The sequence below is a fragment of the Lactococcus garvieae genome, assembly GCF_016027715.1.
In the GTDB taxonomy this organism is placed as follows: Bacteria; Bacillota; Bacilli; order Lactobacillales; family Streptococcaceae; genus Lactococcus; species Lactococcus garvieae_A.
Genome location: NZ_CP065691.1, coordinates 692,056 through 922,741, shown reverse-complemented (window position 1 = coordinate 922,741; position 230,686 = coordinate 692,056). Strand labels below are relative to the sequence as shown.

The window sequence follows — 230,686 nt, the reverse complement described above, 5'->3', positions numbered from 1 at the left end:
CGCAGAGCATCAGTATGATATAAGAACTCTGCTCTTTAAGTTCAAGCCGACTGTGTTGGGAAATCTTCAATATGGGCTTGCTTGTATCCGCCAGCTTTTTATAATTCAAAGTTCAAAATTGGTCATCATTGATTATAATAACTTTGTTGTTTCAAAATTCCCGCATAGAAAAAAAGTAAAAGTACTAGAAATATGGCATGCCACGGCTGCCCTGAAAAAATTTGGCAATTGTGTTCAACGTGATTATGAAATCAAAAACTATGATTATGCTATTGCAAATTCTGAATATTACAAGAAGATTTATGCCAAAGCCTTTAATCTCCCTGAGTCTAAGGTTCTAGTTACGGGTATTCCAAACAATGATAAAATTTTCGATAATCATTTTGTGAAAGAAACGAAAAACAAACTTCTGAAAAAGTATCCATCCTTAGAAAATAAAAAAGTAATCACTTATGCTCCAACTTTTCGAGGGCGTATCAGTACTTATTTTAAAGAAGTTTCAATTGATTTAGAACGCCTTCACGCTACTTTAAGTAAAGATTACATCATTATATATAAAGCTCATCCGCTCATCTCTGACTCAAAATATGAGAGTAATCCTAAGGTCCTCTTTATTGAGGATGAACCTATTTCTTCACTTTTTTGTATCACAGATGTCTTAATTACAGATTACTCGGCTATTGCGATTGATTGGATGGTCTTTGACAAACCTATCATTTCTTATGTGCCAGACTTCAAAAGCTATTCAAAAAAACCAGGCTTAACGATTGACTATTTGAAAGAATTTCCAGGACCTATTGCCTTCAGTGAAGCGGAAGTGATTGAGGCTCTGCAAAATCCTAGAGAAGATTTATACAAGCAAAAAAGAGTTAATTTTTATCATAAAACGTATAAATACCGTGATGGTAAATCAACAGAAAGAGTCATTTCGATGATCCGAGATATTATGAGTGATGAAACAATGATAGAAAGTGTTGGGGAAACTGTAGAGCAATGAAAAAAAGGCAAAATAAGAAAGATAAATGGGGTATTGTTTTTATCATTCTATTGATTGTGTGTGTGAGTGTACTTATGATTTTCCACTTTAAAAGTCGAGAGAAGCAACCTACAAATGAACAGACTCGAAATGTACAGCACACAGATTTAGAAGAAGGCTATATCACATCGAGTAGTTCAAAAAAGGCAGCAAAATCCTTGGAACACATTCTTGAAAGTACAGGAGAAGCGCAGACGGTAAAACTGAATTCTCAAAAAAATGATGAAAAGTTTACCGACCTATCTTCGGATAGCTTTAAAATATACAAAGCCAATAATGTCGAAGTATTAAAAACGGCGACTTCCATTGATGCTCCAGCTTTTAGCCTAGAAGATATGATACAAAAATATCCCGACGCTTTAATCATGAATGCCTCTGGTTTCAATATGAACAACATGCACATAACAGGTTTTCAGATGAACAATGGTAAGCTTTTTAAGGACTGGGGGTCAGATAAAAGAGCCAATAATGCCTTTGTTATTAATGAGGATGGAAGCAGTCAAATCTACGATTCCACTGTACCAGCCTCAACTATCATTGAAAATGGTGGAAAAATAAGCTTCAGTTTTGGTTCAGTATTAATTCGGGAGGGTAAGGTTCAAAAAAATGATGGTTCAGTGAATTGGATGATTCATTCTTTCATTGCAAATGATGAAGAGAATAATCTTTATTTAATCATTTCTGATACAAGTACAGGATACGAGCCAATCATGAGTAAATTTAAAGAATTAAATCTTAAAAATGTAGTAGTCATGGATGGAGGCGGTTCAAGCCAAATGGCATACAAAGGAAAAGTAATTTATCCTAGTCAAGATCAGCGCTCGGTCAATGATTTTATCATTCTTAAGTAAAGAGAGAGTTATGGAAAAAGAAACTTATAGACGTACACGCGGAAAAAAAGCTACTAAAAAAAGAAGCAAATTTTTGAAAATCATCGGAAGCATAATCCTTGTTTTACTCCTCGCCTTAGCTGGTTTAGGGATATTCTTCTATCAAAGTTCAAAAACAGCAATCAATAAAGCCAATACCCTGCACCTCACACAAGCAGCTCCTGTTAACCTAAAGAATTCAGAAACTTTTACGACCTTGATTTTGGGCACGACACACGTAGAAAATAAGAAAGTACTTATGACTTCAAGCTTTACTTCTACAAATGCCCCGCTTAAAAAGACGAGTCTAATCAATGTTCAACCTCTGTTGTTATTTCCCGATCAGACCTCTCTTTATCAAGTGTATGCTCAAGGGGGAGAAGAAGCTGTAAGTAAGCAGTTCAATGAAAAATTAGGTAAATCTACTAATAAAATTGTTGAAATTAATTTTGACAATATTGGTAAACTGGTGGAAGCAAGTGGAGGGATTGTAGTTCAAAATACGGCAGCTTTTGTATCCAAAGGCTATAAATTTGAACAAGGTTCCGTTGTCCTAAAAACAAATGATGAGGTTTCAGCTTATCTCCACTTGTTGAATGCTGAAGATCAGAAGGGCTATACAGAGCGTCTTCAAGATGTCGCCATGGCTACATTTGACAATTTAAAAAAACCTTCTGTTTTAGCGCCACATTCTTTAGCAATTTTAAAGAGTTTCCCTGAAGTTATCAATAGTAATATCAGTTTCTCTGAATTTATGAGTATCCTTTCACACTATCATCAATCACTTAAGGTAAACAAAATAAATGTACACGCCAGTAAAATTCCTGGAAGCTCAGTTAAAATGATTACTCAAGAAACTTTGGATAAGGTCAAAGGAAAATTTGATAAGACTTTCAATTAATACACTGCTATAAAAAGAAGTGACACTCGTCGCTTTTTTTTTATGACAATAAATATAATGGAAAAAGTGAATTTTCCTATTGACAAGAAATTAATTTAGCGTTATAATGTGTATATACCAATTTGAAAAATAAAAGGAGACTCTCTCATGAAAGTTATCACTGTAAAAAACCAACTTGAAGGCGCAAAAATCGGCTTTGACTTACTTAAAGAAGCTATGGAAAATGGTGCTAAAACGTTTGGTCTTGCGACAGGTTCAACTCCAGTAGAATTCTATAATCAAATCGTTAAATCTGATCTTGATTTTTCTGATATGACATCAGTAAACTTGGACGAATATGTGGGACTTGATGGTTCTGATGAACAATCTTACCGTTACTTCATGAGCAAGCATCTTTTCAATGAAAAACCGTTCAAAGAAAACTTTTTACCAAATGGTAAAGCAGAAGATTTAGAAGCGGAAGCTAAAGCTTACGATCAAATTATTGCTGAACATCCTATTGATTTCCAAATTCTTGGCATTGGTCAAAATGGTCACATTGGTTTCAATGAACCTGGCACTCCATTTGAAGAAACTACACATGTTGTGGATCTCCAAGAAAGCACAATCAAAGCCAATGCTCGTTTCTTCGAAAACGAAGAAGATGTTCCACGTAAAGCTATTTCTATGGGTATCGCATCAATCATGACAGCTAAATCAATCGTTTTGATGGCTTATGGTGAATCAAAAGCAGAAGCAATTAAAGGTATGGTTGAAGGTGAAATCACTGAAGACATGCCAGCATCTATCTTGCAAAAACATGCAGATGTTGTTGTTATTGCAGATGAAGCAGCAGCAAGTTTGTTAAATAAATAATAATAAAAAAACTTAGGTCCTACAACCTAAGTTTTTTTATTTAAAAACACACGTAGCTTCAACAGCTTTCTTCCATCCTTGATAAAGCTTTTGTCGCCGTTCTTCCTCCATCTGAGGTGTGAACACTTGTCCTTCTTTATAGGAAGCTTTTATTTCATCAATGTCTTTCCAAAAGCCAATAGCTAAACCAGCTAAAAAGGCTGCCCCTAAAGCTGTTGTTTCAAGATCTTTAGCTTTTTGAACAGGAATATTAAGGATATCTGCTTGAAATTGCATCAGATATTTATTATTAGCTGCACCGCCATCAACTTTGAGCAAGGGGATATCAATCCCAGTATCTTTTTGCATGGCATCAATAATATCTTTCACTTGATAAGCAATACCTTGCAAAGTAGCTTTGATGATATCATTGTTGCTGGTCCCACGAGTAATCCCAAAAATAGCGCCCCGCGCCTCTTGATCCCAGTAAGGTGCACCAAGACCGACAAAGGCGGGTACAACATAAACTTCATCATCATTTGTTGAAGCAAGAGCTGCGGCTTCTGATTCTTTACTGTTCCCAATCATTTTCAAGCTGTCACGAAGCCACTGCACAGAAGAGCCAGCAACAAAGACAGAGCCTTCCAGAGCATAAGTGATTTCGCCATTGATACCATAACCAATGGTAGTTAAAAGATCATCAGAGAGTTGTGCTTGCTTCCCTGTATTCATCACGATAAAAGCTCCTGTACCATAGGTACTTTTTATCATTCCTGGTTCAAAAGCCATTTGACCAAATAAAGCGGCTTGCTGATCACCTGCCATACCTGAAATAGGAACTTCTGAACCAAAGAAATGATACATTTTTGTCATGCCATACACTTCCGAATTTGATACCGGTTTTGGAAGCAATGAATTTGGGATATTTAAAAGATCTAATATTTCTTGATCCCATTCTAAGCTGTGAATATTAAAGAGCATCGTGCGGCTTGCATTTGAGTAATCCGTGACGTGAGTTTCGCCGTCTGTGAGCTTCCAAACTAACCAGCTATCAATGGTTCCAAACAGCAATTCCCCTCGTTCTGCTCTTTCTTGAGCGCCTTCAACATGGTCTAAAATCCATCTTATTTTAGTTGCAGAAAAATAAGAATCAATGACGAGTCCAGTTTTTTGATGAATGAAATCGGAATAACCTTGTTTTTTTAACTTATCAGCGATATCGGCCGATTGCCTAGATTGCCAAACGATAGCATTATAAATCGGTAATCCTGTTTTTTTGTCCCATATTACAGTGGTTTCACGTTGGTTAGTGATTCCGATGGCGCCAACTTCTGAAGGTTTGATGCCTGAGGCAATAAAGGCTTCAGAAATAACGGACTGTACAGAATTCCAAATTTCGTTTGCATCATGTTCGACCCAGCCAGCTTGGGGGAAATGTTGCTGCAACTCTTTTTGAGAGCTTCCGATATGTTGACCGTATTTATCAAAAATGATAGCGCGCGAGCTTGTCGTCCCTTGATCAATAGCCATGATATACTTTGCTTGCATTAACGAGCTCCTTATATACTTGTTTTATGATTCTAATTATATCAGAAGTAGGAGAAGGATAAAAATAATAATTTTGCTTATTTTATGATTTTATGTTGACACCAAGGACAGTCAAATGACCATTAGAAATTAATTTGACAATCAAATGTGCAAAATCCTTTGCTTTCATGGAACTTGATGAGGAGACCCACCACTTAAGTGTACCAGCTAAGATTGAGGTGATATAACTTATGACAAAATCGCTGGGAACCACCACATCATGTTCACGAATCTCTAGCTTGTCAAAAAGTTCAGTGTAACGTTCAGTCAGAATTTCGATAAAACGGTTAATAATGGTCTGATCCTGAGATTTATCAATAACAATTTGTGCCACTTCTGGATTTTCTCGAACAAAGTCATAAAAGCGGGCAAGCATCTTTTCGATGTCATTGACATAGACATTGGTGCCATCCACTGGATTTTGCTCGTCTAAAATCTTGATAAAATCCATGATGAATGTATCAATAAGACTGTCATACAAGTCTTGCTTATCCGCATAATGTGCATAAAAAGTAGCTCGATTAATCATAGCGGCGTCAGCTATCTCTTGGATAGATATTTTTTCAAATTTTTTCTTTCTTAATAAAGAGAAGAAGGCCTGGGTAATCATTTTTTTCGTTCTTAAAACGCGGAGATCATTGAGTTTAGCCATTTTAATATATTCCCTTCTACTTGTCAGATAAACAACAGAATTTATCTATCTGTTGTTTATTATAAGCTTTTATGAAAAATTCTACAGTTTTTATACATGTAAAATATGTTTGACATAAACAACACAAAGCATATAATTGTCGCTTAAATGACACACACTTGTAACTTGACGGTTGTAAAATGAGGAAAAAATGATAAAATAGACATAGAATAAGATAAGCAACAGCCTGTCAGATATAGAGGGAAAAGCACAATGAAAAGTTATAAGGCTGGGATTGACGTAGGTTCCACCACAGTAAAACTCGTTGTTTTTGATGACAACTATCAATTAATATTTAGCCGTTATGAGCGTCATTTCTCAGATGTGAAGTCAGCCACAATAAAAGTATTAAAAGAGCTTATGGAAGAACAAGGTGAGCTGTCTCTCACTATCGCAATAACTGGCTCTGGCGGCATGGGATTGGCCGATGTTATTGATGTTCCCTTTATTCAAGAGGTGATTGCAAGCTCGATTACTATTGAAAAATTTATACCTGAAACAGATGTAATGATTGAACTTGGTGGTGAAGATGCCAAGATGACTTTCTTTGATGCTGGAACCCAAGAGCTCCGCATGAATGGAACATGTGCTGGAGGCACAGGAGCTTTTATCGATCAGATGGCAGCTTTACTCAAAGTAGATGCTGCAGGTGTTAATACACTGGCTAAAAGCTATGAAAAAATCTATCCTATCGCTAGTCGTTGTGGTGTTTTTGCTAAAACAGATGTCCAACCTCTTCTGAATGAAGGTGTTTGCAAGGAAGATATAGCGGCTTCCATTTTTCAGGCTGTAGTCAACCAAACAATTGCGGGTTTAGCTTTGGGACGTAAAATAACAGGGAAAATCGCTTTTCTAGGTGGTCCTCTTTACTTTATGAGCGAATTGCGCAAACGATTTATTGAGACACTTGATATTGCCGAAGAGGACATTATTTTCCCTGAAAACTCTCAGTTGTTTGTGGCTATGGGTGCGGCGCTTGCTGAAGAAACTAAAACCAGTACGATAACACAGCTGATTGCTAACTTAGAAAATGATAGCAGTGATAGTCTTATCCCGCAGGATACTATGGATCGTCTTTTTGAAAGTGAGCAGGAGCTAGCTGATTTTCGAGCACGTCATGCCAAGGCAAAAGCAAGTTATAAAGAACTTGCTGAACATAAAGGTGCAGCATTTTTAGGAATAGATGCAGGATCAACAACGACAAAAATTGTCTTGATTGATGAAGCAGGACATATCCTTTTTGATCATTACGGTTCCAATAATGGAGAGCCCTTAGAGTCGGTTATTGACGTACTTAAAGGCCTGTATCGGTCACTTCCTGCAGATGTTTATATAGCTAAATCAACAGTCACAGGTTATGGCGAACATCTGATAAAAGCTGGACTTCATGTGGATTATGGTGAAGTCGAAACGATGGCTCACTATAAAGCAGCAGATTACTTTAACCCAGGGGTCGACTTTATTTTAGATATTGGCGGCCAAGATATGAAAGCCATGCGTATCACTGACGGTGCTCTGAGCTCTATTTCCTTGAATGAAGCTTGTTCATCAGGATGTGGCTCGTTCATTGAAACTTTTGCGCACTCTTTAAAATATGATGTACGTGATTTTGCTGAAATTGCTTTGCTAGCAAAGCATCCCGTCAATCTAGGCTCCCGATGTACAGTTTTTATGAACTCCAAAGTGAAGCAGGTTCAGAAAGAAGGGGCTACTGTTGGAGATATTTCGGCAGGTCTGAGCTATTCCGTGATTAAAAATGCCCTCTATAAAGTAATTAAAGTGAAACGTCCCGAAGAACTCGGGAATAAGATTGTTGTGCAAGGGGGAACTTTCTATAATGAAGCAGTCCTGCGTGCTTTTGAAAAAATTTCCGAGCGTGAAGTAGTACGCCCCTCAATAGCTGGTCTTATGGGAGCTTACGGTTGTGCTTTAATTTCTATGGAAAATGAAAAAGTAAGTCAAGCTTCTAATATATTGGGGCTGGAAGACTTAGAAACATTCAGTACTCAAAAAGAATTTATGGTTTGTGGCCTATGTGAAAATAAGTGTAAAATGACCTTAACTGTCTTTAATGATGGCAGTAAATTCGTAACAGGTAATCGTTGTGAACGTGGCGCAGAAAAAGCAACACAAGTAAAAATCGATAAGCGCGATAAAAAAGTAAACCTTGTAGACTATAAATATAAAAAGCTTTTCAAATACCGTAGTCTGACAAAGAAAAAGCAAACGCAGGGAGAGATTGGTATCCCCCGTGTGCTTAATATGTATGAAAACTATCCACTTTGGCATACGATGTTGACGGATTTAGGCTTCCGAGTCGTTTTATCACCAAAATCCGACAAGGACCTTTTTGAAAAAGGAATTGAAACAATCCCTTCAGATACAGTATGTTACCCAGCTAAACTTTCTCATGGGCATATCATGGACTTGATTCAAAAAGATATTCCAGCTATTTTCTATCCTTCTGTTCTTTATGAACAAAAAGAACAAGCCAATGCTGAAAATAACTACAATTGTCCTATAGTTCAGTCTTATCCAGAGGTTATCCGTAACAACATCGATGAAATCCGAGATGGAAAAGTAAAATACCTTCATCCATTCATTAATCTAGCTGATCCTACAGGCGTCGCAGAAAATGTACATAAAGCTTTAGTTGCGCAAGGCTACACGCTGGAGTTAACGGAAGTGCAAGCCGCCGTTTTGCATGGTTTTGAAGAAATGGAAAGCTTTAAACAAGACATTCGGGATAAGGCCGAAGATCTTCTGATGCAGATTAATCTGAATAAAGAGAAAGCAATTGTTCTCTCTGGTCGTCCTTATCATTTGGACCCCGAAATTAACCATGGTATTGCCGAGATTATCACCCAAGAAGGCTTCCATGTGCTGACCGAAGACAGCATTGCGCACTTAGAAGAAGTGGCAGGACTTCGTGTAGTAAACCAGTGGGTATACCACTCACGCCTGTATGCGGCAGCGCAAGTCGTATGTAAAAATAAAAATCTTGAGATGGTTCAGCTGAATTCATTTGGTTGTGGTTTAGATGCGGTCACCACAGACCAAGTAGAAGAAATAATGCGCAACCATAATAAACTATATACAGTGCTTAAGATCGATGAAGGATCAAATATGGGTGCGGTACGTATCCGTTTACGTTCCCTTAAAGCCGCAGTAGCTGAGCGCAGCAGACATGGCATAGAAGAAAACACAGAGATTCAGGAAATTGTGGAAACACATCCTGTGTTTACAAAAGAGATGGCTAAAAAACACACGCTCCTTATGCCAATGCTGTCACCTATCCACCAAGAAGGTCTGCTAGATAATGCCTTTGCTGCATCTGGCTATAATGTAGTTGTGCTTCCTGAAACCCAAACTTCCGTTAATAACGGTTTGAAATTTGTCAATAATGATTCATGTTACCCTGCCATAATCACCATAGGACAATTGATTGAAGCACTACAATCTGGCAAGTATGATGTAAATAATACATCAGTAATGATGACACAAACCGGTGGTGGTTGTCGGGCGACCAACTATATTCCTTTATTACGTAAAGCACTTATTGATGCTGGATTCCCACAAGTTCCAGTAGTGAGCTTGTCTATGGGAAATCAAGGCACAGAAAAAGGCTTTAAATTTACGGTTCCCTTACTGACACGCTTTATGATTGCTGTCCTCTATGGAGATCTTTTCGAGCGTGTCGTCTACCGTACACGCCCTTATGAAGCTGAGGCAGGTTCCGTTGAAGCGCTGCATGCGAAGTGGTTGAAAAAAGCCCGTCACAATGTAAAATCGGCTTCCATTTTTGAATTTAATAAAAATATCAAACAAATCGTCAAAGACTTCGATAATATTGAACTCTTAGATATCAAGAAGCCTCGTGTGGGTGTCGTTGGTGAAATACTCGTTAAATACAGTAAAACAGCCAATAATGATATTGTCAGTATCATTGAAGAAGAGGGGGGAGAAGCAGTTGTTTTAGATTTGATAGGCTTTATGAACTACTCTTTGTATAATCAAATATGGAAAACAGAGGAGATTGGATTTGCTAAGAAAAATAAATTGATAGCAAAAACTTTTATCTCAATCATTAATATGCTTGAAAAACCAATGGATAAAGCTTTGCGTGCTTCACAACGCTTTGATGGTATTGAGTCTATTTATGAGATTGCAGCACATACTGAAGACATTGTTTCTGTGGGTAATCACACTGGAGAAGGGTGGTTCCTCACTGGAGAAATGATTGAGCTCTTAAAAAAAGAGGTGATGAACATTGTCTGTCTACAGCCTTTTGGCTGTCTGCCTAATCACATTGTAGGTAAGGGAATGCTTAAGGAACTCCGCCGCCAGTATCCAGGAGCTAATATTAGCCCCATTGACTACGATCCAGGTGTTTCGGCAGTTAATCAGCTTAACCGAATTCGTTTGATGATGACCACCGCTAAAAAAGCGATAAAAGAAGAAGCTATGGTTTAAAGTTTCGTTAAAATAAGTACTTTTTGAAGTGCTTATTTTTTAATACGCAAAATGTAACTTTCTTAAATAAATTATTTTTCTTGACAATAGCTATTTTTAAAAGTATAATTCAATTTATATAAAAGACTATACTTTTATAATACAACATATATATTTAAGGAGAAAACTATGCTTACAATGGGATTTATCGGATTTGGGAAATCGGCAAACCGCTACCATCTTCCTTATGTTATTTTGCGTGAAAACATACAGGTTAAAACAATTTTTGATTTGCACATCAATGAGGATCTTGCCGCACCTTATATTGAAAAGGGTGTTCATTTTACAACAGATTTAGAGGAGATGTTGAATGATGAGGAAATTCAACTTATTACAATTTGTACCCCTGCCCACACGCACTATGAATTAGCTAAAAAAGTCATCGAAGCTGGGAAATCGGTGATTGTTGAAAAACCTTTCGTCGATACTTTAGACCATGCAAAAGAGTTACTTGCCTTGGGTGAAGAAAAGGGCGTGATGGTTGCTCCTTATCAAAACCGACGCTTTGATGGAGATTACCTTGCTGTGAAACAAGTGATTGATCGTGGATTATTAGGAGATATTTTAGAAGTAGAAGCGCACATTGACTACTATCGTCCTGGCTCAATTACAGAAGAAGGGCCAAAAGAAGCAGGTGCATTTTATGGTTTAGGCATCCATTCAATCGACAGATTGGTTGCGTTGTTTGGTCGCCCAGAATCTGTAACTTACGACATCCGTAACAATGAAGTTGAAGAAGCTGTAGATAATTACTTTGATGTTGATTTACACTATGGACATCAGTTAAAAGTAAAAGTGAAAACGAATCATGTTGTTGCTCAAGATTATCCGCGATTTATTGTTCATGGTACAAAAGGATCATTTATTAAATATGGCGAAGATCAACAAGAAAATGATTTGAAAGCGGGAATCATGCCAGAAACGCCAGAGTTTGGCGAAGATAGCCCCATGAATTATGGTATCGTTAAATATCAAAACTCAAACGGTGACTGGATTGAAAAACAAATTAAAACACCTGTCGGCGATTATGGACGCTACTACGATGCTGCGTATGAAACCATCATCAATGGTAAAGAAAAATTGGTAAAAAATGAAGAAGTTCTCACAAATATCGAATTACTTGAAAATGGCTTCACACAAGCTTCTCCTTCAGTTTATCGTTTAAGCACTTTGGATTAGGAGAAAAGCAAAATGAAAAGAATTTTAGGCTATGAAGCTTCTGATTTTGGACAAAAAGATACCCCTCAATTATTGAAGCAAGCCATTCTAAGTGCAGAAGGCCGTACTATTTTAGTTGACCTCGCTGCAGAAAATACAGCACTATACCCAGAAGTGACAAATGGGGAGATGGCAGCCGCTTTTGGTGCCGATTTAATCCTTTTAAAAGATCTGGATGTACAAAAAATGGAAATTCCTGGTTTAGGAGCAGTAAAAAATCTTTCAGAACTACGAAAGTTGACCGGAACAGCAGTCGGACTGAACTTAATCATCAGAGATTCTGGTTCTGATTATAAGCGGGTAACAGAAGCAGCCGTTCAAGAGGCTCTGCGCAAAGGTGTTGACTTTTTATCGCTCACAGCTTACGTTACACCTGAAGCAACTCCGGAACGAATAAGCCACGACATTAAGCTCGTACGACGTTTTTATGATGGTTTTCTCATGTTAAATCCTGTCGTTTCTCACGGTTCAAACCTACGATGGGAAGACCTAAAAAGTTATATTGATGCTGGCATTGATATGATAGATTTACCTGCACCGGGATCTGTACCAGGAACGACAGAAGGACAGCTTTCACAGCTCGCACTTGCTATAAGAGAAACAGGAACTTTAGTGGACTGTGTGGTTGGGACCTCGCAAGAGGGTGCAAATAAAGACACCATACAAGCTTTGGCTTTGGCTTCTAAACGCATCGGTGCTGATGTATTTGAACTTGGAGATGCTGGTGTATCTGGTATGCCTGCACCTGAAAATATTTTCCACGCCTCAATGACAATCAGAGGAAGACGACATACGTATGTGAGAATGGCACGTTCAGCCCAACGTTAATGAAGTAAAAAATCATAAGTGAAAAAAAGCTTATGATTTTTACTTTATTTTCCTCAAATATTGTGCCATAATGATAAGAATGTTAGTTTATGAGGTCGGTATATGAAAAAGAAACAGCCCAAATATTTAGTTATTTATGAAGATGTTAAGGGAAAAATTTTGTCTGGTGAATATCCTATTAATTCTAGGATTCAGGATGGAAATACACTCGTTAAAGCATATGATGCAAGTTTAATGACCGTAAAAAAAGCCTTGGATATTCTTGTATCTGAAGGTTTTCTCATACGACGACGTGGTTATGGCACGATAGTCAAAGACTGGACCAAAGGGAAAAAAGCACATCTGTATGCAGTGGAAGGATCCTCTAAGCGCCACATGGGTCAGATGGAGTCTAAGATTTTGACATTTGAAATCGAGCATCCTAGTGTTGATATTGCACAAAAATTATCGATAGAAACAGATGATTTTATCTATCGTATTGAGCGCGTGAGGTATGTGGAAGAAGTGCCTACCATCATTGAATATACTTACATGCCCATTTCCATAATTCCGCAATTAAAATACTCTCATTTAGTGGGTTCAATATACAAATATATTATTGAAGAATTAGGACTTGTCATTCAAAGTTCCTTCCTAAATGTGAAAGGTGTGCGACCAAATGAGCTAGAAAAAAAGACCATGCATTTACAGGATACGGATTTTTTGATGCAGGTTGAACAAGTAGCAAACTTAGATGATGGACGCATCTTTGAGTATTCTATTGCCCGTCATTTGCCCGATAGCTTTAATTTTGAAACAGTTATTTTTAATAGTTAAAGGCAAAGCAGATTGATGTGATAATTATAAAATAAAAAACTACTAAGTTAAAAATTAGTAGTTTTTTATTTTGTGATTTTGAAGATTTCGTCCTATTTATAGGACGGCTTATTATTTGGAGAGTTCATTGAAAAGTTTAAAAAACAAGGTTTTCTCTCTAGGTTTCTTATCTATTATTAAAACTATAAAAATTGTGTATGGAATATAAGATAATAAATAATTGAACTCCTTTTTATTTTGATGTATTCTAAAATTATAAAAAAAGAAGATTATTCTAAGAAAATACCATTTTAAAAGAATAATCACATGCAGCCAACAACGAGGCTTCAATAAAAGGAAGAGAGGGGAAAATCATCGGGAGATGGAGCCAGAAGAAAGTCCATCAGTTATTTAAATGAAAAAAATAAAAAGAAAGGTTTTGCCCTCAGTTTAAAGAGGACAGAAGGAATGGTGAAAGCATGAAACATTTAAGAAAAGTGTTAAAAGTTTTTACACTAGTGATGATAACAATAGGGCTGTTTGCTACAGGTTTACTTTATAAAAACAGTACAAAGCAACATGTAAGTGCGGATAAAGTAAAGCAAGCGGCAGTCCAAAAAGAAGACCCTATACGCGATAAAGGGAGTAACACAGCTCGTATAGTAGAAAAAGAAGCGTGGTGGACGAATCAAGAAGCATACGAAGCAAACCTTCTCTTAAAAGTAAACGGGTCGAGTCTATCAGGACCTATGGATGTCGTGTTTGTGCTCGACCGCTCAGGCAGTATGGATATGACCTATACGGACAATGCAAACATAGCTGGTTATGAGGGCTATCCCCTGTTTTCAAGTTCTTGTCTTAATCAGGATCATTTCTATCTTGAGCCTCTTCGACAAACTTCAGAACCAGAAGCAAATGCAGATAAAGCCAAAGTGTATACCAATAATGACAATACCCTCACTGTATACAATGCGGATGTAGACCAGTGGGAAGTGATCGGTACAACACCGGTTCATCTCTTTGAGCAGTTCACCCAAAGTACGGCAAAATATATTCCTTACCATTTCAAGATGGAGGGAGGAAACTATGTGCGTATCAGTCATTGGGATGCTGGAGCGAAAGTATCCGGTAAAGCAGAACCCGGTGTCTGGGTACACGGTGACGAAAGTGAAGGCTGTTATGATCGATGGATGCTATCTAAAGAAGCTATTACAGAGGTAACATCTAATCTACTTCAAGAGCACCCTGAAAACAGGGTGGCCCTCGTTCCATTCTCCATCAGAGATTCTACCATGCTTGAACATTTGAATTATAATTCTGAACGGATGAAAAATTTCAGAGATAATCTGGTTTCACAAAATGCCGCAAAAGGGTATTTTGGACCTTCTACAGGAACAAGTGTAGATGCAAGTGGCACTATTGTGGGGTCTTATAATTCCACAGTAGGTTGGACGAACAGCGTTGCGGAAAACAAAGCCGCCATGGAAGACATGCTTCCACGCCTTTTTACCACACCACAAACGGATTACCAGTATGGCTTGAGCATGGCCTATAATCTTTTACAATCACGCAGTGATACAGCGAAGGCCACTAAAGGAGCAATGGTAGTCTTTCTATCTGACGGTGTCCCTCAGAGTACAGCGACGATGAGAGTAGGTTGGGCTGGCGGAGGCGGGATAGTTTCCTTTGGCCAGACAGATGGACGAATTTTGGCAATGTCTGAAGCTATTACCAGCAATGACCCTGTCCAGATAGAAGGAGAACCGTCAGGGACCTATCAACGCCATGATATTGATACAAGCTATCTTAGCCATGTAAATGGTTCGACATATGAAGCAGCAGGTATGGGTGCCGAAATGCTGACTATCGATTATATGGCAAATAGCGCTATCCTCAAGTCCATGGCTAACGACCCTCAAAATTATCTTGAGGTTCCCGCAGATAATGTCGGGGCAGGAAAAACTTATTTAAGCGACTTACTCCTCAACTCCACTCTGTTCCCCGGAGGCCGAGAGTCAGTACTTAGAGATAAAGTGAGCAAGTACTATTATGTGCCAGAAAATGCAACTTTGCCTCAAGGCGTCACAATTGAAGGAAATTATGAAGAAAAGGGAGAAGAGCAAACGATTGTATGGGATCTTGGGGATCTTTATGACTATGCTCCCGATGGCTATCCAACCATTAATATTCCCTTAGTACTGAAAGACGAATATCGTCAAGTCGCACAAGATACATATTACCCTACCAATGCCGATACGAGCGAAAAAGGAACAGATATTTATGACTCTGAGCGAGGAATCGATGATGAGGATACCGGAGCTAAACTGTTCTATAAGGATCCACATAACCAAAATCGCTATGATACAATCGGCACACCAAAGTTGGCTGTTGTCCCTGATCCATCAAAAAGTGCAAGCTATCAGATTCAAGCAGCAAAACACCTGAGTGGACGCTCTCTCCTAGCTGATGAGTTTACTTTTGAACTCTTGGATGATACAGGACAAGTCATTCAAACCGCTACCAACGATGCCGCTGGACAAGTTGTATTTGATAAAATAGAATACACCAGTGTGGGAGATTACGCGTATACAATAAGAGAAAAAACTGGGCTTGATAAAACAATCGACTATGACTCGGCCAGTCATCAAGTGACGGTACATGTTAAAGAAGAAAATGGACAGTTGCTTGCTAGCGCAACGGGAGAGAGTGAGGCTGCTTTTAGAAACTCCTATCAACCGATAAGCACAACGATTGATTTTAAGGCCACAAAAGAGCTTACTGGTAAGAAACTTCAAGATAAAGAATTTACTTTTGAGCTATTAGACGACACAGATAAAGTCATTCAAACCGCAACCAATGATACATCCGGCCAGATTCATTTTGACAAAATATCTTATACCAAAGCGGGGAACTATGACTATGTGATACGTGAACAGCAAGGTAAAGATGCACAGATAACTTACGACTCTTCCGCTTATAAGATACATGTGAAGGTAGAAGACAAGAAGGGCCAACTTGTCGCAACACCGACCTATGAGCATCCCCTACACTTCAAAAATATTTATCACACGCCAGAAAAAACAACCCCACCTCAAAGTGGAGATACATTTAGTCTAGTGAAGATAAAAAACATATGGAAAGAAGTCACAAAAACAACAGATCAAATGCTTCCAGAGACAGGAGAAGGAAGTACAAAAGCTGTTGCAACTCTAGGTATAATCTTAATCGTTCTCGCTCTCTTTACCTTTGGAGTAACAAAGTTTAGAGGCCGTAAAAGATAAGTAGGCACAGCTACCGATTTTAAGAAACTATAGGAAAAACAGAAGTTCTACCAAAACGTAAGATGTTGGTAGAACTTTTTAATGTTAATGAATGGCCTTCTCTTTTGAACAAGAGTTTAGAAACTCAACAGAGAAGGGGGAAGACTTACAAGTGTTATAATAAGAACCATACACTATTATGTAGCAGTAAAGTTATGCGGAAACGAAAGGAAAAATAAAAAATGGATTTAAAATTAACAAACAAACTCGCTTTAGTCTCAGGATCAACAAAAGGTATTGGTCGTGCGATTGCTGAGAGTCTAGCTGCTGAAGGGACAAATGTCATCATTAATGGTCGCTCCATTGAGGTTGTCGAGAAGGTCGTTGATCAACTCAGAAAAAAATTTCCTCAGAGAGAATTCTATCCAGCAGCCTATGATTTGTCTGTAGAAAACGAACGGCAAGTTCTCTTTAGAGCTTTTCCAGAAGTGGATATTTTAATTAATAACATGGCGATATTCAATGATGCGAAATTTGAAGAAATAGAGTTAGATGAATGGCGCCGCTATTTCGAAGTTAATTCGATCGCAGGAATTGCGCTCACAAAATTCTATCTTCCTAAGATGCTTGAAAAAAATGCCAATGGACGAGTTGTCTTCATTGCTTCCGAAGCGGCAATTATGCCGAGTCCAGAGATGCCACATTACTCGATGACCAAAACAATGAATCTGTCTTTAGCCAAATCATTAAGCCGTGAAACAGTGGGCAGCACTGTGACTATCAATACCGTCATGCCAGGCTCTACATTGACAGAAGGCGTAGAAAGCCTCTTAGCCTCACTTTATCCAGAGGTAGCTTCTCTTGAAGAAAGAAGTAAAATGTTCATGTTAAATAATCGTCCCACTTCAACGATTCAACGTTTAATCTATCCAGAAGAAATTGGAAATTTTGTAGCTTATGTGGCAAGCCCTCTTGCAGGTGCTTTCTCAGGTGAAGCGCTTCGTATGGACGGTGGTTTGGTACCGACAATTTTCTAAATAAAAAAAGAACCACGGGTTCTTTTTTTTATTTATTTTCGATAGAGGCGTGTAGAATTTTTTAACTCCGCTAAACTGAAACGTAACTTGTCAGAGAATACTTGATCGACGTGACTATCAAGAGTTTCTGAAAACATTTCTTCGTATTCAGAAATAGAAAGCTTTTTACGATTGTCTAGAAGAGCTTGGTGTTCTGACTTGCGAAGATGTTGCTCAAAACCAGGAACGAGCTGACCTGAGAAAAACTCAGCGACCGTACCAGAGCCATAGCTGAACAGTCCGATTTTATCACCTGCTTTTAGGTTATCGGCATTTTCAAGGAGAGAAATAAGACTTAAATAGAGGGAACCTGTATAAAGATTTCCGACACGGCGATTATAAACGATACCTTTTTCATATTGTGCAAGAAGGTGTTCTTGAACTTCAGCACTTTCATTTTCCAGTTGAGGAAGAAGTGCTTTTTTACCCATTTTTGTATAAGGGGTATGGAAAGCCAAGGCTGCAAAATCAGCAAAGTTTAAGTGAGTACGACGTGCGTATTCTTTCCAAACTTTAGCAAATGCATCAATATAAGTGGCATTTGAAAACTGCCCATCCACTGTAGGATAAGCGTCACCAAATGGACGCCAAAAATCATATATGTCTTGGGTCAAGCTGACAGAGTCATCATTAAGAGCTAAAATGTGAGGTTCAGCAGTGATAAGCATCGCAACGGCTCCAGCTCCTTGGGTGGGTTCACCACCAGTATTTAGGCCATATTTGGCAATATCTGTAGCAATCACCAATACTTTACGGTCTGGATGACGATGAACATGGTCCTTAGCCATTTGTAAGCCAGCAGTTGTTGCATAACACGCTTCTTTAAGTTCAATTGAACGCGCAAAGGGTTGAATATCAAGGAGTCCATGGACGACCACAGCCGAAGCTTTTGACTCATCAACAGAAGACTCCGTTCCCACAATAACCATGTCGATGGCTTGCTTATCTTCTTCAGTCAAAATTTCAGCTGCAGCATTGGTTGCAAAGGTAATAAGATCCTGGCTAATCGGATTGACAGCCATCTGGTCTTGCCCAATCCCAATATGAAATTTAGCGGGATCGATGTCACGTGCTACTGCCAAATCAGTCATATCTACATAGGTTTCAGGAACAAAAAAGGCAAGTTTATCAATACCAATATTCATATATATCCTCCAGTTTATAAGCTTTATAAATTTGTATGTTTAAGCTCCAATTTTAACATAAAAGATTAAAAATTGGAAAAAACTTTTGACTATTTGATTGGGGAAAACAATATGTCTTGTACTTCATGCAATAAATTGAGTACCGGTTCAATTACCCGTGATGATACTACACCATTGCCGAACAAGTGCGAGATACAGCAAATCATATCGTTGTTGCTTGACTCGTTTACTAGGTGCACGTTCAGTTTGGAAGTTAAAACAATCCGAAGATAAAGATGATATGAAAAAGAGAAACTATATGGTAACAAGTAGCTTCGCAACCCGCTACGGTTTTCAAACTTTCTTAAATGGAAAAATTGAAAGAACGATCGAAGAAGTGATAATAGATTTATATGTCTTTCGTTCTTCTTTATTTCCCTTGCTATTACGATAGAGCGGTGTTATAATGAAAGTAAATAAAAAGGACTAGCTGTAACTAGTCCCGTGTAGCCGTATTAAGAACGGTAGCTCGTATTAACGTAAAATAACGTCACTCGCTAAAGTTGGACGTTATTTTTTATCGTTTTTATTTACCACTGTAATCATTAATAACGCAAATGCGATCATCAATGAGAGTGTTTCATATATCGACAAAATTTGTCGCCTTTCTGTATTGTGAGGTTATCGCCTACAATTTTTCATAAGCATCACCTCCAGTTAGGCTACCGTCCATAAACTTCTACCCAGTCATTATATCATATTGGTTACTCTTTTAAAATACGTTACAGTATGATTACTCCGCATACAAAAAATTAACTACATTTCTACATTTAATATGAAACTCATTGAATGCTATTTTAAAAAATCTTTTTACAAATCGCAATATAGAGCTACTAGTGGAATATATTTGACTTTATTTCATTATCAATATAGAATTGGCTTATGAAAGAAATAGTAATTATCGATGCGCTTCGTACGCCTGTCGGAAAATATGATGGTGCTCTGTCAGATAAGACAGCTGCAGAACTGGGTGTTCATGTCGTTAAAAACTTACTCGAACGCCATGCAGATATTAAAGATGATGTGAAACAAGTGATTTTTGGGAATGTACTACAGGCTGGTACAGGTCAAAATATCGCGCGTCAAATCTCGATTAATAGTGGTTTGTCTAACCACGTACCTGCTTCAACGATTAATGAAGTTTGTGGTTCAGGTATGAAGGCAGTGATTCTCGCTAAACAACTTTTGCAACTCGAGGAAGCAGATGTAGTAATTGCTGGAGGGACAGAATCAATGTCTCAATCACCAACTCTACGTCACCGCAAAACTGGCGAAGAAGTACTTACCATGATGTCGGAAGGCTTGACAGATGCCTTTAATGGTGAGTCTATGGGCTTGATAGGCGAAACCATTGCTGAGCAATTTGAGATTAGCCGTGAAGCACAAGATGCGTTTGCTCAGCACTCACAAGAGAAAGCTTTAGCGGCGCGTGAATCCGGTGCTTTTGAAAAAGAGATTGTTCCTTTTTCAGATATCACGGAAGATGAAACGATTCGCGCAAATTCTTCCTTAGAAAAACTCGGTTCTCTGCGTACAGCTTTTAGGGAGAACGGAACTGTTACCGCAGGGAACTCTTCACCTGTGAACGACGGAGCTTCAGCAGTAATCTTAGCCAGCAACGATTATGCCGAGTCAAAAAACCTCCCTGTTCTGGCAAAATTACTGGCCAGTGAAGAAGTCGGTATTGACCCTGAAATTATGGGTGTTTCTCCCATTAAAGCGATACGCCAACTCTTGGAGCGTACAGATCTTAGTTTGGATGACATTGATTTATTTGAAATCAATGAAGCTTTTGCTTCATCCAGTGTGGCTGTGAACCAAGAGCTCGATATTCCAGAAGAAAAAGTGAATATATATGGTGGAGCTATTGCTTTAGGACATGCTATTGGCTCATCGGGTGCCCGTATTTTGACGACTTTGGCGCATGCTCTTCAACGTGAAAATAAACGCTATGGTATTGCGAGCCTCTGTATTGGTGGCGGACTTGGCTTAGCTGTGCTTTTAGAAAATCCTAATTTACTTTAATTTATGACTATGAAGAAAAAATTTTATCAAATGAGTCCAGCAGAACGTCTGGATTTTCTTGACTTAAAACCAGACACACGAAAAAAGCTTGAGCAAATAGCGCTTGATGCGACAGTAGCAGATAACTTGATTGAAAACCAGTTCAGTGAGTTCGAAATCCCTATGGGCTTGGCTCAGAACTTTGTAGTAAATGGAAAAGAATATCTGGTCCCCATGGCTACCGAAGAACCATCTGTTATCGCAGCCGCGAGTAATGGTGCAAAGATAGCAGGCGCCTTTCAAGCTGATATTTCTCAACGTCTGATGCGTGGACAGATTGTCTTTTATGATGTACCAGATGCTGCGCAATTAATGCAAGTTATTCAGGAAAACCAAGCGGGGATATTCAGAGCAGCAGAAGAAGCTTATCCTTCCATTATCAAACGTGGTGGAGGCTTAAAAGATATAAGCAGTAGAGCTTTTGAGTCCGAAGGCTTTGTCTCCGTAGACTTCAAGGTGGATGTACAAGATGCCATGGGGGCAAATATCGTCAATGCAATCTTAGAAGGCGTTGCAAGCCTTTTTCGCACCTGGTTTCCCGAACAAAAAATCTTGTTTAGTATCCTGAGCAACTATGCGACAGAATCTTTAGTAAAAGTAAGCTGTGAAATTCCCATTGAGAAGCTCAGTAAAACTGACAATGGACAGGAAGTAGCTGAAAAAATAGAAGCAGCATCACGCTTTTCAAAACTTGATCCTTACCGTGCAGCGACACATAATAAAGGTATCATGAATGGCATTAACGCCCTAGTCTTAGCGACAGGAAATGACACGCGAGCAGTAGCCGCAGGTATCCATGCTTATGCGAGCAAAGAAGGCCTTTATCAGGGCTTGGCAGAATGGCGCGTCCAAAGCGGCAAACTTTTTGGAAGCTTAGAAATTCCTCTGCCCGTGGCTACAGTTGGTGGAGCCGTTAAGGTTCTACCCAAAGCCCAAGCTGCTTTGGATATTATGGAAATTAGCAAAGCCAAGGAGCTGGCACAAGTGATGGCAGCAGTGGGCTTGGCTCAAAACCTGGCAGCTTTACGTGCCTTGGTTTCTGAAGGTATCCAACAAGGTCATATGAGTTTACAAGTTCGCGCGTTAGCCATGACTGTGGGTGCAAAAGAGGATGAAATTCAGTTGCTGAGCCAAAAACTTCGCCAAGAAAAAGTGATGAACCAAGCTATAGCAGAAAAACTATTATTGGAAATACGCCAAAGTTAAAAAGAAAAAAACACTGTCAAGTTTTTTTCTTGACAGGACAAAAATTTATGCTATAATAGTTAAGTAATAAAAAAATAGAAATAGGAAATATAACATGTCTGTAAAAATCCGTTTGACTCGCATGGGTTCAAAGAAAAAACCTTACTACCGTATTAACATCGCTGATTCACGTTCACCACGTGATGGTCGTTTCATCGAAACAGTTGGTACTTACAACCCACTTGTAGCTGAAAACCAAGTAACTTTGAAAGAAGACCGCGTTATGGAATGGCTCAACAATGGTGCACAACCATCTGATACAGTTCGTAACATCCTTTCAAAAGCTGGCGTTATGAAAAAATTCCACGAACAAAAATTCAGCAAATAATTATGGTAAAAACGGCTTAAGCCGTTTTTTGTCAATTTCACAATAATTTGGACTAAGTCTAGTCAGAGTAGAGGTAAGAAATGCAAAAAGATGTGAAAGAACTTGTGATGACTATCGTAAAACCTTTAGTCACAGAGCCAGATGCTGTTTCGTTGGAAATAGTTGAGGGTGAAGAATTTATGGAATATCACTTAGAAGTAGCTGAAGGCGACATTGGCCGTATCATCGGACGCCAAGGGCGTATCATTCAAGCTATCCGTACAGTGGTTTACTTTGTGCCTGTTGAAGGCAAAAAAGTTCGACTCTTGGTTGATCAATAATAAAGAGCAAGGCGTAAGTGTGACTTACGCTTTTTTTATTTGCTTATGTCCTATTTAAAGTTGGTTTAAGAAATGGTTAACTCAGAAATAAGAAAAGAAGAGTATACTAAAAATAAGATTTTGAAAAAAAATATAAAAAGCTCCTAATAATAATGAGTAAGGGGAAAAAAATTATGATCAAGCTATATACAGCAACCGCCAATTCGTCATCACAGAAGGTCAGAAAATGGCTTAAGGATCATCAACTTGAGTATCAAGAAATAGATTTGTCAAAAGAAGAACTTACTAAAGAAGAAGTACTTGCTATCTTTTCTTTGACCGAAGAAGGCTCTGAAGACGTGATTACACGTAGAGGAAAAGCAATCAAAAGTCTAAAAGAAGACTTTTATTCACTGACTATAAAAGAATTAATACAGGCCATTATTGATAACCCAATGTTACTGCGCCAACCCTTAATTATTGATAACAACCATCTTCAAGTGGGGTATCATGAGGAAGATATACGTAAATTCTTACCCCGAGATGTCCGGAAAGTAATGATGGAAGACTTTGCTAAAAGACGTAATATACGAGTAAATCAGAAATAAAAAAACATCAGAGAATTCTCTGATGTTTTTTTATTTCTGAAGTTTTTCTTCTTCAAGCAATTAATGCAGTTGTGCTCATTGTAACCTCGTTGAAATCATTTTAACTTATAAGAAACAAATGTTAAAATATTATGAGAGAGATTCTTAGTTTGTTTTAAAAGACTTGACGGGGTAAAAGTGATGACTTATAATTGGCCAGCACAGCACAGCACAGCACAGCACAGCACAGCACAGCACAGCACAGCACAGCACAGCACAGCACAGCACAGCACAGCACAGCACAGCACAAGCGGTAGACACCCGCCTCTTTTTACTTGCACCTAAACGCTCGGGACCTCTGGAGCGCTTTTTTCGTGGCCCGCCCTAAGGACACGAAAGTTTGAAGTTGAAAGATAAAAAGAGATAAATCAAGAAAGAAAGGTATCACTATGACACCAGAAAAGAAAAAGAACCGGAGATTACGCAACTCCGTCCTCCTCTCCCTCTTATTGCTCCTCATCGGAGGCACTTACGCTTTTACCGCCTTTAACCAGCGGGCCATTAATGATCGAGAAAACCAAATCGAGATTAACGTGGGTGGTCGTGTTCACGACTACTATAACCGTGACACCGAAAACAAAGATGTCTTTGTCGAAAACTACGGCGAACGTCCCATCATGGCCCGTATCCGCTTGTCGGAGTTTTTAGAAACCCGCCAAACCGGTCAAGACAGCTGGACTCAGCTTGTAGCGGGCACAGAGCGTAACAACTTGGACTCTTGGACCACATGGATACCTAACCCCACCAATATCAATGACCGTCTCAACACCGACCCGTCCAACGCGTTTGACCGCTACGCTCGCCTGACCTTTGGCTGGAGCCGTGAAGGACGAGATGCCCCATGGTACATGCCGACTTTCAACCATGACAACATGGACCAGATGACGGCCGCCGCAGGGCATGCCCGGGACTATATCGCAGGAGGTGGAGCAACAGACGGCACGACCGATGGTGCCACACACCCCGGAGATGGAACAGATGATTACTGGTCGGAGGGTGACAGCTTTGACAACAGTACCCCAACCCCACCTTGGCCGGGCGAAGCCATCACCAATGATGCCGCCCAAAACCTGCACCAACAACGTCCCCCAATGACCATCGAGCAGTGGGCGCAACTTCAACCTTACCAACAGATTGGTGACTTCTGGGTCGTAGACCACCAAACAGGCTGGGCTTACTGGGCCTCACTCCTTGAACCGGGCGAAGCAACTTCTTACCTGCTGGATGCGGCAGAGATGACCGCTGCTATCGAAGACACGGTCTTCAATGGTTCGTACTATTATGGTATCCATGTGGAGAGTGGACTGGTTAGTCCCGACAACAGTGACGACTTCCTGCCTGATGGGCATGACCGCTTAGCCGACTTCCTCACAGGGATTCGTAACAATGCCATGGATGGGGAAGGCTCGAACCCGCGTGCTGATGTGGATTCTCCACCCTCTGCTTTTAACTTTGGGGCTATGCTTCCGGGCCGACTCTTTACTATGGCTGGAGAGCAATATCGCTATCTTGAGGATATGGGCAATGGCAACCACATGATTATCCGTAACAATGCCATCCGTAATGTGTCGTGGAACGACCAAGAAGCGGAACTTACTTCTTGGTATAGCAATCTTGACAGTGCTGTCCAAGTCATGGTTCAGCCTGTCGCCAATAGCTTTACGACAGGAGAAGTTGCGGACAGTGCAGTGTCCTATACCGGAGGTACAAGATGGATTCCCAGTAACTTAACAAGTCCAGTTTCGGGCGATATCACTCAAGTTGTCCCTGCAGGAACAGCACGCGCCTTTGCCCTTTCCCTTGCGGATGTGGCCCGTTTATCTGGCCAAGACCTAGCTTTTCCGTATCCTGCTCAACGTGGATCCTCTGCTATAGGATGGTGGTGGCTCCGTACACCCGCTCCTAGCTCCATTGCTTGGGTTGTGGGTTCCGATGGCGGCTTGTCTGGCCTTCTTGCTCGTACGAATACCTCTCTTGGTGGGGGAGTACGTCCTGCCTTAATCATCCACCAATAATGATAATGCTACCGAAATTCTCACTCCCCTCATTCAGATTAAGGGGAGTTTTATTGTAGTCAAATATTCGGCGAAAAAATCGAAATCACTGGATGGCTATCCACGGAAGATGAGGGAGGATCAGAAAAACGGTAGCACATACATCATATTTACCAAAAATTTGGCTTTCATCTCGAAGGCAGTCGTATTTTCCTCAATGAAGTACCCCTAGAGCGCATCAATAAGGAGCGAAAAAGGAGCGAAAAAAATGGCATACTCAAAAATATGAGGCGTAGGGTGTGAAAAGAAGAGGCAAAAAGTAGGAGGTACAAAAAAAGAACTGGCAGCGGCCAATTCTTTTTCATAATTTAGATTTGAACTAAGGTAGTCAAAGCCTTCTCATGGCTCTTATCCAGTACCAAACCCCAAGGCTAATAATGAATGAAATACCAATAACAATCAGATATCCGAAAGAATAATCTTCAAAGGGCAGTTTTAGATTTATCCCCCACAAACCATAAATCATGGTTGGGACAGTTAAGACAATGGAGATTTCCGTGAGGGTTTTCATGATGGCATTGAGTCGGAAAGAGCTCAGGCTATTTACCATCGTATCGAGACTGGTAAGATATTGTTTATAGGATGCGGCCAGTTTTTTTAAGCCATCTAAATCTTCTTCGATATGGATAATACCGTTCGGTCCGTGCTCGTCTATCCCTAAGGTGTCTTTTTCTCTCTTAAAGAATTCTATCAACTTGTCATCACTATCATAGGTTAAAGTCAGAGTGATGAGATGTTTTTTAAGCTGAAGGAGATCGTTAAAAATAGTACGGCCAGGCCCGTTTTTGTTCAGTGAGTTTTCGAGGGAAATGATATCATCACGAATTTTTCTAGCGTCCTCTATCATATTTCCTAGGGCAGCATTAATAATGCCGAGGAGATTTCCGCCTTTTGCCATTTCTTTATCATTATTTTGGTGGAGAAAATCAGAGATAAAAGCTTCCTTCTTTTCAGTAATAACAAGGGTCACTTTATCATATCTTAGAATGAGGAGTGAATCGACCATTCGGTTTAACTTTTCTTCGTTTCTTTCTTTTGGATAAAGTAAAAGAATGTTAAGATACTCGCCATCGTTTATTTCACTCCCTAGCTGATACATCGCTTCTCTTTCTTCGTAAAACCAGGAGCAGAAGTCTTGCTGATACATCTCTTCTAAGCGATTAAAGAACGACTTGTCAGGATTATAAAAATAAAGGATAGTATCCTTATCGCCACTGACTTGTTTTACTAGGGACTCATCAAAATCCTTAGCTTGATACTCTTTGAATTGAAACATTGTTTTTATCCTCCCAAAATTTCGCACAATAGGGCATGCAAAAAGATTCAAATAATAACTTCAACAACTCAGAAGTTACTATAAATCCCCCTCTTTCTCATATTCTGTAACATATGCCTTTAATAATAATCTAGCATAGGCTGAAACTTCATTCAACTAATTTGTTTTTATTTCTAGTAATGCATCCTATTTAATTTAACTAAAAATAAATTACCAAAGGAGTAGCTCATGTATAATTATGAATATAAAGTCTTAATAGTTTGACAATTATGAAAAGTCATGATATAATATAATAAGTAAGTTTAGTCAAAGTTATATATTTTAAATGTTTTCTTTTACCATAATGATTTACAATCTAGAAGAAAGGAAATATATATACTATGACAAAAGGAACAGTAAAATGGTTTAATGACACTAAAGGTTTTGGTTTCATTACAGCTGAAGATGGAACAGATGTGTTTGCACACTTTTCAGAAATTCAAAGTAACGGCTTCAAAAAACTTGAAGAAGGTGAAAAAGTTACCTTTGATATGGGCGAAGGTCAACGTGGACCACAAGCCACAAATATCAACAAAGCATAATTAAAAGGCACTCTTTAGAGTGCCTTTTTTAACAAACAAACTATGAGGAGAATGAATATTATGCTCAAAGTCTATTGGCGTAAAAATTGTATGTCCAGCAAGCAAGCACTTGCCTGGCTTGAAACTCATAGAATAGAAATGACATGTATTGAGATTTCAAAAATCTCACGTTATGAACTAAAAGATTTGCTACTTTTAACGGATAATGGTTTTGATGATGTTTTAAAAAACAGACGCACCATGAATGCGAGAACAAGAGCAGCAGTCAACAGCATTGATACCATGTCCTTTGAAGAAGCTATCGATTACTTAGATGAACATGTCGAAATATTACAAACACCTATTATCACGGGCAAGAAGCAACTTTTTGTAGGCTTTAATGAGAGTGAGATAAGACAGTTTATCCCCAGTAAGCATCGCAAACTAGACATGATAAGAAAAAATAATAGCATGCAGGCTAAAGAATAAGTTTAAAAGGAGACAAATGTTAAGGACTTTTGTGTTAAAGAAGTGTGAAGAGAGTATCAAAGTAGAAAATAAAAAGCTAAGAAGTATCAATGATAAATTACTAAAAAAGGTGAAACGTCTCGAAGTAGAAAATAATATCATTAGAAGTAAGTTCATGAACTTGAAATAACATCTACGATGGATTAGGTTATTTGTTATAAGTGTGCTACAATGAGGTACACCATTTTGAGTAACATCCATAAAGATGATGAGCTTATACAAAAACCGATGATACTCTTTGGAGTTCGTTATCTTTTATTATTATCGCGGGATGGAGCAGCTAGGTAGCTCGTCGGGCTCATAACCCGAAGGCCGTAGGTTCAAATCCTACTCCCGCAATATGAAGATGAATTCCCTGCTTCGTCAGGGATTTTTATATTGTTTTAGAGAATAGATTTTAGATGATACCATTTGGAATTAAAAAACATGAGGCGTATCTAAAGTCTGGTTAAGAGATAAGAGAAAATGAAAGGAGAATGAAAAATGGGAATATCAAGAACAAAACAGCAGATTTCACTCATATTTGAAAAGCCAGTGAGCTTAGTAAACTATGAATTGTCGATAATGAGAAAAAATATAAACTTTAAAGAGTATATATTTGATTCCAGCAACAAAAAGCAAACATATGTGAACATGTATGGTTATTATAAATATTTGAATTATTGTGGAGTAAAATAAGTCCCAATATATTATTAAGTAGCAATACTCAGGTATGCTCACTTAACTGAATGGTACTTTCTCAGAAAGGAAGGTTTACAAATGCAAGCAGGAGACATCATCACACTATCAAATGGCGAAAAAGCAACGATAGTTACCGCTGACACAGACAAATTTAAAAATATTATTATTGTAGAACTTGAAGATCATGATGTACGTGTCGTTGATCGCGAGACTTTGACACTTGCACCAGCTAAATACCATGATAATTTTGGGTCTCATAGTAAGATATGGTAACCTTTATATAAGCAGATAGACTTTCTGGCTATTGCCTTAGGATAAGAAGAATGACGGAGGGAAACTCAATGACAGCCACGGAGCAAGAATTAGCTGAGTTTTGGGATGATTTTGCAGAAGAATATGAAGAAATTCAACAAGAATCCCCCTTTCCAATAGCTCAAGAACTGAGTGACTTCTTATTTCAAGAAAAAATTTTTCCCTGCCAAACCCTCCTAGATGTAGCGGGGGGAAGCGGGCGGTATTTGTCGTCTTTTCAAGAGTATGTATCTGAATACACGCTCGCGGATATATCTCCTCGGATGCTAGAGATTGCTAAGACCAAGCAGACACAAGAGAATGTTTGTTTTCTTCAGCAAAGTCAAGAAGCATTAATGACGAGCGAGAAAAAGTTTCAAGTTGTTTTTTCAGCAATGAATCCGGCCTTAGATAGTCCCGAGAAGATAAGGGATTTGTGCCAACTAAGCCAAGAGTGGTGCCTTATTTTTCGGCTTATTGAAGAGCAAGATTCTTTGTTTTCACCCTATGAGCAAGAGACTAATCCCCAACTCAACTGGATGGAAGACTACAAAAACTTTTTAAAGAAAGAAAAACAAAGCTTTTTTTCAAAACAGTTTTCGTATGAGAAAACAGAAGAAGTTTCAAAATCTTTTTTTCATGATTACTTTGAGGATCAATTTACAGAACAAATGCTAAATGAATATATACATAATATTTTTGGCTCACAAGAAACCAAAGAAAACCAGCATAAAGTGGTCTATGAACTCATCTATATTCCATGTGGAGATAAGCAACTTTGAGTAATCATTGTTGCTTATTTTTATTTTATAAAGGAAAAGAGACAAAGCTGGAATCCTGATGGGAAATAATATGTGAATTATGGTAAAATACTCTTATGACAAAATTTTACAATGTAGGCACAATAGTGAATACACAAGGACTTCAGGGAGAAGTTCGTGTGATTTCAGTTACCGACTTTGCTGAAGAACGTTTTGCAAAAAACACAATTTTAGCTCTTTTTGACAAAAAGGGAAATTATGTCCAAGACTTAAAAGTGAAAACAGCGCGCAAGCAAAAGAATTTTTACGTCGTTAAATTTGAAGGCTTTTATCATATTAACGAGGTGGAAGGCTTTAAAGAATTCAGCTTGAAAATAGCCGAAGACAAATTAAAGGATTTGGACGAAGGTGAATTTTATTATCATGAAATCATCGGGTTAGATGTATATGAAAATGATCATCTGATCGGTCAGATTTCGGAAATCTTGCAGCCTGGGGCCAATGATGTCTGGGTGGTTAAGCGTAAAGGAAAGCGTGATTTACTCCTTCCTTATATTCCGCCTGTTATTTTGAATGTGGATGTTAAAGCTAAACGAGTTGATGTAGAGATAATGGAAGGTTTGGACGACTAAGATGAAAGTGGATATTTTAACAATTTTTCCAAATATGTTTGATTCGCTTAATCAATCCATTGTAGGCAAAGCTCAAGAAAAAGGTTTGCTTGAATTACACACGCATGATTTTAGGGAAAATGCGGATAATAAGCAAAGACATGTGGACGATATGCCCTATGGCGGGGGTCAAGGCATGCTGCTTATGCCTCAGCCTATCTACGATACTATGGAAAAAATTCCTCACGAAAAGGCGCGTGTCATCTTGCTGGACCCCGCAGGTAAACGTTACACTCAAAAGATGGCAGAAGAGCTCGCTCAGGAAGAACATTTAATTTTTATTTGTGGGCATTATGAAGGTTATGATGAGCGTATCAAGGATTTAGTGACGGACGAAATTTCACTGGGAGATTTTGTCTTGACAGGTGGAGAAGTAGCAGCGACTGTTATTGTGGACTCTGTTGTCCGCTTGCTGCCAGGTGCTTTGGGTAAAGCAGCTAGTCATGAGGACGATTCTTTTTCTTCAGGCTTGCTTGAATATCCTCAGTATACACGTCCAGAAGACTTCCGAGGAAAGAAAGTTCCAAGTGTCTTAATGTCGGGACATCATGAAAATATTCGTAAATGGCGATTAACGGAAAGTCTGAAGAAAACTTTGGAACGTCGTCCAGACTTACTGGAACAATATGAAGCTAATGAAGAAGAACAGCAGATTTTAACCCAGCTGAAAGCAGAAAGTGGCGATTATTGATGGAGTGGAAAAATTATATCTGGGATTTTGATGGTACTCTTTTTGACACTTATCCGGTGATGTTAGTAGCTCTGCGTGAGACGATGAAGCAAATGTCTGTGGAATATCCAGGAGATTTGGAAGCTTATATTAAGCGCTTCTCTATTCGTAAATTTGCCCAGGAGTTTGCCAATCAAGATTTTTTGGATCTTTATCATAAAATAGAATTAGAACTGCAAGATAACCCTCAAGTCTATACTGAAATTCCTGATATTTTATCGGAAATTGTCGAGAATGGTGGACGAAACTTTGTCCTAAGCCATCGCGATGATTCGACATTTGAATATCTGGGGGAACTTCGGAAATACTTTACAGAGATTATCACGAGTCAGCAAAATTTTGCACGTAAGCCAAGTCCAGAAGCCTTGGAATATCTGCTAAACAAGTACCAACTTAACCCTCATGAAACAGTTATGATAGGTGATCGTCCGCTAGACATTGAAGCTGGTATAAATGCAGGAGTTGCGACCCTGCTTTTAGATGAAAAAGGATATTTTGGAGATATTGCTGACCAAAATATAAGAAAATGGAGTGAATGGAAATGACATTAACACTAGAACGCGATAAAGAATTTGTAAATCAATTTCACTATGATGCACGTAATTATGAGTGGGAAAAAGAAAACGGCACACCAGAAACAAACATCAATGTACAATTTCAACTGGTTCCTCATGACCAGATTCCAGAAGGAAGTGCTACATCTGAAGATACAGCAATTTATGCGATTTTAACTTACATGATTCCTTTAGAAAATATTGTATTATCAGGTATGTTAAGTCAGCTGAACTATGTACGTGGTCGTCAAGTGAAAGAACAGTCTGAATTAGAACAAGAAGAAATGGCACAAATTGCTGATCCTCTTTTTGATTTACTGAAGCGCTTGGTTTACGAAACAACAGAGGTTGCCCTTGACCAACCGGGGATTAATCTACAATTTTAAGGATTTTTCAAAATTATTTATTATGAAATTAGCAATTATTACAGATACTTCGGCCGATTTTGCCGAACAATATAAAAAGCGCGATGACTTATTTATTTTGGAAATTCCCATCTCCATCGAAGGAAAAGAATATAAGCCAAGTGAGATGACGCATCAAGAGTGGTATAAGCTTATGGCTGCTACTTCAGAAGCTCCTAAAACATCTCAACCCAGTATTCTGGAGTTACAAGAAGTGCTGAAAAATCTAAAACAAGAGGGATTCACCCATGTTTTAGGGGCCTTTTTGAGCTCGGGAATTTCTGGTTTTTACCAAAATGCTTTTTATTTACAAAATGAATTTGAAGATATGGTTGTCAAATTCCCAGAAACATTTATCACCTCAAGTCCTTTAGGCTATATGATTGAGACAGCTTTGGATGCGTCCGATGCTGGAAAATCTTTTGAAGAGATTGTGGCGCAATTTGAATATCAAAGAGAAAATGACAATGCCTTCATGCTTGTAGACGACCTACACTGGCTCGCTAAAGGCGGGCGTCTTTCTCGAGGTGGTGAGCTACTCGGTACTCTTCTCAATATTAAACCGATTTTACAGTTCTCTGAAGACGGTAAAGTCGTAGTCTATGATAAAGTACGAACAAGTAAAAAAGCAGTGAGTGAGTTGAAAAAACTTATGCTCGAAAATAGTGATCCAAAAGTGCATAAAGTATACGTGCTCCACGCAGATGCAAAAGATCAGGCTGATGACCTTTATGCTTTTGCTATCTCCCACGGTTACGACGATGTAGAAGTTGTAACCTTTGGCCCAGTCATTGCGACCCATCTTGGTTTGGGAGCAATTGCTTATGGCTTTTCCCCAAAAAAATAAGATAGTGTATAAAAATTAATGAAATAAAAGGAAGGGTATGTAAAAACTACACTTCCTTTTATTTTTTTCTAATTTTTATAATATACAGTATCTGTAAGGGATGAAACCGCAGACATAATATTAAAAAAGAAACTTGGCTTTATAAGTTACAGGTTTTGGTTGACTTTAACTTAAAAAAATATTAAACTAAAGTTGTTATTATACGTATAAATATACATTAGGAGGTATATTATGGAAGCAAAAGCTGAAAAGAAAAAATTCCAAATGCCATCGGCATACACGATTCTTTTTATCATTATTGTTCTTATTGCAATATTAACTTGGTTTATTCCAGCAGGTCATTACAAGGTGGATGATGCAGGGAATATCATTGCAGGTTCATTCACACAAGTTGCTTCAAATCCCCAAGGTATTTGGGATATGCTTATGGCACCCGTTAATGGGATGCTGGGTATAGAAGCAAATGGAAATGTGCCAGCGACACCCGCTGCTATTCCCATTTCGTTCTTTATCTTGATGGTTGGTGGCTTCTTAGGTGTTGTCAACAAAACAGGAGCACTTGAAGCAGGTATCGCCTCAATCGTTAAGCGTTTTAAAGGCAAAGAAAAAATGCTCATCCCCGTCTTGATGATTCTTTTTGCTCTAGGTGGATCAACCTATGGTATGGCAGAAGAAACTCTCGCTTTTTATGCATTGATTATCCCTGTCATGATCGCCGTAGGATTTGATACAGTTGTAGCGGTTGCTATTGTTTTAGTGGGTTCACAAGTTGGATGTTTGGCTTCAACAGTTAACCCCTTTGCCACTGGGGTGGCATCACAAGCTGTCGGTATTTCGATGGGCCAAGGGATGGGCTTACGTTTCTTCATGTTGGTCGTCTTGACCGGTATTTCGATTCTCTATGTTTATCGTTATGCTTCAAAAATTGAGAAAGATCCAACTAAATCATTAGTTTATAAAAATCGTAAAGCAGACATTGAACATTTTGATATTGCCTCTATTGAAAAACAAGAAAATATCACGCAACGTCAAAAATGGGTGAACGTCGTTTTCTTCGGCAGTTTCCTTATCATGATTATGTCACTTGTTCCATGGGATATGCTGAATGAACACTTTACTTTCTTCAACGACTTTACGACATGGTTAACATCTATTCCTGGTTTAGGCGTTGTACTTGGGAAGAGTATGGTTCCATTTGGTGCTTGGTACTTCCCTGAAATCACAATGCTCTTTATCGTTATGGCGGTAGTTGTTGCTTTTGTTTACCGTATGAAAGAAGGGGAGTTCATCTCAGCCTTTCTAGAAGGTGCTTCCGATATGATCGGGGTAGCCATTGTCGTGGCTGTAGCTCGTGGTATTCAAGTTGTAATGAATAACGGTATGATTACAGATACAATCTTGCATTGGGGAGAACAAGGACTTCAAGGCCTATCATCAAGCCTCTTTATCATCTTGACTTTCATTTTCTACCTACCAATGAGTTTCTTGATTCCTTCAACATCTGGTCTTGCAGCTGCTACCATGGGTATTATGGGCCCAATGGGTGAGTTTGCGAATGTCTCAAAAGACTTAGTGATTACAGCTTATCAATCTGCCTCAGGTATCTTGAACCTTATTACACCAACATCAGCAGTTGTTATGGGTGCCCTCGCTATTGCCCGTTTTAACATTGGAACATGGTGGAAATTTATGGCTAAGTTGATTGTGATTCAACTCGTCGTTATTATGGTTATCCTTGGTGTTGCCGCAGTACTTTAAAAAATGAATAAAAAGGCTTTCCATAGGGGAAGCTTTTGTTGGAGGTCATATGAAAACTTTTATTACAGATGAACATCAAACAGCAGCAGTACAATCTATCGGACGTTTAGTGAAACATGCGTCAGTACTTGACGAGAGTGATTCTGGCTCAGGTCACCCTTTCGGGAGAGCCGTGCTTGGTGCCCTTGAAGAAGTATTAAAACTCTGCAAGGAACTAGGGTTCACGACTTTCCAAGATCCAGAAGGTTATTATGGTTATGCTGAGATTGGTCAAGGGGAGAAGATGTTCGGCTTGCTTTGCCATATGGATGTTGTGCCAGCAGCAGATCAAGCTGGATGGGAGACAAATCCTTTCGAGATGGTTGAACGTGATGGACTTTTGATAGGACGTGGTACGCAGGATGATAAAGGTCCAAGTATGGCCGCACTTTATGCAGTTAAAGCGCTTATGGATGCGGGAGTGACTTTTGATGGCCGTATACGCTTTATCTTTGGAACCGATGAAGAAACCCTTTGGCGTTGCTTGGATAAGTATAATGAAAAAGAAGAACCAATTACGATGGGGTTTGCCCCAGATTCGCATTTCCCTTTAAATTATGCGGAAAAAGGTTTGCTTCAAGCTTATCTAACTGGACCTGGGACAGAAGAATTCTCATTGAGTTCTCCAGGTGCTCTAAATGTTGTGCCCGACCGTGCAGCCTATCATTCTCAAAAATTAGAAGAAGTAAAAGCAGCACTAACTGCTCATGGTTTTGAATATGAAACTACAGAACAAGGTATTTCTGTTCATGGTAAAAGTGTGCATGCCATGGCTGCCCCAGAGGGTATCAATGCGACATTGCGCTTGGCAATCGCTCTATCTGAAGTTTTTGACTTTGAACCTCTCAATTTCTTAGGAAAATTAGTTCAAGAAAATGCTACGGGTGAAAATGTTGTTGGAAAAGTATTTGACGAACAATCTGGTGAGTTAACGATGAATTTCACTGATGTTGAGATTACGCCAGAGCATACCAAGATTGGTGTGGATATGCGTATTCCGGTAACGGTTGATAAAGACAAATTAGCGGAAAAACTTGCCACTAAAGCAGGCGAATATGGTCTTGTATATAAAGAATATGACTGGTTAAATCCACTGTATGTTCCTGTCGAAAGCGAACTGATTCAAGCGCTCTTATCGACTTATCGTGAAATTACAGGTGATAAAACTGAACCGATGGTTTCAGGTGGCGCAACATTTGCGCGAACAATGAAAAACTGTGTCGCTTTTGGCGCAATGTTCCCAGAAACGCCTGATTATATGCATCAAGCAAACGAACAATGGGCCATCACTGATTTGCGCAAAACGATGGAGATTTATGCAGAAGCAATCTATCGTTTGTGTGCAGTAAAGTAATGGCTTAGTTACAAATAAAAAGCGAGACCTTTGGGTTTCGTTTTTTATTTGTCTGTTTATATATGGCTTTACATAAGTTATGTTGCCTCATCTTTAAGTTATCGTTTGGTGTTGCAGAAAAAGTCAGACAATTTGCAGAAAGAGGGCAAGTGTGCTAAAATGAAGGCAGTTAAAAGAATATACTAAATTTTATCGTCGCGGGATGGAGCAGCTAGGTAGCTCGTCGGGCTCATAACCCGAAGGTCGTAGGTTCAAATCCTGCTCCCGCAATCGTTTGAAAATCCCTTGAAATTCCAAGGGATTTTTTTCTTTCTACGCAAAGGGTCAACTCATTGACTCTTTTTTATTTGAAAAGTGCTAAAATAGAGATATGATACTAGAGAATTTGCCGTCAGAATTTGTACAAGCTTTGCCGGTTTTAGAAAAAATACAGGCACATGGCTTTGAGGCTTATTTTGTAGGAGGCAGCGTGCGTGATGTGCTATTGCAACGACCCATTCATGATGTTGATATTGCGACCAGTGCTTATCCAGCTGAAACCAAGGCTATATTTCCTCATACCATTGATGTAGGGATTGAGCATGGGACGGTACTCGTTTTAGCTGGTAAATCTGAAGCAGAGCATTATGAAATTACTACTTTCCGGACAGAAAGTGCTTATACGGACTATCGCCGACCAGATTCAGTAGATTTTGTCCGAGAACTTTCAGAAGATCTGAAACGCCGGGACTTCACAATAAATGCTTTTGCTATGGATACTCATGGGCAAGTCATTGATATGTTTGATGGTCTCTCTGATTTAGCTGCTGCACGCCTTCGTGCAGTTGGGGCTCCTGCAGAGCGTTTTAACGAAGATGCGCTACGTATTATGCGCGCGATGCGCTTTGCGGCAACCTTGAATTTTGATATTGAAGAGGAAACTTTCAAGGCGATGAAGGAACGTGCTCACCTTTTGAGTAAAATCTCTATTGAACGGATTTTTATTGAATTAGATAAATTACTTCTAGCAAAAAATTGGAAAAAAGGCCTAGAAATTCTTTTGACTTCCCAAGCATATGAATTTCTCCCTGATTTACAAGAGCAAGCTATAAGTAAACTGATTCAAAGCATAGATGAAGATTTTACTTTTAGAAACTCAGCACAGGCCTGGGCAGCTCTTTTAGTCCATTTTGAACAAATTAATGTAAAAGCTTTTTTGAAGAAATGGAAAGTATCTAATGACTTCATCAAGTATGTTTATGATTTGACAGAAGCGTATAAGCTAGAAGCTTGGAGTCTTGAAAGTCTTTATCGCTATGGCTTAGAAAAAGTTACACTTGTAGATCAGCTTAAACTTGCTGAAGGTAAACAAATAGATGGCGAACAAGCACGCTTATATGATGAACAGCTTCAAATTCATCATAAGTCTGAGATTGCTGTTACTGGTAATGACATCATTCAAACCTTAGGGATAAAACCTGGTCCAGAACTAGGGAAGATACTCCATCAGATTGAAGGAATGATTGTTAAAAACCAATTAAAAAATGATAGAAACAAAATTTTAACATATATTAAGGAGATTCTATGATTACTCGTAAACAAGGTTCATGTACTACTATTTTAGTAGGGAAAAAGGCCACTATTGACGGCTCAACACTTATCGCTCGTAATGACGATGGCCACGAAGCACTTGACCCACAACGCTTTGTCGTGGTTCAGCCAGAAGAACAACCCCGCCACTACAAATCAGTTCTAAGTGCTTTGGAATTGGACCTTCCAGAAAACCCAATGCGTTATACAGCAACACCAAATGCTGTTTTGACAAGTGGTACTTGGGCAGCAGCGGGTATTAACTCCGCTAACGTAGCGATGTCAGCCACTGAAACCATCACCACAAACCCACGCATCTTGGGGCTTGATCCTTATAATGATGAAAGTGGTATGGGCGAGGAAGACTATGTAACTTTAGTTTTACCTTATATTCATAGTGCACGCGAAGGTGTGGAACGCTTAGGTGCCCTCTTAGACCAATACGGGACTTATGAACCAAATGGTATTGCTTTTGCTGATAAAGAAGAAGTATGGTGGTTGGAAACTATTGGTGGGCATCATTGGGCGGCTGTCCGTATCCCTGATGACTCTTATGTGGTGGCGCCAAACCGTATGAATATTGATCACTTTGATTTTGAAAGTGAAGATACGCTTTGCTCAGCAGACTTGAAAGATTTGATTGATGAAAATCTTCTCAATCCAGATTTTGAAGGTTATAACTTACGTCATATCTTTGGCTCTAGTTCAGTTAAGGACAGTGTTTATAACAACCCACGCACTTGGTATGGTCAAAATGCTTTGGGAACGCCAAGCGATGATCCTCAAAATTCAGAGCTACCATTTATCTGTAAAGCTTCTCGTAAAATCTCAGTGGAAGATGTAAAATTTGTACTTTCAAGTCACTTTGAAAATACAGAATTTGACACTTATGGTACAACGAATACACCAGAACAAGCACAACTTTTCCGTCCAATCGGTATCAACCGTAACCACAGTGTGCACATCCTGCAAATCCGTAACCATGTGGATGAAAAACTTGCGGGTGTCCAATGGTTAGCCTTTGGTGCTAATACGTTTAACCATGTTGTACCTTTTTACACGAATGTTGAGGATACACCTGCTTGCTACCGTGATGCAACAGCTACATTTGATTTGAATAACATGTACTGGCTCAGCTGTACAGCGGCGCTTCTAGGGGATACTGACTACAGTAAATTTGTTGATCTTCGCGATACTTATGAGTTGGCAACAATGGGCAAATTCCGTGAAATACAAAATGCGACAGATAAAGCTGGAGCAGCAGCTGATCCACAAGCTGCTAATGAAGAACTGGCTGCCTTTGCACTTAAAGCAATGACTGAAATGCTTGGTCGTATGGTTATCTCAGGTTCAAACCGTATGAAATTACGTTATGATTTTAATGATTAATAAAAGTAAAAAGCACTGGGGTGCTTTTTTTCTTGTACACAAAAGTAAGAAACTGTCCATTGAAAATAGCGGAAGAAAATAGCTTCTTAATATTCAGAATATATTATGCTAAAATAAAAAGAAGTATTTTTATATTTACCACTAAAGAAGAAAGCAAGGAAAATGCGTAAAACTTTTCAATCGACAAAAGACTTTTTTAAAAACACCTTTAATTATTTTGGGCCAGCTATCTTTTTTCATCTCTTAGTTTTGCTGGTTGTTGTTCCAACACTTACAGCAACGACAAATTATATACTCAATCGAAAAGAAATTGACTATTTAGCCTTTGACAATGTTTTTTCAATCTTTAGGGAACATCCGATGTCAGGGCTCGCTTTAGTTGGAGTTCTCGTATTGATTTTAGTCACCGTGTTTTTGGAATTTGCCTTTCTGACGATACTGGTTCATTTTGTGAAGGTGAAGCAAAAAGTAACGATACCTGAACTGCTCTATGCGACTGCTTCAAGATTAAGACACCTCAGGCCATCTTTAATAATTTTTTTCCTCTTTTACTTTATGCTGGTGCTTCCTTTGAGTGGTTTTGCCAACAGTATTGATATTATTTCAGCGATTCAAGTACCTAATTTTATTTTAGAATTTATTGCAACAAATAACTGGTGGCTCCTTGCCGCTTATCTTTTACTCACCGTTTTATCGGTTTATATTAGTTATCGTCTCATCTTTGTGTTACCTCTGATGATCTTACAGCAAAAGAAACTAAGGACTTCTCTGGCAGAGAGTTGGAAGATGAGTAAGAAGAAATTCAGAGTGTTTCTTTTGCGCTTCACAGCAATTTTTATAAGTCTACTTGTATCATTTTGGATAATGAGTCAGTCTTTGATCTTTGTTCAAACTGAAATTGAACAACACTTGCCTAATATCGCCTTAGCATCTGCCACGGTGATTATGCTTATCATACAGATTTTGGCTGTCTTACATATGCTTTTATCTTTGATTCTGATTTTCTATGTTGTCATTAATCTTCTAGAAGAGTTGACACCAGAAAAAATTGTAGTTGAGCTAAAGGAATTTCGGATTCTTCCAAGAGGTTGGGTTTGGTTTGTTCGGAGTTTCTTAAGCTTACTTTTGTTTTTGTTTCTCGCTGCGAGTTGTATTTACAATGTTTACTACCTCAGCCAAGATACCTTATCCGATCCCTTGATCATATCGCATCGTGGTGTTTCAGAACAGAAAGGTGTGCAAAATACGATTCCTGCCTTGATTGAAACCAGTCAAACACATCATCCGGATTATGTTGAGATTGATGTCCGTGAAACGAAAGATAAACAGTTTGTGGTTATGCACGAAGAAAATGTGCGTTTACTCACTGGAGTGAACAAAAAAGTAAGTCAAATGACGCTAGATGAGGCAACCAAACTGACAGTGCATGAGCATGGGCAGTCAGCACCACTCCCTAGCTTTGATGCGTATTTAAAAGAAGCAAATAAACTGAAGCAAAAACTTTTGATTGAGATTAAGGTACCGCTGAATGCAAACCTTGATGCCGTGAGTAAAAACTTCTTGAAGCGCTACAAACAGGACATCGCCATATATAAACATCAGGTACAGACTTTGAGTTTCGATCTTTCAAGGACCTTAAAAGACCAAGACACGTCTACATTTGTATCTTATATTATGACTTATAATTTGATTGGCGTACCAAAAAGTAATGTGGATGCTTTTTCAGTCGAAATCTCGACATTAGATACTGAATTTGTTGAGAAGGCTCATGGTTATGGGAAAAAAGTCTACGCCTGGGATGTAAATGATTCAAATACCGTACAACGGATGAGACTCTATGATGTAGATGGTCTCATAACTGATAACATTCCTGTAGTGAAGAAAACAATTGAAGAAACACAAGACGGTATGAGCTTTTCTCAAAAAATCCGAATTTATTTGTTGGATTTGGGTAATGCAGATTTAACTGGCCTTGATTCGGAAAGCAGTTCTAGTTTTAATGTTTAGCCACAACAGCCAAGGGGATGAGCTCCTTGGCTGTTGTATTTATGCTATAATGAGTAAGAGTGTTTCAGAGAGAAAGATAGGATTTAAAGAACAATGGCAGATTTTTTAGCATCGGAATTGACTAAAAGTGTTGGTGATAAAACTCTTTTTGATAAAATTTCATTTATAATTCATGATTTAGACCGCATTGGTTTATTAGGGACAAATGGTACAGGGAAAACAACTTTACTGAATATTATTGCTGAAGTACAAGGTTATGATGGGGATGTTTCTCCTTTTACTCATCCACAAGACTATAAGATTACGTATTTAACACAAGAACCGGCTTTTGACGATACAGCGAGTATCATGGATACCGTTCTCGATGATTCGCTGCCACAGATGAGAGCCATTAAAAACTATGAAGCAGCCCTTTTAAATATTGAAGATTTATCAAAGTTTGAGCGTGCACAGGCAGATATGGATGCTCTAAATGCTTGGCAAGTAGAAGCTGATGTGAAAACGGTATTAACGAAACTTAAACTGCCGGATTTTTCTTCAAAAATTGGCTCGCTTTCTGGAGGACAAAAGCGCCGTGTTCAGTTGGCTCAAGCACTGGTTAATCCATCTGACTTGCTTTTGCTAGATGAACCTACAAACCACCTCGATGTGGATACGATTTCTTGGTTACAGAATTATCTGAAAAATAGTAAGCGCACAGTGCTTTTTGTAACCCATGATCGTTACTTTTTAGATAATGTCGCCACCCGTATTTTTGAATTGGATAAAGCCAAACTTAAAGAGTACCAAGGAAACTATCAAGACTATTTGGCCAAACGGGCAGAAGATGAGGAACGTGAAGCTGCAAGTTTACATAAAAATCAGCAACTTTATAAGTCTGAGCTGGTTTGGATTCGTAAGTCTCCTCAAGCACGTGCCACAAAACAACAAGCTCGGATAGATCGTTTTGAAAATCTGAAAGAAGATGTTCGGACGGATAAAGATTTGGGAAATGTAGATATCAGCTTAGCGACGACACGTTTGGGTAAAAAAGTAATAAACTTTGAAAATGCTGGTTTTGCTTTCCCAGACAAGGAGATATTTTCAAACCTTAACTGGATAGTACAAAACAAAAGTCGTGTGGGCATTGTTGGTGATAATGGTGTCGGAAAATCAACCCTTCTTAATATTATTGCTGGTGAACTTGAATTGACTGAAGGAACAATGGATATTGGAGAAACAGTCAAGATTGGTTACTTTAGCCAAGAAATTCGAGGTTTGGAAGAAGACAAACGTATTATTAGCTTCCTAGAAGAGGTTGCATCTGCCAGTCAAAATACAAGTGGCGAATCGATTTCGATTGTTAATCTTTTAGAGCAATTTTTATTCCCAAGAAGTACGCATGGAACTTTGATTCGTAAGCTTTCTGGTGGGGAGAAAAAACGCCTTTATTTATTGAAAATATTGCTGACTCAACCTAATGTTTTACTTTTGGATGAGCCGACAAATGATTTAGATATTGCAACATTAACCGTTTTAGAAGATTTTCTTTCAAGATTCCCCGGCGCTGTTATCACTGTGAGTCATGACCGCTATTTCCAAGATAAAGTGTCAAATGAACTTTTAGCTTTTGAAAACGGAGAAATTAAGCATCTTTTTGGCGCTTACAGTGATTATCTGCTGACAAAAGAAAATATCCCTGCAGAAGAATCAGCTCCTAAGGTGGATACACGTGTACGTGAGGAAAGTAAACCACGTATGACATGGGCAGAAAAACAAGAGTGGGGATCGATTGAGGATGAAATCGCAGAATTAGAAGCACGTATCGAAGAAATAGATACAGCTATGAACGAAAACGGATCAGATGCCGGTATGCTTTCTGACTTACAAAAAGAATTGGATCAGGTGACTTCTGATCTAGAAGAAAAATATGAACGCTGGGAATTTCTTAGTGAAAAGGCATAAAAAGCTGGGCATAATTGCCCAGCTTTTTACATCTTTTTAATTTTTTCTTGTCGTGCTAATTTTTGAGAAAAGAAATAAGCTAGGGAAAGGACAATCACGATACTGAATCCCACGGTTAGAACTTGTACTGTAAAACTAAAGAGCAGTACAAGTGAGAAGAGAACAGTACCCAGACCAATAAACATAAACTTTTTCTTGATATTCGCAAAACCAGTAGAAAGGTACTGGGCAAAGCTCATAAAGACTGTCAGCCCAGAAAGGAACAAATAGTTCCCACTTAGATAGAGTAAAACCGCTCCTAAAAATGTAAGGGCCACAGCGATACCGGGAGCCCCGAAGCGATTACTTTTAGCTACTCGCATAGGCACGTCCTCATGTGCTTGAGCGAGGCTAACTAAAATAGTGGTAGTATTAAAGGAAGCCGCGACAGCAACACCGAAGATTGAGATACAAATCGCAAATATGATAAGGGGTACACCAATAGCGCCAACAACTTGACTAAAAGCACTTGCAGCAGGAACAAGGCTATCAGGGAGAGATGAGCCTAGAGCTCCGATTGTAATAGTTTGAAGTAAAAGGTAAAGAAAAGTACAAGTCAAGATAACCCAAGTAAGCATTTTAGGAAGAGTCTTAGACGGATCTTTGATTTTATCCGCATTGACAGGTAAAAATGAAAATCCTGTATAGAAGAAGAATGCTGTACCATAAGCGCTAATAAAACCTTGCAAGGGACTGACATTCGATAATGTAGGTTGAGCAGTGAAGTTCGCCCCACGAAAGAGCCAGATACAGGTCAAAGAAAAAATAGCAATGATTAAGATTTTAACGAGTGAAGTAAGGCTATCTAACTTGTTTAAAATAGAAGCTCCAAAAAAACTGACCAGCGCTAAAAGGAGCAAGAGGATAAGGCCTATTAACTTCCCATTCGCATGAGGATAGATCATCTGAAGCGCAGTCATCAAGGCGGAAACTTCAGTTGCCAGTGTGACGACACCAAGCATCCATGTCAACATCCCAATAATGAACCCAGCAAAAGGCCCGAAGATATTTTTGACGTAGACAAAAGCGCCACCACTTTCAGGATAGAGTTTACTCATATTTGCATAAGAAAGGGCAATGACTAAGATAGAGAGGCCGGCCGCTGCAATAGCAAGCAGACTATAGATTCCAGCCTTGTTATAAATGTGTCCAGAGAGCAAGAAGATGCCCGACCCAATAATACTGTTTATACCTAAGAGAAAAACAGCAAACGGTGAGAGAAGTTTTTCTTTTTTCATTTAATTATATTATAACAAAACAACGAAAGACAACAAAGCTTATTAGTTCTAAGCTTTAAACGATTAATGTAGAATATGGTATAATGTTAGTCAGAAATAAATGACACTTTAAGAGAGGGACATATGACCTACGCAGACAAAATCTTCAAAGAAAATATCAGTAATATCCTCGAAAATGGCGTGTTCTCTGAAAATGCACGTCCAAAATATAAAAATGGCCAAACAGCTAATAGTAAATATATTACAGGATCTTTCGTAACTTATGATCTTGAAAAAGACCAATTTCCAATCACTACTCTTCGTCGTATCCCTATAAAAACAGCCATTAAAGAATTGATGTGGATTTATCAAGACCAAACCAGCGAATTGAGTGTGCTTGAAGACAAATATGGTGTGAAATACTGGGCTGAGTGGGGCATTGGTGATGGAACAATCGGTCAACGCTATGGTGCAACTGTCAAGAAATATAATATTATCGGTAAACTTTTAGAAGGATTAGAAAAAAATCCGTGGAATCGCCGTAATATTATTAACCTTTGGCAGTATGAAGATTTTGAAGAAACAGAGGGTCTTTTACCCTGTGCTTTTCAAACGATGTTTGATGTGCGACGTGAAGCTGACGGGCAAATCTATCTGGATGCAACCTTGATTCAACGCTCTAACGATATGCTTGTCGCCCACCATATCAATGCGATGCAATATGTCGCCTTACAAATGATGCTGGCTAAGCATTTTAGTTGGAAAGTGGGTAAGTTTTTCTACTTCATTAATAACTTACATATCTATGATAACCAATTTGAACAAGCCAATGAGCTATTGTCACGTACAGCTGCTGAAAAAGAACCCCGTCTCGTTTTGAATGTTCCAGATGGTACGAATTTCTTTGATATTAAACCCGAAGATTTTGAATTAGTAGACTATGAGCCAGTGAGCCCCCAACTAAAATTTGATCTGGCAATCTGAGAATATTATAGTATAAAGATATACCCGTAACAAATGTAGATGTTTCCATAATGGCTCGTTATTTCTTTGAACATCGAGGCTACGTACTCTTGTCAGGGCAAGCTGTTCCTCAAAGAAAACAACTTTTAAAAAAATATAAAATGCAATTAAAGTTATAAAAAGAATGGACGAAATATGTACGCAAAATTTATTGAAGAAGCAAATCTAAATCCCGAGAATTTTAGTGACGCTTGGGCTTTTGGCAATAGTCCCGAGATGGCAGATGAATTACTAGAATTGGTCCTTCAAGGGAAAAAAACAGCAACAGCAAGTGCTTTGGCAGACTATGGCCCAGATGATTTTCTGCCTGCTGTTGATGGCAGATACGAAATTTTACTGGATGGGAAAGGTCGCCCTCGGGTCGCAATTCAAACCAGTAAGGTTTATATTGCTAAATTTGATAAAGTTACAGAGGACCATGCCTTCAAAGAAGGAGAAGGTGATCGCAGTTTAGCCCATTGGCGGCGGGTACATGAACAGTTTTTCCGGGAGATGGACTGTTTTTCTCCAAACATGGATGTTGTCTGCGAAGAATTTGAAATACTTTACAAACGTTCGTAAAAGGCGAATGATATTTAAAAAAGATATTACTTTCACAAGTAATATCTTTTTTTGTTTTATAAATAAGGTTAGAATAAGATTATAAAATAAATAGGAGGCATATTGTGAGAAAGGGACACTTACTTTATGAAGGAAAAGCTAAAAAGCTTTATGAAACAGAGGACTCAGGAGTGATTTGGGTTGAATATTGTGACAATGCTACAGCCTTGAATGGTAAAAGGAAAGAGGAAATTAAAGGTAAAGGGGCACTTAATAATCAAATAACTTCATTGATTTTCCAAAAACTTAATTCCGAAAATATCCGAACAACATTCATCGAGTCACTATCTAATACCGAACAATTGAATCATAAAGTTGAAATTATTCCACTAGAAGTTGTCTTAAGAAATCGTGTCGCAGGTTCCTTTGCTAAAAGATTTGGCTTGGAAGAGGGGGAAGTTCTTCCTCAACCCATCATTGAATTTTATTACAAGTCTGATCAGCTTGATGATCCATTTATCAATGATGAACATGTTTATTTTCTCAATATTGCCACTCAGGAAGAGCTGAAGTTCATAAAAGAAGAAACACTTAAAATTAATGGGTTGCTTAAAAAAATATGGTCAGAAATAGGTTTAAGCTTAGTAGACTTTAAACTAGAATTTGGACGTACACCGGCTGGGGAGATTATCTTAGCCGATGAAATTTCTCCAGATACTTGTCGTCTCTGGGATGCAGAGGGAAATCACTTAGATAAGGACGTCTTTCGTCGTAATATAGGTGATTTGATTGAAGTTTATAGTCGTGTCTTGGAAGCCTTACAAGATAAAAAATCGCTTTAAAAATAATACTAAAAACCAATAAAGAAAGTGTATAAGGAAATTAAAATGAGCAAAGTAAAAGTTTATGTGACCTATAAAAAATCAATTTTAGACCCTCAAGGGCAAGCAATCAAGTCAGCAACTCAGAAGCTCGGTTATTCTGAAATTCAAGATATCCGTGTAGGAAAGTACTTCGAAATTGAAATAGATGCTGAAGCTGAAGAAGCACTTGCAAAAATTGACGAAATTTCAGAAAAGTTACTGGCAAATCCAAACATGGAAACTTACAAAGTTGAGGTGGTGAGTGAATGAAATTTGCAGTGATTCAATTTCCAGGGTCTAATTGTGACTTTGACTTACTCTGGGCAATTCGTGATGTGATGCAGTCTGAAGCAGAGTTTGTTTGGCATGAAGAAAGTTCACTTAGTGGATTTGATGCTGTTTTAATTCCTGGTGGTTTTAGTTATGGAGATTACTTACGTTGTGGTGCAATTGCTTCTTTTTCTAATATTATGCCAGAAATCAAGCGCCTAGCAGCTGAAGGGAAACCTGTTTTTGGGACCTGCAATGGCTTCCAAATTCTTATTGAAGCAGGATTATTACCAGGCGCTTTAATTCAAAATGATAGCCTAAAGTTTGTCTCTAAGTGGCAAGATTTAAAAGTAAATGCTGCTTCGAAATTCACTAGTGAGTATTCAGAAGACGAAATTATTAGTTTGCCGATTGCACACGGTGAGGGCAAGTATATCGCAGATGAAGAAACCTTGGCTGCCTTAAAGGAAAATGGGCAGATTGTTTTTAGCTATAGTAATGGAAATCCGAATGGATCAAACATGGATATCGCGGGTATTTGTAACCCTGAAGGAAATGTATTAGGCATGATGCCTCACCCCGAAAGAGCTGTTGAAGCCCTTCTTGGCGGAGATGATGGTAAAAAAATGTTTGCAAGCATTTTGAAAAATTTTGTAGAAGAAGGAGCTCCTAAATGAACGTTGAAATGAGTCCAGAAGAAATCCAAACGTCAAAAATTTATCGTGAATGGGGCTTGACTGATCAAGAGTATTTAAAGATAAAGGATGAAATTCTTGGTGGTCGCTTACCAAACTTTACAGAGACGGGAATGTATGCGGTGATGTGGTCAGAACATTGCTGTTATAAGAACTCGAAAAGTGTTTTGAGAAAATTTCCAACAGAAGGACCGCAAGTTTTGATGGGACCTGGAGAAGGAGCGGGTGTTGTAGACATCGGCGATGAGTGGGCTGTCGTTTTTAAAGCAGAATCACACAACCACCCAAGCTATGTGGAACCTTATGAGGGTGCAGCGACGGGATCAGGTGGTATTATTCGCGATATCTTTTCTATGGGAGCTCGTCCAGTAGCGCTTTTGGATAGCCTTCGTTTTGGTCAGATTGACAATGCTAAAACACGACATATTGTTGAGCGTGTAACAGCAGGAATAGCTGGTTATGGGAACTGTATTGGTATCCCAACGGTCGGTGGTGAAATTGCTTTTGATGAATCTTATACAGGAAACCCTTTGGTAAATGTGATGTGTGTGGGCTTGATTGAACATAAGCATATCCAAAAAGGACAAGCCAAAGGTATAGGAAATACAATCATGTATGTCGGCGCGAAAACAGGACGTGACGGTATTCATGGTGCTTCCTTTGCTTCGCAAGAATTTGGATCAGGATCAGAAACACAACGTTCAGCAGTTCAAGTGGGAGATCCATTTTTAGAAAAACTTTTGCTAGAAGCTTGCTTAGAGGTAATTCACAATCATTCGGATATCCTTGTAGGTATTCAAGATATGGGTGCAGCTGGTCTAGTTTCTTCAACTTCAGAGATGGCTTCAAAAGCGGGTTCAGGCTTGAAGCTTAATTTAGACCAAGTTCCTCAGCGTGAAACAGGGATGACCCCTTACGAAATGATGCTGTCAGAGTCTCAGGAACGTATGGTACTTTGTATTAAGCAAGGCCATGAAGAAGAAATTGTCCAACTTTTCAAGAAATATGATCTTGACGCTGTCAATATAGGCCAAGTAACGGATGATGGCATGTATACCTTGTTCCATCATGGAGAGAAAGTAGCAGAAATCCCTGTGGACTCTTTGGCTGAAGACGCACCTGTTTATTATCGTGAAATGCAAGAACCAGCACGTATAGCTGAATTTGAAAAAGAAGGCAAGTTTATTCCTGCTATTTCAGATGCAACACAAGTCTTCAAAGATTTGCTGAGCCAGCCGACGATTGCCAGCAAGCGCAGTATTTATGAAACATATGATAGTCGTGTAATGACAAATACAGTGGTAGCTCCCGGATCGGACGCTGCAGTTATTCGTTTGCGACACACCAATAAAGCTTTAGCCATGACAACAGACTGTAATGCGCGCTATCTTTATCTTAATCCCGAAATCGGGGGACAAATAGCTGTGGCAGAAGCAGCAAGAAATATTGTTGCCTCTGGGGGTAAACCTTTGGCTATTACGGACTGTCTTAACTTTGGAAACCCAGAGAAACCAGAACAATTTTATGAATTAAGTAAAGCTTGTGATGGTATTTCAGAGGCATGTAGAAACTTAAGCACACCCGTTATTTCTGGAAATGTTTCCCTTTACAATGAAACAAAAGGTCAAGCTATTTTGCCGACTCCGATGATTGGTATGGTAGGGTTGATTGATGATGTTGAGCACATTACTACACAAGATTTTAAAGAAAGTGGTAATTTAATCTACATCATCGGAGATACGTCTGATGATTTCTCTGGCTCTGAAATTCAAAAAATGATGACAGGTAAAATTTCAGGTACTTTATCTTTTGATTTAGATGCTGAAAAGGAAAACCAAGATCTAGTATTGAAAGCAATCCAATCAGGTCTTGTTCAGTCAGCTCATGACTTAGCAGAAGGTGGCTTAGCCATTGCTCTTGCAGAATCTGCATTTGCCAACAACAAAGGGTTCTCCGTAGCATTTGATGGCACAGTAGCCCAACTCTTTTCAGAAACTCAAGGTCGTTTTCTTCTTTCGATTCAATCTGAAAACAAAGAAAAATTTGAACAACTTTTTGGTTCAAAAGCAACCAAGCTAGGGCAAGTTACTGAAAATCCAGAAATGAAAATTAAAGCCAAAGATGGAGATATAAACTTCTCAACAGAGGATGCTAAAGTGATCTATGAAGGAGCTATTCCATGCCTTATGAAGTAAAATCCTTAAATGAGGAATGCGGTGTTTTTGGCATTTGGGGTCATCCTGAAGCTGCACAATTAACCTATTTTGGCCTTCATGCGCTCCAGCACCGGGGGCAGGAAGGTGCTGGAATCATGTCAAATGATGGGGGCAAACTTCAACGCCATCGAGATTTAGGTCTCGTAACAGAAGTTTTTCGTGATGAAAAAGATTTGACTAAGCTGTCAGGCCAAGCTGCGATGGGCCATGTGCGTTACGCGACAGCGGGTTCTGCCGAGCTCAACAATATACAACCCTTTCTTTTTAAATTTCAAGATGCCCAGCTTGGTTTGGCACATAATGGTAATTTAACCAATGCAACCTCTCTTCGTCGTGAACTTGAAGCACAGGGAGCGATCTTTTCATCAAGTTCTGACACGGAAATATTGGTACATCTTATTCGCCGAAGCCATCACCCAGAATTTATGGGAAAAGTTAAGGAGGCTCTGAATACTGTAAAAGGCGGCTTTGCTTACCTCTTAATGACAGAAAACTCTCTGATTGCGGCACTGGATCCGAATGGCTTTCGTCCTTTGTCTATCGGGAAAATGGCAAACGGTGCCCTAGTAGTTGCAAGTGAAACTTGTGCATTTGATGTTATTGGAGCTGAGTTTGTACAAGAAGTTAAACCGGGTCAAATCATTGAGATTAACGATCAAGGCTTACATGTAGAACAATTTACGAATGCAACTAATCTTCAAATCTGTTCTATGGAGTATATCTACTTTGCACGACCTGATAGCGTCATAGCTGGCGTGAACGTGCACACGGCACGGAAGCAATCAGGGCGCATTTTGGCACGGGAAGCACAAGTAGATGCTGATATGGTTATCGGTGTGCCTAACTCTTCACTTTCAGCCGCTTCAGGCTATGCTGAGGAGTCGGGACTGCCATATGAGATGGGCCTTATTAAGAATCAATATGTTGCCCGTACCTTTATTCAACCTACACAAGAGTTAAGGGAGCAAGGCGTACGTATGAAGCTCTCAGCTGTTTCAAGTGTTGTTGAAGGAAAAAAAGTAATTATGGTTGATGATTCAATTGTTCGAGGGACGACCAGCAGACGTATTGTTCGTCTACTTAAAGATGCAGGAGCTGCTGAAGTCCATGTTGTCATTGCAAGTCCGCCTCTTGCTTATCCATGTTTCTATGGAATCGATATTCAGAAGCGCGAGGAGCTTATTGCGGCAAACCATTCGGTTGATGAAATTTGTCAAATTATTGAAGCCGATAGTCTCACTTTCTTAAGCCAAGCTGGTCTGGTTGAAGCTATTGGTCATGACAATTTATGTCTATCATATTTTGATGGAGTTTATCCTACACCACTTTACGATTATGAAGCAAACTATTTGAAATCATTAGGAGGAGAAAATGTCTAAAAACGCTTATGCTAAGGCAGGAGTCGATGTGGAAGCGGGTTACCAAGTGGTAAGCCGTATAAAAAAACATGCTGAAATGACGAAAAGACTAGGGGTTCTCGGTGGTTTGGGAGGCTTTGGTGCAGCTTTTGACCTCTCAGTTTTAGACGTTAAAGAACCTGTTTTAATTTCAGGAACAGACGGCGTCGGTACAAAACTCATCCTTGCTATTGAGGCTGACAAGCACGATACGATTGGGATTGACTGCGTAGCGATGTGTGTGAACGACATCGTAGCAGCTGGTGCAGAACCTCTTTATTTTCTTGACTATATCGCAACGGGCAAAAACCAACCCGAAAAACTAGAACATGTTGTTTCTGGTGTAGCGCAAGGATGTTTACAGTCAGGTGCCGCTCTAGTCGGTGGGGAAACTGCAGAAATGCCTGATATGTACAACAGTGAGGAATATGATCTTGCAGGTTTTGCAGTTGGAATTGCTGAAAAATCTGCTTTGATTGATGGTCCTAAAAACGTGCAAGAAGGAGATGTCCTTTTGGGCTTACCAGCATCGGGGATTCATTCGAATGGCTATTCTTTAGTACGCAAGATATTTGCTGATTTTAATCTAGAAGAAACTTTGCCTGAGCTGAATCGCCCGCTTATTGAAGAACTCTTGGAGCCTACGCGTATTTATGTAAAAGAACTTCTGCCTTTAATAAAAGAAAATAAAGTTAAAGGCATCGCCCACATCACCGGTGGTGGTTTCTATGAAAATCTCCCCCGTATGTTTGCGGATCATTTAGCAGCTGATATTAAAGAAGGAAGCTGGGAAGTTTTACCGATTTTTAAAGCTTTAGAAAAATATGGAAAAGTTCCACATGATGAAATGTATCAGATTTTCAATATGGGTATAGGGATGGTGTTAGCTGTTGATTCAAAAGAAGTTGAGGCTGTCCAGCAGAAGATAGAAACTTATGAAATTGGTAAAATCATTTCCCGTGAAGATCAGGCGGTAATTATAAAATGAGAATAGCTGTTTTTGCCTCAGGTTCAGGTTCTAATTTTGAGGCACTGGCCCATGCTTTTCCAGAGCAAATCAAGCTTGTATTTTCCGACAAGGAAAAATCCTATGTTCTCGAACGAGCGAAGAGGTTAAATGTAACTTCTCTAAGTTTTGCTCTCAAATCTTTTGTAGATAAGAATGCTTATGAGGCGGCACTCGTCCAAATGCTGATGGATCATCAGATTGATTTAATTTGCCTTGCGGGTTATATGAAAATTATTGGCCCGACACTTTTGAAAGCATATGAAGGACGGATCATAAACATCCATCCGTCATATTTGCCTCATTTTGCGGGTTCAGCTCATGCTTTAGAGGAGTCTTGGAAAGCCAAAGAAGGATTAGGAATAACCGTGCATTGGGTGGATGCTGGAGTTGATACGGGCGAAATACTCGCTCAGAAGGAACTTCCTTACTGTCCTGAATATCAAGAATATGAAAACAAACTACATCAAGCAGAGCACGCGCTCTATATAGAGGTTCTACAGCAACTCAACAAAGACAGTAAAAATACAAATAATATTGATTAAAAGTTATACTATTAAAAAAGAAGGAATAAAAATGACTAAACGTGCGCTTATCAGTGTTTCAGATAAAGAAGGAATTGTGGAGTTTGCTCAAGCTTTGAGTAACTTTGACTTTGAAATAATCTCGACAGGAGGGACTAAAGATACTCTCGATAAAGCGGGAATCAAGACGCTTTCCATCGAGGAAGTAACGCATTTTCCTGAAATGATGGATGGACGCGTCAAAACATTACATCCCAAAATTCATGGGGGACTTTTAGCTCGACGTGACCTAAAGAGCCATTTGTCAGCTTTGAAAGAACATGATATTGTTCCTATTGATTTGGTAGTCGTCAACCTTTATCCTTTTAAAGAAACACTTCTATCTGGCGCGGACCATGAGAAAATTATCGAAAACATTGATATTGGTGGTCCTTCTATGTTACGCTCAGCAGCAAAAAATCATGCAGATGTAACTGTTCTAGTGGACCCTTCAGACTATTCTAAAGTTTTGGGGCAACTTGAGAAAGAAAATGAAACAAGTTTGGAGTTGCGTCAGCGGTTAGCAGCGAAGGTTTTCCGGCACACAGCTGCTTATGATGCTTTGATTGCTGAATACTTAACTGAAAAGTTCATTGATGAAGATGAAAAACCAGAGAAAATAACTTTAACTTATGATTTAAAACAAGGCATGCGCTATGGAGAAAATCCACAGCAAAAAGCTGATTTTTATGAGTCCGCTCTACCTATAGCATATTCAATCGGACAAAGTAAACAACTGCATGGAAAAGAACTTTCTTATAATAATGTCCGTGATGCAGATGCAGCGTTGCAGATTGCGCGTGATTTCACACAAAAAGCAACAGTCATTGCTTTAAAACATATGAATCCTTGCGGTATTGGACAAGCTGAAACGATTGAAAAAGCATGGGATTATGCTTATGAAGCGGATCCAGTGTCCATATTTGGTGGCATTGTTGTCTTGAATCGTGAAGTAGATGAAGCAACCGCAAAAAAAATGAGCAAAATATTTTTAGAAATAATTATAGCACCTTTATTTTCAAAAGAAGCTTTGGAAATCTTGACTAAAAAGAAAAATATTCGTTTGCTTACTCTCGACTTTGCCCAAATTGCTCAGTCAGAAAAAGATGCCGTACCGACTGGCGTTCTGGGAGGAATCCTTCTTCAAGAACAAGATGTTATCGAAGAAAATCCAGAATCTTGGACTGTAGCCACACAAAAACAGCCTGATGATACCCAAAGAGAAGCATTGGAGTTTGCATGGAAAGCGGTCAAATATGTCAAATCTAACGGAATCATCGTAACCAACACTCATCAAACTTTAGGCGTGGGACCTGGACAAACTAATCGTGTTGCTTCTGTGAAAATAGCTATAGAAGCGGCAAGTGAAAAAGGATTAGACAATGCAGTGCTTGCTTCAGATGCTTTCTTCCCCTTTGCAGATAATATTGATGAAATTGCGAAATCAGGTATTAAAGCAATCATCCAACCAGGAGGATCGGTTAGAGATCAAGAAGTGATTGATGCATGTGACAAGTATGGTATCACAATGATATTCACTGGAATTAGACACTTTCGTCATTAATTAAAAAGACTAAACTTAGGTTTAGTCTTTTTAATGTTTTTGTCGCCTTGAAAATTCAGTAAAACGGAATTTATCGACTTGATGCCGACTTTCTGTGTATTGAAAGACGGTATTATCGGCGAGATAAACATGACTTCGGACACTAACAACGTGCCGATCCATCGGATGTAAGTCAAGGTAGTTTTTATCCTCATCATTGACGAAATCAATAGTAATTTCTTTTTGAGCATAGGAAATATCTAAATTAAGTTGTTTCTCAAGGTAGGCATAAAGAGAACTTTGAACCGCATCCCTTGTCATATCAGGAGCGACTGTAGCCAAAATATAATCACGGTCAAGAATAACAAAATTGTTATCGATATTTCGACGTCGCAGTATGTGATAAGCTTGAACACCTTCTGCAAAAAAAGAAAGCTCAGAGAGCTGCTTGTCTACAATAATTTTTTCAAAAATTAATATTTCTGTGGAGGATGAGAAATTCAAAGAATCTTTTAGTTCTTTGAATGACGTTAAACCAGAGATAGGAAACATCAGTCTTTCGCGCGGTATGACAATAGATCCAAAACCATGGCGGCGGTGGATTATTCCGTTTTCTTCTAATATTTTGAGCGCATGCCGTACTGTAGCACGACTGGTTTGGTAAATCTCGGTGAGCTGATTTTCACTGGGTAAAAGTTCATTTTCGAGATAGACTCCTTCACCTATTTTTTTCTCTAAATCTCGAAGAATCGTTTCATACTTTTTCATAACCTAAGTGTAACAAAAAAGAGCTTCAAGATAAAGTCAAAATATAAACGCTTGCAAAAACGCTTTCATTTTGTTATTATGCACTTGTACGTACAAGTTATCGTTTTTATTATTAAAGGAGAAGAATAGATGTTAGGTTTTGGTAAGAAAAAAAGTGTGAGTGAAGATACCGCACTATACGCACCTCTATCAGGGCAAGTTATTGATCTGGAAGAAGTTTCAGATCCTGTGTTTGCAAAAAAAGTCATGGGGGATGGCTATGCCATAGAACCAACCAATAATGTGGTAGTTAGTCCAGTTGCTGGAGAGATTACTTTGGTTCAAGGGCATGCGATTGGTTTCAAGCGAGCAGATGGTTTGGAAATCTTACTCCATTTGGGGATTGACACCGTAAGTTTAAATGGACAACCTTTTGATATTAAGGCTAAAATCGGCGATAAGGTTGAGGGTGGCGATAAACTTGGCAGTGTAGATTGGAAGCAAGTGGAAACTGCAGGACTTCCCTTAACAAGCATGGTTTTAATAACTAACACAGCGGAAAAATTAGACAAGATTTCTGTACAAAAGGGCAGTGTGCAAGAAGGTGAGAAACTCGGACAAGCGAGTGCAAAATAAAAAGGAGAAGTCATGGCAGATTACAAAAAACTAGCAAGAGACATTATCTTGGCTGTTGGTGGGGAAGAAAACATTACAAAAGTCATCCACTGTATCACACGTTTACGTTTTTACTTGGTTGATAAAGATAAGGCTGACAGTGAAAAGCTAGAAGCAATGGATGGTGTAGCTGGAGTTGTTTATAATGCAAATCTCGGTCAATATCAAGTTGTGATTGGACAAGCTGTTGAAGATGTCTATGATGAAATTGTGGCCCAGCTGGGCACTCGCGTAGTTGATGGCGAGAACAGCGGTGAGAAGTTGGAAGGTGAGGATAAAGAAGTTTCTAAAAATCCATTAATTCGTGCATTCCAAGTTGTTGTAGGAACGATTACAGGTTCAATGATGCCCATTATAGGACTTCTTGCAGCTGGTGGTATGATCAACGGTATTCTGAATATGTTTGTTAAAGGAAATCATATTTTTGAACTTATTAGTCCTACTGATCCTACCTATATTATTATTTCTACTATGGCAATGGCTCCTTTCTATTTCCTACCCGTTTTAGTCGGTTATGCTGCGGCTAAGCAGTTAGGTTCGGATCCCTTTGTTGTTGCTGCCGTTGGTGGCTTTATGATTCATCCAGCTTTACAAGGCCTTGTGGCCGCACCAAATATCATTGAAAAAGGTGAAATTGTTGCTGGAAAAGCGCCAGTAGTGATGGAATTATTTGGCGTTACCTTTAATACCAGTTATTTTAACATTCCCGTTAGTCTTCCTAACTATGCTTATACTATCTTTCCAATCATTGTTGCTGCGTGGATGGCTAAACCAATTGGAAATTGGCTCAAAAAACATATGCCTTTGGCACTTCGCTCAATTTTCGTACCAATGATTACTTTCTTTATTGTTGCCTCACTCGTTCTTTTATTAGTTGGCCCAGTGATTAGTATCGTTTCATCAGCTCTTGCCTCTGTTATTACTGGTTTGATTAACCTTAATTTAACTATTGCTGGAGCGATTATTGGTGGTTTGTACCAAGTCCTTGTTATTTTTGGCTTGCATTGGCTTGTTATCCCAATCTTGACACAACAAATCGTGACAACAGGTGAATCCAATATCAATATGATTGTATCTTTTACCATGTTGGCACAAGGTGCAGGAGCTTTAGCCGTATTTCTTAAAACACGTCAGCAAAAACTCAAAGGTTTAGCACTCCCAGCAGCAATCTCTGCCTTTTGTGGTGTAACGGAACCGGCAATGTACGGTATTAACTTAAAATATATACGTGTCTTTATTATGAGTTCGATTGGTGCTGCAGCAGGAGCAGCCGTTGCGGGTCTCTTTGACTTGCATATGTATGGCTTCTCAGGGTCACTTATCGGTTTCCCAAACTTTGCTGCCACAACAAATCCACTTACCCAAGCTGCGGGTAATCCTAACAACTTTATATATTTCTGGATTGCAACAGCTGTCTGTATAGCAGTTTCGATGACTTTAGTTTGGTTCTTTGGTTTTAAAGATACCGACACGATGGGAACTGGCCTTGAAAAGAAAAATGTATTTAAAGCAGCGGCGAATAAGTAAAAATAAAGGAAGAAAGTTATGACGTTAAGTGAAAAAGTCATCTATCAAATATATCCTAAATCATTTTTGGATACAACAGGAGATGGAACAGGAGATCTTAGAGGGATTACCGAAAAATTACCCTATTTAGCAGAGCTCGGTATTGATATGGTTTGGCTAAATCCTTTTTACCCAAGCCCTCAAAAGGATAATGGCTATGACATCTCTGACTATGTCAATATAGATCCAGTATTTGGCACTTTTGATGATTTTGATCAAATGGTAGCTCGAGGTAAAGAGCTTGGTATCGAGTTTATGCTAGATATGGTTTTAAATCATGTGTCAATTGAGCATGAATGGTTTCAAAAAGCATTAGCAGGGGACAAATACTACCAAGACTTCTTTATCTTAAGGGACGAACCTACAGATTGGGTTTCTAAATTTGGAGGAAATGCCTGGGCACCTTTTGGAAACACGGGAAAATATTATCTCCATCTTTATGACGTGAGCCAAGCAGATTTAAACTGGCGTAATGAAAATGTTCGTAGAGAACTTTTCAAAGTAGTTAACTTTTGGCGTGCGAAAGGGATTTCTGGTTTCAGATTTGATGTAATTAATGTTATCGGAAAAGATGAACTACTTAATAATAATTCAGACTTTGATGGGAAATTTGAATATACGGATAAACCGATTACTCATGAATACCTGAAAATGCTCAACCGAGAAACTTTTGGTCAAGATAAAAACTCGATAACAGTAGGCGAAATGAGCTCTACCTCCATTGAGAACAGTATCCTTTATACACAGCCTGAACGAAATGAACTGAGCATGGTTTTTAACTTTCATCATCTAAAAACAGATTACGAAAATGGAAATAAATGGACAAAAGCACCTGTTGATTTTCAGAAGTTGAAGAATCTCCTGCATGAGTGGGGCGAAAAAATGGATCAAGGCGGCGGTTGGAATGCGAATTTTTGGAATAATCATGACCAACCTCGTGCGCTAAATCGATTTGTTGATGTGAAAAATTTCCGAATCAAAGGGGCTACCATGTTAGCAGCAGCGATACACTTAAGTCGAGGCACCCCTTTTATTTATATGGGAGAAGAAATAGGAATGATAGATCCAGAGTTTGATTCTGTGACAGACTATCAGGACTTGGAAACATTAAATGCTTATCAAATACTGAGAAAACAAGGTAAGACAGAAGAGGAAGCATTTAAGATAGTACAAAGTAAGTCTCGTGATAACTCGCGTACACCTATGCAGTGGGACGATTCACCTAATGCTGGATTTACCAAAGGTCAACCGTGGCTTAAACTTGGGAAACACACAGATATAAATATGAAAAAAGATAAAGGGGGAGAAATTTATAACTTCTATAAAGAGATGATTAAGTTGAGGAAGGCAGAAAAAATCATTTCTGAAGGAAGTTACAAGGCTGCCCTCCAAAAATCAGAATCTATCTATGCTTTTATCCGAGAATATGCGAATCAGAAATTACTTGTTCTTAATAATTTTGCTCAGCATGCTGTAGACTTTGAATTACCAAAAGGCTTTGAAAATGCTGAAGTTTTTATAAACAATTATGATTCTTATGAAAAGAATAGCTTACAACCTTATCAATCTGTGGCTCTTTTACGGAAGTAGTGTGGAGTGAATCATTATAAAAAAAGCTCTTTTGTTGAAAAAATTCTCATAAATCGTTAAACTAGATTTATCATAAATTTTAGGAAGAGATGAAAGATAATGACTGTACTACTTTTTGACATAGATAATACACTTCTCGATTTTGATAAAGCAGAATATACGGCTTTAGGAAAAATTTTTGAGCAGTACCACATTGAAGATACCCCAGAAAATAGAGCAATCTATTCGCGTGAAAATAAAGCTCTATGGCGCAGTCATGAAGCAGGAGAAATCAGTCGTGAAACCCTTCTCTCCACCCGTTTTGCCAATACCTTCTTGGCGCTTGGAGTGAATGAAGAATACGATGCATCAGCTGTTGATGCCGAGTACCAACTTTATTTAGCTCAGGGGCATGAGTTGATGGACAATGCTATGGAACTTCTGAATCAGCTTAACCAAGAAGGTACCGAGATGTATATTGTCAGCAACGGGACATCTAAAGTCTCTCGCCCACGTATTTTAGAATCAGGGATTGCTGGTTACTTCCAAGATATTTTTATTAGTGAAGAAATTGGTAAACATAAGCCTTCAAAAGCATTTTTCGATTATGTCTTTGATCACATTGAGGACGCTCAAAGCAAAGAATTTGCTATTGTTGGTGATACTTTAGCTACAGATATTTTGGGTGGAAAAAATGCAGGTATTAAGACTATTTGGTATAATCCGAAACATCTCATTGCTCAAAAAGACTTAGCACCAGATTGGATGATTGAAGATTTGCTCGAAATCCCCTCTTTATCTGTTCTTGCATAAAAATTCCGAACAATGGAATAAGAATATATTTGGAAAAGCCCCTTAGGGCTTTTTCTTTTTGCTTAAATATCTTAAGATAGAAGTGAGAAGAAAGTGAGGACTTATGAGGGTTTTAGTTGTTGGGTCAGGTGGACGAGAACATGCGATTGCAAGAAAATTAGCACAAAGTAGTAAAGTTGATAAAGTTTTTATTTCCCCAGGAAATGCTGGAATGACGGATGAAAAGTTAGAAACAGTAGCTATTTCCGAACTTGACAATCCTGCTTTGGTTCGTTTTGCTAAAAAAGAAAAAATTGATTTAACTTTTGTGGGTCCAGAAACAGCCTTGATGAATGGTATAGTGGATGCCTTTTTGGAAGAAGATTTGCTTATATTTGGTCCAAAAGCAGATGCAGCACAAATCGAGGGAAGTAAGACCTTTGCGAAATCAATCATGAAAAAGTATGGTGTAGCCACTGCTGCATATGAGAGCTTCTCTGATCTAGAAAAAGCTTTAAATTATGTTAAAGAAAAAGGGGCTCCTATTGTCATTAAGGCAGATGGTCTCGCTGCTGGAAAAGGTGTTACGGTTGCTATGGATTTAGAAAGTGCTGTCCTCGCCTTAAGAGATATTTTCCAAGCGGATAAAGCAAGAGTAGTAATAGAAGAATATTTAGAAGGCGAAGAGTTTTCCTTGTTCAGTTTGGTTCATGAGGGGAAGATATACCCTCTACCAATTGCGCAAGACCACAAGCGGGCTTTTGATGGAGATAAGGGTCCCAATACAGGTGGGATGGGCGCTTATGCTCCTGTACCACATATTCCCGAAGAAATTATTCAAGAAGCCCTCACACATATCGTAGAGCCTACTGTTGCTGGTTTGATTTCTGAAAATAAATCATTTACTGGCGTCCTCTATGCAGGCTTAATCTGGACAAAGCAAGGGGTAAAGACCATTGAGTTCAATGCTCGGTTTGGTGACCCAGAGACTCAAGTTGTCTTAGAGAGTATTACAAGTGACTTTGCCGAAAATATAGTGGATATTCTACAAGGTAAAGTTCCCAAATTAACTTGGAACAAAGAAGAAATTACTTTAGGAGTTGTGGTAGCAAACTGTGGCTATCCAAATTCTACTACAGAAAGTGTGCCTTTACCTTCTTTAAAGAATTTAAACTGCTTTTATGCAGGGGTTATGGATAAAAATGGGCAATTATTTTCAAATGGCGGTCGAGTCTACATGATTACAGAAACAGGAATAGACATAGCGCGCATACAAAAATCACTTTATGAAAAACTAGATAAGTTAGATAACGAAGGAATGTTTTATCGTAAAGATATTGGAAATAGAGGAATGTGAAGATGGCAGAAATAGCAGTTATTATGGGGTCTCTCTCAGATTGGGAGACCATGAAACAAGGCACACAAATTTTAGAAGAATTTGGGGTCGCCTATGATAAAAAAGTGGTATCGGCTCACCGTACACCAGAGCTAATGTTGGATTTTGCTAAAAGTGCCAAAGCACAAGGTTATAAGGTAATTATTGCTGGCGCCGGTGGAGCGGCACATCTGCCTGGCATGGTTGCTGCTATGACAGTTCTTCCTGTGATTGGAGTACCTATACAATCACGCGCCTTGTCTGGACTAGATAGTCTTTATTCTATTGTACAAATGCCTGCCGGCGTTCCTGTAGCTAGTATGGCGATAGGAGTAGCAGGAGCCAAAAATGCAGGTCTCTATGCTGTGCAAATTTTAGCAACAGAAGACAAAGTCTTATCTGATAAATTAATAAAATATCGAGAAGAAGCAGCAGAAATCGCGGTCTCTTCAACAGAAAAATTGGTATAAAATCAGGATATCAAAATTACCGAAACATTTGTAAAATAATTTCAATTTTAGTAAATAAAAATCCGTATAATGGACGGATTTCTTTCTTTAACCATCTGAAAAGAATGAGGAGAACGGGGATAAATGGTCTATAATAAAAATATGCAAAACAAGAAGAAAACAATTGGAATTATTGGTGGGGGCCAATTAGGGCAGATGATGGCTATTTCTGCACAATACATGGGTCATAAAGTGATTACCTTAGATCCTAACCCCAGTTGTCCAGCAGCTAAATGTTCAGATGAATTAATCGTAGCGGATTATGATAATGTTGATGAACTCCTCAAATTGGCTTATGCGTGTGACTTAATCACTTATGAGTTTGAAAATGTATCAGCAGAGGCACTCCATGCCTTGGATGCCTGCGTTGATATTCCTCAAGGAATCAGATTGTTAGAAATTACGCAGAACCGCAAACTAGAAAAAAATTTCTTAGAACGTTGTAATGTCAAGATAGCACCTTGGAAGCTTATTATGAAGGCTGAGGATCTCCCTGACACAGTAACAAGAACACAGGTTTTGAAAACTGTAACAGGAGGCTATGACGGTCATGGTCAAGTTGTCTTAAAGACAGATCAGGACTTAGAAAAAGCGATAAAATTGGCCGATAGGGCAGAATGTGTATTAGAAGATTTCGTTGATTTTTCTAGTGAAATTTCGATGATTATAAGCGGAAATGGGAAAGACTTTGTTACTTTTCCTTTGTGTCAAAATGAGCATATCAATAACATATTACATCGAACACTAGCACCAGCGCCAGTTCTTCCTGAAGTGAGTGAAAAAGCAGAAGAGTTAGCTTTAGCGATTGCCCGAAAACTTCAGCTTTCAGGTACACTTTGTGTGGAAATGTTTCTTACTGAGTCTGGCGAAATTTATGTTAATGAATTAGCTCCTCGTCCACATAACTCAGGTCATTATACAATTGAAGCATGTGATTTTTCACAATTTGATTTGCATATTAAGGGAATACTTGGTGAAGAGTTGCCAGAGCCACGTCTTTTAAAAAAGGCTATTATGATAAATATACTTGGTCAAGATGTTCCTAAAATTGAAAAAATAACGCATAATCAACCCGAATGGCATATCCATGATTATGGGAAATTGGAGGCTAAAGTAAATAGAAAAATGGGACATATCACCATTCTGACGGACGACTTTTTAGAAAGTTTGATGGAGATATCGTGTATGAAAATATGGAACTAATAAAATAATAAGCAAGGAGGAGAGTGATGCATACAATCAGACTATCGATGGAAAGCAGGAAATCGATTTTTCGAATCGAAACCCTGAGTGAAGAAATTAATCCGGACTGGGCTATTGTATTTAGAAGTTGTTTTAAAGATAGACTGGTTAATCATTTGGAAAGCAAAGAAAGGGGTAAAAACCACCAATTAATACGCGGAGCTTCAAATCAATGGCTTCAACATTCGGCTATGCAAGCGAGCTTATACTTACCTTTGGTTTCCAATGATGAGAGAATACGTGAAATGATTGTCGATTTATTAAAAAGTCATTTTGAGTTTATCAACAAAAGTTATTCTTCTCTAAATCCATCTAAAAATTCATTAAGTCATTCAGAAATGTATCGTTTAGCTTATCCTCTACAGCTGGCTTATCATTTCTATTTGAGAACAGAAGAGATTAGTCAGTTTAGTCTTCTCTTTTCTTCCGCTTCGTCAAGAATTCTTGACGTGTGGAGTGTGGGTGCAGATAGTTCTGACAAAGAAGTAATTACTGAAAAAGAACTCATGATGGAAGTGATTCAGTACATGGAAGAAATTTTTAGTAATATTACTCGGCATACTGATTTGAAAAATCAAGCATTAAATCTTAAAAAGCTTTTAGATAATCATGATGAAATCTTTGCCCCAGAAAATTATGAACTCTTTCATAGAGGTGTTTCGGCTGCGACTTATCGTGAAAAAGAACACGTGCTGAACTGCTTAGTTAAAGAGATTAAGGAAGAAAAAGCGAAAGATAGTATCACAGAGCTCTTATTTTGTCAGCTATTATTAAATTATTTTAAAGTATAGAAAATGTATCTCTTCTAAGAGATACATTTTTGAAATACAAGATTCTTGAAAATTACTGAAGAGATGATATAATAAAAATAAGGTTTACAACTGTAAACAAAAAGAGTAAAGGAAGTTATTATGAAAAGACTAGATCCAGAATTTATCTTGGGTGGCGTACATCACGTTACAGCCATTACCTCAAGCGCCCAAAAAATCTATGATTTCTTCACAAATATTTTGGGACTTCGGTTGGCAAAACTAACAGTGAATCAAGATGACTATGAAACTTATCATCTCTATTTTACAGATGAGGATGGTAATGCTGGGACCGATATGACGTTTTTTGATTTCCCAGGTATAGGCTTGGGTAAGCATGGCATTAACAGTATTGAGCGGAGCTCTTTTCGTGTTGCCAGCGATGACTCATTGAACTACTGGTTGCAAAGATTCAACGATGCTGGAGTTCCTCATGGACTCATTTCAGAACGTTTTGGCAAAAAATATTTAGAGTTTGAAGACTTTGATGGGCAGTATTACCAGCTTATTTCTGATGAACATAATCAAGGTGTGCCTGCCCCAGGTAAACCGTGGCAACTTTCGAATGTGCCAGTCGAGCATGCGATACTTGGTCTAGGTCCTGTCTTTATTAAACTTTCAGAAGTGAATATTTTCCATCAATTACTTGAAGAAGTATTTGGTTTTAGAAAAGCAGAGACAGAGGGTCACTTTACTCTATTTGAAGTAGCAGAGGGCGGTAATGGTGCAGCAATTATTGTGGAACAAGATAAGGAAGAAAGTAGATCTTACCAAGGCGCGGGTACTATTCACCACTTGGCTTTAAGAACGAAAAATCTAGAAACTCTCAGCTATTGGATTGAACGTATTAAATCATATGGTATGCCGCATTCAGGGCTAGTAGATAGGTTTTATTTCTCCAGTGAGTATGTTAGAGTTGCTCCAGGTGTACTTTTCGAAATTGCGACAGATACGCCCGGGATTGGTGCGTTAGATATGGTACGTGCTGGTTCTGGAAAAGTAGACAGCTATGAGGAAGCACTTATTACTTCCGGATTTTGGATTGATGAAAGTCGTGAGGAAGCAGGACTGGATCTGAGTTTACCTCCACATCTCTTTCCAGAAGAAGAGGTGATAAAGGCACGAACAGCAGCTCAGTTACGCCCACTAGATACTTCAGATGCACATCGAAGTCGAAAAGATGATTCTTTATGGACCATGGAAAAAATTAGGAATCGTCAAATAAGGAGAAAATGATGAAATCATATAAGACAAAAGATATAAGCAGTAAGGATGCTTATAAGCTGATATCGGGACTTGTGGTGCCACGTCCGATTGCTTGGCTTACCACTCAAAACAGTCAAGGTTTAGTAAATGCTGCTCCTTTTAGTTTTTTTAACGTTGTTTCTAAAGATCCAATTATCGTGTCCATTGCAATGACCGAAATGAAAGATTCTGTTCGAAACCTTCTGGACACAAAAGAAGGAGTGATTCAGCTCGTTAACACCAAGAATGTCGAAGAGATGAATCAAACCTCAGCACCGCTTGCTGCTGAGGTAAGTGAAGTCGAAAAATTTGATATCGATTTAATAGATTCTAAAGAAGTCAAAGTGCCCGCCATTAAAAATGCTAAAGTGCATTTAGAAGTAGTCCTTCATCAGCATATTCCTGTCGGAAAAACAAGTCATCTTATGCTTCTGGAAGTTAAAAATATTCTTATGGATGACTCCGTTTTTGATGTAGATAAATTCTATGTCAAAGCTGAAAAATTAGACCCAGTGGCCCGACTTTCTGGAAGAGCTTATACAGCTTTAGGGGATACATTTGAGCTAAAACGGCCAACAAAATAATAGCAGTAAAAGAAACATATTCTCAGACTAAGATTTTTTTTCCATTATTCCAACCATATTATTATCTTTTTCTCTCTTTTTAATTTAAAATATACTTATAGAGGATTTACTCAACAATTTAAGAATAAGGGAGGCTTTTTATGAGAGAAAAATACCAAAACATTTTAGTCGCAGTAGATGGTTCTGAGCAATCAGATAAGGCTGTACTTGAAGCAGTTAAAATAGCCATGAGAAATGAAACATCACTTTTTGTGTTGAATGTTAAAGATGATGTCCGTCTCTATGGTTCGGCTTATGGCATTCCGCTTATTCTCGAAAACTTAGAAGAACAGTCCCGTGCTATCATTGAACGTGCTACCGAACTTATTAAGAAACAGGTAGAATTTAAAAGTTTCCGCGTAGAAGGATCTCCCAAAAAAGAAATTATCGATTTTGCTGAAGAGCATGACATCGATTTGATTGTCATTGGGGTTACTGGTAAAGGTGCTTTTGACCGATTATTGGTAGGGTCAACCACGGCTTATGTTATTGATCATGCACGCTGTAATGTCATGGTTGTGAAGTAATAAAAAAAGTCTACCTCATTAAGGTGGACTTTTTTGGATAAAGGAATAAAAATTAACGAGCAGAAAATTTTTCGTCAATAACTTCTTGAAGACGTTCTAAAGATACAACTTTAGAGGCTAAAATATCCGTTTTTTCTTGAGAAGTAGCATCGCCATAAAATTCAGTAAAAAGTTCTTCCTTAGGAAATTGTTTATTTTGGATCATTGCGTTCCCAAATTCAATGGTTACTATATTTCCTTGTGTGGAAATTCGGTATATATCATTACTAACCATTTCAGGGATAAGGATTGAGCCTTTGTCTATCGTTCCACTCATCGCCCATTCATGAGAAATATCTTGTTGATAAAGTTCTTCTGCAGATAGTTTATTCGCAGGTGCTGTAAATTCTTTATCTCCTTTTTGTATAAGCAAAGCAATTTTTTGATTCAAAGTTAAATCTTCCCAACCTGAGACTGAAGGTGTGCTGGACTTTGATTCAGAAAAAGAACTGGTCGTGCTGGAGCTACTCGTCGAGGATACAGAAGATGAAGAAGCATGAGTAGAATTCTGTGAACTCACACTAGTGTCTTTAGCAAATTGTGAGGTATCCTCCTTTTCTTTAGAGCCACAAGCTGCCAATAAAACGAAAGGAACAAATGCCAATATAATTTTTTTCATAATTTAATTCTCCTATTATGATTATAACATATCATTTTTGGCAAAACAAAAACCGCTCAACAGAGCGATTTTATTTTTCTATATTAGCTATTTTATCTAACTATTACTCCCACTCAACAGTTGCTGGTGGTTTAGAGGTGATATCGTAGACTACGCGGTTGATGTGATCCACCTCATTTACGATACGAACAGAGATTTTTTGCAAGACATCCCAAGGGAGTTTAGCAAACTCAGCTGTCATACCATCGATAGAAGTAATCGCACGGATAGCAAGAGTGTAGTCGTAAGTACGGACGTCTCCCATGACCCCAACTGAACGTACACCAGTGTTAACTGTGAAGTATTGCCACACGTCGCGGTCTAAACCAGCAGCAGCGATTTCTTCACGAAGGATTGCGTCTGATTCACGTACAACTTCGATTTTCTCAGGTGTTAAGTCACCCATAACTCGGATAGCAAGACCTGGACCTGGGAAAGGTTGGCGCCATACGATTTCATCAGGCATGCCTAGCTCAGTACCAAGAGCACGAACTTCATCTTTGAAAAGTGTATTCAAAGGCTCAATCAGTTTAAATTGCATATCTTCTGGCAAGCCACCAACATTGTGGTGAGACTTGATTGTTTGAGCTGTATCCGTTCCTGATTCGATAACGTCTGTATAAAGTGTGCCTTGAGCAAGGAATTTAACATCTTTAAGTTTTGAAGCTTCATCGTCAAAAACGTAGACAAATTCATTACCAATAATTTTACGTTTTTTCTCTGGATCAGCAACTCCAGCCAATTTATTCATGAAACGTTCTTCAGCATTTACACGAATAATATTCAAGCCGAATTTGTCACCCAGCATATCCATAACTTGGTCGCCTTCATTTTTACGAAGGAAACCGTGGTCAACAAAGATAGATGTGAGTTGATCACCGATAGCACGTTGTAAAAGAACGCCTACTACAGATGAGTCTACACCGCCTGAAAGACCAAGCAATACTTTTTTATCCCCAACTTGCTCACGGATTTTTGCGATTTGCATATCAATGAAGCTTTCCATTGACCAATCGCCTTTAGCACCACAAATATTTAAAGCGAAGTTGCGGAGCATATCTGTACCATATACAGAGTGACGTACTTCAGGGTGGAATTGGATACCATAGATGTTACGTTCTGTATTTTCAACAGCAGCAAATGGGCTGTTTGGAGAAGTCGCAACAACATGGAAGCCTTCTGGAATTTCAACAACACGGTCACCGTGGCTCATGAGAACATCTTGTGTTTCAGGAGTGTTAGCAAAGAGTTCTGACTTAGCTTTAAGCTCAATAGGTGCTACACCATATTCGCTTTCAGAAGCACTCTCAACTTTACCACCTAATTTGTGACTAATCAGTTGCATACCATAGCAGATACCTAAAATAGGTAATCCAAGGTCAAAAATTTCAGGATCAATATCAAATGAACCTTCGTCGTAAACGGAGTTAGGACCCCCAGAAAGAACAATCCCTAGTGGGTTTATTTCACGGATTTCTTGAGCTGTTACTTTATGACTCATTAGCTCTGAGAAAACACCGATTTCACGAATGCGACGAGCAATCAATTGGTTATATTGACTACCATAGTCAAGAACGATAATTTTTTCAAGTTGTTTATCAGACAAGTGGGCCTCCTAAAAATTAATATTAAAATATTCTATCATAAAAGAACGGAATATAAAAACGTTTGATATAAAAAGATAGTATTTTTAATCAAAGAGTAAATCATTGTTATTTTATCTCAAAATTTCTTCAAATAAATTTTATCAATGTAATGATTATCCGTTTTGTGCAAAATAACTTCCGCACGATTACGAGTGGGTTCGATGTAGTCACGCAAATTAGGAAGATTTATATTGGTCCATGTTTCACGTGCTAATTTTACGACTTCATCGTGTGGCATTTTAGTGAATTGATGATAGTAATTATGTGGATCATTTTTTGCCAGCTTCAGTAAGCTATTGAACCGTTCTAAATACCATCTTTCAATCATTTCTTCATCAGCATCAACATAAATAGAAAAATCATAAAAGTCGCTAACATAGAGATGTTCACTTTGTGGATTTTGAAGGACATTGATTCCTTCTACAATCAAGATATCAGGTTGATCAATGATTTGCTTTTTATTTTTGACGATGTCATAAGTTTCATGAGAATAAATCGGGATTTCACACGTTTCCCCATTTTTTACACGATAGAGAAAGTCCAGAAGGTGTTCCATATCATAGCTCTCAGGAAAGCCTTTGCGATCAAGCATGTGGCGTTCTTCTAAAACAGCTGTTGGATATAAAAAGCCATCTGTTGTTACAAGTTCCACACTTAATTTTTTAAATTCACGTGAAAGAAGGAGCTGTACGAGACGTGCAGCAGTCGATTTTCCCACTGCAACAGAACCCGATATGCCAATGATTAATGGCGGAGTTTTAACAATTTTTTGGAGAAATAGTCCCTTAGAAAAACTTAGATCCTCAATATTTTTTTTGTATAAACGGACCAAATAAATTAAAGGTAGGTACACATCGATAACGTCTTGGAGTGAAATTTCATCGTTGAGTGAACGGATGGCATCGAGCTCTTTATTTGTTAAAGGAGCGATTGAAGAGAGGTAGAAATTTTGCCAAGTCTCTCGTGAAATTTCATCATAATTGATGAATTTATTCATAAAGATATTTTAGCATATTTTGCGTCTGCTCTGCACTATCAGAGTGACTTTAAAAGAAAAAATATTTTTAAAAATAATAAAAATAAATCCTCTTTTTATTGTAGAAAGCTCCTCAAAGCATTTAAAAAAAGGGAAAGGTTAAAATTAAAATGTAAGGGTTTTCTAATTTGTAGTATCTATCTGTAAAGGTTTTCTCAGAAAAATTCAATTATTTTGTGATAAAATAAGCTGTAATGGTAAAAACAAATATGTATTATGAAGATAATCGAGATTTGGCACACGATGTGCAAGAATTATCGGTTGAACTTTTAGGACTTTCTTTCCGCTTTTTGACGGATGCTGGCGTTTTTTCTAAAAATGCTGTGGACTATGGTTCACGTGTCTTACTGGATAATTTCCAACCTGAATCGGCAAAAGCTCTGCTTGATGTTGGATGTGGATATGGAACCCTCGGCTTGACCTTAGCTAAGAAATATGGTTTGCAAGCGACTCTAATAGATGTCAACAGTCGTGCATTAGATTTAGCGAAGGAGAATGCACAAAAAAATAATGTCGAAGTTTCTGACATTTATTTATCAGATATCTATGAAAATGTAAAAGAATCTTTTGATGCAATTATTTCCAATCCCCCTATACGCGCGGGGAAAGAAGTGGTACATGCTATCTTGTCTGGTGCTTATGAGCACTTGAATATTGAAGGACATTTAACTATTGTTATTCAGAAAAAACAAGGTGCGCCAAGTGCTCAAAAGAAAATGGAAGAAGTCTTCGGAAATTGTGAAGTGGTTGCTAAAAATAAAGGTTATTACATTTTAAGAAGTTATAAGGAGAAGCTATGACATATAGAATGGTAGATCTGATTCAAAAAAAACGTGATGGTGGCACTTTTGACAAAGCTGAAATTGACTGGCTTATCTCGGGATATGCAGCAGGAGAAGTTCCTGATTATCAAATGTCAGCACTGGCAATGGCGATATACTTTAAAGGGATGACCACAGAAGAAACGGCGAATTTGACAATGGCGATGGTAGCATCTGGTAAAGAGTTCGACCTATCAGCCATTCCAGGTATTAAGGTTGATAAGCATTCTACCGGCGGCGTTGGAGATAAGGTCACAATTATTTTAGCCCCTCTTGTTGCAAGCTTTGGTGTTCCTGTGGCTAAAATGTCCGGACGTGGTTTGGGACACACAGGAGGTACGCTTGATAAGTTGGAATCTATTCCGGGCTTCGAAATTGAGAAGACAGAAGAAGATTTCATCGCTCAAGTTAAAGATTCAGGTATTGCTGTTATTGGTCAATCTGATGAGTTAGTCAAGGCCGATAAACTTCTCTATGCTTTACGTGATGTGACAGCAACGGTGGACATTATTCCATTGATTGCAAGCTCGATTATGTCTAAAAAAATTGCCTCAGGCTCAAATGCGATCTTGTTGGATGTGACTGTTGGTGATGGCGCCTTCATGAAAAATATTGAAGATGCGCGGATTCTTGCTCGCACAATGGTTGATTTAGGAAAAGCTGTCGGCCGTGAGACCGTGGCTGTCCTAACCAACATGAATCAACCACTCGGCTATTCTATTGGTAATCGAAATGAAATTACAGAAGCAGTAGAGACGCTAAATGGCAAAGGGACAAATGAATTTCGCCATTTTATTGCGGAACTGGCACAAATTATGCTCAGTTTAGCTGGGATTGAAAAGTCCATTTCTGAGATCATTGAAAACTTTGACAATGGAAAAGCTTATGCGAAGTTTGTTGCAATGTGTCAAGCGCAACATGGTGATGCGACTGCCTTTGATTATTTAACGGCTCCATTGAATGTAGCGCATACTGTCGAAATTCATGCTGAGCGTGAGGGCTATATTTCACAAGAAAGAGCAATGGGCGTGGGTATTGTAGCAATGAAGCTTGGTGCAGGAAGAGCAACTAAAACCGATACTATTGATTTTGAAGCAGGCATTAATCTTGCTAAAAAAGTTGGAGATGCAGTTAAAACGGGCGATTTAATTGCCACGCTTTATAGTAACCGTGAAATCATAGCAGACTTAGTTGCTGAATTTAATGAAAATATCCATATCTCTGATCAACAAATTCATGCACCTGAAATTTTGGAAATTATTCGCTGATGAAAAATGAACTTCCACCTATACCCAATAAAATAAAAGCCTTACAAAGCGTAACAGCTGCTGTACTAGGTGCGATAGGAATGAACCTTTTCTCGCAAAATTCTTTGCTGAAAGCAGCAATTTTCATTCTCATTTTTATTTTGGTTTATACGATTATTGGTATGCTTTATCTCCAAAGTCGTAAGCCGAAATAAACTTTAAAAACTAATAACAAAGCGTTCCTTGATGTACGCAATATAAATAAAAACTAGGAGAAGACCTAAGATGAAAATCAATCAATATATTGACCACACTATCCTCAAAGCCGATGCAACTCAAGCGAAGGTACAAGCTATCATTGATGAAGCTAAAAAATATGAGTTTGCAAGCGTATGTATCAACCCAACATGGGTAGCTTTTGCCGCTGAGCAACTCAAAGATGAAGTTTCAAAAGTTTGTACAGTTATTGGCTTCCCTCTTGGAGCAAACACTTCTGATTTGAAAGCCTTTGAAGCAGCAGATGCTATCAAAAAAGGTGCAGATGAGATTGACATGGTCATTAACATTGGTGCGGCAAAAGATGGAAACTGGGACCTCGTAGAAAGCGATATTGCTGCTGTCAATGCAGTTAAAGATGGACGTGTTCTTAAAGTTATCATTGAAACAAGTCTTTTGACTGATGAAGAAAAAGTTAAAGCTTGCCAAGCAGCACAACGTGCGGGAGCTGATTTTGTTAAAACTTCAACAGGCTTCTCTACAGCAGGAGCTACAGTAGCAGATGTAAAACTTATGCGTGAAACAGTGGGTTCAGAGATGGGTGTTAAAGCCTCAGGAGGAATTCGTAATCTTGCCGATGCTAAAGCCATGATCGAAGCAGGGGCAAATCGCCTTGGTTGTTCTTCAGGAGTCGCTATTATGGAAGGTGAAACTGCAAATGCCAGCTACTAAAGAACTTATTGAAGCAGCACGAGAAGCGAGTACGCATGCTTATGTCCCGTATTCAAAATTTCCTGTTGGTGCTGCACTCGTGACTACTGATGGAAAAGTGTATAAAGGATGTAACATTGAGAATGCAAGCTTCGGCTTAAGCAATTGTGCTGAGCGAACAGCAATATTTAAAGCTGTATCGGAAGACCAACTCCAATTTTCAAGTCTTTATATTTATGGAGAAACGTCTGCTCCTATTAGTCCTTGTGGTGCGTGTCGCCAAGTGGTTTCAGAATTCTGTGATGCCGATATGCCCGTTTACCTTTTGTCTCAAACAGGTGAGGTCAAGGAAACATCAGTGGGGCAATTGTTGCCATATTCCTTCAAAGAACTGGAATAATATTCTATAATTGACAGAAAAATAGCTATTTCCGAACAAAGGTGTGGATAAATTCCACATCTTTGTTTTTAGCTTGAATTAATATACAAAATAACTTAAAATAAACTTATAGATAAAAACTCTTACTTGCGAGAGTTTTAAAAAATTTTATATTTGGAGGAAAACGTTTCCATGAATAAACGTATTTTCGCAGTTGGTGCTCTTGCACTTGCATCAGTAGCAGTTCTGGCAGGTTGCCGTGGACGTGACGCAGCTTCAGGTGGTGAAGCCAAAACAGATCTCAATGTAGCGATGATAACCGACACTGGTGGTGTTGATGACCGTTCGTTCAACCAGTCAGCTTGGGAAGGCTTGCAAGCTTGGGGTAAAGATAACAACCTTTCAAGAGGTAAAGGTATCAACTACTTCCAATCAAACTCAGCTTCTGACTACACAGCCAACTTTAACTCAGCTGTATCTGGTGGATATGACTTAGTATTCGGTATTGGCTTTGGCCTCCAAGAAGCAACTTCACAGGCTGCTAAAAATAATCCAGATACTAAATTTGCAATCATTGACTCAGTGATTGAGAACCAAGAAAATGTAGTTTCTGCAACTTTCGCGGACCAAGAGTCAGCATATCTTGCTGGTGTAGCAGCAGCTAAGACAACAAAAACTGATCACGTTGGTTTCATCGGAGGAATTGCTTCCGATATCATTACAGCCTTCGAAGTTGGTTTCCAAGAAGGTGTTAAATCTGTAAACCCAGACATCAAAATAGATGTTCAATATGCAGGTTCATTTAGCGATGCAGGTAAAGGTAAAACTATCGCTTCTGCAATGTACTCTGGTGGAGCAGATATCATCTATCAAGCAGCTGGTGGTGTAGGTACAGGTGTCTTCACAGAAGCACGTGTTCTTAACGAAACTAAGAATGAAGCAGACAAAGTTTGGGTTATCGGTGTTGACCGTGACCAAGAAGATGAAGGTAAATTCAAATCTAAAGATGGTAAAGAATCTAACTTCGTATTAGCTTCTACACTTAAAGAAGTAGGTAATGTTGTCAAAGACGTTTCAAACAAAACTAAAGATGACAAATTCCCTGGTGGTGAAATTCTTAAGTACGACTTGAAAAACTCAGGTGTAGCTCTCGCTCGTAACAATACTTCAGATGATGCTTGGAAAGCTGTAGAAACTGCTAAAGAAAAAATCATCAACGGTGAAATCACAGTTCCTGCAAAATAATTATACCAATTATTTAAACCAGCTATTATAGCTGGTTTTTTATTTGAAATTGGTATATAATAATAAAAAACAGGGGCACGATGGAGGCAGTATGCAAAGAAGCAACGTTCCGAATTACATTCGAATTCATGACGCAATAAAGGAAGAAATTGAAAAAGCAGTTTGGAAAATCGGAGAGCGCTTGCCTAGTGAGCGCGATTTAGCTGAACGATTTGGAGTGAGTCGGATGACAGCTCGACAAGCAGTGACCTCACTTGTGGATGAGGGTATTTTGGAGCGCCGTATCGGAAGCGGAACATACGTGGCTAGTCGTCGAGTCCGTGAAAAAATGCGTGGAACAACCTCCTTTACCGAAATTATTACGGCTCAAGGGAAGACACCTTCTACAGAACTCTTAAGTTATCTCAAAACCCTGCCAAATGAAGTAGAATGTGAAAAATTGCAAATTACAAAGGATCAAATTATTATACGTATGGAACGTGTACGCTATGCGGATCAAGTACCGATTTGCTATGAAGTTGCAAGTATTCCGTATGAACTTGTCAGGTCTTTTGAAAAGAAAAGTATTACCTCTAACTTTTTTAACACCTTAACTCAAGCTGGATATGAGATTGAACACAGCGAGCAGATTATTTCTGCAAAAAAAGTAAGTACAGAAGTAGCAGATTATTTAAAAATCAAATCAGGAGATGCTATTTTAGGTCTCACACAGATTTCTTATCTCTCAGACGGACGTGCCTTTGAGTATGTTCTCTCCCAATATGTTGGAGACCGTTTTGAATTTTATTTAGAGCGTTAACCTATCAATTTATAACAAGAAAAAAGCCTTCGTCGAACGAGGGCTTTTAACTCTGCTTTATAAAGTTACAGTGAAGGTCGTTCCTTTACCAGGTACACTAATAACCTCGATTTTTCCTTGAAGCTCTCTGACATTTTTGTCAACAATCGAGAGACCCAAACCAGTACCAGACACTTGTGCGCGACTTTCATCAACACGATAGAAACGGTCAAAGATACGTGATTTTTCAATTTCTGTAAGTCCAGGGCCATTATCTGTTACGGTGAAGATTATTTTTTTCCCTACTTGATGCAACCCAATAAATATTTTTCCTTTATTGTCTGTATACTTGATTGCATTTTCGATGAGATTTTCAAAAATACTGTGAATCATCGGTCGGTTTGTTACTTGCGAAATATTAGCAATGTCTGTGTTGAGAGATAAGCTTTTTTCCGCCAGTAATGGTTGGGAACTTTTTAGAATCTCTTCAATAATCTGTGAAAGATTAATTTTTTTCTTCTCAATATGAATATTTTGCTTGGTTAAAAGTAGTGTATCTTGAACTAAAGCAATCAATCTTGCACTTTCTTTACTGATAATATGGGAAAACTCTAGTCTTTCACTTTCAGGCAAAGTATTATCTTTAAGCAATTCAGCAAATCCTTTAATAGAAGTCAGCGGTGTCTTAAGCTCATGACTCACATTGGCAATCAGTTCATTATGGGCACTAAGTGTACGCTTAAATGCAGTGATATCAAGTAAAGTGACCAAGAAACGGTTGTCCAAATCAGGAAGAGGAGAGATACGTACTTGGTAATAAGCATTGATATTTTCAAAATAGAAGTTTTTTTCTTGAGTTGTAGGGTTGAGCATTTTGTCTACTAAGAACGTCAAGAAATCTGCATATGGACTAAAAATATCGAGATTATGTGTGTCAGCAAATTCATTCTTAAAGGCCGCATTTGTTTTACGTATCTTTCCCTTTGCATTGTAAATAAAGATTGGAAATTGGAACAGCTCTATAAATTCGTAAATATTCTCTTTCTTTTCACTATGAGATAAGATTTGATTCTGAATATATTCTCCTAAAGAATTAAGAGCTAATGTAACTTTGTCATCATTTTCGCTCATCAAATAGCTTTGTGTAAGCGGACTGCGCTCAATATTCTTGATTTTGGCTACAATGTCCTGAGTAAAGAGATAATTACGTCGGGCATGAACAAAAATATAGAAAGCACAAGCCAGATAAACAAGAGTTGCAAATCCACCAACCATCAAATTCGTAAACCAAGGAGAAGTACGTGTGTCAGAAGCATGAAGGTAACCAACTATTACACCATTTTCACGGATAGGACTGGTAATTTCAATTGATTGACGGCTTACAGTTTGAGCGTAATCTGCGCCTTCTTCAATCTTGTTAGTGTCAGCATTGTGTGTTCCGGCAGGAAGATACTGAAACTTGCTAGGAAGTGCGGAATTAGGGTGCTCAGCAAGAAGTGTTTTAGTAGTGTCAATAGTGTGTAAGACGCGATTTGTGTCTGTTTTTAGAATCTGTATATTGAGAAAAACGAGCAGAATCACAGTCGCAACAAGATAAATAATTGTCGAAATGACAATATTTTTAAGCTTTATTTTTTTCATCAGAGAAGTAGTACCCAAACCCTCGTTTTGTTTTTATAAATTGGTTGTCTAATTTTTTACGAATTTTACTGATTAAAACGTCTATCGTACGTGTTTCCGCAGCAGACGAGATACCCCAGAAATGCTGGAGTAATTCTTCACGTGAAATAACATCACCTGAACGTTCAATCAAAAGTTCTAAAATTTCAAATTCGCGTTTGGTCAAATCTAGTGGCTGGCCGTCAAATATACAAATCTTTTTGGTGAAATCAAGTTCGAGTCTATCAAACTTGACCCCTGGTTTTTCTAGGGATTTTTCACTTTCTAAGGTTTGATTATAATGTTGATGACGGCGGATGAGGGCATTCACACGCACAATAATTTCCTTCATGGGAGTGGCTTTATCCAAGTATTCATCAGAACCTGAATTCAACCCTGTCAGTTTCATCTCCTCATCGTCACGTGCTGTCAATATCAAAATTGGTGTAAAGTTCTGCTTTTTACGCAGAATCTCTGTAACCTCAATACCAGAAAGTTTAGGCATCATCAAATCTAGCAAGATTAAATCGTAATGATTTTTCTTAGCTTTATCCAAGGCTTGCTTTCCATCACTTACCGTTGTAACCTCAAAGTCACTCTGTCTAAAGTTGTAAGAAAGTAAGGTTAAAATCGAACGATCATCATCCGCAATTAGAATCTTTTTCATTCCTCTATTATAACAAGCTTTTAGCGGAAAACAAAGCCTAAAATCTGGAAAGGTGTCCTTATGATTAAAGCAATAAATATGATAAAATTATAAAGGAAAACGGACAATTATGTTTTGAAAAAAATTTGGAAACTGACTTGTAGAAGAGCAGCTTTCTTAGAATATTTAGGAATTTATGGAAATCGAAAAAACCAATCGTATGAACACACTTTTTGAGTTTTACGCCACTCTTTTGACAGATAAACAGATGAATTATATTGAACTTTATTATGCAGATAATTATAGTTTGGCAGAGATTGCTGAAGAGTTTAACGTTAGTCGTCAGGCAGTATATGATAATATCAAGAGGACTGAAAAAGTATTGGAGGGCTACGAAGAAAAACTACATCTTTTTTCAAACTATGTGGTGCGCAATCAATTGATTGATAGCTTGCTGGCAGAATATGCTTCAGATACACACTTAACCAACCTTTTACGTGAAATTCAAAAAATTGATGAAGATGAATTTTAAAGAAATATTTGAGGAGAATTAAAATGGATATTCGTATTATTATCCCGCTGTCTTTTTTGGGTTTAATTTATTTAGGTATGTGTGTTTATAGCCTTGCGAAAATACCACAAGTCAAGTATTTACCAAAATGGGCATGGGCAATTATTTGTATTGTCTCTGTCCCTTTGGGAGGAATATTCTACTTTATCTTTGGAAGGGATACGAATGAGTAAAATTATCGAAATAGAAAACTTAACTGTTTCTTTTGGAAATTTTGAAGCCTTAAAAAATGTCACGTGTTCAATCGAAGCAGATGCAGGAATTATCGGATTAATTGGACCGAACGGTGCAGGAAAAACGACTTTGATTCATGCTATTCTTGGACAACATAAAGCTAATCAAGGGCAAATAAAGTTAGCTAACCAAGCGCTGGCTTACTGCCCCGACACACCAGAATTTCCCGCTTATCTTACGGCAACAGAGGTTCTGCAACAAAGCTGTGCTTTGAACGAGAAAGTAGAAGATTTGCAGCTTATCGAAGCTACCCTTGAGAAAGTCGGACTAGCCGATTATCCTCACAAAAGAGTGGGAGGTTACTCACGAGGAATGAAGCAGCGCTTAGGTATCGCTATTGCCCTCTTGCTTGATCCTGTTTTGATATTTCTTGATGAACCAACCAGTGCATTAGACCCTATCGGTCGGATTGAGATTCTTCAATTGATTACATCCGTAGCACAGGAAAAAACTGTAGTTGTTTCCAGCCACTTACTAGCGGATATAGAAAATATTGCTGATCGTCTTCTTATTTTAAACCGTGGAGAACTGTTATTTGAGGGGGGACTTCATCAGTTTATTGAAAACAGTAAAATGGATGAATTTGCGGAGTTGGAAATCAAAAGTGAGAGCTTCAAACAAGAGGTAATGGACATTCTGCAAGTTAATGATATTGAGTTTTATCCTGAGATAACAGGAAAATTGATGATTAAAAGTGATTATTCTGAAAAGCTTTTGCAAATTTTTCCAGATATTGGTGATAAGATCAGTACATATCGCGCAACGAGTAACAGTTTAGAAATGGCTTTTGAACGGATAATTACAGGAGGAGAACAATGAAACGATTAATTCTTCTCGAAACAAAAATGTGGTGGCGCAACGGCCGTTTAGGAATTCTACTCTTTCTTTTTGCTTTTTTTGGTATTACTTCACCTGTTCTGATTTATTATATGAAGGAATTTATAAGCGCATTTGGTGGAACTGAAGGCACGACTATTCTCATGCCAGATCCAAACTGGAAAGCATTGATGGAATCCTATTTTAGCAACATCTCTCAGATTGGCTTATTTGTTCTTGTTTACTTTGTCGCTGATACTTTTAAACTCAAAAAAGAAAGCTCTTTAGGCCTTTATTATTCAACTGTATCTCACAATGCTTTCATATTGTGGCTTCCTAAATTGATTCTTGCATTTTTTGTGACAGTCGTCAGTAATTTTATAGGAGTTCTTTGCGCAGCTTATGTGACCTGGGTTTTCTTTTCGAATATAGAGCTTGGTAGAGTGATTTCTGCAAGTCTGCTCCAAACGCTGGCCTTACTTACTCTAGTTATCCTGGGGAGTGCGGTTGCGGTTTGGACGAGAAAGGCATTTCTGGCATTGGTTTCTGTAATAGTGTTGTCGGTTGTAAGTTCTATCGTTCAAACCCTCAGTAATATTTCTCAGTGGCTCCCTCTAAGTTTACTCTCGCCTATTGATGTTTTAAATGCAGCAGAACAAGTAAACTTTGTCACCGTTGGACTTTGTTTTGCAGTGATTGGACTTTCGATTTTGGCTATTTTAGTAAGACCGCTGCGTGTGAAATATTAGAGAATTTGTGCTATAATTGATATCTGGAAGTAATTCCACCGTAACGGGGGCGTTACGGATTCGACAGGCATTGTCGCGCATGAACTGCAACTGGTGGTGATGTCACCTAAATCCATCGCAGATAAATATAACTGCTAAAAATAACACATCTTACGCACTCGCTGCCTAAACCCCAGCTTGCGTAGCTGACGATCGTTCGCCGATGGCGACCTGAAGCTCTAAACCTTAGTCGGATACGTTTTTATGGTGGCTTTACATAAAAAAAGAGATTCTAAAGCACCGCAAATTTCTGCTGTTTGAGACTGGCTTTGGAAATTTGTTAAACTAGAGAAAGTCCTATGGTTGTAGACGTTGATGTAGCAAGGTGTCTGGACAGGGGTTCAACTCCCCTCGCCTCCATTGACCAGTCTATATAGATTCTTATAGACTAAAAAACCGCTCTGTTGAGCGGTTTTTTTTTTAGTGAAGGATGAAGTTCTGTGAAGGTTGGTGAAAGGGAGGGAGAAAAAGAGGGGAAAAAATAAAAAACCAGTAGAATTCTGCTGGTTAAAAATCAATATAATCTGAAAATTGTTGTCCGATATTGTCTTTTGCAAATTTTGTAATATGAGTGTAGATGTTCATAGTAGTTTTTAAGTCAGAATGTCCTAATCTATATTGAACCTGTTTTAAACTCATACCTGATTCAAATAACAAACTTGCATGAGTATGTCTAAATCCGTCCTGGTACTCGCCAAAGTTTAGTACGGATTTTTTATTTTATCCTAAGCCAGATTGTGATTTATTAGAAAGTAACCAAGAATTATCAGCTTGTTTCACAAAATTTAAACTAACTGATTTATAATTTTCTGCTCCCATATTATCCCATGTTACATATTTGGTTGTATAATCTCCCGAAGTAGACTCAGATGAATTAGCAGGTTTACCAAATTTTTGTTCTAATGTATTATAATTTGTTCCACCAACACCAGTAACAGTATCCCCAACTAATAAAGAATCATATTCTGTTTTACTCCACAGAAAGCTATCCTCAGCTTTTTTTTGAGAACTAGATATAGCAGTGTCTACAGCTTTACTTGCATCATCTATTGACTTAGAGTACATTGATTGTGTTGCTAAAACAATTACCATTGCTAATATTGAAATGACAGTACCAACAATACTTAAAGTCTTTTTGTTTTTACGATTTATAATAATTGCAATAACTCCTAAAATAATTGCAAGAACAGCTAAAACAGCAGCAAAGTTATTGACGATAGGCACCCAAGATAATAATAAAGCTAAAATACCAATAATAAGTGCAATGATGGCTATCGCTTTCTTTTCTTTGTTTTCCATTAAAATTTTCTCCTTACCCTTTTATCGTGATTAGCGCACGTCTTTTTTATTTAGTGAAAATTTTCACCAATATAATTATATAAACAAGTGACATAACTTTCAAATATTTATGGGAGCTTTTAGCGGTTGACTTTGTTTAAATAAATTACTGAAATTAAAAAGTGTACATATTGTAATTTTCGTTATATATCTTCTAAACTTTATGAGATAAACTTATTAAGCTTCATTGTATTCTTTATATATTTTGTTATAGGAACTTCCTATAATTTCCATTAATAATATAAAGTATTGAAATTTCCCTCTTCCATCTTTGAATAAAAACAAAAAACACTCCCTAAGGAGTATTCACAAAAACCTATCGCTAATTTACATACTCTCCTAAAATTATAAAATCGACCTATGCTCAGAGCGACCAAGAAGGTAGTCAAGAGAGACATCAAAATAATCTGCTAGAGCTATACAATTACGAATTGAAGGTAATCGATTGGATTCGTACCTTTGCCATGTCGCTTCGGTAACTCCGAATTCTTTTGCTGCTTGCTTTTGCGTTATAGCTTGTTCCATGCGAAGTAATTTCACGTGATTATTAAATAATTCCATACAGTTTTCCTTAATGATTTTAATTTATCTGTTTATATTATATCTAAGTAATATTAATAAATAAACTGATAAGCGACATAAAATAGTTTAGAGGAGAATGGAAACCATCAAAACAACTGATAATTTCACACAAAAAAGCTACCTAGGCAGAAAGGTAGCTTCTTGAGATGTATTAATTATATTATTTGAAATCTGCCTATACCGATTATAACATTGAGCTTCTTGAAATGTTGTTTTTGAGATTATAGGTTAAAACTATCATTATGTGAAGGTGGTCGTTTGTGCTTTGATTTATATTGTAATAAAATAAAGATAAGGAGTTTAATTATGAAAAAAATTACATTACTATCTATTGTCGCTTTAGCTTCTTTAACACTCATAGCATGTTCATCAGAAAAAAATCAAAAGTCTAATACTTCCGTGCCTAAAAAAGAAGAAATTAGCAAGAAATCGGAAAAAGAATCGCAAAAGCCAGCACAAGATGTGAAACAACAGTCCAAATCTTCATCTGAAACTCCGCAGGAGTCGAGTACAGATATACAGCAAGTAGAACAACAGTCCGATACTTCATCTGAAACGTCGCAAGAAACGAGTACAGATTCCCAACAGTTGGATCTTGATGAAGAAGCTATTTTAAATGGTGATTTTACCACATTAGTTGGTACTTGGAAAGCTGGTAATGGAAATATACTAGTAATCAATTCAGATAAAAGTGCAAGTATTAACGAAGAGCCACACGCAATCACGATCGATTCTGCCGATGGGACTCAGAAATACTTAAGTATAAGAAAAGCAACGGGTGTTGCACGTTCTGGAGCAGCAATAGAGATGCTAAAAATTGGAGAGTTAAATAAATACGGTGATCAGTCTGATACTTCTAAACCAAGATTGCTTTTGGTCCAAGGGTGATTTAATAGCCCTGCTGCTGATTACTTTTATAGAAACTAATTTTCCATATATAAAAGAAAAAATCACATACAATATGTGATTTTTTTATCAGCTAAAGACTACAAACTTGGAGGTAGACTGCCTAGTTGTAATTATATGGTATATATGTATTCGTAGTAGCATCATAGTGAACGAGATAAAAAGTGCCATCAGGCAGAACTTGATATATACCAGCGGTACCACTACCACCATTTTCAACCCATTTTTTAATATGGATATCAATGATAACTGAATTGTCTTGTTTTTGCGCTCCGTAAAGTATATCAGGGTCGGCAAAATAAGATTTTAGATAGTTAAGAGCCGTTTCCTCAGTAAAATTACGAGTATCTAACCGCGCAGCAAATGTAAAAGTAGTAGGGGCAGCACTGCTATCAGTGATGCGTATTTCTTCAATCTTGCTCGCCGCTTCATTGAAATTTATTTCAACTTGTCCTTTGTTGAATTGATAGATTTGTGTGAAAGGTGGAGTATCTGTTTTAGACTTAAAGGTGCTTTCATTAATGATAACTGGCCCCACATCTTTTTCTTCATTAGAATAATATTCGATATTATTTGGAGTGATTATTAATTTCTCTCCCGTGCTGCTTTTATAAGCTCCATAAAAGGTTGAGTAATCACCTTTTAAGAATTTCTCTAAGGATACGGGATAGCTTTTCTCTTCGATGCTTGACGGTGAACTTTTGGATGTGGAACTGGGAGCTGTGCTTGGTGAGATAGCAGAAGACTTGGAAGGCTCCTGACTTTCTTGAGCAAAATTAGATGTATCATCTTTTGTCTTAGTACCACATCCAACCAATAAAATAAAGGGCATAAATGTTAAAATAATTTTTTTCATAATTTAATCTCCTGTTATAATTATACCATATGAGTCGAATACAGGTTTGCGTTTTCGGTATAAAGAATGGAGATAATACAAATGAAAAATATAGGCAAGTTTAAAGTTAAAAGATTCTTTTATTAATTTTAAGCAACATTTTATTTTGGAATATCATTTCGGAATGATACAATGGAAAGACTACTTTTTTCAGAGGAGATAAGCATATGGAAAATAAAAGATATAAGGAACTGAAGGCTGCAGAGCGAGGTGCTTGGATTAGTATTTTAGCTTATATCGTTTTAGCCTTTGCCAAATTTTTCATCGGTTTATACGCAAATTCACAAGCTCTGAGAGCTGATGGCTTAAATAACTTCACTGATGTCATCGCCTCTTTATCTGTATTAATCGGCCTAAAACTTGCTCGTAAACCTAAAGATGAAAATCACCGATACGGGCATTGGAAGTTTGAAAATATTGCAAGTATGGTCACTTCATTTATTATGCTTATGGTCGGTATTGAAGTCTTGTATTCTTCCTTTGAAAAAATAGTAAATAACTCTTTTACACCTCCCAACCCTCTATCAGCATTTATTGGAATCGGTTCAGCTATAGTTATGATATTTGTTTATATTTATAATAAACGATTGGCTCAGAAAGTAAATTCTCAGGCTTTAATGGCAGCAGCAAAAGACAATTTGAGTGACGCCTATACTTCGATTGGTACTGCCATAGCTATAGGAGCTTCTTATATACATTTTTATGTTTTAGATACTATCGCTGCCTTTGTTATTGGAGTGATTATCATAAAAACAGCAGTAGAGATTTTTAAAGAGAGTAGTTTCACCCTATCGGATGGGTTTCCAGAAGAAGAGCTGGAAAAATACAAGCAATACATTTTAAAGATTCCCGGAGTTAAGGGTGTCCCAGTTCTTCGGGGCAGAAATTATGGTGCAAGTATTTTTCTAGATGTAGTTATATATGTAGATCCTCATCTATCTGTTAAAGAAAGTCATTTGATAACAGAAAATATAGAGCAACAGTTGTCTGAGAAATTTGAAATTTTTGATACAGATGTTCATGTTGAACCCGCGCCAGATAAATAAGGCCAAAGAAAAAGTATCGGAATTTTATCCGATACTTACGTGTCTCTTACATCACCGGTAAGAAGTTTAACATCAACATTCCAAAAGAAATGATAATAAAAAGAGCAATTGCTGCCTTAATAATAGAGGTAAATAAAATTTTAACCATAACTAAAGTTTAGCAAAAATAAAACATATAAGCAAAGGCTGGCTTAAGAGTAGCATGACTACGCAATAAATTTCAACATTTTCGTACCAATATAAATAAGGCACAGTAAGCAAACCGCTATAATAAGCAAGGCCTGAACCAGTGCTTTTAAATAAATTTTTATCATAGATGAATTTTAACAAAAATTAAGAAGAGAAGCAAAACTTCTGTTAAAATAACATACCTTCCAGATAGTTTAATTTTCATCTTTTTGTATTAAAGCTCATATATAAAAGTCCTTGCTCATACAGGGACTTTTTCTCTAATTTAAAATTTTTTCAGTAGAAGAAGCTTCAAGCTCAATAGGAGGATAATCTTCCTTGTATGTTTCTCCAAAAGCACCATAGTAAGTAACATGACGTTGGATGAAGTCGACTTCGTAACGAATCACCCCAGCTTTCCAAGCCTGAAGCAAAAATTCAGGAAAAGTTATCTTTCCTGCTTGATCAGCTCGTAATGCTTGAACAAGAGCAGATTGATTAAAGCTTGGGCAAGGGCCGACACGTCCGATTAAAGGATTTCCGGGATTAACAAGTGATTCTGACTCAGAAAAGTAAAAGCTATCACAAGAAGGCAGATGCCAAATGTTTTTGATGATTCCTTCTTGCCTTAAACATTCTGCCAGATAAGGAAAGCCATTATCTAGAGGACGAACTTGATTAGCTCTAAGCATTGCTTTATGAATGTTTTGTGAAATCATTTTACAGTCTCTTTTCTATAGGATATTTATGATGTAATTAAAACATATTTTTCTAAAAAATAAAAGAGTTTCCAAAGATTTTTACACAAAAAAAGGCACCTACTTAAACGTTGAAGTAGATACCATCACGAGGAATGTTCATCCATTGCTATGAGCTCCTTATGCTAATTCTTCCAAGTTGTGCATTGCTTCTTCAATAGTACGACCGAGAGCGTAAATATTTGGATCATTAGCCAAAAATACTTTAAAAAGATCTTTTGAAGTATCAAGAGATACAGTATACTTGAAATTTTTATTTTTGTTAGTGAATGTCATAATGCATTCTCCTTTCTTTTAATGTTGACGAAAGGACACTATAACGAACATAACGAAATTCCATATTCATATTGTATCATATTCGTCATAAAAGGACAAAAAAGCTACCCTAGCAGTGCTAGAGAACCGTTATTATTTGAACATCAAGAAAAAGAAGAGAATCTCTTAAATTTAGACCTTCGTTATTAAATGACTTGAATTTATATATGGAAAGAGTGATAATAGAGTTAGGTAAAAATGTTAGATGGAGGTACTTAGAATGGAAAAAGAATATAGCAATGTCTTAGTCGCGGTCGATGGCTCAGAGCAGTCTTATAATGCAGTACATGAAGCAATAGATTTGGCTAAGAGAAAAGAAGCAAAACTCCATATTGTAACTGTGAAAGAGCTGGAACATCACTATGGCATGACAGGCTTTGGCTTGGTTGAAAATCCAGAGATTGATTTGATTGCTCATGATATTTTGAAGAAAACTTCTGAAATTATTGGGGAAGAAGTGGACTTTGACACCTATGAACTTGTAGGTGCGCCCAAACATATGATTGTTCAATTTGCTGAAGACCATAAGTTTGATTTGATTGTCATGGGTGCAACTGGTGCAGGTATGATTAATAAGCTGGTTTTAGGTTCAACTACACAATTTGTTGTTAATCATGCACCATGTAATGTCCTTGTTGTAAAATAAGAAAGACGGACTGTGCAGTTGAGATAACTTTCAACAAAATACGTGAATCATACTCTTTCGATGTGTCCACTAAGGTGGGCATTTTTTATATAATAAACAAGTAAAAAACAATGCTTCCTTTAGAGAGAAATAATTTCGTTTTTGAAAGAATAAAATGTACAATAGAAGTATAGATAAGAAGTTTAAAAGGAGGAATTACTATGGCTGATTACTATAAAAATATTTTGGTGCCAGTTGATGGCTCAGAACAGTCCTATAAAGCAGTTGATGAAGCAGTGCGTATTGCTCGACTCAACCATGGGAAGCTGCATGTGCTTACGGTGAAGGACATTAACAAGTATTATGGGGCAGTTCACAAAGGCGTTTTAGAAACACCAGGATTGGATCAGCTTGCGAAAGATATTCTAGAAAATTGTGCAGATATCATACGACAGCAAGTTGACTATGAAACGTACGAAATAGCTGGCAAACCGAAATTAAGAATTGTTAATTTTGCAGAAGACGAAGAAAATAATATTGATTTGATTGTTATTGGGGCAACAGGTACTGATATGTTTGATCGCTTATTAGTCGGCTCAACAACAAATTACGTGATCAACCATTCGCCTTGCAATGTTATTGTTGTCAAAAACTAAGGACACCGAGACTCCTTCTTTTTAGAAATGAGAGTTAGACGCTCTGCGCCAACAAACTTTTTATAAAATTCCGAAGCTTTCACTTTGTGAGGGCTTTTTTAGTATAATAAATTATGAAAGAGGTTAAAAATGAAAATAAAAACGGTTGAAAAAAGAAGTGAGGCACTCACCCAATCTCTTCTAGAAATTTGGGAAGCGTCGGTCCGAAAGACACATCATTTTCTCTCTTCCAAAGAAATAACGACCATTAAACAATTTGTCCCTGGGGCGATTATGGCAATACCACATTTGATTGTTTTGGAAAATGATAAGGGGAGGCCACTTGCCTTTATGGGGATTGCGGAACAACAGCTGGAGATGCTATTTGTTGCGCCAACATTCCGAGGACAAGGTCTAGGACGAAAGCTACTAGAATACGGTATGAAGACCTATAAAGTAAATAGATTAACAGTTAATGAACAAAACCCTGAAGCCAAGGGTTTCTATGAACACATGGGCTTCAGCTGCTATAAAAGAACAGAAACAGATGAACAAGGTTTACCTTATCCTATCCTTTATATGAAAAAAATGGACAGATGAGTTCCGCATACTTTGTGAAGGCCAAAACAAAAAAGTTTAACTTTTTTATATTTTATGTTTCAATAGTAAGTAGCTTGTTTATGGAGCTGATGTAAAATAAGAGGAGTAAAACAGATGGTTGAAAAGATGCTGGATTGGGTGGCAAGTTTGCCACTCTGGCAGGCCACTTTGTTTTTGTTTATAGTTGTTTTCTTTAGGGCACAGATGACCTTTGGTCTAGGGAAACTCATTCATATGGGGCTGCTAAAGACAAAATGGGGTCAAAATGCGGAGAAGTCCGAAGAAAATCAAGCAGGAATGATGGCATTACAAAAATACGGCTGGCCAGTTATCCCACTAAGTTTTTTGACTGTGGGCTTCCAAACGGTGGTGCAGCTTGGAGCAGGAATGCTGGATTGGAAGTGGAGTAAGTATACACTTGTAGCACTTCCCGGCTATTTAATCTGGGGCTTTGTCTATGCTTTTGGTGGACTTACCCTTTTCCGATCTATTGCTAACGGATCTATTGGTTTATTGATTCTTTTTGTTATTATTGCCTTATTGCTTTGGAGTGTTGGGACTTTTTTGGTCAAGAAATTGAAAGCAAATGCTTAGTATGATACAACAAAAGCAATTTTAAGGTAATGGACGAAGTTTCTGTCTTTAAAATATAAAACTCTTCAATAGAATGAAGAGTTTTTTCGTATCATTGGATTTATTTTTGGTCGAAATTAAAAATTTGGGACTTATCGAATTTATAGTGTGTCAGTGCATACGCGGCATCTCTTTTTTCTTCGATCACACTAAGATATTCAGTAGGAGCTTGGAAACGTTGGAAATCTTTCTCATCTAGAATGAGTGTTTGCTTTGTGATACTTGATTCTCCTAAGACGACGTACTCATTTATTTCTGGAGTGAATCTTTGTCCTTTTTCGTCTGAAATATTTTTTATTGTGGAGTTAGCTGTCCATAAGCTAGGAGTTTTTGAAAGGGATTGGATGTGTTTAAAAGTATATTCATCATTCTTTTTGCTTACTTTATTAACGGCTTTTGCTTTTATCAATTTTTTTGCTGAGTTTGTGTTAAGGACTAATGTATCTGTTTTTTCAATGTACTTGCCTTTGATATCGATATGATTTTTGATAGAGGGTTGATTCTCTTTTAGACCTTGATCGAGGTTACTTTTATCTCTACTGTAAAGAATGATACCATGTACGGGTTGATGAAATACCTCTATAACCTTACTTACTGTGAAGTATCCTCCAGCGATAAAGATGACCAAGGCAGGGATAAGCCAAAATGCTTTTTTCATTATGTGTAAGTTCCTTTTTCATTAAATTGTTTATTTATCTTTATCTTATTTTAACAAGATTTTTTACTGAGAAAACTTACGCTTCTGTAATATAAAAAATAAAAAAAGCACTTTAGTGCTTTTTATTTTTGAATAATGTTTTCGATCAGCATGGAGCTTTCCTCAATTGAACGTTGGCTCACATCGATGGTGGCAATCCCAAGCTGCTCAAAGAGTGCTTCTGCATAAGCGAGTTCTTCAAGTATACGCTTTTCATTAGAATACATTGATTTGGTCTTCAAGCCTAACGTTTGTTCTCTAAAACTCCGAATATTACTCAGACTCTCGGGATTACTCGTCAAACCAATAATTTTTGCTGGAGAAATTGTGAAAAGTTCTTTGGCAACTTCAACTTCAGGAATAATCGGGAGATTAGCAACTTTATATCCTTTATTAGCTAAATACATACTAAGAGGCGTTTTAGAGGTACGTGATACTCCGAGAAGAACAATATCAGCATTTAAAAAGCCTTTGGGATCCTTACCATCGTCATACTTAACCGCAAATTCGATAGCTGCTACGCGATCAAAATAGGCTTGATTCAGCTGATGGACACTGCCAGATTCTTGAGTCGCTTCCTCACCCGAAATGTCTTCGATAATGTGAATAAGGGGAGACATGAAGTCAACGAAAGGAAGTTTATAGTCTTTAGAAAATTTTTCAACTACTTTTACTAAAGACTTATCTACCAAAGTGATAGCCACAATGGCCTTTTCTTTCCTAGCATCATTTAGAATCTCTATTAGCGACTCTTTATCTTTAGTAAAGGGATAAAGATGAATATCTGATAAATCTACAGTTGGAAATTGAGCGATCACAGCTGAAATCGTTTTTTTAGCCGTTTCACCTACAGAGTCTGTAATTAAATAAATCTTTATATTTTGCATTTTTCCCCCTTAGTTTTCATCTTGAATTTGGTTGCCAGCTTGTATAAAGGCTTTCATAATATGCTTGATAGAGATTTTTCCAATAACTTTTTTAGAACCTTCCTTTTCAACTACGGGTAAGCTATCAACTTCATAGCGCGTGAGTGTATTTCCAGCTTCAAGTAGTGTTTTATTAGGCGTGATTGTATGAATGTTAGGCATTCTTGTCATGATAACGGCAACGGGTGTCTTCTCAAGATTATTTCCCGTAATAGCAAAACGAAGGAGATCTTTACGCGAAAGAAGTCCAGAAAGTTCTCCCTCTTCATTTTTAACGTAGATACTGCCAGTATCATATAAAAAGAGACTGGTCGCTGCATCATACACAGATAGACTCTGGTCGATAATCAAGGGCGAGGTCATAAACTCCGCTACTTTTTGCGCATAGCTACTTTCTAAGTAGAGAGGTTGAAGTTTTTGACCTGTATAAAAATAACCGACTTTAGGCTTTGCATCGAGCAATCCCGTCATCGTAAGTATGGAGAGGTCATTTCTGAGTGTGGCGCGGCTTAAACCAAGATTTTGAGCGATTCTTTCACCACTAATAGGCTGTTCCGACTTTACAATATTAATAATTTCTGTTTGTCTTTTCGTGAGTTTCAAAAGGTACTCCTTAATAAATAGGACATACTATATATTATAGGCTAGTTTTGCAAGAAAATCAATATATACATGTATTGTAAGGATTGATATAGATATTTAATGAATATAGAATGCGGTTACAAAAAAGTTGACAATATATATGACATACTATATAATGTATTTATTCACCAAATAGTATGTCATATATAAAGGAGACAGTTATGTCAACGAGAAAAAAACGTGTTTATGATTTTACGCAAGGTTCCAAGGATCAAAAGGATCTCTTAGGGGGGAAAGGGGCCAATCTGGCAGAAATGACCAGCATCGGTTTACCCGTTCCTAAGGGATTTACGGTCACAACTGAAGCATGCTTGGAATATTTAAATTCCAAAAAACTGGATGAGGTGTTGCTCAAAGAAGTGAAAGAGCATATCGCCCTTTTGGAGAAAGAAACAGGGAAAAAATTTGCCGATGAACAAAATCCTCTGCTCGTATCCGTCCGAAGTGGTTCAAAATTTTCAATGCCGGGTATGATGGACACAATATTAAATTTGGGATTGAACCATCAAAGTGTCGAAATTCTTGCTTCTAAGACAGGTAATCCAGTTTTCGCTTATGATTGCTATCGTCGATTAATCCAGATGTTTGGTGATGTGGTCAAAGGTATCGACAAAAATATTTTTGAAGAAATATTGACTGACTATAAGCTCAAGCATAAATATACTTCAGATACAGAGATGGGGGCAGCAGATTGGAAACAGATCATCCGAGAATTCAGCAATATTTATTTAAGAGAAGTAGGAGAGGGCTTCCCCCAAGATCCTGAAAAGCAGCTTTATGAAGCCATCGAGGCAGTTTTTGCCTCTTGGAATAATCCACGTGCGGTGACCTATCGTCGGATTCATGAGATTTCAGATTCCCTGGGTACGGCTGTTAATATCCAAGAAATGGTTTTTGGTAATACTGGGCCAAAGAGTGGGACGGGTGTAGCTTTTACGCGTAATCCAGCCACGGGAGAAGCCGGCGTATTTGGAGAATTTCTCATGAACGCACAGGGAGAAGACGTGGTTGCGGGAATTCGCACACCGCGACCTATCCAAGAATTAAAAGAGGACCGTCCAGAGATCTATAGACAATTTGAAAATATTTGCCATCAACTGGAGGCTCATTATCAAGATATGCAGGACATTGAGTTTACGATTGAGGAAGGTAAGCTCTTCATCCTGCAGACACGTAACGGGAAGCGTACAGCTAAAGCCGCCTTTAAGATTGCGACACAAATGGCTGAAGATGGTGTAATAAGCAAAGACGAAAGTTTGAAACGGTTAACACCAACAATGATTACTCAGCTTTTACATCCTGTTTTTGATGAAAAAGCACTGGCTACACATCAAGTGATCGCGAAAGGTTTACCTGCTAGTCCGGGTGCTGCTTTTGGTCGGGTATATTTCAATGCAGAAGATGCTCAACGTGCCCATGCTTCGGGTCAAAAAGTTGTTTTACTCCGAACAGAAACTTCACCAGAAGATATAGAAGGGATGATTGTAAGTGAAGCCATAGTTACTTCTCGGGGAGGAATGACTTCGCACGCAGCAGTTGTCGCACGAGGAATGGGAGTATGCTGTGTCGTGGGCTGTGAAACTCTCAATATTAATGAAGACCTGAAACAGGCGCAATATGCGAGTCAGGTGATTAAAGAAGGAGATCTTATCTCAATAGATGGTACGACAGGAAACATTTACCTGGGTGAGATCAAGCTAGACAAGGCACAAGACTTGGAGATTTTAGACAAAGTACTTCATTGGGCATCTGAGCGAGGTGCTATGCGCGTGAGAGCAAATGCAGAGACTGCAGAAGATATTAAGACAGCCTTGAGTTTTGGCGCTAGTGGTATTGGTTTAGCACGTACAGAACATATGTTTTTTGGTAAAGAACGAATTCTTGAAATGCGTAAGATGTTCCTTTCTGAAGATCAGATTCAGCGGGAAAATTCTCTTGAAGTCTTAAAAGAATATCAGAAAAGTGATTTTTTAGAAATTTTGAGTCTTACAGAGGGGATGCCATGTACTATCCGTCTTCTAGACCCTCCTTTACATGAATTTATGCCCAAAACCAAAGAAGAATATGAGCAAGTCGCACGAGCTTGCGGCCAATCTGTAGAGTTTATCATGCAAAGAGGAGAAGAATTAAAAGAGTTCAATCCAATGTTAGGCCATCGTGGTTGTCGCTTAGCTGTCACCTATCCCGAGATTTATGAGATGCAGGTTGAGGCAATAATGGAAGCAGCTCTGCAGCTTGCCAAAACAGGAAAACAAGTGAAACCCGAGATTATGATACCTTTGATTGCGGAAGAAAGAGAAATGACTTATTTAAAAGAACTTCTTGAGGCTAAAATTCAAAAACTTTTTAAAGAAAGAGAAGCAGAGGTGACTTATAAGATTGGGGCTATGCTTGAGATACCAAGAGCATGTTTGACAGCTGATAAGCTCGCAGAGTCTGCACAGTTCTTTAGCTTTGGTACGAATGATTTGACACAACTCACTTATGGATTTTCCCGTGATGATTCTGTAAAATTTTTACCTGATTATATCGAAAAAAATATTTTAAAAAATGATCCATTTCAACATTTAGATCAAGCAGGAGTTGGTGCATTGATGAAGACAGCAGTCGCGCTTGTCAAGCCTGACCATCCTGAAATTAGCTTTGGCGTATGTGGTGAAGTAGGCGGAGATCCAGAATCTGTTGCCTTTCTTCAAAAGATTGGGCTGGACTATGTTTCGTGTTCGCCTTACCGTGTGCCTGCTGTTCTCTTAACAATTGCACAAATGAGTATGAAATAAAAAAAAAAGAAAACCTCCAACTGGAGGTTTTTCTTATTTTAAATCGCCCCATTGATTTAATAGAACTGTTCCAATAATCAGTACCAATATCGCTGAACATTGGAGGAAGAGACTGAGCTGAGAAGTTTCATGGTTTGAAATTAAGAGTCTGACAATCGAGGCTACCGCAATATAGATATATTTTTTGATAGTCGGGTGATCATTATCGGAGAGATAATGAATAATCAATTCCAAGAATTCCAAAAAGAGGAAAAAAGTTAGGATGCGGTCAATGATGTCGTAAAAACTAAAGTCAACAAATCCCGTGGTGAATGAAGAAAGGAGTATCCAAATTTCCTTAAACATGAGAAAAGCGATAACTAAGCCGAGTAAGCTTAAACAAACTTTTATAATGACATTGAACGTTTTCGACAAAAAATTAAATTGAATCAAATTAGAACCTCCACTCTATTTAACTTAACTATTATAATTCTAGTATAGCACAGGCACAGAGCCTTAGAGGAAGATGTTGTCTTGTAAAAAAGCATTATTATTAAAATTATAAGAGATAGAAATGAGTAGAGAGTAAATTCTACATTTTACTTCTTAAAAAAATGTTTGAAATGAGAAGTTAATAATAGGCTTTTTGGATTGTCTTTTTCCCAGGAGTATGTGATAATCAGACTATAATCTATTTCAATAAATTAAGTTAACGCTAGAAAAGAGGAAATCCTATGATCAATCTCTGTAATATGCTCTATGTAACAGACGTCCCCAAACACTCGGATTTTTGGACTAAAATTGGCTTGAAAGAACTTCGCCGCCAAGGATCTGGTCAAGAAGAAACTGTAATTTTTGCAGTTGATCCACAAGCTCCTAGTGCACGGATTCAGCTTTGGAATCTTGACTTTATTCGCACAAATTCACCAGAAGTCGCCAATATGAAGGGCTCAATGCTTTTTACGGTTGATAACTTGGAAGAATGGCATGCGCGTGTAGCAGCTGCAACCGATACCGTCAGTGAGATTAATAATTTTCAAGGAATGATGAATTTTAACTTCCAAGATCCTGATGGAAATTATTACGCATTTGCGAAGTCAGAGTTACCAGAATAAAATGAACAGAAAAGAGCACTCATCTATTGAGGCTCTTTTTTATATTGGAGTGAGCATATTATCCAAGAAATAGGCAATCTATCTTTCAGAAGAGTTATTTCATCGGAAGATTATTCCTTTATCGATAAAAATTTGTAATAATAAGTAATATGAAATAAGGAGTGGCCGATGGAAATAAACATCATGATTAATGAAAAGCAAGAGGAACGGGTAGATATTGTAATCCATAAAATGACCCCCGAGATTCAGAAAATCATTTCTCAGTTACAAAAATTTGATTACAAATTAGTGGGCATGTTGCAGGAGAAGAGGTATCCCATAGTTCTAGATGAAATAATAAGTATTTATGCTTCAAATAAAAAAGTTTATTGTTTGATAGAAAATGGTCGTGAATTTTTTGTAGGACAAACGATTAAAAATTTATCAGAAGATTTACCCAACAATTTTGTTCAAATTTCAAATGGTGAAATAATCAATGGAGAAAAAATATCACATTTTGAATTGACTTATGGTGGGAAAATAAAAATATGGTTTAAAGGGGGCAGATTTTCAATATCGAGCCGTAGTTATTATAAAGTAATAAAGGAGTATTTAGGACTATGAAAAAGAATATAATTAGTCATATTAGAGATATTGGCCTTGCAATGAGTATTAGTCTTTCCTTAGGAGTTATTGTAAATGTCTTATATTTTAATTTTCGAGGCAGGTATTGGTTTGTGTTTATGAACCCTCTAAAGAAAATGAGTTATGAAACGGTTGATAATGCAACTTTTTCTACAATCGTTTATCTATTAATTGGAGTATTTATATGGTCAATTATTTGGCTGTATAATACAGATAGATTCGGGTTTAAGCTTCCAAATCTTTTTCATTTCTTAGTTTCATTCGTTGGGTTTTTCTTCCTATATTTACTTTCTTATGTGCCTTGGGGACTACCCATAAAAATAGCTATAATATATTTTAAGACATCATTTATTCCATGGGATGTAGTAAAGCCAGTGTTATGGATTATTTCTAGTTACTTAATCATTTGGGGAATATTGTGGCTTGTACAGTATAGGCAAGTAAGAAAAATGAACATGGAGTTTAACAAATGAAAAAAGTAGTTATTGGTTTGAGTGCAATAATCATGGGAGGTCTTTTATTATTGGGGACATTATACCTGCCTCAGAGAAATCCTTTTGAAAAAAAACCACCTGAAACTTCTCCAGTGAAAACAGAAAAAACAGATGTTACTGAAAATAATTTAACTATTTCCGACTGTTTACGTGGGTATTCAACCTTAGAAGAATTTGAGAAGGACGGGCGTGAGGATGGGTATGCGGATAAAGCTTATATTGTTGCTCTGGATAATAAAGGAGAACCAGGAGGCTGGATGGTTTCGACTTCTGGTAAAAACGATCAATTAATGGGTGGTGAAAGCAAAAATGGAGTAATTACAGATCCTGTTTATGCCAACGATCCTGATGGTGCAACTGTAGGAGATATCAAAAAAGCTTTATCGGAAAGAGATGAAAAATTTTCTAACGGGACATTGATCCCTAACATGAAAAATAATCGCACAATGTTTTTCATGGTTGATACCTATAAAACTAAAAAAGCTTTTGAAAGGTGGTATAAAAATGAAAAAATTACTCCAAATACAAGAATTATGAAAACACTTTACTATGGGGTAGTTATAGATCAAACGGAAGTACAAGGGACTTTTTATGACTTGAAAACAGATTCAAATGCGATAACAGTCAGTCAAATACTTAAAGCTTTTCCTTAAAATACACAAAGAAGAGGTATCAATTTGTTTATCCTAATACTTTTAATATTTACTTTTTTAATCGTGATATTGACTATTGTTGATTTTTTATTGAAAACTTTTTTTGAAAAAGAAAAAAGAAGTAAAAAGGAAGAACATACTTCCTCTTTAAAATAGTCTAGAATATAGAAAAACAGGAGAGAATAGAAATGAATAAAAAAATGATGTTGTCAATCGCTCTCGTTGGAGCAATCACTATCGGCTTATCTGCTAACCTGCTACTACAAAATAAAAACAATAACGTTAAAGCCACACCTCAAACGAAACAAGAAGTCAAGCCTGTGGCTCAGCAAAGCTCGCAAAAACCCCATGCTAAGCCGGAAAATTTAGCAATAAAAACGGCATTGAATGACTTTGCAAGCTTAGATGAATTTAATGCACAGTTTTCACCAGTTGAAGACAATATGACTGCTAGCTTTACCCCAGATGAACAATGGATGATACCAGACTTATCAGATGTGGGGTCTAATGACGGAGGAAAAACTCATGGTTGGACTGGAGCAAGAACAAAAGAAGAAGCACAAGACACTGATGTTACTGATATGAACACAGGGAAAGTCGTTTATACTTTTAAGGTTTCTGATGGAGCTTCAGCAGGAGAGATTCGTAAAGCATTGGCTGAGAGAGATAAAACTAAGTAATAGATGTTTTCAAAAATTTTATATATTTATGGGATTTTTAATTTTACTATTATTAATTATTGTGGAGAAGGTGCGGACTAATTTACCAAGAAGACTATCCAGTTGGTAAACTAACTATTTTGCACCTCTTTTATAACTTGAGAACTCAACTTCCTAACTTTACCGTTTTCAAAGTTGAGGCACATGCAACTTTTCATTTTTTAGGAGGATTCAGGCTAACTTTGTTACAGAATATGAAACATGTTTTCAAAAAATTGCTTGATTTTGCCCAGTTTTTTATCTTGAATAAAAATAGAACAGCAGAAAACCTGAGTTTCAGCTGTTTTATTTTTGTTTCATCAGTTACAAATAGAAAAATAAATTCTCTTGAAAGCCTTTTCTGAAAGCGCTATAATCATGGTGAGCTCAAAAAAATAAGGAGAAAAAATAGCAGATAAGGTTAGAGCATTTGCATGTACAGCAGATGTTTCTACTTCACCACTTGTTACAAAATGCAGCAAGCAGCACAAGAAGCTGGAAAAGTTTATGAAATTCTTGCTCAATCAGGAGCAGAGAGTGGCAATATGTCAGCAAATTCAAGTTTTCATAAACCAAATTTATTATTATTTGAATCTCAAGTAACTTATATGAAACTAGAAGATACAAAAAAGCAAATGCAAGCAGATGCATTATTCAATTATTTTTTAAATATAAAAATTATGGAGTATAAACATGAACAAATTTATCAATGAAAAATTGATGCCTCCGATGATGAAATTTTTGAACACAAAAGCCGTTACGGCGATTAAAAACGGTATGTTGTATCCAATACCTTTCATTATTATTGGAGCAATTTTCCTCATCTTAGCAAATTTTCCTCAACAAAATGTTGCGGACTGGATTGTACAAATTGGTTGGGCCCCTATTTTTAATCAAGCCTATGCAGCTTCATTTGGTATTATGGCCCTCTTTGCAACTTTCGGTATTGCTTACTCTTGGGTGAAAAGTGAAGGTTACGAAGGCGCCTCTGCAGGTTTGACTGCCATTATTGTAATGGTGATGCTTCAACCCAGCACTATTTCAACTGTGACTAAAATTGCGGACGGCTCTGCTGTAGCAGGTGAATACCAAGTCAGTGGTGTTATTGATGCAGCTTGGCTTGGTGGTAAGGGAATGATCCTCGCCATGCTTGCCGGTTTATTGGTCGGCTGGTCTTACTCATGGTTCATGAAAAAGGACATTCGTATCAAATTACCTGAACAAGTCCCAGCAAATGTGTCTGATTCATTTGGTGCTCTTGTCCCAGCTTTTGTTATCACCTTTGTAGCAATGCTTATCTATGCTTTGTCTGTATTGACAACAGACCAAACACCGATTGAGTGGATTTACACGCTCATTCAAACACCATTGCAACACGCCACAGATGGCCCACTTGGGGTTTTCCTCATCGCCTTTTTACCAGTGTTTATCTGGTGGTTCGGGGTACATGGAGCCACAGTTATCGGTGGTATCATGACACCCTTACTCTTAGCTAATAATGCAGATAACCTTAAATTGTTCCAAGAAGGCAACTTATCGCTTGATCATGGGGCACATATAGTTACTCAAGCTTTCATGGACCAGTTTATCACGGTTACGGGCTCAGGAATGACTTTCGGGTTCGTTATCTTTATGATTTACCGTGCGCGTTCCGTTCAAATGAAAACCATTGGTAAGTTAACGTTGGCTCCAGCTTTCTTCAATATCAATGAGCCTGTCCTCTTTGGTATGCCGATTGTCTTAAACCCAATCTTAGCTTTCCCATTCTTAATAGCACCGCTGGTTTCAGGTTTTGGAACTTATGCGGCTATTGCACTGGGTATTATCCCACCATTTAACGGAATCTTCGTTCCTTGGACAACACCACCAATCCTTTCAGGCTTGATCGTTGGTGGTTGGCAAGGTGCAGCATGGCAAGCCTTGATGATTTTTGTGACAGGCGCTATTTATTGGCCATTTGCTAAAAAATACGATGCTATTCTTGTACAACAAGAAAAAGAAGCATATGAAGCGGAGCAAGCTGAACAAGCATAACAGAAAGATGAGATTAAGCATTGTCTTAATCTCTCTTGTATAAATGTAAACTTATCAATAAGTCCAGAAGTTTACATTTATAGAGGAGAACTGAGCGTTTAAAAAAGGGAGGATTTTAATAATTAAAGCACACGCAAGTTCAAACCTTGTAAAAGATTTAAAGTTAGATCAATAGAATTAAAGGAAAGAGAGAAGAAAAATGACTTTAAGAAAAGATTTCCTATGGGGCGGTGCGGTTGCTGCTCATCAACTTGAAGGTGGATGGAATGCAGGAGGCAAAGGTGTTTCAGTTGCTGATGTTATGACTGCCGGAGCAAATGGGGTTGAGCGTCGGATCACCGACGGTGTATTGCCTGGTGAAAATTATCCTAATCATGAAGCCATTGACTTCTATCATCGCTATAAGGATGATGTTAAACTTTTTGCCGAACTTGGTGTCAATTGCTTCCGCACATCTATTGCTTGGACACGTATTTTCCCCAATGGAGATGAAAGTGAACCCAATGAAGAAGGCTTACAATTTTACGATGATTTGTTTGATGAATGCTTAAAAAACGGTATTGAGCCAGTCATTACGCTTTCGCATTTTGAAATGCCCTATCATTTAGTAACGGAATATGGAGGCTGGCGTAATCGAAAATTGATTGACTTCTTTGTAAGATTTGCTGAAGTGGTAATGACGCGCTATAAAGACAAAGTTAAATATTGGATGACTTTTAACGAGATTAATAATCAAGCTAACTTTGATTTGGACTTTGCACCATTTACTAACTCAGGTCTTAAGTTTGTGGAAGGCGAAAATCGTGAAAAGATAATGTACCAAGCAGCACACTATGAGCTCGTTGCATCAGCTAAGGTTGTTGATTTGGGACATGAAATTAATCCTGATTTTGAGATTGGTTGCATGATTGCTATGTGTCCTATTTACCCTGCGACCTGTAAGCCGGAAGATATGATGGCAGCTCAAGTTGCTATGCAACGTCGCTTATGGTTTACCGATGTACATGCTCGTGGACATTATCCAAGCTATATGACGAAATACTTTGAGCGTAAAACTTTCGACTTAGACATGACAGAAGAAGATATGCAAATTCTAGCTAAAGGTGAAGTAGATTACATCGGATTTAGCTATTATATGAGCTTTGCGATTAAAGACCAAGCAGAAAATCCAGAAAGCCAAGGTCTAGGTGCGCCAGCTTTTGATTACGATGAAAATCATGATTTGATTAAAAATCAATATGTTGAAGCATCAGAATGGGGCTGGCAAATTGACCCTATGGGCTTGCGCTACAGTATGAACTGGTTTAACGAACGTTATGAAAAACCTCTATTTATCGTTGAAAATGGTTTTGGAGCTGTTGATAAGGTTGAATCTGATGGCAGCATCCACGATCCATATCGTGTGGACTACTTGAAAGCACATATTGAAGCAATGAAAGATGCCGTAGAATATGACGGAGTGGACTTAATTGGCTATACACCATGGGGCTTTATCGATTTGGTTTCAGCGGGTACAGGCGAGATGAAGAAGCGCTATGGGTTTATCTACGTAGATAAAGACAATGAAGGAAATGGAAATTTAGAACGCTCGAAAAAAGATTCCTTCGATTGGTATAGCAAAGTTATCAAATCAAATGGAGAAGAATTATAACGGAATATGAATAACTCAAATCTTTCCCTCTATACATCTTGCTGATTGTAAAGAACCAGATAAAAAACGATAAGACTTCTTAAGCTTATCGTTTTTTCAGTTTTCGTTATTTCTTAACTCAATGATATCTTCCTGAGATGGGGCTGTTTATCATTTCTTTTTGCGCTTGTTACTCGCTTTGCCTTTTTTGCGACGTTTGGCAAGAAGTGCTCCTCCTGTTGCCGTGAGGCCAGCACCAAGCCCCGTGAGTAGTCCTGATACATCGCCTGCTTCAGGAAGTTTTTGCCTTTCAGAAATACTGTCCGCTGCTGTCACTGATTGGTCAGGCTCTGATGACGGCTCCTCAACTTTACGGCCTGTATCTGTCTTTGGTGTTTGAATGTCATCCGTATCTTTATCTCCTGGCAAGACAGTAGTAGGTTTTTTATCCTTATCCGTGTCGCTTGGATTGTCTTCTTTTTTCTTTTCAATAGTATAAGACATACTGTCAGCTAACTCACCTGTATTGCCATCATCATCTGTGACAATCAGTACAGCATCTACTTTTCTATCTGCATCAGCTAAAAGATCGTTCATGAGCACCTCCGCACTCCATGTACCATCAGGGTTAAGGAGGGCCTGATAGGTAACCCCGTTGACCGTAATCACAAGGCTACTTTTTACTACATCCTCAGGTAGAACATATGTTCCTGTAATCATGGCGGAGGCTGTCTTGGCCTCATCAAGGCTGATATACTCATCCCCTGCGACATGCACAATACTTAATTCAGCATTCTCCAGTGCATCCTCGTCAAGTGCCACAATAGTAATAACTGATGTTGCTGTATGTTGAGGTAAAATAGTTCCCCAAGGAGTATCTTCAACATTTAATGGTACCGCCACAACCTCATAAGTGCCAGCAGCTGTAAAACTGAGTTTACCATTAACTATATCCGCAGGTTGTCCATTGACAGTGTAGACAAAATCTCCTTCTTTTGCAAATTGCACCAGATCAAAAAGGTCATCAATCGCAAACTCATAAGCAACTCCTGTGTATGGGACTTCCTGCTCTGCCATACCTGCTTTGGTAACAATACCAAATACTGGCATGTGTGGGTCTTGCACACTATGATCGATCCCATAGATGAGCGGTCGTTTTTGTGTATCATCCCAATACCAGTTATCTTCATCAAATACCCATCCCGCATTAATAAAGGTATCAATATCGTTAAGCTCTCGGGCCGTTTTCATTTGGCCTTGAATAGAGGCTGAATCATTGATTGTGCTTGTCGTGCCATTGAAAGTAAGTTCTGACCAGCGGTAGTTATCCCCATTAGTCGGAAAACCAACTGTTATTGCGCCCGTTTGAGCTGCTGTAATGCTCGGAGATATTGCAAAGCTATTTGTAATAACTGCGTTACTGCCAATAACATACACCCCTGAAGTGTCACTTCCAACGATTCCGCCTGCTCGACTAGACTGATCCCCCGGGTACCCCTTTCCATTAACGATCCCCGTGGCATAACTGTTGATTACCGTTAAATGTTCCCCAGAATACAGACCAATCAAAGCTCCGGTATTTATCGCTTCTGAAACATTTCCCGTGGCATAACAGTTCGTAATAATAGTATCTATTTTTTCCTCGTAGTTCGCATCATAGTTTGAGCTAACATATCCGACCAAGCCCCCAGAATAACCGTCGATTCCAGCGCCAGACTGTGAAGTACCTGAACCTACAATATTACCCGTTGCAAAACAATTTGTTGCAATTACGCCGTTTTGCATAGTGCCGACCAAACCTCCTGCCGACTGGCCAACATGATTAGCTGTAACCGTCACATCACCCAGAGCATAAGCATGCGAAATCTCTGACATATCCAAAACGCCTACAAACCCACCTGCGTGAGAGTTTGCCCTTACATTACCTGAAGCGTAACTATTCTTGATTTGGGTATCTTGCATATATCCACCAAAACCACCCACAAAGTTAGCAGCTACGATGTTACCTGTCGTATAACAATTATCAATGGTCGAAGTGTTCATCACTCCTACAAATCCACCAGTCCAAGTACCCCCTGTGGTTGTAACACTCACATTCGAATAGCTGTCCTTGATTGTCATATTTTGTGCGGAGCCCAGAAGTCCCCCACTGCTTCCTCGCGCAGTGATTTCACCTTCGGAGCCAACATTTGTAATCGTCGTGCCTGTCGAGTAACCGGCCAATAATCCAACCGTTGATACGGTCGGCAAGGAAATTTTTCCTGAAATCACTAAATTACTGATGCTGGCATCATAGGTCATACCAAAGAGACCTTGATATGATGCCGTTGATGCCCCTTGTAGAGTCAGTCCACTGATTTTGTGTACGACCTCTCCGTCCAGTGCTCCTGTTAGGGAGCCTGAAAAAGCTGTCAAATTAGATGTTGAACCCGACCATGTGCCTATAGGCACCCAGTTCGCATATCCAGACAAATCAATATCGTTCATCAAGATATAATGCCCCGAAAGCTCATTACGCATGGCATCAAGCTGTGCTGGGGTAGAGATTTGATAAGGTGTTGCGATTTCACCGTTTCCTTCTGAGCCATCTTGTGCAAAGGCCGCGTTGATTGTTGTCGCAGATAATGGCTGTATGTTTGGAAAGTCATTTAAATTCGGTAGTCCAGATGTGGCGGTGTTGAGCATTTCTAAGGTTTCTTGCACAGGTACAGACGCTTCATTAAATGCATCAATCACCTCAATATCCATACTGAAGTCAATAGGTGTATCATCAATGACAAGTCCCATAGTCAGATGGTGTACCCCTAAAGCCAGCTCGCCTGTATCCGTCCGATAGGCTTCGAGTGCTTGGACAAGCCCATCTAAAATCATCGCAGTATACTCAGCGCTGATAACAATCGTCTCCTCAGCATCCATTATAGTCATATTGGTCTGCGACAGTGCAACCTCAATCTGCTGGCGAATGGTTACACTATCTGCTGCACCCGTAAGACTAACTTGACTGACTTGCTTTTGAATCAGCTCAGTAGGAGTATTTTCATCCTTCTTTATGATATTGGCCCATACTAAAGCCGGTTTTGCAAGGCCTGAAGCTAACGTTGCCGTGGCCACAACATTAGAAATTCTCATCAGGCGATGCTGGATATCTCTGCTTGTTTTAGGATGTTTTCTTTCTGTCATAGTTTCTCTTTTCTTATTTGTTTTTTAATTACTTAATATTATCTCATTTAAAGTCAGACTTACAAAACGATTTGAAAACGCATTCTAAATTTAAAATTAAAGCATTTAATTAAAAATAAATACAAAAAACAAACTTCCCCTGAGCACTGCTTTTTATATTCAAACTCCCAAAATGATTTCACATTGTTGAGTAATGCCATTTTTAATTTTTAAGATTTTTAGGACAGAAATTAATAGCAAAAGGTTACGCTAAAGAAGGTTTCATAGAGTCTTGTCTTGAACGGGAACAGTTATCTTTTACTTCCTTAGATTCATTTGCCACCCCGCATCCTTTAAATATTGAAGAGGTCAACAAGCCTGTAATTGCCTTTATGAGAGTAAAAAATGAACTAATATGGGGGAAAGAAAAAGTTAAATACATCTTTATGATGTGCGTTCGTGATCGCTCAATTAAAGAATTAGAGCGGATTTATAGTGCATTGCTTAAAATTATTGATTCTCCAGATCAAGAAATCTTATCAAGAGGGAATCTCGAAGAAATTTTTGACTATTTGGCCAATAATGAACTTTTGTAAATCGTAGTTTGCTCACAGTAATAAAAATGAGTCGAATAAAATGATTATTAAACAAATAGAGATAGCTGACGAGCTATCTCTATTTGTTTAGACAATAACATAAAATAACAGCCAATTATAAATTGTGCATAATAGACGAATAGTGTATAATTGTCTAATATATAAATTCTAGGAGGAATTATTTTATGATTAAACTCATAGGCGTCTTGATTGTCTTGATTGGTTTTGTTTTCAAGATAGAGACCTTATTTGTTGTTGTTGTCGCTGGGATTTCGACAGGACTTGTCGCAGGTCTGAGCATTCAGGAAATTCTTACTATTTTAGGTCAGTCCTTTGTCGATAACCGTATGGTTTCGCTTTTTGTTTTGACCCTTCCTGTTATCGGTGTTTTAGAGCGTAATGGTCTTCGTCAACGTGCTGTAGATCTCATTGGGCGTATTCAGTCGCTTACGACAGGTCGTATTGCCCTTGTTTATGTTTTTATTCGCTTTATTGCTGGTGCAATGTCTATTCGTATTAGTGGTCATCCACAGTTTGTAAGACCTCTCATTCAGCCTATGGCTAAAGCCGCCGCAGTAAGTAAATATGGTGATGTAGATTCAGAAGATGATGATATCAAAGCAATTTCTGCCGCAGCTGAAAATTACGGGAATTTCTTTGGTCAGAATCTATTTGCAGGAAGTGCCGGGGTTCTCTTGATTACTTCAACCATGTCAAGTTTTAACTATGATGTTTCAGCCGTAGATGTGGCCGTTGCCAGTATTATCATGGCTGTCCTTGCCTTTCTTGTGACAGCTATCCAGTTTCTACTGTATGACAGAAAACTTCTTCGAAAATTTGGAAAGAAAGAGGTAAAATAAACCATGCAAGCTTTTATTGATGTTTCATTAAATATATTCTATGTCCTTATGGGTTTACTCATGATTTATATGGCCTACAAAGCTTTAACTACAATACAAGGAAGCAAACGTTTCGGTACTGCTCTTTTTTGGATTTTAATTGCTATTCCATTTATTTTTGGCGCCCTTATCCCGGCTTGGCTTGTTGGACTCTTTATTGTTTTAAGCAGTTTGCTTACATTGACTAAGCAAGTAACATTTGGGAAGTATAAAGCTTTAGACGATAAATTTGGCGAAAAACAGTCTAAAGTCTTGAAGAACAAAATCTTCATCCCTTCATTTGTTCTGGCATTTGTAGCTGTTGGTATTGCGATGGCTTTAGGTAAGTTTACCAATGCCTCTCTCTTTGCTATCGGTGTAGCATCAGTCGTTGCTTTAGTATTTGCATTAATAATGACAAAAGCTAAAGCGACAGAGTCTGTAGAAGACGGCGCACGTCTCTTTGATTCGATGGGTCCAGTTGCGATTTTGCCACAGCTGTTGGTTGCCTTAGGTGCTCTCTTTACCACAGCCGGTGTAGGTGAAGTTATCTCGCAAGGGATTACGGGTGTTGTTCCTGCGGATAACCGCTTGCTCGGTGTCGTTGCTTATGTTCTTGGTATGGTGATTTTCACTATGATTATGGGGAATGCCTTTGCGGCCTTCTCTGTCATTACAGCAGGTATTGGGATTCCCTTTGTACTTGCTCAAGGTGCAAATCCTGTGATTGCTGGAGCATTAGCTTTAACCGCTGGATATTGTGGAACTTTATTGACACCAATGGCGGCCAATTTTAACATCGTACCCGCTGCCTTGCTCGAGATGAAAGATGAGAATAAAGTAATTAAAATACAAGCACCAGTTTCACTTACGCTTATTGTTCTGCATATTCTCGTGATGTACTTTATTGCATTTTAAAAAGGAGACTATTTTATTATGAAAATTTTGTTAACAGGTTTTGATCCATTTGGTGGTGAAAAACTCAATCCAGCTGAAGAAGCTGTAAAGCGTGTTGCATCAGAAATCAATGGTGCTGAGATTATTAAGTTGATTATTCCAACCGTGCGTTATAAATCACTTGAAAAAATTGAAAAAGCTATTGAAGAACATCACCCAGATGTGGTCGTAAATATTGGCCAAGCAGGTGGACGCTTTGCGATTACACCAGAGCGCGTGGCAATCAATGTAGATGACTTTAGAATTCCAGATAATGAAGGCAACCAGCCAGTTGATGAGCCTGTAAAAGAAGACGGTGCTCCTGCTTATTTTTCTACACTTCCCGTTAAAGCAATTGTTAGCGAATTAAACAAAGCTGGTATTCCAGGAACCTTGTCAAACACAGCAGGTACCTTTGTTTGCAATCATGTTTTCTATGGTGTACGTTATCTTTTAGAGAAAAAATATCCAGAGTTGAAAGCTGGCTTCATTCATATCCCTTATGCTACATCACAAGTCATTGATAAAAAAGATACACCTTATATGTCATTAGATGAGATTGTGAAAGGGATTGAAGTTGCCCTAGAAGCATGCACCCGTTATTCCGAAGATTTACGTGTTATTGGTGGGGAAATATGTTAAAGAAGGTTTTTGTGTACGGAAGTTTGCGTACAGACATGTTTAACTATGAAAAATATTTAAAAGGTCAAGTTTTGGAAAGTATTCAGGCAAAAATTAAGGGGAACCTCTTTCATATTGAAAATAAAGGTTACCCTGCAATTTTTGATGGCAATTCAGAAATAATGGGTGAAGTTTTTACCTTTAAAGATTTTTCAAAAAGTATCCAAACACTTGATGACATGGAAAACTTTAATCCAGAAAGTCCAGAAAGCAGCGAATATATTCGTCTAAGAACTACAGCTTATCTCAGTAATGGATACACTGAAGAAGTTTATTATTATCACTATAATCCAAAGGCAAGTTTAAATGCCAATGATCAGCTCGTTTCTGTTGACTCAGGGGACTGGTTAGAATATATGTTGCAGACAGTCGAGTAAAAACAAGAAGTTGTTAGGCTTCTTGTTTTTTTTTTTGCTATAAATTAGAACCCATGAATAACATAATGAATAATAAGTAAGCGAAAGGAAGTTTTAAATTGAAAAACTTTTACTCTAATCAATCATGTCTCGTATAGGCCTCGAACTGCTTTTTTCGTTCACGATAGTCCAAAACATTCAAAATTACTGTAATTATAATATAAATGGGATATAGCAATACAGCATACACAGGAAGAATTCTAAGAAATATAGCACCAAGCAAAGCTAAAGCAGTTATATCAAGAATATAATTATTAATTCGATTAAAAGTTGTATATTTCGAACGGGTTTTTTTAGAAAACTTCAGAGCTAGCTTTCTATCAAAAAGTAAGTTCATTATCATAAGTATCTCCCTACTGAGTGCCTGAACCTTTATACCACCAAGAACGTGAATAATAGACTTTTCCATTTGCAATTGTACCAGCTTTAATCACTTTAAAAGTAGCTCTCATCATATCTGCTTTCTAGTTTATCATAACATCTAAATAACTCCTAATAGCGCTCAAACAACCTTAATATTAATTCCCCCTGCCCCTTTAGTCCACTTAGACCTTCTATAATAGGTTGCCCGTATTCGAAAAAAAATATTAAGATGACAATGAGTTGACTTAGAAGAAACTATTTTTTAAGGAAAATAAAATCGGGCTAGAAGAAACGATAGGAAAGGCACGAACTCATGCCTTTTAAAAACCGAAAGAAAACACATCACATTCCAGCATGAAACGGCTACATATTAGCGCACAAGCTTAAAAAATGATAGAATAACCTAGTATGATATGCTCTACAGTTTTTCTGTGTAAGAAAAAAAGTTCATGGAGCAGAGTCAAGTAAAATAGAGATAAATACATCGCCTAATGTATTGGTAATTATTTTCATCACTTTTTCTGAAAAAATAAATATGAAAGGCTGTAACCCCGGTTACAGCAAGGTTTAAAAATGGGTGTAGCAATTCAATGGTTCCCAGGACACATGTCCAAAGCACGTCGTCAAGTTCAAGAAAATTTAAAGTATGTTGATTTTGTCATCGAGCTTGTAGATGCTCGACTGCCGATAAGCTCACGTAACCCAATGTTGGACAAAATTATTGGGGATAAACCGCGCTTAATTGCGCTAAATAAAGCAGACTTGGCCGATCGAAATGCAGTTAAATCGTGGGTAGAATTTTTTGAAAGTCAAGGTATTATTGCTTTAGCAATTAATTCAAAAGAAGCACATACATCGAAACGTCTCACTGTAGCTGCAAAAACTTTAATGGCTGATAAGCTTGCACGTAATGCTGAACGTGGTATCCAAAACAGTTCGTTACGTACGATGATTGTAGGGATTCCTAATGCCGGTAAATCAACATTGATGAACCGTCTGGCAGGTAAAAAAGTAGCTGTCACAGGAAATAAACCAGGGGTAACTAAAGGTCAGCAATGGCTTCGTACGAATAAAGAATTGGAGATTCTTGACACACCAGGTATTCTTTGGCCAAAATTTGAAGATGATCAAGTAGGCTTAAAACTAGCTTTAACTGGGGCCATTAAAGATCAGCTTTTGCCAATGGATGACGTAACTATTTTCGGTTTGCAACATTTTCTTGAAAACTACCAAGCGCCAACAATGAAACGTTTACGCATGAAAGAAGCAGATCTAGAACTCGAAATTCCAGAACTTATCATGGAGTTGACAAAACGTTTCGGTTTTCGTGATGATTATGATCGATTTTATCAAATGTTTGTCAAAGATGTCCGTGATGGAAGAATGGGCGAGTACTGCTTGGATAAAGTGAGTGATTATGTCAACGATTAAGGAGATGAAAGAACACTTAGCAGGTCTCAACACGATACTTGAAGTAGAAGCATTTCTGGATGATTCTCGCGCGGGCGTTCAAGCAGCCATTAAGCGCCGTAAAAAAGAGATATTAGCCGCTCAGGCTGAAGAAGAACGCCTTGAAACGATGCTGGCTTTTGAACGTCAAGCTTATGCGCAAGGCTTTGAGCATGTAGCTGGTATAGATGAGGTGGGCCGTGGACCGCTTGCGGGGCCAGTCGTGACAGCAGCCGTGATTTTACCCAAAAATTGTAAAATCAGCGGGCTTAATGACAGTAAAAAAATACCCAAGTCAAAACATGAAGCTATTTTCAATGAAGTTCAAGAAAAAGCTTTAGCTATAGGTATTGGTTTAGTTGATAACGACACGATTGATCAAGTCAATATTTATCAAGCAACAAAAATCGCAATGTTACAAGCAATAGAAAAACTTGAAGTAGCGCCACAGTGTCTGTTAATCGATGCGATGGAGCTGGATATTAATCTGCCCCAAAAGAGTATCATTAAAGGAGACGCAAAGTCAGCCAGTATCGCAGCAGCCAGTATTGTCGCTAAAGTAACGCGAGACCGTTTAATGACAGACTATGCACAAAAATATCCCTATTATGATTTTGAGCATAATGCAGGTTATGGTACTGCAAAACATTTAGCAGGACTGGAAGTCTATGGTATCACACCGATACATCGTAAATCTTACGAACCTATCAAGTCAATGGTCGAAAAATAAGCAGGTCGTAAAGACCTGCTTATTTTGTATAGTATTTGCTCATGATTTCCATGCGTAAGGCGTTTATCTCTTCTAAACCAGCCGTTAAGCGACTTCGGATAAAGATATTTTGCTCATGTGTGATGATGCCGTTATAGGCAACTTGAGGATAGTCCGCATTCACTTGCAAAATCCTATCCTTCATTTCTTCCAAATTATCTGCGGTAACAGGGATATCCAGATTCATAGTTCGATCTTTATATGAGAAATTTTTGAGAGACTCGATATTCCGATTGGGGATAAAAGCTGTGGCTCCATCATCTGAAATCAAAGTGATGGAACGTATACCAACTGCTGTGACTTCGCCTTCTATATCTAAATTTTCAAAACGTATCCAGTCGCCCACGTTGATTTGGTGTTCAACAATAATAAAGAAACCATTGATAATATCCGCAACGAGATCTCGACCAGCAAAACCGAGAGCAACACCGAGAATACCGGCGCCTGCAAGGACACTCGCCACAGGAACCCCGAGTAGAGACAAGGTCGTATATATCCATAGGAAAACAGTCAAGTAGTTTAAGCCACTCTTGGTTAAGCGGGCCAAAGTCATGATACGTGAAGTATCGGCCCAAGAACGCTTACTATAATTTTTAAAGAGGTAGTCTACTATTCGTGCACTAATACGGTATAACACAAAAAAGAGAAGACTCACTAAAAAGATATAAATTAATTTATCAAGCAGAAGTTGTCCTAACTCTTGAAAGTTGATTCTAAGAATGTTCATTTTATTTCCATTTCTATAATTTTCTGAATTTATATTGAAATCACATTCAAAATAGCTTATAATAAATAATTATAACAAATACCCGAAGCTTTGTATGCAGCAAGCTTATTTGGGAGAAAAAAGTCAGTAAACATGGGGGATAAAGTACAATGACGATTGACATAGACTGGGAAAACTTAGGTTTTGATTATCGAGAACTACCGTTTCGCTACATTTCGCACTTTAAAGATGGAAAATGGGATGAGGGTAGCCTAACAGGAGATGCAACCTTGCATATCTCAGAAGGCTCGCCAGCTCTTCATTATGGGCAGCAAGGTTTTGAAGGGCTGAAAGCCTACCGTACAAAATCTGGCGATATTAACCTTTTCCGTCCCGATCGGAATGCTGAACGTCTGCAAGCAACCGCACGTCGTTTGCGCATGGCTGAAGTTCCTACAGAGAAGTTTATTGATGCAGTGAAACAAGTCGTTAAGGCAAATGAAGACTTTGTCCCTCCTTATGGTACAGGAGCGACTCTCTATCTCCGCCCGTTGCTGATTGGTGTGGGTGGTCTTGTCGGAGTTAAACCCGCTGATGAGTATATTTTTACTATCTTTGCTGTACCTGTAGGTTCTTACTTTAAAGGTGGACTTATGCCTACAAACTTCCTTGTGTCGCGTGACTATGATCGTGCAGCTCCACACGGAACAGGCGCTGCAAAAGTTGGGGGAAATTATGCAGCATCTATTGAGCCTGGCCAAAAAGCACATGAAGCAGGTTATTCAGATGTAATCTATCTCGATCCAGCAACACATACAAAGATTGAAGAGGTTGGAGCTGCGAACTTCTTCGGGATTACTAAAAACAACGAATTTATTACACCACTGAGTCCTTCTATCTTACCTTCAATTACTAAATACTCATTGCTACAGTTAGCAGAAGAGCGCTTGGGCTTGAAAGCTATTGAGGGAGACGTTTTTGTTGATCAGTTGGATGATTTTGTAGAGGCTGGGGCTTGTGGGACTGCAGCTGTAATTTCGCCGATAGGCGCTATTGATGATCAAGAAAAGCACCACGTCTTTTATTCAGAAACTGAAGTTGGACCTGTCACTCAAAAACTCTATGAGGAGTTGGTTGGTATACAATTTGGTGACAAAGAAGCACCAGAGGGATGGATTTACAAGGTTAATTAAGGAATCTTTGTTTCAAAAAGTATAAAAGAAACGTACAGCTGACAAATGGTTCTAAATTTGGTATAATAAGGAGTAAAAATTACGAAAGCGATTTTATAGCTTTCATGTAGGAGAGTATTAATGAATTTATTTGTTGCAATTTTACTTATGATTGTCTTTGCTATTGCTGGTTTCGCTGGTGGTGCATGGTTTACCCAACGTCAAACTAAAAAGCTTTTGATGGATAACCCACCATTAAATGAAGATGCAGTGCGTATGATGATGGGGTCAATGGGACGTAAACCATCAGAAGCACAAGTACAACAAGTACTTCGTCAAATTCGTAGCGCAGCAAAACAAGCTGATACTAAGAAAAAATAAGAAAAATGTAAATTTTGGAGGTGTTTATGGACAACAGACCTATTGGCTTACTAGATTCAGGAGTTGGAGGCTTGACCGTTGTTCGCGAGATTCTCCGACAATTACCAAACGAAGAAATTGTCTATATCGGTGATACGCAACGTGCGCCTTACGGGCCACGCTCGAATGAGCAGATTACTGCTTTCACTTGGGATATGGTCAATTTTTTGCTTTCTAAAAACGTAAAAATGATTGTCTTTGCTTGTAATACCGCAACAGCAGTTGCTATTGATGAAGTAAGAGCAGCTCTCGATATTCCAGTTATTGGTGTGATTTTATCTGGAGGCTCAAGTGCTATTCAAAAGACAGTCAACAAGAAAGTAGGCGTTATTGCAACCCAAGCGACGGTAAAATCGGATCAATACCGTAAAGTTATTCAGTTCAAATCATCAAGTGTTGACGTACTTAGCCTAGCTTGTCCTGAGTTTGTTACTCTTGTGGAATCAAATGGTGCAGATTCAGAAGCAGCAAAAGGTATCGTGGCTGAAGCTTTAAAACCAATGGTTGGTAAAGTGGATACATTGATTTTAGGATGTACACACTACCCTCTTTTGCGTAAGCTTATCCAAAAAGAGATGGGCCCCGATGTTCAACTTATTGATAGTGGTTCGGAAACAGTACGAGATGTGACTGTCTTGCTTAATTACTTTGTCTTAAATGGTGAAGAGCGTGACACTATCCATCATCGCTTTTATACAACAGGTGAAGCAGCAGAGTTTCAAGCAATAGCTGACAGATGGCTAGGAACTGGAAAGATAGTTGCTGAGCATACAGAATTTTCTGCAGAGAAAACATTGCTTATTGCCACCCGTAATGATGGAAAAACCCGTGAATTCAAAGATTTATTTGAAGAATTTGGCTATAAAATCAAAAACTTAAAAGATTATCCCGAACTCCCAGACATCGAAGAAACAGGGATGACCTTTGAAGAAAATGCACGTTTGAAAGCAGAACAAATCGCTGAGATTACAGGAGAAGTAGTTATCGGAGATGATTCAGGCCTATGTGTCGATGTTTTAGGCGGCTTGCCAGGAGTTTGGAGCCACCGTTTTGCGGGACCTGATCCAACAGATGAGGAGAATAATGCAAAACTTCTCCATGAGCTTGCCTCAACGGCAATCACTCCGGAGCGACGTACTGCCCATTTTCATACAACGTTGGTAGCTGCTTATCCAAATAACGAAAGCTTAGTTGTGGAAGCGGATTGGCAAGGACGCATTGGTTTAACACCACAAGGAGAAAATGGCTTTGGCTATGATCCTATCTTTTTAGTTGGGGAATCAGACAGAAGTGCGGCTCAACTCTCTGCTGAAGAAAAAAATACAGCATCACATCGTGGCCAAGCCTTAAAAAAATTAATGGCTGAGTTACCAGAATGGATGGACAATCTCAAAAAATAAAAAAGTTAGATGATGAGCTGAAAGGAGCCTTCAATGTTTATCGTAATGAGTGATTCACATACTGATCGTGAAGTAGTCAAAAAAATCAAAGACAAGTATGAAGGCACAGCTTCAGCATTATTTCATTGTGGCGATTCTGAATTGCCAAGTAGCGATGATATCTGGCAAGGTATCACAGTAGTAGCAGGAAACTGTGACTACGATGAGGGTTATGCCCAAGTGCAGCTTGTTGATGTAGAGGGAAAGAAAGTTCTCATTGCGCACGGCCACCAGTATTATGTTGGCCTTGGACTTGACCGTTATTCTTATTTTGCGGAAGAAAAGGGAGCAGACATTGCACTCTTTGGGCATATTCATCGGCCTGTCGCACAGATCATAGGAAAAACGCTATATATCAACCCTGGCTCAGTGAGTCAGCCACGTGGTGATATAAATATTAAAATGTATGCTGTTGTTACAATTCTTGAAGATTCCTACAAGGTTTCTTATCATGATTTACAACATCAGGAAATCCCAGGTCTGCAGTTTACTTTTGACCTTTAGAAAAAGAGGTAGCGTGGAAAATGATTGATAAAGCTATTGAAAAATATTTTTTAGAGCAGAGCGAGACTTTTATAAAGTCTGCTGAGGATGTGGCCATTTTGTGTGATGAACATAATATTTCTCATGCAAAACTATTATTGAGTCAGTATAAGTACTCTAGAGTGCCCGTGCTTACTAAAGATAAAGAATATGTTGGAGTTGTTGGACTTGCAGATATTGTTGAATTTGAAATGGGAGAGGATTTCTTCTATGAAAAATCAATGAACACACCAATTTCGGAAATTGTGGACACGGAGATAGAGACAGTTACGCCGTCAGCACCACTTGAAGAAATTTTGCATAAGTTGGTTAAAGAGCCCTTCTTACCAGTTGTAAAAAGAACAGAATTCGTTGGCATCATTGCGCGCCAAGAAATTCTAAAAGCGATTAATGCTTTTGCCCATGAATTTAGTAAAAACTATGATATTATCGAACGAAATTCCTAATTTTTTAGCCAGTAAAAATTTCTCTGAAAATACAAGATCAAATTATCTTTATGATTTACGCAACTTCACTGAATTTTTTGAAAAGAGGACTCTTTCACGAGAATCCCTGCTGCTTTATCGTCAATCCTTAAAAAAATTGGCACCATCAGCCCAACGACGCAAAATATCTAGCGCAAATCAGTTTCTACTTTATTTATATGATAAGAACTTGCTTAAAGAGTACCATAAAATTCAGCAGGTCGAGGCAGTTAAGAAAGAAACTAAGCAGAAAGCAGAAATTAAGAACTTATCCTTGGTTTATCGTCCCATCACGTCGCCAGGACATTTTTTAGCTTTCTTAATCCTTGAGTTTGGTTTGACTTTTTCAGAGATACAGCAACTCCGATGGGAAAACTTTAACTGGAAATTTAAAATTCTCACAGTAGAAAAAGCGGGTTTGAAGCGTGTGCTACCGATTCGGGATAAGTTTGCTCTATATACACAGCGCATCAATAATGCGGATGAACTTTTTACTAAATCACGTCAATTTCTCTATTTAGAACTAAAAAAATACACAGATTTGACTGCAAAAGAGTTGCGAGAGCAATATATTTTGCAACAAGTTCGAGCAGGTAAAACTGTCTACGAGCTTGCAGAAGCTTTAGGCTTATCGACAACGACGACCTTAGAAAAATATTACAAATGACTGAAGAAATACAGATTAAAATCAATGACTTTGAAGGCCCGTTAGATTTACTTTTGCACTTAGTTGGCCAGTACAAGGTTGATATTTTTGAAGTGCCCTTGGTCCCAATCATTGAGCAATATCTCAATTTTTTGAAAACGATGAAGACTTTGGAGCTAGAAATAGCCGGTGAATATATGGTTATGGCTAGTCAGCTTATGCTGATTAAATCCAGACGTTTGCTCCCCACAGTTGCGGAAGAATTTATTGAGGATACTGAACAACTAGAGCAGGATCTCTTAGCTCAGATTGACGAATATCGAAAATATAAGGCGCTCTCGCAAGACATTGCTCAGATGCATGAAAAACGGAGCCATTTTTACTCAAAGGCTAAAACGGAAATTATCGGCGAAGATGCGGTACTTTTGCAAGACCACTCAAGTCTTGATCTCTTTCTTGCTTTCAGCAATGTGTTAGAACTTCATAAGCAGACTGTAACCGATGAAAACACCACGATAGAGGCAGAGAAGTATTCCATTTCCGATAAGATTGTTGAGCTGTCGAGTTTCTTTGCAAGGAGAAAATCGTGCAAATTCAGTTCTTTGTTTTCAAAAAAAACATCTAAAGAAGAACTTTTAACAACTTTTATGGCCCTTCTAGAACTGGTGAAAACACAACAAGTAACCTTCACACAGGATCATGTTTTTGGTGAAATTTTATTAGAAAAAGGAAAAGGGAAAGATGAATAATCTTAATAAGACAGCTACTCTTGAGCTTTTACTCTTTGTCGCAGGCGAAGAAGGTCTTGAGCTGAACCAACTTTCAGAACTTTCAGGGATGAGCAAGTTTGCTTGTGAGCAACAGATTGAACGCCTCATTGATAAGTACCAAGCTGACCAAGAGTCTGCGTTGACAATCATTGAGACAGCTGGAAAGTATAAACTGGCCACAAAAGATATCTTTGCCGATATACTGAAGAACTATGCAAAAACCCCGCTTAATCAAAGTTTGTCGCGTTCAGCATTAGAAGTTCTTTCTATTATTGCTTATAAGCAGCCGATTACACGATTAGAGATTGATCAACTACGTGGCGTAAATTCTAGTGGGACACTTTCTACTTTACGTGCTTATGATTTGGTCGAAAAAACAGGAACACTCGAAGTAGTTGGACGACCAGGTCTCTACGGGACAACAGAATTTTTCTTAGATTATATAGGAATTAATGATTTGTCCGAGCTGCCAGAAGTCGATGAAAGTCAATTTATAGGCGAAAATCAAGTGTTATTTAATGAAAATGAAAATGAGGAAATAAATGAGAATTAACAAATTTTTGGCACATGCAGGTGTAGCCAGCCGACGTAAGGCAGAAGAACTGATTTTATCAGGGAAAGTTACTGTCAATAATGTGCCAATGACCAACCTAGGTTACCAAGTAGAATCTGGTGATGTTGTGGAAGTCAATGGTGTCGCCGTTTACAATGAAGAACCCGTGTACTATATGCTCAACAAACCTCGTGGTTATATTTCAAGCTCTAGTGATGATAAAGGACGTCAAACAGTTATGGACTTACTTCCTACAGGAAAAGAACGTATCTATCCTGTTGGTCGTCTTGACTGGGATACAAGTGGACTCTTGCTTTTGACAAACGATGGGGAGTTCACAAACCTCATGACCCACCCACGCCATGGTGTAGAAAAAGTTTATATTGCCAAGGTAGAAGGACAAGCCAATAAAGAAAATCTGCGTCCTTTAACTTTAGGGATGACTATTGAAGGTAAAAAGGTCAGCCCTGCACGTTACGAAATCATGAAACAAGACAAGGCTAAAAATAGCTCCCTCGTAAGTTTGACTATTCACGAAGGACAGAACCATCAGGTCAAAAAAATGTTTGCAGCAGTAGGATTACCCGTTCAAAAACTGAGCCGCGTGCAGTATGGACCATTAAGTCTTGATGGATTAGTAGCGGGTCGCTACCGCCGTTTGACAAAAAAAGAAGTTTCACAACTCATCAATGAAGCTAAAAAATAAGTGATTTCCGAACATTAATTATAAATCTTTGGAAAAATTTCATTTATTACTAAATTTTCTTGATAAAAAGAATAAAATAAGTTATACTGTATCAATATTAAAAATCTTATTTATGCTTAGGATATGGCTAAGTGTTTCTACCCTGCACCGTAAAGGCAGGTCAATAAGAGGATTCTATTTGTAAAGTATAGCTCTGATAACATGAAGGTGTTTTTAGAGAAACATAAATAATATCTTCTTTTTGTCGTCTAGAAATACTCTACCTACTAAGGTAGAGTTTTTGTGCATTTTAGAGCCTTTAAAAATTCTTAAGTAAAAATATTATAGGAGAAGTTATGAAGTTATTGGAAAATCGTATCGCAGTTGACGGCCAAGTTCTTGGGGATCAAGTCTTAAAAGTTGATAGCTTTCTTACTCACCAAGTAGATTACGAGCTTATGAAAGCAATCGGCCACCGTTTTGCTCAAGTATACAAAGATAAAAACATTACAAAAGTCGTAACCATTGAAGCAAGTGGTATTGCTCCAGCACTTTATGCAGCTGAAGCGCTTGGTGTTCCCATGGTTTTTGCTAAAAAATCTAAAAATATTACGATGAATGAAGAATTACTGACAACAGAAGTTTTCTCCTTTACAAAACAAGTAACCTCAACTGTCTCTATTTCACGTAAATTTATTTCTTCAGCAGATACTGTATTGCTTGTTGATGATTTCTTGGCGAATGGTCAAGCCGCACTGGGGCTTGAAGAGCTCATCCAACAAGCAGGTGCAAAAGTGGCAGGTATCGGTATTGTTATTGAGAAAAGCTTTCAAACAGGCCGTGACCTCTTGATCAGCAAAGGCTTACCTGTGACTTCTTTAGCACGTATTGAAAAATTTGAATCGGGAAAAGTTGTTTTTGCACCAGCAGATGATGCTGCATGGGATGAAGAAGGGGTATAGAAAAAATGTTTAATACAAAAAGACAAGCCAATGGTCAAGCTGCTGTTCTTGGATTACAGCATCTTCTTGCGATGTATTCAGGTTCTATTTTAGTCCCAATCATGATCGCATCTGCTCTTAATTACAGTGCTTTGCAGCTGACTTATTTGATTTCGACAGACATCTTTATGTGTGGTTTAGCAACATTGCTTCAACTTAAGATGACAAAGAATTTTGGTATTGGTCTACCAGTTGTATTAGGTGTGGCATTTCAGTCTGTTGCACCCCTCATTATTATTGGTCAAAAACATGGTGATGGTGCTATGTTTGGGGCTTTGATTGCTTCAGGTGTATTTGTTATTGCTATTGCCGGGATTTTCTCTAAAATACGCAAATTTTTCCCACCACTTGTGACGGGATCCGTTATTACAACTATTGGTTTGACTTTAATTCCTGTTGCGGTTGGTAATATGGGGAATAACGAGGCGGCACCTACCACTAATAGCTTGCTCTTAGCAGCTTTCACAATTTTAGTGATTCTATTGGTTAATATTTTTGCGAAAGGGTTTATTCGTTCTATCGCCATTTTGATTGGTTTAGTGGCCGGTACCCTTTTAGCAGCCAGCTTGCATATGGTTGATTTCTCAGCTATTAATCAAGCGCCTTGGGCACACTTGCCTGTACCATTCCGTATGGCAATGCCTCGATTCTACTTTGTGGACTGTTTGATGATGATTATTATTGCTATCGTTTCGATGGTTGAATCAACAGGCGTTTACTTAGCTTTGTCTGATTTGACTGGCGAAGAATTATCTGAAAAACGTTTACGTAATGGTTACCGCTCAGAAGGTCTTGCGGTTTTACTTGGTGGTATCTTTAATACTTTCCCTTATACTGGCTTTTCACAAAATGTTGGTTTAGTACAGTTATCTGGTATCAAATCACGTAAGCCTATCTATTTTACTGCAGGATTTTTAATTGTTTTGGGATTAATTCCTAAATTTGCCGCTATTGCCCAGCTGATTCCTGTTCCCGTACTCGGTGGAGCAATGCTCATCATGTTTGGTATGGTTGCAATGCAAGGGGTGAATATGCTTGGTACTGTAGATTATAAAGATAACCAAAACTTACTAATAGTTGCCATTTCCGTAGGTATGGGAGTCGGTTTTAATTCAAGTAATCTCTTTGTTAGTTTACCAAACTGGGCTCAAATCTTCCTTTCAAATGGGATTGTCGTAAGTACAGTTTCCGCTATTCTTCTTAACTTAATTTTGAATTCTAAAAGCAGCTCAAAAGTTGCTATGAATTCTAGTGAAGTAAAAGCTAATTCATGATAAATAAAAAGCCACTCAGTGATATTTTGAGTGGCTTTTATCGTGCAGAAGATGCAAATGTTTATTTTAATTTATCCTTTTCATAAGTATGGCTTAGTTCCAAGCCAGAAAAGTTTTGTTGACGAAGTGCCTCATAGACAATCATACAAGCAGTATTAGAAAGATTTAGACTACGGACATGCTCGTCATTCATCGGAATACGGATACACTTCTCAGCATTTTCACGCATAAATTCTTCAGGCAAACCAGTGTCTTCACGCCCAAATAGGAAGTAGTAATCCTCAGTAGTTTCGGTATAATCAATATCAGAATAAACATGATCAGCGAATTTACTGACGAGAAAAAGTTTACCATCGACATGATTGACAAAATCATCAAGATTCTTGTGATAAACGATATTTACCTTATCCCAATAGTCCAAACCTGCTCTTTTCAAATTTTTATCTGTAATTTCAAAACCAAAAGGTTCAATCAAGTGTAGAGTAGTATTGGTAGCAGCACAGGTCCGTGCGATGTTTCCTGTATTAAAGTGAATGCGGGGTTCAAAAAGGGCGATATGATTCATAGTATTCTCCATTCAGGATGTGTAAGGGGTTTATATTTTTACAAAAATAAAAACTAGGTAGCTCGGAGTACGGTCTCAGCGAGCAGCCTAGTTGGGGGACTAATTTGCTTTAATCATAACAGGGTTGATTGAAACAAATTAATTGATAGGAATATCTTAACACAACTTTAAGGAAAAGTAAAGAAAATAATGCAAATTTTTTACATTTTTTTCTGTAAAAGAAAAATTAAAGTAAAAAAACAGGTTTTTTGATATAATAATAGAGGAAATTACATCGCAAAAGCTGGAAAAGCAACTATGGAAACATTCTGAGCCTAGCAGTCGAAAATACTATTTTTTGATAGCGAGTGTATAAAATGTTAGTGTAATTTCGAGAGCAGTTACCGTCTCACATCAGTGTCTCTATGGCATAAGGGGGCAGGCTCTTTTATCAAAAAGAAAGGAACATCTTTGTTTTATAAGGATGACTTGCTTTTCAAAGTTTAAAGAAAAGCAGGAGGTGAAATAAAGTGATTTACGCAATCTGGGCAGAAGATGAGAAAAAAGCCATCGGTATCGATGGCCACTTACCTTGGCGATTACCCGCTGAACTAGAACATTTTAAAAGCACAACATATCATCAAGCAATATTGATGGGCCGTAAGACCTTTGAGGGAATGAACAAACGTGTGTTGCCAGGTCGGGTTACTATTGTCCTGACACGTGATCATTCTTATCCAGCTGAGGACAATGATAAAGTACTTATCATGCATAGTGTAGCAGAAGTTCTGGATTGGTACAGCTCCCAAGCGCGTGACTTGTATATTATCGGTGGTTCTGAGATGTTTCTTCTTTTTGAAAATGAAATATCAGGCTTGTATAAGACTGTTGTACATGGAGAATTTACAGCCGATACTTATTTTCCAGACAGCTTTGATTTTTCAAACTATGAAAAAGTATCAGAAAATCGTCGTGAAAAAGACGAAAAAAATCCGTATGATTTTACAGTTGAAGAATACAAGCGGAAGGAGAAGCAAGAGTCTTGACAAAATCAATTTTTGGCTTATTTACGGCTGTTTTGTGTGCAATCTGTGTAATACTTGCATTGCAATGCTTCCGCAAAAAACGGTGGGGCTTAGGAACTATATTTCTTCTTAATGCCTTTACTAACATAGTAAATTCGATTCATGCCTTCTTTGGAACCTTGTTTTCATAAGAGGCCTCAAATTTAGAAAAAGAGATATAAATGTCTAACGATACAAAAGAAAACGAAAATATATATTGTTCTTTCTGTGGCAAAAGCCAGCCAGAAGTAAAAAAACTTATCGCCGGTGTCGGTGTGTATATTTGTGATGAATGTGTTGCGTTATCTAGCCAGTTGATTGAAGAAGAGATGCGTGAGGAAATGTCTTATGACCTCGAAGATGCGCCGGTAATGACACCAAAAGAAATGCTCGATCATCTCAATGGTTATGTGATTGGGCAAGAACGAGCAAAGCGTGCTTTAGCTGTCGCGGTGTACAATCACTATAAACGTATTAACTTTGGAGGAAAAGACGACGAAGAAGTTGAACTCCAAAAATCTAATATCTTGTTAATTGGTCCAACAGGTTCAGGTAAAACTTTTCTCGCTCAAACTTTAGCAAAATCACTGAATGTTCCATTTGCCATAGCTGATGCGACCAGTCTTACCGAAGCTGGTTATGTTGGTGAAGATGTTGAAAACATCTTGCTTAAACTTCTTCAAGCTAGCGATTTCAATATCGAACGCGCTGAGCGTGGTATTATTTACATCGATGAAATTGACAAAATTGCTAAAAAATCTGAAAATGTTTCTATCACCCGTGACGTCTCTGGTGAAGGTGTCCAACAAGCACTTTTGAAAATCATTGAAGGAACAGTTGCCAGTGTACCTCCACAAGGTGGACGCAAACATCCTAACCAAGAGATGATTCAAATAGATACAAAAAATATTCTCTTTATTGTGGGAGGAGCCTTTGATGGTATCGAAGAAATCGTAAAACAGCGTCTTGGTGAAAAAATTATCGGTTTTGGTACAAATAATAAAGCACTGGATGAGAGTGAATCTTACATGCAAGAAATTATTGCGGAAGATATCCAAACCTTTGGTTTAATTCCCGAATTTATTGGACGCTTACCAGTAGTTGCTGCTTTAGAACGCTTGACAGAGTCTGATCTGATCAGCATTTTGACCGAGCCAAAGAATGCTTTGATTAAGCAATACAAGCAACTTTTAAGCTATGATAATGTGGTCCTTGAATTTGAAGATGCGGCATTGCACGCGATTGCTGAAAAAGCTATTGCACGCAAAACAGGTGCTCGTGGTTTACGTTCAATCATTGAAGAAGTGATGATGGATATCATGTTTGAGATTCCAAGCCATGATAATATTGAAAAAGTGATTATTACGGAAGCAGCTGTACGTGATAAAGCAGAAGCTGAAATCATTTATCGTGAAAAATAGAAAAATGGAAAATCATGAGTGCTCATGGTTTTCTTGTTATGATTTCAAAAAAATAAACCTTGAGTTTATACCAACAGGTATGATGACAAACAAGGAAAGAGAGAAAAATGAAAATAAATCCTAATAATTTACAACTGACAATTTCCGCAGCCTCTGCTAAACAATATCCGGATACAGATATGCCCGAAATTGCACTTGCTGGACGTTCAAATGTAGGAAAGTCAAGCTTTATTAATACCTTACTTAACCGAAAGAATTTCGCCCGTACTTCAAGTTCACCAGGTAAAACACAGCTTCTTAATTTTTATAATGTGGATGACACGGTACATTTGGTTGATGTGCCCGGTTATGGCTATGCACGTGTCTCAAAGAAAGAGCGTGAAAAATTCGGCAAGATGATTGAAGAATACTTAACGACAGCACCAAATCTTAAAGCTGTTGTAGCTTTGGTTGACTTACGCCATGAACCATCGGAAGATGATAAGCTTATGTATACTTTCCTGAAATTTTATGATATTCCCGTTATTTTAGTGGCGACTAAAGCAGACAAGATTCCACGTGGAAAATGGAATAAACATGTTTCAATCATCAAAAAAGCCTTGCAGTTTGACAGTACGGATGATTTTGTCATCTTCTCTAGCTTTGATAAAACGGGGATTGATGAGGCCTGGGCAGCCATTGAACAGTATGTATAAGATTAAAATTAATAACATGAAGTTCTTTTCACATATCGGCGTTTTACCGGAAGAAAAGATTTTAGGACAAAACTTAGAGATTGATTTGATTGTAACAACGAATTTCTCCTATTCTGGTGTGGATGAGTTGGATGAGACGTTAAGCTATGTTGCCTTCTATGAAAGCATCGCTACGATTATTGAAGAATCTCGTGCAGATTTGATTGAAAAACTAGCTTTTGATATTATTCAAGCAATCAAAGAAAATAAAAAAGTTGCTACTGTAGAAGTACATATCCGCAAATTAGCAGTCCCTATTGCGGGGATTTTTGACAATGTAGAAATCGAAATGATGGGTTAAAGCAACAAACATTGAGTTTATATAGAGTATTTATGGCTTTCTAAGGGGGGAGCAGGAAGGTTATGCAAACTGTTTATTTGAGTTTAGGGAGCAATATTGGAGATAAGCAAGCTTACTTGCAAGACGCGGTGAGCTTGTTAGGGCAAAACGCTGCCATTTTAATAGATAAAAAATCAAAATTTTATCAAACATCACCTGTGGGTGGCGTGCCACAAGATGATTTTGTAAATATGGCTTTGAAGATTTCAACAAATCTGGATGCACATACTTTACTTGAGGTTATTCATGATATTGAAGCAAAGTTAAATCGGGTGCGCAAGATACATTGGGGGCCACGGACTATTGATATTGATATCCTATTTTATGGGAATGAAAAGATTTTAGAAGAAGATCTCATCGTACCTCATAAAGAGGTCTTTAATCGTCTGTTTGTTTTAGTACCTCTTATGGAAATTTTAGAGCCCAACTTTGAATATAAAGAGCAAATAAAGCAAGCCATCAGCAAGCTTAGTACCACAGAACAAACAATTTCAGAGATTTCTGAGGAGAAACCAGCTAGAGGACGTATCGAAGATGCTGTACGTGATATTTTAGCTGCTGTAGGGGAAGATCCTGAACGTGAAGGGCTTTTGGAAACACCTGCACGTGTAGCTAAAATGTATGAAGAAATTCTTTCTTCACAAAAATTGACAAAGTTCGAGGAATACAAACTCTTCAAGATTGAAACAACAGAGCAGGATCAAACAATTTTAATTAAAGATATTCCTTTTTACTCCATGTGTGAGCACCATATGCTTCCTTTCTTTGGCAAAGCAAGTGTGGCTTATATCCCAAAAGATGGAAATATCATAGGGCTCAGCAAGATACCACGTTTAGTAAACTATGTATCACATAAGCTATCCGTTCAAGAAAATATCACAAGAGATATTGCTGAAATCTTGAATGATATTTTGCAGCCTAAAGGAGTGGCTGTCGTTGTTGAAGCACGCCATATGTGTGTGGAGATGCGTGGTGTGAAAAAAGGTAACTCTCAGACTAAAACTTCATTTTTCTTAGGAGAATTTGAAGAAAATAGAGAGACGAGACTGGAATTCCTAGAAAGTTTAACTTAAGATGAAAATCATTGAGCTCAATACCGCTTCCTTTTCTTTAAAGCACATAGCCGTAAAATTTACGGACATTAGTTCTCAAGAAATGTCTCTCTTGCATAATATCTTGTTCCGTGTGGGAGCAAAGGTCCTGCTAGAAGAAAAAGAGCTAGTGGCATTCTTTACGATTTATGAGCTTTCAGAATTTATAAATATCTGGCCTTTTCCCCAAACTAAGCCTGTCTTAGAGGATATTTTTAAACGGCAAGAAATTATTTGGTCGGGGAAGAATTTTTCCTTTAACTTGACGTTAGAACCTATTATTTACGCTATTGTCAATATCACGCCAGATTCTTTTTATGATGGTGCGGAAGAAAATCTTACTATCGATTATATTTTACGTCGTGTTGAGCAGGATTTAGCAGCTGGTGCACACGTTATTGAACTTGGTGGCAAGTCATCACGTCCAGGCTATGCGGATATCTCCCCTGAAGAAGAATGGCAACGCTTGGCGCAGCCTTTAAGAAGTATTCGTAAGGCATTTCCCGAGGCGGTCATTGCAGTTGACACAGATGAGGCCTATGTGATGCAGCGTGTGCTTGATGAAGGTGCGGATATTATCAATGATATTGATGGCTTTGATCGACCAGAGAAATTAATGCTTATGCGTGAATATCAACCCGCTTTGGTAGCTATGAATAACGGTCGAGCTGGTCTTCATTATGCGGATAATGTTTATCAGGAGCTTCCAGCATATTTTGCTAACAAAAAGAAAGAATTAAATGAACTTACGGTCACAGATGCACAGATTTGTGTTGACCCAGGAGTGGGCTTTTCGGGTGGCCCAACCGGGATAGATTCACTGCAAAGACTCAAAACCACAGAACTTTTGACCACTCTCGGTTTACCCGTAATGATCGCAATATCACGGAAGTCTTTCATGACCAATCTGTTCAAGATGGAAGTTGATGAGCGTTTATTTTCAACACTAATGCTCGAAGGACAAATGATGATGGATGGGGGACGTGTTTTACGCGTACATGATGTGGAAGCGACACGCCATCTTATTGAAAATTTTAAAATTTACCAAAAATACTAATGTATAATGATTTAATAAATGAAATTTCTCTTTTGGGAAATTCAAAGAAGATTGAAAAAATAACAGAACTTCTAAAAAAGAGTGAAAATCTTAAGGGAAAGAAAAATCCAGATTTACAGTTGTCGGCATCGGCTGTCGTTTTTGATAATGAAAAGCTTTATTTTATTGAACACCCTTATCAAAAAGAACTTTTATTGCCTGCAGGTCACGTAGAAGAAGGAGAAACCCCTAAAGAAGCAGCTTGTCGTGAGTTCCATGAAGAAACAGGATTAACCGCAACGAATGGTCGTTTAATCGATATCAATATCATTGAGATTCCTTATAATGCTGTGAAAGATGAAAAAGCACACCAGCATATAGATTTCCGCTATCATTTTGAGCGTATCGAAGGTCTTGCTGAACAGGCAGAATTGCCTGTTTATTTGCTTTCTGAAGCAGAGACACCCGCGGAGTTTAAAAAATATTTTAAAGAAGGAAAAAGTAAGTAACATGGATATAGACCAAGCACTGGAATGGATTCATTCACGACTCAAATTTAATATTCGTCCCGGCCTTATTCGTGTAGAAGAACTCCTCCGTCGATTAGGTAACCCTGAAAGAGAGTTATCAATGCTACACGTTGCTGGAACGAACGGTAAAGGTTCGACAGTAGCTTTCACACGCAGTATTTTACGGCAGATGAATCTAAAGGTTGCTACATTTACTAGTCCCTTTATAGAATCATTTGGTGAGCGAATGTCGATTAACGGACTACCCATTCCAGATGAAAAATTAATTTTCTATGTGGAGCACACTAAACCATTAGTCGACCAGCTTGATGCTGATGAAAGATTTGCAGGCATCACGGAGTTTGAAATTATAACGGCCATTGCCTTGCGCTATTTTGCAGATGAAAAAGTAGATGTAGCTTTGATTGAAGTTGGCTTAGGTGGCCTGCTTGACAGTACAAATGTGATTCAACCGGAAGCCACTGCTATAACAACCATTGGTCTCGATCATATAGATATTTTGGGTTCTACTTTGGAAGAAATAGCTGCGCAAAAGGCAGGCATTATCAAGCCAGACACACCACTAGTGAGTGGCCGAATTGTGGATACGGCACTAGATGTCATCAGTCAAACGGCTTTGGAAAAACAGGCCAAGCATTATAAATTCGGCGAAGATTATCACGTTCAATTACTTGAAAATGAATCTTTTAACTATAAGGATGCAAATTTTGAATTTAAAAATCTAGAAAAATCTTTACTTGGTGTGCATCAAGTGGACAATGCAGCCCTAGCTGTTAAACTCTCACTCATCTATGCAGAGAAACGAGGACTAGATCTCACTGAAGAGAATATTCGTCTAGGCTTACGGCAAACCTTCTGGCCTGCTCGCATGGAAATGATGTGCCAGAAACCACTGACTATCTTGGATGGTGCGCATAATGTTCATGCGATGAAACGTCTTTTGGAAAATCTCAAAACAGAGTTTTCAGGACGAAAAATTACAATCATTTTTTCAGCTATAGTCACAAAAGATATTACAGAAATGATTAAAATGCTTCAAACAGTGGATAATTCTCAGCTTATACTCACAACTTTTGATTATCCTAAGTCTTTAAAAATCGAAGATTATTCTTATCTTGAAGAAAATAAAGTTGAACTGGTCCAAGATTGGAAAGCTAAATATGATGCGTTAGCAGATACATTGCAAGATGATGAAATACTACTCATGACTGGTTCTTTGTATTTCATGTCGCAAATCAGAGAATATCTACTCGAAAAGAAAAACAAAAAAGTCCTAGTGGGACTTTAGGAGGAAAAGAATTTTGATCGTTTTAGCGGGAACAATAGGTGCAGGAAAGTCAAGCTTAGCTAAAGCCTTAGGTGAGCATCTAGGTACAGAAGTGTACTATGAAGCAGTAGACAACAATCCAGTGCTTGATTTGTACTATCAGGATCCTAAAAAGTATGCTTTTTTATTACAAATATATTTTTTAAACAAGCGTTTTGAATCAATAAAAATGGCTTATACTCAAGAAAACAATATACTTGATCGTTCGATATTTGAAGATGAACTTTTTCTGACTCTTAATTATAAAAATGGAAATGTAACAAAAACCGAATTAGAAATCTATCAAAATCTTCTCAATAATATGTTGGAAGAAATTGAGGGAATGCCTAAAAAACGCCCCGATTTACTTGTTTATATCGATGTTAGTTTTGAAACAATGCTCTCACGGATTACCCAACGTGGACGGAGCTTTGAGCAAATTGATGAACAACCAGGGTTAAAAACCTACTATCAGCAAGTCCATCATGAATACCCGAGCTGGTATGATGCTTATGATATGTCTCCTAAAATACGTGTGAACGGAGATGTGCTAGACTTCGTAAATAATGAGAAAGACTTGGAAGAAGTACTCAGACAAGTGGATCAAGAATTAATTAAACTGGAGTTAAAATAAACCGTGAGGTTTATTTTTTTATAAGTTCACTTCAACTATACCAATTACGAGTTTAATATTCTTGACAAATACAAAGCTTTATATTATCATATTCTTATTGACAAAAAATAAAGGAAATCTAGCTATACCAATTTAGTTAGTGGAGAAATTAATATGTGTGGTATCGTAGGTGTTGTCGGAAGTCGTAATGCAACAGACATTCTAATGCAAGGTCTTGAAAAACTTGAATATCGTGGTTATGATTCAGCAGGAATCTTTGTCAACGACGGTGAAGGAAAAGTAAACCTTGTCAAGTCAGTCGGTCGTATTGCAGACTTGCAGGAAAAAATTGGAGATAGTGTTATAGGATCAACTGGTATTGGACATACACGTTGGGCTACACATGGTAAACCAACAGAAGACAATGCCCACCCTCATACTTCAACTTCAGGTCGCTTTGTTTTGGTACATAATGGTGTGATTGAAAACTTCTCAGAGATTAAAGACGAATACCTTGCCGATGACGTATTTATCGGTCAAACAGACACAGAAGTTGCGGTACATTTAATTGCTAAGTTCGCTGAAGCAGAAGGACTTTCTGTACTTGAGGCTTTCAAAAAGGCTTTGTCCTTTATTGAAGGTTCATATGCCTTTGCATTGATGGATGCTGAAGATGCAGATGTCATCTATGTAGCAAAAAACAAATCACCATTACTTATTGGTCTTGGTGATGGTTATAATATGGTTTGTTCTGATGCTATGGCTATGATTCGTGAAACTTCGGAATTCATGGAAATACATGACAAAGAGCTTGTTATTTTGACAAAAGATAAAGTAGAAGTAACTGATTATCAAGGTAATAAAGTTGAACGTCAAAGCTATACAGCTGAATTGGACCTTTCAGATATTGGTAAAGGAACTTACCCTTACTATATGCTCAAAGAGATTGATGAACAACCAACTGTAATGCGTAAATTGGTTTCAACATATACTGATCAAGAAGGACAGTTAACTGTAGATAAAGAGATTGTAAATGCTGTTCAAAAGGCCGACCGTATTTATATCATTGCTGCTGGAACGTCACTTCATGCAGGATATGCTTCAAAGCAGATTCTTGAAGAATTGACACATACACCCGTTGAACTCGGAGTGGCTTCTGAATGGGGCTACGGTATGCCATTGTTGAGCAAAAATCCTTTATTTATTTTCCTTTCACAATCTGGCGAAACAGCGGACAGCCGTCAAGTGCTGGTAAAAGTAAATGAGTTGGGTCACCCGAGCTTGACTGTCACAAACGTTCCAGGATCAACTTTGTCACGTGAAGCGACATATACAATGCTTATTGGTGCAGGTCCTGAAATTTCAGTTGCCTCAACGAAAGCTTATACAGGTCAAATCGCAACTTTAGCTTTCTTAGCTAAAGCTGTAGGAGATGCTGATCAAAACCCTAAATCTCTTGCTTTTGATTTGGTTAAAGAATTTTCCCTCGTTGCGCAGTCTATTGAGTCAACTCTTTCAGAGAAAGAATTGGTTTCAGATGTTGTAGCAAAACTCTTACCAGAAGCACGAAATGCTTTCTACATCGGACGTAAACAAGATTATTTTGTCTCTATGGAAGCAAGCTTGAAATTAAAAGAAATTTCATATATCCAATGTGAAGGCTTTGCAGCTGGAGAGCTTAAACACGGAACAATTTCGTTGATTGAAAATGGTACACCTGTAATTGCACTTATTTCAAATAATGAAGAAGTTGCAGCACACACGCGTGGCAATGTTATGGAAACTGTAGCACGTGGAGCCGCAGCTATCACAATTGTTGAAGAAGGAGTTGCGCGTGAAGGTGATGATATCGTGATTAATAACGTTCACCCTTATCTTTCAGCTATCTCAATGGTTGTCCCTACACAACTTATTGCATATTATGCGACAGTACAACGTGGGCTTGATGTTGATAAGCCACGTAATCTTGCTAAGGCCGTTACGGTTGAATAATAAAAAGTGGATTGTTATAATCCACTTTTTTTCTTACCACAAACAGCAGTGATACCTAATGATTTTTTACGTATAAACAAGTAAGGAGAAAGATGTGTATCAGATAAAAGAAGAAGATTATCCATTGAAACCTCGTGAGCGGCTGGTTATTTTGGGTTCAGAAAAACTCAATGAACAAGAGCTATTAGCCATTTTACTAAGAACGGGTAGTAAAAGAGAAAATGTCCACGAACTTGCTTACCGTGTGCTAAATACTTTTCATAGTTTAGAAGCATTTCGTCGTGCTTCTTTAAGTGAATTAAAGGCTATACCAGGTATTGGACCCGTAAAAGCAGTAGAAATTCGTGCTATGGTTGAGCTGGGCAAGAGAATACATACCACGGAGAGAAAAAGATATGGTCAGGTGGTGGGTACTCAGCAATTTGGGTTGAGCCTAGCAGCTGAGATGTCTGATTTAGATCAAGAAAATTTAGTGGCTATTTATTTAGATGGTCAAAATAATATAATCCAAAAAAGAACTATTTTTATTGGTGCCGTCAATCATTCGATTGCTCATCCGCGTGAGATTTTACATCATGCAGTTAGAAATCTTGCGGTAGGAATGATTATTGCACATAATCACCCCTCAGGCTTGACTCGTCCCAGTCAGCAAGATAAGCTTTTTACGCATAAAATCAGAGAAGCGTGTGAAAATTTAGGTATACACCTTTTAGATCATATTATCACGGGCCATGATTCTTATCTAAGCTTTAGAGAACAAGGACTTTTATAAAATTAATTGATTTCTCCGAAAACCAGAAGAATAGCGTCATTAAAAGACAGTCAAGAGGTTTGTTTTCGTAATAATTCAAAACATTATTTACTTTTTTTCTAAAAAGTGCATTTTTACGACTCTATTTTTCAGCTATTAATAAGTAGATTAAGAAAAAAAGCAGTGTATCTGGAAAGAGAAAATGTTTAACATTCTGAACTCTGCTGAATTCTAATTGCTAAAAGAAAAAATTATGCTAAACTATACACTGTAATTTTCTTTTATATTATTATATTAGAAATACAGGAAGTAAAAATATAATTCCACCGGGAATAACGTTCAAGCGTTTTAAACAATTCTTTAAGTTTGAGAAGGAATGTTTAATTCACTTGTTTTTTTTTAAGGAGGAGAAATGAGTTATATTAAGTATGGGGAATCTTTTAGACAGTTACGGAAGCAACATCATAAAACTTTGGAATATTTTGAAAGTCTAGGCATCTCGAAAGGCACTTTGTCTCAATTCGAGAATGGAAAAACATTGCTTTCTTTTGATAAATTAGATATGGCACTCCAAAAAATGAATGTGACAATGACTTCTTATATTCTTATGATTAATAATCGTGAGTCAGAATACTTTATCATGCAATTTTTAGAAATTGAACATGCTTACATGACAAGAAATAAGGTTAAGCTCAAAAAGATTTATCATGATAATATATATTATGATATTGAGGAGGATTATTTTATTGCCTTGGCTGCGAAAGCCTGCTACGAGCAGCTTACTGCTGAGGAAAAGAAACAGCTTGAATGTTTTTTCAGCAGTTGTGAGATGTGGAGCAGGTATGAACTTAATTTATTTATAAATACGATGTACCAAATCAATCAAAAACTTTTATTTTCAACAATTAGCCAATTAAGCTTAGATAAATATAATTATCTGCGAGAACGTTGCGAATATAGGCAGCTTTTTGCACGAATTATTATAAAAAGTATATTATTATTAGTCCACCAAGGAGATCAAAAGAAGTCAGAAGATTTAATAAAATATTTAAAAACGTTACCTCCAACTTTTGATATAACCGAGAAAGTGATGGGGATGTTCCTACGAGGCTGCTGGATTTACAAATTTGAAGACAATCAGATGGGAAATAAGATAGTCAGACGCTCCTTACGTATAATGTTAGATGTTGAAGCAGTTGATTTAAAAAATATAATGGAGTATTATTACAAGAAAATGATTCATGGAAAAACACAAAGTTATTTATAAGCAATTCTACAGTGATGTTTTCTTCACTGTATTTTTTATATTCTATTTGTCTGAATTTTCAAATAATCTTTTTCTCAATCTTCAGCTTTTGCCGTACTTTTAAATATAACAAGTATTTTTGAGATATCGCTTTGTTTAGAAAGCTAAACAAAGCCGTTTTGGCATTGAGTTTTACAAAAATAGACGGTATAATACAACCGATTAAGTTAGATTAAAGACTTTGTCAATTTAATCAACTTGAGAACTTATACAAAAAAGAGGTAAAAATGAAAAAATCTTACAAGCACAAACTCATCGTTGGTTTAGCTTTAACCACACTTGCTGGAACAAGCGCAATCAGTTTATCAGCTCCTGCATTTTTAGACAACGTCACAGTTGCTCATGCGGATTCACAAGCTATTTCTGATAATACTTCTAACCGTTCAATCACTTTGACAAAGTATGCTATCCAAAATGAAGGACAGCTGGGTGCTCCTGGGGATGGTACAAAATGGGACAATCCAGATAACTTAGCAACTTTGAAAAATGTTAAGTTTAAGCTTGTGCGTGTAAAAGCTTTGGACGGGGGACAACCTTTAGTTGATGCTACAACAGCAGTTGAAGGAACAGATTACAAAATTGATACAGACTTTACCCCAATGGAAGCTACTACAGATGCGAATGGTCAATTGACTTTTGACTTAGGTAAAGGAAAAGCAAACGATGGTATCTATATGCTGGTCGAAGAGGATTCAACTGGAGTAATCAATAACACCACAGGAGCCGCTACAACAATTAAATATAAAGCCATACCAGCTTTCATTTATGTGCCAATGACGAACCGTCAAACACAATCTGGTTTGATTTATGATGTGAATGTTTATCCTAAAAATGAAGAAGATACACCACTTAATCCCGTTAAAACAATTGATGGAACAAATGGTGAATCGCTCGTAGCTGGTCAAGTTTATGAATGGGATGCTGCTTTTGATATCAACCCTTCTGATATCTTTTATACCGCAACAGAAGATAGCTTTATCGAAGGGTTAGATCCAAATACAGACTATACTGGACCTGGTTCAACAGGTGGTCATGTTCATAAAGGTGATAAGGTTTATATGGATTAGCTGAAGGTTAGTGATAACTTGAATCCAAATCAAGATCTTCTTTCTGTGGATATGCAAGTGAAAGATAAAGATAATAACTGGGTATCACTTGAGCAAGGTAAAGATTATACATTTCTAGATGGCGCAAATGAAATGAAACCTGCAGGGAAAAATACAGTTCAATTGACCCAAAGTGGAATGGAAAAAGTAGGGAAGATGACAGGCGCAACACAAATGCGCGTAGTTTATAAAGCACAAGTTAATGAAGGATGGGATGGAGAGATTAAAAATACCTTTTCTGTAGATGATAAATCTCCAGGTCTCAAACCAGATCATGATACTAACCCAGATATACCGAAATACTATGATGGTGGGTTTGATCTTCATAAAGTAGATGAAAATGGTGATAACTTATCTGGTGCAGAATTCTATATTGCAACATCCGAAGAGAATGCCCGTGCAGGAAAATATCTTGCTTCAGATGACAAGTCTTATGCCGAAGGAACTGATTTGCCTGAGGGTGTACATTTCTTAACAACAACTTCAGATGCTCAAGGACATGCCAACTTTGATGGTTTGCCATTGACATGGTACGAAGATGTTAACGGTAATGGTAAGCAAGATATGGATGGGACAGAACCAACCTTTGCAGATGCAGATATCCAACGTGATTATTGGGTAGTAGAAACAAAAGCACCATCAGGTTACGAATTGGTGAAAGATCCAATCAAAGTGACTGTCAACTTAAACACAGCATCAGACACAAGTTGGGAAGCAACGGTTGAAAACAAAAAACAATCCGATCTTCCATTTACAGGTGCCAAAGGTACAACATTGATGGTAAGTATTGCGATTGGTGCTATTGCACTGGGAACAGCCGCGGTTGTAATTGACAAAAAACGTCGTCAAGCATAATTAGATTCAGGTAATAGGCGGATAGAGACAGCTCTAGCCGTCTGATTGCTTACTAATCACCAAGAAATATATAGCTTTTAGTTCATACTAAAAATATTATTATTTTTTGAATGATGGAAAAGGATGAAGAATGAATCTTACAAGAAAACGTATGAAAAAATTTATAATGGGACTGGCTGCTTTTGTCTTAGTTTTGAATAGCTTTGTTCCTATTTTTGCGGAAACGATTGACGATTCTGCTGCAGTTACTCCCGTAAAAGAGACAAATTTTTTCCCACAGGTAACAACACCAAGAATACAGATAAGCCCTAATGATCCGTTCTCTTATGTGAATAATGCCTCGGGAATCTATCCAACGAATCATACTCAAAATTATGCAAGCAGCCAAAGCTCAGACAATATCCAAAACTTTGATTTTAGTAAAGAAAGCACTGAAGTTACAGCGACTGAAAATGTTTTAGGTACTGGAAGTATGAACTTTGACAATGGGTATCATTCTTATAATGACGCTTATATTAAGAAAATAGTAATACCAACAGACGACCCAAACAACTTTAAAATTCAGTTGGATGTTATCGGTAAAGTTTTGAAAGAAACCCAACCTGTCGACATTGCTTTAGTTTTGGATAAATCCTCTTCAATGAATGAAGGGATAGATTGGGGAACATCGAAGTGGGAACAATTGCATGATGCTGTTCAAGGTTTTTCTAGTCAATTACTCTCTTCTAACAATGGAGCGATAAGACTGGGCTTGGGCGCATTTGGATCTGAAGAAGATGCGAGTGTTTTTGCTGAAATCAGTAAATTCTCAACAGGAAGTGCTTTTACAGATAACTCCACACAACTTATGAGTCAGAGCATCATTAAAGATAATCCTCGGAGAAATTCTGCTACACCTACTTTTATGGGTGTGGATGCTGGATATAAAATGTTAAATGATCCCAAATATGGTGCCCGAAGTGATGCAGCAAAAGTACTGATCATATTAACCGATGGTTTACCAACTTTCTATCCAAATACTCAAAATTATAATAATGGATTGGACTCAAATGGAATAAACATTCAAGCAGCAAGAGATAAAGATGAATATACTTTATCCAATGGCTGGACCAATTATTTCAGAGGTGATGGGAAGACTACGTCTTGGAATACGGATGAATGTATCCCCCCAACGATTAATTACATTGAAAAGCAAAACAATAGGTTTGCAGGTATCACAAAATACTCGATTGGTTTTGGTACAGACCGTGATGCCTTTAGTGTACTAGAAGCTATGGGGAAGAATGGACATTACTCGGCCGCTAATGAAGATGACTTAATCGATGCACTAAACCAGTTAAAACACAGACTTTCTAATTCAATACAAAATGGTATCGTTACTGACCCAATGAGTCAATACGTAACATATAAAGGCCATCCCGAACTTTCTGCTTTGAAAGTAGAAAATAGTGTCTTAACAGAAATCAAAGAAGGGAGTGGAAACTTTCCCTCCTATGCTTCCGACGTACAAGTCGTACCAGAAAATAATCAAGTCACTTTAAATTCATTAAACTTTGGAGGAACGGAGACAGAAAAAGATGGTATCCGACTGACATATAATATTGAATTAAAAGAAGAATATCGAGATGGCAAATTTTATCCTGCAAATGATGCAACCTATTTGCTCAACCAAAAAACACCTGAAACAACTACAGATTATTTTGCGGTTCCTTCTATTGAGGCTTTTTCTAAGCCCAAACCCTTAAATCCACCAGTTAAATATGTCAGTGATTCTGATGAGACACTCGTAGATGCGGATACTTTAACAGATATTCATGAAAAATATCTTTATACTTTAGAAGGAGAGTTTTTAGAACTTCCTACTTATGATGAAACGAAAGCCCTTAAAGACTGGAAACTCACGGATAGGACACCTACAGGGATTACTTTTGATGCTCTATCTACCATCAAAGCATATGCTTGGGATGGTATTAGTAAAGGAGAAAATCTGACAGCAAGTTTTGATTACAGTAGTGACAAGGGTGTATTGACCATAAAAGCGAAACCAGAGTTACTTAAAGATCCTCAGATGTATGAAAAAATCCACAAAGTACGCTTTGAGATTGGTGCACGTGTCACTGATGAAAGTAAAGTTGAACGCGATGCAAAAGGTAAGGTTCATATTGTCAATAATACGGAGCAATCGGGTCATTACTATGACGATACGACTTTTGATGATACAAGTAACGATGTCGTGACCACTGTAGACAAAAATACAGAAAATGCTTTGAAGGTTTCCAAAACAGTTGACAAAAATCTGACTGAAAATGGAACTGTTGATCCTGTAGATGCAACAAAAAGTCGTCTACAACCGCTTACTTATACGATTAATGCAGAAAATACCAGTCGAACATCAAATATGGATAAAGTCCGTATTTTAGATGTTTTACCTTTCAATAAGGACGATCGACAAACGATTTTTAATGCTCAAGGTAAGGCACAGGTGCTTTCAGCTCAGCTGGTGGATACAAATGGTCAACCTGTCCCAGACGCTCAAATCTACTATAAAGATCCAAGCAAGGCAGAAACAAATACAAAATTAGACCCCAATACTTTGCCAAGGGATGCTAAAGATTTGGCAGCTCAAGGCTGGTTGAAATATGCCGGAACAGATGCCTCTGTATTAGAAAAAACATCTGCCATTTTGGCAGATGTGGACAATATTCCTGCAAATACAAAATTTTCTTTGAAAATAACAGTGAAACATACAGATAATATTGGTGCAGATTTAATTAATAATGCGACAGTCAACTCAATTGTCAATCAGAAACAGACCACAAACAATGTCGAGACCAAAATTTATGGGCGCGCTTTGTCAGGTTATGTTTGGTATGACGATAATTACAACGGACTTAAAGATGATGCGGAAGCACCAGTTAAGGACATCTCCGTAAAACTTTACCGTACAAGCTTGGAAAAGCCAAATTATAAAGACCAATTAGTTATGCAGAATGTTAAAGGCGAAAAATTCGTCGACAGTAAAGGTAACTCCTTAATCAAGACGGATGATAAAGGTTTTTATGTATTTAAAAACTTGTCTGAAGGACACTACATTGCTGAATTTGAAATCAATGGGCAGCTACAAACAAAAGAATACCAAGTCACTAAATTTATGGCTGATACTTCTCATTCAGATGCCAAGAACTCGAAAGTAAAAGCAGAAGATAACCGAATCACAAGCCAAACCCCAGCAACAAACTCTGATTGGAATGATTTTGGTGCAACACTGAAAGATCTTGACACCATCATTCAACCTAAAGAAGGCTTGCAAGAACTGCCTTACAATAACTTAGGTCTTAATCGCTCAGCACATTTGGATATCTTTAAAAAGAACTTGTTCGGCCAAGGACTAGCTGGTGCAAAGTTCGCCATTTATCGTGGTTCTTTAAAAGAAATTCCAGCAGAGGGCGAACAAGACTCCAACTTTATTGGAACTTATGAAACGGATAATACAGGGCATCTGAATGTGAAACAAAATCTTTTTGCTGGCTATGATGCAAATCACAATCCTCTTTCGCAAGAATATACGGTTTTTGAAATCAAGGCCCCGGATGGGTATGAGCTTTTGAAAACTCCTGTTAAATTTACAGTAGACGAAGGTAACCAAACAATCAACCTCAAAATCAAAGACGATGCCGAATCCATCTTACCTTACACAGGAAGTAAGGCAGGTATGGCGCTCTTGATTGCACTAAGTCTTGTCGTCCTTGGCTTGCTTGGAGTGGGGTATCGACATGTAAAGAATAATAAGGAGGCGGCTTAAATTGAAAAAATATATTTTTACTATAGCAGCTGCTTTGTCTCTTTTCCTAATACTAGGGTTATCACAAAATGTTGATGCACAAGAAAATACTGGAAGCTACGGCATCCATATTATTAAATATAATCTAAAGGGAAACCAAGAAAACCAGTTATCACATGATGGTACACCTGTAACTAACGGAACAGAAGACCTTCAACGCCTTGCGAATGTGCAATATACGATTACGCGCATGAGCAAAACAGAATCAAATACTTATGTTATCACCAAAGGTGCTGATGCCTTTAGTCAAACAGTAACAACTAATGCTCAAGGTGAAGCCGAACTAACAGGACTAAAACGTGGGGTGTACCAAGTTACCGAACTAAAAAGTGAGCAAGTACCTGTACCAATGTCCCCTGTACTAGTTTCTCTGCCGATGCAAAATGCGAGTGGATTGATCAACGAGGTCTATATCTATCCAAAATCAAGCATGGTTTTACCAGATACGCCTCAAATTCCTGATAGCAACCTGCCTGATAAATTACCAAATACAAGTGGTAGTATCGGCTCTTATCAAATAATCATGGCCATGATAAGTGTGCTTATAATCGTGGGGTTTGGTGGTCTCTGGTGGACGAAAAAGACAAACTAATATAGGTACAATTAATTAAATAGTTTTTGAGGAAAGTAAGATTGAAGTAGAACGCAAACAGTCATGTATGCCAAGCTTCAATCTTATATTTTTTCAGAAAAAAAGTATTTTGACTGATAATTGGAGAAGAAATTGTTTAAGAAACAAAAGAATATAAGGGATAAGGCTGTCCCTCCAAGTCAAGAGAGACGAAAAGTTTCTCCCCTGCTTATTTTTGCCTTTTTACTGATTTTCATTGGTGTGGGTATTCTTATCTATCCCATCATTGGAAATTATATGGCTAACCAACAACGCTCGGTCGCCACCAGTAGTTACAATGACAGTCTGAAAAAGATGAGTCAAAAAGAGCGCAAGCAGCAGTGGGCTTTAGCTAAAAAATACAATCAATATATCTTTGATCGTCAAGAAGGTAAAGTAGGACATCCAGTAGATTATAGTAAAGTTATTTCTAACGGAAATCCTCCCGTAATGGGTACGATTGACATACCAGCTATCAATGTCAACAATCTCCCTTTTTACCATGGAACGTCTTACGGTACTTTAGATAAGGGTGTGGGGCACTTTGAATCCTCTTCGGTACCTATCGGAGGAAAGAATACGCGCGCTGTTCTCAGTGGGCACAGTGGTTTAGAGAACCAAGTCCTCTTCACAGATATCCGTAATCTAAAAGAAGGAGATATCTTCTTTATCAATATTTTAGGAAAAAAATTAGCCTATGAAATTGACTCTTTTCAAGAAGTACTCCCCCGTGAAGTCGATAAGGTAAAGATTATACCAGGCGAAGATCGTGTAACTCTTTTAACGTGTACACCGCCAGGTATTAATACCTATCGCCTACTTGTGAACGGCAAACGCATCCCTTATAAAGAAGCAATCTCTAAGAAGACAAGCAAGCGCAATATATGGACCTATCAAACGGTAGTGATGGGCTCTCTTGGACTTTGTTTTCTCTTATTTGTTATACTTTTTCTGCTCTATCGTATCTTCTTGAAACAGTCTCACAAAACAGATCCAGAAGTTTCTGCACGCGCCATGAAACGTATACGCCGTTTGATAATGGTGACACGTGGTATGTTTGTTGTTATGCTGGTGATTATGATTTCAATTTTAGCTTTGGCTATTTATGGATATTTTCGTATGCAGACACCTTCCTCTCTACCCACTATTAATGTGGGAAAGCAACACGAATTGGCCGCATATAATCCAGATAAGATACTCAAAGGAGATTATGATGAAAGTAAAATTGCGAGTGTCAATGTGAGTAATTTTGCCGAAAGCAGGAAAGAACTACAACATACAGTAAATGAGAGCGGCATAGGAAAGCTTTATATTCCAAAAGAAGAAGTGAGTTTGCCTATACTGGCTGGGCTAAGTCAAACCAACTTGATGTCTGGTGCTTCAACCTATCGGCAAGGGCAAAAGCTGGGAAAAGGGAACTATGTTCTCTTGGCTCATAACATTTACAATGTCAATACAAACACGAACGTAGATGTACTTTTTAATCGAATCAGCAATCTCACCAAGGGTGATAAAATCTATGCGACTGATTTTCAAAACCTTTATGAATATCAGGTAATCAAGAATGAAGTGATTAAAGACACACAAGTTGATGTGGTGAAGAGCAAAGTTAAAGGCCCCCCAATCCTCACCCTGATTCGTTGTGAGGGCAATGTAGGTACCATCTATCGCCGTCTAGTACAAGGACGGTTAACAAAAATAGCACCCTTGAGTCTTAGAAATAGCAAAGCAATGAACTTAAGGATGACAAGTAAGGTTAGAGGTGATGATCTGATAAAGAAGAATCCAATCTCTCAGTTTGAACAGCTGGCGATGGATTTAGCGGCTCATATTATAGCGGATCCAATGCAAGTGATGATACCCTTCTTTCTCCTTTTAGTAATGCCTATTTTATTTCTTAACTTTATTTAAAGTATAAAAAACATATATATAATAGTAGAGAGGTGTGGATAGTAATAATAAGAGTTTATTATAGAGCAAAGTGTAAATCCAGCAAGAAAGCTTTGATGTGGTTTGACAAGTACGGAATAAAGATTGAGAAACGAAATTTGAATCAAATCACAATAGATGAGCTGATAAATCTATTGGCACTCACAACTGATGGAACGAAAGAATTATTTAAAAATCCAGAAAAAAATGGCTGGAAAAACGAAAAATTATTATTAAGTCTAGAGGATATGGACTTAAAGAGTGCTTTGCTCTATCTAAAGATGAATACTTTTCTTTTTAAAAGCCCTATTATTTTAGATGAAGATAATTACTTAGTTGGCTACAACTCTGATGAAATTCGACGTTTTTTTCCAAAAGAATACCGAAAATTTTTATCAGATTTTTAATATTAATGCTGGGTTATGAAAACACATAAAAAGCATGGCGATTAGTACCATGCTTTTTGTGTGCTTTACTTAATATTTTTATTTGACATGAAGAACAAAAGAGTTTGAAGTTCTTTCGTCAAGTCAATCGACTGGACAACGACATCTTCGGGTACCTGTAAACGTAAAGGTGAAAAATTAAGAATACCTTTAATTCCAGCATTTACCAAGATATCAGCAACTTCTTGTGCATTTTCTTTGTTCACCGAAATAATTGCTGTTTTGATTTTTGAGTCTTTGATGTTTTCCGAAAAATCTGCAATATCGTAGATAGGAATACCAGTAGAAGTTGTTGTACCTACGAGAGGATTTTCTGGTATATCATAAGCTTGAGTTACACGCATTTTGTTGCGGTTTTGGAATTGATAATTAATCAAGGCACGTCCAAGATTACCCACACCAACGAGGGCGATATGCGTTTCTTGATCTTGTCCGAGTAATTCTCCAAAGAAATCACGCAAAGCGCGTGTTTCATAGCCATAGCCTCGACGTCCCAGCTCACCAAAGAGTGAAAAATCGCGACGAATCGTCGCCGCATCAACACCAATTTTTTCAGAAATAAGTTGTGAGTTTGTGCGTGTAACTTGTTCATCAACTAAAAGTTTGAACAAGCGATAGTATTGAGGCAAGCGTTTTGCGGTTGCCTTAGGTAATTGTTTATTAACTTGGGAGCCAGCCATGTTATCTCCTTTACATAGTCTTTGTGAATATTTTACCTTTTTTTAGGTTAGCTTGTCAAACAATTCTTTTCACAATTACGCGGATAGAGCAAGTTTGTGAAAAAATGGAAGATATTGGAGCAAAATAAAAAGTCCGCATTCCATCCCTCGTTGATAATCTCTTTCTACTCTGACAGTTTTTAATCACAGGTCATAGCCATAGATTGGCATTTTTTTATTTGACAATATTAAAATAAAGGAGTACTCTATATATGTAAATAAAACATGTTTAATTTACATATATAGAAAGAAGGACTAAAAATGAAAAAATTCTCTACATTAGAAGACTTTATCGGCTCACACTTAATTTACACTTATGACAATGGCTGGGAATACGAAATTTATATTAAAAATGAAAAAACTATCGACTACCGTATTCATGGTGGGATGGTTGCTGGCCGCTGGGTAAAAGAACAAGAAGTTGATATCGTGATGCTTACGGAAGGTATTTATAAAGTTGCTTGGACCGAACCAACAGGAACAGATGTTGCTTTAGACTTCATGCCAAATGAAGAAAAAATGCATGGTATGATTTTCTTTCCAAAATGGGTACACGAACATCCAGAAATTACCGTTTGTTTCCAAAACGATTTTATCGATGTGATGCATGAATCACGTGAAAAATACGAAACATATCCAAAATATTTAGTCCCAGAATTTGCTACAATTACTTATATTGCGAATGCCGGCTCAAATAATGAAGATGTCGTTGCCGAAGCACCATATGAAGGGTTGCCAAATGATATTCGTAACGGTAAATACTTTGATGAAAATTACCAAAAAGTAAACAAATAAGAAATAAAAAAGATGAAAATATTCATCTTTTTTATTTCTAATCTAAGAGTGTTTATTTCAACATTATTCCGTTATAATAGAGGTTATATTTACAATTTCTGAAAATTGGGTTATTATGGAATAAGGGAGAAATAAAATGGCCAGTGAAGATAAACTGTCTTATATTATTCTGGGGTTGTTGAAGCATGAACCCTTAACAGGATATGATTTAAAGAAAAATTTCGAAAGTGAAGTAGGCGAGTTTTGGCAAGCAAATACCGGACAAATTTATCCGACATTAAGGAAGCTCTTTGATGCTGAAGCAGTAGATTATGATGTCGAAATTGTCGGTGCCAAATTAAAGAAAAAAAAGTATCATATCACGGATAAGGGATGTGAAATGTTTGACCAATGGATTCAAACGCCTGCTGAACTCTATGCCTTTCAAAAAGATGAATTTATGTTGCGCTTGTACTTTTTGAAGAATGCCGACGATGTCCGACTCATTGATTTAATTAATGAAGAAATAGAAGTACATAAGAAAAAACTGAACTACCTTCTGCAACGTCAAAAACTTGTCTTTGGAGGAGATGATCCTGAAGAAAAAAATGGACATTTTTTAGTTTTAGATTTTGCTATCCAAAGAGAAAACTTTCGGCTTGATTGGTTAAAGAGCATTAAAAAAAGTCAAGTTAAGCGCGAGAGTTAGGGACAGTACTGCCGTAAGTTCCAAGAGTACATAAATAAAGGTATCTAGGTTTCTAGTGCTTTTTTCATAAAAAAGAGGAACTAAAGCTTTCTCGTATACAAAAATATTGTAGCAAGGAGTAACAGTAAATTTTTTGCTATAACTGATATTTTCTAAGAAAAATGAAATATAAAGGAGATAATCTATTGACGGTAAATCTTATAATAATAGTATTAATGATTGCTTTTACAGCTTTCTTTGTTGCATCTGAATTTTCTTTAGTGAAAATACGTAAAAGTCGTTTAGAAACACTGGCAGCTGAGGGCAACAAACAAGCAAAATTAGCTATTGTTGTTGTGGAGCATCTGGATTCTTACCTGAGTGCCTGCCAGCTAGGGATAACACTGACTTCTTTGGCTATTGGTTGGGTTGGAGAAAGTACGATTCATGCCTTGCTTGCACCTGTGATACACTACCTCCCACTGCCCAATACTATTGCAGAAAGCTTTTCCATCGTTCTTGCTTTCTTGCTGATTACTTTTGTTCATGTGGTGATTGGTGAATTGATTCCGAAGTCGCTCAGTATTTCTAAGACAGAAGCAGTTGTCTTAGCAGTTGTGAGACCTTTACACTTTTTCTACAAGGCCACCTATCCATTTGTTTGGCTTTTGAATATATCCGCAAGCTCGATCGGGAAAATCTTTAATCTCAGCCTAGCGTCGGAAGGAGAAGAAACCCATTCAGAAGAAGAACTCCTTTTGATAGCCAACCAAAGCTTTGCTAAAGGTGAAATTAACGAAAAAGAATACGAGTATCTCAATAAAGTTTTTGAATTTGACGACTTATTAGCTAAAGAAATTATGGTGCCTCGTCTCGATATGGAAACAATAGCTTCAGACAAAACGATAAAAGAAGCTCTTGAGTTTGCAATCGAAAAAGGGCACACGCGTTTTCCAGTGATTGGCAAGTCTAAGGACAACATCTTAGGCTATGTGACGCTTCAAGCTTTGATTAAAGAGTATCTGGTGTCGCCAATGCAAAAAGTGCATACTATTGCTCAGGCTCCTATTGTCTTTATCGATACTATTCCCGTAAAATTCTTGCTCTCGCAAATGCAAAGTGAACATAAACATTTTGCGATTTTATCCGATGAGTATGGAGGAACCAGCGGTTTAGTAACTATTGAAGATATCCTAGAAGAACTCGTCGGCGATATTCAAGATGAGCAAGACCATGAAGAAGAAAATATTGTCGAGGTCGAACCAGGAATTTATCATGTCAAAGGAAAAACTCCCTTATCCGAAATTGAAGATAAGTTTGACACGGATTTCGATAATCCATCGGCAAGCAATACTATCAGTGGTTATATCATTAATGTTTATCTGGAAAACAGAGAAGAACTTGACGTGGGAAGTACTAAAGTTTTGAATGATCTAAAGATAAAGATTCTGGAAATGGACAGAGTGACACCAAGTGAGTTAGAGATAACCAAAGTATAGCTCCTCTCGTCGATTATGATAATATAAAAAGTTTACATCAAAAAAAAAAAAGAACCTCCTAAAATAGACACTATAGAAAAGCCTATGGTCATCTGTTTTAGGGGGTTCTTTTTTGTATGTCTAAAAAATAAATTTATCAAATCATTCATCTAAATCATCAAGGAGCTGTATCAGCTGTTGAATATCTTGATTAAGAATGGCGCTTTTTAAATAAGCATATTGAACATGGAAGATTTGCTTATCTTCAGGTATAAGAGGTATTTTTATGAGACTATCCATATCCGCAAAAGGAAGGAAGTCGGTCATCAAGGTAATGCCCACATTGGATTTTACGAGTTGCCCAATAGTTTGGATATCGGAAAAGTTAAAAAGAATTTTTGCTTTTTTCTTATATTTTTCATTAAGCTTTTGAAAAGCCTCCATGTGCACGAAGCTTTCATCAAGGAGTATAAAAGGGTAATCGAGCGTATCCTTAAAAGAAATCTCCTTGCGCGTGGCTAGCGGGTTATCTTTCGAGACAAAGATGTAAAACTCACGTTTGTAGAGAAGCTTCACGAAAAGATTAGGATGCATGAGAGGAACAGTGCTTCCGATAAGGCTAAAATCAATGTTGCCAGAAATGAGCTTAGTCAAAAGTTTTTCGGAACCTCCAGACACCAAGTCAAAGTTAGACAAAAAACTCATCGCCTCTTTATCATTCAACAGTTCCGCGAGAATTTTTGCTCTGATAATCGGCGGAAAACCAATATGGGTTTGCTTTTTGCGAGAATGTTCAATAGCCTTCTCGGTCAGAGACAACTCTTCTAAAATGCTTTCGACATGGGTTTTTAGGATTTTTCCTTCATCCGTCAAAACAACGGTTCGATGCGAACGATCTTTGTGTATTAAATTACAGTTATAATATTGTTCCAATCTCTTTACGGCATAGGTAATGGTAGGTTGGCTTACTCCAAAATGATTAGAAACAGCAGTAAAAGACAATAAATCGCCTAAGGCATTAAAATACTCGAAATCATGCAAGTTCATTAGTTTCATCGCTCCTTTAACCTCTATATTTTATCACAAGTGAGGCGGTTTGTTATAAATAATATTTATCATAATCTACGAGTTTGACTATAATTTTTTATAAGTATTAAAATAAATCTTGTAAGAATTTCTTATATTAATAATAAATTTGGAGGACGTACGAATGCGTGCACATGAAATTTTAAATAATCCTTTCTTAAATAAAGGAACAGCCTTTACTATGGAAGAACGTAAAGAGCTTGGCTTGATTGGTCTTTTACCCCCTTATATTCAAACAATTGAAGAACAGGCAGAACAAGCCTACCAACATTACTTGGAAAAACCATCCGATTTGGAAAAACGCCATTTCTTGATGGAAATCTTTAATACAAACCGTACTTTATTCTATTATTTGTTCAACCAACATATCGTAGAGTTTAACCCTATCGTTTATGATCCAGTTATTGCTGAAACTATCGAAAACTACAGTCGACTTTTTGTAGATCCCCAATATGCAGCTTATCTTGATATTAACCATCCCGAAAATATCCAAGAAACATTGAAAAATGCAGCTGGCGATCGCAATATCCGTCTTATCGTTGTGACAGATGCTGAAGGTATCCTTGGTATCGGCGACTGGGGTACACAAGGTGTCGATATCTCTGTTGGTAAATTAATGATTTATACTGCAGCTGCCGGTATCGACCCAGCCTCTGTACTCCCAATCGTTATCGATGCAGGTACTAACCGCAAAGAATTACTCGAAGATTCGATGTACTTAGGAAACCGTCACGAACGTGTTTATGGCGATCAATATTATAACTTTGTTGATCAGTTTGTTGAAACAGCTGAAGATATGTTCCCTAAACTTTACTTGCACTGGGAAGACTTCGGACGTTCAAACGCAGCCAACATTTTGAACAAATATAAGAAAGTTATTCCAACTTTCAATGACGATATCCAAGGAACAGGGATTGTTGTCTTAGGTGGTATCTTTGGTTCCCTCGATATCACAGGCGAAAAATTGACAGACCAAGTTTACCTTTGCTACGGTGGTGGATCTGCTGGGGCAGGTATCGCTGCTCGCGTGCACGCAGAAATGGTCAGTGAAGGCCTTTCTGAAGAAGAAGCTTATAATCATTTCTTCATGATGGACAAACAAGGTTTGCTCTTTGATGATATGGAAGACCTGACACCCGCACAAAAACCATTTGCAAAAAAACGTGCTGACTTTGCAAACGCTGGGGACATGACTGATCTGGCTCAAGTTATCAAAACAGTTAAAGCTACTATCTTGGTAGGGACTTCCACTGACGCTGGTGCTTTCACCCAAGAAGTTGTTGAAGCGATGTGTGAAAACACAGAACGTCCAGTTATCTTCCCTATCTCAAATCCAACTAAAAAATTAGAGGCAACTGCTGAGCAAGTAATCACTTGGTCTGACGGTAAAGCTTTTGTCGCAACAGGTATTCCATCAGGAACAATCTCTTACAAAGGTGTAGACTACCAAATCGGTCAAGCCAATAACGCTTTGATCTACCCAGGTTTGGGTCTTGGTATGTTGGCTTCTGAAGCTTCTCTTCTTACTGATGAAATGATTGGTGCTGCGGCACACTCATTGAGCGGTTTAGTTGATCCAGGAGCAGCTGGTGCTCCAGTACTTCCTCCGTTTGAATATGTGGCTGACGTTTCAATCAAAGTGGCAGAAGCAGTAGCCAAAAAAGCTCAAGAACAAGGTTTAGCTCAAACAGAAGAAAAAGATATGGCTAAAGCGGTTCGCGATATGAAATGGTATCCAAAATACTAAGAGGTTAATGGATTAAAATGAAAAAATTAAAAGAAATAAAAATTTCAGGAATAAGTCTTCCACTCTATGCTTTTTTCATGATTGTATTAGCAGCGACCATAGCTCTTGGGAAACTCCCGCTCAACATGGTTGGGATTACCCTCTTGCTTGTATTGTTGGGACATCTTCTTTACTTCATCGGTGAGAAGTTACCAATCATGAACTCTTACCTGGGTGGTGGCTCTGTCTTTACACTGATAGGTGCAACGCTCTTGTCGTTCTTCCATGTTATCCCCTCTGATGTTATCACTGCAGTAGGGAAGTTTATGGGTGGACAGTTCGGCTTCCTTGACTTCTATATTGCAGCACTCATCTGTGGTTCAATCTTGGGTATGAACAGAAGTCTACTCGTTAAAGCATCTGCTAAATTTATCCCTGTAGCTTTAGTCACAATGGTCGTGGGCTTCTTCGCTGTTGGTGGTATGGGTATGTTGCTGGGCAAGGGCTTTGCTGACTCCGTCATGTATGTTTCAATGCCGATGATGTCAGGTGGTATGGGAGCAGGGATTACTCCGCTTTCCCAAATCTATGCTGATGGCCTTGCTAACGGCAATCAAACCGCGATTTTCTCTCAACTTGCTCCCGCCGTAACTTTTGGGAATATTATTGCGATTATCGGCGCACTGTCTATTTCTAAAATCTTTGCAAAATCAAAATACAACGGACACGGAACTTTAGTCTCAGCGACAAAAGAAGAACTCGCAAAACCAAAAATTGAATTTGATGCAACAAAAATCGGTGTTGGGATGCTTTATGCTTTCTCTCTGCTGATGGTGGGTGTTATTTTGAACAAGTTCTTCCCGAATATTCATGAATATGCCTTTATGATTATCATCGTTTTTGTACTCAAAGCTTTTGATGCAGTTCCTAAAGCTTTAGAAGAATCTGTTGTCATGTTCAACCAAATCATTATGACGAACCTTACTCATGCTGTCTTGGCTGGTATAGGTTTAGCTTTGATTGATCTGACTACACTCGGCTCTGCCTTAACCTGGCAATTCATCGTACTCTGCCTAACCAGTGTAGTGGCGATGGGCTTGGCGAGCTGGTTCCTCGGACTCTTTCTTGGCATGTATCCCGTCGAAACAGCGATTGGTACTGGGATGATTAACAACTCTATGGGTGGAACAGGAAATATCGCTGTGCTCTCAGCTTCTGATCGTATGGAGATGATTGCTTTTGCTCAGATGGCAAACCGACTCTGTGGTGCTATCGTACTTATCATGGGTGGTATCCTTATACGTTTCTTCTATAACTGATATAACAGAGTGTACAGTTAATCAAGTAATATAAATAATAATAATAATAATAATAATAATAATGAACCGAAAAGAGAGGCTTAGCCTCTCTTTTTTCTTTTTCTTCATATTTTATATAAAAGGAGAAGGGAGCTTTTTGTTTCAGCCTGTGTTTTACTCTTTACGGAAGTTTTTTCAAACTGGGTACATAAGAGACTTATTCGTAACTTTATTGAAATCATTTTAACTTATAAGAAATAAATGTTAAAATATTATGAGAGAGATTCTTAGTTTATTTTAAATGATTTGACGGGGTGAAAGTGATGACTTATAATCGGCCAGCACAGCACAGCACAGCACAGCACAGCACAGCACAGCACAGCACAAGCGGTAGACACCCGCCTTTTACTTGCACCCAAACGCTCGGGATCTCTGGAGCGCTTTTTTCGTGGCCCGCCCTAAGGACACGAAAGTTTGAAGTCAAAAGATAAAAAAGATAAAACAAGAAAGGGTATCACTATGACACCAGAAAAGAAAAAGAACCGGAGATTACGCAACTACGTCCTTCTCTCCCTCTTATTGCTCCTCATCGGAGGCACTTATGCCTTCACCGCCTTTAACCAGCGGGCCATCAATGACCGAGAAAACCAAATCGAGATTAACGTGGGTGGCCGTGTGCACGACTACTATAACCGCGACACTGAAAACAAAGATGTCTTTGTCGAAAACTACGGCGAACGTCCCATCATGGCTCGTATCCGCTTGTCGGAGTTTTTAGAAACCCGACAAACAGGTCAAGACAGCTGGACACAACTTGTGCCAGGCACAGAGCGTACCAACTTGGACTCTTGGACCACATGGATGCCCAATGCCACCAATATCAATGACCGACTGAACACCGACCCGTCCAATGCTTTTGACCGCTATGCCCACCTGACTTTTGGCTGGAGTCGTGAAGGACGAGATGCCCCGTGGTACATGCCAACTTTCAACCATGACAACATGGATCAGATGACGGCAGCCGCAGGTCATGCCCGGGACTATATCGCAGGAGGTGGAGCAACAGACGGCACGACCGATGGCGCTACGCACCCCGGGGATGGGACTGACGATTACTGGTCGGAGGGTGACAGCTTTGACAACAGTACCCCAACTTGGCCGGGCGAAGCCATCACCAATGATGCGGCACAAAACCTCCACCAACAACGTGCCCCAATGACCATCGAGCAGTGGGCGCAACTCCAACCTTACCAACAGATCGGTGACTTCTGGGTGGTAGATCACCAAACAGGCTGGGCTTACTGGGCCTCACTCCTAGAACCGGGCGAAGCAACTTCTTACCTGCTGGATGCGGCAGAGATGACGGCGGCTATCGAAGATACGGTTTTCAATGGCTCTTACTACTATGGTATCCATGTGGAGAGTGGACTGGTCAGTCCTGACAACAGTGACGACTTCCTGCCTGATGGGCATGACCGCTTAGCGGACTTCCTCACAGGTATTCGTAACAATGCCATGGATGATGGGGACCAAGGAACAAACCCTGATGCCGATGTGGATTCTCCACCATCAGACTTTAACTTTGGAGCGATGTATCCGGGTCGAATCTTTACTATGTCAGGGGAACAATACCGTTACCTTGAAAATATGGGCGATGGCAATCACATGATTATCCGTAACAATGCCATCCGTAATGTGTCTTGGAACGACCAAGAAGCAGAACTTGCCACTTGGTATAGCACTCTTGGCAGTGCCGTCCAAGCCATAGTTCAGCCTGTCGCCAATAGCTTTACGACAGGGGAAGTTGCGGATGCTGCAGTGAGTTTTACAGGTGGTAACAGATGGCTTCCTACAAACTTAATAGGCACAGTAGCGAATGATATCACGCAAGTTGATCCAAGCGGAACCGCACGCGCCTTTGCCCTTTCTCTTGCGGACGTGACCCGCTTATCCGGGGAAGATTTAGCTTTTCCTTACCATGCACAGCGTGGTTCCGCTGCTCTAGGCTGGTGGTGGCTTCGTACCCCTGGTGCTTCAGGTTTTGCTTGGTGTGTGCATACCAATGGCCGCTTGGGTGGCAATTTTGTTGTGCCTACTAGCTTTGCTAGTGGGGGTGTCCGTCCAGCCCTCATCATCCGTAATCCTTAATCTTAGCGCATAAGCGCTGGGGTCAGGAGCGAAGCAACACCCGCGCCCAGCACAGGTAAAATTGCCCAAAGGACTTAAGGCAGAAAAAGATGTTCTAGGGAACAGACTATAAAAAATAAAGAAAAATACTAATTATTGAAATTAGTATTTTTTAATTAAGGCACTAAATCTTGTCCGAGTGAATATGATATAATAATATAATGACCTACTACGAAAATTATATGGCTGGACACATCATTCTTCCTCATGCTTTGCTGGAGCATTTTGCCCAGCTTTTCCCTTCCGCAGAGGACTTTTTGGTTTGGCTTTATTTATATGAAAATCGAGACAGTGCTCCGAGTGATATTGCGGGAAAGATTGGCAAGAAACTCTCAGATGTCAACCGCAGTATTGACAAGCTGCAGGAGTTTGGCTCTCTTAAAGTGACCTTGTTAGAAATATCAGGGGATATGGAAACGATCTTTGATGTTACACCAGCTCTGAAAAGGCTGGATGAGTTATCAGGCTTGACGAATGAATCTGCAAAAGAAGAAGAGCATCCTCCACTGCAAAATAAAGGTCAGCTTCAAGAACTGGTAAATATTTTTGAAGCCGAGATGGGGATGATTACGCCCATGCAGAGTGAGGAACTCCGCATTCTTCTTTTTGAAGAGAAGTATGATCTTGAACTTATCAAGCTGGCTCTCCGTGAGGCGGTGGTCAACCGTAAGGTATCGCTCAACTATATCAAGGCCATTTTACGGAACTGGCGTAATGATGGTTTGATGAGTACTCAGGCTGTTGAACAACGGAAAGAGGAAAGAACAGAGACCGCACAGAGTCATAAAACTACTGACTTCTATATCCCTATGGATGGTCCTTGGAACGGAAAGTAATATGCTAAGTAAGAAAAAATTTTTGGAAGCTCTGGATATCATCGTCAAGATGTTCCCAGAAGCGCATGGAGAGCTGGAGTGGGAGACTCCCTTTCAGCTGTTGATTGCGACCATTTTATCTGCTCAAGCAACGGATAAAGGTGTAAATAAAGCGACTCCCGCTCTTTTTGCCAAATATCCTGATCCTGAAAGTCTCGCACAGGCAGACATTGCAGATGTGGAGCAATGTATCCGAACGATAGGACTTTATAAAACGAAGGCTAAAAATATCGTAAAGACAGCGCAAATGCTGGTCCGTGATTTTAACGGTGAACTTCCTCGGGATAAAAAGCTGCTGCAAACTTTACCTGGTGTCGGGCGAAAAACGGCCAATGTTGTTTTAGGGGAGACCTATGGCATACCGGGTATCGCAGTGGATACTCACGTGGAACGTGTATCTAAACGGTTAGATATCGTGCCCCAAAAGGCCAGCGTACTTGAAGTAGAAGAAAAACTGATGCGGCTTATCCCAGAAGACCGCTGGGTGAAAACACATCATCATCTTATCTTTTTTGGACGTTATCACTGTACAGCTCGTGCCCCCAAATGTGAAGAATGTCCTGTTCTCGAATACTGCAAATTTGGAAAGAAAAAATTAAATGAATGAAATAAAACTCTCAAAACGTCTTCAAGCTGTAGCTGATCTTGTAACCCAAGGTAGCCGACTTCTTGATGTGGGAAGCGACCATGCTTATCTTCCTACCTACCTAGTTCAACAAGAGAGGATAGGCTTTGCTATTGCTGGAGAAGTGGTCAAAGGCCCTTATCAGATAGCTCAAAATCATGTGCATGAACAAAATTTACAAGACAAAATAGAAGTAAGACTCGCCAATGGTTTAGCAGCTTTTGAAGAAGCAGATGAAATCTCGAGCATTGTCATTGCTGGCATGGGTGGGATATTAATTTCTGAGATTTTGGAAGCGGGAAAAGAAAAACTAAGTAAGGTTGAGCAACTTGTTTTACAGCCCAATAATCATGAGGAGAGTCTACGTGCGTGGTTGATGGCGAATGATTTCTCTATCACATCCGAAAAAATCCTCCTTGAAGCAGGAAAAATATATGAGATTATTGTGGCTCAGCATGGCAAGTCGAGCTTGAATGAAACAGAGCTCACCTTTGGTCCCTACCTGTCTCAAGAAAAGTCCGACGTTTTCCGTACAAAATGGAATAAAGAATTAAACACTTTAAACAAGATATTAGAGCGACTCCCCGAAAACCACGAAAAACGGGCAGAAGTACAAGCAGAAAAAGAAAAGATAGAAGGAGTTCTACAATGAAAATCAGAGATTTTGTATCCTTGTATGAAGAGTTTTGTCCGAAAGAGCTGGCAGTCGAGGGAGATCCTGTAGGGTTACAGATTGGTTCCTTAGATGCTGAGGTAAAGAAAGTTTTAGTTGCACTGGATATTCGTGAACAGACTGTTCTTGAAGCGATTGAAAATGGTGTCGACCTGATATTAGCGAAGCATCCAGTGATCTTTCGTCCTCTGACAAACTTAACAGATGCGGACAGTCAAGAGAAGATTGTACTTGACTTGGCTAAAGCTGGTATCGCTGTGTACACCAGTCATACGAATATCGATGTCGTAGATGGCGGTCTTAATGACTGGTTCTGTGAACTTTTGGAGATACAGGATACAGAAGTTTTGACGGAAGAGGGACTGGGACGTGTCGGGAATATTGAACCGATGAACTTGGCTGCTTTTTCTGAGAAGATGAAGCAAGCTTTCAACTTAGACCACATACGTCTGGTTACGTATGACCACTCACTGGAGCAAATGATTCGTCGTGTTGCTATATGTGGGGGTAGTGGTGGCAAGTTTTGGCCCGATGCTAAGGCGAAAGGTGCGGACATCTATATCACGGGAGACATATATTATCATGCTGGGCATGATCAGCTTTCCCAAGGTCTGATTGGGCTTGACCCTGGGCATTACTTGGAACATTTATTCATCCCCAAGGTTTCTGAAAAATTAAAAGGCTTTACTCCAGAGGTAGAGATATTAGAAAGCAAAGTGAATACCAATCCTTTTTATGATATTTAGTGGATAGTTTTCTCTCTGTTATTCATAATAAAATAAACGACAAAAAAACCTTGATTCAGTTTCAAGGTTTTTTATGATATTTTGACAGTTTTTGAGCAGCGTGCTGATCAGAAAATTGATGAAAAATACTTGTTTCTAAACTCTAAAGGTGTCATGTCTTCGATACGTTTAAAGCTCTGGATGAAATGACTTTGGCTAGAGAAGCTGAGCTGCAGAGCAATTTCCTTATAGCTTTGGGATGTAAACAGCAAGAGATGTTTTGCCTCAGCAATTTTTTTCTGAATAATATATTTATGTATCGTGTGTCCCACGGCTTTTTTGAACTCTGTAGACAAGTGAGTGGCGTTTTTTTGCGTATAATCAGATAAGTTTTTCAGTGTAATCTGCTCATACAGATGATCGTCGATATAGTATAAGACTTGCTTGACAAGATGGCTTTTCTCGGAGTATGGGAAGCTATGTATGAGCTCCATAAAGAGGAAAGAACTTTCTTTTATATGCGCTAGGCATTCATGAGTAGAGTGAATACGCTGTAATTTTTGAATCAGCGAGTCAGATAAACTATATGCTTGAAGTATCGGTACACCATTACTAATACTCACTCGAGTGAGTATCGCAATTAATGAGGCATATTTATACTTTAAAGCTTCGAGTTTACTTGTTGAGAGTTCAGCATCATAGGTACTGTTCATTTTCTTGAAAATCCACTCTAATTTTTCAGGTTCATTTCGTTTAATAGCCTCGATATATCTTTTTTCAAACTCATAGGAGTCAAATGAAGAACCGTCGTAACGTCTGAGGGACAGGTTTTTTTCTAAAATAACATCGGTATGTGCCTTGCTGAGTTTTTGACGTACAATCCATTTATAATTAGTACTGTCGGGGAGCTTTCCATTGAGCAGAGCATACAAGAGCTCTACAAAGTCCATAAAGGTCTTTCGACTCTCTTTGGAGTAATGCACACCTGCTAAATAATTGTGATTATTAAACTTATAAGACTCTGTTGCTGTACCAAGTATGCCACAGGGACCTATTAAGACTCTACAATTTTTATATTCCAGTAAGTCGCAATAAAAACTGCTGAAAAAATGATCCTTATCTTCAAACAAAGAAATCTGACCTTTCACCATCTGTTTGAGATAAGGACTTGTGAGGTAGCTTTCTAAATAATCGACTTTTTTAGGAATGATTATTTCATCTGCATCGTTAATAACCACAAAAGGAATCAAGTACTTATAATAGAGCTGTTTTGTAACGAATAGTAGAGCCTCATAATCCATCAATGTTACTTCTTTCCAAAACTTTTTTCATGTTATATTTTAACATAAAATAAACCTTAATCAAAAAAAGTTTCTAATTGATAGTTGTATTTAATATATTTTTCATGGTATACTTAATCGACGAAAAAGAGAGGATTTATTAAAAAGATTATGTATAAAAAAGTACTGTTGAAAGGCCTGTTATGGTTTTTGGGTATTGTAGTAGGATTGTTCTTATTAGTGGTGATTGCATTTAATGTCTCGCCTAAACCAGGCGTTTGGATTATTCGTCATATGTTTAACTCTGAAGTACAAATTACTGCACCTGAATCTTACCGAAAAGCTCAGGAAAAGATTACGACTGTGCAAGATCAAAGCTATGCGTCACGTTTTAAAGATAATTCCTACGATATATACTACCCTAAGCAAAGCCAAGAAGCGCTTCCTGTTTTGATTTGGGTGCATGGTGGCGGTTTTGTCGGTGGCGATAAAAAAGGCACTCAGGAATTTGCTACTCGATTAGCTGCGGATGCACATATTGCCGTTTTATCTATGAATTATGAGACAGCACCTGAGTCAGGCTATCCCAATCAAGTCATGCAGCTCAGTGAGCTAGTTCAGAGCTTAAAAAAAGAGAAATACAAGTTTTTAGACCTGTCTAAAATTATGCTTGGTGGCGACAGTGCCGGCTCACAGATTGCTCTTCAGTATGCTGCAACACAGACAAATGCAAGCTATGGAAAAGATGTAGGCGTGCCACAAGATTTAGATAAAAAAGTACTGAAGGGTGCAATATCTTACTGTGGACCTGTGAATCTCACACAGATGACCAATGTTCGCTCAAGTAGTCAATTCATGAAATTCTTTGTAACCACTGTCGCTTGGGCAGAAATCGGAACTAAGAACTGGCAGGACAGCCCAAAACTGGACGAGATAAGTATTGTAAATCACTTAACCTCAGATTTTCCAGCAACTTATATTACTGATGGGAATGCCTACTCTTTTCAAGATCAAGGGATTGCCTTTGAGAAGAAGTTGAAGGAATTAAAGGTTCCTGTACGTGGCTTGTTTTATAAAGATTTAGAAAAAGAGATTACGCACGAGTATCAGTTTGACTACTCACTCAAAGAATCCCAAGAATGTTACCGACAAACCTTGGAGTTCGTGAGAGAATATAAAGATAAATAGAATAACTTATAAAAGAGAGGGATTCAACTCATCGCTCTCTTTTTGTATTGCATAAGTGTAAAAAAATAATTTATGTAACCCTTTACATGTTTTTTGATATAAATACGAAAAATATTATATAAAAAGAAGTCAAAAGAAACTATAATTAATTTAAAGAAAGCGCTTTTTTAAATAAAAAAAGGAGAGACATAGATGGAAGAAAATAAGCTAAAAGAAAAATTTAATACTTTGAGCTTAAAAGAAAAAATTGCACAGACTGTTCAGTTAAACGGAGATTTGTTCACCGATAGTGGTGTTATGCCGACCGGCCCCCTTAAGGATTTGGGACTCCCTGATAATTTTGATATTCACCAAGTAGGATCGATTTATAATGTGAATGATCCTGAAAAGTTAAGAATTATTCAAGAGCAGGCAATTAAAGAGAGTTCTCATGGGATTCCACTGCTCTTCATGTCAGATATTATTTATGGCTTTCGCACGATATTTCCCTTGCCTCTGGCTCAAGCAGGATCTTATGATTTTGACCTCATTCAAAAAGCAGCTGAAGTCACGGCTAAAGAGAGTTATTTGAGTGGCATTCATTGTGTATTTTCTCCTATGCTGGACTTATCCAGAGATCCGAGATGGGGGCGCGTGATGGAATCGCCAGGTGAGGATGTTTATACTGGAAAGGAATTTGCGAAAAGTGTGGTGACAGGCTATCAAGGTCAGGTTAAAGATTATGTCTCGGAAAACCATGTGGCAGCTTGTATAAAGCACTTTGCGGCATATGGTGCACCTGAAGCTGGGCGTGAGTATAACACAGTAGATATGTCCAACCAACGACTGTTTAATGAATATCTTCCAACCTACCAAGCAGCAATTGAAGCCAATGCATTGCTTGTGATGACAGCATTTAATGTATTAAATGGTGTGCCTTCGACAGGGAATAAGTGGCTGAACCGAGATATTCTAAGAGAAAAATTTAACTTCTCAGGACTTTTGGTTTCAGATCATTCAGCTACTGAGGAATTACAAGCACATGGTTTCACAGCAAGTCAAGAAGAATCTGCCAAAGCTTCAATTGAGGCGGGTGTGGACTTTGATATGATGACTTCGGTTTATGCAAATGGTTTAGAGCCTCTGATTTTATCAGGAGAAGTAGATGAAGACCTTCTTGATGAAGCAGTATGGCGTATTCTAGAGCTCAAAAATAAGCTGGGACTTTTTGAAAATCCTTTTCGAGGGCTCGATCAAGAAAATACAGGCGAGTTTCTTACAGCGGAAGCTAAAGAAACAGCTGTTGAACTCGTTGAAAAAAGTTGTGTCTTGTTGAAAAATAAGGAGAACACTCTTCCTTTGAGTGCTCAGCAAAAAATAGCTGTCATTGGTCCCTATGGAAAAAGCAAGTTCACTCTCGGTTTCTGGGCCTCGGTCAGTGGTAAAGCGCAAGATACTGTTACTTTAAAAGAGGGGTTAGAAAATAACTTTGCGAAAGAAAATCTTACATTTGCTACAGGCTATAACTTGTTTGATTCCTATGAGAGTTTTGGCCCACTCAAGGCGGGGATTGAGTATTTAAACGGCCCGATTGGGGATGAGAAAGAGCTGATTGAAGAGGCACTAGAAGTTGCTGAAAATTCCGATGTTATTCTTTTGACGATTGGGGAACAATTTTTAGAGAGTGGGGAAGGTGCCTCTAAGGCTAAGCTTTCCTTGCCAGATAAGCAACTTCGTCTCATCAAAGCACTCGCTCAATTAGATAAACCAATCATCGGCCTTCTCTATACAGGACGTCCGCTGGTATTGACAGAAGTTGAACCTTACTTCTCAAGTTTACTTTTAGTGTGGTACCCAGGAACGATGGGTGGTACAGGTATCGCAAACTTACTGAGTGGTCAAGCGAGTCCCAGCGCTAAGCTTACGATGACATTCCCAAGAAGTGAAGGTCAAATTCCTATTTATCATGCGCAAAATACTACAGGACGACCTTTGAATGAAGAAAACAAAAACATACGATTTGTTTCCAAATACAGTGATGAGTCTAATGATCCCCTGTACGCATTTGGAACAGGCCTTACTTACAATCAAGTTGATGTAAAATGGCTGAAAAATATGGAAAACATCTCCTTTACAGAGAGCAACCAGATAGAGTTAGCTTACCAACTCGAAAATCTGTCGGATGAGACAACCCATGCAGTGGTTCATCTTTATATGAGAGATATGACTGCATCGATCGTCCAACCTTTCCGAAAATTAGTTGCGAGTCAATTTATAAAAATAGAGCCACGCGCAAAAGAAGAATTGGCTGTTACTCTTACAAAGGAAGATCTTTCATTTTCTGATAATCAAGGTGAATGGCACTTTGAATCAGGGAAATTTGGTTTCTATCTTGTTGCATATGGGCAGGAAGAAGAATTAATTATATCGTTATAACTATTAGAAATAAATATTAGGAGTATAAAATGAGCAAATTAGAAGTTTTTCTAAATGACAAATTGATGCCGGTAGCTTCACGCTTACAGCAAAATAAAGTTTTAGCCGCACTTATGGAAGGCTTTATTCGTACCAGTCCAATTACATTGGGTATAGCCTTTATTACAATCATCGGTAATTTCCCGATTCCTGCATGGATTGAATTTTTAACTAAGATTGGAATTTATCCCCATGTAGAGGCAATCACAAATGGTGCTACTGGAGTATTCTCAATCTATGTGGTCTATAGTTTAGCTTACTCTTATGCGAAGCAACTGGGAGCAAATGAACGAAATTCTGCCCTTATTTCTTTAGCAAGTTTCATTATGCTCATGCCTCAAACAATCTCAACTACGGTGATACAAGATGGTAAGGAAGTAACTCAAGCTATTGGAGCTTTGAAACTTGACTTCTTGGGTGGTCAAGGTCTCTTTATTGGGATGTTAACAGCACTTTTAGTGACACGTCTGTACGCCTTTCTTTCTAAGAAGAAAATAATGCTTAAGCTTCCTGAAAGTGTTCCTCCGATGGTTACACAATCTTTAGCACCAGTCTTTGTAGTTACACTTATCTTTACTTTGGTCTTTGCTTTACGTGTGGCCTTTGGATTTACAGCTTCAGGTTCAATCTTCCAATTCTTCATTGATGTAGTCAGTGCCCCACTCAACTCATTGGCAGCTAGTCCTTTGTCAATTATCCTTATTATGGAAATATTAGCTATCCTTTGGTTCTTTGGTATCCATAATGCCGTTTTACAAGGTCCTTTGGGAATGATTACAATGACAATGATTGTCACAAATATTGGCGCATTTCAAAAAGGTGAAGACCTTCCTTTCCTTATCCCATCAGTGATCTACATGGGTATGTACGCAGCTGGATTTATGGGCTTTGTCACTTTCTTCATGATTCGTAGCAAATCAGCCAAAATGAAACAGTTAGGTAAACTCTCTTTCATTCCTTCATTGTTTAATATTACAGAACCAATTATGTTTGGTATGCCAATCATTTTAAATCCAATCTTCTTTATTCCGCAAGTGTTCACACAGTTAATTGCTGGTTTTGTGACTTGGGGGTTAACAACTACCATTTTACCAATCAATCTTAATCCGACAATGAGTCTTTTGCCATGGACTACACCTGTCTTTGTAAAAATGCCTCTCTCAGGTGGACTAAATTATACAATCTTGATGGTTATTAGTATGCTGATTGGTATTGTTATGTGGTATCCATTTATTAAAATTGCAGATAAAAAAGAATATGAACTTGAAATGGCAGCAGAACAAGTAAGTCGTCATGAAACCATGGAGCAAAGCTTACAAGAAAGTATGCAAGCATAAAAAGGGGAAATGATGATTTTAGGAATTGATATTGGTGGAACACACATCAAAGTAGGATTTGTTGAGAATGAAACAGTTACTACTAAAGATAAACTGCCTACCGCACAAAATTTAGAGGAATTTTGTCAACAAATAAAAAAAATAATTAATGACTATCTAAAAATCAATTCTTTCACAAAAATAGCTTTTTCAGTCCCTGGTTCAGTTGATGAATCGGGTACTGTTTTCTATGGAGGAGCAGTTTCATACCTGAATGGTATAAATTTGAAAGCATTGATAGCTGATATTGAAGGGCTTGAAAACTTAGAAGTGGTTGTTGAAAATGATGCAAAAGCAGCAACTCTAGGAGAAATGGCCTTTGGAAATCTCAAAGGCATTAAAAATGGAGCGGCCATTATCTTAGGTACAGGTGTGGGAACAGGAATTTGTATCGATGAGCAACTCTATAAAGGCAGCCATAATCAGGCGGGAGAAGTAAGTTTCTGGATCCGAGAAAGAGCGATTTACGGAGCAGATTCCTTTGTAGGTATGGGGCTTTCAGCTGTGAAACTCATCAGTTCGTTAGCAAACCAGCTCCAAGTAGAGAATGATGGGCCACTCGTTTTTAGCGCCTTAAAAAGTTCCACAGATAAAGAAGCAGCACAACTTTTTTCAAGTTACTGCGAAGGTGTTGCTATACTTTGCTTCAATCTTCAGTTGATTTTAGACCTTGAAAAGATTGTGATTGGTGGTGGCATAAGTCAGCAGCCTCTTCTTATCGAGAAGATTGAAGAAGCTTATCAAAAACTGTTTACGACAGCTCCAATTATCAAGGAAACACTACAACCAATAGTGATTGAAGCAGCAAAATTTAAAGCTGATGCTAATCTTATCGGAGCAGCAAGAAAGGGAAATTGAGAATAATGAAATTTAAAAAAGATTTTTTATGGGGGGCATCTACAAGCGCTTATCAGGTAGAGGGAGCTTGGAATGAAGAGGGAAAAGGTCCTTCTGTTCAAGACGTAAAAGAGATACCTGAAGGCACGACAGATTTTACAGTAGCCTCTGATCACTATCATCACTATAAAGAAGATGTAGCACTCTTTAAGGAACTTGGACTCAAGGCTTATAGGTTTTCAATCTCTTGGAGTCGTGTCATGCCAGACGGTAAAGTTAATCCAGAGGGCATCCAATTTTATAAAAACCTCATAAATCTGCTCAATGAAAATGAAATACAACCGGTTGTTACTGTTTTCCATTTTGATTTACCGCTTTATATTGCAGAAAAAGGGGGCTGGGAAAATCGTGAAACTATCGAAGAATTCACACGTTACTGTCAGGTGCTCTTTGAACATTTTGCAGATGATGTGCCTTTATGGCAAACCATTAACGAGCAAAATGTGATGGCGCTCGCAGGTTCAGTGATTGGCACGAGTCAAAAAAGTATGAAGGAAAAATTCCAAGAAAACCATCATATGTTAGTGGCCCAAGCGAAAGTCACAAAAATGTTCCATGACGGAAACTATCAAGGGAAGATAGGGCCTGCACCAAATATTGCAAGTGTTTATCCAGCTTCTGAACGCCCAGAAGATCAGCTGGCTGCTCTAAATATGAGTGCTTTAAGAAACTGGCTTTTCTTAGATGTTGCTGTTTTTGGTAGATATAATCACAATGCTTGGCATATCTTAGAGAGCATCGGTGCAGCTCCGACCGTAACGAAAGAAGATCAGGAGATTTTATCTCAAGGAACGTGTGACTATATCGCCTTTAACTACTATAATACAATGACAGTTGCAAGCTATTTTGAAAAAGACAACAAAATCGATCAGCAGTCTGGTTTTGGAATCCCTGGTTTTTTCCAATCCGTTGAAAATACTCATCTCCAGATGACCGAGTTCGGCTGGCCCATTGATCCAAAAGGTTTCCGCTTTACTCTGAATGAAATTTATTCAAGATACCATTTGCCACTCTTAATTACGGAAAATGGTATTGGAGCAAATGATGTCTTGACAGATGATGGCGCTGTGCATGATCAGTATCGAATTGATTACTTGAAGGAGCATATCGAACAAATGGCCTTAGCGATGGCCGATGGTGTCGAAGTGATTGGTTATTGCCCATGGAGTGCGATTGATTTGGTAAGCACTCATGAAGGAATAAAAAAACGTTATGGTTTTGTCTATGTTAACCGGACGGATGAAGACCTTCTTGACTTAGCGAGATACAAAAAAGATAGCTTTTACTGGTATCAAGAGCTTATTTCTAAAAATGAAATAAAGGAAAGTGATGAGAACTAAAACTTTTACCTTTGATGATGAAGCAAGTTTAACAGTTTATCTACATGAAGATAAAGAAGAGTTTTCCCGTGTAGGAAATCGACCTTTTGTTTTAGTTATTCCAGGGGGCGGCTATTCTTTTTGTAGTGAACGAGAAGGAGAGCCTATCGCCTTGAATTTTCTTGCTCAGGGTTACCATGCGGGCGTACTACACTATCACGTGGGAGATAAAAGAAGTTTTGAGAAGTCCCTCGAAGATGCACAAAAAGCCTTACGAAAAATTCAAGATTTAGCGACAACATGGATGATTGATGACAAGAAAATCGCAGTTATCGGTTTTTCGGCAGGAGGACACTTAGCTGCTGCTCTTTCTACTCTGTCACCAGTTAAGCCAAGTCTCTGTATTTTAGGCTACCCTGCTATTTTGAAATCTTTTGCCCAAGTGATGCAGATTGAAGCACCTTCTTTAGAAACGTGTGTAACGAGAGAAACACCTCCTACTTTCCTCTTTTCAACATTTGAGGACAATGTGGTACCTATAGAGAACTCTTTATTATATCTTCGTGCTTTGGAAGAAAATGATATTCCTTTTGAGGCACATATCTTCCAAAAAGGCCTTCACGGTTTATCGTTAGCTACGAAAATGTTTGGCGCTCAAGAAAAGATGGTAGATAAACGATTTTCACGTTGGTTTTCGGAAGCTGTCGAATGGATGGAAATAAACTGGAAAGCCACAGGGGATAAACCTGCGCCAGAGAGTGTAATAGATTATTCTATTGGGAATTTACTTGAAGACAGCAATAATCAAGACATCTTACTGCAGGCTTTCCCCCACTGGAAAGATAGAAGCAAGTTAAAGATAGTAAAGAAACTGACGCTCTCCCAGCTCTCAGAGTTAATTCCTGAAAAATTTGGTGAGGAGCAGTGCAAGAAAATTTTAGAACGACTAACCAAACCAAGTCAATATATTACTTAGAAAGAGGAAAAAATGAAGGCTTATATAGTTCATGAAAGTTATAAGGCATCGACGAGTCTGTTCTCAGGGACACCTGATGAACTTGAGTCATTACCCGTTTATAAAAATAGCTTTGGTGCATGCCATTTACTATTACACGATGGGTGTGAGAATCATTTTGTGTTAGGAAAAGAATTTTCCATCCCTGATCAAATTGAGATTCCGATTTATCGCATAGAGATCAAATCCGAGTTGCCCGTGACGTTACAATTTGAAGAATATTACATGGGAAATGAAAATATTGAATACACAGACAAACTATTAGAACAGACAGCTAAAACTTATTCGGGCGATCGCTTTGCTCCTATATATCTTGAATTTTCGACGCCTTCTGAGATACAGGCAGGCACCTATCCAGTCGAAATTACGCTTTATCGTTCAGACTTAACTGCTAAGGATGAGAAAGTACTTTCTAAAACGCTAAGAGTAAAGGTAGGCGATTATAGTTTTCCTGAAGATACAGGATACAACTTTAATCTCGATATCTGGCAACAACCTTCGAACCTTGCTCGAACTTATCAAGTGCCTTTGTGGGGCGATGAACATTTTCGCTTGATTAGGGAAATGGCGGAGAGTTTAGCGGTCCTTAATCAAAAGGTTATCACAGTGATTGCGGGTGAAATACCATGGAAAGGCTGGTTTAACTATATAGTCAAAGACTATCCAGCCAATCTTTATGAGTACTCAATGATTAGCGTTAAGAAAAGTGAAGCAGGAGAAATCCAGTGTGACTTTTCGATACTAGACCGTTATTTAGAATGTATGTTCGCCGCAGGCATAGATCAAGAAATCGATATTTTTGGGTTATTAGGTGTTTGGCAACCACCATTCTTCCCCTTGGTAAAAGAACTTGACCATCCAGAAAAGCTGGTCATCCGCTACTATGATGAAGCCAGAGAAACCATTGATTTTATCCAAGATAAAAAGGATCTAGAGCACTATATCAAACAGCTTTTTAATCATTTTAAGGCATTAGGAGTTTGGGAAAAAGTGCGCATCATCTCTGATGAGCCCAAAGTTCATGAAATCGACACATTCAAACGTTCTTTAGAGATTCTTAAATCAATAGAGCCTACACTGAAAGTAAAAGGTGTTTTTGATAAAGAACCAGTACTTGAAGCCTTGCTACCGGTTATAGATTATCCAGTGACTTCCTACTATTGTACGTGTAATAACTACAAAGAACTTAGCCAAAGCCATTCTGGAAAAACGCAGTACTATATCTGTAACTATCCTGACAAGCCAAACACTTTCCTTCACAGTCCCTTACTAGAATCACGTGTACAAGGACTCTTAGCACATTACTTCAAAACAGATGGTCTCCTTCGCTGGGCTTACAACTGCTGGCCAGACAATGCACGACACGATATCCGATATAATACAGGAGCTTTACCTATCGGGGATCTCTGCTTAGTCTATCCTTCATATTCAGGGCATATTCTCTTATCTCTACGTTATAAAGAGCTACAAAGAGGCATAGAAGACTTTAGCCTGATCAAAAATGCGGAGAAGATTAATGAAGTAGCTGTTTCAAAAATCATAAAGGACTTTCTTGAAATAGAAGATCCAGCTGAATGGATGCTTGATAGTCACAATAGTAACCCTCAGGTATTTAAACAGGATTATAAAGCTTATGACAAATTGCGAGAAGATTTAATACAAGTTATCAATTCAAAATAAAAGCGGCCTTTATCTTAGTCGATTTTGGGAGGAAGAGATGGAAGCAATACTAATACCGATGAAAAAATTTATGGCTGATATTGAGATTCCTGATTTAGTACAGGATACTGTATTAAAAAATTCCGCCATAATCAGTGACAAAGATTTGAAGACGAGCGCACAAAAGTTACTCGATGTTAAAGCTGCTGCACAAGAGGCAGAGCGACTAGGAAAACTGTACAGTAATGATACGCTGATGGAGCTGACTTATCACTTATGTGCTGCCTTTTTATGCTGGGACAAAAACTACGTACCACATGGTATATCTTATGAAATTTATATCGACACGATGAAGTGCTTCACGAGATTTTTAGAAGAAACAAGAAAAATAATCTCAACTTATAAATTCAATCGAGGTTTTTGGACTTGGCGCTATACGAGTGGCTTGATATTTAGGATTCAAGAATTAGAGTTTGAAAGGGTTGCTCCTCCACATAAAAATAAAATAGCACGATTGGCAGGCAAGAAATATATTTCTATTCATATTCCATCTGATGCTAACTTGTCTCACGAGATTATTTCAAAAAATTATCTTAAAGCGAAGGATTTTTTGAAGAAGCATTTTCCAAGTTATGAACAAGCACCTTGTGTAACTAGCACATGGCTGCTCTCTCCTAAGTTAAAAGATTGGTTGAAGGAGAAGTCAAATCTGAGATTATTTGCCAGTGACTATGATTTGGTAAAAACAAATCCGGACAGTGACGAGGGTGTGCCTTGGGTTTTTAATAGCATTTCTTCTGATATTTTGAACTACCCTGAAGAAACAAGTCTACAAAAAGCGGCCAAAAAATGGATGGTGTCAGGCGGGCATATTGGCTCAGCTTTAGGAATTTTAAAAGAAGACCTATAACTAACATAAGCAAGTATAAAAGAAATACAGATAAACGGTGAATTATCTGTATTTTTTGATGCGCAAAAAGGCTTTGTGTGGATCTCCGAGTAGAACATAAAGTAATTAGACTTTATCGGCACAGTATGATATTATAAAATCATGAAAAAATTCCAGAAAAATGAAATTATCCAAGGAAAAGTGATTGACTTGACACATGAAGGACAAGGAGTTATCAAGGAAGATAACTTCCCTTTTTTTGTTGAAAATGCACTACCTGATGAAGAAATAAAAATGAAAATTCTGAAGGTCGGGAAGAACTTCGGTTTTGGTAAAGTCGAAGAATGGATCAGTCAGTCTCCTGATCGAGTGCAGGATGTAAATATGACCTATCTGCGTACAGGGATTGCTGACTTTGGGCATATGACTTATCCAGCGCAGCTCCATTTCAAGCGCAAACAGGTTGTTGATGTACTCCGTAAAACGGCACACAAACCTGATTTTCCTGTGATGGAGACACTTGGTGCAGAACAAGAAAGTCAGTATAGAAACAAAGCTCAGGTTCCCGTCCGTGTCGTCAATGGCCGTACAGAAACAGGCTTTTTCCGGAAGAACTCACATGATTTAGTTCCAATACATGACTTCTATATTCAAAATACTGAAATTGACGCCCTTGTCAATCAAGTACGGGAAAGTTTAATCACGCTTAATATCCCACCTTATGACGAAAAAACGAAGCGAGGAATCGTGCGCAACATCGTGATTCGCCGTGGTTATCATAGCGGCCAAATGATGCTTGTTTTGGTCGTTACTAAAGAAAAGTTTGCGGGACTTTCAGAACTGGTCGCTGAGTATCGTGATAAAGTGACTTCTTTTCAGCTTAGTGTTAATACCTCTACTGGAAATGCGATCTTTGGCTCTAAGTTTGAACTTCTCTCAGGTAAAGATTATATTACGGACAGCATGTTAGGCAAAGATTTCCAAATCTCGGCCCGTGCTTTCTATCAAGTCAATACAGCACAGGCAGAAAAACTCTATCAGTTAGCTTATGATTTTGCTGATTTGAAAGCCGAAGATGTCGTGATTGATGCTTACTCTGGTATCGGAACAATTGGACTTGGAATGGCAGACAAGGTTGCCCAGGTCTACGGCATGGAAATCATACCCGAAGCAGTAGAAAATGCTAAAGTGAACGCCGCACTGAACGGCATACAGAACGCCCACTATGAAGTCGGGCCCGCAGAAGAAGTGATGCCAAAATGGTTGCAAGACGGTATCCAACCTGACGTTATCTTTGTGGACCCACCACGCAAGGGACTTGACGAAAGCTTTATCAAAGCTGCTACAGCAACACAAGCACGAGCTGTCGTCTATATCTCCTGCAATCCAGCGACATTTGCGCGTGATGTCGTTCGCTTCGAAGAAGAAGGCTATCTTTTGGAAAAAGTACAACCTGTTGACCTCTTTCCGCAGACGAAGCATGTGGAGTGTGTGGGGTTGTTGAGAAAGAAATAAGGTCTAAAAATGCCACACAAACACCACAACTACGAACAAGAATCAGAAAAATTCTATGACAATATCGCCCAACATTTTGATCATTCTTTCGATGGTTTTCTGGCTTCCTTTTTCAAGAAGTTCATTGTTAAACATTTAGAGTTTCAAGAAAATGCTAACATCCTCGATATGGGTTGTGCTAATGGCACGCTCTTAGCAATGCTGAGCAAGGAGAAAAAGATAGTTGGTGCAGGCTTAGATATTTCATCAGAAATGGTGAAAATCGCTCGTCAACGTCACCCTGAGTTTGAGTTCAAACAAGGCAGTGCCGAAAATGTCCCATTTTCTGATCATAACTTTGATGTTATTATCTGTTCTGCAAGTTTTCACCATTTCCCTCATCCCAACCGCTTTCTTAGTGAGGCTGGTCGTTTGTTAAAACCAGAGGGTCGTTTAATCATTGCGGAAATACATATCCCTGTAGTGACGAAGCTCTATAATTGGCGGCTTAATCGTTTTTCGAGAGAAGGAGATGTTAAGGTTTATCAGCTAAAAGAGTTACACCATCTTTTCAAAAAACAAGGTTGGCAAATCGTTAAACGGAAAATATTTTTCCAAATACAATACTACGAACTAAAAAAGCTGTAAATCCAGCTTTTTTTGCATAAATAATATTATGTAAAACAAACGCCTTCCAGCCCAATATAATCAAGATTATGTTATAATTTAGAAAGTACTTTACATATAAGAAGGGAAAATTCCTATGGAAAAACAAAATTTTAGAGCCTCTGTTTTTTTCAAATGGGTTATTAATAATAAAGTAGTAACGGCACTCCTAGTAGTCTTACTTTTGTTGCTGAATATTCTACTACTGAGCAAGGTGAACTTCATTTTTGCACCGATTGCTGATTTCTTAACTATTGTTTCATTACCCATTGTTTTGGCAGCCGTATTTTATTATTTGCTTAATCCCATTGTTGATTATTTAGAAAAAAAACGCGTACCACGTATTGCGAGTATTATCGTTATCTTCGTGTTGATAGCTGGCTTGCTTGTATGGGGCTTAGCTTACGCTATTCCCTCAGTATCAAATAGTGTGGCTACTTTTTCTAAGCATGTTCCCAACTATGTGGACCAGATTCAAGAGGAAGTCAATCAATTATTGACAAACCGTCATTTTGAACAATTCCGTCCACAGATGGATGACTTTATGGATTCTCTTGGCAACAATATTGTAGATTGGTCGAAAAACTTTTCAACAGCTGCTTTTAGCTCCATTACAGACGTTATCACACGAACTGCCAGTGTCTTTATCTCTCTTATTATTTTCCCCTTTGTTCTTTTCTACCTTTTACGAGATGGAAAAAACTTGAACGGATATATCACTCATCTTTTACCCGTGAACTGGCGTAAAGATACTTCAAAAATCTTGACTGAGATGAATTCACAACTGGCAAACTACGTTCGTGGTCAAGTTATTGTTGCGATTGCCGTAGCTTTGATGCTTGCGATTGGGCTTCCTATCATTGGCTTGCGCTACGGAATTACCCTTGCGATTTTGTCAGGATTCTTTAACTTGATTCCGTTCCTCGGTTTCTATTTAGCCATTATCCCAGCAATGATTATTGGTCTTGCGACAGGTGGTCCTGTAATGCTACTTAAAGTCTTGATTGTCTACATCATTGAGCAAACGCTTGAAGGTCGCTTTGTTTCTCCATTGGTTTTAGGTAAACAATTAAGCATTCATCCTATCACAGTACTTTTTGTTCTTTTAACTGCGGGAAAAGTTTTTGGTCTATGGGGCGTCCTTTTGGGAATACCGTTTTATGCAGCAGCCAAAGTTATTGTAAGTCACTTTTACGATTGGTATCGTGAAATTTCTGAACTCTATCATCCGGCCAATTTAGAAAAAACAAGTGAAATTGAAGTAATAGAGGAGTAATAATGTCTTATTCAGAAGATACAATTGATTTCCTACACAAAGGTGATTTGATTGGTATGCACAATGCTTTGAGCAATGCGCTTAAACATGATAATGAAGAAATGCTTGCGGATCTGGCAGAGTATCTACAAATGATGGGCTTTATCGATGAGAGCCATCAAATATACGATAAGATTCTGGGCGATAATCCTGAAAGTACAGACTATTTGATTAATCTGGCGGAAATTGCAGAGGACGACGGCGAGATTGATGATGCCCTCAACTATCTCTATCAGATTCCTGCTGGAGATGAAAACTATGTTGCTGCTTTGATTCAGATTGCTGATTTGTACCAGTTTGAAGGGGATTTTGAGACAGCGATTAGCAAGCTAGAAGAGGCACGGGAACTTTCTGATTCGCCTTTAATAACTTTTGCTTTAGCCGAAAGCTACTATGAGCAAGGCGCTTATCAGGAAGCGATCCAAAACTATGCAAAACTCTCTGTACGAGAAATTTTACAGCAAACTAAAATTTCAACTTATCAGCGTATCGGTGAATCCTATGCGCATCTAGGAAATTTTGAAAATGCAATCTCATTTTTGGAAAAATCACTGGAATTTGACAAAACAGCAGATACTCTTTACAAAATTGCCCTGCTTTACAGCGAGCTTGATAATCAAGCCCGTGCGATTAGCTATTTTAAGCAATTAGAAGACTATAATACTGACCTTCTAAACTATGAACTGGCTTACGCACAGACTCTCGAAGCTGACCGTCAGTTTGATGAAGCAGCACGCGTAGCTCAGGAAGGATTGCTTAAAAATCCTAACTCTGCCTTACTATTGCACTTTCTCTCAAAACTGGCTTACAGACAAAAAGATCAAGCAGCGGCAGAGCGCTATCTAATGGATGCTTTAAATGTTGCGGAGTTACATGATGAGACGGTGTTCCTGCTGGCTAATCTCTATTTCAACGAAAATGATTTTGAAGCAGTGACTCGCCTTGAAGACCTTTTAGAAGAAGAGCATGTATTGGCACAATGGCTCTTCGCTCAGGCCAATAAAGAGTTGGAAAATGATGCGCAAGCTGAAGCTCTCTATACTGAGCTTTTATCTACTGTACTTATCGAAAATCCAGATTTCTTAAAAGATTATATTGATTTTCTCCAACAAATAGGGCAAAATGATAAAGCTCAAGCTTATATTAAGCAATATCTAGAACTCGCACCCGATGATGAGGAAATAAGAGGACTATTGTTCGAGTAATCGAGCAATAGTTTTTTATATATAAATTTGATGACAATTTTTGTAATATTTGCGGAAAATAATGTAAGCGGTTCAAGCCACAAAATCTTGTCAAGGCAGGCTATATATAGTTTTACAATCTCTATCTTTGTAAATTAAAATGTTTTCTGCTAAAATTGATTGTGAAGATTGTGAATCTTAATTGAAATGGAGAAGAAATGACTGAAAAAAAATTCGGCTCAGACTTAGTTGTAGATAGTTTAATTAACCATAATGTAAAATATGTTTTTGGTATTCCCGGTGCCAAGATTGACCGCGTATTCGATCGCTTAGAACATGATCCAAAAGCACCAGAATTAATCATCACTCACCACGAACAAGGTGCTGCTTTCATGGCACAAGCTGTGGGACGTATCACGGGTGAACCTGGGGTTGTTTTGGTAACTTCTGGACCAGGTGTATCAAACTTGGCAACGCCACTTTTGACCGCAACGTCTGAAGGTGATGCTATCCTTGCGATTGGTGGTCAAGTAAAACGTGCCGACCGTTTGAAACGTGCCCATCAATCAATGGATAATGCGCAAATGATGGCACCTGCTTCAAAATATTCGCAAGAAATCTTGGATCCCTCAACAATTTCGGAAACAGTAGCCAATGCTTATCGTATCGCTAAAGGCGGTCGTGCAGGGTCAAGCTTCTTGTCAATCCCACAAGACGTGACAGACTCAGAAGTATCAGTTAATGCCATTAAACCTTTGTCAGATCCAAAGATGGGGAATGCCTCTATCGATGATATTAACTATTTGGCACAAGCAATTAAAAATGCTGTATTACCTGTTATCCTTGTAGGTGCAGGTGGTTCCGATGAAAAAGTTGCCAAAGCCTTGCGTAACTTGCTTTCGCACGTTTCAATTCCTGTTGTCGAAACTTTCCAAGGTGCGGGTGTCATTTCACGAGATCTTGAACATACATTCTTCGGTCGTATCGGTCTCTTCCGTAACCAACCGGGTGATATGCTATTGAAACGTTCAGACTTAGTTATTGCTGTCGGTTATGATCCAATCGAGTATGAGGCACGCAACTGGAATGCTGAAATTGACAGCCGTATCGTCGTTATTGATAATGCTATCGCTGAAATCGATACATACTATCAACCTGAACGTGAATTGATTGGTGACATTGCCCAAACATTGGAAAATCTTTTGCCAGCCGTTCGTGGTTATAACTTGCCAGAAGGCTCTGTCGAATACCTTAAAGGCTTGCGCGATGTTATTAGCCAACACGAGTTTGACGTAGAAGCAGCTGAAGAAGGACGTTTGCATCCACTTGACTTGGTAAGTACTTTCCAAGAAGTAGTCAAAGATGATGAGACTGTTACGGTTGACGTTGGCTCACTCTATATCTGGATGGCACGTTATTTCCGTTCTTATGAACCACGTCACTTGCTCTTCTCAAATGGTATGCAAACATTGGGTGTCGCTTTACCATGGGGGATTACAGCTGGTTTGCTCCGCCCAGGACATAAAGTTTATTCTCACTCAGGTGATGGAGGCTTCCTCTTTACAGGACAAGAACTTGAAGTTGCGGTGCGCCTTAACTTGCCATTGATTCACATCATCTGGAATGATGGTCACTATGACATGGTTAAATTCCAAGAAGAGAAAAAATACGGCCGCGCAGCAGGCGTAAACTTCGGTAGCGTTGATTACGTAAAATACGCAGACGCAATGGGTGCTAAAGGCTATCGCGTGCACAGTGCCGAAGAACTCAAAGAACTTTTGGAATCAATCCCTGATACAACAGGACCAGTTGTGATTGATGTTCCTATCGATTACTCTGATAATATTAAATTGGCGGATACGCTTTTACCTGAAGAATTTTATTGATAATGACAGGAAACTCTGTAGAAAAGATTTACGCTACTCTATCTACGCTATATTATAGAAGGTTAGACTGTAAAATTCTGTAAATCTTTTTGGCTTCGCATATTTTTGTGCTAAAATGAAGTTATTAAGAACAGGAAGGAGTGCCAACCATGACAGCATCAATGAAAATCTGGAATCATCTCTAAAATTGCATATTTTTAGGGTCTGTAATCAGAATTTCAAGGGTGTGGTTTGCACTTTTTTAGAAATAATAAGAAAGCGGGCGACCGCTTTTTTTTCTGTCCACATATGGCCCTTCGACACATATTTGGAGGAAAATAATGAGTTTAGCACTAGAGTTGAAAAATGTTAAAGTGAGTTTTAAGGATCAGGATATCTTAGATATCGAGCATCTAATGGTCTATGAAGGAGAAAAGATAGGAATAGTGGGTGCCAATGGGCAAGGGAAATCGACTTTATTGAATCTTATTTCAGGTCAGCTAAATCCTGATTATGGTAAGATTGAGAGGCACATTGATTTTGAGTATCTGAGACAAATTGGCGGTGAAGCAGTGGATGATCTTGACTATGAGTGGTTGTCAAGGATGCAAGTACCCGCTCAGGACTATGAACATTTATCTGGTGGGCAGCAACGAAAGTTTATGCTTAGTCAAGTTTTAGCGCAATATCCTCAAGGTTTATTGCTCGATGAACCAACGACACATTTGGATAAAGAAAGCATGGAAGATCTAGCTAAGGAAGTCCGTTATTACTATGGAACCATACTTCTTGTATCTCATGATCGCTCTTTCCTTAATGCCACAGTAGAGAAAATATGGGAAATCGCCGATGGGCGAGTAACTGTCTATAACGGCAATTATCAGGACTATATAGAAGCAAAAGAAAAAGCTGCTCTAGAGACTGTGCGCTATAATGAGAAGTTGGCAAAAGAAAAAGCCCTTTTAGAGCGGGCTATTGCTACTAAAGAAGCAAAAATAGCTCAGCAGGCAGACAATGTTGCCAAAAATTTGAAACGCGCGATAAAGCCAGACCGCTATTCCGCAACGAAGTCTAAAGATAGTGTACAAAAAGCAGCGCAGCGACAAGTTAAAGCCATGAACACAAGGCTAGACAAACTTGGCAACTTTGAAAAATTAGAAGAAGAGCGAGAGCTGAAATTTCCTCTATCTCCCAGCCTTGTCTTACACAACAAGTTTCCCATCATGGCAGATGGTTTGACAGTAAAAGCAGGCAAAAATGTCTTGCTGGACAGGATTAACTTCCAGTTTCCCTTAGGGAAAGTGATTGTTCTTTCAGGACCAAATGGTTCGGGGAAATCCAGTTTGTTACGAAAAATTATAACGGGAGATAAGCACTTAACTTTATCGCCTAAGCTTAAAATAGCCAGTTATGGGCAGCTGGATTATGACCTTCACTCAGAGCTGCCTTTGTTGTTATATCTGACTGAACAAAGTGATTATGATGAGAGTTTCATACGCAGCCTTCTCGTACAGTTAGGCTTTAATCACAGTCAGATGCGTACATCTGTTAATAAACTATCTGGAGGACAGGCGACAAAGGTTATTTTAGCACAAACCTTTATTCAACCTTCAAATCTCTTAATCCTAGATGAGCCAACGAATTTTATTGATTTAGAAACGATAGAGGCCTTAGAGAAGTTTATCCATAGTTATCCAGGAACTATTATTTTGACTTCCCATGATACTGCATTTGTAAAAAAAGTTGCAGATGTACGCTATGAGATTTTAGACCAAAAGTTACGACAAATGGACTAAGCGATTAACTCTTTTATCGTTGATTAACGTATGACATCTCTGTCTTTTAGTGCAGGTTGCTAACGTATCTTCAGATATGGTTTTGCAGTTACAGCTAGAATTGCTATACTGTATGAGCAAAGAATAAAAGCTTTTGAAATGAATAATAAGGAGAAAAGCATGACTGAGACGATTCGTGTGATTTCAGATAATGTCAATAATTTAAAAAATGTATCTCTTGAGATTCCTAAAAAAAAGATTACCGTCTTTACTGGTGTTTCAGGATCAGGAAAATCAAGTCTTGTATTTGATACGCTCGCCGATGAGTCACAGCGTCTCTTAAACGAAACTTTGCCAGCATTTGTTCGGCAATTTTTGCCTAAATATGAACGTCCTGATGTTGAACGCATTGAAAACCTTCCAGCTTCTATCGTGATTGATCAAAAAACGCTAGGAGGAAATGCTCGTTCGACTCTTGCGACAATTACGGATATCGCACCTGTTATTCGTCAACTGTTTTCAGGCGGTGGCCAGCCTCAACTTGGAGTGGATCATTTTTCTTTTAATCTTCCTGCAGGCATGTGTCCAGACTGCCAAGGTATTGGTAAAAAATTAGAACTTAAGATGGAGCTTTTTGTCGATATGGCGCGCACCCTCAATAATGGCGCAGTCCTCTTCAAACCCTATCAAAAAATTGTCAAAATGTATGTGGAAAATGGACTTTTTGATGGTGAGAAGAAGCTGAAAGATTTTACAGAAGAAGAGTTAGAGCGCCTTTATCACGGCAAAGACGTCGGAAAAATCAAGATGGGAGAATACAATCTTACCTATGAGGGAATAGTTGATAAGTTTAACCGTGGCTTTTTGCAGAAAGAAGGAGATTTGTCCGCAGGTGCACAAAAAACGTTGGCAACTTATACACATGAGGCTCTCTGTTCGACATGTCAAGGCAAACGTTTAAATCAAGAATCTCTTGCGGTACGTTGGTCAAGTTATAGCTTTGCGGACTTGATGGCCATGGAACTTACTGATTTAAGTGATGCCTTGGCTCAACTGGAAGGTACTGGCCATCTCAAACAACAGATTGATCACCTTATTGAACTTGGACTAGGCTATCTCAGTCTTGATCGAGAAACATCTACCTTATCGGGTGGAGAATCACAGCGTGTGAAGTTAGTGAAGCATTTGAATAATGCTTTATCGGACATGCTCTATATTTTTGATGAACCTTCCGTCGGCCTGCATCCGAGAGATGTGGCGCGTATTAATGCCATCTTTACGAAGTTACGAGACAAAGGTAATACGGTTTTGATTATTGAGCATGACCCAGATGTCATTAAGATCGCAGATTGGGTGGTCGAAGTTGGTCCGGCAGCTGGCATTCATGGTGGGGAGATTATGTTTGAAGGCAGCTATACGCAACTCCTCCAGTCGGACTGTTTGACAGGGCAATATCTTGCTGAGAAGACACCAATTAATGCCACACCTCGACAAGCTGTTCACTTTTATCAAGGAAAAGTTTCCAGCGCCAACAATCTTAAAAAACAAGCGCTAGATATTCCCAAAGGTCTGCTTACGGTTGTGACCGGTGTAGCAGGGTCAGGAAAATCAACTCTTGTAGAGCATTCCCTAAGAGCTGCATATCCAGAAGCTGTCATGATAACGCAAGCCAGCTTGGCTGCCAATAGCCGTTCCAACCCCGCAACTTTTATTGGAATCATGGATGCGATTAGGAAGGCTTTTGCTAAGGAAAATGATGTGAAGCCTAGTCTTTTCAGCTATAACTCAGAAGGAGCCTGCCCGGATTGTGAAGGGCGTGGCTATATCGAGTCTCGTTTAGCCTTTATGGAAACAGTAAAACAAACCTGTGAACTTTGTCAGGGCAAACGCTATAAGGCAGAAGCTCTTTCCTTTAAATATCAAGGGAAAGATATCACGGAGATATTGGGATTAACGATTGAAGAAGCTTTAGACTTTTTCCAGAATATTCCCATCATCAAGAAAAAAGTAAAAGCCATGAATGAAGTAGGTCTTGGCTATCTGACTCTTGGGCAGTCCACCAGCACTTTATCCGGTGGAGAACGTCAACGCTTGAAGTTAGCCAATGAGTTTTATCAAAAAGGCAATTTATTTATCCTTGATGAACCTTCTACAGGCTTGCATCTGTCCGATATTGGCCGCTTAATGAAGATTATGAATCATTTTGTTGAGCAAGGCAATACCTTAGTTGTGATTGAACATCAGTTAGATATTATGCGTCAAGCGGATTGGATTATTGACGTGGGTCCAGACGGCGGCTCATCTGGGGGAGAGGTTGTTTATGCAGGACCACCAGCAGGCTTGCAAGACTGCGCGACTTCACTTACTGCTAAATATATATAAAGGAGAAGTAAAAATGTTAAAAGTTATTTTGCATATCAATGAGAACCAAAAATGGAAAGCAGTTTTGTCTAATGTAGAAAACTTTCAAAGCTGGCTGTCAGAGAACAAGGAAGCTGGAGACATTGAAATTTTAGTCAATGGAGAAGCTGTCGATAAGGTTCTTCAGGGATCTACTATAAATCTATCGGAAGTATTACAAACAGGCGTAAAAGTTGCGGTTTGTCAAAATTCACTAAATGCGCGCGCTTATACAACGGAAATGCTGCAAGAAGGATGTACAGTTGTTCCAGCCGGTATCGTAGAGCTGGTACAAAAGCAGCATTTGGGTTTTGCTTATATAAAACCATGAGCGGCTAAGAAGTTACAAATGTAAAGTTTTTTGTAGAACTTTGTGACCACTAAATAAAATAAGAAAAACAGCTCCAAGTGTGAGCTGTTTTTCATTTTGTAGCTTACAATAACACAAAGTATTATGAGTTTAAAATGAGAAAAACAATAGCGATATAAGAGACTTGAATATGATAAAGACTGCGTTTTTTAGAAAAAGGTTATTTGTTTATTAAGAAAAGATTTAGTTTTAACTAAGTGAATTTTAAGTAATAAACTATAAAATATGCCTATCCTAAAGAAAGTGAGTCATTATTAAATGAACTTTATTAAACGTGCAGGTTTGCATCTTATTTCCAAACGAGGCAAGACATTACTTCTAGGCTTAGTTTTTATGGCTATTTTGAGTTTTGTCCTGGCTGGTTTGACGATAAGAAGTGCAGCCACTAAGGCAGCTGAGGAAGCGAAAAAGTCTGTGGGAGCAATCGTAACACTTGCTGTAGATAGACAAAAGCTTGCTCAACAGGGGCAGATGATGGGTGGTGATATGCCAAGTCCTATCAGCCGTGAACTGGCTGAAAAAATAAGTCACTTGCCAGGTGTCGCTTCAACATTGTTATCGGTAGGCGGAGCTGTCACCAAAGGACAAGGTATCGAGCCTGTTAAAGTGGAAACAGGCAACACTATGGGCGGAGAAATAAAAGCCAATATTGGTGGAAGCAACATGGCAGAAGTTGATTTCCGAATGACAGGGGTGAATGCCACAGACTTGGCGGGAAGTTTCTCTGATGGAACTGCTAAAATCGTTGAAGGAAAAGGACTGACCGAGGAGGATCTAGGCAGTAATCATGTCTTGATAGAGCAAACGTTGGCTGAGAAGAATGATTTAAAAGTCGGAGATACTTTTGAACTCAAGGACACTGATGGAAAAGCTCACAAAGTTAAAATTACAGGTATTTATCAGACAACAGCGAGTACCGATGGCATGGCAGCACGTATCCCCTCAATGAATCCAGTGAATAATATCTTTGCACCCTATACTTTGGCAGAAAGTTTAGCCACAGAACGGGAAAAAGATACAGTGGATCAAGCTATCTTCAACCTTGATAATCCTGAAAAAATGGACGAGTTTGTTGCGGCTGCCGAAAAAGAGCTGCCTACGGATAGCCCGTATGCTTTGCAGACGAATGATGCTTTTTACCAACAAATGTTAGGCCCAATCAACAATGTTTCTGGTTTTGCGATGAATATTGTGGTACTGGTTGCACTAGCTGGGAGTTTGATTCTAGGCTTGATTGTCATTATGTCTATTCGTGAACGACGTTATGAGATCGGAGTACTCATGAGTTTAGGTGAACGTAAATCTAAAATTATTGGTCAGTTTTTTGTTGAACTGCTTATTATTATGGTTCTTGCTATTGGTGGAGCAAGTATAACAGGGAACTTCATTGGTAACGCTATAGGAAATCAGCTTCTAAGTCAGCAAAACACAGCACAGACACAGGAAGCAGAGGAAGCATCCAGTCAGCAAAACTTACAGCAAGGCGGAATGATACGTCAGCAAGCAGGAGGTCCAGGTTCAAACTCTCCATTAACAGGTCAAGCAAAAGCTGAGTAGATTGAAGCAATGGACGTCAAAATGAATGGGACCACCATAGTTATTTTGGGCTTGATTGCCTTAGCTATCGTTGTTTTGGCTGTCCTTGCTGCCTCTGTTGGTATTTTACAATTACAGCCTAAAGCAGTATTAACAGGGAATTAAGGGAGGAAAGAGTAAAAATGTTAAGAGTAAAAAATGTTGCTTATTGGTATAAGGATCCCGCTGATGCGCTTTTTGAAGATATCAGTGTGGATTTTGAATCAGGAAAGCTTTACACGATTATTGGCAAATCTGGCAGTGGGAAAACAACTTTTCTCTCACTAATTTCAGGTTTAGATGTTGCTAAAAAAGGCGAAATAAGTTATGAAGATAAAATTTTATCCGCGAAAAATCTGACCACCTTTCGACAAAAAGACCTGTCTATCGTCTTTCAAGCTTACAATTTGTTGCCCTATATGTCAGCTTACCAAAATGTAAGAACTGCTCTTGAAATATCAGGCAATAAAATTCCTAATATTAAAAGCTATGTTCGTGAAAAATTGACAGAAGTCGGAATTGACGAAAGCTTACAGGACAAAAAAGTTTCTCAGCTGTCGGGAGGACAACAGCAACGGGTTGCCATCGTTCGTGCAATGGCAACTGGGCATAAGTTGGTTGTGGCAGATGAACCCACGGGTAATTTAGATGAAGAAACATCGGCAGCGATTGTGTCCCTTTTCAAGAAAATGGCCCATGAACAAGATAAAACAGTTATTTTAGTAACCCATGATCATGATGTCGCAGCAGAAGCAGATGTAGTCTTGGAGCTAAAGCATAAAAAATTGACAGAAAGAAAGTAAATATAAAGGTGCTTATTTTATTAAGCACTTTTCTTTTTGGTTTTCTCTAATCCGTGAAAGAAGTAGCTAATAATATGCTAGTAGTTTGCACTGCTTTTATCCCTTATCGGTTATTATCCTGAGAAAGGGTTGCAAAATAAAAAAGACCTCAACTGAGATCTTTAATTTTTAATTATTCAGCAGTTTTCACAGCAGTGTCGCCAGAAACTTTAAATTGGTTGGCAGCATCCAATTCTTTATATGCATCTAATTGTTCTTGAGTTGCGAAATAAAGATTACCGTCGATTTCAGATGGAATTGTTTTGCCGTCTGTACCTTTCATATCGCGAGCTTTGATTGATGCATTTTCTGCAACGTAAACATCACCTTTAATGTTCCCACCTTCAAGGTCAAAGCCAGGTGATTTAATAATCAAACGTTTTGTAGTCAAAGTAAATGAATCCGTTACTTGGTGTTGATCATTTTGTGCGATTAATGCCAATGTACGTTGGATTTGACCGCTCTCGTTCATGAAGATACCGTCAACAGTGATATCTTTATCAGCCGCATCAATATCTGAGTTACCAGACACTAACCAAGCACCTTTAGCACTCAAACCTGAAGCCAAAACATCAGCTGCATCGGTACCCGTTGTTGCGCCAGCTTCAGTATCTGGGCCATTGCCTTCAAACTCATGAGTTACTTCACCATGTTCACCAATAGTAACAGCGCCCATAGGGAATTCAAGAACTTCACCCTCTTCAACTTTAGTTTCACCTGTTACGGTTGGTTTTTGATCATCAGCGAGCTTATTGTAAGCATCCATGAGATCTTGGCTTGCGAAAATCAAATTACCGTCAATCGTTGCCTTACCATCAACACCTTTACCGTTTTGTGCGCCAAAACCTGGTGCGAAGACAGCTACGTCACCTTTGATTGTACCATTAGAAAGTTTGAATCCTGGCGATTTCACTTCAACTTTATCAACAGTAAGAGTGTAACGATCAGTTATAACGTGGTCAGCATCTTGCGCATAAGCAGCAAATTTACGTGCGATTTGGTTTTTGCTTGCATAAACACCTTCAACAGTCAAAGTTTTGCCTGAAGCATCCATATCTTTGGTGATTGCTGCCAACCATGAACCATTTTTAGACAGTCCTTTTTGTAAATCTTCAAAACTGTTAGCACCAGCGGTAGCACCTGTGAATGCGTCAGCTGTTTTGTTGCTGTCAGACTGTTCAGTTTTCGCATCGTTATTGCCATTTGCTGATTCATTATTGTTGCCGCATGCTGCAAGCAAGAAGATTGAAGCTGCTGACAAAGTTACGATAGAAGCCAATTTAGTGGTTTTCATTTAGTTTCTCCTAAATAATAAATTTGAATTGGGTTTGTTTTTGAAATCGTTTGCAAACCCGACACTTTAATTTTAACATAAAAAAAGCCATATGCAAAAAAATTGTCGGTTCTTTCACAAATTTAATCCTTTTAAAATTTTTATTCTTGGTATCTTATCTTAGAGAAGGCTAAAGATAACTTGTGAAATTTAACACTTTGAAATGCTTTTAGTGATATGGATATATAACACAAATGATAATGAAACATTTGTTATCGTTTGAAATATAATTTCAATTCATGTATAATGAAAGGGCATTCAAAGAAATATTATTCTGTAATTGCAACTGTGAGAGACACTTAATATCCCTACAGTTATTCAATTGTATTTAAATCTGTTATCACTATTAGCTGTATGTGCAGCTGATATGAAATAAAATTTACTTAAAGGAGTAAACATGCAAAAATTTCTCAAGTGGATCGAAACAAGATTGATGCCACCTATGACCAAAATTGGTATGCAGCGACATATGGTTGCAATACGTAATGGGGTAATCTCAACGCTATCTTTAATTCTGATTGGCTCTTTCATTATGGTTTTCGCCAATTTCCCGATACCAGCTGTAGCGGAATGGTTAGCGCCACATACGGCCAACTTAACCATTCCTTTCCGAATCACCATGGGCTTGATGGCAATCTATGCTTCATTTGCTATGGGTGATTCCTTAGCTAAGTCTTATGATTTAGATGGCGTGACAGGCGGTGTTCTTTCATTAGCGGCATTTTTGACTTTAACCATCCCTTTAAATGTCGATACTGTGTTGACTGAAGCAGGTGAAGCTGCGATTGGTTGGGTACTTCCAATGCAATACTTAGGTGGTGCGGGGATGTTCTCTGCAATTTTAACAATGATTTTTGCCGTTGAAATCTATCGTTTCTTTATCAAACGTGATATTACTATCAAAATGCCTGATGGTGTCCCCCCGGCAGTTGGACGTTCCTTTGGGGCCCTATTACCGGGTGCCTTTATTATCATTTCCCTTTGGGTAGTGCGTGTAATGCTTAATTTTGATATTAATGCTTTTATCATGAGTATTTTCAATCCAATTGCCGACTTGATGGGGAATAATATGTTTGGTGCTTTGCTTCCTATGATTTTCATTCATTTACTTTGGGCAGCCGGAGTGCATGGTATGAATATTATCGGTTCAATCGTCCGGCCGATGTGGCTCATGATGCTTGATGCAAATATGGCTGCAATGGCTGACGGAACACCCCTGACACAACTTCCTTATGTCGCACCAGAACAATTCTATCAATGGTTTGTCACAATGGGTGGTGCAGGTGTAACTTTAGTTCTTGTTTTCCTTCTCTTTACTTGTCGTGCCAAATACTTGAGAGATATGGCAAAATTGACATTTGTTCCAGGGTTATTTAATATCAATGAACCATTAATCTTTGGTATGCCTTTGATGATGAATCCTGTATTCACTATTCCATTTGTATTAAATCCGATTATCTTGACAATCGTTTCCTATACTGCAGTAAGACTTGGCCTTGTCAATGGTTTTGTCGCCAATGTTCCGTGGACTCTTCCTGCACCAATCGGTGCTTACATGGCAACAGGTAATGATTGGCGTGCGATTATTCTTGTTTTAGTCAATCTCTTTATTGCAGGAGTTATTTATTATCCATTTGTAAAAATGTATGACAAGCAAATGCTAGAGGAAGAAAAGAAAGCTGCTACAGAAACTGAAGGAGCACAGGTTTAAGGCTCTTTAGTTAAATAAAAGTTCACAGATAGAAAGTGTATTTATGTTATATTCAATCCTATTTTTTGTTACTACAGTGGTAGTGATTATTATTGCACGTAAATTCTCCATAAAAGTGGAAAGATTTAAAAATAAATATTTGAGGAGCAGGTGGTTTTGGGGAATTACGAGCATGCTTACACTAGCTACTGGAATTTTACTGCTCCCAAATTTTCTTGCACCACTGAAAATTCCCTTTATTATTTTTGCAATATTTGCTGCCATGGTTTTCTTCGAAATGACACGCCATGCAATAGAACGCGCTATGATTATCTATAACAAGAAAACTGTACATAGATATGATAAAAAAGCTATTCATGAAGTGAACAGCTTAAAATAATTTTACAAGGAGAAATATATGAGACGATTAGGAATTTCGATATACCCAGAACACAGTACGCTGAAGCAAGACAAGGCTTATATTGACCTTGCACATAAGTATGGTTTTAGCCGTATCTTCACTTGTTTATTGTCCGTTAATGGTGACAAAGAAGAGATATTACAGAATTTCAAGGAAACGATAAGTTATGCTAGAAGTAAAAATTTTGAAGTGACCGTTGACATTGCACCGCGTATTTTTGATATTTTAGGAATTTCTTATGATGATTTATCTTTCTTTGCGGACATGGGTGCTCATGGTATTCGTTTAGATATGGGCTTCACTGGGAAAGAAGAAGCTTTGATGACCTATAATCCTCATGGCCTCAAAATAGAAATCAATATGTCTAATGCGACAAAGTATATGGAAAATATTTTAAGTCATGTACCAAATCGTGAGCTTCTAGTGGGATGCCACAATTTCTATCCTAAACGTTTTTCGGGACATTCTTATGACTTTTTTGTCAGATGCTCAAAAATGTATAAGGAAAATTACATTCATACGGCCGCCTTTGTCAATTCACATGATGCAACTTATGGGCCGTGGCCTGTGATGGAAGGTCTAGCAACTTTAGAGATGCATCGTGACTTACCTATTGAAGTTCAGGCACAGCATTTAATCGCAACTGGGCTGATTGACGATATCATTATTGGTAATGCTTATGCTTCTGAAAGGGAGATACAAAAGCTTGCTACTCTCAATCGTCAAATGATGACTTTCGGTATTGAGCTTGAAGAAACTATTACAGAGCTAGAGCGCGTGATTGTTGAAGAAGAACCTCACTTTTATCGGGGGGATATTTCAGAATTCATGATACGTTCAACACAATCACGCGTGAAATACAAAGCGGAAGCCTTTCCCAAAGGGAATACACGGGATATAAAACGTGGGGATATTATCATTGAAAATGAAGCATATGGTCAATATAAAGGAGAGTTGAATATAGCACTTAAGGATATGAAAAATTCGGGTAAAACAAACGTAGTTGCACGAATACGTGAAGAAGAAATATTCCTTTTGGACTATTTACAGCCCTGGGAAAATTTTCAATTCCAAGTTAAAGGATGAATCTAGGAGAATAAACTTGTACCAAAGATAGAGGGCCAACCATTATAGAGATTGAAGCTTCTTAAATTAACTGGCTCTTACTCACCTAAAAACTGCTCTTTACATTATCTTAGTATATAATGAAAGGACAGATAAAAAGGTTTTAAGTACAAGGAGAATTTTATGCACTATGACATCATCAACGCTTTTACTGGCACTCACCTTTTAGGTAATCCTGCGGCAGTCTGTATTTTAACCAAACGGTACCCAAAAGCCGAGCTGCAACACATAGCTTCCGAGATTGCTTTACCAGAAACTTCTTTTATCTACAAAAACGAAGAGGATGAGTGGGAAATCCAATGGTTTAGTCCTAAAAGAGAAATTTTATTGTGCGGACATGGCATGATTGCAGCGGCTTTTGTCATCAAGCAGAAGATAGAAAAAGATATTGATTTTTTAAGTTTTGCATCTAAATCTGGGAAATTGAGTGTCGCAATATATAAGCAACAATTCATATTAAATTTCCCACGACAATCCCTCTTTCCAATGTCTGTCACTGAAAGAATGGAAAAAGCTTTCCCCGAGACAATAATTAAAGAAGCCTACACTTCCCGTGAAAAGGATCATCTCGTGCTTGTGTTGGATTCAGAAAACGCCGTAAAACAAGCAAAACCTCACCTAGATATCGTCAAGTCTCTTGCTCCACATGCGGTAACAATTTCAGCAAAAAGGACAGAAGTGGATTTTGTATCCCGGTACTTTGCTCCTAATGGTGGCGTAGATGAAGACCCAGTGACAGGTTCTTCACATACACGATTAGCCCCGCTTTGGGGAGAAAAATTAGGCCAAACAAGACTCATCGCAAAACAACTTTCAGACCGTGGCGGTTTAATCCTGTGTGAAATCGATGATGAAACAGTCAAAATAACTGGTCAGGCGGTGCTTGCTGAAGAAAAGAAGAAGTTGACACAATTATAGAGTATTAAAATATAAAAAGTGCTGGACATATGTCCAAGGCACTTTTTATATTTTTCTTGCTTTTAAGGGCGAATAAATTTAACACCTGTTGTTGAACAAACACGTTCAGTTCCCCATCCGCCGTTATAGTTTCCTTCGCTCACTCTCATCTTAGAGCCGGAAACAGAAAGGACTACTGCGACATGCCCAAGACTTCCAGCTCCTTGATTACCTGGAGGGAAAACAGCAATGGTGCCAGCTGCAGGCTTGCTGTTGGCATACTTAACCCATTCTTTGGCATTTCCTACATATGTAGGGATATTTCCGTTGAAATAATCCCAAACATACGCTGTACATTGTCCTGCTGGGTAAGGATTTTGTCTATTTGTTGTGATATTATAGAAACGAGAAAGGAAGGCAGCCATTTCTCCCCGTGTAACATTGGCATTTGGTTTAAAAGAAGTGGCTGTATATCCTGTAGTAATCCCTTTGGAACTTAACCAACCAATGTCATTTGCAAACATATGATTTTTGACATCCGCAAAGTTAGAACTGTATTTCCCTGTAGTAGGAGCATTACCTGAAACTTTTGCCATTCGGTGAAGAAAGGCAGCCATTTGCCCCCTTGTGACATTACCATTCGGATTATAATGAGGTGCAGTTCCACTTGAAATAGTTGTAGCTGTCAGCCAAAGAATCTGGTTTTTATATTGAGTAACATCTGTGTAGACATTAAATGGAGCTTTATAACTTGGAGCTCCTGCTAAACGATGAAGAAAGACTGCCATTTCCCCACGAGTAACATAGGCATTGGGATTGTAAGTTGTTGGCGTGTAGCCTGTCGTAATCCCTCTACTGTAAATCCAGTTAATATGATTTTTGAATAAAGATTGCGAAATGTCCTTAAAAGGATTGCCTGAATTTTTTGCAGGTAATTTTCCTAAAGTTACAGGAATTTTTGGAAGAGTGCCTTTTTCTAAGGGTTGCTGATAAGTTACGGCACTTCGAACTTCTATTTTAGGACTGTCTGTTGTACTTATTGATTCCGTTGAGGCATCTGCAGTATCTTGTTTCTCAGTAGAACTTTCAGTATTTGTACTAGAAGAGTTTTCTTCTGTTAATACGCTTGAAGTACTTTGACTTTCACTGGAAATTTCCGACTTATCTGCGGAACTAGAAGTACTGCTTTCTTCCACATTAGAAGCTATAGAATCATTATTTTCTTTATTTACTGATACTAGTTCACTCGCACTGACCATTATTCCTTGCGTCGACGATAAAAAGACTGCGCTCAACATTAATATTTTTTGATATTTCTTCACAATAAAATATCTCCTCCTTGATAACCCTATCTCATAAAATCACTCTATATTTAATGATTTTGGCATATAATAATAATAACATAAGATTAGCATTTTCATGGCTAAATATGAGCTGAAAAGATTAATCATGTAAAATTCTTTCTGCAAATATTTATAAACAGAATTAAAACATTATACCAATAAGAATGATAAAATAATAAAGGAATTGATGACAAAGTAAATAAACGAAATATTAAGAGTTATGAGTAATTTGTCCTCACTTGTATCTGCTTTCCCACTTACAAGTTCCACTCTTGATGAGCTATATATATTTTTTAATTTATCTTTTTCCTCAATGCAATTTTAAATAATGTTTAGAAGCCCTTTCTTTGAGGGCTTTTAGTTTGGATAAAAATAAATTGAATTTTTTCACAAAAATCATTAGAATAAAAAGAAGAACATTTAAAAGGAAAATCCCAATGAAAAAACTCCAAAAAATAACACTATGGGTCGCAAGTATTCTCCTCATCCTCTTCGCAGCTGCCTTCATCTATATTAAGTCAAGCACCTATCACCCGACAGAGCGGGCGAACACTGTAGCTCAGAAAGCAGAGAAGAAGGACGGAGTCCTACTTTTCAAAGGAAACCCAGACAAGCCAAGCTTAATCTTCTATCAAGGTGCATTCGTAGAAAATGCCAGCTACAGCATTTGGGCCAGTAAAGTAGCAAAAGCAGGATATACTGTTTATCTTCTTAAAGAACCACTGAATCTTGCCGTGCTGAGTCCAAATAAAGCTGAAGGTATTATCAGAGATGAAAATATTTCAGATTATGTAGTGGGTGGACACTCTCTAGGTGGAGTAATGGCCAGTCGTTTTGCGGCAAAGAATCAGGATAACTTGCAAGGTGTTTTTTTCCTCGCAAGTTATCCTGACGAAAAAGGCAGTTTGAAAAATTTCAGAGGGAGTGTTTTATCAATTGTGGGATCAAAAGATGGTGTGCTTAATTGGTCATCCTATAAGAAAGCCAAGGAAAATTTACCTCAACAAACGGTAAATGTGACAATTGAGGGTGGGAATCATGCTGGATTTGGCAGTTATGGTGCCCAAAAAGGAGACAACCAAGCTGACATCTCTAACGAGAAACAGCAAGAAGAAATCGCTACAGAACTCATCAATTGGCTTAAAAAAACCGAAAAATAAAAAAGAACTCTTACATAAAGAGTTCTTTTTCTTTCTATTATTCAACCGCAGCAAATGGTCCATAGAGCATATTGCTATTTTGAACATTGACATCAATAACATTATAGAATGCATTTGGTGTATCAGCAACATCCCAGACAGCAAGGATAACATGATATCCAGAACGATTAGTTGGCACAGTGATGGAGTGAGTCAAGTTGTTAGAAGCCTCAGTACCATCATGATTGACAGTACCAATGAGTTCTAACTCAGAGAGTTTGAGTGGGGCATTTTGATCCCAACCTGTTTTTGTCATATAATAGTGCCATTTTGTTGTTTTGTGTGCTGCTGTATATTTCCAAGTGAATTGATTAACACCGGTGTTTATTGTTGTTTTTTTCCAACGGTCGCTCGTCTGATTATCAAGGACAAAGTCCGCGATTTGTCCTAAGCCGCCATTGGCTGAAGCAATACGCCCATCGACAGGTCCACTTTCAGGAAAACCTTTTGGAGCTTCCAGTGATTGAGGATTTGTGATGACGCTCCCATAAAGATCGTAGGCAGTCGCCCAGCCGTATTTTTCATAGTCCAGTTGTCCTTGATAGCCTCGTGCTGGCGGACTTTTGACATAACCGTGAGCCAAGACCGTTTTAGTATGGAAGGCCATTGAAGTACCCAATATCCCCAGAGTGATTAAAAACCCAATAAACATTTTCTTCATAATTTTGCTCCTTACTGCTTTCTAAAGCACATCATATTTCTTTCCAAGGTCCATATAGTCCTGACAAATCAGGCTGATCTCCCTTGGTCCACCATTTTGCTTCGTATTCTTTTCCATTATAGATTACACGGTCGCCCGTCCAGTATTCCTTGTCCTGCTTCCATGTATTTTCAGGAGTGACTATGTCACCGGCAGTAGTAAAGCTCATGGTTGCACTATTTGAGCGTATGCCGTTATTATTGATTGATACGACCTCAACTGTATAAGGTGTAGCTGCTTTTAGACCTGAAACTGTCTGTAATCCATTTTTACTCGTATAAGCTTGTCCCCCAACCTTAATCTCGTAGTTTGCTATTCCAGTTGTATCAGTCGATTTTGCTTGAATTGTGGCACCTGTCTCTGTAATATCAGTTATCGTGATTAACGGCACTGTCGGCTTTGTCTCATTACCTCCCTCAGTGTCACCAAAGAGCATTGGTGCGTAAGTGTTGACGAAAGAGTTGTTATAACTTACACCAGCTGCACTTTTTCCTGCATCCCAATTGACTGACCAGGTCATCAATCCTTTAATCTCATTTCCTGAATCTTTTAGTCGTTGCAAAGCATTTTCGACATCCTTAGGATTTTTTACATATCCTGTAGCTGCGGCATCGTCATTTGCAGGTAGTCCAATGACAAACTTGTCTGCTGGAATTTTTATAAAATTATCGGCACCTGTGACAAGGCGCTTGGTTAAGCCATATAAGAATGCTTCTTTTTGTTCTTCATTGGATTGGGAAATCCACATATTTAAGTCAGAATCCCAGAAACCATCTCCACCCTGATTGTAATATTGAGGATTGATGAAATCATAGTCATTCTCTAGCCCTTTGATATATGGCACATATTTACCTGTAGCTGTAAGATAAGGAAACTCAGGTGCCATCGTAATCATAAAGTTTTTACCTTGCTGGCGATAGTGATCTTTAACTTTACGTAGAGCTGCTGGAATAACCGTATTATTATCGGCTGCATCAATCGCGGCCTGCTCCAAATCAATATCTAAGCCATCAAAACCATAAGTGTCGACAAGTCGGATGATTTCATTAACAAAATCATCCTCTTGAGCTTTTGTTAGCTCAATATGTGCATCAGCCCCACCTAAAGCAATCAATACTGTTTTACCTTCAGCATTGAGTTTTGAAACTTCCGCTCTGAATTCAGCATCCGTTTTATTATAGGGTTTAAAGGTAGGAAGAGTACTACCTTGGGGTGTTTTCATGAAAGATACGTTAATAACATTGTATCCATCTTGGGTTTGGGAGAGGTCAAAATCAGCGGAGGTGCCGAGTTTATAACCATCTTTTCCTGTTGACTTCCAATTGTGCCAGTATCCAACGAGTACTTTATCAGAGGGGTTCACCATCTCGTCTGCTGCATCAGCTAAAGCATGTTTTCCTGCAAAAACAACAGTAGCTAAGGCGAATGTTGTCATTGCAACCTTTAAGTAACGTGTGTTTCCATTTTTGATCATAGTTCCTCCTGTAAGGTAAGAATATGTCCGGACAATTCATGTAAGCGCTATAATTATTATAACAATTTTTATTTTTCTATTCAATTAAAAAGGAAACTTTAATTTTAAAAGTCAAGGGGGGTAAAATTTTTATAGCATTACGCAACCAATCAAACCCTCTTCAAATTTTCAAACGAATATACAACTTTCCCAAAATTCTTATGTTAAAATTAAATAAACACTAAGAAAAAAGTTAAAGATAGAAAATTAGGAGGAAAATTATGTCGAAAACAAGAAAATTAAACCCACTCTTTCTTATTATTATTTTTATTATCGCCGTAGAAGCAATCGGTGGCTTATCAAGTCTACTGGCTGGTGATATTAAATCAATTTATAATAGTTTAAGTCTTCCACCATTGGCGCCGCCAGATTATTTATTTGGCATTGTTTGGCCCATTTTATATGCTTTAATTGCAGTTGCTGGCTTTCTTGTCTTTCAAAATTTGCCAACAAGGAAGACAGAAGCACAAACTGCACTTTATTTCTATGTTAGTCAATTATTCTTGAATTTTATCTGGAGTATTATCTTTTTTAAAGGATATTTTTGGCTGGGTGTACTTGTAATAATTGTCTTGGATATCGTGGTATATCTGTGTATGAGAAAGTTTTTCAAAATAAATCAATTGTCAGGAATTTTGTTCCTCCCTTACTTTGTATGGATATTGTTTGCGACTTATCTTACTATCGCGGTGGCTTTCTTGAATTAGGCTAAATTATTAGTAGCATTACCCTACTTGTATCCAGTTATGTTTTTTCACATCAATTCAAAAAATAAGGCGAAGTGCCTTATTTTCTTTATTATAGTGTATACATTTAATATGTAGGGAAACAGAGATTAAACATTGTTTAACGCTGTTTCTAATTTTACAAAATGTTTAAGGTTTTACTTGACTTTGTTAGTTTACATATGTAAACTATAGTTATAGAGTTATTTAAAGAACTAAAAATTTAAGGAGGATAATATGGAAAAAGAACATTCAGAACACATGAATCATAACATGCATGATATGTCAGAGATGGAGCATCATGAAGGCCATGATATGATGAATCACGGTGGACATATGATGCACATGGGCAACATGGGAAAGAAACTGAAGGTAAGTATCGTTTTAATGATTCCTTTGCTTGCTATTTCAAGCATTGCAGGGTTCCAACTCATTAGTTTTCAAGGTGATTCAATTTTAAGATTAATTCTTGGTTCCATTATCTTCTTTTATGGAGGAACGCCATTCTTTAGTGGAGCAAAAGGTGAATTTCAATCAAGAAAACCTGCGATGATGATGCTCATTACGATGGGGATTGTTGTTGCATATGCTTACTCAGTTTATGCCACTGTCTTGACATGGACAGGGGGAGAGGCGATGGACTTCTGGTTTGAGTTGTCAACCTTGATTGTAATTATGTTGGCGGGTCATATTATTGAGATGAGGGCAGTCAGTCGCGCAGGTGATGCCCTTAAGGATTTGGCATCACTCGTTCCCAAAAAAGCTCATCTAAAAACTGGAGAAGATGTCGCCATATCAGAGCTTAAAGTAGATGATATACTTCTCGTTAAGGAAAATGAACGCATACCTGCAGATGGTCTCGTGACATCAGAACTCGAACACTTGTCAATAGATGAGTCAATGATTACAGGTGAATCACGTTTGGTCTCTAAAGATTCAGGTGACACAGTTTATGGTGGTTCTCTGAACCAAAATCTCCCTTTTGAAATGAAGGTCACTTCTTTAGGAAAGGATTCTCTACTTTCACAAATTGCGCAGCTGGTTGAAAAAGCACAAAAACAAAAATCAGCGAGTGAAAATCTAGCAGATAGAGTGGCAGGTTGGCTTTTTTGGGCGGCATTAATTGTGGGTGTTGGCTCTTTCATTATCTGGTTAATGACCTCGACACTTAGCTTTGCGCTGATGACTGCTGTATCCGTCTTCGTTATAGCCTGTCCTCATGCTCTTGGTTTAGCTGTCCCTCTTGTTGTTGCGCGTTTGACAAATCTTTCAGCCAAAAATGGTTTATTGATTCAAAATCGTACATCCCTTGAAGCGATTGGAAAAATAAAGTATGCTCTAATGGATAAAACGGGGACTTTAACTGACGGTAAGTTTAGCGTCCGCCAAGTAGTAAAACTTGATGGTGATGAAAGTATCGATATTTTACACATAATGGCAGCTTTGGAGAGCGGTTCTACCCATCCGATTGCCCTTTCTATTGTGAATGCAGCTGAGGATTTACAACTTGAAGCCGAAAATATTGAAAATATTCCGGGTGTGGGTTTAAAAGGAACCGTTAAAGGCCAAAATTATAGCATTGTATCCTATGCATATTTGCGTGAAAATGATATTGCTGTTGATGAAGAAAAGGTTGAAGAAGTCTTTGATCAAGGTCTGACGGTGTCCTTCTTACTCTCTGACCGCAAGCTTCTTGGTTTTGTCGCTCTGGGCGACTCTCCGAAAGAAGATGCGAAGTTCTTCATTGAAGACCTGAAAAAGCGCGATATTATACCTGTTATGTTAACGGGGGATAATAAATCAACGGCTGCCAAAGTTGCTAAAAATTTGGGTATCACGGAATATCAAGCAGAGCTGAAACCTGAAGATAAAGCTAGTCTCGTCAAAAGCTATCAGGAAAAAGGCGGAGTACTCTTTATTGGGGATGGTGTTAACGACTCGCCAGCTTTAGCAACAAGTGATTTAGGTATTGCTATTGGTGGAGGTACTTCAGTTGCTATTAATACAGCAGATGTGGTCTTAGTCAATTCACACCCGAGCGATGTCTTGGCGTTAATTGAAATTGCTACACGTTCAAATCGGAAGATGAAACAGAACTTATGGTTTGGAGCTGGTTACAATATTATAGCCATTCCTGTCGCTGCTGGTATTCTTTATCCAACATTTGGTATTTCCATAGATCCTTTAGCAGCCGCAGTATTAATGAGCATCTCCACAGTCATCGTTTCTATCAATGCTCTGGGGCTAAAATATGAAAAACCTCAAGAAAAATAAAAAAGCTCAAGTGAGCTTTTTTATTTTGTTTGCAGACATACGAGAAGATACCAATAGGTTACTTTGGTTTTACTTTGCCTTGGTCTTTTTGGATAACCAGTATTATGAATTAGGATTATGGGGGAACAACTCTACACAAATATTTTAAAAAAGTAAAGTAATGCTTTTTTTTTGTTATAATATTACCAGTTATTTTTTATCATTTATTTGATATTTTAAGTTTTTTGAGAATCTAAATGGTAAAATATCCAATAATAAGAAAAAATCTAAAAACAGTTAATTTAGTTGCTCAAACCCTGAATTAAATATAGAGATGACTTCCTCAGTCATTCAAGGATATATAATATGAATAATAAGGCGCTATTCAATCTTTCAAAGCCAAATATAATAAATATTTGGAACATATTACGCACAATAATTACGCTAGCAATTCTCTCTCTGACCTTTATTTTTATTTTAAATCTCAACCACTATACAGGTTACACAGGTGATGATTTTCTGTATCATTTTATCTATACAGGTGCTTGGCCAAGTGAGCATTTGAGTGAATATCATAATCTTTCAGATTATATCTCAGCAGTCTATACGCACATGACACTGTGGAATGCACGTATGACCTCGATAATTTTCGAAATCTTGGCCATGCAGATGCCTAAAAGCATTTTCAATATCCTTAATGCCAGTATTTATGTATTGGTTGGACTTTTGTTGAATGTAGTGGTCAGTGGGAAAAAGGCATTTTTAAAATTTTTGCATCTGGCATTAACCTTTCTTTTGATGTGGTTTTTCATCCCGGGGATGGGCAGCACAGTGCTTTGGGTCAGCGGGGCTGCAAATTATCTATGGGCCACAGTAATCATCCTTCTCTTTTTATTACCCTACCGTTTTAATGTAAGTACAAAACGAGGTTGGGAAGAGTTCTACTTGCCAGTCTTAGGACTTTTAGCAGGCTTAACAAATGAAGTTGGTGGCGCAACAACCGTATTGCTTGCTCTCATTTTTACGGTTTATAATTTAAAAAAATCTGGGAGCGGAAACACAGTGGCTCAGATTTTAGGAACCATAGCTGTCGCCTTTGGTTTCGGGACACAGGTCATCTTATCATCAGGATCTGCTGAAACACAGAACTACGGAGCTTCTACAGGTTTAGGACAACGTTTCCTCGACATCTTGTCGGGAACAGCGCATTATTCTGGTTTTCTTTTACTGCCTATTGTGGTGTTTGGTGTACTTCTTTATTTTAACCGGGATCAGCTGCAAGAAAAAGCATGTAATCTCTGGCATGGAGGGATTATCTTTCTGATTTCAGGTCTTGCAGGTTGTGTTGCAATCCTGGCTTCGCCCATCATACCAGCTCGCCTTTGGTTTGCAAGTAATATTCTGTTTATTATAGCTTTATTAATGATGATTGAAGCATGGCAGGAGCTACGTGCACAAAGCTCTTGGACCAATGTGCCTTTATGCATTGCCATTCTTTGCTTAAGCTTTGTGAGCTTGCCAAGCTATGACTATAACTTAAAAGACATCAAAAATTCTTATGAGTATTTTTATACAGCCCAAACTATAGCCCAAAAAGCAAAAGAAGAAGGAAAAACTTCGGCGCGAGTGCCTGGGATTCCGATGACTTCAAACGGCTATAACGCTTATTTTGGAACTCCTTATCTGGTTGCAAGCGAGCACCCAGAAAAAGAATGGTCTAACACATGGTTTGCTAAATATTATGGACTGGAAAAGGTCTATTTGGACGATACAGTACCGATGGCAAAAGTAAACTTAGAGAATGCTCAACCCATTGATAGCATTTTGAATATCTATGACAAATATTTGGGGCATTTCCAACGCAAGATTCTACCTCTCAATACCGGTAAGGTCATAAAACGTGAGCAAACTTCTAAAACTTCGGGAGCAAAAGCCCCCTTCACTAAAGACCCTAAACCCAACAACAAAAACTTACCGACAGATAAACCTTGGCTTCGTAATGCGCTCATACGCTATATAGATGTAAATAAGGATGAAATTGTCGCAACAGAGCAAATCACTTCGCCATATAACGAAGTCTATGACATTTCTCATGCATCCACAGCTGGGTATGAAACATTGATAAGTAATCCTAAATCTTATGTTTTTAATAAACGTTATGATCAAACGATAGACGTTCATGTCAAACCTTCGCTGCATACCATTACGCTTTTCTTTAATGATAAAAACCAAAACAATCTTCTCATCACAAACGTGGAAGGGCAAACAGGTGAAACGCTCACCGTGCAATTGCCACAAGGTTACAGTAGCAATGGTTCAAAAACAGCACATGTTGCCATTGATGTAGAGACACCTTGGAATAAAACAGTAGAAGTAACGAAAATACCAATTTGGAAAAATCTAGGGAGCTTTTTGTCTTTTTATAGTCTAGCTGCTGGATTGTTAATTTTTGTGGTTTATGATGTTTTTCTTAAACAACGGCAGGGAAGATAATAATAACGAGCACAAAAGTACTAAAAACAAGTGAATAGACGAGATAAAGTTTTCTATCAGACGGCATTTATCAGTATGTAACGAATACAGCGATTATCTATGCACTTCAATAAGAGGTTGAATTGGATGTAGACACATCTCTCAATTAACATAACCAAATATTGACGATTTAGTAAATTTTAATGTAAATTATGTTGGACGATATTAAACTAGAACTATAGGAAGTAGAGCAGAAGAAAGAGACAAATACTTGCCTCAGGAAGTATCTCATATAGAACCTACAATAGAAATTGGAGAAGGTTACTGGACTGATCAAATAAACGGGGACTGATTAAAGCCCCTTCCATTCAGGAAGTATCAAAGTTGCTGGATAAAGTTGGACAATACTTGATTAACCGGGTATAATGAAAGCAGAAGTATCAGTAAGTTGTGAAGAAAAAGATGCTCCTAATGCTACATTTATTCTTGATATTGAAAGTAGGTCACTAACACTAAGAGCCCTTGACTTCAATTTAGGCATTAATTTTGGTAAAATAGTTCAGGAAAAAATAATTGTAACTGTCCCTAACGGTATGAATTTGAATAAAATGATTATTGAGGGTACATCTGGTCAAAAAACTTACGTGACTTTAAAGCTGAAAACTTTCAAATTAACCTAAGAGATGGACAGTTGAAGTTAATAAATAGTCAATTTCCAGGCTTAAAAGTAGAGGCAGAAAATGCTTAAGTGAACCATGTCAAAGAAAAAGTACCTTATCAAAGGGTGAATCAAGACAAAGCTTTGACAGTTAAAGTCACAGAGGGCAGTTTCTACCTTATAAATGAATAGGATATAAGAAAAAATGGATTTAAATTTTATTGAACTTTTGAAGGTTATTTTCCTTGGTATTGTCGAGGGAATTACGGAGTGGTTGCCTGTATCGAGTACAGGGCACATGCTATTGGTTGATGCATTTCTGCATACAGACATGACTCAAGCCTTTAAAGATATGTTTTTTGTTGTTATTCAACTTGGAGCAATTATTGCCGTTATTGTGGAATTCTGGTCACAGATGAATCCATTTGTTAAGGTTGAGAACAAAGGCGTTCGTATCAAGAGATCAGTCTTCAATATGTGGGTAAAAGTTGTTGTAGCTTTTCTCCCCTCAGCCGTTTTTGGGCTCTTCCTTAATGACTTTTTAGAAGAAAATTTCGGCACACCATTTACAATTGCGATTATGCTTATTGTTTATGGTATCGCCTTTATCGTGATTGAACGTTGGAATAAAACACGCCAGCCCAAAATTAACAGCATGAAGGAAATTACTTACCAAACAGCATTAATTATTGGTTTATTCCAGGTCTTGTCAATGATTCCAGGAACTTCACGCTCAGGCGCAACCATTGTTGGAGCCTTGCTGATTGGGGTATCTCGTGTCGTTGCTGCCGAATTTACGTTCTTTCTGGCTGTGCCGACAATGCTTGGGGCTTCAGCTTTCAAACTCTTGAAGTTTGGACTTAACTTTAGCCTTTCAGAAGTTATCGCACTTATCGTCGGGATGGTAGTTGCTTATGTGGTTTCAATCTTTGTTATTAAATTCTTGATGAGTTATATTAAACGTCGAGATTTCCAAATTTTTGGCTGGTATCGTATTGCCCTTGGCATCATCGTTATTGCCTTTATCCTTTTTGGAGTTATCTAGAAATATTTAGAAACAAGAAATTACTTTCTTGTTTTTTTTAGTTCAATTATTTGGTAAAGGCTTCCTTCTTTGTTATATTAGTATTGTACCAAGCGGTAGGTAAAGTCAGATTGGAGCGTGTAAGGTGTCAGAAGCAAAAGATAAAATTATTGAGAGCAGTAAAAAGCTCTTTTGTCAAAGAGGTTATGCCTCTACCTCTATTCGAGATATTTTAGAAGACTCGGGTACAGGAAAAGGGCAACTTTATCATTATTTTCTGTCTAAAAAAGAAATATGTTTAGAAGTTATTCGTTCTCATATGCACGACTGGGAAATTCAAGTTCATCAAGATGAAACAAGACACTATGGTTGTGCAGTGGGGAACCTTGTTGTAGAACTAGGTGCCAGTGAAGATAAAGATTTTCGTGAATTATTAGGTCAGTTAATGGAAACGTGGACAGACTTGATTGAAGCTCGCATTATTGAAATTACAAACTGGAACCAAGAACAAGCTAGAATACAAGCTCAACATATCATCTCGACAATTCAAGGAAGTCTCTTGTTATTGAAACTTACACAAGATTGGTCGGTCTTTAAAAACAGTTTGGATAATTTAGGAAAAGAAGTTAAAGCACTTGCTTAAACCACAGGAGGAAACAAGCATGAAAATTATATTTGACGAAGCAGTAAACGAAAAATTGGCAAAATTTGAAAACGTAGATTTTGTTTTGGATTTTGATCATGAATTAAGTGAAAAAAATGAAGCTGTTGATGCGTGTGCCGGTGGTATTTCTCGTTACCGTATCCTTGCTATTGATAAAGGAAAACTTCCAGAAGCCTTTGATGCCCACTTGGATTCAGAGTTGGGACCTGTTTATTTCAAAAAATGGGGTGAGATGTTTTGGAGTGCTCAAGATTTGCATGCAAAAGTCGAAGGTAGTTACAACCTCATTGCCTTGAAGACAGATGGTGAGTATTTGAGCCATAATTTACTCATTGTTGACTATCGAGGCAAGCTGTAGTATGGAAAGAAAAAAATATAAAAATCTTATCATCGGTTTTGGGAAAGCCGGTAAGACATTAGCAAAGTTCTTGGCTGCTAAGGGCGAGTCTGTTGCGATTGTCGAGCAGTCTTCACGGATGTATGGTGGAACTTGTATTAATATTGGCTGTATTCCTTCAAAATCGCTGATTGTAAATGGGCAAAAAGGAGAAGACTTTACCGATGCTGCACTCCAAAAGATTAATCTGGTCGCAAAGTTAAATAAAAAAAATTACCATATGGTTGCGGATGAAGAAACTGCAACCGTGATAGATGGTAAAGCAAGATTTTTATCAGATCGTGAAATTGAAATTTCTGAAGAAGGAAAACCTATTCAAATCTTACAAGCTGAACGTATCTTTATTAATACTGGTGCACGAGCGATACTTCCCTCAATACTTGGAATGTCAGAAAGTAAAAATCTTGTGACCTCAACAGGTCTGATGGATCTACCAGAACGTCCAGAACATTTAATCGTGGTTGGATCTGGTTATATCGGTCTCGAATTTGCCTCTATGTTTCTCTCTTATGGTTCAAAAGTGACGATTATAGACAAGCATAGTATCTTTTTACCTCAGCAGGACCGAGACGTAGCAGCTCGTGTGAAAAAAGACCTTGAGGAAGCTGGCGCAGTCTTTAAGCTCGGTTATGAGATTAATGGCGTTTTTGATCGTGGAGAAGAGAGTATCCTAAATATAAAGCTTGACGGTCATGCGGAAGAAATCCGAGGAGATAAAATCTTACTCGCCACTGGTCGTAAACCCAACACATCTGGTTTAGGGCTAGAAAACACGTCAGTAAAAGTTGGAGAAGCTGGACATATCTTAGTGAATGAAAAACTACAAACTACAGTAGAAAATATATGGGCGCTGGGGGATGTACATGGCGGACCACAGTTTACTTATACCTCATTAGATGATTTCCGTATTATTAAAAGTCAGCTTTATGGAGATAAGTCCCGTACACTGAGTAATCGTGGAGAACTTGCCAGTAGTGTCTTTATCACACCCACTCTATCTAATATTGGGTTGACGGAGACAATAGCTCAAGCACAAGGTACAAACTATCGTTTGTTTCGTTTAGAAGCTACAGCAATACCTAAATCTGCTGTGCTTGGGCAAAGTAAAGGGCTGCTTAAAGCCCTCGTTGATCCCGAGACGGATGAAATACTGGGCGCAACAATTTATGCTGAGGATTCACATGAAGTCATTAATCTTGTGTCGCTGGCTATAAAAGCTAAGTTACCCTATACAATGCTGCGCGATCAGATTTTTACACATCCAACCATGAGTGAAGCGCTGAATGATTTGTTTTCAGCAGCCAATGAGATTAAAAAATCCTTTTAAACAAGGGTTTTTTATTTATGGAAAGTTTTAGTAGAGTTGCCATTGGTTTTTTTTAAGTCCGTTATAAGATTAAGCAAAGTATAAAGTATCTATTCTAGATTATAATAAATAAATACTTAAAAAAGAGGTGAACTATGTCCGATATGCAACTAAAAACAAAAATGATTCACGGTGGAATCAGTGAAGATTCTCTAACAGGAGCCGTATCAGTTCCCATCTATCAAGTGTCGACGTATAAACAAGATGGTTTGGGTCAGCCTAAAGCTTATGAATATTCCAGATCAGGAAATCCGACACGTCATGCCTTAGAAACACTTATTGCAGACTTAGAAGGTGGTGTACAAGGTTTTGCATTTGGCTCAGGCCTAGCTGGTATCCATGCTGTCCTTTCAATTTTTAAAGCTGGCGACCATTTAATTTTAGGTAATGATGTGTATGGTGGAACTTTCCGTTTAATGGATAAAGTGATGTCAAATTTTGGTTTAGAATATGATTTGGTAGATTTGACTGATACTACACATTTAAGAGAAGTAATAAAGCCAGAAACCAAAGCTATTTATTTTGAAACACCTTCCAACCCTTTGATGACTGTTTTGGATATTAAAGAGCTTGCGTCTATCGCCAAAGAAAATGGGCTGTACACGATAGTAGATAATACCTTTGCTACCCCATATTTCCAACGTCCCTTAAGTTTAGGAGCAGATATCGTGCTTCATTCAGGAACGAAATATTTAGGCGGCCATTCCGATGTTGTATCTGGCTTGGTCACTACCAACGATAAAGACTTAGCTGAGCGCATTGGGTTTATGCAAAATTCTATCGGAGGAGTTTTAGGCCCCCAAGACAGCTGGCTCGTTCAAAGAGGAATTAAAACTTTAGCCCTCCGTATGGAGGCTCATGCAAAAAATGCAAAAGAGATTGCAGACTTTCTTGTTGAGAATGAACAAGTGAGCAAAGTCTATTATCCAGGCTTAGCTTCTGATCCAGGGCATCAAGTTGCGGCGCAACAAATGTCTGGTTTTGGTGGAATGCTTTCTTTTGAGCTGAAGGATGAAAGCAAGGTTAAAAATTTTGTTGAAGCTCTAGAGTATTTTACTTTAGCAGAATCTCTTGGTGGTGTCGAAAGCCTAATTGAAGTTCCAGCAGTAATGACACATGCTTCAATTCCTAAGGAAATTCGTGAAAAAGCAGGAATCAAGGATGGACTTATCCGCTTATCAGCAGGGATTGAGGATATAAAAGACCTTCTAGAAGACTTGAAAGCAGCTTTCAGCCTAATTAAAAATTAAAAACACCCTTGAGGTGTTTTTCTTACCTTCTGGGGATAAAAACTCTTTTTTTATAGGCTTCCATGTGCTATAATCAAAGGGAGAGATTTCAAAAGAAAGTATATAATTTATGAATTATGATAAGTTGTTTACCCGTTTGAACGAAAAATTGTCCGAAAATGACATCCATTTAAGTCTACAATGTGTGGGGGGCTTCGTACTTGAATATCACGGGTTAAAAGCAACTGAGGACATTGATGCTTTTTATGATTCTACAGCTAAGGTGGAAGAGATTATTGCAGAGATTGGTCAAGAGTACCATGTCGGGACAATGAACGAGCCTTGGTTGAGCCATTCGATTGGGCGCATCATGTCACTTTCAGATCAAGATAAAGTCTTGATTTTTGCAGACAGTCACCTTGAAGTCTACCTCTCATCGCTGCAGTCTGTTTTAATCGATAAGATTCAGGCTGGTAGAGCAAAAGATATTCCAGATATTGCTCAAATCATGAAAAAATTAAAAATAGAGAGTCCAGATGTTCTTTTAGGTTTATTGGAAAGTTACTCGGAAGGAACGTCGGATCCAGCCGTGGTTTTAGAAGCTTACAGCATAGCTTATGGTGAAGAAGCTTTGAAAAATTACCTAAGAGAAAATCCAGAACTATTGAGGCTATTATAAATGAATTGGATAGAATATTTTGAAGCGGCAGCTAAAAAGTCAAGAGGAAATGCAAAACTCTGGCTTCGTTACTTAAATAAAGCCATTCAGCGTGATCAGATTTATCTCTCACAAGAGGATATTGATTATCTAGTTTATTCTGAAGAACTAACATATTTTCAACGTATTTTTCTGTCTTTAGCAGTTGAAGAAGGGACACGTGCTTGGGAAATGACTGTTTCTCTCTCTGAGCCTTCTCAGTTTACTCATTTGAAATCTGTTTTACAGGAATTAAAAAATTAATATCAATAAATAAAGAATTGCTTTGTGGGCAGTTCTTATTGTAAAACTAAAGGAATAAGGAATGATTCAACTTAAAAAGTTCACACCTCCCGCTATTGAAGACAAGCTCAAACCGGTTACTCTAACGGATGAAACGATGCGCCTGAGAAAAGAAAAACTGCTTAAAAAGATGCGTGAAAATGACTTTGACAGTCTAGTGATTTATGCAGACTTAGAGCACGGGAGCAACTTCGAATATTTGACTGGTTTTTTGCCACGTTTTGAAGAAGCCTTATTAGTCTTACACAAAAATGAACAAGCTTATCTTGTCTTAGGAAATGAGAACCTCAACAAAGCAGATAAAGCAAGGCTTTCCGTTAAGGCAGTACATATGCCACATTTTTCTTTACCTAACCAACCTATGCAAGTCAAAGAAACAGTAAAGGACATTTTGAGTAAGTGTGCTCTAAAGAGTTCCAATAAAATCGGCCTTGTAGGATGGAAAAATTTTACAAGTTCGGTCGAATATAATACCCAACTCTTTGACTTACCTTACTATTTAGTTCATGCTTTACAAAACTTATGTCCGAATGCCCACATGGAAAATGCAACTTCCCTTCTTATTGGAGAAAAAGGAGTCCGCACAAGAAATAATGCAAACGAGTTTGCCCACTATGAATTTGGTGCGGCTTTAGCTGGCCGTTGTATTCTCCAAGCTATGGATCAAATTGAAGTGGGTAAGACTGAAATGGAAGTCGCTGCAAATCTATCCGCTCTAGGCCAACCGCACAATGTAGTCACCATTATGGCAACAGGTGAACGCTTTGAAAAAGCAAATATTTATCCGAGCAACAAAAAGATAAAAAATGGTGATACACTTTCTTTGACTACCGGTTATAAAGGTGGTTTGCAAAGCCGGGGAGGCTATGCTGTAAGCCAAGATTCCGAACTACCAGAAGATGAGAAAAATTATCTGAATGAAGTGGCTAAGCCATATTTCAATGCTGTTAAAACGTGGCTTGAAACGATTAAAATTGGTATGACTGGTCAAGATGTATACAGTAAAATAGAAGAAGTTCTACCTAAAGAAAAATATGGGTGGTCGCTTAACCCAGGTCATCTAACAGCGGATGAAGAATGGATGAGTTCTCCCATCTATCCAGAATCAAAAGAAAAGATTGAAAGTGGGATGCTTTTTCAAATAGATATTATACCTTCCGTACCCGGATATGGGGGTGTGAGTTGTGAAAGTGGTATTTTCTTAGCTGATGAAAACTTGAGAGAAGATATCCAAAAAGAATATCCTGAAATCTGGGAAAGAATACAAGCGAGAAGAAGTTATCTTCAGAATGAATTAGGGATTTCCCTTTCAGAAGAAATTCTCCCAACCAGCAATGCCACTGCTTATTTACGTCCTTTTATGTTGGACAAGACCTTGGCTTTTACTGCAAAATAAAAAACCTTGCGTGACAAGGTTTTTTTATATAACTGCAATAATTGAGAAGCTTTAAAAAAATAATTTGTCACGATGGCCTCCTCCTCTTTTATCGTTGAATATTACAAAATAATTACATTTCTTAACGCAGCATATCACAGAAATAGAGCATTGTTTTTAATAACTCTCAATAGAAAATGTAATAATTTAGAAGTGTTAAGCGCTTTTTAGGGGGCTTAAATCATGAACATATCCGTTGACTAATAATATTCATTTTGTAATAATTATTTGAGAAGCATAAAATTAATAGAAAATTGGAGAAAAAATCTATGTCACTCATCGGAAAAGAAGTCGAACATTTCGTCACTGAAGCTTATCAAAATGGAAAATTTTTGACGGTCAATTCAGATGATTTTAAAGGAAAATGGAATATTATTGTATTCTATCCTGCCGATTTCTCGTTTGTCTGCCCAACGGAGTTAGAAGACTTGCAAGAACAGTACAGTATTCTTAAAGATTTAGGAGTAGAAGTGTACTCATGTTCAACGGATACACACTTTGTCCACGCAGCTTGGCATGAACATAGTGAAGCTATCGGGAAAGTGGAATATCCAATGCTTGCTGACCCATCTCAAAAAATTTCACGTATTTTTGACGTTTTAGATGAAAATTCAGGATTGTCACAACGTGGCTCATTTATTATTGATCCAGATGGTATTGTTCAAGCTGTAGAAATCACTGCAGATGGTATCGGTCGTGATGCCAGCCAGTTGGTTGATAAAGTTCGCGCCGCACAATATATTCGTAAACATCCCGGTGAGGTATGCCCTGCCAAATGGAAAGAAGATGCTGAGACATTGACTCCTGGTTTAGACTTAGTGGGTAAGATTTAATTTAATAAGGGGAGTATTTTACTCACCTTTTTAAGCTAAAAAGAATGGAAAAATAAAATGTTAGAAGAAAATCTTAAAGCACAATTAAAACAATACTTAGAGCTTTTGGAAAATGATATTGCTTTACGAGTAAAAGCGGAAGAAAATGATACAAATGGCAAGAAAGTACGCGATTTTGTCAATGAAATTGCATCGATGTCCCCGCGAATAAGTGTGGAAGAAGCAAAACTCGTAAAAGCTCCCGGTTTTTCCGTGGTTCGTAAGGGTGAGATGAGAGGGATTGCTTTTGCTGGATTACCATTGGGGCATGAGTTTAATTCCTTAGTTTTAGCTCTTTTACAAGTAAGTGGTCGCGCGCCAAAAATTGAAGAAGATCTTAAAAAACGTATCCAGTCTATTGACAAACCGTATCATTTTGAAAGCTATGTTAGCTTGACTTGCCATAATTGTCCGGATGTCGTTCAGGCGCTTAATATTATGAGTGTCCTTAACAAAAATATAACTCATACCATGATTGAAGGCGGAATGTTCCAAGAGGAGGTTAAATCTCGTGGTATCATGGCTGTACCTACTGTTTTTGTCAACGGTGAAGAATTTTCAAGTGGTCGTATGAGTCTTGAAGAAATTTTAAATAAGTTGATTGGCCAAACAGGTAGCCAAGAGTTTGAAAATAAAGAGCCATATGATGTACTTGTGGTAGGAGGCGGCCCTGCAGGAGCTAGTGCAGCTATCTATGCAGCACGTAAAGGTATCCGTACGGGAATCTTAGCTGAAAAGTTTGGCGGCCAGCCTTTAGAGACCCTAGGTATTGAAAATTTTATTGGGACTACTTATACAGAGGGGCCTAAGCTCGTCGCTCAATTAGAAGAGCATGTAAAATCTTATCCTACTGATATCATGAAAACGCAGAAAGCAGTCAAATTAGAAAAGAATGATTTGCTCGAAGTCACCTTAGAAAATGGAGCTGTTCTGAAGTCTAAAACCGTTGTTTTATCTACTGGGGCCCGCTGGCGCTCATTAGGTATTCCAGGAGAGGAAGAATTTAAAAATAAAGGTATCGCATATTGTCCGCATTGTGATGGTCCGATATTCGCTGGACAAAGAGTAGCTGTAGTTGGAGGAGGAAACTCTGGAATTGAAGCAGCAATAGACTTAGCTGGTGTTGTGGAGCATGTTACTGTTTTAGAATTTTTACCAGAATTAAAAGCAGATAAAGTACTCCAAGAAAAACTTTATTCTTTAGATAACGTGAGTGTTTTAACCAATGTTGAAACAAAAGCCATTCATGGTAAAGAAAAAGTTGAAAGTTTAGACTATGTTAACCGTGAAACACAGGAAGAAGTTACTCTTGAGCTATCTGGCGTTTTCATTTTGATTGGACTAGTACCCAATACAGAATGGCTTGATGGAGTTGTTGAACGTACTAATCGTGGAGAAATTATTGTTGATAAACAAGGGGCAACAAATATACCCGGAGTCTTTGCGGCAGGAGATTGTACAGATTCTGTTTACAAGCAAATTATTATTGCGATGGGAAGTGGCGCTACAGCCTCTCTTGGTGCTTTTGATTATCTTATTCGTCATTAATATAAAAATCATCTTGATTAAATCAGGATGATTTTTAAATCTGAAAGATTGTGTTAAGGTTCACGTACTAAAATTATAGTATTCTGAAAATCTTTTTGCTATAATAAATGAGGTAAACTTGAGTTTACAGATGTAAATTAAGAAAATAATCTTGGAGGATTAATTAATGACTAAATTACTTGTTGTAAAAGGGCATCCCTTAACAGCTGAGGACAGCTTTTCAATCAAAGGACTAGATACTTTTGTGTCTTCTTATAAGAGTGCAAACGCTGAAGATGAAGTAGAGGTATTGGATGTTTTCACAGCTAATATTCCTGAAATTGATCAAGATATGGCTTCTGCATTTATCGCGATGCAAAATGGTGTAGAATTTACAGCATTATCTGAAACACAACAAGATAAAGTCGCACGCTTCGGAGCATTTACCGAGCAATTCCTTTCAGCGGATAAGGTTGTTATTGCTAGTCCGTTATGGAATCTTATGATCCCAGCAAGTCTTAAAAAATGGATTGACACAGTTAATGTAGCGGGTAAAACTTTCCGTTATACAGCAGAAGGTCCTAAAGGTTTGGCAACAGATAAAAAAGTATTGTACTTACAAGCTAGCGGTGGTTTCTACGGTGGCCAAGATACAGGCACACAATACATGAAAACAATTTTTGAATTTATTGGTACAGACTTTACTACTCTGAGCGTAGAAGGTCATGCTTATCAGCCTGAAAAAGCTGATGAATTTTTATCAGAATTTCTTGGTAAAGTGGAAACAGCAGCTCAAGCTTTCTAATTGAGTGACATCCCATATATTATTTGACCCCTTTTTGATTTTATATTAAAATTAAATAAGAAACAAATAAAGAAAGAGTATTTCACAAAGAAATACTAAGGGAAAACGCTATGATTAAATTTAATATCCGTGCTGAAAACGTAGAAATTACGGATTCGATTCGCTCATATATTGAAGACAAAGTAGGAAAACTTAACAAATATTTCAACGATGGCCATGAAGTAACGGCTTATGTAAATATTAAATCTTATTCAGATAAAAGATACAAGGTAGAAGTTACAGTACCTGCTAAAAATGTTACGTTACGCGCAGAAAATATGGCACAGGATATACTTGCTTCTATCGACTTTGTTGAAGAAAAGTTAGAACGTCAAATTCGTAAATATAAGACACGGGTGAACCGTAAATCGAAAGCGAATGTCCCTACAGGAATGGCTTTCGGTGATGAATTTGCACCCTTGGCAGCTGCTGATGAAGTTGAGGATGAAAAGGTTAAAATCGTGCGTACAAAACGTATTGATCTTAAACCAATGGATGCAGAAGAAGCTGTCCTCCAAATGGATATGCTTGGACACGATTTTTATGTCTTTTTAGATGCTTATACAGAAAGTACAAGTATTGTTTACCGTCGTACAGATGGAAATATTGGTTTAATCGAAACAGACTAAGAATATAAGAAAAACAACTGATCTATTCAGTTGTTTTTTACTGAAAAAATTTCAGAAAAAAAGTATCTTTTAATAGATACTCTAAATCAATAATTATTTATATTTGTCTTCCAGTTTACTCATCCAAAGTCCTAAGAGCAGGCCTACAACAAAAAGTAAGGCGCTCATTAAGAAGGTTGAAATAGTGGCCCCACTATAGCTAATAGCTTCAGCACTTTGAGTTGGAATGACAATGAGTAATGTACTTGACAGCACTAAACCGATGATAAAGTGGTAAACTTTTGAATGTTGAGTAAGAAGAAGTTTTTCCATAATTTTGGAAAAACTCACAAGGGCAAATATACCACCAATTGCAATAGGAAGAAAAACGCCAAGTATATCACGATTTTTAAAACCTTCAAGCATTGGAGAGAAAAGTCCTAAAATCAAAAGAAGATTCGAAGGACTAAGTCCAGGAACAAGCACACCTAAAGCGATTAAAATACCCGCAAGGAAGAAACCGAAGAAGTTTGCAGGAACTGTACCAGCAATTGCAGGCAACATGTATAATATCACTGTAGATAAAATAAAAGTGAGAAGGAGGACTAACCAGTCGCTTTTTTCTCTTGTCTTCTGACGCGTACTTTCTTTAAATAAAGAAGGTAAAGTTCCTAAAATAGCACCAGCAAACCCCCACAAAACAATAACTTGATAATGCGCGAGAAGCCATTCCAAAGGTTGACTAAGAAGGACTAATCCTAATATTCCCCCAATACCCACAGGAAGGAAGAAAAGAAAATTCTTCTTAAAATCTTGTCTGATGTGAGCCAAAAAATGCAACATTCGTTCATAAATCCCGAGTATCGCTGCAAGTACGCCCCCTGAAACTCCAGGAAGAATAAAGCCTAGAGCAATAATCATCCCTTTAATTAATCTAAAAATCCAGTTCATATTACCACTTTCTATTTTCTAAAAGATATCACTTTATTATATCATAGATTACTTACACGAAACATATCTATCATAGATGTCGATAAAACCTAAACTAAGATATATTCGACATTTAAATTTTCTAAAATAATTTTACTATCTTTTTTTGTATTTTTACATTAAAATAGAAGACATAATGAATCTTTATGTAGAACTTACACAAGAAATAACTTGACCAAAGGAGGAAACCAGTGAAAGAGGTAAGGCAACCCAAATATCAGCAAATTGCCGTCTTGATAGCTGAAAACATTGTTCGTAATGAATTAAAAGTAGGACAAAAGATTTATGCACGTTCAACATTAGCGACAACTTTTGGAGTTTCAGCAGAAACTGCTCGAAAAGCTGTGAGTATTCTAAGTGATTTAGGAATTGTAGATTCCATTCATGGAAGTGGTGTTTTTATCGCTTCGCGGCAAAAAGCCCAAGAGTATTTAGCTCAGCATCAGGAAGTAAAGTCAATTCAAGACTTACAGTCTGAAATTTTAAAAAGTGTTTCACGACAGCAGAAAGAACTGGCTAACTTCTCCTCTACCTTGGATAAATTAGTGGGGCAAACCGCTCATTTCCAAAAATCCAATCCCATGACACCCATCGAACTTGAACTCCAAGAACCATCTGAAAATTTAGGAAAAACCATAGGCGAAATGAATCTATGGCAAAACACAGGTGTGACTGTTATTGCCATTCTCCAAAATAATGAACTGATTATTTCGCCAGGACCATATGCAACTTTGAATCAGTACGATACATTATATTTTGTGGGAGGGTCAGACTCCTTACAAATTCTTCATAACTTTTTTTACAAAAATTAACTAAAACACTCGTCAGTCCCATTATCTAGACATTCTGAACAATATGTCTAAGGTAAGGGTTTTCTTTTTTATATGTCAAAATTTTAAGCGTTTTCTAAGTTTACATATTTGACAAAGTGACAATACATTGCTATCATAAAGTGGTCACTTTTGTGGAAATTAAATAATGAATAGTATTTAATTATTAAGAGTAAAGGAGAATATTTTGCCAGTAAAAATTAAAATTGAGCATTTAACCAAAATATTTGGTAAACGTGTAAAAACTGCTTTGGCAATGGTTGAGCAGGGAGATTCAAAAAATGAAATCTTAAGAAAAACAGGGGCTAGTGTCGGTGTTTATGATGCCAACTTTGAAGTAAACGAAGGTGAAATTTTTGTTATTATGGGGTTATCAGGGTCTGGTAAATCGACCTTGTTACGTTTGCTTAATCGTTTGATTGAGCCTACCAGCGGGAAAATTTTTATCGATGGTCAAGATGTGGCTACGCTAAATAAAGAGGACTTACTAAAAGTTCGTCGGAAAAGCATGAGTATGGTTTTCCAGAATTTTGGGCTTTTCCCTCATAGAACCATCTTAGAAAATACGGAATATGGCTTAGAAGTTCAAAATGTCCCCAAAGACGAGCGTCGTAAACGCGCTGAAAAAGCTTTGGACAATGCAAATCTGCTTGACTTCAAAGATCAATACCCTAATCAATTGTCTGGGGGGATGCAACAACGTGTTGGTTTAGCACGCGCTCTAGCAAATGATCCAGAAATCCTTTTGATGGACGAAGCTTTCTCAGCCTTAGACCCATTGATTCGTCGTGAAATGCAAGATGAACTTTTGGAACTTCAAGCAAAATTCCAAAAAACAATTATCTTTATTTCGCATGATTTAAATGAAGCCCTCCGTATTGGAGATCGCATCGCTATCATGAAAGATGGTAAAATCATGCAGATTGGTACAGGTGAGGAAATACTGACAAATCCAGCTAATGATTATGTCAAAACGTTCGTTGAAGATGTTGATCGTGCCAAGGTTATTACGGCAGAGAATATTATGATTCCAGCCTTAACAACTAATATTGATATTGATGGTCCAAGTGTTGCCCTTAAGAAGATGAAGAACGAAGAAGTAAGTTCTTTGATGGCTGTGGACAGGAAGCGTCAATTTTGTGGTGTTATTACCAGTGAAGAGGCTGTAAAAGCCAAACAAAACAATCAATCATTACGCGATGTTCTGATGACTGATGTGGGTCAAGTTGGTAAGGAAACATTAGTAAGTGAAATCTTACCTATCATCTATGATTCCCCAACGCCAGTAGCAGTGGTTGATGAGGAAGGATTCTTGAAAGGTATTCTCATCCGTGGACGAGTACTTGAAGCTTTAGCAAGCATAGACGATGAGGAGGTAAATAATGATTGAGTTAGCAATGGGTAAAATACCCTTAGCAGAATGGGTTTCGACTGCTACAGATTGGATTACAAGCAATTTAAGTGCAGGTTTTGATATCATACAAAAATCTGGAACAGCAATTATGGATACTGTCACAGCAGGATTAACAGCTGTTCCATTTTGGCTAATGATTGTTGTTGTTACTTTCTTAGCTATTCTCGTTTCTGGACGAAAAGTCGCCTTTCCTATTTTTACATTCTTAGGATTAGTTCTTATTGCCAATCAAGGCTTATGGGCAGATCTCATGAATACAGTAACATTAGTCTTGCTGTCTAGTTTAGTTTCTATTATTATCGGTATTCCTTTAGGTATATGGATGGCTAAGTCTGAGCTTGTTGCTAAAATTGTCCAACCTATACTTGATTTCATGCAGACTATGCCTGGTTTCGTTTATTTGATTCCAGCTGTGGCCTTCTTTGGTATTGGTGTGGTACCTGGCGTGTTTGCCTCAGTTATTTTTGCTTTACCACCAACAGTCCGGATGACAAACCTCGGTATTCGACAAGTATCAACAGAATTAGTAGAAGCAGCGGATTCCTTTGGTTCTACTCCGCGTCAAAAGTTATTTAAACTCGAATTTCCTCTTGCGAAAGGAACAATCCTTGCAGGTGTGAACCAAACAACCATGCTTGCTCTTTCAATGGTAGTTATTGCCTCAATGATCGGTGCACCTGGTTTAGGTCGTGGGGTTTTGGCCGCTGTCCAATCCGCAGATATTGGTAAAGGTTTTGTTAATGGTATTGCCTTAGTTATCTTGGCAATTATCATTGACCGCTTTACACAAAAGTTGAATGTAGCCCCTACGGAAAAACAAGGGAATATAAAATTAAAAAAATGGAAGCAAAGAGGAGCCCTCTTAGCACTCCTTGTCCTTATTCTTGGAGGAATGTCAGGTCTTTCACTCAATAAAAAAGTTGCTGATAAAAATGTAGAACTTGTTTATATGAACTGGGATTCTGAAGTAGCATCGATTAATGTATTAAGTAAAGCAATGGAAGATCGAGGTTTCGACGTCAAGAAAACAGCATTAGACAATACTGTAGCTTGGCAAACCGTAGCTAACGGTCAAGCAGATGGCATGGTTTCTGCTTGGTTGCCTAATACACACGAAACACAATGGAAAAAATTCAGTAACTCGGTTGAACTTTTAGGTCCTAACCTTAAGGGGGCGAAAGTGGGCCTTGTTGTACCAAGCTATATGAAAGCCAATTCTATTGAAGATCTTAAAAGTCAAGCTGATAAATCAATTATTGGGATTGAACCTGGTGCAGGCGTGATGGCAGCAGCAGAGCATACTATGAAAGATTATAGTAACTTGAAAGATTGGAACTTGGTGCCATCTTCTTCAGGTGCGATGACTGTTGCACTTGGTGAAGCTATTAAGCAACATAAAGATATTGTGATTACAGGCTGGTCACCACATTGGATGTTTAATAAATACGATTTGAAGTATTTAGAGGACCCAAAAGGTGCAATGGGTAAAGCTGAAGATATTAATACTATTGTACGTAAGGGACTTAAAGAAGATAATCCTGAAGCCTACAAAGTTCTCGATAAATTTAACTGGTCACAAGAAGACATGGAATCAGTAATGCTTGATGTTCAAAATGGTAAAACACCAGAAGAAGCAGCAGACTCATGGGTTAAAACACATAAAGAACAAGTTGATGAATGGTTTGAAGATTAATAACTTAAAAAAGACAAGTGAGAGCTTGCTCTTTTTTAATGTCAAAAATAAATCTGAAAGTTGGAGTGCTAAAGATTGTTCTATACAGTACCCTTTAGAAATCCAAGGAGAAGCTGTATAGAAACTCCCCCCTAAAAAACAATCTGTATTTCGATACCATAGCTGATATTATGTTAAAATTAAAATATTGATAAATGATAAGTTTTGAAAGGGAAGAATAAACTATGAAATTATTTCAACACAACACACTTGCTGCTTTGATGTCCGGTCTTTATGAAGGTACATTAACCATCGGAGACTTACTTGAAAAAGGAAACTTTGGCATTGGAACTTTGGCTGGAATTAACGGTGAGCTGATTGTTTTAGATGGTGAAGCCTATATTGCAACTGGTGATAAAAAAGTTCGTAAAGTACAGGCTGAAGAAACCGTACCTTATGCTGCTGTAACACATCATAAAGCATCACTTTCTTTCCAACAAGAGGAAGAAATATCAAGTGCGGAGCTTTTTACAAAAATAGAAAATAAATTTACGAGTGAAAATACATTCTATACAGTAAAAATGGAAGGTAGTTTTGACACAATGCATGTGCGTATGGCACCTGGCGCGCGTGAAGGGGAACCTTTTGCTGAAGTAGCAAAAAATCAACCTGAATATGAAGAAAAAAATGTTAAAGGAACAGTGGTTGGCTTTTGGACACCAAAGATGTTTCACGGTGTGAGTGTAGCGGGTTATCATCTACATTTTCTTGCAGACAGTTGTGATTTTGGTGGGCATATTTTAGGTTTCTCTGGTTTTTCAGGAAAAGTAGAGATAGGTCAAGTTGATGCTCTAGAACAGAATTTTCCGACTCAATCAGAAAACTTCCTTAAAGCTAAATTTAACCTTGATCAATTGAAGAAGGATATCGAGCAAGCTGAATAAATAAACTGCAGAAATGCGGTTTTTTTTGTGAAAAGTTTTTGTTTTTTACGTGCTAATACAACAAACAGTAAAAAATGGAGGCTTCATGATTAGAAACTTTGAAATATTGCGATTAAAAAGGGCGGGGATGTCCAATCTTAGTGTTTGGAAACTGATTCAGTATCAGAAAGAACATCGGGAAAAACTGACTTTACGACAAAAGGCGCGTGTCTCTGAGATTAAAAATCTTCCTGATTTTCTTGAAAACTATAAGAATCAAGATATTAAATCGCTAAGAGCTCTTTATAAAACTTTTCCTTCTTTTTCAATAATGGATGATATTTATCCAGAAAGACTCAAAGAGATGTATAATCCCCCGGTACTTCTTTTTTATCAAGGAAATCTTGAACTTCTTAACCTCCCTAAGATTGGTTTTGTTGGGAGTCGTGAAGCATCTAAAGACGGTATAAAGATTACGCATAAGCTTATTGAAGAACTAGAAAGAAACTTTGTTATTGTAAGTGGATTAGCACGAGGCATTGATACATCAAGCCATGTTGCTGCTGTTAAGCAAAAAACACCTACCATTGCGGTTATAGGTAACGGGTTAGATATAAGCTATCCTAAAGAAAACCGTAAATTGCAAGACTATTTAGCAGCAAATGAATTGATCTTGTCAGAATATTTAGCAGGAGAGCCACCACTAAAGTTTCATTTTCCTGAACGAAACCGAATTATTGCAGGACTTTCTAGAGGAATCGTTGTAGTTGAAGCCAAACAACGCAGTGGAAGCTTAATTACTAGTAAATGGGCTTTAGAAGAAAATCGTGATGTGTTTGCTGTACCAGGAGATATTTTAAGCAGGCATTCTTCTGGTTGCAACAGTTTGATTCAGCAAGGGGCAAAACTTATTACACATGGAAAAGATATCTTGGAAGACTATGTATTTGACTGAGGAAAATCCCTATCAAAATTTTTATTACAGTAAAAAAATGTTTATCCCTTTCTATTCCAGATAAAATAAGGGTTTACAGCCTCTTTGAGTTTTAAAAATATGTTGAGTTCTCCTATAAGAAAAACACTTTTAGTTTTATTACTTGACATCTGCCCTAAAAGCCTATATTATTAGACTATTGAAATTTGAAAAAATAGGTAAAAATATGGCGAAAGCAAGTGAAAAACAAGCAACTGCGAAAAAGAAGACAAGTAGTAAAAAAACGACAACTAAAAAGAAATCAAAAATTGTTAAGGGCAAAAATCTCGTAATTGTAGAGTCACCTGCTAAAGCAAAGACGATTGAAAAATATTTGGGGCGCAACTATAAAGTTGTTGCTTCTGTTGGACATATACGTGATTTGAAAAAATCAACGATGTCTGTTGATATTGAAAATGACTATGAACCACAATATATCAATATACGTGGTAAAGCACCTTTGATAAATAGCCTTAAAAAAGAAGCGAAAGCTGCCAAAGCTGTATATTTGGCAAGTGACCCGGACCGAGAAGGAGAAGCTATTTCTTGGCATCTGGCTCATATTTTAGGCCTACCACTGGAAGAAAAAAATCGTGTTGTTTTCAATGAAATTACTAAAGATGCGGTAAAAAATGCTTTTAAAGAACCTAGAAGCATTGACGTAGATTTAGTAGATGCTCAACAAGCACGCCGTATTTTGGATCGTTTAGTAGGCTACTCTATCAGTCCAATTCTTTGGAAAAAGGTAAAAAAAGGCTTATCTGCGGGTCGTGTCCAATCTATTGCACTTAAACTTATTGTTGATCGGGAAAATGAAATTAATGCTTTTATTCCTCAAGAGTATTGGTCAATTGATGGGGAATTTAAAAAAGGAGCTAAAAAATTTAAAGCTGCTTTTTGGGGTGTTGATGGTAAAAAGCGTGCCTTGGACAATAATGACGATGTCTTAGAAGTTATGGCGCGTTTATCAGGGCCAGACTTTAATGTTGATAAGGTAGAAAAGAAAGAGCGCCGTAGAAACGCTCCCTTGCCATATACGACAAGTTCGATGCAACAAGATGCAGCTAATAAAATAAACTTCCGTACGCGTAAAACAATGATGGTAGCCCAACAACTCTATGAGGGGCTCACACTTGGCGCCCAAGGTCATCAAGGTTTGATTACTTATATGCGTACCGATTCTACTCGAATTTCTCCTGTAGCTCAAGGCGTTGCTGCTGAGTTTATCACAGACCGTTTCGGAGCAAAATACAGCAAGCACGGTTCAAAGGTAACCAACAAAGCTGGAGCACAAGATGCCCATGAAGCCATTCGTCCTTCTAACGTTTTAAATACTCCTGAAACTATTGCAAAATATCTTGATAAAGACCAGCTGAAACTTTATACTTTGATTTGGAATCGTTTTGTAGCGAGTCAAATGACTGCTTCCATTTTTGATACCATGAAAGTCAACCTCTCACAAAATGGTGTAACTTTTATAGCCAATGGATCACAAGTGAAGTTTGATGGTTACTTAGCGATTTATAATGATTCTGAGAAGAACAATATGCTTCCTGATATGGAAGCAGGGGATACCGTTAAGAAAGCTAATCTCAAACCAGAACAACACTTTACACAGCCTCCTGCACGTTACAGTGAAGCTACTTTAATCAAGGTGTTAGAAGAAAATGGAGTGGGTCGTCCTTCAACCTATGCGCCGACACTTGAAACTATACAAAAACGTTACTATGCTCGACTCGTTGCTAAGCGTTTTGAACCAACCGAGCTTGGTGAAATCGTTAATAAATTAGTTGTAGAATTTTTCCCGAATATTGTAAATACTGAATTTACCGCAGAAATGGAAAAAGATTTAGATAAGGTGGAAGAAGGCAAGCGCCGTTGGGTAGATGTGGTTGACCAATTCTACAAACCTTTTGCTGGCGAACTTGAAAAAGCCGAAGTAGAAATGGAAAAAATTGTCATCAAAGATGAACCAGCTGGTTTCGATTGTGATGTTTGTGGGCATCCAATGGTTATAAAGTTGGGACGTTACGGGAAATTTTATGCATGTAGTAATTTCCCTGATTGTCATAATACCAAAGCTATCGTCAAAGAAATTGGTGTAACCTGTCCAAGTTGTCACAAAGGCCAAATCATCGAGCGTAAAACCAAGAAAAATCGTCTATTCTATGGATGTGACAGATATCCTGAGTGTGAATTTACTAGCTGGGATAAACCTGTTGGACGTGCTTGTCCAAAATGTGAACATTTCTTAGTTGAAAAGAAAGTTCGTGGCGGGGGCAAACAAGTCGTATGTAGTAATGAAACTTGTGACTACCAAGAAGAAAAACAAAAATAAATACATATCACTTTACATAGATTTATTTATGTAAAGTGATTTAATATAGAAAGCTCAAAAATGAAAAAAACACATATAAACGTTATCGGAGCTGGACTTGCCGGTTCAGAGGCAGCCTACCAAATAGCCAAACGTGGTATACCTGTGAAATTATATGAAATGCGTGGCGTTAAAGCTACCCCACAACACAAGACAGATAAATTTGCTGAACTCGTCTGTTCAAATTCTTTTCGTGGCGCTGCTATTACAAATGCGGTAGGCTTACTCAAAGAAGAGATGAGACGCTTAGATTCGGTTATGATGCAAGCGGCGGAAAAAACACAAGTTCCTGCAGGGGGAGCCTTAGCTGTAGACCGCGAAGAATTTTCTCAATTTATGACAGATGCGGTTTCTAATAATCCTTTGATTGAAGTTATTCGTGGAGAGATCACTGAGTTACCTAACTTAGATGAGGAAATAACGGTTATTGCTACAGGTCCTTTGACAAGTGATGCTTTGGCTGAGAAAATACACGCTTTTAATGACGGTGATGGTTTTTATTTCTATGATGCTGCTGCACCAATCATTGATGCAAATAGTATTGATTTTGATAAAGTATATAAAAAATCCCGCTATGATAAAGGTGAGGCAGACTATATTAACTGTCCAATGACTAAAGAAGAATTCAATAACTTCCAGCAAGCCTTGATTAATGCAGAGGAAGCTCCTCTTAATTCTTTTGAGGATTTGAAAGTCTTTGAAGGATGTATGCCGATTGAAGAAATGGCTAAACGTGGTTATAAAACGATGTTATTTGGGCCGATGAAGCCCGTCGGTTTAGAATACCCTGATTCATATACAGGGCCACGTGATGGTGATTTTAAAACCCCTTATGCTGTAGTACAGCTGCGTCAAGATAATGCCTCGGCTTCGCTCTATAATATTGTTGGCTTCCAAACACACCTTAAGTGGGGAGAACAAAAACGTGTTTTCCAAATGATACCAGGACTTGAAAATGCTGAGTTCGTCCGTTATGGCGTGATGCATCGTAATTCCTATATGGATTCACCTAATCTTCTTAAACAAACCTTCCAATCAAGAAAGCAAGAAAACCTTTTCTTCGCTGGTCAAATGACTGGTGTTGAAGGATATGTTGAGTCCGCAGCAAGTGGATTAGTTGCGGGAATTAATGCCGCTCGTTTGTTTAAAGATGAAGAAGAAGTTATCTTCCCTCAAACGACAGCAATAGGTGCTCTTCCATACTATATTACTCATACCGATAGCAAACATTTCCAACCGATGAACGTTACTTTTGGTATTGTGAAAGAGCTTGAAGGGCCACGTATCCGTGATAAAAAAGAGCGATATAGCAAAGTTGCTGAACGTTCCCTTAGTGATTTGGCACAGATTATCGAGAAATTGAAATAGGAAAAAGCTCTAGGTATTCTAGAGCTTTTTACATAACTAATATTATGTAAAATAAGTTAGATTGTGATTTTTACAATGTCTTCCAATGAAATTCTACGGATATGGCCTTCCTCTTTAATATAAAGTAAATCATAATCTATTCCAAAAATTTTACCTTTGGTAGTTACTTCGCGAGAATCAAGTAGAAATTGTATTTCGACTGGTCTTTGCCGGCTCCAAGCATATTTTATTTTGTATACAATTTCCTTTTGAGACATTCTTAGAGTGGTATTGTTCATATGTGTTCTTTCTGCTTATAAAATATAAAATTTACTATTCTTTTATCTAATGCTATCATAATTTAGGGCATAATTCATAAATTAATATAAAAAATTAAAAGATAATACTTTAAACTATTACAAAAAGGCATGCTTGAAGAAGACAAGGTGCCTTTTTGTAATCACAGTTCGTCCAAAGCATTTTTTTGTTCTTGACTAATAATATGTGTATATAAGTCTGTAACCTGAGTGGAAGAATGTCCTAATTGATGACTGACAAGCACTTGTGAATTTGTTTGTGCATATAGACGGGTTGCCAAAGTATGTCGCAACTTGTGGGGGGTAATGCGTACTTTAAAAGCTTGTGAATACTTGGAAACCAACTTTTCAATACTAGAACCATCAATACGTGAAGCCTGCCCTCGATAGAGAGACAAGAAGAAGGCTTTGTTGTTTTTTTCAGGTTTATAGCGTTGCTCCCGTATTTCTAAATAATTAAGCAAATAAATCTCAGCAAACTTAGCAATATTTACAGCATCACGCTTTCCCCCTTTACGTGTTACTTCAACAACTAAGGTTTTCATATTAAGATCAGAGAGATTAATATTAACGGACTCTGAAAGTCGAATGCCCGAAGCTAGCATCAAAGCAATAATAGCTAAGTCTCGTTCTTTATTTTTATTAAAAGAAGAAAGCGCACGATTAGATAAAGTTTTTTCATATTCATTATCAATATAGTCAAGAAACCCCTGAGTTTCATCTCCTAAAAAAAGCTTTCCCTTGATATTTTCAGCCCGAGAAGCTAAAGTTTCTCTATTTTTTTGAATTTGAACTTTTTTCATCACATTGCGATAGAAATAAGGTTCACCATTTTCGCCTTCAGCTTGTTCAGTAAGATATTTGAAGAGACTAGATAAAGCAGCTAAAGTACGTTTAACTGAGTTTTGAGTGAGCCCGGATTTATTATTTTGACGTGGTTTTTCACGTAAGTAGAGGATATAACCCTCAATATCTGATCGGGCAAGGTTTTCTAAAGTATCTAAGTCAATATTAGCGATCTTGCTGGCCTTGCACACATCACTAACAATTAACCAATTGAAAAATCGCTCATACTCTAAAAGATATTGATAAAGAGTCATCAAGCTATAAGGGATACTAAGTTTTGATTGATAATATTCCAAGACGAAGTCGGGCATTCTTTTTTTAATTCGATCAATATTTGCTAATAGAAGTTCACGTTTCATAGTATCTTCATTCTACCACAATTCTATTTAACTTTCAAGAATATTATAGTTTTTCGGAAAGATGTCATAGGATATCTCTAAATGTCTTAAAACTATCTACTCAGTAAGTTTCATAAATTCTTTCTATTTATTTATTTTTTTTCGAATACAATTATATCATAACTTCTATAAATAAATAGGTTTGAACTTGATTGTTGAGCCATCCATACAAACTTTAAAACAATTAAATTATTTTTGTATATAAATCATTTAAATGATGAACTAAATAATATTATTACTAGCAAAAAAACTCCATATTTCGAGTTGATAATTGGCTTGATTGTCATGTTCATAATACATTATCACTTATCTAACCTGCCTTGGGCTATTGCTGATAGTTTATATTACAACATATTAGTTTATTAGACATCTTTCCGAAAAACTTGTATTATAACTTTCAGTATTATTAATGACTTTATCTGTTAAGTGTATAAGGTGTTGGCTTATGAAAATTTATTTATCATACAAAAAATCGCCTGATATATCAGGCGACACATATAGCTCAACAAAAGCTACCTTATATTATATAAAAAACTATGCTCTCTGCAAGGCTTGAACTTGTGACCCCTTCGTTACGAGTGAAGTGCTCTACCAACTGAGCTAAGAGAGCTACTCCTTCAACAATATATTAAAGGAGAGAGTTTATTATTTTTTACAATTTATTATAACACCAAAAAATTGTTTTTCCAAATATATTAATATTGCTTTCCTTTATGGCTCCATACTAAAGCATATATTTGTTCAATGTTTTGCTTATTTTTGCTACCATCAGACCAGACTTCTTGTTATAAACTGATGCACTGTTTAAAAGCAGTTAACTTTACGATAACTGAGACTATTTGAATATAGGCCTGTGTGATATAATAATTTTTTATACTAAAACACCGAAGAGTTTGCGGGCTCCTCGGTGTTTTAGTATAGCTTTTATTGTAAGTCGTTGCTGGTAAGTAAGGGTTCTATTCACTATAAATCAAAAATTTATTTAATTTAAAATTGATTCAAATTTTTCCATCTGAACTTTTTGTTTTTCTTCTGGAAGTAACTTAATAAGCCAGTATAAATCATTTGATAGTTTATTACTATTCAAATAATTTTTATTCTCTAAATAGCTCTCTCCTAATTTAGTTACTATTTGCTCTACGGCGGGTTCTACACTAATATCACTATTTATATTGGCTAAGCCAATATTTGTAAAAATAAATTTGTTGGTATTGACTTTTTCTGAAAGATAGCCACCAACACTATTTTTAACCTTAAGCCTATTTGGTTCTGCATGATATGTTGAGATACTTATATTTGCATCTGGGCTAGTAGAAACTTCAATTTCTTTACGGAATAGTTCTGTACTATTCCCTAGGAGTTCTTTGCTAAAGAGGAGTTGATCCCCACTTTCTACTACAGCACCAGCATACTCTTTATTTGTGAAATAGCTGTGGGGTATTGTAGTAGAGAAGTTGACATCAATCATCATGTTGTTATTGCTCTTACTAGGGGCAGTATTAATTGTCAGAAAGTCTTTATCACCTAAGCCTCTGTACTCGAAAGTATTATAGTCAAGCATTGTGGGTTTTTTATACTTTTCAATTTTAATTGGATTAATAACTTCTTTTTGACTTGAAATGACATAGGGGTTATTAACAAATAACCGTTCATTATTTGAAGAAAATTTAATTCTGTATGCTCCTAAAGGAATATCTTTAAAAGTAACCGATGACGTATTATCCAGTTTCATAGAAGCCACCTTCAACTCTCCATCATAAAGACTTACTTCTGTTCCTACCAATGATTCAGGGAGCTGATTTATAAAATTAACGGCTACATTTGATTTAAGGTTTGTTACTGAAAGCTCTTTTGGTGTGACTAAATTAAAGCGAGAACGTGTGGTTCTATCACTATTTGCCCATAATTGGTCAATCACTGGCTCAATGTTATTTTCGTCTACTAAATTATTTACAGAATCTACCACACTTGTATTTGAAAACAATTCATTTTGATAAAAATAAGTTTCACTATTAGTTATAAAACCATAATCTTGCATTATTTTGTTGAAATCTAAACCTCGTTGTTGCCCAATTTTACTTAGATAATTATAAACATTTTCAGAATTTGTAGTAAATATCTGACCGAGCTGCGGTTCACGGGCAGCCTTATTAATTTCAGAAATACCTTCTAGACCAAGTCGATCAAAAAGAGTATATATTAAAATCAATTTTTTTCTTTCTTTAAAGTTAGAAAAAGTGGAACCTTGAGCAAGCTCATTCGACAACTCATTATCTAATTGGACTTGTTTATTATAATTATAGAGCCAACTTTTTTTATCTGCTTCTCGTTTGAATTTCTCATGGTAATCATAATAGGCACCTAATATATTGTTTGAAACTTCACCCATGCCCATCTGTCTCATCAAATTATTTTGGAAACCATGACCAATTTCATGTTTAACCCCCCAGGTGTTTTTTAACCACATCTCTCCTGAAGATGTAGAATCAGCGGTCCAATTATCATTATAATAGGCCACTCCTGCTCCATGTGCATCCGCCTTAAGAAAGAACCGATTGGCATTCTCTGGAAGCCCTGTTAATTGATTATATAGAGGAAAAAGTTCGTTATCATAAAAATTTTCCAGTTCTGTTAAATCTTTAAAACCATCCTTAAGGCCACTCATATTTTTTATCTTAGCAAGTGTTTCTAAAGGTAGGTAAAGTTGAAAATACTTTCCTTTTATTAAACCGTATTGAGCATTAGAGGTCTCCCACTGATTTATAAAACTATCCGGGTCATCATTTTTCTGATATACGGGTAAATCTGTCGTCGCTCCTTCAAAGCTATACTCAACAGTCATAGTAGAATTTTCTCTATGAGTTGTAATAAACGGGGTCGCATCCACGCTTGCTGTAATCACTTGTTCAGTTGCAGTAATTTTATAAGATTTTTCTGTTTGTCGATCATTAGTTAAAAGCCAAAGTGTCTCAGGTCGAGACGATTTTATTTTCAATTGACTTCCTTTAGTCATGATTTTACCTAAATCATGACGGTCGTGATATTTACCATAGCTAGTACTGGAGGAATTTAAAGAATCATCTCGGGGAATACCGTTGAAACTTATTGTATCCGCATTTATTTTTAAGGCAGTTAAATAGAACAGTAAGACGAACAGTAATAAACCTAAACCAGCATTCCCTAATTGTGAAAAAAATTTTTTTGATTTTTCCATAAATATATCTCCTCCAAAGTTATTATATTATTATCATAACAAAAATGAATTTTTTCACAAAGTGAATATACTTGGAAAAATTATTACCTCTTGAATGTCTTATAGCTTAATATAGTACTATTTATCAATCTTTTATATTAATTATGTTTACATTATCTACCGCAAAGTATATATAACTTTAATCAGGAATTTCCATATAGCAGTCACTAACATTGCTACAACCACCATAAGTGCGCTCCTTACTGTAGAATTTTTTATTTACATTCGAGTGAACTATTGCTTAATATATAGAATTATATCAACTTAACCCCTACTATCATTTTAAGTCTCTATCACTACTACTCTCTGCATTTTTTCAAACTTCCTATATTCTACTAAGATAAAGGTACAAAAAAACATGAAGCTAGCTTTTAAATTTCTGCTTCATGTTTTTAATACATACTAGGTCAAAAAAGTTTGTATTTTCTGCTCGTTATAACCTGATAACGAATGTTCATTTGAGAGAATAATGGGTACTTCTAATAGCTCTGAATGCTTTTCTAAATAAATTAAACTTTCACCAAAGCGTAACCTACTCAAATATTTTCTCTTAACCTGTTGACTTAGAGAATACTTATTTAATTTTGTAAGAATATCGGGTAGATCCATATCGGACAAGTAGATTAGTTGAAATATTTCTCTACGTGTTATTGACTCAATTTCTCTTAGCTCTACTGCAAGATTATGTGTCTTCAACCACTTAATTGCCTGTGAGCATCGCTCAGAATTTTCTTTATAATAAAGTATTAAGTTTTCCATATTTGATATTTTACCTTACTTCTTCTATTCCTTGCTTTTTAACATTCAATCAGTTCTTTTTATTCTTACTTCTGCGTAAAGAAAAAAGTGAAGCAGAACATAATAAACCGATTCCTAAACTATTCAATACTATATTTTCTTTATCCCCCGTTTTTGGTAGATTACCATAACCATTGATATTTGTTGGAATTGTATTCGAATAACTGTATGAATTACTCATTGATTCAGACGTAGAGATTGATTCTGAACTTGAGGTACTGTCTGAAGTGCTTGTGGATTCACTCATTGATTCTGACGCTGAGTTTGATGCACTGTCTGAAGCGCTCGTTGAATTGCTCATTGAGTCTGATCTAGAATCGGAGGCCGAATCTGATGCACTATTCGAGTTACTTTCTGAATTGCTCATTGATTCCGATGTAGAGATTGATTCTGAACTTGAGGAACTGTCTGAAGCACTTGTGGATTCACTCATCGAGTCTGATTTAGAGTCTGACGCTGAGTTTGATGCACTGTCTGAGTTACTCATGAACTCTGATTTTGAATCGGATATTGAAGTCGAGGTACTATCTGAAGTACTTGTAGATTCACTCATTGAGTCTGTTTTAGAATCTGACACTGAGTTTGATGCACTGTCTGAGTCACTCATGGACTCTGATTTTGAATCGGATATTGAAGTCGAGGTACTGTCTGAAGTGCTTGTAGATTCACTCATCGAGACTGACTTAGAATCTGAGGCCGAGTTTGATGCGCTGTCTGAGTTACTCATGGACTCTGATTTTGAATCGGATATTGAAGTCGAGGTACTATCTGAAGTGCTTGTAGAATCGCTCATTGATTCTGACTTAGAATCTGACGCTGAATTTGATGCGCTATCAGAGTTACTTGTGGATTCACTGGATGCACTGTCTGAAGTGCTTGTAGATTCACTCATCGAGTCTGACTTGGAGTCTGACGCTGAGTTTGAAGCACTATCCGAGTTACTTTCTGAATTGCTCATTGATTCAGACGTAGAGATTGATTCTGAATTTGAGGAACTGTCTGAAGCACTTGTAGATTCACTCATCGAGTCTGATCTAGAATCGGAGGCCGAATCTGATGCACTATTCGAGTTACTTTCTGAATTACTCATTGATTCAGACGTAGAGATTGATTCTGAGCTTGAGGTACTGTCTGAAGTACTTGTAGAATCGCTCATTGATTCTGACTTAGAATCTGACGCTGAGTTTGATGCGCTGTCTGAGTTACTTTCTGAATTGCTCATTGATTCAGACGTAGAGATTGATTCTGAACTTGAGGTACTATCTGAAGCACTTGTCGATTCACTCATCGAGTCTGACTTGGAGTCTGACGCTGAGTTTGAAGCACTATCCGAGTTACTTTCTGAATTGCTCATTGATTCAGACGTAGAGATTGATTCTGAACTTGAGGTACTGTCTGAAGCACTTGTAGATTCACTCATCGAGTCTGACTTAGAATCTGACGCTGAGTTTGATGCGCTATCAGAGTTACTTGTGGATTCACTCGATGCACTGTCTGAAGTGCTTGTAGATTCACTCATTGAGTCTGACTTAGAATCTGATGCTGAGTTTGATGCGCTGTCTGAGTTACTCATGGACTCTGATTTTGAATCGGATATTGAAGTCGAGGTACTGTCTGAAGCACTTGTGGATTCACTCATTGATTCTGACTTAGAATCTGACGCTGAGTTTGATGCGCTGTCTGAGTTACTCATGGACTCTGATTTTGAATCGGATATTGAAGTCGAGGTACTGTCTGAAGTACTTGTAGATTCACTCATCGAGTCTGATCTAGAATCGGAGGCCGAATCTGATGCACTATTCGAGTTACTTTCTGAATTGCTCATTGAGTCTGAATCAGAAATGGAGTCACTATCTGACATACTTATTGATGCTGAATCTGAGCTAGAAGTTGAATCGGAGATGGAGATTGATTCACTGCTAGATTCTGATTTTGAACCTGAATTGGGGTCGTCTGATTCTGAAGCAGAGATAGACTCTGAGTCTGATATGGAGAGGGACTCACTGCTGGATTCTGATTTTGAATCTGAATTTGGATCATCAGACTCTGAAGCTGATGTAGATTCAGAATCAGAAAGTGAACTTGATGTACTGTCTGAGACACTGGTTGACTCGCTTGTTGATTCTGAATCAGAAATGGAGTCACTATCTGACATACTTATTGATGCTGAATCAGAGTTAGAAGTTGAATCGGAGATGGAGATTGATTCACTAATGGATTCTGATTTCGAGCCTGAATTAGGGTCGTCTGATTCTGAAGCGGAGATAGACTCTGAGTCTGATATGGAGAGGGACTCACTGCTGGACTCTGATTTTGAATCTGAATTTGGATCATCAGACTCTGAAGCAGAGATAGATTCAGAATCTGAAAACGAAATAGATGTGCTATCTGAGTTACTTATTGACTCGCTTATAGATACTGAATCAGAAATGGAGTCACTATCTGACATACTTATTGATGCTGAATCAGAGTTGGAAGTTGAATCGGAGATGGAGATTGATTCACTGCTAGATTCTGATTTTGAACCTGAATTAGGGTCGTCTGATTCTGAAGTGGAGATAGACTCTGAGTCTGATATGGAGAGGGACTCACTGCTGGATTCTGATTTTGAATTTGAATTTGGATCATCAGACTCTGAAGCGGAGATAGATTCAGAATCAGAGATTGAGATTGATTCACTACTTGATTCTGATGTAGAAGGAGAATTATCAATAATAGTCAAATTTGCTTCAGCAGATAATTGATGAACAGAAGTTTCATCAAGATAGTAGAGCGTAACCTTATATGTGCCTGCTTTAGAAAAATCGACCAAAGAAGTATCTGCTGTAACCTTAGAGACATCTCCTAGAGTTCCATCACTATTGGTCAACGTATCTACCATAGTGCTGGGATCAAATGTTTCTCCTAAATTTATTGTGTTATCTTTTGCAGTAAATTTAGACTGATCAATTCGATAAATCCATTCTTGACGGATAGTTTCACCGGCACTCGCAGTGTCTCCGTCTGAATTAATAAAATCAATTACCTGTTCGGGGTTCGTAATTAGTCCTGGCTGTATAGAATTAATAATGTTATACCATTGGAGTAGTGATGTATAACTCGTTCCAGGTTCTCCCATCATTGATTTATTTGCATCTACAATATAATTAACTCCACCGACTGCAATCGTTTTTGGGTGTCTCAAAATAATATTATCACCCGGATTAAATGTATCTATATCATCATCAGCTAACTTAACCCCTGTTTCATCTGTGTAGGTTGTTGTAAGAGTAGCTAAATCGGATGCTTTAGCACTCGGATTCTCACTCAATTCTTCATTTGATTGAAGCGTATTAGATGTTGCTGACTTTATTGGTATAGTAGTACTATCTTTTTCAGCAAGTGTCTGCGTATCAAGATTTTTTTCCACAGTCGGTGTTGAAGTTTCAGCAAAGGTTGTAGTTTTCAAGTGACCACCAAGTAAACTTAGGCCCACCCCAGTAGCTAACCTTAAGGACCATTTCACACCTTGTGACAGATTTTTATCTTCACTTTCTTTATCATAAACCTGCTGATATTTGCTCTCTTGAATATCAGTCTTCACTTTAATTTGTTGTGTAGATTTTTTTGAAAAGTTCAACCAGCTGCTTTGAGTAAGACTAGAAAATACCCAAAACTTCCCAGACTTATGCATTCTAAAGCGTGTAACTTGTTTTAGAAGACCTTTTTTTCTACCATTTTTATTCATAAAAATTTTCCCTTTTTTTATTGATTTTTTGTTTTCTTCACATTTAGTTTTATATTTTTTACTTTCTTACCTTCCCCTTTCAATTGAACTGATTGATAACTTACTAAATGTCATCTCATTGAGTCCGACACTAATGATGGCAATAGAATAAGCATAGGCATTTTTTATGTATGTAAAATCACCCCCTTTACTGGGTAAAACTTGCTTCTCTATTACTTTTCCACCTCTGTCTAGAAATATAATTTGTAACATTATCGAATGCTCTGGAAGGATTTGGCCGTTAAAAGATAAACAATAACTTTCCCCTTTCTTCAGGAGGGGTAACTGAAGAGGGGTTCGAACTTGCTGATAAGTTATATTTGACCCCCATGTCGCTATTACTGCTCCAGGAGGTAAATTTGTATTTTTAAAAAAAATTTCCGAATCCCTCATCGTTACAGTGGAACCATATTTATAAATATCTATTAGAGCCGATGTCCAATCTATTTCGAACCTCATTTAGCCCTCCTGCTGAAAATATTCACTTAAAACCCGCCTATATTGATGAAGAAACCACTGATTAATAGCTTGAGAATTATCATTATGACGTCCAGAGATACCTTTACCAACAACTACTGAAGAAGTATGAGATAAATACTCAACTAAATCACTATAAGCTGTTTGATCGTAGTCATCATTTTTCATATAAGCTATGATAAATTGCGTGTTCTCAAAATCAGACTCATTAAATTTTTTCCAAAAACGTTGATTGAGTTCTTTTACTCCACGCTCATCTAGCTTTCCAGTCAAGGATCTGAGTATATCTAACGATGTGGGAAAGCCTCCAGGTCGGACAATTCTTTCGTTTTTTGCGATATTCCCAACATTAACTAGAGGTTTACCAATTATTACAGAATGAGGGGCTAAAGCACTACTATAATAAAGTGCTCCATAAGTGCCCATTGATAAGCCCGAAAGAATCAATTCTTTTGAAGTAAATCCAAGGTATTTCAAACAATTTTCAATAACATTTTTCAGTTTATTTTCTAATACCTCACTTCCCATATAAAAACTTCCTCCCTCAAGCCGAGGATCTGTAATAAGAAGAAAGGGTGCTCCCAAATTCTTCATCATATAAAAGCCTTCAAACCCTTCTGCTGAGCGATACCCTGAAAAGTAAACATTTAATGGAGGTTTGAGATTGCCCGGATTGAAATAATAAAATAGTTCTTGTTTGTACTGATCAACTATTCTTCTTCCGCCTAAAATATACTCGCCATAACCATGGCGGGAATCCCTGTAATGCAATGGCCCTACTTGAAGCTTCCCTTTTCCATATGCCGACAAAGCTATACTTAGATAGCCTATATTTTTCTTATATTCAATTTCTAACCCATTATCTATTTCTTTTTTAGAGTATATTGAGTCCATAACAATCTCATCGCCTTCCTCGCGAGTTCCCAAAATATGCATGGTAATATCTACATCATCATCGCAAATATACTCTAACCATAATTTCTTAGAACGCTGAGACATTCCGATATTGTATTGCCAGTTTAATATATTTCGTCCTGACAATTTTGAAAAATCCCCTGTCAAGGTTAAAGAAACTTCTCCGATTATTTCTCTTTTACCACAAAACTCATCATTAATTTTTATGGTATTGGTATGTAGCTTAGAACCCATTTGTCCACTGAAAAAATTTTCACAGATATTTTGTAAAACTTTGAATTTGTTGTCAGTATTAATTATTACAGGTAATTTCTTTTTCTTTAACAAAGGTAGAAGATTAGAGGAGAGCGAACTATCAATGATTAAACCATAGGTTTCTATAAATGGCGCTATTTTTTCCAACAAGTTGTTATCAAGAAAATCTGTACAGAGTACAGCTTCAAATGAGCGGCCATTTTGACTACTTATAAATTCCTCTAAATCATCCGAGTCTACTTTTTGGGGGTCAATAAAAGACCAATCTAATTGACTTACAAAATTTTCATTTACTTCTAAAGTCCAGTCTTGCTTACCTATATGTAAAACCCTAATTTTCTTTTGTGTCATTCTTCTCCCTTACCAAACGCTGTATTTTTTCTCGTAGCATTTTTCCAGAATATTCTTTAATCTGAGCGACTGCATGGACTCTCGCTTGTTGCCAATGTGTCAAATTCTCTAAATAATACTCCATGCTTGAGTAAAGCTCACTTAAATTAGACAGTATTAATCCATTTCTTTTATGTTCTACATACTCGGTATATCTTCTATTAATTTGGGGAAGACCTGCACTAATACTAGAAATTTGTGTAAACACATCTGGTTGTTGACTCATGTCAATAACCAGCCGTGCTTGATGAATTAAAGTATAAAGCTTTTCATCAGACGTAACGGTCAGAAATTCTAAACTTTGTTTTAGATTTTGTAGCCTTTGCAGTTCTTCAAAGTGTTCACTAAAGCAGGATGTATCTAGTTCCGAATCGTTCATTTTTTCCCATTGTTCCATCATTATAAAAAGCTCTGGGAAAAGTAGGCTTATTACTTCGTTCACAATCCTTGAAAAGGCATTGATTGACTGTTCAGATGTAACTCGAAGAAACACTTTAAATTTTCTTAAAGCATCTCCTTTTTCTTGATTTTCAAAAATATATTTCAAAAAAGTTTGAATCAGTATTTGAACTTCTTCATCCCTCAGATTTCTTGTATCCGTATAAATTACTTCTTCTTCTAATTCTTGGGTAATACTCAAATCAAAACGTGTATCATAAGGAGTAATGACCTCAATATTATTATTTACACCAATAATTTCTTCTAGACGTAATTTCTGAAATTTAGAATCAGCAATTATATTTTTTACTTGGAAAGAGAGCCTTTTTACAGTTGTCTTTACTCGCGCCATATTACTCACTCTTTCATGAAAAAAGGAAAGAATCATTTTTGAACGATAGAAACTATAAGGAAGAAATTTAAGATTTTCTTGACTCACAGATATAATAATGGAATCAATCTCCTCTATTTCTTCCAGTGTAGACTCTAGATACTCTTCTTTTAATACTTCTATGTTTTCATATTTTAAATATTTGAAATTTTTCCGATTATGAGGGTTTACTTCACAATGGCCGAAAGGATATTGTTTGAAAATGCTCTCTCCAGCACAATCTAAGTAGTTTGTATAAATCATCTCGCCCTTATTATAGAGTTTGTAACTAGATAAAAAACCGCGATCATCATAAATTTCGACTTTTTCAAGTACAGAATTTTCAAAGTGGTGCACTTCTGAAATATGCGCACCTTCTCCAAAATAGATTTTCCCAATAAGTTGCTGGTGATAATAAACAAGGATATGGAAAGGAGTGTAATAGTATTCACTCTCTTTCGGAAAATTTAATGAAGAAAGTGATATTTTTACTTGTTCACGACCCTCTACACCCTGAATTTTGTCAAAAATATTCAGCCAATTACATTCCAATAAATCATAGTGATGTAGGAAATATCTCAAAGAAGGCATATATCCTGGAATTACCACCCTGTAAGAGTCATCAGCTAACATAAATGCTTTTATTTGTCCCATAAGATCATCTGAAGATAAACCGGCTTCCGAAATATTCTCCCACTTGGGAATAAATACAATCATATTTTCTCCTTATTCTTTGAGTACTACGCTCAAAAACGAATGACATCTTGGTAATTATTTCGATAATATAAACTCGTAAACTGAACCTTTATTTCATAAACAAGCAGCATCAAAATAAACCACGTGGGTATAAAATAAGCCCATGTACTTAGCTCTTTCCAATATAAAGACATCACCATAGGAATACCAATTATCAAGCTATTACATAGTGCCGATATTGTAGCCATGTAACTTACTTTATGAAAAAGATATTTTTCTGTATTCTTTCCTGGATAAACCCCACTAAAATAATCTCCACTCTTTTTCATATTCTCTGAGATTTCTTTATAGTCTACGTTGACATAAGCAAATCCATAACTAAGTACACCCACGCATACACATAAAAGAAGAATCCCTGTAAGCTGGCTCAGCTGTATCTGTTTATATATTGTACTTATGAACTTGTTGTTAGGATTATTAATTCGTAATAGATAAACAAAATACTGTGGAAATAAAACAATACTAAAAGCATACATAAAGGGCATTCCTCCTGCAGGATTTATCGGGATAGGAAGATAAGATTGTTTAGCATATTGGTTATCCAACATTACATGTAATTTTGATAATCGGCGCTCACCTTGATAAAATCTAAATATAAGGTAAGAAACAATGAGCAAGATAGATACTAAAAAGAAAATTTCTATCCCTAAAACTCCAAAATCAGTAGTCTTTGGAATAGCATTAATCACTCGGCTCGGCCATGTACGTACCATACTTACAAGTATAATAATAGTTGGTCCTCCTATCCCTCTCTCGTTGTTTTGATTACCTAACCAAATAAGAACGGACAACCCACAAAGTAAAATAACTACGACTTCGATAAAGTAATAATTATCTGACGAAACAAATATTTTTACTTGGGAAATAATACTCAAACTTTGAATAATACCTAAGAGTAAAGAAATAAAAAATTTTATTTGATAACTCTG

213 protein-coding genes, 3 tRNA genes, 1 other RNA gene, 3 pseudogenes and 1 riboswitch (2 of these 221 running past the window's edge) are annotated in these 230,686 nt (G+C 37.9%); of the genes and pseudogenes, 176 read left to right on the top strand and 44 right to left on the bottom strand.

Going from position 1 to position 230,686, the window contains the following annotated elements; all coding sequences use genetic code 11:
* The 4 genes from I6G50_RS04620 to nagB form a co-directional block, all read left to right on the top strand.
* A protein-coding gene (locus I6G50_RS04620; RefSeq protein ID WP_197909317.1) for a CDP-glycerol glycerophosphotransferase family protein crosses the window boundary here: on the top strand, positions 1–997 show its 3' portion. 152 nt of this gene lie to the left of the window's left edge; the window shows 997 of its 1,149 coding nt (coding positions 153–1,149); its start codon lies off the left edge, out of view; its stop codon occupies positions 995–997.
* A complete protein-coding gene (locus I6G50_RS04615) occupies positions 994–1,887 on the top strand; it encodes a phosphodiester glycosidase family protein (protein ID WP_197909316.1) in 894 nt (297 codons plus the stop codon). The genes I6G50_RS04620 and I6G50_RS04615 overlap by 4 nt, the downstream gene beginning before the upstream one ends.
* A 10-nt stretch (positions 1,888–1,897) precedes the next feature.
* The gene (locus I6G50_RS04610) at positions 1,898–2,806 is read left to right on the top strand and encodes an LCP family protein (protein WP_197909315.1); all 909 of its coding nucleotides are present in this window, start codon (positions 1,898–1,900) and stop codon (positions 2,804–2,806) included.
* A gap of 147 nt (positions 2,807–2,953) precedes the next feature.
* Entirely contained in the window at positions 2,954–3,661 is a 708-nt protein-coding gene (nagB, locus tag I6G50_RS04605) for a glucosamine-6-phosphate deaminase (RefSeq protein ID WP_197909314.1), read from the top strand.
* Between the two features lie 36 nt (positions 3,662–3,697).
* Here nagB and glpK read toward each other — a convergent pair whose 3' ends face one another.
* Together glpK and I6G50_RS04595 are read right to left on the bottom strand one after the other, a co-directional pair.
* On the bottom strand, positions 3,698–5,188 hold the full coding sequence (gene glpK, locus I6G50_RS04600) for a glycerol kinase GlpK (protein WP_197909313.1): 1,491 nt from the start codon (positions 5,186–5,188) through the stop codon (positions 3,698–3,700).
* A gap of 82 nt (positions 5,189–5,270) precedes the next feature.
* Positions 5,271–5,879, bottom strand: coding sequence for a TetR/AcrR family transcriptional regulator (locus tag I6G50_RS04595; RefSeq protein WP_081166547.1), 609 nt, complete (start codon positions 5,877–5,879; stop codon positions 5,271–5,273).
* Between the two features lie 252 nt (positions 5,880–6,131).
* Here I6G50_RS04595 and I6G50_RS04590 point away from each other — a divergent pair, with 252 nt between their 5' ends.
* From I6G50_RS04590 to I6G50_RS04565, 6 genes are all read left to right on the top strand, one after another.
* A complete protein-coding gene (locus I6G50_RS04590; protein ID WP_197909312.1) occupies positions 6,132–10,391 on the top strand; it encodes a 2-hydroxyacyl-CoA dehydratase in 4,260 nt (1,419 codons plus the stop codon).
* A 168-nt stretch (positions 10,392–10,559) separates the two neighbouring features.
* Positions 10,560–11,609, top strand: coding sequence for an oxidoreductase (locus I6G50_RS04585; protein WP_197909311.1), 1,050 nt, complete (start codon positions 10,560–10,562; stop codon positions 11,607–11,609).
* A gap of 12 nt (positions 11,610–11,621) precedes the next feature.
* Entirely contained in the window at positions 11,622–12,476 is an 855-nt protein-coding gene (locus tag I6G50_RS04580) for a hypothetical protein (protein WP_197909310.1), read from the top strand.
* A 102-nt stretch (positions 12,477–12,578) separates the two neighbouring features.
* The gene (locus I6G50_RS04575; RefSeq protein ID WP_081166556.1) at positions 12,579–13,292 is read left to right on the top strand and encodes a GntR family transcriptional regulator; all 714 of its coding nucleotides are present in this window, start codon (positions 12,579–12,581) and stop codon (positions 13,290–13,292) included.
* Between the two features lie 458 nt (positions 13,293–13,750).
* The gene (locus tag I6G50_RS04570; protein WP_197909309.1) at positions 13,751–16,552 is read left to right on the top strand and encodes a Spy0128 family protein; all 2,802 of its coding nucleotides are present in this window, start codon (positions 13,751–13,753) and stop codon (positions 16,550–16,552) included.
* Positions 16,553–16,773: 221 nt separating this feature from the next.
* Complete coding sequence (locus I6G50_RS04565) at positions 16,774–17,568, top strand: SDR family NAD(P)-dependent oxidoreductase (RefSeq protein ID WP_197909308.1); 795 nt, start codon at positions 16,774–16,776, stop codon at positions 17,566–17,568.
* A 32-nt stretch (positions 17,569–17,600) separates the two neighbouring features.
* Here the strand turns inward: I6G50_RS04565 and I6G50_RS04560 are convergent, their stop codons facing one another.
* Together I6G50_RS04560 and I6G50_RS10515 are read right to left on the bottom strand one after the other, a co-directional pair.
* On the bottom strand, positions 17,601–18,752 hold the full coding sequence (locus I6G50_RS04560) for a hydroxymethylglutaryl-CoA synthase (protein ID WP_003136784.1): 1,152 nt from the start codon (positions 18,750–18,752) through the stop codon (positions 17,601–17,603).
* 549 nt (positions 18,753–19,301) lie between these two features.
* On the bottom strand, positions 19,302–19,358 hold the full coding sequence (locus tag I6G50_RS10515; protein ID WP_230315958.1) for a hypothetical protein: 57 nt from the start codon (positions 19,356–19,358) through the stop codon (positions 19,302–19,304).
* 315 nt (positions 19,359–19,673) lie between these two features.
* On the opposite strand from I6G50_RS10515, the gene I6G50_RS10510 reads away from it, so the two are divergent.
* The 6 genes from I6G50_RS10510 to I6G50_RS04535 all read left to right on the top strand — a co-directional run bounded on the left by I6G50_RS10510 (position 19,674) and on the right by I6G50_RS04535 (position 25,389).
* The gene (locus tag I6G50_RS10510) at positions 19,674–20,816 is read left to right on the top strand and encodes a thiolase family protein (protein ID WP_232252378.1); all 1,143 of its coding nucleotides are present in this window, start codon (positions 19,674–19,676) and stop codon (positions 20,814–20,816) included.
* Positions 20,817–20,825: 9 nt separating this feature from the next.
* Positions 20,826–22,061, top strand: coding sequence for a hydroxymethylglutaryl-CoA reductase, degradative (locus tag I6G50_RS10505; RefSeq protein ID WP_232252377.1), 1,236 nt, complete (start codon positions 20,826–20,828; stop codon positions 22,059–22,061).
* 94 nt (positions 22,062–22,155) lie between these two features.
* Positions 22,156–22,428, top strand: coding sequence for a 30S ribosomal protein S16 (rpsP, locus tag I6G50_RS04550; protein ID WP_003136780.1), 273 nt, complete (start codon positions 22,156–22,158; stop codon positions 22,426–22,428).
* An 80-nt stretch (positions 22,429–22,508) separates the two neighbouring features.
* Positions 22,509–22,748, top strand: coding sequence for a KH domain-containing protein (locus I6G50_RS04545; RefSeq protein WP_081166573.1), 240 nt, complete (start codon positions 22,509–22,511; stop codon positions 22,746–22,748).
* Between the two features lie 173 nt (positions 22,749–22,921).
* Positions 22,922–23,335 (top strand): Spx/MgsR family RNA polymerase-binding regulatory protein, encoded by a 414-nt coding sequence (locus I6G50_RS04540; RefSeq protein ID WP_003136778.1) that lies wholly within the window; start codon positions 22,922–22,924, stop codon positions 23,333–23,335.
* A 428-nt stretch (positions 23,336–23,763) separates the two neighbouring features.
* Positions 23,764–25,389, top strand: a complete 1,626-nt coding sequence (locus I6G50_RS04535) for a DUF6273 domain-containing protein (protein WP_197909307.1) — start codon at positions 23,764–23,766, stop codon at positions 25,387–25,389.
* Between the two features lie 367 nt (positions 25,390–25,756).
* Here the strand turns inward: I6G50_RS04535 and I6G50_RS04530 are convergent, their stop codons facing one another.
* A complete protein-coding gene (locus I6G50_RS04530; RefSeq protein ID WP_197909306.1) occupies positions 25,757–26,704 on the bottom strand; it encodes a CorA family divalent cation transporter in 948 nt (315 codons plus the stop codon).
* Between the two features lie 380 nt (positions 26,705–27,084).
* On the opposite strand from I6G50_RS04530, the gene I6G50_RS04525 reads away from it, so the two are divergent.
* The 18 genes from I6G50_RS04525 (at position 27,085) to I6G50_RS04440 (ending at position 42,791) form a co-directional block, all read left to right on the top strand.
* On the top strand, positions 27,085–27,285 hold the full coding sequence (locus I6G50_RS04525) for a cold-shock protein (RefSeq protein WP_004260467.1): 201 nt from the start codon (positions 27,085–27,087) through the stop codon (positions 27,283–27,285).
* Positions 27,286–27,345: 60 nt separating this feature from the next.
* Positions 27,346–27,753, top strand: coding sequence for an ArsC/Spx/MgsR family protein (locus tag I6G50_RS10500; RefSeq protein WP_004260464.1), 408 nt, complete (start codon positions 27,346–27,348; stop codon positions 27,751–27,753).
* A gap of 16 nt (positions 27,754–27,769) precedes the next feature.
* Positions 27,770–27,922, top strand: a complete 153-nt coding sequence (locus I6G50_RS04515) for a hypothetical protein (protein ID WP_004260460.1) — start codon at positions 27,770–27,772, stop codon at positions 27,920–27,922.
* A 135-nt stretch (positions 27,923–28,057) separates the two neighbouring features.
* Positions 28,058–28,131 (top strand) — tRNA-Met (locus tag I6G50_RS04510).
* A gap of 420 nt (positions 28,132–28,551) precedes the next feature.
* On the top strand, positions 28,552–28,746 hold the full coding sequence (locus tag I6G50_RS04505; RefSeq protein WP_004260457.1) for a hypothetical protein: 195 nt from the start codon (positions 28,552–28,554) through the stop codon (positions 28,744–28,746).
* A gap of 68 nt (positions 28,747–28,814) precedes the next feature.
* Positions 28,815–29,546, top strand: a complete 732-nt coding sequence (locus tag I6G50_RS04500) for a class I SAM-dependent methyltransferase (RefSeq protein ID WP_197909409.1) — start codon at positions 28,815–28,817, stop codon at positions 29,544–29,546.
* Positions 29,547–29,641: 95 nt separating this feature from the next.
* Positions 29,642–30,157: a ribosome maturation factor RimM gene (gene rimM / locus I6G50_RS04495; protein WP_004260449.1), complete on the top strand. Its 516-nt coding sequence runs from the start codon at positions 29,642–29,644 to the stop codon at positions 30,155–30,157.
* A gap of 1 nt (position 30,158) precedes the next feature.
* A complete protein-coding gene (gene trmD / locus I6G50_RS04490) occupies positions 30,159–30,887 on the top strand; it encodes a tRNA (guanosine(37)-N1)-methyltransferase TrmD (protein WP_004260447.1) in 729 nt (242 codons plus the stop codon).
* The gene (locus I6G50_RS04485; RefSeq protein ID WP_197909305.1) at positions 30,887–31,471 is read left to right on the top strand and encodes an HAD-IA family hydrolase; all 585 of its coding nucleotides are present in this window, start codon (positions 30,887–30,889) and stop codon (positions 31,469–31,471) included. Before trmD ends, I6G50_RS04485 begins: the two co-directional genes overlap by 1 nt.
* Positions 31,468–31,866, top strand: coding sequence for a DUF1149 family protein (locus tag I6G50_RS04480; RefSeq protein ID WP_004260441.1), 399 nt, complete (start codon positions 31,468–31,470; stop codon positions 31,864–31,866). Before I6G50_RS04485 ends, I6G50_RS04480 begins: the two co-directional genes overlap by 4 nt.
* Positions 31,867–31,888: 22 nt before the next feature.
* Positions 31,889–32,731: a DegV family protein gene (locus I6G50_RS04475; protein ID WP_197909304.1), complete on the top strand. Its 843-nt coding sequence runs from the start codon at positions 31,889–31,891 to the stop codon at positions 32,729–32,731.
* A gap of 231 nt (positions 32,732–32,962) precedes the next feature.
* Complete coding sequence (locus I6G50_RS04470; protein WP_081166596.1) at positions 32,963–34,489, top strand: YfcC family protein; 1,527 nt, start codon at positions 32,963–32,965, stop codon at positions 34,487–34,489.
* 49 nt (positions 34,490–34,538) lie between these two features.
* Positions 34,539–35,882, top strand: a complete 1,344-nt coding sequence (locus I6G50_RS04465) for a M20 family metallopeptidase (RefSeq protein ID WP_197909303.1) — start codon at positions 34,539–34,541, stop codon at positions 35,880–35,882.
* A gap of 196 nt (positions 35,883–36,078) precedes the next feature.
* Positions 36,079–36,152, top strand: a tRNA-Met gene (locus I6G50_RS04460).
* Positions 36,153–36,252: 100 nt separating this feature from the next.
* Positions 36,253–37,449 (top strand): CCA tRNA nucleotidyltransferase, encoded by a 1,197-nt coding sequence (locus I6G50_RS04455; RefSeq protein ID WP_197909302.1) that lies wholly within the window; start codon positions 36,253–36,255, stop codon positions 37,447–37,449.
* Entirely contained in the window at positions 37,446–38,840 is a 1,395-nt protein-coding gene (locus I6G50_RS04450; RefSeq protein WP_081166607.1) for a C69 family dipeptidase, read from the top strand. The genes I6G50_RS04455 and I6G50_RS04450 overlap by 4 nt, the downstream gene beginning before the upstream one ends.
* 162 nt (positions 38,841–39,002) lie before the next feature.
* Positions 39,003–40,847, top strand: coding sequence for a glycerophosphodiester phosphodiesterase (locus I6G50_RS04445; RefSeq protein WP_197909301.1), 1,845 nt, complete (start codon positions 39,003–39,005; stop codon positions 40,845–40,847).
* A gap of 93 nt (positions 40,848–40,940) precedes the next feature.
* Positions 40,941–42,791, top strand: a complete 1,851-nt coding sequence (locus tag I6G50_RS04440; RefSeq protein WP_197909300.1) for an ABC-F family ATP-binding cassette domain-containing protein — start codon at positions 40,941–40,943, stop codon at positions 42,789–42,791.
* Positions 42,792–42,817: 26 nt separating this feature from the next.
* Here the strand turns inward: I6G50_RS04440 and I6G50_RS04435 are convergent, their stop codons facing one another.
* Positions 42,818–44,068 (bottom strand): APC family permease, encoded by a 1,251-nt coding sequence (locus I6G50_RS04435; protein ID WP_197909299.1) that lies wholly within the window; start codon positions 44,066–44,068, stop codon positions 42,818–42,820.
* 123 nt (positions 44,069–44,191) lie between these two features.
* Here I6G50_RS04435 and I6G50_RS04430 point away from each other — a divergent pair, with 123 nt between their 5' ends.
* The 10 genes from I6G50_RS04430 (at position 44,192) to purH (ending at position 54,184) form a co-directional block, all read left to right on the top strand.
* Entirely contained in the window at positions 44,192–45,031 is an 840-nt protein-coding gene (locus I6G50_RS04430; RefSeq protein ID WP_197909298.1) for a thymidylate synthase, read from the top strand.
* Positions 45,032–45,205: 174 nt separating this feature from the next.
* Positions 45,206–45,631 carry an ASCH domain-containing protein gene (locus I6G50_RS04425; RefSeq protein WP_004260399.1) on the top strand — a complete coding sequence of 142 codons (426 nt, stop codon included), beginning with the start codon at positions 45,206–45,208 and terminating at the stop codon, positions 45,629–45,631.
* 104 nt (positions 45,632–45,735) lie between these two features.
* Positions 45,736–46,452: a phosphoribosylaminoimidazolesuccinocarboxamide synthase gene (gene purC / locus I6G50_RS04420; RefSeq protein ID WP_197909297.1), complete on the top strand. Its 717-nt coding sequence runs from the start codon at positions 45,736–45,738 to the stop codon at positions 46,450–46,452.
* A 45-nt stretch (positions 46,453–46,497) separates the two neighbouring features.
* On the top strand, positions 46,498–46,743 hold the full coding sequence (gene purS, locus I6G50_RS04415; protein ID WP_197909296.1) for a phosphoribosylformylglycinamidine synthase subunit PurS: 246 nt from the start codon (positions 46,498–46,500) through the stop codon (positions 46,741–46,743).
* Complete coding sequence (gene purQ, locus I6G50_RS04410; RefSeq protein ID WP_197909295.1) at positions 46,740–47,420, top strand: phosphoribosylformylglycinamidine synthase subunit PurQ; 681 nt, start codon at positions 46,740–46,742, stop codon at positions 47,418–47,420. The genes purS and purQ overlap by 4 nt, the downstream gene beginning before the upstream one ends.
* Positions 47,417–49,633, top strand: coding sequence for a phosphoribosylformylglycinamidine synthase subunit PurL (gene purL / locus I6G50_RS04405; protein WP_197909294.1), 2,217 nt, complete (start codon positions 47,417–47,419; stop codon positions 49,631–49,633). Before purQ ends, purL begins: the two co-directional genes overlap by 4 nt.
* Complete coding sequence (purF, locus tag I6G50_RS04400; protein ID WP_197909293.1) at positions 49,618–51,033, top strand: amidophosphoribosyltransferase; 1,416 nt, start codon at positions 49,618–49,620, stop codon at positions 51,031–51,033. The genes purL and purF overlap by 16 nt, the downstream gene beginning before the upstream one ends.
* A complete protein-coding gene (purM, locus tag I6G50_RS04395) occupies positions 51,026–52,039 on the top strand; it encodes a phosphoribosylformylglycinamidine cyclo-ligase (protein ID WP_197909292.1) in 1,014 nt (337 codons plus the stop codon). Before purF ends, purM begins: the two co-directional genes overlap by 8 nt.
* Entirely contained in the window at positions 52,036–52,602 is a 567-nt protein-coding gene (gene purN / locus I6G50_RS04390) for a phosphoribosylglycinamide formyltransferase (RefSeq protein ID WP_197909291.1), read from the top strand. Before purM ends, purN begins: the two co-directional genes overlap by 4 nt.
* Positions 52,603–52,633: 31 nt before the next feature.
* On the top strand, positions 52,634–54,184 hold the full coding sequence (purH, locus tag I6G50_RS04385; RefSeq protein ID WP_197909290.1) for a bifunctional phosphoribosylaminoimidazolecarboxamide formyltransferase/IMP cyclohydrolase: 1,551 nt from the start codon (positions 52,634–52,636) through the stop codon (positions 54,182–54,184).
* A 30-nt stretch (positions 54,185–54,214) separates the two neighbouring features.
* On the opposite strand, the gene treR is transcribed toward purH, so the two are convergent.
* Positions 54,215–54,931 carry a trehalose operon repressor gene (gene treR / locus I6G50_RS04380; RefSeq protein ID WP_004260362.1) on the bottom strand — a complete coding sequence of 239 codons (717 nt, stop codon included), beginning with the start codon at positions 54,929–54,931 and terminating at the stop codon, positions 54,215–54,217.
* Positions 54,932–55,060: 129 nt separating this feature from the next.
* On the opposite strand from treR, the gene I6G50_RS04375 reads away from it, so the two are divergent.
* From I6G50_RS04375 to I6G50_RS04325, 11 genes are all read left to right on the top strand, one after another.
* Positions 55,061–55,546: a PTS sugar transporter subunit IIA gene (locus tag I6G50_RS04375; RefSeq protein ID WP_197909289.1), complete on the top strand. Its 486-nt coding sequence runs from the start codon at positions 55,061–55,063 to the stop codon at positions 55,544–55,546.
* Positions 55,547–55,558: 12 nt separating this feature from the next.
* A complete protein-coding gene (locus I6G50_RS04370) occupies positions 55,559–57,112 on the top strand; it encodes a PTS transporter subunit EIIC (protein WP_197909288.1) in 1,554 nt (517 codons plus the stop codon).
* Between the two features lie 18 nt (positions 57,113–57,130).
* The gene (treC, locus tag I6G50_RS04365) at positions 57,131–58,741 is read left to right on the top strand and encodes an alpha,alpha-phosphotrehalase (protein WP_197909287.1); all 1,611 of its coding nucleotides are present in this window, start codon (positions 57,131–57,133) and stop codon (positions 58,739–58,741) included.
* A gap of 99 nt (positions 58,742–58,840) precedes the next feature.
* Positions 58,841–59,533 (top strand): YjjG family noncanonical pyrimidine nucleotidase, encoded by a 693-nt coding sequence (locus I6G50_RS04360; protein WP_197909286.1) that lies wholly within the window; start codon positions 58,841–58,843, stop codon positions 59,531–59,533.
* Positions 59,534–59,636: 103 nt separating this feature from the next.
* On the top strand, positions 59,637–60,869 hold the full coding sequence (gene purD / locus I6G50_RS04355; protein ID WP_197909285.1) for a phosphoribosylamine--glycine ligase: 1,233 nt from the start codon (positions 59,637–59,639) through the stop codon (positions 60,867–60,869).
* Between the two features lie 2 nt (positions 60,870–60,871).
* Positions 60,872–61,357 carry a 5-(carboxyamino)imidazole ribonucleotide mutase gene (gene purE, locus I6G50_RS04350; RefSeq protein WP_197909284.1) on the top strand — a complete coding sequence of 162 codons (486 nt, stop codon included), beginning with the start codon at positions 60,872–60,874 and terminating at the stop codon, positions 61,355–61,357.
* A 123-nt stretch (positions 61,358–61,480) separates the two neighbouring features.
* The gene (gene purK / locus I6G50_RS04345) at positions 61,481–62,599 is read left to right on the top strand and encodes a 5-(carboxyamino)imidazole ribonucleotide synthase (RefSeq protein WP_197909283.1); all 1,119 of its coding nucleotides are present in this window, start codon (positions 61,481–61,483) and stop codon (positions 62,597–62,599) included.
* Positions 62,600–62,625: 26 nt separating this feature from the next.
* Positions 62,626–63,429, top strand: a complete 804-nt coding sequence (locus tag I6G50_RS04340) for a glycoside hydrolase family 125 protein (protein ID WP_197909282.1) — start codon at positions 62,626–62,628, stop codon at positions 63,427–63,429.
* Between the two features lie 120 nt (positions 63,430–63,549).
* Positions 63,550–64,683 carry a ring-cleaving dioxygenase gene (locus I6G50_RS04335; protein WP_197909281.1) on the top strand — a complete coding sequence of 378 codons (1,134 nt, stop codon included), beginning with the start codon at positions 63,550–63,552 and terminating at the stop codon, positions 64,681–64,683.
* Positions 64,683–65,276, top strand: a complete 594-nt coding sequence (locus tag I6G50_RS04330; RefSeq protein WP_197909408.1) for a flavin reductase family protein — start codon at positions 64,683–64,685, stop codon at positions 65,274–65,276. Before I6G50_RS04335 ends, I6G50_RS04330 begins: the two co-directional genes overlap by 1 nt.
* 140 nt (positions 65,277–65,416) lie before the next feature.
* Positions 65,417–65,842 (top strand): universal stress protein, encoded by a 426-nt coding sequence (locus tag I6G50_RS04325; protein WP_004260312.1) that lies wholly within the window; start codon positions 65,417–65,419, stop codon positions 65,840–65,842.
* Positions 65,843–65,894: 52 nt separating this feature from the next.
* Here the strand turns inward: I6G50_RS04325 and I6G50_RS04320 are convergent, their stop codons facing one another.
* From I6G50_RS04320 to coaA, 3 genes are all read right to left on the bottom strand, one after another.
* The gene (locus I6G50_RS04320; protein WP_004260309.1) at positions 65,895–66,500 is read right to left on the bottom strand and encodes a hypothetical protein; all 606 of its coding nucleotides are present in this window, start codon (positions 66,498–66,500) and stop codon (positions 65,895–65,897) included.
* Positions 66,501–66,603: 103 nt separating this feature from the next.
* A complete protein-coding gene (guaA, locus tag I6G50_RS04315) occupies positions 66,604–68,145 on the bottom strand; it encodes a glutamine-hydrolyzing GMP synthase (RefSeq protein WP_004260297.1) in 1,542 nt (513 codons plus the stop codon).
* Positions 68,146–68,261: 116 nt separating this feature from the next.
* Positions 68,262–69,182, bottom strand: coding sequence for a type I pantothenate kinase (gene coaA, locus I6G50_RS04310; protein WP_081166664.1), 921 nt, complete (start codon positions 69,180–69,182; stop codon positions 68,262–68,264).
* A 233-nt stretch (positions 69,183–69,415) separates the two neighbouring features.
* On the opposite strand from coaA, the gene I6G50_RS04305 reads away from it, so the two are divergent.
* The 7 genes from I6G50_RS04305 to I6G50_RS04275 all read left to right on the top strand — a co-directional run bounded on the left by I6G50_RS04305 (position 69,416) and on the right by I6G50_RS04275 (position 74,639).
* Entirely contained in the window at positions 69,416–70,021 is a 606-nt protein-coding gene (locus I6G50_RS04305) for a class I SAM-dependent methyltransferase (RefSeq protein WP_197909280.1), read from the top strand.
* The gene (locus tag I6G50_RS04300; protein ID WP_197909279.1) at positions 70,018–71,310 is read left to right on the top strand and encodes a pyrimidine-nucleoside phosphorylase; all 1,293 of its coding nucleotides are present in this window, start codon (positions 70,018–70,020) and stop codon (positions 71,308–71,310) included. Before I6G50_RS04305 ends, I6G50_RS04300 begins: the two co-directional genes overlap by 4 nt.
* A complete protein-coding gene (locus tag I6G50_RS04295) occupies positions 71,310–71,504 on the top strand; it encodes a hypothetical protein (RefSeq protein WP_004260286.1) in 195 nt (64 codons plus the stop codon). The genes I6G50_RS04300 and I6G50_RS04295 overlap by 1 nt, the downstream gene beginning before the upstream one ends.
* Positions 71,505–71,574: 70 nt before the next feature.
* A complete protein-coding gene (deoC, locus tag I6G50_RS04290) occupies positions 71,575–72,237 on the top strand; it encodes a deoxyribose-phosphate aldolase (RefSeq protein ID WP_197909278.1) in 663 nt (220 codons plus the stop codon).
* On the top strand, positions 72,224–72,616 hold the full coding sequence (locus I6G50_RS04285; RefSeq protein ID WP_004260279.1) for a cytidine deaminase: 393 nt from the start codon (positions 72,224–72,226) through the stop codon (positions 72,614–72,616). The genes deoC and I6G50_RS04285 overlap by 14 nt, the downstream gene beginning before the upstream one ends.
* 171 nt (positions 72,617–72,787) lie before the next feature.
* Positions 72,788–73,840, top strand: a complete 1,053-nt coding sequence (locus I6G50_RS04280) for a BMP family lipoprotein (RefSeq protein ID WP_004260275.1) — start codon at positions 72,788–72,790, stop codon at positions 73,838–73,840.
* A gap of 91 nt (positions 73,841–73,931) precedes the next feature.
* On the top strand, positions 73,932–74,639 hold the full coding sequence (locus tag I6G50_RS04275) for a GntR family transcriptional regulator (RefSeq protein ID WP_004260269.1): 708 nt from the start codon (positions 73,932–73,934) through the stop codon (positions 74,637–74,639).
* A 57-nt stretch (positions 74,640–74,696) separates the two neighbouring features.
* On the opposite strand, the gene I6G50_RS04270 is transcribed toward I6G50_RS04275, so the two are convergent.
* Positions 74,697–76,277, bottom strand: a complete 1,581-nt coding sequence (locus tag I6G50_RS04270; RefSeq protein ID WP_197909277.1) for a sensor histidine kinase — start codon at positions 76,275–76,277, stop codon at positions 74,697–74,699.
* Positions 76,240–76,944, bottom strand: a complete 705-nt coding sequence (locus I6G50_RS04265; RefSeq protein WP_197909276.1) for a response regulator transcription factor — start codon at positions 76,942–76,944, stop codon at positions 76,240–76,242. The genes I6G50_RS04270 and I6G50_RS04265 overlap by 38 nt, the downstream gene beginning before the upstream one ends.
* Before the next feature lie 175 nt (positions 76,945–77,119).
* Here I6G50_RS04265 and I6G50_RS04260 point away from each other — a divergent pair, with 175 nt between their 5' ends.
* The 5 genes from I6G50_RS04260 (at position 77,120) to ssrA (ending at position 79,695) form a co-directional block, all read left to right on the top strand.
* The gene (locus I6G50_RS04260) at positions 77,120–77,455 is read left to right on the top strand and encodes a putative DNA-binding protein (protein ID WP_004260261.1); all 336 of its coding nucleotides are present in this window, start codon (positions 77,120–77,122) and stop codon (positions 77,453–77,455) included.
* 23 nt (positions 77,456–77,478) lie between these two features.
* On the top strand, positions 77,479–77,667 hold the full coding sequence (locus tag I6G50_RS04255; RefSeq protein WP_042753218.1) for a PLDc N-terminal domain-containing protein: 189 nt from the start codon (positions 77,479–77,481) through the stop codon (positions 77,665–77,667).
* Positions 77,660–78,547: an ABC transporter ATP-binding protein gene (locus I6G50_RS04250; RefSeq protein WP_004260258.1), complete on the top strand. Its 888-nt coding sequence runs from the start codon at positions 77,660–77,662 to the stop codon at positions 78,545–78,547. The genes I6G50_RS04255 and I6G50_RS04250 overlap by 8 nt, the downstream gene beginning before the upstream one ends.
* Positions 78,544–79,293 carry a hypothetical protein gene (locus I6G50_RS04245; RefSeq protein ID WP_197909275.1) on the top strand — a complete coding sequence of 250 codons (750 nt, stop codon included), beginning with the start codon at positions 78,544–78,546 and terminating at the stop codon, positions 79,291–79,293. The genes I6G50_RS04250 and I6G50_RS04245 overlap by 4 nt, the downstream gene beginning before the upstream one ends.
* A gap of 45 nt (positions 79,294–79,338) precedes the next feature.
* Positions 79,339–79,695, top strand: a transfer-messenger RNA (tmRNA) gene (gene ssrA, locus I6G50_RS04240).
* Positions 79,696–79,839: 144 nt separating this feature from the next.
* Here the strand turns inward: ssrA and I6G50_RS04235 are convergent.
* The 3 genes and pseudogenes from I6G50_RS04235 to I6G50_RS04225 form a co-directional block, all read right to left on the bottom strand.
* A pseudogene (locus I6G50_RS04235) lies at positions 79,840–80,013 on the bottom strand (tyrosine-type recombinase/integrase); the annotation flags it as partial.
* 39 nt (positions 80,014–80,052) lie between these two features.
* A complete protein-coding gene (locus I6G50_RS04230) occupies positions 80,053–80,631 on the bottom strand; it encodes a DUF4190 domain-containing protein (protein ID WP_197909274.1) in 579 nt (192 codons plus the stop codon).
* 384 nt (positions 80,632–81,015) lie between these two features.
* Entirely contained in the window at positions 81,016–81,231 is a 216-nt protein-coding gene (locus I6G50_RS04225) for a helix-turn-helix transcriptional regulator (RefSeq protein ID WP_197909273.1), read from the bottom strand.
* Between the two features lie 327 nt (positions 81,232–81,558).
* On the opposite strand from I6G50_RS04225, the gene I6G50_RS04220 reads away from it, so the two are divergent.
* Positions 81,559–82,140: a DUF6287 domain-containing protein gene (locus I6G50_RS04220; protein WP_197909272.1), complete on the top strand. Its 582-nt coding sequence runs from the start codon at positions 81,559–81,561 to the stop codon at positions 82,138–82,140.
* 121 nt (positions 82,141–82,261) lie between these two features.
* Here the strand turns inward: I6G50_RS04220 and I6G50_RS04215 are convergent, their stop codons facing one another.
* Positions 82,262–83,014, bottom strand: coding sequence for a hypothetical protein (locus tag I6G50_RS04215; RefSeq protein ID WP_197909271.1), 753 nt, complete (start codon positions 83,012–83,014; stop codon positions 82,262–82,264).
* A 206-nt stretch (positions 83,015–83,220) separates the two neighbouring features.
* On the opposite strand from I6G50_RS04215, the gene I6G50_RS04210 reads away from it, so the two are divergent.
* Complete coding sequence (locus I6G50_RS04210) at positions 83,221–84,099, top strand: cation diffusion facilitator family transporter (protein WP_004260237.1); 879 nt, start codon at positions 83,221–83,223, stop codon at positions 84,097–84,099.
* Between the two features lie 449 nt (positions 84,100–84,548).
* Here I6G50_RS04210 and I6G50_RS04205 read toward each other — a convergent pair whose 3' ends face one another.
* Positions 84,549–84,986 (bottom strand): DUF1398 family protein, encoded by a 438-nt coding sequence (locus I6G50_RS04205; protein WP_197909270.1) that lies wholly within the window; start codon positions 84,984–84,986, stop codon positions 84,549–84,551.
* Positions 84,987–85,145: 159 nt separating this feature from the next.
* On the bottom strand, positions 85,146–85,301 hold the full coding sequence (locus tag I6G50_RS04200; protein ID WP_180376124.1) for a hypothetical protein: 156 nt from the start codon (positions 85,299–85,301) through the stop codon (positions 85,146–85,148).
* Between the two features lie 259 nt (positions 85,302–85,560).
* Here I6G50_RS04200 and I6G50_RS04195 point away from each other — a divergent pair, with 259 nt between their 5' ends.
* The 4 genes from I6G50_RS04195 to I6G50_RS04180 all read left to right on the top strand — a co-directional run bounded on the left by I6G50_RS04195 (position 85,561) and on the right by I6G50_RS04180 (position 87,794).
* Positions 85,561–85,986: a universal stress protein gene (locus tag I6G50_RS04195; RefSeq protein ID WP_003136062.1), complete on the top strand. Its 426-nt coding sequence runs from the start codon at positions 85,561–85,563 to the stop codon at positions 85,984–85,986.
* Positions 85,987–86,186: 200 nt separating this feature from the next.
* Positions 86,187–86,621, top strand: a complete 435-nt coding sequence (locus I6G50_RS04190) for a universal stress protein (RefSeq protein WP_081166772.1) — start codon at positions 86,187–86,189, stop codon at positions 86,619–86,621.
* 129 nt (positions 86,622–86,750) lie between these two features.
* A complete protein-coding gene (locus tag I6G50_RS04185; protein ID WP_197909269.1) occupies positions 86,751–87,200 on the top strand; it encodes a GNAT family N-acetyltransferase in 450 nt (149 codons plus the stop codon).
* Between the two features lie 114 nt (positions 87,201–87,314).
* Positions 87,315–87,794, top strand: coding sequence for a VTT domain-containing protein (locus tag I6G50_RS04180; RefSeq protein WP_197909268.1), 480 nt, complete (start codon positions 87,315–87,317; stop codon positions 87,792–87,794).
* A gap of 100 nt (positions 87,795–87,894) precedes the next feature.
* Here I6G50_RS04180 and I6G50_RS04175 read toward each other — a convergent pair whose 3' ends face one another.
* From I6G50_RS04175 to I6G50_RS04165, 3 genes are all read right to left on the bottom strand, one after another.
* The gene (locus tag I6G50_RS04175) at positions 87,895–88,491 is read right to left on the bottom strand and encodes a lipoprotein BA_5634 family protein (protein WP_197909267.1); all 597 of its coding nucleotides are present in this window, start codon (positions 88,489–88,491) and stop codon (positions 87,895–87,897) included.
* A gap of 122 nt (positions 88,492–88,613) precedes the next feature.
* Positions 88,614–89,417 carry a pyruvate, water dikinase regulatory protein gene (locus tag I6G50_RS04170; protein WP_197909266.1) on the bottom strand — a complete coding sequence of 268 codons (804 nt, stop codon included), beginning with the start codon at positions 89,415–89,417 and terminating at the stop codon, positions 88,614–88,616.
* A gap of 9 nt (positions 89,418–89,426) precedes the next feature.
* Complete coding sequence (locus tag I6G50_RS04165; RefSeq protein ID WP_197909265.1) at positions 89,427–90,059, bottom strand: helix-turn-helix transcriptional regulator; 633 nt, start codon at positions 90,057–90,059, stop codon at positions 89,427–89,429.
* 200 nt (positions 90,060–90,259) lie between these two features.
* Between I6G50_RS04165 and ppdK the strand changes: the two genes are divergently transcribed.
* Positions 90,260–92,878, top strand: coding sequence for a pyruvate, phosphate dikinase (ppdK, locus tag I6G50_RS04160; protein WP_197909264.1), 2,619 nt, complete (start codon positions 90,260–90,262; stop codon positions 92,876–92,878).
* Between the two features lie 33 nt (positions 92,879–92,911).
* Here ppdK and I6G50_RS04155 read toward each other — a convergent pair whose 3' ends face one another.
* Complete coding sequence (locus tag I6G50_RS04155; protein WP_232252376.1) at positions 92,912–93,223, bottom strand: phosphate-starvation-inducible PsiE family protein; 312 nt, start codon at positions 93,221–93,223, stop codon at positions 92,912–92,914.
* 368 nt (positions 93,224–93,591) lie between these two features.
* Here I6G50_RS04155 and I6G50_RS04150 point away from each other — a divergent pair, with 368 nt between their 5' ends.
* The 8 genes from I6G50_RS04150 to I6G50_RS04115 all read left to right on the top strand — a co-directional run bounded on the left by I6G50_RS04150 (position 93,592) and on the right by I6G50_RS04115 (position 100,126).
* Entirely contained in the window at positions 93,592–93,972 is a 381-nt protein-coding gene (locus I6G50_RS04150) for a VOC family protein (protein WP_197909262.1), read from the top strand.
* A gap of 168 nt (positions 93,973–94,140) precedes the next feature.
* Entirely contained in the window at positions 94,141–94,575 is a 435-nt protein-coding gene (locus tag I6G50_RS04145; protein WP_003136906.1) for a LytTR family DNA-binding domain-containing protein, read from the top strand.
* On the top strand, positions 94,572–95,069 hold the full coding sequence (locus tag I6G50_RS04140) for a DUF3021 family protein (protein ID WP_081166792.1): 498 nt from the start codon (positions 94,572–94,574) through the stop codon (positions 95,067–95,069). Before I6G50_RS04145 ends, I6G50_RS04140 begins: the two co-directional genes overlap by 4 nt.
* Positions 95,066–95,743 carry a hypothetical protein gene (locus tag I6G50_RS04135; protein WP_197909261.1) on the top strand — a complete coding sequence of 226 codons (678 nt, stop codon included), beginning with the start codon at positions 95,066–95,068 and terminating at the stop codon, positions 95,741–95,743. The genes I6G50_RS04140 and I6G50_RS04135 overlap by 4 nt, the downstream gene beginning before the upstream one ends.
* Before the next feature lie 188 nt (positions 95,744–95,931).
* A complete protein-coding gene (locus I6G50_RS04130; protein ID WP_081166799.1) occupies positions 95,932–96,423 on the top strand; it encodes a hypothetical protein in 492 nt (163 codons plus the stop codon).
* A 452-nt stretch (positions 96,424–96,875) separates the two neighbouring features.
* The gene (locus I6G50_RS04125) at positions 96,876–97,154 is read left to right on the top strand and encodes a hypothetical protein (protein ID WP_197909260.1); all 279 of its coding nucleotides are present in this window, start codon (positions 96,876–96,878) and stop codon (positions 97,152–97,154) included.
* Positions 97,135–98,475, top strand: a complete 1,341-nt coding sequence (locus tag I6G50_RS04120) for a PTS sugar transporter subunit IIC (protein ID WP_003136913.1) — start codon at positions 97,135–97,137, stop codon at positions 98,473–98,475. The genes I6G50_RS04125 and I6G50_RS04120 overlap by 20 nt, the downstream gene beginning before the upstream one ends.
* Before the next feature lie 199 nt (positions 98,476–98,674).
* On the top strand, positions 98,675–100,126 hold the full coding sequence (locus tag I6G50_RS04115; protein ID WP_197909259.1) for a 6-phospho-beta-glucosidase: 1,452 nt from the start codon (positions 98,675–98,677) through the stop codon (positions 100,124–100,126).
* A 150-nt stretch (positions 100,127–100,276) separates the two neighbouring features.
* Here I6G50_RS04115 and I6G50_RS04110 read toward each other — a convergent pair whose 3' ends face one another.
* On the bottom strand, positions 100,277–103,285 hold the full coding sequence (locus tag I6G50_RS04110) for a GLUG motif-containing protein (protein ID WP_197909258.1): 3,009 nt from the start codon (positions 103,283–103,285) through the stop codon (positions 100,277–100,279).
* Between the two features lie 233 nt (positions 103,286–103,518).
* Between I6G50_RS04110 and I6G50_RS04105 the strand changes: the two genes are divergently transcribed.
* The 7 genes from I6G50_RS04105 to I6G50_RS04075 all read left to right on the top strand — a co-directional run bounded on the left by I6G50_RS04105 (position 103,519) and on the right by I6G50_RS04075 (position 109,313).
* The gene (locus tag I6G50_RS04105) at positions 103,519–103,860 is read left to right on the top strand and encodes a PTS sugar transporter subunit IIA (protein ID WP_197909407.1); all 342 of its coding nucleotides are present in this window, start codon (positions 103,519–103,521) and stop codon (positions 103,858–103,860) included.
* 185 nt (positions 103,861–104,045) lie between these two features.
* Positions 104,046–104,720 (top strand): DUF969 domain-containing protein, encoded by a 675-nt coding sequence (locus tag I6G50_RS04100; protein ID WP_081166830.1) that lies wholly within the window; start codon positions 104,046–104,048, stop codon positions 104,718–104,720.
* Positions 104,721–104,723: 3 nt separating this feature from the next.
* Positions 104,724–105,656: a DUF979 domain-containing protein gene (locus I6G50_RS04095; protein WP_003136726.1), complete on the top strand. Its 933-nt coding sequence runs from the start codon at positions 104,724–104,726 to the stop codon at positions 105,654–105,656.
* Between the two features lie 18 nt (positions 105,657–105,674).
* Positions 105,675–106,316 carry a pyroglutamyl-peptidase I gene (gene pcp, locus I6G50_RS04090; RefSeq protein ID WP_003136727.1) on the top strand — a complete coding sequence of 214 codons (642 nt, stop codon included), beginning with the start codon at positions 105,675–105,677 and terminating at the stop codon, positions 106,314–106,316.
* Positions 106,310–106,732, top strand: coding sequence for a gamma-glutamylcyclotransferase family protein (locus I6G50_RS04085; protein ID WP_197909257.1), 423 nt, complete (start codon positions 106,310–106,312; stop codon positions 106,730–106,732). The genes pcp and I6G50_RS04085 overlap by 7 nt, the downstream gene beginning before the upstream one ends.
* Positions 106,733–107,707: 975 nt before the next feature.
* Positions 107,708–108,565, top strand: coding sequence for a ribosome biogenesis GTPase YlqF (gene ylqF, locus I6G50_RS04080; protein ID WP_003136729.1), 858 nt, complete (start codon positions 107,708–107,710; stop codon positions 108,563–108,565).
* A complete protein-coding gene (locus I6G50_RS04075) occupies positions 108,552–109,313 on the top strand; it encodes a ribonuclease HII (RefSeq protein WP_197909256.1) in 762 nt (253 codons plus the stop codon). Before ylqF ends, I6G50_RS04075 begins: the two co-directional genes overlap by 14 nt.
* A gap of 19 nt (positions 109,314–109,332) precedes the next feature.
* Here the strand turns inward: I6G50_RS04075 and I6G50_RS04070 are convergent, their stop codons facing one another.
* Positions 109,333–110,079, bottom strand: a complete 747-nt coding sequence (locus I6G50_RS04070; RefSeq protein ID WP_197909255.1) for a mechanosensitive ion channel family protein — start codon at positions 110,077–110,079, stop codon at positions 109,333–109,335.
* Between the two features lie 149 nt (positions 110,080–110,228).
* On the opposite strand from I6G50_RS04070, the gene I6G50_RS04065 reads away from it, so the two are divergent.
* The 11 genes from I6G50_RS04065 to I6G50_RS04015 all read left to right on the top strand — a co-directional run bounded on the left by I6G50_RS04065 (position 110,229) and on the right by I6G50_RS04015 (position 119,025).
* Complete coding sequence (locus tag I6G50_RS04065; RefSeq protein ID WP_003136733.1) at positions 110,229–111,251, top strand: branched-chain amino acid aminotransferase; 1,023 nt, start codon at positions 110,229–110,231, stop codon at positions 111,249–111,251.
* A gap of 120 nt (positions 111,252–111,371) precedes the next feature.
* A complete protein-coding gene (locus tag I6G50_RS04060; protein ID WP_003136734.1) occupies positions 111,372–111,611 on the top strand; it encodes a YneF family protein in 240 nt (79 codons plus the stop codon).
* Between the two features lie 26 nt (positions 111,612–111,637).
* Positions 111,638–113,050, top strand: coding sequence for a glutamate racemase (gene racE / locus I6G50_RS04055; protein WP_197909254.1), 1,413 nt, complete (start codon positions 111,638–111,640; stop codon positions 113,048–113,050).
* A 33-nt stretch (positions 113,051–113,083) separates the two neighbouring features.
* Positions 113,084–113,593, top strand: coding sequence for a metallophosphoesterase (locus I6G50_RS04050; RefSeq protein WP_003136736.1), 510 nt, complete (start codon positions 113,084–113,086; stop codon positions 113,591–113,593).
* Positions 113,594–113,613: 20 nt separating this feature from the next.
* Entirely contained in the window at positions 113,614–114,078 is a 465-nt protein-coding gene (gene cbpB, locus I6G50_RS04045) for a cyclic-di-AMP-binding protein CbpB (RefSeq protein WP_003136737.1), read from the top strand.
* Complete coding sequence (xerD, locus tag I6G50_RS04040) at positions 114,053–114,763, top strand: site-specific tyrosine recombinase XerD (RefSeq protein ID WP_197909253.1); 711 nt, start codon at positions 114,053–114,055, stop codon at positions 114,761–114,763. The genes cbpB and xerD overlap by 26 nt, the downstream gene beginning before the upstream one ends.
* The gene (locus I6G50_RS04035) at positions 114,760–115,491 is read left to right on the top strand and encodes a segregation/condensation protein A (protein ID WP_197909252.1); all 732 of its coding nucleotides are present in this window, start codon (positions 114,760–114,762) and stop codon (positions 115,489–115,491) included. The genes xerD and I6G50_RS04035 overlap by 4 nt, the downstream gene beginning before the upstream one ends.
* Positions 115,484–116,065, top strand: a complete 582-nt coding sequence (gene scpB / locus I6G50_RS04030; RefSeq protein ID WP_003136740.1) for an SMC-Scp complex subunit ScpB — start codon at positions 115,484–115,486, stop codon at positions 116,063–116,065. Before I6G50_RS04035 ends, scpB begins: the two co-directional genes overlap by 8 nt.
* Complete coding sequence (locus I6G50_RS04025) at positions 116,055–116,771, top strand: pseudouridine synthase (protein WP_003136741.1); 717 nt, start codon at positions 116,055–116,057, stop codon at positions 116,769–116,771. Before scpB ends, I6G50_RS04025 begins: the two co-directional genes overlap by 11 nt.
* Before the next feature lie 86 nt (positions 116,772–116,857).
* Positions 116,858–116,955, top strand: a riboswitch (purine riboswitch).
* Between the two features lie 151 nt (positions 116,956–117,106).
* Entirely contained in the window at positions 117,107–117,712 is a 606-nt protein-coding gene (locus I6G50_RS04020) for a xanthine phosphoribosyltransferase (RefSeq protein WP_081166872.1), read from the top strand.
* Between the two features lie 5 nt (positions 117,713–117,717).
* The gene (locus I6G50_RS04015; RefSeq protein ID WP_081166876.1) at positions 117,718–119,025 is read left to right on the top strand and encodes a nucleobase:cation symporter-2 family protein; all 1,308 of its coding nucleotides are present in this window, start codon (positions 117,718–117,720) and stop codon (positions 119,023–119,025) included.
* A gap of 61 nt (positions 119,026–119,086) precedes the next feature.
* On the opposite strand, the gene I6G50_RS04010 is transcribed toward I6G50_RS04015, so the two are convergent.
* Positions 119,087–119,590 (bottom strand): tRNA (cytidine(34)-2'-O)-methyltransferase, encoded by a 504-nt coding sequence (locus I6G50_RS04010; RefSeq protein WP_197909251.1) that lies wholly within the window; start codon positions 119,588–119,590, stop codon positions 119,087–119,089.
* 509 nt (positions 119,591–120,099) lie between these two features.
* On the opposite strand from I6G50_RS04010, the gene I6G50_RS04005 reads away from it, so the two are divergent.
* From I6G50_RS04005 to I6G50_RS03925, 18 genes are all read left to right on the top strand, one after another.
* Positions 120,100–120,615 carry a dihydrofolate reductase gene (locus I6G50_RS04005; protein WP_197909250.1) on the top strand — a complete coding sequence of 172 codons (516 nt, stop codon included), beginning with the start codon at positions 120,100–120,102 and terminating at the stop codon, positions 120,613–120,615.
* Positions 120,616–120,815: 200 nt separating this feature from the next.
* Complete coding sequence (clpX, locus tag I6G50_RS04000; protein ID WP_081166882.1) at positions 120,816–122,054, top strand: ATP-dependent Clp protease ATP-binding subunit ClpX; 1,239 nt, start codon at positions 120,816–120,818, stop codon at positions 122,052–122,054.
* A gap of 107 nt (positions 122,055–122,161) precedes the next feature.
* Positions 122,162–122,749 (top strand): ribosome biogenesis GTP-binding protein YihA/YsxC, encoded by a 588-nt coding sequence (yihA, locus tag I6G50_RS03995; protein ID WP_003136749.1) that lies wholly within the window; start codon positions 122,162–122,164, stop codon positions 122,747–122,749.
* Positions 122,742–123,089 (top strand): dihydroneopterin aldolase, encoded by a 348-nt coding sequence (gene folB / locus I6G50_RS03990; protein WP_003136750.1) that lies wholly within the window; start codon positions 122,742–122,744, stop codon positions 123,087–123,089. The genes yihA and folB overlap by 8 nt, the downstream gene beginning before the upstream one ends.
* Positions 123,090–123,151: 62 nt before the next feature.
* Entirely contained in the window at positions 123,152–124,201 is a 1,050-nt protein-coding gene (folE, locus tag I6G50_RS03985) for a GTP cyclohydrolase I FolE (RefSeq protein WP_197909249.1), read from the top strand.
* 1 nt (position 124,202) lies between these two features.
* The gene (folP, locus tag I6G50_RS03980; protein WP_197909248.1) at positions 124,203–125,276 is read left to right on the top strand and encodes a dihydropteroate synthase; all 1,074 of its coding nucleotides are present in this window, start codon (positions 124,203–124,205) and stop codon (positions 125,274–125,276) included.
* Positions 125,276–125,764, top strand: coding sequence for an NUDIX domain-containing protein (locus I6G50_RS03975; protein ID WP_197909247.1), 489 nt, complete (start codon positions 125,276–125,278; stop codon positions 125,762–125,764). Before folP ends, I6G50_RS03975 begins: the two co-directional genes overlap by 1 nt.
* 1 nt (position 125,765) lies before the next feature.
* Positions 125,766–127,073, top strand: coding sequence for a bifunctional folylpolyglutamate synthase/dihydrofolate synthase (locus I6G50_RS03970; RefSeq protein WP_197909246.1), 1,308 nt, complete (start codon positions 125,766–125,768; stop codon positions 127,071–127,073).
* 13 nt (positions 127,074–127,086) lie between these two features.
* Positions 127,087–127,725 (top strand): deoxynucleoside kinase, encoded by a 639-nt coding sequence (locus I6G50_RS03965; RefSeq protein ID WP_003136757.1) that lies wholly within the window; start codon positions 127,087–127,089, stop codon positions 127,723–127,725.
* 153 nt (positions 127,726–127,878) lie between these two features.
* Positions 127,879–129,696 carry a glutamine--fructose-6-phosphate transaminase (isomerizing) gene (glmS, locus tag I6G50_RS03960; protein WP_197909245.1) on the top strand — a complete coding sequence of 606 codons (1,818 nt, stop codon included), beginning with the start codon at positions 127,879–127,881 and terminating at the stop codon, positions 129,694–129,696.
* Positions 129,697–129,790: 94 nt separating this feature from the next.
* Entirely contained in the window at positions 129,791–130,468 is a 678-nt protein-coding gene (gene radC, locus I6G50_RS03955) for a RadC family protein (protein ID WP_003136760.1), read from the top strand.
* Positions 130,469–130,859: 391 nt separating this feature from the next.
* Positions 130,860–131,714 carry an Rgg/GadR/MutR family transcriptional regulator gene (locus I6G50_RS03950; protein WP_003136762.1) on the top strand — a complete coding sequence of 285 codons (855 nt, stop codon included), beginning with the start codon at positions 130,860–130,862 and terminating at the stop codon, positions 131,712–131,714.
* Positions 131,715–131,980: 266 nt separating this feature from the next.
* Positions 131,981–132,820 (top strand): pilin N-terminal domain-containing protein, encoded by an 840-nt coding sequence (locus I6G50_RS10495; protein ID WP_232252375.1) that lies wholly within the window; start codon positions 131,981–131,983, stop codon positions 132,818–132,820.
* 18 nt (positions 132,821–132,838) lie between these two features.
* Positions 132,839–133,714: a SpaH/EbpB family LPXTG-anchored major pilin gene (locus tag I6G50_RS10490; protein WP_232252374.1), complete on the top strand. Its 876-nt coding sequence runs from the start codon at positions 132,839–132,841 to the stop codon at positions 133,712–133,714.
* Positions 133,715–133,865: 151 nt separating this feature from the next.
* The gene (locus tag I6G50_RS03940) at positions 133,866–137,516 is read left to right on the top strand and encodes a SpaA isopeptide-forming pilin-related protein (RefSeq protein ID WP_232252373.1); all 3,651 of its coding nucleotides are present in this window, start codon (positions 133,866–133,868) and stop codon (positions 137,514–137,516) included.
* 1 nt (position 137,517) lies between these two features.
* Positions 137,518–138,147, top strand: coding sequence for a pilin N-terminal domain-containing protein (locus I6G50_RS03935; RefSeq protein WP_197909243.1), 630 nt, complete (start codon positions 137,518–137,520; stop codon positions 138,145–138,147).
* Positions 138,148–138,279: 132 nt separating this feature from the next.
* Positions 138,280–140,076 carry a class C sortase gene (locus tag I6G50_RS03930; RefSeq protein WP_197909242.1) on the top strand — a complete coding sequence of 599 codons (1,797 nt, stop codon included), beginning with the start codon at positions 138,280–138,282 and terminating at the stop codon, positions 140,074–140,076.
* Between the two features lie 95 nt (positions 140,077–140,171).
* Entirely contained in the window at positions 140,172–140,501 is a 330-nt protein-coding gene (locus I6G50_RS03925; protein ID WP_003136768.1) for an ArsC/Spx/MgsR family protein, read from the top strand.
* 65 nt (positions 140,502–140,566) lie between these two features.
* Here I6G50_RS03925 and I6G50_RS03920 read toward each other — a convergent pair whose 3' ends face one another.
* Positions 140,567–141,220, bottom strand: coding sequence for a redox-sensing transcriptional repressor Rex (locus I6G50_RS03920; protein ID WP_003136769.1), 654 nt, complete (start codon positions 141,218–141,220; stop codon positions 140,567–140,569).
* A gap of 300 nt (positions 141,221–141,520) precedes the next feature.
* On the opposite strand from I6G50_RS03920, the gene I6G50_RS03915 reads away from it, so the two are divergent.
* From I6G50_RS03915 to I6G50_RS03905, 3 genes are all read left to right on the top strand, one after another.
* Positions 141,521–142,054: a phenolic acid decarboxylase gene (locus tag I6G50_RS03915; protein WP_003136770.1), complete on the top strand. Its 534-nt coding sequence runs from the start codon at positions 141,521–141,523 to the stop codon at positions 142,052–142,054.
* A 136-nt stretch (positions 142,055–142,190) separates the two neighbouring features.
* The gene (locus I6G50_RS03910) at positions 142,191–142,742 is read left to right on the top strand and encodes a PadR family transcriptional regulator (protein WP_081166928.1); all 552 of its coding nucleotides are present in this window, start codon (positions 142,191–142,193) and stop codon (positions 142,740–142,742) included.
* Positions 142,743–142,927: 185 nt separating this feature from the next.
* Positions 142,928–144,220, top strand: a complete 1,293-nt coding sequence (locus I6G50_RS03905) for a hemolysin family protein (RefSeq protein ID WP_197909241.1) — start codon at positions 142,928–142,930, stop codon at positions 144,218–144,220.
* Between the two features lie 141 nt (positions 144,221–144,361).
* Here I6G50_RS03905 and I6G50_RS03900 read toward each other — a convergent pair whose 3' ends face one another.
* Positions 144,362–145,246 (bottom strand): LysR family transcriptional regulator, encoded by an 885-nt coding sequence (locus I6G50_RS03900; RefSeq protein WP_081166935.1) that lies wholly within the window; start codon positions 145,244–145,246, stop codon positions 144,362–144,364.
* 163 nt (positions 145,247–145,409) lie between these two features.
* On the opposite strand from I6G50_RS03900, the gene I6G50_RS03895 reads away from it, so the two are divergent.
* The 7 genes from I6G50_RS03895 to I6G50_RS03865 all read left to right on the top strand — a co-directional run bounded on the left by I6G50_RS03895 (position 145,410) and on the right by I6G50_RS03865 (position 153,415).
* Positions 145,410–147,032, top strand: coding sequence for a malolactic enzyme (locus I6G50_RS03895; protein ID WP_003136774.1), 1,623 nt, complete (start codon positions 145,410–145,412; stop codon positions 147,030–147,032).
* A 17-nt stretch (positions 147,033–147,049) separates the two neighbouring features.
* Complete coding sequence (locus I6G50_RS03890) at positions 147,050–148,330, top strand: 2-hydroxycarboxylate transporter family protein (protein ID WP_197909240.1); 1,281 nt, start codon at positions 147,050–147,052, stop codon at positions 148,328–148,330.
* 498 nt (positions 148,331–148,828) lie between these two features.
* A complete protein-coding gene (locus I6G50_RS03885; RefSeq protein WP_197909406.1) occupies positions 148,829–150,457 on the top strand; it encodes a DUF6273 domain-containing protein in 1,629 nt (542 codons plus the stop codon).
* Positions 150,458–150,657: 200 nt separating this feature from the next.
* Entirely contained in the window at positions 150,658–151,332 is a 675-nt protein-coding gene (locus I6G50_RS03880) for a DnaD domain-containing protein (RefSeq protein ID WP_081167398.1), read from the top strand.
* Position 151,333: 1 nt separating this feature from the next.
* On the top strand, positions 151,334–151,978 hold the full coding sequence (gene nth, locus I6G50_RS03875) for an endonuclease III (RefSeq protein ID WP_003136515.1): 645 nt from the start codon (positions 151,334–151,336) through the stop codon (positions 151,976–151,978).
* Entirely contained in the window at positions 151,971–152,648 is a 678-nt protein-coding gene (locus I6G50_RS03870) for a tRNA (adenine(22)-N(1))-methyltransferase (RefSeq protein ID WP_197909239.1), read from the top strand. The genes nth and I6G50_RS03870 overlap by 8 nt, the downstream gene beginning before the upstream one ends.
* Positions 152,645–153,415 carry a Nif3-like dinuclear metal center hexameric protein gene (locus I6G50_RS03865; protein ID WP_197909238.1) on the top strand — a complete coding sequence of 257 codons (771 nt, stop codon included), beginning with the start codon at positions 152,645–152,647 and terminating at the stop codon, positions 153,413–153,415. Before I6G50_RS03870 ends, I6G50_RS03865 begins: the two co-directional genes overlap by 4 nt.
* A 107-nt stretch (positions 153,416–153,522) precedes the next feature.
* Here I6G50_RS03865 and I6G50_RS03860 read toward each other — a convergent pair whose 3' ends face one another.
* The gene (locus I6G50_RS03860; protein ID WP_197909237.1) at positions 153,523–154,695 is read right to left on the bottom strand and encodes an AraC family transcriptional regulator; all 1,173 of its coding nucleotides are present in this window, start codon (positions 154,693–154,695) and stop codon (positions 153,523–153,525) included.
* Between the two features lie 150 nt (positions 154,696–154,845).
* On the opposite strand from I6G50_RS03860, the gene I6G50_RS03855 reads away from it, so the two are divergent.
* The 19 genes from I6G50_RS03855 (at position 154,846) to I6G50_RS03770 (ending at position 178,918) form a co-directional block, all read left to right on the top strand.
* Positions 154,846–155,862 (top strand): alpha/beta hydrolase, encoded by a 1,017-nt coding sequence (locus I6G50_RS03855; protein WP_197909236.1) that lies wholly within the window; start codon positions 154,846–154,848, stop codon positions 155,860–155,862.
* A gap of 192 nt (positions 155,863–156,054) precedes the next feature.
* Positions 156,055–158,277, top strand: coding sequence for a glycoside hydrolase family 3 N-terminal domain-containing protein (locus tag I6G50_RS03850; protein ID WP_197909235.1), 2,223 nt, complete (start codon positions 156,055–156,057; stop codon positions 158,275–158,277).
* Between the two features lie 29 nt (positions 158,278–158,306).
* Positions 158,307–159,653, top strand: a complete 1,347-nt coding sequence (locus tag I6G50_RS03845; RefSeq protein ID WP_197909234.1) for a PTS sugar transporter subunit IIC — start codon at positions 158,307–158,309, stop codon at positions 159,651–159,653.
* 9 nt (positions 159,654–159,662) lie between these two features.
* A complete protein-coding gene (locus tag I6G50_RS03840) occupies positions 159,663–160,550 on the top strand; it encodes an ROK family protein (protein WP_081167379.1) in 888 nt (295 codons plus the stop codon).
* Between the two features lie 5 nt (positions 160,551–160,555).
* On the top strand, positions 160,556–161,929 hold the full coding sequence (locus tag I6G50_RS03835) for a glycoside hydrolase family 1 protein (RefSeq protein ID WP_197909233.1): 1,374 nt from the start codon (positions 160,556–160,558) through the stop codon (positions 161,927–161,929).
* Complete coding sequence (locus tag I6G50_RS03830; protein WP_197909232.1) at positions 161,919–162,884, top strand: alpha/beta hydrolase; 966 nt, start codon at positions 161,919–161,921, stop codon at positions 162,882–162,884. The genes I6G50_RS03835 and I6G50_RS03830 overlap by 11 nt, the downstream gene beginning before the upstream one ends.
* A gap of 12 nt (positions 162,885–162,896) precedes the next feature.
* The gene (locus I6G50_RS03825; RefSeq protein WP_197909231.1) at positions 162,897–164,603 is read left to right on the top strand and encodes a DUF4091 domain-containing protein; all 1,707 of its coding nucleotides are present in this window, start codon (positions 162,897–162,899) and stop codon (positions 164,601–164,603) included.
* 37 nt (positions 164,604–164,640) lie between these two features.
* Positions 164,641–165,492 (top strand): acyltransferase domain-containing protein, encoded by an 852-nt coding sequence (locus tag I6G50_RS03820; RefSeq protein ID WP_197909230.1) that lies wholly within the window; start codon positions 164,641–164,643, stop codon positions 165,490–165,492.
* Between the two features lie 141 nt (positions 165,493–165,633).
* On the top strand, positions 165,634–166,986 hold the full coding sequence (gene rlmD, locus I6G50_RS03815) for a 23S rRNA (uracil(1939)-C(5))-methyltransferase RlmD (protein ID WP_197909229.1): 1,353 nt from the start codon (positions 165,634–165,636) through the stop codon (positions 166,984–166,986).
* Between the two features lie 9 nt (positions 166,987–166,995).
* Positions 166,996–167,613, top strand: a complete 618-nt coding sequence (locus I6G50_RS03810; protein ID WP_197909228.1) for a class I SAM-dependent methyltransferase — start codon at positions 166,996–166,998, stop codon at positions 167,611–167,613.
* Positions 167,614–167,728: 115 nt separating this feature from the next.
* The gene (locus tag I6G50_RS03805; protein ID WP_081167358.1) at positions 167,729–168,907 is read left to right on the top strand and encodes an AI-2E family transporter; all 1,179 of its coding nucleotides are present in this window, start codon (positions 167,729–167,731) and stop codon (positions 168,905–168,907) included.
* 2 nt (positions 168,908–168,909) lie between these two features.
* Complete coding sequence (locus tag I6G50_RS03800) at positions 168,910–170,151, top strand: tetratricopeptide repeat protein (RefSeq protein ID WP_197909227.1); 1,242 nt, start codon at positions 168,910–168,912, stop codon at positions 170,149–170,151.
* 197 nt (positions 170,152–170,348) lie between these two features.
* Positions 170,349–172,016 (top strand): acetolactate synthase AlsS, encoded by a 1,668-nt coding sequence (gene alsS / locus I6G50_RS03795; RefSeq protein WP_081167350.1) that lies wholly within the window; start codon positions 170,349–170,351, stop codon positions 172,014–172,016.
* 320 nt (positions 172,017–172,336) lie between these two features.
* Positions 172,337–173,791 carry a ribosomal protection-like ABC-F family protein gene (gene abc-f / locus I6G50_RS03790; protein WP_197909226.1) on the top strand — a complete coding sequence of 485 codons (1,455 nt, stop codon included), beginning with the start codon at positions 172,337–172,339 and terminating at the stop codon, positions 173,789–173,791.
* Between the two features lie 159 nt (positions 173,792–173,950).
* Complete coding sequence (locus I6G50_RS03785; RefSeq protein WP_197909225.1) at positions 173,951–176,152, top strand: ATP-binding cassette domain-containing protein; 2,202 nt, start codon at positions 173,951–173,953, stop codon at positions 176,150–176,152.
* Between the two features lie 13 nt (positions 176,153–176,165).
* Positions 176,166–176,501, top strand: a complete 336-nt coding sequence (locus I6G50_RS03780) for a DsrE family protein (RefSeq protein WP_081167342.1) — start codon at positions 176,166–176,168, stop codon at positions 176,499–176,501.
* 297 nt (positions 176,502–176,798) lie between these two features.
* Positions 176,799–178,097, top strand: a complete 1,299-nt coding sequence (locus tag I6G50_RS03775; RefSeq protein ID WP_197909224.1) for an ABC transporter permease — start codon at positions 176,799–176,801, stop codon at positions 178,095–178,097.
* A gap of 9 nt (positions 178,098–178,106) precedes the next feature.
* Positions 178,107–178,241, top strand: a complete 135-nt coding sequence (locus I6G50_RS10550) for a hypothetical protein (protein WP_269668696.1) — start codon at positions 178,107–178,109, stop codon at positions 178,239–178,241.
* 17 nt (positions 178,242–178,258) lie between these two features.
* Entirely contained in the window at positions 178,259–178,918 is a 660-nt protein-coding gene (locus tag I6G50_RS03770; RefSeq protein ID WP_081167335.1) for an ABC transporter ATP-binding protein, read from the top strand.
* Between the two features lie 172 nt (positions 178,919–179,090).
* On the opposite strand, the gene I6G50_RS03765 is transcribed toward I6G50_RS03770, so the two are convergent.
* On the bottom strand, positions 179,091–180,251 hold the full coding sequence (locus I6G50_RS03765) for a hypothetical protein (RefSeq protein ID WP_197909223.1): 1,161 nt from the start codon (positions 180,249–180,251) through the stop codon (positions 179,091–179,093).
* 436 nt (positions 180,252–180,687) lie between these two features.
* Between I6G50_RS03765 and I6G50_RS03760 the strand changes: the two genes are divergently transcribed.
* From I6G50_RS03760 to I6G50_RS03745, 4 genes are all read left to right on the top strand, one after another.
* Positions 180,688–182,001, top strand: a complete 1,314-nt coding sequence (locus I6G50_RS03760; RefSeq protein ID WP_197909222.1) for a PTS sugar transporter subunit IIC — start codon at positions 180,688–180,690, stop codon at positions 181,999–182,001.
* Between the two features lie 43 nt (positions 182,002–182,044).
* Entirely contained in the window at positions 182,045–182,380 is a 336-nt protein-coding gene (locus I6G50_RS03755; protein WP_197909221.1) for a hypothetical protein, read from the top strand.
* 18 nt (positions 182,381–182,398) lie between these two features.
* A complete protein-coding gene (locus I6G50_RS03750; RefSeq protein WP_197909220.1) occupies positions 182,399–183,487 on the top strand; it encodes a DUF871 domain-containing protein in 1,089 nt (362 codons plus the stop codon).
* 162 nt (positions 183,488–183,649) lie between these two features.
* Positions 183,650–184,444 (top strand): PhzF family phenazine biosynthesis protein, encoded by a 795-nt coding sequence (locus tag I6G50_RS03745; protein WP_197909219.1) that lies wholly within the window; start codon positions 183,650–183,652, stop codon positions 184,442–184,444.
* Positions 184,445–184,506: 62 nt separating this feature from the next.
* On the opposite strand, the gene I6G50_RS03740 is transcribed toward I6G50_RS03745, so the two are convergent.
* Positions 184,507–185,745 (bottom strand): S-layer homology domain-containing protein, encoded by a 1,239-nt coding sequence (locus I6G50_RS03740; protein WP_197909218.1) that lies wholly within the window; start codon positions 185,743–185,745, stop codon positions 184,507–184,509.
* Between the two features lie 458 nt (positions 185,746–186,203).
* On the opposite strand from I6G50_RS03740, the gene I6G50_RS03735 reads away from it, so the two are divergent.
* Positions 186,204–186,926 (top strand): alpha/beta hydrolase, encoded by a 723-nt coding sequence (locus I6G50_RS03735; RefSeq protein ID WP_197909217.1) that lies wholly within the window; start codon positions 186,204–186,206, stop codon positions 186,924–186,926.
* A gap of 37 nt (positions 186,927–186,963) precedes the next feature.
* On the opposite strand, the gene I6G50_RS03730 is transcribed toward I6G50_RS03735, so the two are convergent.
* On the bottom strand, positions 186,964–187,626 hold the full coding sequence (locus I6G50_RS03730; RefSeq protein WP_197909216.1) for a lytic polysaccharide monooxygenase auxiliary activity family 9 protein: 663 nt from the start codon (positions 187,624–187,626) through the stop codon (positions 186,964–186,966).
* A 31-nt stretch (positions 187,627–187,657) separates the two neighbouring features.
* A complete protein-coding gene (locus I6G50_RS03725; protein ID WP_197909215.1) occupies positions 187,658–189,139 on the bottom strand; it encodes a glycosyl hydrolase family 18 protein in 1,482 nt (493 codons plus the stop codon).
* A gap of 260 nt (positions 189,140–189,399) precedes the next feature.
* On the opposite strand from I6G50_RS03725, the gene I6G50_RS03720 reads away from it, so the two are divergent.
* From I6G50_RS03720 to hpf, 16 genes are all read left to right on the top strand, one after another.
* Positions 189,400–189,885, top strand: coding sequence for a TspO/MBR family protein (locus I6G50_RS03720; RefSeq protein ID WP_197909214.1), 486 nt, complete (start codon positions 189,400–189,402; stop codon positions 189,883–189,885).
* 255 nt (positions 189,886–190,140) lie between these two features.
* Positions 190,141–192,177, top strand: a complete 2,037-nt coding sequence (locus tag I6G50_RS03715; RefSeq protein ID WP_197909213.1) for a copper-translocating P-type ATPase — start codon at positions 190,141–190,143, stop codon at positions 192,175–192,177.
* A gap of 345 nt (positions 192,178–192,522) precedes the next feature.
* Positions 192,523–194,649, top strand: a complete 2,127-nt coding sequence (locus I6G50_RS03710; protein WP_197909212.1) for a DUF6056 family protein — start codon at positions 192,523–192,525, stop codon at positions 194,647–194,649.
* 404 nt (positions 194,650–195,053) lie between these two features.
* On the top strand, positions 195,054–195,308 hold the full coding sequence (locus I6G50_RS03705; protein ID WP_197909211.1) for a hypothetical protein: 255 nt from the start codon (positions 195,054–195,056) through the stop codon (positions 195,306–195,308).
* A gap of 183 nt (positions 195,309–195,491) precedes the next feature.
* The gene (locus tag I6G50_RS03700; RefSeq protein WP_003136464.1) at positions 195,492–196,331 is read left to right on the top strand and encodes an undecaprenyl-diphosphate phosphatase; all 840 of its coding nucleotides are present in this window, start codon (positions 195,492–195,494) and stop codon (positions 196,329–196,331) included.
* A 124-nt stretch (positions 196,332–196,455) separates the two neighbouring features.
* Positions 196,456–196,953 (top strand): TetR/AcrR family transcriptional regulator, encoded by a 498-nt coding sequence (locus I6G50_RS03695; protein WP_197909210.1) that lies wholly within the window; start codon positions 196,456–196,458, stop codon positions 196,951–196,953.
* A gap of 19 nt (positions 196,954–196,972) precedes the next feature.
* On the top strand, positions 196,973–197,332 hold the full coding sequence (locus tag I6G50_RS03690; RefSeq protein ID WP_003136460.1) for an iron-sulfur cluster biosynthesis family protein: 360 nt from the start codon (positions 196,973–196,975) through the stop codon (positions 197,330–197,332).
* Position 197,333: 1 nt separating this feature from the next.
* Entirely contained in the window at positions 197,334–198,698 is a 1,365-nt protein-coding gene (locus I6G50_RS03685; protein WP_197909209.1) for an FAD-dependent oxidoreductase, read from the top strand.
* Between the two features lie 134 nt (positions 198,699–198,832).
* Positions 198,833–199,987: a cystathionine gamma-synthase gene (locus I6G50_RS03680; RefSeq protein ID WP_003136207.1), complete on the top strand. Its 1,155-nt coding sequence runs from the start codon at positions 198,833–198,835 to the stop codon at positions 199,985–199,987.
* A gap of 109 nt (positions 199,988–200,096) precedes the next feature.
* A complete protein-coding gene (locus I6G50_RS03675; RefSeq protein ID WP_197909208.1) occupies positions 200,097–200,645 on the top strand; it encodes a DUF6036 family nucleotidyltransferase in 549 nt (182 codons plus the stop codon).
* A complete protein-coding gene (locus tag I6G50_RS03670; RefSeq protein WP_003136205.1) occupies positions 200,646–200,927 on the top strand; it encodes a hypothetical protein in 282 nt (93 codons plus the stop codon). It begins immediately after the preceding gene.
* Positions 200,928–200,988: 61 nt separating this feature from the next.
* Entirely contained in the window at positions 200,989–202,362 is a 1,374-nt protein-coding gene (locus I6G50_RS03665) for a M24 family metallopeptidase (RefSeq protein WP_197909207.1), read from the top strand.
* Positions 202,363–202,670: 308 nt separating this feature from the next.
* Positions 202,671–203,234 carry an alkyl hydroperoxide reductase subunit C gene (gene ahpC, locus I6G50_RS03660; RefSeq protein ID WP_197909206.1) on the top strand — a complete coding sequence of 188 codons (564 nt, stop codon included), beginning with the start codon at positions 202,671–202,673 and terminating at the stop codon, positions 203,232–203,234.
* Positions 203,235–203,291: 57 nt separating this feature from the next.
* A complete protein-coding gene (ahpF, locus tag I6G50_RS03655) occupies positions 203,292–204,821 on the top strand; it encodes an alkyl hydroperoxide reductase subunit F (RefSeq protein WP_197909205.1) in 1,530 nt (509 codons plus the stop codon).
* Between the two features lie 166 nt (positions 204,822–204,987).
* Positions 204,988–205,605 (top strand): FMN-dependent NADH-azoreductase, encoded by a 618-nt coding sequence (locus I6G50_RS03650; RefSeq protein ID WP_197909204.1) that lies wholly within the window; start codon positions 204,988–204,990, stop codon positions 205,603–205,605.
* A gap of 110 nt (positions 205,606–205,715) precedes the next feature.
* Entirely contained in the window at positions 205,716–206,273 is a 558-nt protein-coding gene (gene hpf / locus I6G50_RS03645; protein WP_197909203.1) for a ribosome hibernation-promoting factor, HPF/YfiA family, read from the top strand.
* Positions 206,274–206,366: 93 nt separating this feature from the next.
* Here the strand turns inward: hpf and I6G50_RS03640 are convergent, their stop codons facing one another.
* Complete coding sequence (locus I6G50_RS03640; RefSeq protein WP_081167274.1) at positions 206,367–207,203, bottom strand: DUF368 domain-containing protein; 837 nt, start codon at positions 207,201–207,203, stop codon at positions 206,367–206,369.
* A 230-nt stretch (positions 207,204–207,433) separates the two neighbouring features.
* Here I6G50_RS03640 and I6G50_RS03635 point away from each other — a divergent pair, with 230 nt between their 5' ends.
* The 7 genes from I6G50_RS03635 to trmFO all read left to right on the top strand — a co-directional run bounded on the left by I6G50_RS03635 (position 207,434) and on the right by trmFO (position 216,799).
* A complete protein-coding gene (locus tag I6G50_RS03635; protein ID WP_003136197.1) occupies positions 207,434–208,054 on the top strand; it encodes a GntR family transcriptional regulator in 621 nt (206 codons plus the stop codon).
* 205 nt (positions 208,055–208,259) lie between these two features.
* Entirely contained in the window at positions 208,260–209,462 is a 1,203-nt protein-coding gene (locus I6G50_RS03630) for a quaternary amine ABC transporter ATP-binding protein (protein WP_003136194.1), read from the top strand.
* Positions 209,455–211,179 (top strand): ABC transporter permease/substrate binding protein, encoded by a 1,725-nt coding sequence (locus I6G50_RS03625; protein WP_003136193.1) that lies wholly within the window; start codon positions 209,455–209,457, stop codon positions 211,177–211,179. The genes I6G50_RS03630 and I6G50_RS03625 overlap by 8 nt, the downstream gene beginning before the upstream one ends.
* A gap of 224 nt (positions 211,180–211,403) precedes the next feature.
* A complete protein-coding gene (gene budA / locus I6G50_RS03620; protein WP_081167267.1) occupies positions 211,404–212,102 on the top strand; it encodes an acetolactate decarboxylase in 699 nt (232 codons plus the stop codon).
* Between the two features lie 85 nt (positions 212,103–212,187).
* Positions 212,188–213,036 carry a DNA-processing protein DprA gene (gene dprA, locus I6G50_RS03615; RefSeq protein WP_081167264.1) on the top strand — a complete coding sequence of 283 codons (849 nt, stop codon included), beginning with the start codon at positions 212,188–212,190 and terminating at the stop codon, positions 213,034–213,036.
* 205 nt (positions 213,037–213,241) lie between these two features.
* The gene (topA, locus tag I6G50_RS03610; protein ID WP_197909202.1) at positions 213,242–215,392 is read left to right on the top strand and encodes a type I DNA topoisomerase; all 2,151 of its coding nucleotides are present in this window, start codon (positions 213,242–213,244) and stop codon (positions 215,390–215,392) included.
* Positions 215,393–215,452: 60 nt separating this feature from the next.
* A complete protein-coding gene (gene trmFO / locus I6G50_RS03605) occupies positions 215,453–216,799 on the top strand; it encodes a methylenetetrahydrofolate--tRNA-(uracil(54)-C(5))-methyltransferase (FADH(2)-oxidizing) TrmFO (RefSeq protein WP_197909201.1) in 1,347 nt (448 codons plus the stop codon).
* Between the two features lie 56 nt (positions 216,800–216,855).
* On the opposite strand, the gene I6G50_RS03600 is transcribed toward trmFO, so the two are convergent.
* The 6 genes and pseudogenes from I6G50_RS03600 to I6G50_RS10595 all read right to left on the bottom strand — a co-directional run.
* The gene (locus I6G50_RS03600; RefSeq protein ID WP_197909200.1) at positions 216,856–217,077 is read right to left on the bottom strand and encodes a hypothetical protein; all 222 of its coding nucleotides are present in this window, start codon (positions 217,075–217,077) and stop codon (positions 216,856–216,858) included.
* A gap of 161 nt (positions 217,078–217,238) precedes the next feature.
* Positions 217,239–218,300: a tyrosine recombinase XerS gene (xerS, locus tag I6G50_RS03595; protein WP_197909199.1), complete on the bottom strand. Its 1,062-nt coding sequence runs from the start codon at positions 218,298–218,300 to the stop codon at positions 217,239–217,241.
* Between the two features lie 576 nt (positions 218,301–218,876).
* Positions 218,877–218,949: transfer RNA gene (locus I6G50_RS03590), tRNA-Thr, on the bottom strand.
* 372 nt (positions 218,950–219,321) lie between these two features.
* Entirely contained in the window at positions 219,322–221,553 is a 2,232-nt protein-coding gene (locus I6G50_RS03585) for a putative mucin/carbohydrate-binding domain-containing protein (protein ID WP_197909198.1), read from the bottom strand.
* 441 nt (positions 221,554–221,994) lie between these two features.
* Entirely contained in the window at positions 221,995–222,351 is a 357-nt protein-coding gene (locus tag I6G50_RS03580; RefSeq protein ID WP_197909197.1) for a hypothetical protein, read from the bottom strand.
* A gap of 49 nt (positions 222,352–222,400) precedes the next feature.
* A pseudogene (locus tag I6G50_RS10595) lies at positions 222,401–222,466 on the bottom strand (hypothetical protein); the annotation flags it as partial.
* A 157-nt stretch (positions 222,467–222,623) separates the two neighbouring features.
* On the opposite strand from I6G50_RS10595, the gene I6G50_RS10545 reads away from it, so the two are divergent.
* Positions 222,624–225,134: a hypothetical protein gene (locus I6G50_RS10545; protein ID WP_197909196.1), complete on the top strand. Its 2,511-nt coding sequence runs from the start codon at positions 222,624–222,626 to the stop codon at positions 225,132–225,134.
* A gap of 68 nt (positions 225,135–225,202) precedes the next feature.
* On the opposite strand, the pseudogene I6G50_RS10590 reads toward I6G50_RS10545, so the two are convergent.
* The 5 genes and pseudogenes from I6G50_RS10590 to secY2 form a co-directional block, all read right to left on the bottom strand.
* A pseudogene (locus I6G50_RS10590) lies at positions 225,203–226,063 on the bottom strand (KxYKxGKxW signal peptide domain-containing protein); the annotation flags it as partial.
* Positions 226,064–226,183: 120 nt separating this feature from the next.
* The gene (gene asp3, locus I6G50_RS03560) at positions 226,184–226,615 is read right to left on the bottom strand and encodes an accessory Sec system protein Asp3 (RefSeq protein ID WP_197909195.1); all 432 of its coding nucleotides are present in this window, start codon (positions 226,613–226,615) and stop codon (positions 226,184–226,186) included.
* Entirely contained in the window at positions 226,616–228,154 is a 1,539-nt protein-coding gene (gene asp2, locus I6G50_RS03555; RefSeq protein WP_197909194.1) for an accessory Sec system protein Asp2, read from the bottom strand.
* Complete coding sequence (gene asp1, locus I6G50_RS03550; RefSeq protein WP_197909193.1) at positions 228,135–229,718, bottom strand: accessory Sec system protein Asp1; 1,584 nt, start codon at positions 229,716–229,718, stop codon at positions 228,135–228,137. The genes asp2 and asp1 overlap by 20 nt, the downstream gene beginning before the upstream one ends.
* A 29-nt stretch (positions 229,719–229,747) precedes the next feature.
* Positions 229,748–230,686, bottom strand: the 3' portion of a protein-coding gene (secY2, locus tag I6G50_RS03545; RefSeq protein ID WP_197909192.1) for an accessory Sec system protein translocase subunit SecY2. The gene runs 306 nt beyond the window's last position; 939 of the gene's 1,245 nt are visible here — the last part of the coding sequence; its start codon lies off the right edge, out of view; its stop codon occupies positions 229,748–229,750.

What these genes read in the sequence shown, in the direction of transcription:
- I6G50_RS04615 (WP_197909316.1), top strand. Translation starts at nt 994, where the DNA reads ATGAAAAAAAGGCAAAATAAGAAAGATAAATGGGGTATTGTTTTTATC.
- I6G50_RS04610 (WP_197909315.1), top strand. Translation starts at nt 1,898, where the DNA reads ATGGAAAAAGAAACTTATAGACGTACACGCGGAAAAAAAGCTACTAAA.
- nagB (WP_197909314.1), top strand. Translation starts at nt 2,954, where the DNA reads ATGAAAGTTATCACTGTAAAAAACCAACTTGAAGGCGCAAAAATCGGC.
- glpK (WP_197909313.1), bottom strand. Translation starts at nt 5,188, where the DNA reads ATGCAAGCAAAGTATATCATGGCTATTGATCAAGGGACGACAAGCTCG.
- I6G50_RS04595 (WP_081166547.1), bottom strand. Translation starts at nt 5,879, where the DNA reads ATGGCTAAACTCAATGATCTCCGCGTTTTAAGAACGAAAAAAATGATT.
- I6G50_RS04590 (WP_197909312.1), top strand. Translation starts at nt 6,132, where the DNA reads ATGAAAAGTTATAAGGCTGGGATTGACGTAGGTTCCACCACAGTAAAA.
- I6G50_RS04585 (WP_197909311.1), top strand. Translation starts at nt 10,560, where the DNA reads ATGCTTACAATGGGATTTATCGGATTTGGGAAATCGGCAAACCGCTAC.
- I6G50_RS04580 (WP_197909310.1), top strand. Translation starts at nt 11,622, where the DNA reads ATGAAAAGAATTTTAGGCTATGAAGCTTCTGATTTTGGACAAAAAGAT.
- I6G50_RS04575 (WP_081166556.1), top strand. Translation starts at nt 12,579, where the DNA reads ATGAAAAAGAAACAGCCCAAATATTTAGTTATTTATGAAGATGTTAAG.
- I6G50_RS04570 (WP_197909309.1), top strand. Translation starts at nt 13,751, where the DNA reads ATGAAACATTTAAGAAAAGTGTTAAAAGTTTTTACACTAGTGATGATA.
- I6G50_RS04565 (WP_197909308.1), top strand. Translation starts at nt 16,774, where the DNA reads ATGGATTTAAAATTAACAAACAAACTCGCTTTAGTCTCAGGATCAACA.
- I6G50_RS04560 (WP_003136784.1), bottom strand. Translation starts at nt 18,752, where the DNA reads ATGAATATTGGTATTGATAAACTTGCCTTTTTTGTTCCTGAAACCTAT.
- I6G50_RS10510 (WP_232252378.1), top strand. Translation starts at nt 19,674, where the DNA reads ATGAAAGAAATAGTAATTATCGATGCGCTTCGTACGCCTGTCGGAAAA.
- I6G50_RS10505 (WP_232252377.1), top strand. Translation starts at nt 20,826, where the DNA reads ATGAAGAAAAAATTTTATCAAATGAGTCCAGCAGAACGTCTGGATTTT.
- rpsP (WP_003136780.1), top strand. Translation starts at nt 22,156, where the DNA reads ATGTCTGTAAAAATCCGTTTGACTCGCATGGGTTCAAAGAAAAAACCT.
- I6G50_RS04545 (WP_081166573.1), top strand. Translation starts at nt 22,509, where the DNA reads ATGCAAAAAGATGTGAAAGAACTTGTGATGACTATCGTAAAACCTTTA.
- I6G50_RS04540 (WP_003136778.1), top strand. Translation starts at nt 22,922, where the DNA reads ATGATCAAGCTATATACAGCAACCGCCAATTCGTCATCACAGAAGGTC.
- I6G50_RS04535 (WP_197909307.1), top strand. Translation starts at nt 23,764, where the DNA reads ATGACACCAGAAAAGAAAAAGAACCGGAGATTACGCAACTCCGTCCTC.
- I6G50_RS04530 (WP_197909306.1), bottom strand. Translation starts at nt 26,704, where the DNA reads ATGTTTCAATTCAAAGAGTATCAAGCTAAGGATTTTGATGAGTCCCTA.
- I6G50_RS04525 (WP_004260467.1), top strand. Translation starts at nt 27,085, where the DNA reads ATGACAAAAGGAACAGTAAAATGGTTTAATGACACTAAAGGTTTTGGT.
- I6G50_RS10500 (WP_004260464.1), top strand. Translation starts at nt 27,346, where the DNA reads ATGCTCAAAGTCTATTGGCGTAAAAATTGTATGTCCAGCAAGCAAGCA.
- I6G50_RS04515 (WP_004260460.1), top strand. Translation starts at nt 27,770, where the DNA reads ATGTTAAGGACTTTTGTGTTAAAGAAGTGTGAAGAGAGTATCAAAGTA.
- I6G50_RS04505 (WP_004260457.1), top strand. Translation starts at nt 28,552, where the DNA reads ATGCAAGCAGGAGACATCATCACACTATCAAATGGCGAAAAAGCAACG.
- I6G50_RS04500 (WP_197909409.1), top strand. Translation starts at nt 28,815, where the DNA reads ATGACAGCCACGGAGCAAGAATTAGCTGAGTTTTGGGATGATTTTGCA.
- rimM (WP_004260449.1), top strand. Translation starts at nt 29,642, where the DNA reads ATGACAAAATTTTACAATGTAGGCACAATAGTGAATACACAAGGACTT.
- trmD (WP_004260447.1), top strand. Translation starts at nt 30,159, where the DNA reads ATGAAAGTGGATATTTTAACAATTTTTCCAAATATGTTTGATTCGCTT.
- I6G50_RS04485 (WP_197909305.1), top strand. Translation starts at nt 30,887, where the DNA reads ATGGAGTGGAAAAATTATATCTGGGATTTTGATGGTACTCTTTTTGAC.
- I6G50_RS04480 (WP_004260441.1), top strand. Translation starts at nt 31,468, where the DNA reads ATGACATTAACACTAGAACGCGATAAAGAATTTGTAAATCAATTTCAC.
- I6G50_RS04475 (WP_197909304.1), top strand. Translation starts at nt 31,889, where the DNA reads ATGAAATTAGCAATTATTACAGATACTTCGGCCGATTTTGCCGAACAA.
- I6G50_RS04470 (WP_081166596.1), top strand. Translation starts at nt 32,963, where the DNA reads ATGGAAGCAAAAGCTGAAAAGAAAAAATTCCAAATGCCATCGGCATAC.
- I6G50_RS04465 (WP_197909303.1), top strand. Translation starts at nt 34,539, where the DNA reads ATGAAAACTTTTATTACAGATGAACATCAAACAGCAGCAGTACAATCT.
- I6G50_RS04455 (WP_197909302.1), top strand. Translation starts at nt 36,253, where the DNA reads ATGATACTAGAGAATTTGCCGTCAGAATTTGTACAAGCTTTGCCGGTT.
- I6G50_RS04450 (WP_081166607.1), top strand. Translation starts at nt 37,446, where the DNA reads ATGATTACTCGTAAACAAGGTTCATGTACTACTATTTTAGTAGGGAAA.
- I6G50_RS04445 (WP_197909301.1), top strand. Translation starts at nt 39,003, where the DNA reads ATGCGTAAAACTTTTCAATCGACAAAAGACTTTTTTAAAAACACCTTT.
- I6G50_RS04440 (WP_197909300.1), top strand. Translation starts at nt 40,941, where the DNA reads ATGGCAGATTTTTTAGCATCGGAATTGACTAAAAGTGTTGGTGATAAA.
- I6G50_RS04435 (WP_197909299.1), bottom strand. Translation starts at nt 44,068, where the DNA reads ATGAAAAAAGAAAAACTTCTCTCACCGTTTGCTGTTTTTCTCTTAGGT.
- I6G50_RS04430 (WP_197909298.1), top strand. Translation starts at nt 44,192, where the DNA reads ATGACCTACGCAGACAAAATCTTCAAAGAAAATATCAGTAATATCCTC.
- I6G50_RS04425 (WP_004260399.1), top strand. Translation starts at nt 45,206, where the DNA reads ATGTACGCAAAATTTATTGAAGAAGCAAATCTAAATCCCGAGAATTTT.
- purS (WP_197909296.1), top strand. Translation starts at nt 46,498, where the DNA reads ATGAGCAAAGTAAAAGTTTATGTGACCTATAAAAAATCAATTTTAGAC.
- purQ (WP_197909295.1), top strand. Translation starts at nt 46,740, where the DNA reads ATGAAATTTGCAGTGATTCAATTTCCAGGGTCTAATTGTGACTTTGAC.
- purL (WP_197909294.1), top strand. Translation starts at nt 47,417, where the DNA reads ATGAACGTTGAAATGAGTCCAGAAGAAATCCAAACGTCAAAAATTTAT.
- purF (WP_197909293.1), top strand. Translation starts at nt 49,618, where the DNA reads ATGCCTTATGAAGTAAAATCCTTAAATGAGGAATGCGGTGTTTTTGGC.
- purM (WP_197909292.1), top strand. Translation starts at nt 51,026, where the DNA reads ATGTCTAAAAACGCTTATGCTAAGGCAGGAGTCGATGTGGAAGCGGGT.
- purN (WP_197909291.1), top strand. Translation starts at nt 52,036, where the DNA reads ATGAGAATAGCTGTTTTTGCCTCAGGTTCAGGTTCTAATTTTGAGGCA.
- purH (WP_197909290.1), top strand. Translation starts at nt 52,634, where the DNA reads ATGACTAAACGTGCGCTTATCAGTGTTTCAGATAAAGAAGGAATTGTG.
- treR (WP_004260362.1), bottom strand. Translation starts at nt 54,931, where the DNA reads ATGAAAAAGTATGAAACGATTCTTCGAGATTTAGAGAAAAAAATAGGT.
- I6G50_RS04375 (WP_197909289.1), top strand. Translation starts at nt 55,061, where the DNA reads ATGTTAGGTTTTGGTAAGAAAAAAAGTGTGAGTGAAGATACCGCACTA.
- I6G50_RS04370 (WP_197909288.1), top strand. Translation starts at nt 55,559, where the DNA reads ATGGCAGATTACAAAAAACTAGCAAGAGACATTATCTTGGCTGTTGGT.
- treC (WP_197909287.1), top strand. Translation starts at nt 57,131, where the DNA reads ATGACGTTAAGTGAAAAAGTCATCTATCAAATATATCCTAAATCATTT.
- I6G50_RS04360 (WP_197909286.1), top strand. Translation starts at nt 58,841, where the DNA reads ATGACTGTACTACTTTTTGACATAGATAATACACTTCTCGATTTTGAT.
- purD (WP_197909285.1), top strand. Translation starts at nt 59,637, where the DNA reads ATGAGGGTTTTAGTTGTTGGGTCAGGTGGACGAGAACATGCGATTGCA.
- purE (WP_197909284.1), top strand. Translation starts at nt 60,872, where the DNA reads ATGGCAGAAATAGCAGTTATTATGGGGTCTCTCTCAGATTGGGAGACC.
- purK (WP_197909283.1), top strand. Translation starts at nt 61,481, where the DNA reads ATGGTCTATAATAAAAATATGCAAAACAAGAAGAAAACAATTGGAATT.
- I6G50_RS04340 (WP_197909282.1), top strand. Translation starts at nt 62,626, where the DNA reads ATGCATACAATCAGACTATCGATGGAAAGCAGGAAATCGATTTTTCGA.
- I6G50_RS04335 (WP_197909281.1), top strand. Translation starts at nt 63,550, where the DNA reads ATGAAAAGACTAGATCCAGAATTTATCTTGGGTGGCGTACATCACGTT.
- I6G50_RS04330 (WP_197909408.1), top strand. Translation starts at nt 64,683, where the DNA reads ATGAAATCATATAAGACAAAAGATATAAGCAGTAAGGATGCTTATAAG.
- I6G50_RS04325 (WP_004260312.1), top strand. Translation starts at nt 65,417, where the DNA reads ATGAGAGAAAAATACCAAAACATTTTAGTCGCAGTAGATGGTTCTGAG.
- I6G50_RS04320 (WP_004260309.1), bottom strand. Translation starts at nt 66,500, where the DNA reads ATGAAAAAAATTATATTGGCATTTGTTCCTTTCGTTTTATTGGCAGCT.
- coaA (WP_081166664.1), bottom strand. Translation starts at nt 69,182, where the DNA reads ATGAATAAATTCATCAATTATGATGAAATTTCACGAGAGACTTGGCAA.
- I6G50_RS04305 (WP_197909280.1), top strand. Translation starts at nt 69,416, where the DNA reads ATGGTAAAAACAAATATGTATTATGAAGATAATCGAGATTTGGCACAC.
- I6G50_RS04300 (WP_197909279.1), top strand. Translation starts at nt 70,018, where the DNA reads ATGACATATAGAATGGTAGATCTGATTCAAAAAAAACGTGATGGTGGC.
- I6G50_RS04295 (WP_004260286.1), top strand. Translation starts at nt 71,310, where the DNA reads ATGAAAAATGAACTTCCACCTATACCCAATAAAATAAAAGCCTTACAA.
- deoC (WP_197909278.1), top strand. Translation starts at nt 71,575, where the DNA reads ATGAAAATCAATCAATATATTGACCACACTATCCTCAAAGCCGATGCA.
- I6G50_RS04285 (WP_004260279.1), top strand. Translation starts at nt 72,224, where the DNA reads ATGCCAGCTACTAAAGAACTTATTGAAGCAGCACGAGAAGCGAGTACG.
- I6G50_RS04280 (WP_004260275.1), top strand. Translation starts at nt 72,788, where the DNA reads ATGAATAAACGTATTTTCGCAGTTGGTGCTCTTGCACTTGCATCAGTA.
- I6G50_RS04275 (WP_004260269.1), top strand. Translation starts at nt 73,932, where the DNA reads ATGCAAAGAAGCAACGTTCCGAATTACATTCGAATTCATGACGCAATA.
- I6G50_RS04265 (WP_197909276.1), bottom strand. Translation starts at nt 76,944, where the DNA reads ATGAAAAAGATTCTAATTGCGGATGATGATCGTTCGATTTTAACCTTA.
- I6G50_RS04260 (WP_004260261.1), top strand. Translation starts at nt 77,120, where the DNA reads ATGGAAATCGAAAAAACCAATCGTATGAACACACTTTTTGAGTTTTAC.
- I6G50_RS04255 (WP_042753218.1), top strand. Translation starts at nt 77,479, where the DNA reads ATGGATATTCGTATTATTATCCCGCTGTCTTTTTTGGGTTTAATTTAT.
- I6G50_RS04250 (WP_004260258.1), top strand. Translation starts at nt 77,660, where the DNA reads ATGAGTAAAATTATCGAAATAGAAAACTTAACTGTTTCTTTTGGAAAT.
- I6G50_RS04245 (WP_197909275.1), top strand. Translation starts at nt 78,544, where the DNA reads ATGAAACGATTAATTCTTCTCGAAACAAAAATGTGGTGGCGCAACGGC.
- I6G50_RS04230 (WP_197909274.1), bottom strand. Translation starts at nt 80,631, where the DNA reads ATGGAAAACAAAGAAAAGAAAGCGATAGCCATCATTGCACTTATTATT.
- I6G50_RS04225 (WP_197909273.1), bottom strand. Translation starts at nt 81,231, where the DNA reads ATGGAATTATTTAATAATCACGTGAAATTACTTCGCATGGAACAAGCT.
- I6G50_RS04220 (WP_197909272.1), top strand. Translation starts at nt 81,559, where the DNA reads ATGAAAAAAATTACATTACTATCTATTGTCGCTTTAGCTTCTTTAACA.
- I6G50_RS04215 (WP_197909271.1), bottom strand. Translation starts at nt 83,014, where the DNA reads ATGAAAAAAATTATTTTAACATTTATGCCCTTTATTTTATTGGTTGGA.
- I6G50_RS04210 (WP_004260237.1), top strand. Translation starts at nt 83,221, where the DNA reads ATGGAAAATAAAAGATATAAGGAACTGAAGGCTGCAGAGCGAGGTGCT.
- I6G50_RS04205 (WP_197909270.1), bottom strand. Translation starts at nt 84,986, where the DNA reads ATGATTTCACAAAACATTCATAAAGCAATGCTTAGAGCTAATCAAGTT.
- I6G50_RS04200 (WP_180376124.1), bottom strand. Translation starts at nt 85,301, where the DNA reads ATGACATTCACTAACAAAAATAAAAATTTCAAGTATACTGTATCTCTT.
- I6G50_RS04195 (WP_003136062.1), top strand. Translation starts at nt 85,561, where the DNA reads ATGGAAAAAGAATATAGCAATGTCTTAGTCGCGGTCGATGGCTCAGAG.
- I6G50_RS04190 (WP_081166772.1), top strand. Translation starts at nt 86,187, where the DNA reads ATGGCTGATTACTATAAAAATATTTTGGTGCCAGTTGATGGCTCAGAA.
- I6G50_RS04185 (WP_197909269.1), top strand. Translation starts at nt 86,751, where the DNA reads ATGAAAATAAAAACGGTTGAAAAAAGAAGTGAGGCACTCACCCAATCT.
- I6G50_RS04180 (WP_197909268.1), top strand. Translation starts at nt 87,315, where the DNA reads ATGGTTGAAAAGATGCTGGATTGGGTGGCAAGTTTGCCACTCTGGCAG.
- I6G50_RS04175 (WP_197909267.1), bottom strand. Translation starts at nt 88,491, where the DNA reads ATGAAAAAAGCATTTTGGCTTATCCCTGCCTTGGTCATCTTTATCGCT.
- I6G50_RS04170 (WP_197909266.1), bottom strand. Translation starts at nt 89,417, where the DNA reads ATGCAAAATATAAAGATTTATTTAATTACAGACTCTGTAGGTGAAACG.
- ppdK (WP_197909264.1), top strand. Translation starts at nt 90,260, where the DNA reads ATGTCAACGAGAAAAAAACGTGTTTATGATTTTACGCAAGGTTCCAAG.
- I6G50_RS04155 (WP_232252376.1), bottom strand. Translation starts at nt 93,223, where the DNA reads ATGTTTAAGGAAATTTGGATACTCCTTTCTTCATTCACCACGGGATTT.
- I6G50_RS04150 (WP_197909262.1), top strand. Translation starts at nt 93,592, where the DNA reads ATGATCAATCTCTGTAATATGCTCTATGTAACAGACGTCCCCAAACAC.
- I6G50_RS04145 (WP_003136906.1), top strand. Translation starts at nt 94,141, where the DNA reads ATGGAAATAAACATCATGATTAATGAAAAGCAAGAGGAACGGGTAGAT.
- I6G50_RS04140 (WP_081166792.1), top strand. Translation starts at nt 94,572, where the DNA reads ATGAAAAAGAATATAATTAGTCATATTAGAGATATTGGCCTTGCAATG.
- I6G50_RS04135 (WP_197909261.1), top strand. Translation starts at nt 95,066, where the DNA reads ATGAAAAAAGTAGTTATTGGTTTGAGTGCAATAATCATGGGAGGTCTT.
- I6G50_RS04130 (WP_081166799.1), top strand. Translation starts at nt 95,932, where the DNA reads ATGAATAAAAAAATGATGTTGTCAATCGCTCTCGTTGGAGCAATCACT.
- I6G50_RS04125 (WP_197909260.1), top strand. Translation starts at nt 96,876, where the DNA reads ATGTACAGCAGATGTTTCTACTTCACCACTTGTTACAAAATGCAGCAA.
- I6G50_RS04120 (WP_003136913.1), top strand. Translation starts at nt 97,135, where the DNA reads ATGAACAAATTTATCAATGAAAAATTGATGCCTCCGATGATGAAATTT.
- I6G50_RS04115 (WP_197909259.1), top strand. Translation starts at nt 98,675, where the DNA reads ATGACTTTAAGAAAAGATTTCCTATGGGGCGGTGCGGTTGCTGCTCAT.
- I6G50_RS04110 (WP_197909258.1), bottom strand. Translation starts at nt 103,285, where the DNA reads ATGACAGAAAGAAAACATCCTAAAACAAGCAGAGATATCCAGCATCGC.
- I6G50_RS04100 (WP_081166830.1), top strand. Translation starts at nt 104,046, where the DNA reads ATGATTAAACTCATAGGCGTCTTGATTGTCTTGATTGGTTTTGTTTTC.
- I6G50_RS04095 (WP_003136726.1), top strand. Translation starts at nt 104,724, where the DNA reads ATGCAAGCTTTTATTGATGTTTCATTAAATATATTCTATGTCCTTATG.
- pcp (WP_003136727.1), top strand. Translation starts at nt 105,675, where the DNA reads ATGAAAATTTTGTTAACAGGTTTTGATCCATTTGGTGGTGAAAAACTC.
- I6G50_RS04085 (WP_197909257.1), top strand. Translation starts at nt 106,310, where the DNA reads ATGTTAAAGAAGGTTTTTGTGTACGGAAGTTTGCGTACAGACATGTTT.
- ylqF (WP_003136729.1), top strand. Translation starts at nt 107,708, where the DNA reads ATGGGTGTAGCAATTCAATGGTTCCCAGGACACATGTCCAAAGCACGT.
- I6G50_RS04075 (WP_197909256.1), top strand. Translation starts at nt 108,552, where the DNA reads ATGTCAACGATTAAGGAGATGAAAGAACACTTAGCAGGTCTCAACACG.
- I6G50_RS04070 (WP_197909255.1), bottom strand. Translation starts at nt 110,079, where the DNA reads ATGAACATTCTTAGAATCAACTTTCAAGAGTTAGGACAACTTCTGCTT.
- I6G50_RS04065 (WP_003136733.1), top strand. Translation starts at nt 110,229, where the DNA reads ATGACGATTGACATAGACTGGGAAAACTTAGGTTTTGATTATCGAGAA.
- I6G50_RS04060 (WP_003136734.1), top strand. Translation starts at nt 111,372, where the DNA reads ATGAATTTATTTGTTGCAATTTTACTTATGATTGTCTTTGCTATTGCT.
- racE (WP_197909254.1), top strand. Translation starts at nt 111,638, where the DNA reads ATGGACAACAGACCTATTGGCTTACTAGATTCAGGAGTTGGAGGCTTG.
- I6G50_RS04050 (WP_003136736.1), top strand. Translation starts at nt 113,084, where the DNA reads ATGTTTATCGTAATGAGTGATTCACATACTGATCGTGAAGTAGTCAAA.
- cbpB (WP_003136737.1), top strand. Translation starts at nt 113,614, where the DNA reads ATGATTGATAAAGCTATTGAAAAATATTTTTTAGAGCAGAGCGAGACT.
- xerD (WP_197909253.1), top strand. Translation starts at nt 114,053, where the DNA reads ATGATATTATCGAACGAAATTCCTAATTTTTTAGCCAGTAAAAATTTC.
- I6G50_RS04035 (WP_197909252.1), top strand. Translation starts at nt 114,760, where the DNA reads ATGACTGAAGAAATACAGATTAAAATCAATGACTTTGAAGGCCCGTTA.
- scpB (WP_003136740.1), top strand. Translation starts at nt 115,484, where the DNA reads ATGAATAATCTTAATAAGACAGCTACTCTTGAGCTTTTACTCTTTGTC.
- I6G50_RS04025 (WP_003136741.1), top strand. Translation starts at nt 116,055, where the DNA reads ATGAGAATTAACAAATTTTTGGCACATGCAGGTGTAGCCAGCCGACGT.
- I6G50_RS04020 (WP_081166872.1), top strand. Translation starts at nt 117,107, where the DNA reads ATGAAGTTATTGGAAAATCGTATCGCAGTTGACGGCCAAGTTCTTGGG.
- I6G50_RS04015 (WP_081166876.1), top strand. Translation starts at nt 117,718, where the DNA reads ATGTTTAATACAAAAAGACAAGCCAATGGTCAAGCTGCTGTTCTTGGA.
- I6G50_RS04010 (WP_197909251.1), bottom strand. Translation starts at nt 119,590, where the DNA reads ATGAATCATATCGCCCTTTTTGAACCCCGCATTCACTTTAATACAGGA.
- clpX (WP_081166882.1), top strand. Translation starts at nt 120,816, where the DNA reads ATGTCTAACGATACAAAAGAAAACGAAAATATATATTGTTCTTTCTGT.
- yihA (WP_003136749.1), top strand. Translation starts at nt 122,162, where the DNA reads ATGAAAATAAATCCTAATAATTTACAACTGACAATTTCCGCAGCCTCT.
- folB (WP_003136750.1), top strand. Translation starts at nt 122,742, where the DNA reads ATGTATAAGATTAAAATTAATAACATGAAGTTCTTTTCACATATCGGC.
- folE (WP_197909249.1), top strand. Translation starts at nt 123,152, where the DNA reads ATGCAAACTGTTTATTTGAGTTTAGGGAGCAATATTGGAGATAAGCAA.
- folP (WP_197909248.1), top strand. Translation starts at nt 124,203, where the DNA reads ATGAAAATCATTGAGCTCAATACCGCTTCCTTTTCTTTAAAGCACATA.
- I6G50_RS03975 (WP_197909247.1), top strand. Translation starts at nt 125,276, where the DNA reads ATGTATAATGATTTAATAAATGAAATTTCTCTTTTGGGAAATTCAAAG.
- I6G50_RS03970 (WP_197909246.1), top strand. Translation starts at nt 125,766, where the DNA reads ATGGATATAGACCAAGCACTGGAATGGATTCATTCACGACTCAAATTT.
- glmS (WP_197909245.1), top strand. Translation starts at nt 127,879, where the DNA reads ATGTGTGGTATCGTAGGTGTTGTCGGAAGTCGTAATGCAACAGACATT.
- I6G50_RS03950 (WP_003136762.1), top strand. Translation starts at nt 130,860, where the DNA reads ATGAGTTATATTAAGTATGGGGAATCTTTTAGACAGTTACGGAAGCAA.
- I6G50_RS10495 (WP_232252375.1), top strand. Translation starts at nt 131,981, where the DNA reads ATGAAAAAATCTTACAAGCACAAACTCATCGTTGGTTTAGCTTTAACC.
- I6G50_RS03940 (WP_232252373.1), top strand. Translation starts at nt 133,866, where the DNA reads ATGAAAAAATTTATAATGGGACTGGCTGCTTTTGTCTTAGTTTTGAAT.
- I6G50_RS03925 (WP_003136768.1), top strand. Translation starts at nt 140,172, where the DNA reads ATGTGGTTTGACAAGTACGGAATAAAGATTGAGAAACGAAATTTGAAT.
- I6G50_RS03920 (WP_003136769.1), bottom strand. Translation starts at nt 141,220, where the DNA reads ATGGCTGGCTCCCAAGTTAATAAACAATTACCTAAGGCAACCGCAAAA.
- I6G50_RS03915 (WP_003136770.1), top strand. Translation starts at nt 141,521, where the DNA reads ATGAAAAAATTCTCTACATTAGAAGACTTTATCGGCTCACACTTAATT.
- I6G50_RS03910 (WP_081166928.1), top strand. Translation starts at nt 142,191, where the DNA reads ATGGCCAGTGAAGATAAACTGTCTTATATTATTCTGGGGTTGTTGAAG.
- I6G50_RS03900 (WP_081166935.1), bottom strand. Translation starts at nt 145,246, where the DNA reads ATGAACTTGCATGATTTCGAGTATTTTAATGCCTTAGGCGATTTATTG.
- I6G50_RS03895 (WP_003136774.1), top strand. Translation starts at nt 145,410, where the DNA reads ATGCGTGCACATGAAATTTTAAATAATCCTTTCTTAAATAAAGGAACA.
- I6G50_RS03890 (WP_197909240.1), top strand. Translation starts at nt 147,050, where the DNA reads ATGAAAAAATTAAAAGAAATAAAAATTTCAGGAATAAGTCTTCCACTC.
- I6G50_RS03885 (WP_197909406.1), top strand. Translation starts at nt 148,829, where the DNA reads ATGACACCAGAAAAGAAAAAGAACCGGAGATTACGCAACTACGTCCTT.
- I6G50_RS03880 (WP_081167398.1), top strand. Translation starts at nt 150,658, where the DNA reads ATGACCTACTACGAAAATTATATGGCTGGACACATCATTCTTCCTCAT.
- nth (WP_003136515.1), top strand. Translation starts at nt 151,334, where the DNA reads ATGCTAAGTAAGAAAAAATTTTTGGAAGCTCTGGATATCATCGTCAAG.
- I6G50_RS03870 (WP_197909239.1), top strand. Translation starts at nt 151,971, where the DNA reads ATGAATGAAATAAAACTCTCAAAACGTCTTCAAGCTGTAGCTGATCTT.
- I6G50_RS03865 (WP_197909238.1), top strand. Translation starts at nt 152,645, where the DNA reads ATGAAAATCAGAGATTTTGTATCCTTGTATGAAGAGTTTTGTCCGAAA.
- I6G50_RS03860 (WP_197909237.1), bottom strand. Translation starts at nt 154,695, where the DNA reads ATGGATTATGAGGCTCTACTATTCGTTACAAAACAGCTCTATTATAAG.
- I6G50_RS03855 (WP_197909236.1), top strand. Translation starts at nt 154,846, where the DNA reads ATGTATAAAAAAGTACTGTTGAAAGGCCTGTTATGGTTTTTGGGTATT.
- I6G50_RS03850 (WP_197909235.1), top strand. Translation starts at nt 156,055, where the DNA reads ATGGAAGAAAATAAGCTAAAAGAAAAATTTAATACTTTGAGCTTAAAA.
- I6G50_RS03845 (WP_197909234.1), top strand. Translation starts at nt 158,307, where the DNA reads ATGAGCAAATTAGAAGTTTTTCTAAATGACAAATTGATGCCGGTAGCT.
- I6G50_RS03840 (WP_081167379.1), top strand. Translation starts at nt 159,663, where the DNA reads ATGATGATTTTAGGAATTGATATTGGTGGAACACACATCAAAGTAGGA.
- I6G50_RS03835 (WP_197909233.1), top strand. Translation starts at nt 160,556, where the DNA reads ATGAAATTTAAAAAAGATTTTTTATGGGGGGCATCTACAAGCGCTTAT.
- I6G50_RS03830 (WP_197909232.1), top strand. Translation starts at nt 161,919, where the DNA reads ATGAGAACTAAAACTTTTACCTTTGATGATGAAGCAAGTTTAACAGTT.
- I6G50_RS03825 (WP_197909231.1), top strand. Translation starts at nt 162,897, where the DNA reads ATGAAGGCTTATATAGTTCATGAAAGTTATAAGGCATCGACGAGTCTG.
- I6G50_RS03820 (WP_197909230.1), top strand. Translation starts at nt 164,641, where the DNA reads ATGGAAGCAATACTAATACCGATGAAAAAATTTATGGCTGATATTGAG.
- rlmD (WP_197909229.1), top strand. Translation starts at nt 165,634, where the DNA reads ATGAAAAAATTCCAGAAAAATGAAATTATCCAAGGAAAAGTGATTGAC.
- I6G50_RS03810 (WP_197909228.1), top strand. Translation starts at nt 166,996, where the DNA reads ATGCCACACAAACACCACAACTACGAACAAGAATCAGAAAAATTCTAT.
- I6G50_RS03805 (WP_081167358.1), top strand. Translation starts at nt 167,729, where the DNA reads ATGGAAAAACAAAATTTTAGAGCCTCTGTTTTTTTCAAATGGGTTATT.
- I6G50_RS03800 (WP_197909227.1), top strand. Translation starts at nt 168,910, where the DNA reads ATGTCTTATTCAGAAGATACAATTGATTTCCTACACAAAGGTGATTTG.
- alsS (WP_081167350.1), top strand. Translation starts at nt 170,349, where the DNA reads ATGACTGAAAAAAAATTCGGCTCAGACTTAGTTGTAGATAGTTTAATT.
- abc-f (WP_197909226.1), top strand. Translation starts at nt 172,337, where the DNA reads ATGAGTTTAGCACTAGAGTTGAAAAATGTTAAAGTGAGTTTTAAGGAT.
- I6G50_RS03785 (WP_197909225.1), top strand. Translation starts at nt 173,951, where the DNA reads ATGACTGAGACGATTCGTGTGATTTCAGATAATGTCAATAATTTAAAA.
- I6G50_RS03780 (WP_081167342.1), top strand. Translation starts at nt 176,166, where the DNA reads ATGTTAAAAGTTATTTTGCATATCAATGAGAACCAAAAATGGAAAGCA.
- I6G50_RS03775 (WP_197909224.1), top strand. Translation starts at nt 176,799, where the DNA reads ATGAACTTTATTAAACGTGCAGGTTTGCATCTTATTTCCAAACGAGGC.
- I6G50_RS10550 (WP_269668696.1), top strand. Translation starts at nt 178,107, where the DNA reads ATGGACGTCAAAATGAATGGGACCACCATAGTTATTTTGGGCTTGATT.
- I6G50_RS03770 (WP_081167335.1), top strand. Translation starts at nt 178,259, where the DNA reads ATGTTAAGAGTAAAAAATGTTGCTTATTGGTATAAGGATCCCGCTGAT.
- I6G50_RS03765 (WP_197909223.1), bottom strand. Translation starts at nt 180,251, where the DNA reads ATGAAAACCACTAAATTGGCTTCTATCGTAACTTTGTCAGCAGCTTCA.
- I6G50_RS03760 (WP_197909222.1), top strand. Translation starts at nt 180,688, where the DNA reads ATGCAAAAATTTCTCAAGTGGATCGAAACAAGATTGATGCCACCTATG.
- I6G50_RS03755 (WP_197909221.1), top strand. Translation starts at nt 182,045, where the DNA reads ATGTTATATTCAATCCTATTTTTTGTTACTACAGTGGTAGTGATTATT.
- I6G50_RS03750 (WP_197909220.1), top strand. Translation starts at nt 182,399, where the DNA reads ATGAGACGATTAGGAATTTCGATATACCCAGAACACAGTACGCTGAAG.
- I6G50_RS03745 (WP_197909219.1), top strand. Translation starts at nt 183,650, where the DNA reads ATGCACTATGACATCATCAACGCTTTTACTGGCACTCACCTTTTAGGT.
- I6G50_RS03735 (WP_197909217.1), top strand. Translation starts at nt 186,204, where the DNA reads ATGAAAAAACTCCAAAAAATAACACTATGGGTCGCAAGTATTCTCCTC.
- I6G50_RS03730 (WP_197909216.1), bottom strand. Translation starts at nt 187,626, where the DNA reads ATGAAGAAAATGTTTATTGGGTTTTTAATCACTCTGGGGATATTGGGT.
- I6G50_RS03725 (WP_197909215.1), bottom strand. Translation starts at nt 189,139, where the DNA reads ATGATCAAAAATGGAAACACACGTTACTTAAAGGTTGCAATGACAACA.
- I6G50_RS03720 (WP_197909214.1), top strand. Translation starts at nt 189,400, where the DNA reads ATGTCGAAAACAAGAAAATTAAACCCACTCTTTCTTATTATTATTTTT.
- I6G50_RS03715 (WP_197909213.1), top strand. Translation starts at nt 190,141, where the DNA reads ATGGAAAAAGAACATTCAGAACACATGAATCATAACATGCATGATATG.
- I6G50_RS03710 (WP_197909212.1), top strand. Translation starts at nt 192,523, where the DNA reads ATGAATAATAAGGCGCTATTCAATCTTTCAAAGCCAAATATAATAAAT.
- I6G50_RS03705 (WP_197909211.1), top strand. Translation starts at nt 195,054, where the DNA reads ATGAAAGCAGAAGTATCAGTAAGTTGTGAAGAAAAAGATGCTCCTAAT.
- I6G50_RS03700 (WP_003136464.1), top strand. Translation starts at nt 195,492, where the DNA reads ATGGATTTAAATTTTATTGAACTTTTGAAGGTTATTTTCCTTGGTATT.
- I6G50_RS03690 (WP_003136460.1), top strand. Translation starts at nt 196,973, where the DNA reads ATGAAAATTATATTTGACGAAGCAGTAAACGAAAAATTGGCAAAATTT.
- I6G50_RS03685 (WP_197909209.1), top strand. Translation starts at nt 197,334, where the DNA reads ATGGAAAGAAAAAAATATAAAAATCTTATCATCGGTTTTGGGAAAGCC.
- I6G50_RS03680 (WP_003136207.1), top strand. Translation starts at nt 198,833, where the DNA reads ATGTCCGATATGCAACTAAAAACAAAAATGATTCACGGTGGAATCAGT.
- I6G50_RS03675 (WP_197909208.1), top strand. Translation starts at nt 200,097, where the DNA reads ATGAATTATGATAAGTTGTTTACCCGTTTGAACGAAAAATTGTCCGAA.
- I6G50_RS03670 (WP_003136205.1), top strand. Translation starts at nt 200,646, where the DNA reads ATGAATTGGATAGAATATTTTGAAGCGGCAGCTAAAAAGTCAAGAGGA.
- I6G50_RS03665 (WP_197909207.1), top strand. Translation starts at nt 200,989, where the DNA reads ATGATTCAACTTAAAAAGTTCACACCTCCCGCTATTGAAGACAAGCTC.
- ahpC (WP_197909206.1), top strand. Translation starts at nt 202,671, where the DNA reads ATGTCACTCATCGGAAAAGAAGTCGAACATTTCGTCACTGAAGCTTAT.
- ahpF (WP_197909205.1), top strand. Translation starts at nt 203,292, where the DNA reads ATGTTAGAAGAAAATCTTAAAGCACAATTAAAACAATACTTAGAGCTT.
- I6G50_RS03650 (WP_197909204.1), top strand. Translation starts at nt 204,988, where the DNA reads ATGACTAAATTACTTGTTGTAAAAGGGCATCCCTTAACAGCTGAGGAC.
- hpf (WP_197909203.1), top strand. Translation starts at nt 205,716, where the DNA reads ATGATTAAATTTAATATCCGTGCTGAAAACGTAGAAATTACGGATTCG.
- I6G50_RS03640 (WP_081167274.1), bottom strand. Translation starts at nt 207,203, where the DNA reads ATGAACTGGATTTTTAGATTAATTAAAGGGATGATTATTGCTCTAGGC.
- I6G50_RS03625 (WP_003136193.1), top strand. Translation starts at nt 209,455, where the DNA reads ATGATTGAGTTAGCAATGGGTAAAATACCCTTAGCAGAATGGGTTTCG.
- budA (WP_081167267.1), top strand. Translation starts at nt 211,404, where the DNA reads ATGAAATTATTTCAACACAACACACTTGCTGCTTTGATGTCCGGTCTT.
- dprA (WP_081167264.1), top strand. Translation starts at nt 212,188, where the DNA reads ATGATTAGAAACTTTGAAATATTGCGATTAAAAAGGGCGGGGATGTCC.
- topA (WP_197909202.1), top strand. Translation starts at nt 213,242, where the DNA reads ATGGCGAAAGCAAGTGAAAAACAAGCAACTGCGAAAAAGAAGACAAGT.
- trmFO (WP_197909201.1), top strand. Translation starts at nt 215,453, where the DNA reads ATGAAAAAAACACATATAAACGTTATCGGAGCTGGACTTGCCGGTTCA.
- I6G50_RS03600 (WP_197909200.1), bottom strand. Translation starts at nt 217,077, where the DNA reads ATGAACAATACCACTCTAAGAATGTCTCAAAAGGAAATTGTATACAAA.
- xerS (WP_197909199.1), bottom strand. Translation starts at nt 218,300, where the DNA reads ATGAAACGTGAACTTCTATTAGCAAATATTGATCGAATTAAAAAAAGA.
- I6G50_RS03585 (WP_197909198.1), bottom strand. Translation starts at nt 221,553, where the DNA reads ATGGAAAAATCAAAAAAATTTTTTTCACAATTAGGGAATGCTGGTTTA.
- I6G50_RS03580 (WP_197909197.1), bottom strand. Translation starts at nt 222,351, where the DNA reads ATGGAAAACTTAATACTTTATTATAAAGAAAATTCTGAGCGATGCTCA.
- asp3 (WP_197909195.1), bottom strand. Translation starts at nt 226,615, where the DNA reads ATGAGGTTCGAAATAGATTGGACATCGGCTCTAATAGATATTTATAAA.
- asp2 (WP_197909194.1), bottom strand. Translation starts at nt 228,154, where the DNA reads ATGACACAAAAGAAAATTAGGGTTTTACATATAGGTAAGCAAGACTGG.
- asp1 (WP_197909193.1), bottom strand. Translation starts at nt 229,718, where the DNA reads ATGATTGTATTTATTCCCAAGTGGGAGAATATTTCGGAAGCCGGTTTA.